The organism is Nonomuraea monospora (assembly GCF_039531895.1).
Lineage (GTDB): Bacteria > Actinomycetota > Actinomycetes > Streptosporangiales > Streptosporangiaceae > Nonomuraea > Nonomuraea monospora.
This window is the reverse complement of the sequence record NZ_BAAAQX010000002.1, coordinates 285285-513455: the sequence shown is the minus strand read 5'-3', so window position 1 is coordinate 513455 and position 228171 is coordinate 285285. Positions and strand designations below refer to the sequence as shown.

Annotated in this window: 200 protein-coding genes and 1 tRNA gene (2 of these 201 running past the window's edge); 103 read left to right on the top strand and 98 right to left on the bottom strand. The window is 71.1% G+C overall.

Going from position 1 to position 228171, the window contains the following annotated elements; all coding sequences use genetic code 11:
* Both ABD331_RS05625 and ABD331_RS05620 read left to right on the top strand, forming a co-directional pair.
* Nucleotides 1-2083, top strand: partial view of a PEP/pyruvate-binding domain-containing protein gene (locus ABD331_RS05625; RefSeq protein ID WP_344471181.1) — the 3' portion only. The gene continues 386 nt to the left of window position 1, outside the view; 2083 of the gene's 2469 nt are visible here — the last part of the coding sequence; its start codon lies off the left edge, out of view; it ends in the stop codon at nt 2081-2083.
* Between the two features lie 10 nt (nt 2084-2093).
* Nucleotides 2094-2693 carry a TetR/AcrR family transcriptional regulator gene (locus ABD331_RS05620; protein ID WP_344471180.1) on the top strand — a complete coding sequence of 200 codons (600 nt, stop codon included), beginning with the start codon at nt 2094-2096 and terminating at the stop codon, nt 2691-2693.
* On the opposite strand, the gene ABD331_RS05615 is transcribed toward ABD331_RS05620, so the two are convergent.
* The 3 genes from ABD331_RS05615 to ABD331_RS05605 form a co-directional block, all read right to left on the bottom strand.
* The gene (locus ABD331_RS05615; RefSeq protein WP_344471179.1) at nt 2591-3550 is read right to left on the bottom strand and encodes a hypothetical protein; all 960 of its coding nucleotides are present in this window, start codon (nt 3548-3550) and stop codon (nt 2591-2593) included. The genes ABD331_RS05620 and ABD331_RS05615 overlap by 103 nt on opposite strands.
* A 175-nt stretch (nt 3551-3725) precedes the next feature.
* The gene (locus ABD331_RS05610) at nt 3726-4049 is read right to left on the bottom strand and encodes a PadR family transcriptional regulator (RefSeq protein WP_148439217.1); all 324 of its coding nucleotides are present in this window, start codon (nt 4047-4049) and stop codon (nt 3726-3728) included.
* Nucleotides 4050-4073: 24 nt separating this feature from the next.
* The gene (locus tag ABD331_RS05605; RefSeq protein WP_344471178.1) at nt 4074-4766 is read right to left on the bottom strand and encodes a TetR/AcrR family transcriptional regulator; all 693 of its coding nucleotides are present in this window, start codon (nt 4764-4766) and stop codon (nt 4074-4076) included.
* A 116-nt stretch (nt 4767-4882) separates the two neighbouring features.
* Here ABD331_RS05605 and ABD331_RS05600 point away from each other — a divergent pair, with 116 nt between their 5' ends.
* Genes ABD331_RS05600 through ABD331_RS05590 form a run of 3 tightly spaced genes read left to right on the top strand, consistent with a single transcriptional unit; the run spans nt 4883 to nt 7037 of the window.
* Nucleotides 4883-5236, top strand: a complete 354-nt coding sequence (locus ABD331_RS05600; RefSeq protein WP_344471177.1) for a YrdB family protein — start codon at nt 4883-4885, stop codon at nt 5234-5236.
* A gap of 2 nt (nt 5237-5238) precedes the next feature.
* Complete coding sequence (locus ABD331_RS05595) at nt 5239-6150, top strand: NAD-dependent epimerase/dehydratase family protein (protein ID WP_344471176.1); 912 nt, start codon at nt 5239-5241, stop codon at nt 6148-6150.
* Nucleotides 6147-7037, top strand: a complete 891-nt coding sequence (locus ABD331_RS05590; RefSeq protein ID WP_344471175.1) for a Gfo/Idh/MocA family protein — start codon at nt 6147-6149, stop codon at nt 7035-7037. The genes ABD331_RS05595 and ABD331_RS05590 overlap by 4 nt, the downstream gene beginning before the upstream one ends.
* A gap of 5 nt (nt 7038-7042) precedes the next feature.
* Here ABD331_RS05590 and ABD331_RS05585 read toward each other — a convergent pair whose 3' ends face one another.
* From ABD331_RS05585 to ABD331_RS05570, 4 genes are read right to left on the bottom strand one after another with little or no spacing between them, the layout of a single operon-like run.
* Nucleotides 7043-7867 (bottom strand): trypsin-like serine peptidase, encoded by an 825-nt coding sequence (locus ABD331_RS05585; RefSeq protein WP_344471174.1) that lies wholly within the window; start codon nt 7865-7867, stop codon nt 7043-7045.
* Between the two features lie 55 nt (nt 7868-7922).
* A complete protein-coding gene (locus tag ABD331_RS05580) occupies nt 7923-8930 on the bottom strand; it encodes an acetamidase/formamidase family protein (RefSeq protein WP_344471173.1) in 1008 nt (335 codons plus the stop codon).
* Nucleotides 8927-10294 (bottom strand): APC family permease, encoded by a 1368-nt coding sequence (locus ABD331_RS05575; RefSeq protein WP_344471172.1) that lies wholly within the window; start codon nt 10292-10294, stop codon nt 8927-8929. Before ABD331_RS05575 ends, ABD331_RS05580 begins: the two co-directional genes overlap by 4 nt.
* Before the next feature lie 50 nt (nt 10295-10344).
* Nucleotides 10345-11424 carry a substrate-binding domain-containing protein gene (locus ABD331_RS05570; protein ID WP_344471171.1) on the bottom strand — a complete coding sequence of 360 codons (1080 nt, stop codon included), beginning with the start codon at nt 11422-11424 and terminating at the stop codon, nt 10345-10347.
* A gap of 47 nt (nt 11425-11471) precedes the next feature.
* Between ABD331_RS05570 and ABD331_RS05565 the strand changes: the two genes are divergently transcribed.
* The gene (locus ABD331_RS05565) at nt 11472-11918 is read left to right on the top strand and encodes a MarR family winged helix-turn-helix transcriptional regulator (protein ID WP_344471170.1); all 447 of its coding nucleotides are present in this window, start codon (nt 11472-11474) and stop codon (nt 11916-11918) included.
* A gap of 40 nt (nt 11919-11958) precedes the next feature.
* Here ABD331_RS05565 and ABD331_RS05560 read toward each other — a convergent pair whose 3' ends face one another.
* Nucleotides 11959-12162, bottom strand: coding sequence for a hypothetical protein (locus ABD331_RS05560; protein WP_344471169.1), 204 nt, complete (start codon nt 12160-12162; stop codon nt 11959-11961).
* 73 nt (nt 12163-12235) lie between these two features.
* The gene (locus ABD331_RS05555; RefSeq protein ID WP_344471168.1) at nt 12236-13513 is read right to left on the bottom strand and encodes a Glu/Leu/Phe/Val family dehydrogenase; all 1278 of its coding nucleotides are present in this window, start codon (nt 13511-13513) and stop codon (nt 12236-12238) included.
* 217 nt (nt 13514-13730) lie between these two features.
* Between ABD331_RS05555 and ABD331_RS05550 the strand changes: the two genes are divergently transcribed.
* The 4 genes from ABD331_RS05550 to ABD331_RS05535 all read left to right on the top strand — a co-directional run bounded on the left by ABD331_RS05550 (nt 13731) and on the right by ABD331_RS05535 (nt 17683).
* Nucleotides 13731-15278: an alkaline phosphatase D family protein gene (locus ABD331_RS05550; RefSeq protein WP_344471167.1), complete on the top strand. Its 1548-nt coding sequence runs from the start codon at nt 13731-13733 to the stop codon at nt 15276-15278.
* 5 nt (nt 15279-15283) lie between these two features.
* The gene (locus tag ABD331_RS05545; RefSeq protein WP_344471166.1) at nt 15284-16000 is read left to right on the top strand and encodes a class I SAM-dependent methyltransferase; all 717 of its coding nucleotides are present in this window, start codon (nt 15284-15286) and stop codon (nt 15998-16000) included.
* Between the two features lie 80 nt (nt 16001-16080).
* Nucleotides 16081-16656, top strand: coding sequence for an RNA polymerase sigma factor (locus ABD331_RS05540; protein ID WP_344471165.1), 576 nt, complete (start codon nt 16081-16083; stop codon nt 16654-16656).
* Entirely contained in the window at nt 16649-17683 is a 1035-nt protein-coding gene (locus tag ABD331_RS05535; RefSeq protein ID WP_344471164.1) for a CU044_5270 family protein, read from the top strand. The genes ABD331_RS05540 and ABD331_RS05535 overlap by 8 nt, the downstream gene beginning before the upstream one ends.
* A gap of 123 nt (nt 17684-17806) precedes the next feature.
* On the opposite strand, the gene rocD is transcribed toward ABD331_RS05535, so the two are convergent.
* From rocD to ABD331_RS05520, 3 genes are all read right to left on the bottom strand, one after another.
* Nucleotides 17807-19021 (bottom strand): ornithine--oxo-acid transaminase, encoded by a 1215-nt coding sequence (gene rocD / locus ABD331_RS05530; protein WP_344471163.1) that lies wholly within the window; start codon nt 19019-19021, stop codon nt 17807-17809.
* A gap of 2 nt (nt 19022-19023) precedes the next feature.
* On the bottom strand, nt 19024-19821 hold the full coding sequence (gene ddaH, locus ABD331_RS05525) for a dimethylargininase (protein WP_344471162.1): 798 nt from the start codon (nt 19819-19821) through the stop codon (nt 19024-19026).
* 124 nt (nt 19822-19945) lie between these two features.
* On the bottom strand, nt 19946-20431 hold the full coding sequence (locus tag ABD331_RS05520; protein WP_344471161.1) for an Lrp/AsnC family transcriptional regulator: 486 nt from the start codon (nt 20429-20431) through the stop codon (nt 19946-19948).
* 92 nt (nt 20432-20523) lie between these two features.
* On the opposite strand from ABD331_RS05520, the gene ABD331_RS05515 reads away from it, so the two are divergent.
* Nucleotides 20524-22875 carry a GH1 family beta-glucosidase gene (locus ABD331_RS05515; protein WP_344471160.1) on the top strand — a complete coding sequence of 784 codons (2352 nt, stop codon included), beginning with the start codon at nt 20524-20526 and terminating at the stop codon, nt 22873-22875.
* Here the strand turns inward: ABD331_RS05515 and ABD331_RS05510 are convergent.
* A complete protein-coding gene (locus ABD331_RS05510; protein WP_344471159.1) occupies nt 22872-23816 on the bottom strand; it encodes an isopenicillin N synthase family dioxygenase in 945 nt (314 codons plus the stop codon). The two genes, ABD331_RS05515 and ABD331_RS05510, sit on opposite strands and share 4 nt — an antisense overlap.
* A gap of 189 nt (nt 23817-24005) precedes the next feature.
* Here ABD331_RS05510 and ABD331_RS05505 point away from each other — a divergent pair, with 189 nt between their 5' ends.
* Nucleotides 24006-24689 (top strand): hypothetical protein, encoded by a 684-nt coding sequence (locus tag ABD331_RS05505; protein ID WP_344471158.1) that lies wholly within the window; start codon nt 24006-24008, stop codon nt 24687-24689.
* Nucleotides 24690-24906: 217 nt separating this feature from the next.
* On the opposite strand, the gene ABD331_RS05500 is transcribed toward ABD331_RS05505, so the two are convergent.
* The 3 genes from ABD331_RS05500 to ABD331_RS05490 form a co-directional block, all read right to left on the bottom strand.
* The gene (locus tag ABD331_RS05500) at nt 24907-26304 is read right to left on the bottom strand and encodes a glycoside hydrolase family 16 protein (protein ID WP_344471157.1); all 1398 of its coding nucleotides are present in this window, start codon (nt 26302-26304) and stop codon (nt 24907-24909) included.
* 254 nt (nt 26305-26558) lie between these two features.
* Complete coding sequence (locus ABD331_RS05495; RefSeq protein WP_344471156.1) at nt 26559-27281, bottom strand: DUF5941 domain-containing protein; 723 nt, start codon at nt 27279-27281, stop codon at nt 26559-26561.
* A complete protein-coding gene (locus tag ABD331_RS05490; RefSeq protein ID WP_344471155.1) occupies nt 27278-28819 on the bottom strand; it encodes a CDP-alcohol phosphatidyltransferase family protein in 1542 nt (513 codons plus the stop codon). The genes ABD331_RS05495 and ABD331_RS05490 overlap by 4 nt, the downstream gene beginning before the upstream one ends.
* Before the next feature lie 151 nt (nt 28820-28970).
* On the opposite strand from ABD331_RS05490, the gene recO reads away from it, so the two are divergent.
* The gene (recO, locus tag ABD331_RS05485) at nt 28971-29705 is read left to right on the top strand and encodes a DNA repair protein RecO (RefSeq protein WP_344471154.1); all 735 of its coding nucleotides are present in this window, start codon (nt 28971-28973) and stop codon (nt 29703-29705) included.
* A complete protein-coding gene (locus ABD331_RS05480) occupies nt 29702-30475 on the top strand; it encodes an isoprenyl transferase (RefSeq protein ID WP_148435725.1) in 774 nt (257 codons plus the stop codon). The genes recO and ABD331_RS05480 overlap by 4 nt, the downstream gene beginning before the upstream one ends.
* Here ABD331_RS05480 and ABD331_RS05475 read toward each other — a convergent pair.
* Both ABD331_RS05475 and ABD331_RS05470 read right to left on the bottom strand, forming a co-directional pair.
* A complete protein-coding gene (locus ABD331_RS05475; protein WP_344471152.1) occupies nt 30472-31254 on the bottom strand; it encodes a bestrophin-like domain in 783 nt (260 codons plus the stop codon). The genes ABD331_RS05480 and ABD331_RS05475 overlap by 4 nt on opposite strands.
* Before the next feature lie 77 nt (nt 31255-31331).
* Nucleotides 31332-31727: a RidA family protein gene (locus ABD331_RS05470; protein ID WP_344471151.1), complete on the bottom strand. Its 396-nt coding sequence runs from the start codon at nt 31725-31727 to the stop codon at nt 31332-31334.
* Between the two features lie 89 nt (nt 31728-31816).
* On the opposite strand from ABD331_RS05470, the gene ABD331_RS05465 reads away from it, so the two are divergent.
* The gene (locus ABD331_RS05465; protein WP_344471150.1) at nt 31817-32791 is read left to right on the top strand and encodes a helix-turn-helix transcriptional regulator; all 975 of its coding nucleotides are present in this window, start codon (nt 31817-31819) and stop codon (nt 32789-32791) included.
* Here the strand turns inward: ABD331_RS05465 and ABD331_RS05460 are convergent.
* Nucleotides 32773-33732, bottom strand: a complete 960-nt coding sequence (locus ABD331_RS05460; RefSeq protein WP_344471149.1) for an AraC family transcriptional regulator — start codon at nt 33730-33732, stop codon at nt 32773-32775. The genes ABD331_RS05465 and ABD331_RS05460 overlap by 19 nt on opposite strands.
* Before the next feature lie 121 nt (nt 33733-33853).
* Between ABD331_RS05460 and ABD331_RS05455 the strand changes: the two genes are divergently transcribed.
* Entirely contained in the window at nt 33854-34870 is a 1017-nt protein-coding gene (locus ABD331_RS05455) for a saccharopine dehydrogenase family protein (protein ID WP_344471148.1), read from the top strand.
* Between the two features lie 271 nt (nt 34871-35141).
* On the opposite strand, the gene ABD331_RS05450 is transcribed toward ABD331_RS05455, so the two are convergent.
* Complete coding sequence (locus tag ABD331_RS05450) at nt 35142-36029, bottom strand: LysR family transcriptional regulator (RefSeq protein ID WP_344471147.1); 888 nt, start codon at nt 36027-36029, stop codon at nt 35142-35144.
* A gap of 225 nt (nt 36030-36254) precedes the next feature.
* Between ABD331_RS05450 and ABD331_RS05445 the strand changes: the two genes are divergently transcribed.
* The 4 genes from ABD331_RS05445 to ABD331_RS05430 all read left to right on the top strand — a co-directional run bounded on the left by ABD331_RS05445 (nt 36255) and on the right by ABD331_RS05430 (nt 40169).
* A complete protein-coding gene (locus ABD331_RS05445; protein ID WP_344471146.1) occupies nt 36255-37475 on the top strand; it encodes a serine hydrolase domain-containing protein in 1221 nt (406 codons plus the stop codon).
* A 14-nt stretch (nt 37476-37489) separates the two neighbouring features.
* Nucleotides 37490-37897 carry a hypothetical protein gene (locus tag ABD331_RS05440; protein ID WP_344471145.1) on the top strand — a complete coding sequence of 136 codons (408 nt, stop codon included), beginning with the start codon at nt 37490-37492 and terminating at the stop codon, nt 37895-37897.
* Nucleotides 37898-38003: 106 nt separating this feature from the next.
* Entirely contained in the window at nt 38004-39620 is a 1617-nt protein-coding gene (locus tag ABD331_RS05435; RefSeq protein ID WP_344471144.1) for an ABC transporter permease, read from the top strand.
* A 72-nt stretch (nt 39621-39692) separates the two neighbouring features.
* A complete protein-coding gene (locus ABD331_RS05430; protein WP_344471143.1) occupies nt 39693-40169 on the top strand; it encodes a pyridoxamine 5'-phosphate oxidase family protein in 477 nt (158 codons plus the stop codon).
* A 28-nt stretch (nt 40170-40197) separates the two neighbouring features.
* Here the strand turns inward: ABD331_RS05430 and ABD331_RS05425 are convergent, their stop codons facing one another.
* From ABD331_RS05425 to ABD331_RS05410, 4 genes are read right to left on the bottom strand one after another with little or no spacing between them, the layout of a single operon-like run.
* Nucleotides 40198-40731: a hypothetical protein gene (locus tag ABD331_RS05425; RefSeq protein WP_344471142.1), complete on the bottom strand. Its 534-nt coding sequence runs from the start codon at nt 40729-40731 to the stop codon at nt 40198-40200.
* 2 nt (nt 40732-40733) lie between these two features.
* Complete coding sequence (locus tag ABD331_RS05420) at nt 40734-41852, bottom strand: helix-turn-helix domain-containing protein (protein ID WP_344471141.1); 1119 nt, start codon at nt 41850-41852, stop codon at nt 40734-40736.
* A 43-nt stretch (nt 41853-41895) separates the two neighbouring features.
* Entirely contained in the window at nt 41896-42420 is a 525-nt protein-coding gene (locus ABD331_RS05415; RefSeq protein WP_344471140.1) for an NUDIX domain-containing protein, read from the bottom strand.
* A 48-nt stretch (nt 42421-42468) separates the two neighbouring features.
* Nucleotides 42469-42999, bottom strand: a complete 531-nt coding sequence (locus tag ABD331_RS05410) for a CGNR zinc finger domain-containing protein (protein ID WP_344471139.1) — start codon at nt 42997-42999, stop codon at nt 42469-42471.
* Between the two features lie 89 nt (nt 43000-43088).
* Here ABD331_RS05410 and ABD331_RS05405 point away from each other — a divergent pair, with 89 nt between their 5' ends.
* Nucleotides 43089-43982, top strand: a complete 894-nt coding sequence (locus ABD331_RS05405) for a DMT family transporter (protein WP_344471138.1) — start codon at nt 43089-43091, stop codon at nt 43980-43982.
* 9 nt (nt 43983-43991) lie between these two features.
* On the opposite strand, the gene ABD331_RS05400 is transcribed toward ABD331_RS05405, so the two are convergent.
* The 9 genes from ABD331_RS05400 to ABD331_RS05360 form a co-directional block, all read right to left on the bottom strand.
* Nucleotides 43992-44384: a Fur family transcriptional regulator gene (locus ABD331_RS05400; protein ID WP_344471137.1), complete on the bottom strand. Its 393-nt coding sequence runs from the start codon at nt 44382-44384 to the stop codon at nt 43992-43994.
* Entirely contained in the window at nt 44381-45253 is an 873-nt protein-coding gene (locus tag ABD331_RS05395) for a metal ABC transporter permease (RefSeq protein ID WP_344471528.1), read from the bottom strand. Before ABD331_RS05395 ends, ABD331_RS05400 begins: the two co-directional genes overlap by 4 nt.
* Nucleotides 45253-46032 carry a metal ABC transporter ATP-binding protein gene (locus tag ABD331_RS05390; protein ID WP_344471136.1) on the bottom strand — a complete coding sequence of 260 codons (780 nt, stop codon included), beginning with the start codon at nt 46030-46032 and terminating at the stop codon, nt 45253-45255. The genes ABD331_RS05395 and ABD331_RS05390 overlap by 1 nt, the downstream gene beginning before the upstream one ends.
* Entirely contained in the window at nt 46029-46970 is a 942-nt protein-coding gene (locus ABD331_RS05385) for a metal ABC transporter substrate-binding protein (protein ID WP_344471135.1), read from the bottom strand. Before ABD331_RS05385 ends, ABD331_RS05390 begins: the two co-directional genes overlap by 4 nt.
* A gap of 120 nt (nt 46971-47090) precedes the next feature.
* Nucleotides 47091-47957 carry a formate dehydrogenase accessory sulfurtransferase FdhD gene (gene fdhD, locus ABD331_RS05380; protein ID WP_344471134.1) on the bottom strand — a complete coding sequence of 289 codons (867 nt, stop codon included), beginning with the start codon at nt 47955-47957 and terminating at the stop codon, nt 47091-47093.
* Nucleotides 47950-48792 (bottom strand): 2Fe-2S iron-sulfur cluster-binding protein, encoded by an 843-nt coding sequence (locus tag ABD331_RS05375; protein WP_344471133.1) that lies wholly within the window; start codon nt 48790-48792, stop codon nt 47950-47952. Before ABD331_RS05375 ends, fdhD begins: the two co-directional genes overlap by 8 nt.
* The gene (locus ABD331_RS05370; RefSeq protein WP_344471132.1) at nt 48789-50597 is read right to left on the bottom strand and encodes an NAD(P)H-dependent oxidoreductase subunit E; all 1809 of its coding nucleotides are present in this window, start codon (nt 50595-50597) and stop codon (nt 48789-48791) included. The genes ABD331_RS05375 and ABD331_RS05370 overlap by 4 nt, the downstream gene beginning before the upstream one ends.
* 4 nt (nt 50598-50601) lie before the next feature.
* Complete coding sequence (locus tag ABD331_RS05365; protein WP_344471131.1) at nt 50602-52503, bottom strand: molybdopterin oxidoreductase family protein; 1902 nt, start codon at nt 52501-52503, stop codon at nt 50602-50604.
* Between the two features lie 38 nt (nt 52504-52541).
* On the bottom strand, nt 52542-53519 hold the full coding sequence (locus ABD331_RS05360; RefSeq protein WP_344471130.1) for a 2-dehydropantoate 2-reductase: 978 nt from the start codon (nt 53517-53519) through the stop codon (nt 52542-52544).
* A 99-nt stretch (nt 53520-53618) separates the two neighbouring features.
* Here ABD331_RS05360 and ABD331_RS05355 point away from each other — a divergent pair, with 99 nt between their 5' ends.
* The 7 genes from ABD331_RS05355 (at nt 53619) to ABD331_RS05325 (ending at nt 62947) form a co-directional block, all read left to right on the top strand.
* A complete protein-coding gene (locus tag ABD331_RS05355; RefSeq protein ID WP_344471129.1) occupies nt 53619-54779 on the top strand; it encodes a molybdopterin molybdotransferase MoeA in 1161 nt (386 codons plus the stop codon).
* An 88-nt stretch (nt 54780-54867) separates the two neighbouring features.
* Nucleotides 54868-56538: a thiamine pyrophosphate-binding protein gene (locus ABD331_RS05350; RefSeq protein ID WP_425565940.1), complete on the top strand. Its 1671-nt coding sequence runs from the start codon at nt 54868-54870 to the stop codon at nt 56536-56538.
* A gap of 13 nt (nt 56539-56551) precedes the next feature.
* Nucleotides 56552-57775: a formyl-CoA transferase gene (frc, locus tag ABD331_RS05345; RefSeq protein WP_344471127.1), complete on the top strand. Its 1224-nt coding sequence runs from the start codon at nt 56552-56554 to the stop codon at nt 57773-57775.
* Nucleotides 57776-59890, top strand: coding sequence for an acetate--CoA ligase family protein (locus ABD331_RS05340; protein ID WP_344471126.1), 2115 nt, complete (start codon nt 57776-57778; stop codon nt 59888-59890).
* Between the two features lie 163 nt (nt 59891-60053).
* The gene (locus ABD331_RS05335; protein WP_344471124.1) at nt 60054-61460 is read left to right on the top strand and encodes an Nramp family divalent metal transporter; all 1407 of its coding nucleotides are present in this window, start codon (nt 60054-60056) and stop codon (nt 61458-61460) included.
* The gene (locus ABD331_RS05330; protein WP_344471123.1) at nt 61460-61960 is read left to right on the top strand and encodes a hypothetical protein; all 501 of its coding nucleotides are present in this window, start codon (nt 61460-61462) and stop codon (nt 61958-61960) included. The genes ABD331_RS05335 and ABD331_RS05330 overlap by 1 nt, the downstream gene beginning before the upstream one ends.
* Before the next feature lie 12 nt (nt 61961-61972).
* Nucleotides 61973-62947: a TerC family protein gene (locus ABD331_RS05325; RefSeq protein WP_344471122.1), complete on the top strand. Its 975-nt coding sequence runs from the start codon at nt 61973-61975 to the stop codon at nt 62945-62947.
* 70 nt (nt 62948-63017) lie between these two features.
* Here ABD331_RS05325 and ABD331_RS05320 read toward each other — a convergent pair whose 3' ends face one another.
* The 3 genes from ABD331_RS05320 to ABD331_RS05310 form a co-directional block, all read right to left on the bottom strand.
* Nucleotides 63018-63206 (bottom strand): hypothetical protein, encoded by a 189-nt coding sequence (locus tag ABD331_RS05320; protein ID WP_344471120.1) that lies wholly within the window; start codon nt 63204-63206, stop codon nt 63018-63020.
* A gap of 88 nt (nt 63207-63294) precedes the next feature.
* Nucleotides 63295-64032, bottom strand: a complete 738-nt coding sequence (locus ABD331_RS05315; protein WP_344471119.1) for a GntR family transcriptional regulator — start codon at nt 64030-64032, stop codon at nt 63295-63297.
* A gap of 152 nt (nt 64033-64184) precedes the next feature.
* Nucleotides 64185-65618: an MFS transporter gene (locus tag ABD331_RS05310; protein ID WP_344471118.1), complete on the bottom strand. Its 1434-nt coding sequence runs from the start codon at nt 65616-65618 to the stop codon at nt 64185-64187.
* Between the two features lie 90 nt (nt 65619-65708).
* On the opposite strand from ABD331_RS05310, the gene sucC reads away from it, so the two are divergent.
* The 6 genes from sucC to ABD331_RS05280 are packed head-to-tail and all read left to right on the top strand — an operon-like array spanning nt 65709 to nt 72673.
* Nucleotides 65709-66842, top strand: a complete 1134-nt coding sequence (sucC, locus tag ABD331_RS05305) for an ADP-forming succinate--CoA ligase subunit beta (RefSeq protein ID WP_344471117.1) — start codon at nt 65709-65711, stop codon at nt 66840-66842.
* Nucleotides 66843-67727, top strand: a complete 885-nt coding sequence (gene sucD, locus ABD331_RS05300) for a succinate--CoA ligase subunit alpha (protein WP_344471116.1) — start codon at nt 66843-66845, stop codon at nt 67725-67727.
* Entirely contained in the window at nt 67724-68503 is a 780-nt protein-coding gene (locus ABD331_RS05295) for a hydroxypyruvate isomerase family protein (RefSeq protein WP_344471115.1), read from the top strand. Before sucD ends, ABD331_RS05295 begins: the two co-directional genes overlap by 4 nt.
* Nucleotides 68500-69360 carry an NAD(P)-dependent oxidoreductase gene (locus ABD331_RS05290; RefSeq protein ID WP_344471114.1) on the top strand — a complete coding sequence of 287 codons (861 nt, stop codon included), beginning with the start codon at nt 68500-68502 and terminating at the stop codon, nt 69358-69360. Before ABD331_RS05295 ends, ABD331_RS05290 begins: the two co-directional genes overlap by 4 nt.
* Nucleotides 69357-71078, top strand: a complete 1722-nt coding sequence (gene gcl, locus ABD331_RS05285) for a glyoxylate carboligase (RefSeq protein ID WP_344471113.1) — start codon at nt 69357-69359, stop codon at nt 71076-71078. Before ABD331_RS05290 ends, gcl begins: the two co-directional genes overlap by 4 nt.
* Before the next feature lie 59 nt (nt 71079-71137).
* The gene (locus ABD331_RS05280) at nt 71138-72673 is read left to right on the top strand and encodes an aldehyde dehydrogenase family protein (protein ID WP_344471112.1); all 1536 of its coding nucleotides are present in this window, start codon (nt 71138-71140) and stop codon (nt 72671-72673) included.
* 4 nt (nt 72674-72677) lie between these two features.
* Here ABD331_RS05280 and ABD331_RS05275 read toward each other — a convergent pair whose 3' ends face one another.
* Nucleotides 72678-73016, bottom strand: coding sequence for a DUF6703 family protein (locus ABD331_RS05275; RefSeq protein ID WP_344471111.1), 339 nt, complete (start codon nt 73014-73016; stop codon nt 72678-72680).
* A 57-nt stretch (nt 73017-73073) separates the two neighbouring features.
* Here ABD331_RS05275 and ABD331_RS05270 point away from each other — a divergent pair, with 57 nt between their 5' ends.
* The 5 genes from ABD331_RS05270 (at nt 73074) to ABD331_RS05250 (ending at nt 82863) form a co-directional block, all read left to right on the top strand.
* Nucleotides 73074-76871 carry an AAA family ATPase gene (locus ABD331_RS05270; protein WP_344471110.1) on the top strand — a complete coding sequence of 1266 codons (3798 nt, stop codon included), beginning with the start codon at nt 73074-73076 and terminating at the stop codon, nt 76869-76871.
* Entirely contained in the window at nt 76868-77653 is a 786-nt protein-coding gene (locus ABD331_RS05265; protein ID WP_344471109.1) for an alpha/beta hydrolase family protein, read from the top strand. The genes ABD331_RS05270 and ABD331_RS05265 overlap by 4 nt, the downstream gene beginning before the upstream one ends.
* A 9-nt stretch (nt 77654-77662) precedes the next feature.
* On the top strand, nt 77663-77950 hold the full coding sequence (locus ABD331_RS05260) for an antibiotic biosynthesis monooxygenase family protein (RefSeq protein ID WP_344471108.1): 288 nt from the start codon (nt 77663-77665) through the stop codon (nt 77948-77950).
* Nucleotides 77951-78043: 93 nt separating this feature from the next.
* Nucleotides 78044-79429 carry a glycine--tRNA ligase gene (locus ABD331_RS05255; RefSeq protein ID WP_344471107.1) on the top strand — a complete coding sequence of 462 codons (1386 nt, stop codon included), beginning with the start codon at nt 78044-78046 and terminating at the stop codon, nt 79427-79429.
* A 329-nt stretch (nt 79430-79758) separates the two neighbouring features.
* Complete coding sequence (locus ABD331_RS05250; RefSeq protein ID WP_344471106.1) at nt 79759-82863, top strand: M14 family metallopeptidase; 3105 nt, start codon at nt 79759-79761, stop codon at nt 82861-82863.
* Nucleotides 82864-82912: 49 nt separating this feature from the next.
* On the opposite strand, the gene ABD331_RS05245 is transcribed toward ABD331_RS05250, so the two are convergent.
* A complete protein-coding gene (locus ABD331_RS05245; RefSeq protein WP_344471105.1) occupies nt 82913-83824 on the bottom strand; it encodes a dienelactone hydrolase family protein in 912 nt (303 codons plus the stop codon).
* A gap of 112 nt (nt 83825-83936) precedes the next feature.
* Here ABD331_RS05245 and ABD331_RS05240 point away from each other — a divergent pair, with 112 nt between their 5' ends.
* From ABD331_RS05240 to ABD331_RS05210, 7 genes are read left to right on the top strand one after another with little or no spacing between them, the layout of a single operon-like run.
* Complete coding sequence (locus ABD331_RS05240; protein ID WP_262379614.1) at nt 83937-84083, top strand: hypothetical protein; 147 nt, start codon at nt 83937-83939, stop codon at nt 84081-84083.
* A complete protein-coding gene (locus tag ABD331_RS05235; protein WP_344471104.1) occupies nt 84080-85087 on the top strand; it encodes an AAA family ATPase in 1008 nt (335 codons plus the stop codon). The genes ABD331_RS05240 and ABD331_RS05235 overlap by 4 nt, the downstream gene beginning before the upstream one ends.
* Nucleotides 85084-86115: a DUF58 domain-containing protein gene (locus ABD331_RS05230; RefSeq protein WP_344471103.1), complete on the top strand. Its 1032-nt coding sequence runs from the start codon at nt 85084-85086 to the stop codon at nt 86113-86115. The genes ABD331_RS05235 and ABD331_RS05230 overlap by 4 nt, the downstream gene beginning before the upstream one ends.
* Nucleotides 86112-87056, top strand: coding sequence for a VWA domain-containing protein (locus ABD331_RS05225; protein WP_344471101.1), 945 nt, complete (start codon nt 86112-86114; stop codon nt 87054-87056). The genes ABD331_RS05230 and ABD331_RS05225 overlap by 4 nt, the downstream gene beginning before the upstream one ends.
* On the top strand, nt 87053-87976 hold the full coding sequence (locus ABD331_RS05220) for a S1C family serine protease (RefSeq protein WP_344471100.1): 924 nt from the start codon (nt 87053-87055) through the stop codon (nt 87974-87976). The genes ABD331_RS05225 and ABD331_RS05220 overlap by 4 nt, the downstream gene beginning before the upstream one ends.
* A 10-nt stretch (nt 87977-87986) precedes the next feature.
* A complete protein-coding gene (locus ABD331_RS05215) occupies nt 87987-88652 on the top strand; it encodes a response regulator transcription factor (RefSeq protein ID WP_344471099.1) in 666 nt (221 codons plus the stop codon).
* Nucleotides 88649-89818 (top strand): sensor histidine kinase, encoded by a 1170-nt coding sequence (locus ABD331_RS05210; protein WP_344471098.1) that lies wholly within the window; start codon nt 88649-88651, stop codon nt 89816-89818. The genes ABD331_RS05215 and ABD331_RS05210 overlap by 4 nt, the downstream gene beginning before the upstream one ends.
* Before the next feature lie 72 nt (nt 89819-89890).
* On the opposite strand, the gene ABD331_RS05205 is transcribed toward ABD331_RS05210, so the two are convergent.
* Entirely contained in the window at nt 89891-91243 is a 1353-nt protein-coding gene (locus tag ABD331_RS05205) for a cytochrome b (RefSeq protein ID WP_344471097.1), read from the bottom strand.
* A 229-nt stretch (nt 91244-91472) separates the two neighbouring features.
* Here ABD331_RS05205 and ppdK point away from each other — a divergent pair, with 229 nt between their 5' ends.
* The 3 genes from ppdK to ABD331_RS05190 all read left to right on the top strand — a co-directional run bounded on the left by ppdK (nt 91473) and on the right by ABD331_RS05190 (nt 95144).
* Nucleotides 91473-94109, top strand: a complete 2637-nt coding sequence (ppdK, locus tag ABD331_RS05200) for a pyruvate, phosphate dikinase (protein WP_344471096.1) — start codon at nt 91473-91475, stop codon at nt 94107-94109.
* Nucleotides 94110-94188: 79 nt separating this feature from the next.
* A complete protein-coding gene (locus tag ABD331_RS05195) occupies nt 94189-94467 on the top strand; it encodes a hypothetical protein (RefSeq protein ID WP_344471095.1) in 279 nt (92 codons plus the stop codon).
* Between the two features lie 38 nt (nt 94468-94505).
* The gene (locus ABD331_RS05190) at nt 94506-95144 is read left to right on the top strand and encodes a class I SAM-dependent DNA methyltransferase (protein ID WP_344471094.1); all 639 of its coding nucleotides are present in this window, start codon (nt 94506-94508) and stop codon (nt 95142-95144) included.
* A gap of 55 nt (nt 95145-95199) precedes the next feature.
* Here the strand turns inward: ABD331_RS05190 and ABD331_RS05185 are convergent, their stop codons facing one another.
* Nucleotides 95200-95523, bottom strand: a complete 324-nt coding sequence (locus ABD331_RS05185) for a hypothetical protein (RefSeq protein ID WP_344471093.1) — start codon at nt 95521-95523, stop codon at nt 95200-95202.
* A 187-nt stretch (nt 95524-95710) separates the two neighbouring features.
* On the opposite strand from ABD331_RS05185, the gene atpE reads away from it, so the two are divergent.
* Nucleotides 95711-95944, top strand: coding sequence for an ATP synthase F0 subunit C (gene atpE, locus ABD331_RS05180; protein WP_148435679.1), 234 nt, complete (start codon nt 95711-95713; stop codon nt 95942-95944).
* Here atpE and ABD331_RS05175 read toward each other — a convergent pair.
* The 5 genes from ABD331_RS05175 to ABD331_RS05155 form a co-directional block, all read right to left on the bottom strand.
* Nucleotides 95922-96476 carry a GNAT family N-acetyltransferase gene (locus ABD331_RS05175; protein WP_344471092.1) on the bottom strand — a complete coding sequence of 185 codons (555 nt, stop codon included), beginning with the start codon at nt 96474-96476 and terminating at the stop codon, nt 95922-95924. The genes atpE and ABD331_RS05175 overlap by 23 nt on opposite strands.
* A 74-nt stretch (nt 96477-96550) precedes the next feature.
* Nucleotides 96551-96865, bottom strand: coding sequence for a putative quinol monooxygenase (locus ABD331_RS05170; protein ID WP_344471091.1), 315 nt, complete (start codon nt 96863-96865; stop codon nt 96551-96553).
* 80 nt (nt 96866-96945) lie between these two features.
* Entirely contained in the window at nt 96946-98685 is a 1740-nt protein-coding gene (locus tag ABD331_RS05165; protein WP_344471090.1) for a DUF4832 domain-containing protein, read from the bottom strand.
* 132 nt (nt 98686-98817) lie between these two features.
* The gene (locus ABD331_RS05160; protein WP_344471089.1) at nt 98818-99540 is read right to left on the bottom strand and encodes a methyltransferase domain-containing protein; all 723 of its coding nucleotides are present in this window, start codon (nt 99538-99540) and stop codon (nt 98818-98820) included.
* An 85-nt stretch (nt 99541-99625) separates the two neighbouring features.
* Complete coding sequence (locus ABD331_RS05155) at nt 99626-100099, bottom strand: DUF6194 family protein (RefSeq protein ID WP_344471088.1); 474 nt, start codon at nt 100097-100099, stop codon at nt 99626-99628.
* A 124-nt stretch (nt 100100-100223) separates the two neighbouring features.
* Here ABD331_RS05155 and ABD331_RS05150 point away from each other — a divergent pair, with 124 nt between their 5' ends.
* Nucleotides 100224-100955: a phosphotransferase gene (locus ABD331_RS05150; RefSeq protein ID WP_344471087.1), complete on the top strand. Its 732-nt coding sequence runs from the start codon at nt 100224-100226 to the stop codon at nt 100953-100955.
* Here ABD331_RS05150 and ABD331_RS05145 read toward each other — a convergent pair.
* Nucleotides 100952-102451, bottom strand: a complete 1500-nt coding sequence (locus ABD331_RS05145; RefSeq protein WP_344471086.1) for a M48 family metallopeptidase — start codon at nt 102449-102451, stop codon at nt 100952-100954. The genes ABD331_RS05150 and ABD331_RS05145 overlap by 4 nt on opposite strands.
* Before the next feature lie 80 nt (nt 102452-102531).
* Here ABD331_RS05145 and ABD331_RS05140 point away from each other — a divergent pair, with 80 nt between their 5' ends.
* Together ABD331_RS05140 and ABD331_RS05135 are read left to right on the top strand one after the other, a co-directional pair.
* Nucleotides 102532-103752 carry a deoxyguanosinetriphosphate triphosphohydrolase gene (locus ABD331_RS05140; RefSeq protein WP_344471085.1) on the top strand — a complete coding sequence of 407 codons (1221 nt, stop codon included), beginning with the start codon at nt 102532-102534 and terminating at the stop codon, nt 103750-103752.
* A 77-nt stretch (nt 103753-103829) separates the two neighbouring features.
* The gene (locus ABD331_RS05135) at nt 103830-104987 is read left to right on the top strand and encodes an NAD(P)/FAD-dependent oxidoreductase (RefSeq protein WP_344471084.1); all 1158 of its coding nucleotides are present in this window, start codon (nt 103830-103832) and stop codon (nt 104985-104987) included.
* On the opposite strand, the gene ABD331_RS05130 is transcribed toward ABD331_RS05135, so the two are convergent.
* Nucleotides 104953-105840, bottom strand: coding sequence for a M23 family metallopeptidase (locus tag ABD331_RS05130; RefSeq protein WP_344471083.1), 888 nt, complete (start codon nt 105838-105840; stop codon nt 104953-104955). The genes ABD331_RS05135 and ABD331_RS05130 overlap by 35 nt on opposite strands.
* A 183-nt stretch (nt 105841-106023) precedes the next feature.
* Between ABD331_RS05130 and dnaG the strand changes: the two genes are divergently transcribed.
* Both dnaG and rpoD read left to right on the top strand, forming a co-directional pair.
* Nucleotides 106024-107868 (top strand): DNA primase, encoded by a 1845-nt coding sequence (gene dnaG, locus ABD331_RS05125; protein ID WP_344471081.1) that lies wholly within the window; start codon nt 106024-106026, stop codon nt 107866-107868.
* Nucleotides 107869-108386: 518 nt separating this feature from the next.
* Nucleotides 108387-109490, top strand: coding sequence for an RNA polymerase sigma factor RpoD (rpoD, locus tag ABD331_RS05120; protein WP_241563834.1), 1104 nt, complete (start codon nt 108387-108389; stop codon nt 109488-109490).
* Nucleotides 109491-109545: 55 nt separating this feature from the next.
* Here rpoD and ABD331_RS05115 read toward each other — a convergent pair whose 3' ends face one another.
* The 7 genes from ABD331_RS05115 to ABD331_RS05085 are packed head-to-tail and all read right to left on the bottom strand — an operon-like array spanning nt 109546 to nt 117797.
* Nucleotides 109546-110352, bottom strand: coding sequence for a transporter substrate-binding domain-containing protein (locus ABD331_RS05115; RefSeq protein WP_344471080.1), 807 nt, complete (start codon nt 110350-110352; stop codon nt 109546-109548).
* The gene (locus tag ABD331_RS05110) at nt 110349-111734 is read right to left on the bottom strand and encodes a hypothetical protein (protein WP_344471079.1); all 1386 of its coding nucleotides are present in this window, start codon (nt 111732-111734) and stop codon (nt 110349-110351) included. Before ABD331_RS05110 ends, ABD331_RS05115 begins: the two co-directional genes overlap by 4 nt.
* Nucleotides 111731-112381: an FHA domain-containing protein gene (locus ABD331_RS05105; RefSeq protein ID WP_344471078.1), complete on the bottom strand. Its 651-nt coding sequence runs from the start codon at nt 112379-112381 to the stop codon at nt 111731-111733. The genes ABD331_RS05110 and ABD331_RS05105 overlap by 4 nt, the downstream gene beginning before the upstream one ends.
* The gene (locus tag ABD331_RS05100) at nt 112381-113667 is read right to left on the bottom strand and encodes a vWA domain-containing protein (protein WP_344471077.1); all 1287 of its coding nucleotides are present in this window, start codon (nt 113665-113667) and stop codon (nt 112381-112383) included. Before ABD331_RS05100 ends, ABD331_RS05105 begins: the two co-directional genes overlap by 1 nt.
* Nucleotides 113660-114514, bottom strand: coding sequence for a PP2C family protein-serine/threonine phosphatase (locus ABD331_RS05095; RefSeq protein WP_344471076.1), 855 nt, complete (start codon nt 114512-114514; stop codon nt 113660-113662). Before ABD331_RS05095 ends, ABD331_RS05100 begins: the two co-directional genes overlap by 8 nt.
* Complete coding sequence (locus ABD331_RS05090) at nt 114511-116634, bottom strand: tetratricopeptide repeat protein (RefSeq protein WP_344471075.1); 2124 nt, start codon at nt 116632-116634, stop codon at nt 114511-114513. The genes ABD331_RS05095 and ABD331_RS05090 overlap by 4 nt, the downstream gene beginning before the upstream one ends.
* Entirely contained in the window at nt 116631-117797 is a 1167-nt protein-coding gene (locus tag ABD331_RS05085) for a coiled-coil domain-containing protein (protein WP_344471074.1), read from the bottom strand. The genes ABD331_RS05090 and ABD331_RS05085 overlap by 4 nt, the downstream gene beginning before the upstream one ends.
* A gap of 177 nt (nt 117798-117974) precedes the next feature.
* Between ABD331_RS05085 and ABD331_RS05080 the strand changes: the two genes are divergently transcribed.
* The 3 genes from ABD331_RS05080 to ABD331_RS05070 are packed head-to-tail and all read left to right on the top strand — an operon-like array spanning nt 117975 to nt 119910.
* Nucleotides 117975-118133, top strand: a complete 159-nt coding sequence (locus ABD331_RS05080; RefSeq protein ID WP_187414428.1) for a hypothetical protein — start codon at nt 117975-117977, stop codon at nt 118131-118133.
* 32 nt (nt 118134-118165) lie between these two features.
* A complete protein-coding gene (locus ABD331_RS05075) occupies nt 118166-119440 on the top strand; it encodes an amylo-alpha-1,6-glucosidase (protein WP_344471073.1) in 1275 nt (424 codons plus the stop codon).
* Entirely contained in the window at nt 119437-119910 is a 474-nt protein-coding gene (locus tag ABD331_RS05070; RefSeq protein WP_344471072.1) for a hypothetical protein, read from the top strand. The genes ABD331_RS05075 and ABD331_RS05070 overlap by 4 nt, the downstream gene beginning before the upstream one ends.
* A gap of 356 nt (nt 119911-120266) precedes the next feature.
* On the opposite strand, the gene ABD331_RS05065 is transcribed toward ABD331_RS05070, so the two are convergent.
* The gene (locus ABD331_RS05065) at nt 120267-120584 is read right to left on the bottom strand and encodes a YtxH domain-containing protein (protein ID WP_344471071.1); all 318 of its coding nucleotides are present in this window, start codon (nt 120582-120584) and stop codon (nt 120267-120269) included.
* A 127-nt stretch (nt 120585-120711) separates the two neighbouring features.
* On the opposite strand from ABD331_RS05065, the gene ABD331_RS05060 reads away from it, so the two are divergent.
* Nucleotides 120712-120783 (top strand) — tRNA-Asn (locus tag ABD331_RS05060).
* A 173-nt stretch (nt 120784-120956) separates the two neighbouring features.
* Here the strand turns inward: ABD331_RS05060 and ABD331_RS05055 are convergent.
* Together ABD331_RS05055 and ABD331_RS05050 are read right to left on the bottom strand one after the other, a co-directional pair.
* A complete protein-coding gene (locus tag ABD331_RS05055; RefSeq protein ID WP_344471070.1) occupies nt 120957-121421 on the bottom strand; it encodes a hypothetical protein in 465 nt (154 codons plus the stop codon).
* Nucleotides 121422-121486: 65 nt separating this feature from the next.
* Nucleotides 121487-122275 (bottom strand): hypothetical protein, encoded by a 789-nt coding sequence (locus ABD331_RS05050; protein WP_344471069.1) that lies wholly within the window; start codon nt 122273-122275, stop codon nt 121487-121489.
* Nucleotides 122276-122903: 628 nt separating this feature from the next.
* Here ABD331_RS05050 and ABD331_RS05045 point away from each other — a divergent pair.
* From ABD331_RS05045 to ABD331_RS05035, 3 genes are all read left to right on the top strand, one after another.
* Nucleotides 122904-123347: a hypothetical protein gene (locus ABD331_RS05045; RefSeq protein WP_344471068.1), complete on the top strand. Its 444-nt coding sequence runs from the start codon at nt 122904-122906 to the stop codon at nt 123345-123347.
* Nucleotides 123348-123466: 119 nt separating this feature from the next.
* Nucleotides 123467-123886, top strand: a complete 420-nt coding sequence (locus ABD331_RS05040) for a hypothetical protein (protein ID WP_344471067.1) — start codon at nt 123467-123469, stop codon at nt 123884-123886.
* A 590-nt stretch (nt 123887-124476) separates the two neighbouring features.
* On the top strand, nt 124477-125610 hold the full coding sequence (locus ABD331_RS05035) for a nitric oxide synthase oxygenase (protein WP_344471066.1): 1134 nt from the start codon (nt 124477-124479) through the stop codon (nt 125608-125610).
* Here ABD331_RS05035 and ABD331_RS05030 read toward each other — a convergent pair.
* Nucleotides 125527-126381 carry a tyrosine-protein phosphatase gene (locus tag ABD331_RS05030; RefSeq protein ID WP_344471065.1) on the bottom strand — a complete coding sequence of 285 codons (855 nt, stop codon included), beginning with the start codon at nt 126379-126381 and terminating at the stop codon, nt 125527-125529. The two genes, ABD331_RS05035 and ABD331_RS05030, sit on opposite strands and share 84 nt — an antisense overlap.
* Before the next feature lie 47 nt (nt 126382-126428).
* On the opposite strand from ABD331_RS05030, the gene ABD331_RS05025 reads away from it, so the two are divergent.
* The gene (locus ABD331_RS05025) at nt 126429-127205 is read left to right on the top strand and encodes an enoyl-CoA hydratase-related protein (protein ID WP_344471064.1); all 777 of its coding nucleotides are present in this window, start codon (nt 126429-126431) and stop codon (nt 127203-127205) included.
* A 45-nt stretch (nt 127206-127250) separates the two neighbouring features.
* Here the strand turns inward: ABD331_RS05025 and galK are convergent, their stop codons facing one another.
* Nucleotides 127251-128366 carry a galactokinase gene (galK, locus tag ABD331_RS05020; RefSeq protein ID WP_344471063.1) on the bottom strand — a complete coding sequence of 372 codons (1116 nt, stop codon included), beginning with the start codon at nt 128364-128366 and terminating at the stop codon, nt 127251-127253.
* Between the two features lie 43 nt (nt 128367-128409).
* On the opposite strand from galK, the gene ABD331_RS05015 reads away from it, so the two are divergent.
* Nucleotides 128410-129210 (top strand): 1-aminocyclopropane-1-carboxylate deaminase/D-cysteine desulfhydrase, encoded by an 801-nt coding sequence (locus ABD331_RS05015; RefSeq protein WP_344471062.1) that lies wholly within the window; start codon nt 128410-128412, stop codon nt 129208-129210.
* Here the strand turns inward: ABD331_RS05015 and ABD331_RS05010 are convergent.
* Nucleotides 129183-129854, bottom strand: a complete 672-nt coding sequence (locus ABD331_RS05010; RefSeq protein WP_344471061.1) for a DUF6766 family protein — start codon at nt 129852-129854, stop codon at nt 129183-129185. The genes ABD331_RS05015 and ABD331_RS05010 overlap by 28 nt on opposite strands.
* A gap of 79 nt (nt 129855-129933) precedes the next feature.
* On the bottom strand, nt 129934-130314 hold the full coding sequence (locus tag ABD331_RS05005; RefSeq protein ID WP_344471060.1) for a hypothetical protein: 381 nt from the start codon (nt 130312-130314) through the stop codon (nt 129934-129936).
* Between the two features lie 41 nt (nt 130315-130355).
* Between ABD331_RS05005 and ABD331_RS05000 the strand changes: the two genes are divergently transcribed.
* Nucleotides 130356-130613: a mycothiol transferase gene (locus tag ABD331_RS05000; protein ID WP_344471059.1), complete on the top strand. Its 258-nt coding sequence runs from the start codon at nt 130356-130358 to the stop codon at nt 130611-130613.
* On the opposite strand, the gene ABD331_RS04995 is transcribed toward ABD331_RS05000, so the two are convergent.
* A complete protein-coding gene (locus tag ABD331_RS04995) occupies nt 130610-131155 on the bottom strand; it encodes a hypothetical protein (RefSeq protein WP_344471058.1) in 546 nt (181 codons plus the stop codon). The two genes, ABD331_RS05000 and ABD331_RS04995, sit on opposite strands and share 4 nt — an antisense overlap.
* 122 nt (nt 131156-131277) lie before the next feature.
* Between ABD331_RS04995 and ABD331_RS04990 the strand changes: the two genes are divergently transcribed.
* From ABD331_RS04990 to ABD331_RS04965, 6 genes are all read left to right on the top strand, one after another.
* Entirely contained in the window at nt 131278-136281 is a 5004-nt protein-coding gene (locus ABD331_RS04990) for a tetratricopeptide repeat protein (RefSeq protein ID WP_344471057.1), read from the top strand.
* A 60-nt stretch (nt 136282-136341) separates the two neighbouring features.
* Entirely contained in the window at nt 136342-137040 is a 699-nt protein-coding gene (locus tag ABD331_RS04985; protein ID WP_344471056.1) for a TetR/AcrR family transcriptional regulator, read from the top strand.
* A 12-nt stretch (nt 137041-137052) separates the two neighbouring features.
* Nucleotides 137053-139542, top strand: a complete 2490-nt coding sequence (locus ABD331_RS04980; protein WP_344471055.1) for a PEP/pyruvate-binding domain-containing protein — start codon at nt 137053-137055, stop codon at nt 139540-139542.
* 50 nt (nt 139543-139592) lie between these two features.
* Nucleotides 139593-139730, top strand: coding sequence for a hypothetical protein (locus tag ABD331_RS04975; protein ID WP_344471054.1), 138 nt, complete (start codon nt 139593-139595; stop codon nt 139728-139730).
* A 124-nt stretch (nt 139731-139854) separates the two neighbouring features.
* A complete protein-coding gene (locus ABD331_RS04970) occupies nt 139855-140529 on the top strand; it encodes a chemotaxis protein CheB (protein WP_344471053.1) in 675 nt (224 codons plus the stop codon).
* A 16-nt stretch (nt 140530-140545) separates the two neighbouring features.
* Complete coding sequence (locus tag ABD331_RS04965; protein WP_344471052.1) at nt 140546-141283, top strand: Crp/Fnr family transcriptional regulator; 738 nt, start codon at nt 140546-140548, stop codon at nt 141281-141283.
* Here the strand turns inward: ABD331_RS04965 and ABD331_RS04960 are convergent, their stop codons facing one another.
* Nucleotides 141284-143266, bottom strand: coding sequence for an APC family permease (locus ABD331_RS04960; RefSeq protein ID WP_344471051.1), 1983 nt, complete (start codon nt 143264-143266; stop codon nt 141284-141286). It abuts the gene before it with no gap.
* Between the two features lie 187 nt (nt 143267-143453).
* On the opposite strand from ABD331_RS04960, the gene ABD331_RS04955 reads away from it, so the two are divergent.
* Nucleotides 143454-145415: a GTP-binding protein gene (locus tag ABD331_RS04955; protein WP_344471050.1), complete on the top strand. Its 1962-nt coding sequence runs from the start codon at nt 143454-143456 to the stop codon at nt 145413-145415.
* Nucleotides 145416-145442: 27 nt separating this feature from the next.
* Here the strand turns inward: ABD331_RS04955 and ABD331_RS04950 are convergent, their stop codons facing one another.
* Nucleotides 145443-146330: a peptidase associated/transthyretin-like domain-containing protein gene (locus ABD331_RS04950; protein ID WP_344471049.1), complete on the bottom strand. Its 888-nt coding sequence runs from the start codon at nt 146328-146330 to the stop codon at nt 145443-145445.
* A gap of 87 nt (nt 146331-146417) precedes the next feature.
* Complete coding sequence (locus tag ABD331_RS04945; RefSeq protein WP_344471047.1) at nt 146418-147194, bottom strand: dioxygenase family protein; 777 nt, start codon at nt 147192-147194, stop codon at nt 146418-146420.
* A 299-nt stretch (nt 147195-147493) separates the two neighbouring features.
* Between ABD331_RS04945 and ABD331_RS04940 the strand changes: the two genes are divergently transcribed.
* The 3 genes from ABD331_RS04940 to ABD331_RS04930 all read left to right on the top strand — a co-directional run bounded on the left by ABD331_RS04940 (nt 147494) and on the right by ABD331_RS04930 (nt 154411).
* Nucleotides 147494-148882 carry a glycoside hydrolase family 43 protein gene (locus tag ABD331_RS04940; RefSeq protein ID WP_344471046.1) on the top strand — a complete coding sequence of 463 codons (1389 nt, stop codon included), beginning with the start codon at nt 147494-147496 and terminating at the stop codon, nt 148880-148882.
* Nucleotides 148879-152109: a discoidin domain-containing protein gene (locus ABD331_RS04935; RefSeq protein WP_344471045.1), complete on the top strand. Its 3231-nt coding sequence runs from the start codon at nt 148879-148881 to the stop codon at nt 152107-152109. Before ABD331_RS04940 ends, ABD331_RS04935 begins: the two co-directional genes overlap by 4 nt.
* A gap of 184 nt (nt 152110-152293) precedes the next feature.
* A complete protein-coding gene (locus ABD331_RS04930) occupies nt 152294-154411 on the top strand; it encodes an ATP-binding protein (RefSeq protein WP_344471044.1) in 2118 nt (705 codons plus the stop codon).
* A 386-nt stretch (nt 154412-154797) separates the two neighbouring features.
* Here ABD331_RS04930 and ABD331_RS04925 read toward each other — a convergent pair whose 3' ends face one another.
* Entirely contained in the window at nt 154798-157053 is a 2256-nt protein-coding gene (locus ABD331_RS04925) for a pectinesterase family protein (protein WP_344471043.1), read from the bottom strand.
* A gap of 207 nt (nt 157054-157260) precedes the next feature.
* Here ABD331_RS04925 and ABD331_RS04920 point away from each other — a divergent pair, with 207 nt between their 5' ends.
* Nucleotides 157261-160170: an endo-1,4-beta-xylanase gene (locus ABD331_RS04920; protein ID WP_344471042.1), complete on the top strand. Its 2910-nt coding sequence runs from the start codon at nt 157261-157263 to the stop codon at nt 160168-160170.
* Nucleotides 160171-160213: 43 nt separating this feature from the next.
* Nucleotides 160214-161728, top strand: a complete 1515-nt coding sequence (locus tag ABD331_RS04915; protein ID WP_344471041.1) for a glycoside hydrolase family 43 protein — start codon at nt 160214-160216, stop codon at nt 161726-161728.
* Here ABD331_RS04915 and ABD331_RS04910 read toward each other — a convergent pair.
* Nucleotides 161677-166167 (bottom strand): caspase, EACC1-associated type, encoded by a 4491-nt coding sequence (locus ABD331_RS04910; protein ID WP_344471040.1) that lies wholly within the window; start codon nt 166165-166167, stop codon nt 161677-161679. The genes ABD331_RS04915 and ABD331_RS04910 overlap by 52 nt on opposite strands.
* Nucleotides 166168-166316: 149 nt before the next feature.
* Here ABD331_RS04910 and ABD331_RS04905 point away from each other — a divergent pair, with 149 nt between their 5' ends.
* A complete protein-coding gene (locus ABD331_RS04905; protein WP_344471039.1) occupies nt 166317-167291 on the top strand; it encodes an NAD-dependent epimerase/dehydratase family protein in 975 nt (324 codons plus the stop codon).
* Here the strand turns inward: ABD331_RS04905 and ABD331_RS04900 are convergent.
* The gene (locus ABD331_RS04900; RefSeq protein ID WP_344471038.1) at nt 167276-168160 is read right to left on the bottom strand and encodes an SDR family oxidoreductase; all 885 of its coding nucleotides are present in this window, start codon (nt 168158-168160) and stop codon (nt 167276-167278) included. The genes ABD331_RS04905 and ABD331_RS04900 overlap by 16 nt on opposite strands.
* A 114-nt stretch (nt 168161-168274) precedes the next feature.
* On the opposite strand from ABD331_RS04900, the gene ABD331_RS04895 reads away from it, so the two are divergent.
* The gene (locus ABD331_RS04895) at nt 168275-169210 is read left to right on the top strand and encodes a LysR family transcriptional regulator (protein WP_344471037.1); all 936 of its coding nucleotides are present in this window, start codon (nt 168275-168277) and stop codon (nt 169208-169210) included.
* Here ABD331_RS04895 and ABD331_RS04890 read toward each other — a convergent pair.
* Complete coding sequence (locus ABD331_RS04890; RefSeq protein WP_344471036.1) at nt 169149-170393, bottom strand: C39 family peptidase; 1245 nt, start codon at nt 170391-170393, stop codon at nt 169149-169151. The genes ABD331_RS04895 and ABD331_RS04890 overlap by 62 nt on opposite strands.
* 142 nt (nt 170394-170535) lie before the next feature.
* Between ABD331_RS04890 and ABD331_RS04885 the strand changes: the two genes are divergently transcribed.
* The 3 genes from ABD331_RS04885 (at nt 170536) to ABD331_RS04875 (ending at nt 173840) form a co-directional block, all read left to right on the top strand.
* Nucleotides 170536-171204, top strand: a complete 669-nt coding sequence (locus ABD331_RS04885; RefSeq protein WP_344471035.1) for an adenylate kinase family protein — start codon at nt 170536-170538, stop codon at nt 171202-171204.
* 62 nt (nt 171205-171266) lie between these two features.
* Nucleotides 171267-171506, top strand: coding sequence for a hypothetical protein (locus ABD331_RS04880; RefSeq protein WP_344471034.1), 240 nt, complete (start codon nt 171267-171269; stop codon nt 171504-171506).
* 387 nt (nt 171507-171893) lie between these two features.
* The gene (locus ABD331_RS04875; RefSeq protein ID WP_344471033.1) at nt 171894-173840 is read left to right on the top strand and encodes a hypothetical protein; all 1947 of its coding nucleotides are present in this window, start codon (nt 171894-171896) and stop codon (nt 173838-173840) included.
* Here the strand turns inward: ABD331_RS04875 and ABD331_RS04870 are convergent.
* The 3 genes from ABD331_RS04870 to ABD331_RS04860 form a co-directional block, all read right to left on the bottom strand.
* A complete protein-coding gene (locus ABD331_RS04870) occupies nt 173837-175174 on the bottom strand; it encodes a caspase family protein (protein ID WP_425565937.1) in 1338 nt (445 codons plus the stop codon). The two genes, ABD331_RS04875 and ABD331_RS04870, sit on opposite strands and share 4 nt — an antisense overlap.
* 33 nt (nt 175175-175207) lie before the next feature.
* Complete coding sequence (locus ABD331_RS04865) at nt 175208-175561, bottom strand: effector-associated constant component EACC1 (protein ID WP_344471032.1); 354 nt, start codon at nt 175559-175561, stop codon at nt 175208-175210.
* Between the two features lie 465 nt (nt 175562-176026).
* Entirely contained in the window at nt 176027-176572 is a 546-nt protein-coding gene (locus ABD331_RS04860; protein ID WP_344471031.1) for an HNH endonuclease family protein, read from the bottom strand.
* A 360-nt stretch (nt 176573-176932) separates the two neighbouring features.
* Here ABD331_RS04860 and ABD331_RS04855 point away from each other — a divergent pair, with 360 nt between their 5' ends.
* The 5 genes from ABD331_RS04855 to ABD331_RS04830 all read left to right on the top strand — a co-directional run bounded on the left by ABD331_RS04855 (nt 176933) and on the right by ABD331_RS04830 (nt 180674).
* Complete coding sequence (locus tag ABD331_RS04855) at nt 176933-177718, top strand: hypothetical protein (protein WP_344471030.1); 786 nt, start codon at nt 176933-176935, stop codon at nt 177716-177718.
* Between the two features lie 379 nt (nt 177719-178097).
* A complete protein-coding gene (locus ABD331_RS04850) occupies nt 178098-178553 on the top strand; it encodes a hypothetical protein (RefSeq protein ID WP_344471029.1) in 456 nt (151 codons plus the stop codon).
* Nucleotides 178554-178985: 432 nt separating this feature from the next.
* Complete coding sequence (locus ABD331_RS04845) at nt 178986-179579, top strand: hypothetical protein (protein ID WP_344471028.1); 594 nt, start codon at nt 178986-178988, stop codon at nt 179577-179579.
* Between the two features lie 223 nt (nt 179580-179802).
* A complete protein-coding gene (locus tag ABD331_RS04835) occupies nt 179803-180102 on the top strand; it encodes a hypothetical protein (RefSeq protein ID WP_344471027.1) in 300 nt (99 codons plus the stop codon).
* A 413-nt stretch (nt 180103-180515) separates the two neighbouring features.
* Nucleotides 180516-180674 carry a hypothetical protein gene (locus ABD331_RS04830; protein WP_344471026.1) on the top strand — a complete coding sequence of 53 codons (159 nt, stop codon included), beginning with the start codon at nt 180516-180518 and terminating at the stop codon, nt 180672-180674.
* Between the two features lie 288 nt (nt 180675-180962).
* Here ABD331_RS04830 and ABD331_RS04825 read toward each other — a convergent pair whose 3' ends face one another.
* From ABD331_RS04825 to ABD331_RS04815, 3 genes are all read right to left on the bottom strand, one after another.
* The gene (locus tag ABD331_RS04825; RefSeq protein ID WP_344471025.1) at nt 180963-181724 is read right to left on the bottom strand and encodes a DUF6928 family protein; all 762 of its coding nucleotides are present in this window, start codon (nt 181722-181724) and stop codon (nt 180963-180965) included.
* A gap of 228 nt (nt 181725-181952) precedes the next feature.
* Nucleotides 181953-183092, bottom strand: a complete 1140-nt coding sequence (locus tag ABD331_RS04820; RefSeq protein ID WP_344471023.1) for an acyl-CoA dehydrogenase family protein — start codon at nt 183090-183092, stop codon at nt 181953-181955.
* A 37-nt stretch (nt 183093-183129) separates the two neighbouring features.
* Complete coding sequence (locus ABD331_RS04815) at nt 183130-186483, bottom strand: indolepyruvate ferredoxin oxidoreductase family protein (protein WP_344471022.1); 3354 nt, start codon at nt 186481-186483, stop codon at nt 183130-183132.
* 164 nt (nt 186484-186647) lie between these two features.
* Here ABD331_RS04815 and ABD331_RS04810 point away from each other — a divergent pair, with 164 nt between their 5' ends.
* Nucleotides 186648-187097 (top strand): Lrp/AsnC family transcriptional regulator, encoded by a 450-nt coding sequence (locus ABD331_RS04810; protein WP_344471021.1) that lies wholly within the window; start codon nt 186648-186650, stop codon nt 187095-187097.
* Between the two features lie 29 nt (nt 187098-187126).
* On the opposite strand, the gene ABD331_RS04805 is transcribed toward ABD331_RS04810, so the two are convergent.
* Both ABD331_RS04805 and ABD331_RS04800 read right to left on the bottom strand, forming a co-directional pair.
* A complete protein-coding gene (locus tag ABD331_RS04805; protein WP_344471020.1) occupies nt 187127-188515 on the bottom strand; it encodes a DUF7507 domain-containing protein in 1389 nt (462 codons plus the stop codon).
* 137 nt (nt 188516-188652) lie between these two features.
* Nucleotides 188653-189231: a TetR/AcrR family transcriptional regulator gene (locus ABD331_RS04800; protein WP_344471019.1), complete on the bottom strand. Its 579-nt coding sequence runs from the start codon at nt 189229-189231 to the stop codon at nt 188653-188655.
* A 79-nt stretch (nt 189232-189310) separates the two neighbouring features.
* On the opposite strand from ABD331_RS04800, the gene ABD331_RS04795 reads away from it, so the two are divergent.
* Nucleotides 189311-190489 carry an MFS transporter gene (locus tag ABD331_RS04795; protein WP_344471018.1) on the top strand — a complete coding sequence of 393 codons (1179 nt, stop codon included), beginning with the start codon at nt 189311-189313 and terminating at the stop codon, nt 190487-190489.
* 30 nt (nt 190490-190519) lie between these two features.
* On the opposite strand, the gene ABD331_RS04790 is transcribed toward ABD331_RS04795, so the two are convergent.
* A complete protein-coding gene (locus ABD331_RS04790; protein WP_344471017.1) occupies nt 190520-191434 on the bottom strand; it encodes an RNA polymerase sigma-70 factor in 915 nt (304 codons plus the stop codon).
* Between the two features lie 146 nt (nt 191435-191580).
* Between ABD331_RS04790 and ABD331_RS04785 the strand changes: the two genes are divergently transcribed.
* From ABD331_RS04785 to ABD331_RS04775, 3 genes are all read left to right on the top strand, one after another.
* Entirely contained in the window at nt 191581-192042 is a 462-nt protein-coding gene (locus tag ABD331_RS04785) for a carboxymuconolactone decarboxylase family protein (RefSeq protein ID WP_344471016.1), read from the top strand.
* Nucleotides 192043-192058: 16 nt separating this feature from the next.
* Nucleotides 192059-192802, top strand: a complete 744-nt coding sequence (locus ABD331_RS04780; protein WP_344471015.1) for an SDR family oxidoreductase — start codon at nt 192059-192061, stop codon at nt 192800-192802.
* A 61-nt stretch (nt 192803-192863) separates the two neighbouring features.
* On the top strand, nt 192864-193586 hold the full coding sequence (locus tag ABD331_RS04775) for a class I SAM-dependent methyltransferase (RefSeq protein WP_344471014.1): 723 nt from the start codon (nt 192864-192866) through the stop codon (nt 193584-193586).
* Here ABD331_RS04775 and ABD331_RS04770 read toward each other — a convergent pair.
* Nucleotides 193576-194322, bottom strand: a complete 747-nt coding sequence (locus tag ABD331_RS04770; RefSeq protein ID WP_344471013.1) for a TetR/AcrR family transcriptional regulator — start codon at nt 194320-194322, stop codon at nt 193576-193578. The genes ABD331_RS04775 and ABD331_RS04770 overlap by 11 nt on opposite strands.
* Before the next feature lie 229 nt (nt 194323-194551).
* On the opposite strand from ABD331_RS04770, the gene ABD331_RS04765 reads away from it, so the two are divergent.
* On the top strand, nt 194552-195253 hold the full coding sequence (locus tag ABD331_RS04765; RefSeq protein WP_344471012.1) for a DNA alkylation repair protein: 702 nt from the start codon (nt 194552-194554) through the stop codon (nt 195251-195253).
* Here the strand turns inward: ABD331_RS04765 and ABD331_RS04760 are convergent.
* Both ABD331_RS04760 and ABD331_RS04755 read right to left on the bottom strand, forming a co-directional pair.
* A complete protein-coding gene (locus ABD331_RS04760) occupies nt 195219-195755 on the bottom strand; it encodes a GNAT family N-acetyltransferase (protein WP_344471011.1) in 537 nt (178 codons plus the stop codon). The genes ABD331_RS04765 and ABD331_RS04760 overlap by 35 nt on opposite strands.
* A 20-nt stretch (nt 195756-195775) precedes the next feature.
* Nucleotides 195776-196543 (bottom strand): helix-turn-helix domain-containing protein, encoded by a 768-nt coding sequence (locus tag ABD331_RS04755; protein ID WP_344471009.1) that lies wholly within the window; start codon nt 196541-196543, stop codon nt 195776-195778.
* A 131-nt stretch (nt 196544-196674) separates the two neighbouring features.
* Between ABD331_RS04755 and ABD331_RS04750 the strand changes: the two genes are divergently transcribed.
* Nucleotides 196675-197226 carry a carboxymuconolactone decarboxylase family protein gene (locus ABD331_RS04750; protein ID WP_344471008.1) on the top strand — a complete coding sequence of 184 codons (552 nt, stop codon included), beginning with the start codon at nt 196675-196677 and terminating at the stop codon, nt 197224-197226.
* Nucleotides 197227-197276: 50 nt separating this feature from the next.
* Here the strand turns inward: ABD331_RS04750 and ABD331_RS04745 are convergent, their stop codons facing one another.
* The 3 genes from ABD331_RS04745 to ABD331_RS04735 all read right to left on the bottom strand — a co-directional run bounded on the left by ABD331_RS04745 (nt 197277) and on the right by ABD331_RS04735 (nt 204727).
* Nucleotides 197277-198188, bottom strand: coding sequence for an alpha/beta hydrolase family protein (locus tag ABD331_RS04745; RefSeq protein ID WP_425565936.1), 912 nt, complete (start codon nt 198186-198188; stop codon nt 197277-197279).
* A 76-nt stretch (nt 198189-198264) separates the two neighbouring features.
* A complete protein-coding gene (locus tag ABD331_RS04740) occupies nt 198265-201060 on the bottom strand; it encodes a helix-turn-helix transcriptional regulator (protein ID WP_344471007.1) in 2796 nt (931 codons plus the stop codon).
* Between the two features lie 82 nt (nt 201061-201142).
* Entirely contained in the window at nt 201143-204727 is a 3585-nt protein-coding gene (locus tag ABD331_RS04735; RefSeq protein ID WP_344471006.1) for a protein kinase domain-containing protein, read from the bottom strand.
* A gap of 92 nt (nt 204728-204819) precedes the next feature.
* Between ABD331_RS04735 and ABD331_RS04730 the strand changes: the two genes are divergently transcribed.
* Nucleotides 204820-205587: an SAVMC3_10250 family protein gene (locus tag ABD331_RS04730; RefSeq protein WP_344471005.1), complete on the top strand. Its 768-nt coding sequence runs from the start codon at nt 204820-204822 to the stop codon at nt 205585-205587.
* A gap of 328 nt (nt 205588-205915) precedes the next feature.
* On the opposite strand, the gene ABD331_RS04725 is transcribed toward ABD331_RS04730, so the two are convergent.
* The 5 genes from ABD331_RS04725 to ABD331_RS04705 are packed head-to-tail and all read right to left on the bottom strand — an operon-like array spanning nt 205916 to nt 210383.
* Nucleotides 205916-206893: a branched-chain amino acid ABC transporter permease gene (locus ABD331_RS04725; RefSeq protein ID WP_344471003.1), complete on the bottom strand. Its 978-nt coding sequence runs from the start codon at nt 206891-206893 to the stop codon at nt 205916-205918.
* On the bottom strand, nt 206890-207750 hold the full coding sequence (locus tag ABD331_RS04720; protein ID WP_344471002.1) for a branched-chain amino acid ABC transporter permease: 861 nt from the start codon (nt 207748-207750) through the stop codon (nt 206890-206892). The genes ABD331_RS04725 and ABD331_RS04720 overlap by 4 nt, the downstream gene beginning before the upstream one ends.
* A gap of 22 nt (nt 207751-207772) precedes the next feature.
* Nucleotides 207773-208432, bottom strand: coding sequence for an ABC transporter ATP-binding protein (locus ABD331_RS04715; RefSeq protein ID WP_344471001.1), 660 nt, complete (start codon nt 208430-208432; stop codon nt 207773-207775).
* The gene (locus ABD331_RS04710) at nt 208429-209184 is read right to left on the bottom strand and encodes an ABC transporter ATP-binding protein (RefSeq protein WP_344471000.1); all 756 of its coding nucleotides are present in this window, start codon (nt 209182-209184) and stop codon (nt 208429-208431) included. The genes ABD331_RS04715 and ABD331_RS04710 overlap by 4 nt, the downstream gene beginning before the upstream one ends.
* A gap of 5 nt (nt 209185-209189) precedes the next feature.
* Nucleotides 209190-210383 (bottom strand): ABC transporter substrate-binding protein, encoded by a 1194-nt coding sequence (locus ABD331_RS04705; RefSeq protein ID WP_344470999.1) that lies wholly within the window; start codon nt 210381-210383, stop codon nt 209190-209192.
* A gap of 87 nt (nt 210384-210470) precedes the next feature.
* On the opposite strand from ABD331_RS04705, the gene ABD331_RS04700 reads away from it, so the two are divergent.
* The 3 genes from ABD331_RS04700 to ABD331_RS04690 all read left to right on the top strand — a co-directional run bounded on the left by ABD331_RS04700 (nt 210471) and on the right by ABD331_RS04690 (nt 213901).
* Complete coding sequence (locus tag ABD331_RS04700) at nt 210471-211277, top strand: PaaX family transcriptional regulator (RefSeq protein WP_344470998.1); 807 nt, start codon at nt 210471-210473, stop codon at nt 211275-211277.
* Between the two features lie 89 nt (nt 211278-211366).
* Nucleotides 211367-212791 (top strand): acyl-CoA synthetase, encoded by a 1425-nt coding sequence (locus tag ABD331_RS04695; protein WP_344470997.1) that lies wholly within the window; start codon nt 211367-211369, stop codon nt 212789-212791.
* A 6-nt stretch (nt 212792-212797) separates the two neighbouring features.
* Complete coding sequence (locus ABD331_RS04690) at nt 212798-213901, top strand: 5-methyltetrahydropteroyltriglutamate--homocysteine S-methyltransferase (protein WP_344470996.1); 1104 nt, start codon at nt 212798-212800, stop codon at nt 213899-213901.
* Here the strand turns inward: ABD331_RS04690 and ABD331_RS04685 are convergent.
* Entirely contained in the window at nt 213883-214665 is a 783-nt protein-coding gene (locus tag ABD331_RS04685) for an alpha/beta hydrolase family protein (RefSeq protein WP_344470995.1), read from the bottom strand. The two genes, ABD331_RS04690 and ABD331_RS04685, sit on opposite strands and share 19 nt — an antisense overlap.
* 68 nt (nt 214666-214733) lie before the next feature.
* Here ABD331_RS04685 and ABD331_RS04680 point away from each other — a divergent pair, with 68 nt between their 5' ends.
* Nucleotides 214734-215336 carry a TetR/AcrR family transcriptional regulator gene (locus ABD331_RS04680; RefSeq protein ID WP_344470994.1) on the top strand — a complete coding sequence of 201 codons (603 nt, stop codon included), beginning with the start codon at nt 214734-214736 and terminating at the stop codon, nt 215334-215336.
* Between the two features lie 98 nt (nt 215337-215434).
* Here ABD331_RS04680 and ABD331_RS04675 read toward each other — a convergent pair whose 3' ends face one another.
* Entirely contained in the window at nt 215435-216682 is a 1248-nt protein-coding gene (locus ABD331_RS04675) for a Gfo/Idh/MocA family protein (RefSeq protein WP_344470993.1), read from the bottom strand.
* 73 nt (nt 216683-216755) lie between these two features.
* Here ABD331_RS04675 and ABD331_RS04670 point away from each other — a divergent pair, with 73 nt between their 5' ends.
* From ABD331_RS04670 to ABD331_RS04655, 4 genes are all read left to right on the top strand, one after another.
* A complete protein-coding gene (locus ABD331_RS04670; protein WP_344470992.1) occupies nt 216756-217874 on the top strand; it encodes an ROK family transcriptional regulator in 1119 nt (372 codons plus the stop codon).
* Nucleotides 217875-217955: 81 nt separating this feature from the next.
* Nucleotides 217956-219209: an ABC transporter substrate-binding protein gene (locus ABD331_RS04665; RefSeq protein ID WP_344470991.1), complete on the top strand. Its 1254-nt coding sequence runs from the start codon at nt 217956-217958 to the stop codon at nt 219207-219209.
* Between the two features lie 14 nt (nt 219210-219223).
* Nucleotides 219224-220126: a carbohydrate ABC transporter permease gene (locus tag ABD331_RS04660; protein WP_344470990.1), complete on the top strand. Its 903-nt coding sequence runs from the start codon at nt 219224-219226 to the stop codon at nt 220124-220126.
* Entirely contained in the window at nt 220119-220934 is an 816-nt protein-coding gene (locus ABD331_RS04655) for a carbohydrate ABC transporter permease (RefSeq protein WP_344470989.1), read from the top strand. Before ABD331_RS04660 ends, ABD331_RS04655 begins: the two co-directional genes overlap by 8 nt.
* A gap of 38 nt (nt 220935-220972) precedes the next feature.
* Here the strand turns inward: ABD331_RS04655 and ABD331_RS04650 are convergent, their stop codons facing one another.
* From ABD331_RS04650 to ABD331_RS04620, 7 genes are all read right to left on the bottom strand, one after another.
* A complete protein-coding gene (locus tag ABD331_RS04650) occupies nt 220973-222304 on the bottom strand; it encodes a glycoside hydrolase family 30 protein (protein ID WP_344470988.1) in 1332 nt (443 codons plus the stop codon).
* Between the two features lie 128 nt (nt 222305-222432).
* Nucleotides 222433-223026: a hypothetical protein gene (locus ABD331_RS04645; protein ID WP_344470986.1), complete on the bottom strand. Its 594-nt coding sequence runs from the start codon at nt 223024-223026 to the stop codon at nt 222433-222435.
* Between the two features lie 60 nt (nt 223027-223086).
* Nucleotides 223087-223956 (bottom strand): hypothetical protein, encoded by an 870-nt coding sequence (locus ABD331_RS04640; RefSeq protein WP_344470984.1) that lies wholly within the window; start codon nt 223954-223956, stop codon nt 223087-223089.
* A gap of 192 nt (nt 223957-224148) precedes the next feature.
* The gene (locus tag ABD331_RS04635; RefSeq protein WP_344470983.1) at nt 224149-225402 is read right to left on the bottom strand and encodes a lamin tail domain-containing protein; all 1254 of its coding nucleotides are present in this window, start codon (nt 225400-225402) and stop codon (nt 224149-224151) included.
* An 87-nt stretch (nt 225403-225489) separates the two neighbouring features.
* A complete protein-coding gene (locus ABD331_RS04630) occupies nt 225490-226038 on the bottom strand; it encodes a GOLPH3/VPS74 family protein (protein WP_344470982.1) in 549 nt (182 codons plus the stop codon).
* Nucleotides 226038-227441, bottom strand: a complete 1404-nt coding sequence (locus ABD331_RS04625) for an APC family permease (RefSeq protein ID WP_344470981.1) — start codon at nt 227439-227441, stop codon at nt 226038-226040. The genes ABD331_RS04630 and ABD331_RS04625 overlap by 1 nt, the downstream gene beginning before the upstream one ends.
* Nucleotides 227442-227623: 182 nt before the next feature.
* Nucleotides 227624-228171 carry the 3' portion of a TetR/AcrR family transcriptional regulator gene (locus tag ABD331_RS04620; protein ID WP_344470980.1) on the bottom strand. The gene runs 169 nt beyond the window's last position, so the window shows 548 of its 717 coding nt (coding positions 170-717); its start codon lies off the right edge, out of view; it ends in the stop codon at nt 227624-227626.

Below are 228171 nucleotides of genomic sequence, written 5' to 3'. Positions count from 1 at the left end.
GGTGCGGATGGCGGTGGTCGTGCAGAGGATGGTGGAGGCCGAGGTGGCGGGGGTGATGTTCACCGCCGATCCGGTCAGCGGGGATCGGACGCGGCTCGTCGTCGATGCCAGCAGCGGGCTGGGGGAAGCCGTCGTGTCGGGGCTGGTCACGCCGGATCACTACGTGGTGGACGGGCGTGGGCGGGTCGGCTTCACGCCTGGGCGGCGGGAGGTGGTCATCCGGAGCGCGGCGGGCGGCGGGGTCGTGCGCGAGAGCTCCGGGCGGCTGCCGGATGCGGCGGGTGGCGGGGGCGGTCGCGAGGGCGTGGGGAAGGTGGAGCGGCTGCCGGATGCGGTGGTGGCCGAGCTGGCGCGGCTGGGGCGTGACGTGGCCGCGCATTTCGGGCGGCCGCAGGACATCGAGTGGGCGTACGCGGGCGGACGGCTCCACCTGCTCCAGGCCCGGCCGATGACCGCGCTGCCGCCGCCCCCGGTGGGACACCTCAACCCGATCCAGCGCCGGATCGCCACGGTCCTGATGGAGTACCTGCCCGAGCGGCCGTACCCGATCGACATGTCCACCTGGATCCCGTACGGACCCGCCGGCCTGATGCGCAACGTCCTGGGCAGCTTCGGCGTGCGGCGGGCGTTCGACGGCTTCCTCGAGGAGGAGGACGAGGTCGTCTACCGGCTCCTGCCACCAGTGCCGAGGCCGGGCCTGGGGGTGCTGGCGGCGCCGTTCCGGGTGCTGGCCAAGGCGCTGCGGTACGACCCGGCCCGGTGGACCGAGGATCGGCGCTTCCGCGACTACCTCGCGGCGGTCGAGGCCCTGCGTGGCCGCGACCTTCAGGGGATGTCGTGGGCGGAGCTGCTGCGCGTGCCCCGGCAGGCGCTCGCCCTCGTGTCGCCCGTCGCTGATCTGAGGGTCGACTACCTGCCGGGGACGGGGCTGGCGCTGCTACGGCTGCTGGCCGTGGTGCGGGTACTGGGGCGGCGGGAGCTGTTCGCCGACTTGTTGCATGGGGCGCGTACCAGGACCACCGACACCAACCGGGCGTTGGAGGGGCTGGCCGAGGTGGCGCGGCGTACGCGGGCGTTCGAGGTGGAACCGATGCCTGAGGAGTTCTTGGAGGCGTTGGAGGGGTTCCTGGATGAGTACGGGCATCGGGAGACCTCGAGCCCGATTCTCGTCACGCCGCCTACCTGGGTGGACGCTCCCGAGGTGGTGCTCGGGCTGGTGCGGGTGCTGGCCTCGGACGCGCCCACGCCGAAGGAGGGGGATGACGCGCTGGGACGTCTGCTCGCCCACCCCCTGTTGCGCGGGAAGGGTCGTCGTGCCCGCGTCACGCGCTGGGTGGAGGCGGCGCGGGCGGGAATCGCGTTCAGGGAGGACAGCCACTTCTCCTTCATGATGCCGCAGCCCGTCCTGCGCAGGTCGCTGCTGGAGCTGGGCCGCCGCCTGCGCGACGCGGGCGCGCTGGCCGCCCCGGAGGACGTCTTCCACCTGCGGCTGGAGGAGATCGAGGACGTCACCACCCTGCGCGGCGCGGACGTCGGGCGCCTGCGCGAGACCGTCACCAGGCGGGCGCTCAAACGGGAGGAGCTGGCCGGGGTGCGGCTCATCGACCCGGCCGCGATCTTCCCGCCGGCCGAGACCGGCGACGCGCTGCTCACCGGCGCCCCGGCCGGCGGCGGCTCCGTGACCGGGCCGGTGAAGGTGATCGCCACGCCCGCCGAGTTCGGCCGGCTGGCCGCCGGTGACGTGCTCGTCTGCCCGTACACGAACCCGTCGTGGACGCCGCTGTTCCAGCACGCGGCGGCCGTGGTCGTGGACACCGGCGGGGCGGCCTCGCACGCGGCGATCGTGGCCAGGGAGTACGGCATCCCGGCCGTCATGGGCACCGGCACGGGCACCTCGGCGCTCCAGGACGGGCAGCTTGTCACGGTGAACGGCGACACCGGCACGGTGACGAGCGCAGTGTCCGGCGCAGTGTCCGGCGCGGCGTCCGGCGCGGCGTCCGGCGCGGCGTCCGGCGCGGCGTCCGGCGCGGAGACCGGCGCGGAGACCGGCGCGGAGACCGGCACGGTCGCCGGTGCTTCCTAGAATGCATGCCATGGTCACCGACCACCGCAAACTGCCACGACGCCGGGGCGAGGCGCTCAGCGCCGCGATCTACCAGGCCACGCTCGACGAGCTGGCCGAGGTCGGCTACGCCGGGCTGACCATGGAGCGCGTCGCCGAGCGGGCCAAGGCCAGCAAGGCGTCGCTCTACCGGCGCTGGCCCACCCGGATCGAGCTGGTGATGGAGGCCGTCTACCAGTCGCTGCCCGCCCCGGAGACCTCACCCGACACCGGCAACCTGCGTGACGACCTGGTCGCCATGCTCACCCGCACGGCGCAGGCCCTGTCGGGGCCGGCCGGTGAGGCGATGCGCGGGCTGCTCGGTGAGGCGTTGCGGGGGGAGTCGCCGCTGGGCACGATGCGGCGCAACTCCCAGGGCAAGGCCAGGCAGCTCATGGAGGAGGTCGTGCGGCGGGCGGTCGAGCGCGGTGAGGTGGACCCGGCGGACGTCACCGCCCGCCGGCTCGACGCGGGGCACGCGTTGTTGCGTCACCACTTCCTTTTCGAGGGGTCGCCGATTCCTGAGCGGCTGGTGGTGGAGATCGTGGATGAGGTGCTGGTGCCGCTGCTCAAACCGGGCCACACCGGCTGAAGGGCCGCCGCGACCGGGTCGTCCGGGGAGCGCCTGAGCACGGCCCCCGCCACCAGTGCCGCGATCCCGCTGCTGATCACCGCGCTGGCCGCCACCGCCGGCACGAACCACGGCGACACCCGCCACAGCCCGAACGCCATCAGCGCCGCCACCGCCATCCACCCGATCGCGTTCATGACGGCCGCCACCGCCAGCGACTTCCCCGAGGCCCGCACGGCGGACGCCATCACGGGTGAGGCGGCGGCCAGCGGAAGGGGCAGGACCAGCGTCATGAGGGTCGGGACGAAGAAGCCGCCCACCATGGCGTCGCCGAGCGCCGGGAGGGGCGGCGCCGTGTCCAGCCCGAAGCTGAGATAGCTGAGCAGGACGAGCACGATCGGGACGGCCACGGCGAGCGCCGTCAGCAGCACCCGCCGCCCGGTCGCCCGGGCCGCCGCGCCGTAGGGCGCCCGCTTGCCTGCGGCGCGGGCGGCGATGCCGAGTTGCCACGGCGCCAGCAGGGCCATCGCGCCCGCTCCGGCGAAGCAGGTCATGGCCGCTCTGAACAGCCAGCCGACCTCGGTGGCCTGGTCCGTCGGGAACGAGAGGGCGGCCGCGTCGCGGACGGCGGGGTTCCACAACATCCACAGGGCGTAGGAGGCGGCGACGAGGGTCGCCCAGAGGGGCAGCCGCAGCGGCCGGGCGCCCGGGATGCGGCGGCGGTGCAGCCACGCGTCGGCCGCGCCGGTGAGCAGGTCGGCCACGGTGCGCAGCCGTACGGGGCGGGAGGCGACCAGGTCGGCGACCTCCTCGCCGTAACGCTCGCGCCATGCCTTCGGGTAGAGCCGCAGCACGGCCTCCGCGATCGCCCGCGTCACGCCTGCCCCCTGACCTCAGCCCGCGCCATGCCCGCCGCGACCCGCACGACCCGCCTCACGCCTGTCCCCTGATCCCCGGCCCGCATCGTGCCTGCCGCGATCCCCGCGAACCGCTTCACGCCTGCCTCCGATGCCCGGCCCGCATCGTGCCTGCCGCCATGCCCATGACCCCGCGTCACGCCTGCCCCCAAGCCATCCGCCGCACCCCCGCCTGCTCCACCCGGCGCAGCGTGGCGAGCTGCTCACGCAGCGCGTCGCGCCCGCCGTCGGTGATCCGGTACGGTTTGCGCCGCTCCGCCGACTCGACCGGTTCGATCCAGCCGCGTTCCTCCAGCCGCATCAGCGCCCCGTAGAGCGTCCCCGGCTCCAGCGAGGTGCCTGAGAACTCCTCGATGTCGCTGATCATTCGGTATCCGTGTTTCTGCCCCTCGGCGAGGCTGATGAGGACGAGCAGCGCCACGTCGGTGAAGCGCCCGAGCCCCTGCGTCTTGCGAGCCATGTATTCAGTAAAACTTAGTAAGTCTCACTGAGCAAGCCCGATCGTCCCTGCCGCCAGCCGCATGCTGTGCGTGAACGCGTCGCGCCGGTTCTCGATCGTGTTGTTGAACTGGCCGAACACCTCGAAGTTGACCCACCCGTACAGGGCCGTCCAGGCCGTGAGCGCCCGCCAGATCACGTGGTCGGGCACCCCGGGCATCAGCTCGCGGAGCCCGGCCACGTCCGCTTCGAGCTCCGCGGGCAGCGGATCCTCCGCCGCCCGCACCGCCCCCGCCCGCCAGGCGTCGGACATGATGCGGCCCAGCACGGCCACGTCGCGCAGGCGGGCCTCGATCGTGTCCTGGGGCGCCTGGTAGCCGGGGACGGGGGAGCCGTAGATGAGCGCGTACTCGTGGGGATGGGCGACCCCCCAGTCGCGCACGGCGTGGCAGGCGGCCAGCCAGCGCCCGAGGTGGTCCTCGCGGGGGGTGGTGGCCTCGGTGTGTTCGACGGCCGCGCCGAGCGCGTTGTAGCTGTCGATGATCAGCGCGGTGAGCAGGTCGTCGCGGCTCGGGAAGTAGCGGTAGATGGCCGAGGAGACCATGCCCATCTCCCGGGCCACCGCGCGCAGGGACAGGCCGCCGGCCCCGTCGGTGGCGAGCTGGCGGCGCGCGATGTCGGTGATCTCTTTGGTGAGCTCGGCCCTGACGCGTTCTCTGGCGGTGCGGCTGGCTGTCATGCACAGCAGATTAGCAGAGCGGTGAGAAGAAACGAGAGCACTGCTCTTGACGAACACTGCTCTTTTGAGAGAGCATTGCTCTCGTAAGCGAAACACCCCTCGACCGGAGGCCCCCGATGCTTTCCCTCGCCAAGAACGCCAACATGCTGCTGATGTTCTTCCTGGAGCTCGGCGTGCTGGCCTCCGTCGCCTACTGGGGCGTCACGCTCAGCCCCAACTGGGGCGTCAAGCTGCTGGCGGGGCTCGGCGGCCCGGCGCTGTTCATCGCGGCGTGGGCACTGTTCGGCGCGAACGGCGGCGCGAACGCCACGTTCCCGCTCACCGGCCTGGCCCGCGCCGCGCTGGAGATCCTCTGGTTCGGCGGCGGCGCCCTGGCGCTCTACGCTTCCGGACTGATCACCTCCGCCATGATTTTCTCCGCACTCTTCATCCTCAACGCGGTTCTCCGCTTCTTCTGGAACGAGGTCTGAACATGGGTAAGCACGTTGTCGTCGGTTCGGGTCAGGTCGGCGGGCACCTGGCCGCCAAGCTCATCGCCCAGGGGCACGAGGTCGTCGTCGTGACCCGGTCGGGCAGCGGGCCCGCGGGCGCGGTCAAGGTGGCCGCGGACGTCGCCGACCAGGCCAAGATGATCGAAGTCGCCCGGGGCGCGGACGTCCTGTACAACGCCGTCAACCCGAAGTACCACCGCTGGCTCACCGACTGGCCGCCGATGGCCGCGTCGTTCCTGGCCGCCGCAGAAGCGAGCGGCGCCGCGTACGTGATGCTCGGCAACCTCTACCCGTACGGGCCCGTCACCGGCCCGATGACCGAGGACCTGCCGCTCTCCTCCCCGGACCCCAAGTTCCAGGTACGCGCCAGGATGTGGGCCGACGCGCTGGCCGCGCACGAGGCCGGCCGGATCAGGGCCACCGAGGTCCGCGGCTCCGACTACTACGGCCCCGGCGCCACCGACCAGTCCTACCTGGGCGACCGCTTCACGGTGCCGCTGAGGGCGGGCAAGCCGATCATGTCGCCCTGGCCGGTGGACGTGCCGCACACCTGGACGTACCTGCCGGACGTCGCCGACGCGATGATCACGGCGGGCGCCGACGAGCGGGCCTGGGGCAGGCCGTGGCACGTGCCCAGCGCGGAGCCGCTGACCTTCCGCGAGATGGCGCGGCGGATGGCCGCCGTGACCGGCAGCCCCGAGCCCAGGCTGCGGGTGATCCCGTGGCCGGTGATGCGGGCGGCCGGGCTCTTCTCGCCCATGATGGGCGAGCTCGGGCACGTCCGCTACCAGTTCACCGCGCCGTACGTGCTCGACTCCACGGCCTTCCAGCGTACGTTCGGCGCCGCGCCTACCCCGGTCGAGGCGGCGCTCAAGGCTACGCTCGTCGGATGAAGATAGCCATGATCGGTCTGGGCGACATCGCGGAGAAGGCCTACCTTCCCGTGCTGGCCGCTCAGCCCGCTCTCGACCTGCACCTCTGCACCCGCAACGAGGCCCGGCTGCACCGGCTCGGCGACACCTACCGGCTCGGCAACCGCTCCACGAGCGTGGACGAGGTGATCAAGGCGGGGGTGGACGCGGCGTTCGTGCACGCGGCCACCCACGCCCACCCCCAGCTCGTCGAACCCCTGCTCGCCGCCGGCATCCACGTCTACGTCGACAAGCCGATCGCCTACACCCTCGCCGAGTCGGAGAAGCTCGTCCGCCTGGCGGAGGCGGAGGGCAGGTCACTGATGGTCGGCTTCAACCGCCGCCACGCCCCCGGGTACGCCGAGCTGGCCGCCCACCCCCGGCACCTCGTCCTGATGGAAAAGCACCGCCACAACAACCCCGAGGCCCCGCGCAAGGCCGTCTTCGACGACTTCATCCACGTGGCCGACACGCTCAGGTTCCTGGCCCCCGGCCCGATCACCGACACCACGATCAGGACCCGCGTCAGGGACGGCCTCGTCGAGCACATCGTCCTGGAGCTGTCCGGCCGCGACTTCACCGCCATCGGCGTCATGAACCGGATGAGCGGCGCGTCCGAGGAGACCTGCGCGGCCATGGGCGACGGGGCGAAGCGGCGGGTGGTCAACCTCGGCGACGTCATCGACTACCAGGGCGGCGAGACCCTGGCCCGGCGGCCCGACTGGGTGCCGGTCGCCAGGCAGCGCGGGATCGAGCAGGTCTGCCTGGAGTTCCTGGCGGCGGTGCGCGACGGGCGCCGGGTGGACGCCGCCGACGCGCTGGCCACCCACGCCCTCTGCGAAGAGATCGTTTCCCAAGCTGGAGACTGAGCGCGTCAGTCTGCCGGTTTGAGCCGCATCTCCCTGTCGGCCCGGTCGAACATCCGCTGGAACGGTCTTCCCCCCAGCCGGGTCAGCACCGTGTATCCCTTGGCGTCGTTCAACGGGCTGGACGACGACACGACCCCCGCCACCGCCCCGCCGTACAGGGCGGGCCCGCCGCTGCCGCCCGCCGCCGCGTGGCAGTTGCGCGTGACCATCAGCCCGGGCCCTTCGGTCACGCCCTCGACCGCGTCGCCCACGCAGCGGTACATCTTGGTGCCCGGATACCCCCGCCCCGCCGGGTAGCCGAGCAGTTCGAGGCCGCGCAGCTCGGTGCCCTTGCCGGTGCGCATCGGCGACAGCCCCCGCCCGGTGACGGCCTCCAGCGGGCGCTTTCCGCTGGCGACCCCGACCAGGCCCACGTCGTACGGCAGGAGCTCCGACGAGTACGGCCGGGCACGCCACTTGGCGGGCACCCACGCGCGTACGACAGGCCACACGCCCATCGGCGGCCGGCCCCGATCGAACCCGGGCAGGAACGCCAGATGCTCCAGCAACCGCCCGTCGTGGTAGAGGCAGTGCGCCGCCGTCAGCACCAGGCTGCGGCTGCGCGAGCCGATCACCGTGCCGCCGCACAACACGTCCGTCTTGGCGACGGGGTCGCGGCCGAGCAGCACCCCGGTCAGCCGCCGCGCCCCCGTGTAGGGGCGCGGGACCGGCGCGTAGCCGAGGCGGTCGCCGTCAGGGGTGAGCACCCGGGGAACGGGGACGTTGCGCTGGGACACCTCGGTGACGGCGGCTGGATCGAGCAGGACGAGAGACAGGGCCAACCTGAGCACCCTGCCACTGTAGGACGAAGATGATCAGCTTTCTGACTCACGACATGAGGGTTTACTAACTCGTGTACTGGGAACCGAGCGCGCGTAGCCTGGCGTGCGCCGACTCGTACACGCCCGCCGCCTCGCCCAGGTAGGCCTTGGGCAATTTGGCGACCATCGTGTAGTTGGTGTCGCACACGTTCCCGACCGGCGCCTGCCCGGCCTGGCTGACGAGCTGGTAGGCGTCGAGCGTGTCCAGGCCGGTCAGCTCGGAGGTCCAGGTGACCAGGTCGTGCTGGCTGATCCGGTACGCGTCCTCCAGCGGCCTGGCCGACCCGGTGGACATCAGGTGCAGGTCGTCCTCCAGGCGCGGCCACGGCGTGGCCACCCCCTTGATCAGCTCGACGGCGACCACGGTGTTCATGGCCGACTCCACCGCGGTCCCGCACACCTCGCCGTGCCCCTGCAGCCCGTGGCCGTCGCCGATGGCGAACATCCCGCCCTCGACGTTGACGCCCAGGTAGACGGTGACGCCGGCGCGCAGCTCGGGGGTGTCCATGTTGCCGCCGTGCGCGTCGGGGGTGATCGTCATGCGGGCCTCGTTCGCGCCGGGGGCCACGCCGACCGTGCCGTGCATGGGGTCGAGCGGCAGCGCCACGCTGAAGTCGCTGTTGCGGGCGTGGTAGACGGCGACGTTCCGGTCGAGGTCGAGGTCGTAGCGCCAGACCCGCTCCTCCAGCGGCGGCTGCAGCATGGCGGTGGTGTGCGTGCCGGTCAGCGCGCCGAAGTGGGGGAACGTCGTGGACACCGCCCAGTCCCTGGCCGGGGTGATCGAGACGAAGTGCAGCGCCAGCGTGTCGCCCGGCTCGGCGCCCTCGACGTGGAAGGGGCCGGTCACCGGGTTCAGGTACGGGAACTCGCACACCCGCGACGGCAGGTCGTCCACGGTCCTGACGCGCCCGCCGAAGCAGTCCTCGGTGTACAGCTCCAGGATGGTGCCGGGGCGGACCTTGCCGAGGGCGGGCCGGCCGCCGAAGGTGTAGCTGAGCTCCTCCGGCTCGGGACGGAAGGAGACGACGTTCATTTGACCTCCGTGGGAAGGACGGGCCTGCGGCCCAGCAGGTACGAGCCGCCGAGGACGAGCAGGCCGAGCGCCAGCCAGATGCCGCCGACCCACTGGGCCGCGACGTTCTGGTTGATGACGACGGCCACCAGGATGACGAAGCCGATCACGGGCGCGATGAGGTGCGCCCAGTAGTTGCGGCTGCGCTGCCTGATCAGGTAGTGCACGACCACGGCGATGTGCAGCAGCAGGAAGGCGCTCATGGCGCCGAAGTTGACCAGCGAGGCCAGCTCGCCGATGCCGTTCTCCCTGGTGCTCATGTAGATGCCGAGGACGAGCGAGATGGCGGCGACGGCGAAGGTGGCGTTGACGGGCACCCGGTGCTTGGGGTCGACGACCGCCAGGAAGCGCGGGAGCTGCCGGTCGCGGGCCATCGCGAACAGCAGGCGGGAGGTGGCGGCCTGGGCGACCAGGGAGTTGGCGAAGCCCCAGGCGATGGCGGTGGCGACGGCGGTGAGCACCGACAGCCACTGCCCGCCGGCGAACGCGGCGGTGTCGTAGAACGCGCTGCCGGCGGCGTCGCCCTCGGCGATCAGCTTGGCCCGGTCGGGGGTGAGCAGCGCGGCCACCCACGTCTGGACGACGAAGAGCACGGCCGCCACGCCCAGCGCGGCCACCATGGAGCGGCCGAGCCGCTTGGCGTCCTCGCGGTTCTCCTCGGCCAGGGTGGAGATGCCGTCGAAGCCGAGGAACGACAGGACGGCGACGGACGCGGCGGCGAGCACCACGCTCCAGGTGAAGGAGGAGGAGTCGAACAGCGGGGTGAGGAAGCCGGTCTGCGCCTTGCCCTGGGCCAGCGCGACGCCGCCGATGACCAGGAAGATCGCCAGCACGGCCAGCTCGGCGACCAGCATGATGCGGGTGATCCTGGCCGTCATCTGGATGCCCAGGTAGTTGACGACCGTGTTGAGCAGCACGAAGATCACCAGCCAGCCCCAGACAGGGATGACCGGCACGAACGAGCTCATGGCCGCGCTGGCCACCAGGTAGAGCAGCGAGGGCACCAGGACGTAGTCCAGCAGGATCGCCCAGCCGGCGATGAAGCCCACGGGCGCGGCGATGCCGCGCCCGGCGTAGGTGTAGACCGACCCGGCCATCGGGAAGGCGCGGGCCATCTGCGCGTACGACAGCGCGGTGAACGCCATCGCCACCAGGCCGATGACGTAGGCCAGCGCCACCATCCCGTGGGAGACGGCGAAGACGTTGCCGAAGATGCCGAACGGGGCGATCGGCACCATGAAGATCAAGCCATAGATCATCAGATCGGCGAAGCCCAAGGAGCGCTTAAGCTCCTGGCGGTAGCCGAACTGCTCGACGCTGCTCATTACGGCTCCTAGTGCTTGGGGGGCGTTCTGCACCTTAGAGCCAAAGCTTTCTACTGAAAAGGTTTCTCCAGGAAGAAGTCCAGGCCATCGGCCCTGCCGAGGTGGACGGGCTGGCGTACCTGCCGGTCGAGCAGCGTCAGCGTGCCGCGCGCGCTGGTGATCGTGGTGCCGTCGGCGACGGCGTCGAGATCGGGCACCGCCAGCGACCCGGCCCGCGCGCACAGGGCGGCCAGCATCGCCACGGCCTCGTAGCAGCCGTGGCCGTGGGCGTTCAGCATGGGGGCGTCCGCGCCGAACCTGGCCGCGTACCGCTCGGAGAAGTCCAGGCTGGCCGGGGTCGGCAGGTCGCGGAAGTACCCCATCGACGCGTACAGCTCGCCGGTCGCGTCGCCGCCGATGCCCAGCAGGCCGTGCTCCTCCAGCGCCCCGCACAGCCGCAGCGCGCGCAGCCCGGACGCCGCGAACGCCCGGTTGAAGGCCACCAGGTCGCTGCCGATCAGCGTCAGCAGGAGGGCGTCGGCGCGGGCCTCGGCCACCCGGCCCAGCCAGCGCACCGCCTCGCCGTACCGGACGAACCGCTCGCCCACCACGGTCGCGCCCGCCGCGCGCAGCCGCCTGCGGGCGCTGGCGTGCACCAGGCGGGGCCAGATGTAGTCGTTGCCCAGCAGGTACCAGCGGCGTGCCCGCTTCGGGCCCGCCAGCCACTCGATGCCCGGCGCGAGCTGCCGGTCAGGGGTCTCGCCGAGGAAGTAGACGCCGGGTGCCCGGCCACCACCCTCGTACGGCGGCGCGTACACGAACGGCACCCGCCCCGCGATCGCGGCCACCACCTCCACCCGCACGTCGCTGGCGTGCGCGCCCGCCACGCCCCGCACGGTGCCCGACCGCACCAGCCCGGCCACCTCGGCGGCGACCTGCGCGGCGGGCCGCCCGCCGTCCACCAGCACCAGCTCCACCGGCCTGCCCAGCACGCCGCCACGGGCGTTGACCTCCTCGGCGGCCAGCACGGCGCAGTTGATCGCACACGGGCCCATCAGGCCGAGCACCCCGGAGACGGGGACGATCAGGGCGATCCTGATCGCGTCCGAAGGCATGAGCCGCGCTTCGAGAGGATCGACTGTCGCCGCCACGCCGACGAGTATCCTCCCTTCTAGCTCCCCGACGAAAGGACCTCACCATGACGACCTCCGGGCTCGGGTCCTCACTCGCCTACCTGCTCAGCCGTGCGGAGCGGAGCGTCAACCGGGGGCTGGCGGCGGTGCTCGTCGGCGAGGAGGTGACGGTCGAGCAGTGGCGCATCATGCGCGCGCTGGCCGACGGGCGGGGCGAGTCGATGGGGGAGCTGGCCGAGGCCGTGCTGATGCCGCATCCGACGCTGACCAAGGCCGTGGACCGGCTGATCGATCGCGCGCTGGTCTACCGGGGGCCGTCGAAGGGCGATCGGCGCAGGGTCGCGGTGTTCGTGTCGGGGCGCGGGGCCGAGCTGCTGGCGCGGGTGGACGGGGCCGTGGCCGAGCAGCAGGGGGTGATCGCGCTGGCGTTCGGGCAGGAGCGCACCGAGCGGCTGATGCACGACCTGGAGAGCCTGATGGAGGCGCTCGACTACGCCGAGCTGCGCATCTGAGAGCCGCGCCGGGTCGCGCGGCGCAAGCGCCGGACGGGCCTCAGCCCTGGTCGCGTTTCCTGGCGGTGTCGGCCCAGATCAGCGCCACCACCCCGGCCACCGCCACCCCGAGGTAGCCGGGCAGGGGCAGCTCCACCAGCCGGTGCAGGAACCCCCACTCGCTGTCGAACCACATCCGCCCGACGAACCCGCCGAGCCCCTGGATGACGGCGATCACGGCGACGACGTTGATGATCCCTCTCATGCCTCCACCCTCGCAACGCGGGGCCCGCCCCGGCATCCGACCTTGGGCGAGCCCCGCGCTACTTAAGTCGCGCTCACGGGTAGAGGCCGCGCATCTGGTGCGCCTCGGCCACCCGGCCCACGCCGATCACGTGCGCCGCCTGCCGCAGCGTCAGGCCGCGCTCGGCGGCCAGCGACTTGACCTCGGTGAAGGCGCCGAGCATGAGGTCGCGCAGCTTGAGCTCGATCTCTCCCGAGCTCCACGCGTACGCCTGCATGTTCTGCACCCACTCCAGGTACGACACGATCACCCCGCCCGCGTTGGCCAGGATGTCGGGCACCACCGTGGTGCCGTTGGCGGCGAGGATCTCGTCGGCCTCGGGCGTGGTGGGCCCGTTGGCGCCCTCGACGATCAGGCGGGCGCGGATCCTCGGCGCGTTGGCCTCGGTGATCACGCCTTCGAGTGCGGCCGGGACGAGCACGTCCACGTCCAGTTCGAACAGGTCGTCGTGGGACAGCGCGTCGGCCTGGTGGAAGCCCCGCACGCCGCCGGTCTCGGCCGCGTACGCGCGCAGCCGCGCCACGTCGAGGCCGCCGGCGCGGTAGACCGCCCCGGTGGCGTCGGACACGGCCACGACCTTGCACCCGGCGTCGGAAAGGTACTGCGCGGCGGGCGCGCCGACCTTGCCGAACCCCTGAACGGCGACGGTCACGCCCTCGGGTGAGCGGCCGAGCGCGGCCAGCGCCGCGATCTGCACGCCGCGCGAGGTCGCGCCGGTGCGGCCGAGCGAGCCGCCCAGCGTCATGGGCTTGCCGGTGACCACACCTGGCACCGAGTAGCCCGCGCTGACGCTGTAGGTGTCCATGATCCAGGCCATGGTCTGCTCGTCGGTGCCGACGTCGGGCGCGGGGATGTCCTTCTCCGGGCCGATCAGCGGCAGGATCTCGTTGACGTAGCGGCGGGTCAGCCGCTCCAGCTCGCGGGTGGTGAGCCCGGCCGGGTCCACGGCCACGCCGCCTTTGGCGCCGCCGTACGGGATGCCGACCAGCGCGCACTTCCACGTCATCCACATGGCCAGCGCGGTGACCTCGTGGATGTCGGTGCCGGGATGAAACCGGAGGCCGCCCTTGGCGGGGCCGCGCGAGACGTTGTGCTGGACGCGGTAGCCCTGGACGACGTCCAGGCGGCCGTCCTCGCGCCGCACCGGGACGGAGACGGTCAGCGAGCGGCGTGGCGTGGCCAGCATCGTGCGGAGCCCGTCGTCGAGCCCGAGATGCTCGGCGGCCTGGCCGAGTTGGTGGAGAGCGGAGTCGAGGGCCTGGCGGCCCGGGGTGATCAGGGCCGGCGTCGTTGACGGCACCATGATGCTCATGGAAGAAGTTCCTCCCGTTATGTACGCCCTATTTGCGGGAAAAGCGCCATTGCCTTCCCTTTTTGGGCGTTGATGTCACGATCATCCTAGAGCGAGGGGTTTGGTGTTGCCTAGTTTTGGTAGAAATCCAAGCCGGTCACCAGGGTGCTGTGGACCGTGCCACTCTGGCAGGCTAGCTGCGCGAGAGTGTGTCGGATCGACGAACTAGAGGAGTGGAATGCCCGCACTGGTGGTGGGGCCGATGCTGAGATACGTCGACTCGGACAGCGCCTCGATCTGGGTGGAGACCGCCGAACCCTGCACGGTCACCGTAGAGGCGGACGGCAGGTCTTACCGGTCGCCTACCTTCACCGTGCACGGACACCACTACGCGATCGTGGATCTCGTTGAGTTGTCCCAGGATATCGCGTCGTACACGGTCACGCTCGACGGGGAGGAAGTTTGGCCCATGGCGGGTCGCCCGCCGAGCCGCATCCGGCTGCTGCCCCCCGAGGGGGTGCGGAGGCTGGCGTTCGGCTCGTGCCGGACGAGCGTGCCGCACGACGCCGCCCACGTCCGCAGCCACGGCGACGACGTGCTGCGCGCCTTCGGCGAGCACCTGCCTGAGGCGGGAGAGGAGGAGTGGCCCGACCTGCTGCTGCTCCTCGGCGACCAGGTCTACGCCGACAACCCCTCGCCCGACATGCTGGCCTACATCCGCTCCCGCAGGAGCGGCGAGCCGCAGGGCGAGATCGCCGACTTCGAGGAGTACGCCGAGCTCTACCGCCAGGCGTGGACCGAGACGGAGATCCGCTGGCTGCTGTCCACCGTGCCGACCGCGATGATCTTCGACGATCACGACCTGCGTGACGACTGGAACACCTCCCACGCCTGGCGCAAGCAGATGGCCAGGACGCCGTGGTGGCAGCGCCGGGTGGTGGCCGGGCTCGGGGCGTACTGGGTCTACCAGCACCTCGGCAACCTCTCGCCCGCGGAGCGCGCAGAGGACGAGCTGCTCGCCAAGCTGATGGCCGGCGACGGCGGGGCGGCGCTCGACGCGTTCGCCGAGCGGGCCGACGCCGAGCCGAGCAGCAACCGCTGGAGCTACGCTCGCGACCTCGGCCCCGCCCGCCTCATCATGGTGGACACCCGCTGCGCCAGGCAGCTCACGCCCGGCGACCGGCGGATGCTCGACCCGGGGGAGTGGGCCTGGCTGGAGGAGCAGGTGCGGCGGCCCGCCGAGCAACTGATCATCGGCTCGTCGATCCCGTTCATGCTGCCCGAGGGCGTCCACGGCGTGCAGAACTGGAACGAGGCCCTTTGTGACGGCAAGTGGGGCCCGCTCGTGCGCCGGTGGTCCGAGACGCTGCGCCAGGCCATCGACCTGGAGCACTGGGCGGCGTTCCGGCGCTCGTTCGACGACCTGGCCAAGCTGCTGATCGGGCTGGGCAAGCCGGTGGTGATCCTGTCGGGCGACGTGCACTACTCCTACCTGGCCAGGGCCGACAGGGGCCCGGTCTTCCAGGTGGTCTGCTCGCCCATCCGCAACCCGCTCAGCCGCCTGCTGCGCTGGGCCAACGTGTTCACCCAGTTCTCCATCGCGACCCTGGTCGGCGGCCTGCTGGCGCGGCTGGCGGGCGTGCCGCGCCCGCCGTTCCGCTGGCGGATCATCAAGGGCCCGCTGTTCCAGAACGCGCTGGCCACGCTCACCATCCCCGACCAGGTCACCTGGTACGGCTCCACCGGCGAGGTGGTCAAGGAGCTGGACACCACCCGCCTACGCTGAACCCCATGCATGAGGACGCTTACGCACCAGCCGTTCCCTTTTACGACCTCTTTCACGAAGACGGCCACGTGCCCGCGATCCGCGAGCTGCTGCCCCCGCTGCTCGCGGACGTGCGGGGCGCGGTCGTGGAGATCGGCGCGGGCACCGGCCTGATCACCGAGCTGATCGCCCGCCACGTCCCCGGCGAGGTCTACGCCGTCGAGCCGTCGCTGGGTATGCGCTCCGTGCTGGTCTCCCGCCTGACCACCGACCCCGAGGTGCTGCGCAGGGTGACCGTCCTGCCGTGCGGGGCGCTGGAAACGGAGGTGGACGAGCCGGTCGAGGCCGTCGTGATGATCTCGGTGCTGCAGAGCTTCACCGCCGCAGAGCGCGCCGCGCTGTGGCGGGTGCTGCGCGGGCTGCTGGAGCCGGGCGGGCGGCTGCTGTTCAACTGGCGCGACCGCGCCCCCGCCGTGCCGGGCGACCTGCAGGTCATGGGCTCCTACCAGGTCGGCAGGCACACCTACGAGGTCGCCGGGCAGGTGCTGGCGGCCGAGGGGGAGAGCGTCACCTCGCGCTTCCGCTACCGGATACTCCAGCGCGGCGTGGTGATCAGCCAGGACGACGTGGACGGCACCGCCCACTGGCCCGCCACGGACGTCCTGGCGGCCGAGTTGAAGGAGGCCGGGTTCGAGCCGGACCCGGCCCCGGAGGGCATGCAGGTGTGGCGGATGCCGAAATAGTGGGAACCGGCCTCTGACGTGCGGCCAACAACAGGGTGACCGCACGAGAGAGGACCGGCTACGTGGTGGGAGTTCAGGATGTGCCTGACACGCTCGACGACGCGGCGCTGATCGCCCGTTCGATCGGCGACCCCGAGAGCTTCGCGGCGCTGTTCGACCGGCACGCCGACGAGATCCACAGGTACGCGGCCCGGCGACTCGGGGGCGAGCTGGCCGACGACGTGACCGGCGAGGTGTTCCTGGCCGCCTTCCGCGGCCGGGCCCGCTACGACCGCTCGTGGCCGGACGCCCGCCCCTGGCTGTACGGGATCGCGACCAGGGTCGTCTCCCAGCACCGCAGGGCGGAACGGCGGCGCACCGCGGCCATGGCCAAGGTGAGCGCGGAGCGCCCCGGCACGTTCGACGAGCGCAGCGCCGACCGGGTCACCGCCGAGCAGCTCCAGCCCCGCCTGGCCAGGGCGCTGACCAGGCTCAGCGCGGCCGAGCGGGACCTGCTGCTGCTCCTGGCCTGGGCGGACCTGACCTACGAGGAGGCGGCGCTCGCCCTCGGGGTGCCCGTCGGCACCGTCCGGTCCCGGTTGCACAGGCTCCGCGTCAAGGTACGCAGGGCGCTCGGCGGCACCGACCCCTTCGCAGAGGAGCCCCAGCATGGATGACGAGATTCGCGCGTTCGCCGACGGACGGCCGCAGGCGCCGCCGTACGGGGCCGAGGCCAGGGCGCGGGCCAGGGAACGCCTCGTGAAGGAGGCACGTGGGGGACGCCGCCTGCCGCGGCTTGGCTGGCAGGCCGCCGCCGCGTTCGGCGTGACGGTCGCGCTGGTGGGCGGCGTGGCGGTGGCCCTGTCGAACCAGGGGCCAGGCCCTGGACCGGCCACCACGGTCACGCAGTCGGCCGACGTGGCGCCCGGCGAGCTGAACCCGCGGCCCGGCCAGTACATCATGATCGAGTCCGAGACGATGTACGAGGCCGTCCAGATCGGCAAGGGCGGCGAGGAGTCGCGGCACCTGTACCGCACGCACAGGAAGATCTGGCAGTCGGTGGACGGCAGCGCCGACGGCCTGCTGATGATCGAGGGCCGTGAGCCGCAGGCGTGGCCCGGCGAGGAGCTGCCCGAGTCCGCGAAGGACTGGCAGGGCACCTCCTGGCACACCATCGCCTCCTGCCCCGGCCTCCGGGGCGAGCACCGCACCGACTACGCCTACCTCGGCACCCTCCCGGCCGACCCCGCCGCCATGCGCGAGCACCTCTACCGCTCCAGCACGGCCGGCGAGGGCAAGGGCGTGGACCGGGACCTGGCGGCGTACATGCGGGCACGCGACCTGCTCACCGAGACCTACCTGCCCGAGGCCCAGCGGCGGGCGCTGTTCGAGGCGGTCAAGAGCCTGCCCGGCGTCGAGGCGAACGAAGGGGTGGCGAACTCGGCCGGAGTCGAAGGCGTGGCGCTGAGCAGGGCGGACATCGGCGGAGCCAGGGCGCAGCTCATCTTCGACCCCCAGACGCTGGGCTACCTGGGGGAGCGCCGGGAGATCGTCGAGGACGGCGGGGAGGCGCCCAAGGGCAGCGTCGTGGCCTGGACCGCCCAGCTCAGCACGACGGTGACCGACCGCCTGCCGGACGAGGCGGCGCAGGCTCAGGGCGATTCGAGCTGCCAGCCGGAACCAACGAAGAGCGCGGCGGAGTGACCACGCGGACGGTCAAGCGAGCGCCGTGACGGCGCCCAGCCCCGTGAACCGGAGGAGCGTCTCCCTGGACAGGGCCCAGCCACGTGCGGTGGATGGGCCCTGCCCCGCGAAGCCGTAAAGCAACTAAGCGCTCTTGAGCTCATAAAGCGCGTCGGCGAGCTGGGAGATCGCCCAGAGGAGGTCTTCCTCGGAGACCACGATCGGCGGCGCCAGCCGGATCGTCGAGCCGTGCGTGTCCTTGGCCAGCACCCCCCGCTTCAGCAGCGCCTTCGACACCTCGCGCCCCGTCCCGATGGCCGGGTCGATGTCCACGCCCGCCCAGAGCCCGCGCCCGCGCACCTCCACCACGCCCTGCCCGGTCAGCTCGCGCAGCTTCCCGTGCAGGACCTCGCCCAGCTTCGTGGCGCGCGCCTGGAACTCGCCCGTGTTGAGGATCTCGATGACCGCGTTCGCCACCGCGCACGCCAGCGGGTTCCCGCCGAACGTGGACCCGTGCTGCCCCGGGTGGATGATGCCGAGCACGTCGCGGTCGGCGGCGATGGCCGAGACGGGCACGACCCCGCCGCCCAGCGCCTTGCCGAGCACGTAGACGTCCGGCACGACCCCTTCGTGGTCGCACGCGAACGTCTGCCCCGTGCGCCCGAGCCCCGACTGCACCTCGTCGGCGATCATCAGGACGCCCTCGGCCGTGCACAGCGCCCGCAGCTCGCTCAGGTACCCGTCCGGCGGCACCAGCACCCCGGCCTCGCCCTGGATCGGCTCCACCAGCACGGCCACCGTGTTCGCGTCCACAGCCGCCCGCACCGCCTCGATCGAGGCGTACGGGACGATACGGAAGCCCGGCGTGTACGGGCCGAAGTTGTCGTGCGCCTCCGGGTCGGTGGAGAAGCTGACGATCGTGGTGGTGCGGCCGTGGAAGTTGCCCTCCATGACGATGATGTTGGCCTGGTCGGGCTCGACGCCCTTGACCTCGTACCCCCACTTGCGCGCCACCTTGATGGCGGTCTCGACGGCCTCGGCGCCGGTGTTCATGGGCAGGACCAGGTCCTTGCCGGTGAGGTCGCCGAGCCCGGTGCAGAACTGCGCGAACTGGTCGTGGTAGAAGGCGCGGCTGGTCAGCGTGAGGCGTTCGAGCTGCTCCTTCGCCGCTTCGATGATCTTCGGATGGCCGTGGCCGAAGTTGAGCGAGGAGTAGCCGGACAGGCAGTCCAGATACCGCTTGCCGTCCACGTCGGTGACCCAGGCGCCGTGCGCCTCGTGGATCACCACGGGAAGCGGATGGTAGTTGTGCGCGCTGCGGCGCTCGCTCACTTCGATCAGCTCTGCGCTGGTGGTCATGATCAGTTCTCCCCCCTGATCTCCAGTGTGCAGCACTTGGGCCCGCCACCCGCCTTACGCAGCTCCGACAGATCGACCGGGATGACCTCGTACCCCCGTCGCTTGAGCTCCAACTGCAGATCGGACGCCTCGGCGTTGATGACCACGTTCGTGCCGTCGCTGACCGCGTTGAGCCCGAGCACCTCGGCGTCCCGGGCGGTCGCGATCACCGCGTCGGGGAACATGCGGCGCAGCACCGCGAGGCTGCCCGGCGAGAAGGCGTCCGGATAGTAGGCGACGTTGCGCCCGTCGAGCGGGAACAGCGCCGTGTCCAGGTGGTAGAAGCGCGGGTCCACCAGCGTCAGGGAGATCACCGGGCGGCCCAGGTACTCCTGCGCCTCCTGGTGGGCGACCACGTCCGTGCGGAAGCCGGTGCCGGCCAGGATGACGTCGTCGAGCGTGAGGAAGTCGCCCTCGCCCTCGTTCACGTGCGCCGGCTCCAGCGTCGGGTAGCCGCGCTCGGCGAACCAGCGCAGGTAGGCGGGGCCTTCCGGGCCGCGCTGCGGGTAGGCGAAGCGGGCGCCGTAGGCGCGGCCGCCCACGACCAGGGCGCCGTTCGCGGCGAAGACCATGTCCGGCAGCCCCTCGATCGGGTCGATCAGGCTGACCTCGTGGCCGAGCTCCTCGTACGCCGCCTTCAGGCCCTCCCACTGCCGGACCGCCACGTCGCGGTCGGCGCCGGCCTCGGGATGCATCCACGGGTTGATGGCGTACTCGACCGTGAAGTACTCAGGACGGCACATGAGGAAGTGTTTGGGCATGCAGCACTCCATCGGCTCACAAGCAGGGAAAACCCACGTCGCGGGGTTGAGCACAGGATAGGAAATGCGTGTTTGCGCAGGCCAGGGGTTGACATTGCGTGTTCGCGCGGGTCTGTTGCGTCTCTCAGCCAGGAGCGGGGGATTCGTTGCGCGGCTCTGGCACGGCGGCCCCAGGAGGTGTGTCGACCAGCCTCGACAGCACGATCGCGCTCTTCGTGCGGACCACGAACGTCATCGCCGCGATGCGCTCGATCACCCGCTCCACGTGCCGCACGTCCGTCGCCCTGATGTGCAGCAGCGCGTCCGCCTCGCCGGTGATCGTGGCCGCCGCCACCACTTCGGGGAACTTGGCCATGGCCAGCGCGATGTCCGACGGTTTCGTCTTGCCCTGGCAGAACAGCTCGACGTAGGCCTCGGTCGTCCAGCCGAGTGCCTGCGGCGACACCCGGGCGCTGAACCCGGTGATCGCCCCCGTCTCGCGCAGCCGGTCCACCCGCCGTTTCACCGCCGATGCGCTCAGCCCGACCTGCTGCCCGATGTCGGCGTAGGTCTGGCGGGCGTCGTCCACGAGCGCCGCGATGATGTCACGATCGAGCTGGTCGAGTTCCACGCCTGTTGTATACCGCCTGGCCAGGCTGGCGCGCGACGAGCGGCGCGCGGGAGACTGGCTGCGACGAACGTGACCGAAAGGCATCCGCCAGCATGAGCATCACGAGCTTCCCCGAAGGTTTCGTGTGGGGGGTTTCGACGTCCGCCTTCCAGATCGAGGGGGCCACTGCCGCCGACGGCCGCCGGCCGTCCATCTGGGACGTCTTCTCCGCCGACCGGGCGGAGGCGTGCGACCACTACCACCGCTACCCAGAAGACGTGCGGTTGATGAAAGAGCTGGGGATGGCCGCCTACCGGTTCTCGGTGAGCTGGGCGCGGATCTTCCCCGACGGCGGCGGCAAGCCCAACGCGGCCGGCCTGGACTTCTACGACCGGCTGCTCGACGAGGTGACCGGCGCCGGCATCACCCCCTACGCCACGCTGTACCACTGGGACCTGCCGCAGGCGCTGGAGGAGCGCGGCGGCTGGCCGTCCCGCGACACCGCCGCGCGCTTCGCCGAGTACGCCGCCGCCGTCCACGAGCGGCTCGGCGACCGGGTGGACACCTGGTTCACGCTGAACGAGCCGTGGGTGGCGGCGTTCCTCGGCTACGGGTCCGGCGTGCACGCGCCGGGCCGCAAGTCGCCCGCCGACGCCTTCCGCGCCGCCCACCACATGCTGCTCGGCCACGGCCTGGCCGCCCAGGCGCTGCGCGCGGGCGGGGCCCAGAAGGTCGGCCTGGTGCTCAACATCTCGCCCGTCATGACGCCCGCCCAGGTGAGCGACTTCGGCAGGGAGCTGTCGGAGGAGGACGCCGCCGCCGTGGCCAGGATCGACGCGCTGGCCAACCGGCAGTTCCTGGAGCCGGCGCTGCGCGGCGCGTACCCGGCGGAGCTGCTGCCCGTCATCGAGCGGCACGGCGGCCTCGGCCACCTCCACGACGGCGACCTGGAGACCATCGCCCAGCCCCTCGACCTGCTCGGCGTCAACTACTACACGCCGCTGGTCGTCCAGGCGCAGCCCAGCGAGCCGGCCGACCCGGCCTACCCGGGCAGCGAGGGGGTGCTGTTCTGCACCATCCCGACGGCGGTCACCGCGATGGGCTGGCCGATCGTGCCCAACTGCCTGTCGCTGCTGCTCGGCCGCATCTCACGGGAGTATCCCGGCCTCGACCTGATGATCACCGAGAACGGCGCCGACTTCGTGGACGTGGTGACCGGCGACGGCATCCACGACGTCGATCGCATCAGCTTCATCGAGGAGCACCTGCGCGCCCTGCGCGCGGCGATCGACGACGGCGCCCGGGTGCGCGGCTATCTCGTCTGGACGCTGCTCGACAACCTCGAATGGTCCGACGGCTACCAGCGCAAGTTCGGCCTCGTGCACGTGGACTTCGCCACCCAGCGGCGGCGGATGAAGGACAGCGCGCTGTGGTACCGCGACGTCGTCAGCCGCAACGGCCTGGCCGAGACGCGGCCCAGACGGCCCACGCTGGAGACGGTCGCCGCCCGCGCGGGCGTGTCGAGAGCCACGGTCTCCCGGGTCGTCAACGGCGAGTCGTCGGTGAGCCCCGAGGTCAGGGCCGGGGTGATGCGGGCCGTCAAGGAGCTCGGCTACGTGCCGAACCTGGCCGCCCGCAGCCTCGTCACCCGCCGCACCAACGCGGTCGCCCTGGTCCTGTCCGTCCCCAGGCAGGGCGGCGACACGCTCACCTCGGCCGTCGTCCAGTACGTCACCAGCCTCCTGGAGGGCGCCGGCAAGCAGATCACGCTCATGCTCGCCGACACCGCCGAGAGCCACCGGCGCATCGCCGCGCACGTCGAGGCCCGGCTCGCCGACGGGGTCGTGCTGCTGCCGCCCGACCGAGGCGACACGCTGGCCGAGCGGCTCTCCCGCACGGAGGTGCCGCTCGTGCTGCTGGGCAAGCCGCCGATCGCGTCGCTGGTCCCGTACGTGGACGTGGACAACGCGGGCGGGGCCGCCGCCGCCACCGAGCACCTGCTCGCCAGGGGGCGCCGCCGCATCGGCATGGTCTGCGGCCCCATGGACCTGGTCACCGTGCAGGACCGGCTGGCCGGGCACCGGGCGGCGCTCCAGCGTTCCGGCCTGACGCCGCACCTGGCCCCGGCCGACGACCTCACCCGCGCCTCCGGCGCCGCCGCCGCACTCCGGCTCCTCACCGACGTGCCGTCGCTCGACGCCGTCTTCGCCGCCACCGACCAGCTCGCCATCGGCGTCCTTCAGGCGGCCCGCGAGCTGGGGCGGCGGGTGCCCGAAGACCTGGCCGTGGTGGGCTTCGACGACGTGGACGCCGCCTCGGCCACCACCCCGGCGCTCACCACCGTGCGGGTGCCCGTCGCCGACCAGGCGCTGGCCCTGGCCAGGCTGCTGCTGTCGCGCCTGGAGGGCCGCCACACCACCTCCGTGGTGCTGCCGACGCGGCTCGTCGTCCGCGATTCCGCCTAGAGCCGCTGCTGCTCGAACAGGTGCGGGAAGACCTTCCGCACCTTGGACAGCAGGTACTCGCCGTAGGTGCCGGTGAAGTCCACCTGGCCGTCCCAGCGGTGGCCGGGGGCGTAGGGGAGGGGCGGCACCTCGCTGTCCCAGCCGGGGTCGAAGAAGAACGGGAAGCTGAGGCGCTCGTTGCCGCTGCGGTTGCGTACGCGGTGCGGGGTCGAGCGGTACTGCCCGCCGGTGAGCTTGTCGAGCATGTCGCCGAGGTTGCAGACGAACGTGCCCGGCACCGGGGGCACCTCGATCCAGCCCGTCTCGGTGCGGACCTGGAGGCCGCCGTTGGCGTCCTGGAGGAGCAGGGTCAGCAGCCCGTAGTCGGTGTGCTCGCCGACGCCCCAGGTGCCGGCGTCGTCGGCGGGCGCCGGCGGGTAGTGAAATATCCGGAAAAGGATGGTCGGATCGGCCGTGTATCCCGTGCGGAAGTAGCCCTCGTCCAGCCCCAGGCTCAGCGCGACGCCGCTCATCACCGCCTGCCCGACCTCCGTCATCGCCTCCAGGTACGCCAGCACCGACTCCCGCAGCTCCGGCACCTGGGCGGGGAACAGGTTCGGCCCGTGCAGGGGGACGGGCCCCGGCGGCTCCTCGGCGCCGAAGTAGACGCCCTCCTTCAGGTCGGGCCGCCCCGAGGTCAGCTCGCCGCCCACGGGGAAGAAGCCCCGCCAGGCCCGGCCGCCCCGCTCCATCGCGATCTCGTTCTTGACGTCCTCGGGCAACGCGAAGAAGCGCCTGCTCGCCGCGTCGAGCCGCTCGATGAGCGCGGGCGGCACGCCGTGGCCCGTGACGTAGAAGAAGCCGTGCTCGCGGCAGGCCGCGCCGATGGCGTCCGCGACGGCCCGCCGTTCCTGGCTCCCCGTGAGAAGCGGGGCGATGTCGATCACCGGCAGTTCGCTCATCGCACCATTGTGCTGCACCGGCCGGGCTTGCGCCCGGCGCCATTCTGGTGGAGAACAAGCTGAGTGGCCTGAATGGAGCGCGTCGTGCGGAAGCCGAGACGTTCAGCGGAGTTCGATCGTTATTGCAAACGCTTGCGCTGCCCGAACTGTGATCGCCGGTCGATCGAATTCGAGGAGGGCTCCGGCGAGGTGGTGGAAAATCTCGAACTGAAGGACCGGCTGCTTCTGGAGCACCCGATCGGCCGGCCCGACGGTGAGGCGCAGCCGCGCTTTCTGTCCCGGCTCAGCCAGGCGAACCGCGATTTCTTCGGCGGCGTGCGCATCGAGCGTTTCCGGGCCGATTCCGCGATCAGGTGCGCCGACTGCGGCGGCCGGTGGCCGGTGTTCTTCCAGCGGTCGCCGAAGTTCACGGTCACCGCCGTGCACGGCCCGCGTTACTACACCACCGAGTTGCGCACGACCCGCGAGACCCTGGACGGCGGATCCACCGGCACCTTCAGGCGCAAGCAGATCAGGGAGAGCGTGGCCTACACCTGCGAGCTGCAGGTCGGCAGGGCCGAGACGATCGCCACCAGCACGTCGGCGGGCCTCACCGCGCCCGCCGGCCCCGCCGCTCTCACGGCCAGGCTCGACCAGCGGGTCAGCGAGGAGATCAGGTCGCACCTCAAGGTCACCGAGACCAAGGAGCTGGCGGTGGAGGACACCGTGGAGGTGCACGTCCCGCCGGGGGTGGTCAAGGAGCTCGTCATCGTCTACCGGCAACAATGGCGAGAGCACCTCTTCGACCTGCTCTTCGAGGACGGTGTCCGGGTGCAGGTCCCTGTCCGCGAGGCCGATCAGCTTATTCTCGACCACCGGGTCAGGGACCTGTGAATCACCGATTCCGGAAATTGTTGATCAGTGCGATGATTCCGACGACGATGAATCCGATGACGACGATCATCAAATGAGCGCCTTGAAAAGCTGCCTGCCCCATGATGGACCCCGTGAGGTTAGCGGGCGCCCGCCCCCGGGCGCCTTGCGCGATTAACCTTTTTACCTCACGGGGTATTCGCCTGTCATCCGGATAAGGCGTGGTGGTGCCGGTGTATCAAGAGGTGGCGAAAGTGAACCAGTTGACGTTGACGAAGTCGGCCGGCTGACCCGAGGAGAAGGTCAGGTACACCGTGTGGGTGCCCGTCACCCCGGAGATGTTGGCCGGGATCGTCCGCCAGCTCTGCCAGCCGCCGGTGTTCGCCAGCGCGAAGTCGCCGATGGGCGTGGCCGTCGGGCTGTCGAGGCGCACCTGCACCAGCCCGCTCACCCCGGCCGCCGCGCCGGAGGCCACCCTGGCCCTGAACTGGGTGGCGGGCGTCGAGCCGAAGTTGACCCCGTCGTAGCGCAGCCAGTCGCCGTTGGTGACGGCGCCGATGTTCTGGCCGCCGCCCGAGTCGGTGGTGGTCTCGGTGATGGTGCCCGACTGGCCCTGGTAGCTCTCGGCCTGGATGGTGGAGCGGGCGTCCACGCCGCCCGGCGGGTTGGTGGGCGTGGGCGTCGGGGTGGTGCCGGTGCCGCTCTGCCAGACGGCCACGTAGTCGACCATCATCGGCCGCCCCGAGACGGTGGCCGCGGTGGGGGTGGAGCCGCCCAGCGCGTTCGGGAACGCGCCGCCCATCGCCACGTTGAGCAGCAGGAAGTAGCCGGCGTGCCCGGTCATGTTGTTCCAGGTGGTGGCGTCGAACTGCGACTGGTTGACGCCGTGGAACTGCTGGCCGTCCACGTACCAGCGGAGCTGGTTGGGGCTGACGCTGCGGTCCCACTCGAAACGGTAGGTGTGGTAGGCCGACTGGCAGGTCGAGCCGGGGCAGGCGCGGCTGGCGCCGAGGCCGGTGGTCTCGTTGCAGGGCCCGCCCGGGTTGACGCCGCAGTGCAGCACGCCCCAGACGGAGTTGATGCCGTTGACGTTCTCCATGATGTCGAACTCGCCGATGGCCGGCCAGTTCCAGTAGTTGCCCCGGTACGGCGCGCCGAGCGCCCAGAACGCCGGCCAGTAGCCGAGGGCGGCGTTGCCGGTCACGTTCGGCATCTGGATGCGGCTCTCGATGCGCAGCACGCGGCCGTCGGCGGGCTTGAAGTCGGCGCGCCTGGTCTCGATGCGCGCGGAGGTCCACTCCCCGGACGAGCTGCGCAGCGGCGTGATGCGCAGGTTGCCCGAGCCGTCGAGGCTGAGGTTGGCGGTGCTGGAGGTGTAGTTCTGCACCTCGCCGGTGCCCCAGTTGGCGGGGCCGCCGGGGTAGGCGTGGCCGGTGTCGATGATCCAGTTGCTGGACGAGGGCAGGGTGTTGGCGGAGCCGTTGAAGTCGTCGGACCAGACGAGGGACCAGCCGGAGGGGGTGGCGGGGACGCTGGCCGAGGCGCTGATCGCCAGCTTGACGAGGAGGCCGCTGAGGGCCACGAGTACCGCTGCGACGGCCGCCAGGCGGCGGCGATGCCGGATCGCTGTTGTCATACTCGCTCCTGGGGGGTGCTGGAGCGCGCGGAGAGAGCGCTCTCTGCAAGATCTGAGCACAGCGTTTACCGGCTGTCAACAGACCACACAAGTGCGATGAGGCTGATGTGAGAGCGCTCTCCCTGAGGAACAAGAAAGCGCGGCGCCGCACGAGGTGCGGCGCCGCGCCAGGCATCAGGCGGCGCGCCGATGGGGCGCCGCGTGACGCGTGCGGCGGCGCGCCGAATGCGGCGCCGCCGGAGGCACGTGGCGGGTCAGCCCTTCTCGGCTTCTCCGGTCGCCTGCTCCAGAGCGTCCTCCGGGGAGGCCTCCAGGTCCTGCTCGGCGTCGGCGCCCGCCTGGGCGGACGCCTTGTCCAGGCGCACCCAGCTCGTCACGCTCTCCACCGCGAACAGCACGAACAGGTACGCCGTCAGCACCGCCAGCACCGGCGTCAGCACGCCGAGCGCCGCACCGGCGCCGATGACCAGCAGCCGCAGCTCCCAGCCCAGCCCGGCCCTGAACACCCAGGCGGGCGGCCAGATGCTCTGCCGCGTGCGGTAGACGGTGTCGTAGGTGTGATAGCCGACGACGTACACCAGCACGAACAGCAGCCACTTCGGCGCGTCGGCCGCCAGGCCGATCGCGATGATGGCGAAGAACTCGGCGGCGCGCAGCAGCGGCGGGGTGAGCCAGTCGAAGCGGCCCAGGTGGTCGCGCGGCGCGGTGGGCAGCACCAGCACCAGCATGATCGCCACGGGCAGGAGGAGGATGGGGCCGCCGGAGTCGAGCAGCCCGGTGACCGTGACGGCGACCACGGCGAGCAGGGCCACGAGCGTGGCGGGCACGGGAGGCAGGCCGGTGCCGAGCTTGCCGGCCAGGGCGCTGGCGAGCGGGCCGTCGTCGCGGTAGGCGACGAGGCGGGCGGTCTGGATGCGCCGGCGCTCCTCGTCGGGGTCCGGTGTGGGGGTGGCCAGGGCCTGCGGGTGGGTGATCATACGAGCGACCTCATGAGGCGTCCGGTGAGGGTGTAGGCGGCGGCGACGGAGCCCCAGATCACGAGCGTGATGAAGGTGATCCGGGCGTCGAAGAGGGCGGCGGTGATCGCGATGGCCGCGAAACGCTCGCCGATGGGGAAGACGATCATCTTACGCGCCCAGTGGACGGCACGGTACTTGCCGGCCTTCGTCCACATCTTCAGCACGCCGCGAAGGCCCTGGCTGCGCTCCACCTTGCGGGCGGTCAGCTTCTGGCGCAGGTCGCGGTCGTCGGGGGCGTCCAGCGGCGTCGTGGGCAGCGGGGACGGGGGCTTGCGGCGGTTGGCGACGCCGAAGGAGAAGTCGAGCAGGTGACGCACGGACTGCAGCCCGAGCGCGGCCAGCGCCAGGATCCAGATCTCCTCGCCGTTGCCGGAGACCACCCAGCCGACGGCCAGGCCCGCGAAGACGACGTACTCCTTGAACCGGTCGAACGTCGCGTCCAGCCATGCCCCCAGCACGCCGAACTTGCGGGCGTAACGGGCGACCTGCCCGTCGACGCAGTCGAAGACGAAGGCGAAGTAGATCAGCACCCCGCCCAGCACCATCCACGGCCGCTCGCCGGTGGCGAAGCAGGCGGCGGCGGCCACGCCGAGCGCGATCGAGATCAGCGTCACCTGGTTGGGCGTCAGGCCGCGCCGGGCGGCCCAGCGGGCGATGTAACGCGAGTAGGTGGAGACGAAGAACGTGGTGAAGAAGCCGTCGGCGCCCTTGACGGCGTTGTTGAGCCGGGCGCGGTCCTCGTTCATGCCGGCCATCTCGGCGCCGGCCTCGTTGATCTCCTCCTGGGTGGTGACCCGGCGGTAGAACAGGTCGCGGCGGCCCCTGATGCCGACCGACACGCCGTTGCGCACCAGGCCGAACACGACGAGCTGGACGAGGTCGTCGTCCGGGCCGAACGTGTGCGCCAGGGCGGCCAGCTCGCGGCAGGTCTCCGCGAGCCTCGGCGCGTTGCGCGCGCTGATGTGCAGCGGGCCGAGCACCACGGCGTTGGGCCTGGTCACGGCGTGGGTCGCGGTGCCCACGGAGACCACGCGGGACTTGCCGACGCGCACCCGCACCGGCAGGCCCTCGACCCGGTTCATGCCGATCTCGGGCTCGGCCTCGTCGATGGGGATGCGGTCCTCGGCGGCGTTGTCCTCGGGACCGATCTCCTCCTGGCCGTTGTCCTCCGTCACCCCCACCCGAGGCTCTTTCGCGACGAGCGCCAGCGCACCGCGCTTGGACTTGGTGATCTGGTAGATCAGCTCGTCGTGGACGACAGAGTTCTCAGGGATGATGAACAGGCTCTCCGTTGCTTGCTCGGCGACGTCGGCCAAGGCGCGCAGGGCGGTCGCGACGTCGTCCGTCGGGATCGTGGCGAAACGCGGGTCCATGGCGGCGGCCTGGCCGCGCAGCCGTTCGGACACGGTGGGATTGCCGGAAAGCGCGGCCAGCCTCAGGCCGGTCGGAGAGATGTCGGGGCCGGGCGAGGCGCCCAGCAGGACCACGCGGGTCATGACTCCCTTTCGAGGCGGTAGCGGGGGGTTGAACAACGGGTAATGCGGGGACAGACGTCAAAGTCTAGTGAGAGTGACGCAAAGTCGCGTCACCAGAGCATGCCCGTAACGTTCCGTCCGCCGGTATACAGAGCGGCCGTAAGATGTCCGAGTGAGTCTCTACCGTGACGAAGGCGTGGTCCTGCGCACTCAGAAGCTCGGTGAGGCCGACCGCATCGTCACCATCCTGGCCAAGCGCACAGGCAAGATCCGGGCGGTGGCGCGCGGCGTCCGCCGCACCAAGTCGCGCTTCGGGGCCAGGCTGGAGCCGTTCACCCACGTCGACCTGCAGTTGCACACCGGCCGCACGCTCGACGTGGTCACCCAGGCGGAGACGATCAGACCTTACGGAGAGGCGCTGGCCGCCGACTACCCCCGCTACACCGCCGGCAGCGCCATGCTGGAGACCGCCGACCGGCTCACGCACGGGGAGAAGGAGCCGGCGCTGCGGCAGTTCCTGCTGCTGGTGGGCGGGCTGCGCACGCTCGCCGACCGCGGTCACGAGGCCAGGCTGGTCCTGGACGCCTACTTCCTGCGCTCCCTGGCCGTGGCCGGCTACGCCCCCGCGCTGGATGCGTGCGCCAAGTGCCAGGCGCCCGCCGTCAGGGCGTTCGCCATCGTGGCCGGTGGCGTGGTGTGCGGGGCGTGCAAGCCGGCCGGTTCCGCCGTGCCGGCGGGCGAGACGATCGGGCTCATGACGGCGCTGCTGCGCGGCGACTGGCCCACCGCGGACGCCTCGGAGTCCCGCCACCGCAGCGAGTGCAGTGGTCTGGTCGCCGCTTATCTGCAGTGGCACCTCGAACACGGAATACGCTCTCTGCGACACGTCGAAAGGGAGCCCGCGTGAACGTACGACCGCCGTCCCCGCACCCGTCGGGAGCGACCCCGCCGCCCATCCCGCGCGAGCTGGTGCCCCAGCACGTCGCCATCGTCATGGACGGCAACGGCCGCTGGGCCAAGGCCCGCGGCCTGCCCCGCACGGAGGGGCACAAGGCGGGCGAGGCATCGCTGTTCGACGTCATCGAGGGGGCCATCGAGCTGGGCGTCCCCTACCTGAGCGCGTACGCGTTCTCGACGGAGAACTGGAAGCGCTCGCCCGACGAGGTGCGCTTCCTCATGGGCTTCAACCGCGACGTGATCCGGCGGCGGCGCGACGAGCTCAATGCCATGGGCGTGCGCGTCCGCTGGGCGGGGCGGCCGGGGCGGCTGTGGAAGAGCGTCATCTCCGAGCTGCAGACGGCCGAGGAGATGACGACGGCCAACCGGACGCTCACGTTGCAGTTCTGCGTCAATTACGGCGGGCAGGCCGAGATCGTGGACGCCGCCGTCAAGCTGGCCGAGGACATCGCGGCCGGGCGGGTCAAGCCGTCCAAAGTGAACGAGAAGGTGTTCGCCCGCTACCTGGACGAGCCGCAGATCCCGCCCGTCGACCTGTTCCTGCGCTCCTCGGGTGAGCAGCGCTTCTCCAACTTCCTGCTGTGGCAGTCGGCCTACGCCGAGATGGTGTTCCTCGACCGGCTCTGGCCCGACTTCGACCGCCGCGACCTGTGGGAGGCGTGCGAGATGTACGCCAAGCGCGACCGCCGCTACGGCGGGGCAGTCCCCAACCAGGTCTAGCCGACGCCCAGCGCCCGGATGCTGTCGAAGCGGTGCAGGGCCTGCTCGAAGGCGGCGGGAGAGATCGAGATGCCGCCGCTGAACGGGAAGTCGAGCTGGTAGACCAGGAACAGCACCAGCCCCACCATGCCGCCCACCGCCGCCGCCAGGGTGACGTGCACCCGGCGGTTGGCGCTGCCGCACAGGATCGACGGCAGCAGCGCCACCAGCCCGCAGCCGCCGAGCGCCACCCACAGCAGCGGCGGCACGCCGGTGTCGGCCATCTGGGCGCGGGCGCGGCGCGAGTCCAGGACGGTCTGCATGCGGGCCATGGCCGCCCCGTAGCGGGCGGACGGGCCGCTGCCGTCCGGCTGGACGGTCTGGAAGAAGCTGCGGATCTGGTCGGACAGCCGCCAGGCGTTCGGCGACAGGCGGCGCTCCGAGGCCATCAGGGGCCACTCCTCGCGGACGACCGTGGTGGCGTAGCCGGTGGCGAGGGTCTGCAGGGTGGCGCGCTGGGGTGCGGGGAGCGAGCGGGAGTACCAGAAGACGTCGGTCAGGTTGCTGGCCTCCGTCGCGCTGGTCTCGGTGGCGGTGTTGACCTGGTTCCAGGCGGCGACGACGACCAGGCCGATGCTGACCGCGAAAAGGGTGCCGACGATGCCGGTGATCACCCCGCTGCCGTCGCGGTAGTCCTCGCGGGTCTGTGCGGGGATGACGCGGTTGGCGGCGTACGCGGCCAGGCCCGCGAGGGCGGCGACCGCGGCGGCGATGAGCAGGCCGAGGATGGCGACGAGCAACGTGACCTCACTTTCCGTGCATGAATGATTGCGCAAAGTGAGGTCACGTCGCCAGGGGGAGGCGGACTTTTTTCGCCTCAGGCGATGGCGGTGCCTTCCAGCTCGACCATCAGGGTGGGGATCGCCAGCCGGGTCACCCCGAGCATCGTGGTGGGCGGCGCCACCCCCGCGGCGCCCAGCCGCCCCGCCAGCACGCCGTAGTGCTGGAAGAGCAGCTCGACGTCCGTGGTGTAGACGTTGAGCCGGACGAGGTCCGCCAGCGACATGCCGGCCTCGGCCAGCACCGCCTCCAGGTTGTCCAGGCTCAGCGCCAGTTGCGCCGCCATGTCACCGTCGTGCTGGGGCTTGCCGTCGCTGCTCATCGCGGTCTGCCCTGAGCAGTACAGGGTGCGGGTGTGGCCGGAGACGGCCTCGCCCTGGTGGTATCCCAGCTCCACCGACCACGGCCACGGGTTGATCGCCGTTCGCTGCATCTTGAATCAGCCTCCATCACTTGTCAGCAGTGACGAGCCTCCCAGCGAATCACGACATCCTTTGTCGTGTATTCCGCTAATGTCGTCGCATGCGTGCCGACCGGCTGGTCTCGCTGGTGCTGTTGCTGCGCCGGCACGGCCGCCTGTCCGCCACCGCGCTGGCCCGCGAGCTGGAGGTCTCCACCCGCACCGTGCTGCGCGACATCGAGGCGCTGTCCGCGGCCGGCGTCCCCGTCTACGCCGAACGCGGCAGGCACGGCGGCTTCGCGCTGCTGCCCGGCTTCCGCACCGAGCTGACCGGGCTGAACCCCGACGAGGCCCTGGCCCTGCTGGTCGCCGGGTCACGGCGGGGCGCGCAGGCGTTCGGCCTCGGCTCGGCGCTCGCCTCCGCGATGCTCAAGGTGGTCGACGCGCTGCCCGAGAGCTACCAGGACACCGCCGCCGGCGCGGCCGGGCGGCTGCTCATCGACCCCGAGACCGACCTGCTGTCGCGCCGGCTGGTCGAGGAGGAGGTGCCCGACGCCGTAGCGGCCGAGGTCCTGCGGGCGGTGTTCGCCGGGCACCGGCTGCGCATCCACTACGCCGCCGCCGGGCAGGACGCGAAGTGGCGCACGGTGGACCCGATCGGGCTGGTCACCATTCGCGACAAGGGCTACCTGCTGGCCACGCGGTCCGGCGAGGACCGCACCTACCGGCTGTCCCGCGTCCTGGCCGCCGAGAGGCTCGCCGAGCCCGCCCAGCGGCCGGAGCGGGTCGATCTGGACCGGGCCTGGCAGGAGCGCAGCACCCGGTTCAGGGCCGGTGGCGACCAGGTCGGCGTGGTGGTGCGGATGGCCGCGGGGCGGCGGGAGGAGCTGCTGGGCACGGCGCTGGACGTGCTCGCCGAGGAGGTCGAGGCGGACGGCCGGCTGCGACTGGAGGTGACCTTCCAGGACCCGAGGCACGCCGTGTGGGCGTTGTGGCAGCTCGGGATGGACGCCGAAGCCCTGGAGCCGCCGTGGTTGCGCGCCTCCCTGCGCGACCGCGCCGCCGCGATCGCCGCCCGCTACGCGGTGCCGTCCTGAACCGGCGGACGGGACGCGTCGGCTTGCGCTGATTCGTGGCGGTAGCGGCCCGGGGCGGTGCCGAACTCGCGCTTGAACGCCTTGGCGAAGGCGAACTCGGTGGCGTACCCCGTTCGCTCCGCCACCGACCGCAGCGGCAGGTCCGTGTCGCGCAGCAGCCGCGCCGCCGTGGTCATCCGCCACCACGTCAGGTACGCCAGCGGCGGCACGCCGACCTTGCCCGCGAACCGCTGCGCGAACGCCGCCCGCGACAGCCCCGCCGCGCCGGCCAGCGACTGCACCGTCCACGGGGTCGCCGGCCGCTGGTGGATCGCTCGCAGCGCCGCCGTGACGGCCGGGTCGCGCAGCGCCGCGCCCCAGCCGGTGGCCACGTCGTCGGGCTGGCTCTCGTACCAGGCGCGCAGGATGTAGACGAGCAGGACGTCGAGCAGCGCCGACGTGGCCGTCTCGAACCCCTGGGCGGGGACGGAGTCGAGCTCCTGACCGAGCAGCTCCACGGCGCCCCTGAGCGAGGGGTGGCCGCCGATCCTCGCCGGGAGGTGCATGACGTCGGGCAGCTCGGTCAGCAGCGGGTGCAGCCTCGACTGGTCCAGCCGGTACGCGCCGCACAACATCTCCGTCAGCGGGCCAGGGCCGTCCTGGTGCAGGCTGCCGATGGGGGAGCCGTCCGCGTACGTGGGGGTGGCCGCGATCAGCGGCGTCGTGACCGCGTCCGCGAGGCCGTGACCCAGCTCGCGCGGCAGGAACACCACGTCGCCCACCCCGAGCCTGACCGGCTCGCCGGAGGCGGGCAGCAGCCAGCACGAGCCCTGAAGGATCACATGGAACCCCGCGCCCTGCAGCGGCTGGAAGCGCACGCCCCAAGGGGCGCGCATCCGCGTCCGGGAGGCGTGCGGCAGGCCGGTGCGCATGGCGGTGATCGCGTCGCTGAGCACGTCCATGTCCGTACGGTACCCGGTGGCGCTTCGGTCGTGGACGATCGGACATGGTGCGTGGATCGGCGGACATGGGCACGCGTCCCGCTTCCTCCTAGCGTGAGCTGCGTGAACGAAGGAGGAGACGATGAAGTTCGCGATTCACGGAGCCAGCGGGTTCACTGGACGGCTCGCGGTGGCGGAGGCGCGGCGGCGCGGATTCACGCCGGTGCTCGTCGGACGCTCGGAGGAGAGGCTGCGGAGCATCGCCGCTGACGGCGAGGCGGTCAGGGTGGCCGGGCTGGACGAGCCCGGGGCGCTGGCGGCGGCGTTCGAGGACTGCGCGGTGGTGGTCAACTGTGCCGGGCCGTTCACCGCGCTGGGGGAGCCGGTCATCCGGGCCGCCATCGCGGCCGGGGCCCACTACCTCGACACCACCGGGGAGCAGCACTACATCAGGAGCGTCCTCGACGGGCTGGGCGAGGACGCCGCGCGGGCCGGGGTGAGCGTCGTGCCCGCCATGGCCGACGACGGCGGGCCGGGGGACATGATCGCCCACCTGGTGGCCGAGCGGGTCGGGCCTGAGGTGGCCGAGGTGGTGGTGGCGGACCTGCGGGGGCGCGGCGTGGCGTCCAGGGGGACCGCGCGGTCGATGGCGGCGGTGTTCGAACAGGGGCCGCTGGCGTACACGGACGGTCGCTGGCATCCCGCCGAGGAGACCTCCGGCTCGATCGCCGTGCCGGGGGAGGAGGGTGCGGTGCCCGTGGCCGTGTTCGCGCTGCCCGGCGTGGTCACGATTCCCCGGCACGTGGCCGCGCGGCGGGTGCGGAGCGTGATCCGTACCGAGGCGGCGGCCATGTTCTCCGCTCTGACGCCCGACGTCGTGGACAGCGTTCCGGAGATCCCGGACGAGGAGGGCCGGCGGGCGTCGCGCTGGCTGATGCTGGCCGAGGCGAGCGGGGAGGACGGCAAGCGGGTGCGGGGGTGGGTGGCGGGCCCCGATCCTTACGGGCTGACGGCGGTGATCGCGGTGGAGGGGGCGCGCCGGTTGGCCGTGGACGGGGCGGCGGCGGGGGCGCTGACGCCCGCCCAGGCGTTCGACCCGGCCTCGTTCCTCGACCACCTCACCGACCACGGCGTCACGTGGCAGGTGACGCCAGCCTGACCTTCCGCCTGACGCGCCGCTTGCCTCGGCTGAGGACCGCCTGAGGCACGGCTTGCCCCCGTCTGCGGGCCGCATGGCGCAGGGCTGTCCCGTCTGCGGGCCGCATGGCGCAGGGCTGTCCCGTCTGCGGGCCGCATGGCGCAGGGCTGTCCCGTCTGCGGGCCGCATGGCGCAGGGCTGTCCCGTCTGCGGGCCGCATGGCGCACGGCTGCCTCGTCAGCGGGCCGCATGGCGCGTGGTTGCCTGGTCTCAGGCCCGCATGGCGCGGGGTTCAGAGGGACAGGGTGCCGAGGTCGGTGACGACACGGGCGAAGGCCCGGATGAGCTCGTTCTCGGCCTCGGTACGCCACACCACCGCGTACCGGAGCGCCTCGACGTCCCGGACGGGCAGGTAGACGATGTCCGGCCGCCCCCAGTACCGCCGCATGTGAGCGGGGAAGAGGTTGACGATCTGCCCCATGCTGGCCAGGGCGAGGATCTCCTCGGCGTTGCGGACCAGGGGCCCGCGCTCGATCAGCTGCCCCGAGCGGGTGTGCGACGGGACGAACCCCTCCGCCCAGTAGTCCGGCCTGGAGGGAGCGTCGCTGTGCTGGAAGTCGGCGAGCGTGTCCAGCGACACGGAGCTGCGCCGGGTCAGCTCGTGGTCGGCGGCCACGGCCAGCACCCGCGCGTCGGCGAACAGGACGGGCCCCACCGTCAGGTCGGGCTCCTCGACCGGCAGCCAGCAGATCAGCACGTCGAGGTCGCCGCCGCGCAGCCCTGCGAACGGGTCGACGAAGGAGGCGTGCTGGATCTGCATCCGGTAGCCGGGGTGGCGGGTGCGGAAGGTGTCCCAGTACGGGCGCAGGTCGTGGGCGTTGATGGACATCATGCCGACGCGCAGCACGGCGGTGACGCCCTGCGCGGCCAGCCTGGCGCGGCGGAGGCCGTCCTGGAGGCCGGCGTAGACGGGTGAGAGGTCGTCGCGAAGCTGCCGCCCGAGCGGGGTCAGCCGGACCGTCCGGGTGGTGCGTTCGAACAGCGGGGCGTCGATCTGGCGTTCCTGCTTCTTGACGGCCTGCGTGATGCGGGCGGGGCTGACGCGCAGCAGCTCGGCGGTGCGGCCGAAGTGCAGCTCCTCGGCCAGGGTGAGGAAGATCTCGATGTCGCGGAGGTCCACGATCCTCCCTCTCTTAACCCGGCGGTTAATACAGCCTTGCGAAGTTTGTCGTTGTTCCGGCTGGCGGTTCGCGCCGATCCTAGTGGCCGGAAGCACGCGGACCACCTCCGACCGCCATCCGGGCGACTCCCGCGGCCTCGTCAGCCGCCGCGTCAGGACGGCGACGGCCCGGTATCAGGTCGGTCGGCGAAGGTGGCAACCACGACCTCAGGCAAGGAGATTCTGATGAGCAACGGCTTTTCCGTCGCGGGACTGCGCAGGGTGCGCGAGGTGCTGGCCCGGCACGTGGACTCCGGGAAGATCCCCGGCCTGGTCGCGCTGGTCAGCCGCAACGGCCAGACGCACGTCGAGACGCTCGGCACGATGCGGCACGACGGCGGCGCCCCGATGCGGCGCGACACGATCTTCCGGATGGCCTCCACCTCCAAGCCGGTGTCGATCGCGGCGGCGGCGGTGCTGCTGGACGAGTGCCGGTTGCGGCTGGACGACGTGGTGGACCCGTGGCTGCCCGAGCTGGCCGACCGCCAGGTGCTGACCAGCCCCGGCGCCGACCTGGACGACACGGTGCCGGCCCGCCGCCCGATCACCGTCCGGGACGTGCTGACCTGCACCTTCGGCCTCGGCATGGACTTCACGGCGCTGGGCAAGCCGATCATGAACGCCATCTTCGAGCAGGGCCTGACCCCCAACCTGCCGGTCGAGGTGCCCGAGCAGGACGAGTGGATGCGCCGTCTCGGCGAGCTGCCGCTGATGTACCAGCCGGGCGAGCAGTGGCAGTACCACCTCGGCAGCGACCTGACCGGCGTGCTGGTCTCCCGGGTCACCGGCCAGCCGTTCGAGGACTTCCTGCGTGAGCGCATCTTCGAGCCGCTCGGCATGACCGACACCGGCTTCCACGTCCCCGCCGAGAAGATCGACCGGCTGCCCACCCTGTACGCCCCCGACCCCGCCACCGGCGAGTTCCTGGTCTGGGACGAGGCCAAGGGCGGCCGCTGGAGCACCCCGCCCGCGTTCCAGGGCGGCGGCGGCGGGCTGGTCTCCACCGCCGACGACTACCACGCCTACTTCCGGATGCTGCTCAACGGCGGCACCCACAACGGCAGGCGGATCCTGTCAAGGCCGGTCGTCGAGCTGATGACCACCAACCGGCTCACCCCCGAGCAGAACGCCCCCCGCACCGAGCTGGCCCGCAACAACGTGCACATCTCCTTCGGCCAGGGCCAGCAGGGCGGCTGGGGCCTCGGCATGGCGGTGCGCACCTACCGCGGCGACTACGCCCCCGTCGGCCAGTTCGGCTGGGACGGCGGCAGCGGCACCTCCGCCTACGCCGACCCCGTCAACGGTCTCACCGGCATCCTGCTCTGCCAGCTCGGCTACTCCGTCCCGAACCCGGCCCACCTGATGAACGACTTCTGGACCACCGTCTACCAGTCCCTCGACAACTGAACGGACATACAGTCATGCCGATCACCCTCACCGACCAGCACAAGGCCACTCTCCGCACCGCCGCCTACGGCGCCGTCTCGCTGATCGCCGCCGCCGACGCCACCGGCAAGCCCCACAAGGCCGCCACCGAGGGCAGCATCGCCCTGGCCTCCGCCACCGGCCAGATCGGGCACGTGCTCGCCGCGAAGAGCAAGGACCTCGACCTGGGCGGCAAGTCCGTCGCCCAGCTCGCCGACCAGGTGCTGCCGGCCCTGACCGCGTCCATGGGCCTGCTCAGGCAGCAGGACCCGGCCGAGGCCGACAACTTCCGCCGCACCGTCAGCGTCGCCGTCGAGGCCGCCACCCGCGCTCACCAGGGCGAGCCCAGCCCCACGGTGGCGGACATGGCCCGCAAGATCGCCGAAGCACTCGACGCCTCCTGACGGGCTCGCTTGTCGGGCCGCTATACATGGGTATAGCGTTCTGTTCACCAGAATAGTCAGCTATACCCATGAACAGGAGCTGGTCATCGCTCCTTACGGAGAGCCCATGAACGGCACCGCCACCCTCGCCCGCCTCGCCCTGCGCCGCGAACGAGGCATCGCCCCCTGGTGGATCCTGCTGATCGTGTCCATGGCCCTGACGATGGTCGCCTACATCAACCGGAACATGGGCACGTACGAGCTGAAAGTCACCTACCTCCAGGTCATCGAGCGCAGCGCCTTCCTGCACGCGCTCGGCGGCGGCGTCGTCGAACCGCGCCTGGAGGTGCTCGCCACCTGGCGCAGCGGCGGCTTCCTCTACGTGGCCGCCGCGTTCGCCGCCACCATGTCCGTCATCCGCCACACCCGCCGCGAGGAGGACGCGGGCCGCAGCGAACTGGTCCTCGCGGGCACCGTCGCCCGGCACGCCCCGCTCACCGCCGCCACACTCGTCGCGGGCGGCATCAGCCTCGCCGCCGGCCTCCTCACCGCCGTCGCGCTCATCGCCGCCGGCCTCGAACCGGCCGGGTCGCTCGCGTACGGCGCCGCCATCATCGTCGTCGGCTGGCTGTTCGGCGGCATCGCGGCCGTCGCCGCCCAACTCGCCCGCAGCGCCCGCACCGCCACCACCATCAGCCTCACCATCCTGGGGGCCGCCTACGTGCTGCGCTTCACGGGCGACGCGACGGGGCTGCTGTGGCTGAAGTACCTGTCGCCGGTGGGCTGGGGGCATCTGGTGGCGCCCTACCAGGAGCAGCGATGGTGGCTGGCCGCCGTCCTGGCTCTGGTCGCGGCGCTCCTGTACGTGGCCGCGTACCGGCTGCTCACCCACCGCGACCTCGGCGCCGGCTTCCTCCCCGAACGCGGCGGCCTCCTCCCCGAACGCGGCGGCCAGGACTCCGCCCCTGTCGTACGCGGCCCGATCAGCCTCGCCTGGCGGCTGCACCGGGGACTCCTGATCAAATGGGCGGCAGGCGTCGCCGTGTTCTCCGTCTTCGCGGGCGCCCTCACCCCGCTGGCCAGGGACCTGATCTCCCGGCCCAGCATCATCGCCGACAACATCTCGCACTTCCTCGGCGTCCCCGCAGGCGCGTCGATGCTCGGCGGCTACGTCTGGTACCTCGTCCTCATCCTCGCCTACGCCGTCGCCCTCTACCCGGTCCTCATGACGCTGCGGCTACGCTCCGAGGAGACGTCCGGCCGCGCCGAGTCCCTCCAGGCGACCCCGCTGACCCGCCTCCGCTGGGCCGCCGGCCACCTCCTCGTCACCGCCCTCGGCACGGCTGCACTCATGGCCGTGGCGGGCGTCGTCTTCGGCCTCATCTACTCCCTGACGGCCGGCTCCCTCCCCACCGACCTGCCCGCCTTTCTGGCCGGGGCGCTCAGCACCGTACCCGCGGCTTGGTGTGTGGGAGGCGTGTGCGTGCTGGCCTACGGGCTGGTGCCGAGGGCCGCGGTGGTGGTGGGGTGGCTCGCCTGGATCCTCACCACCGGGTTGGGGCAGGTCGTCGGGCCGCTGTACGGGATGTGGGGCGGCAGCCCGGTGGAGCCGTTCCACTATGTGAGCAATGCGATGCTCGAACCCGCCTTCCAGCTCGCCCCCACGGCGGCTCTGCTCGCCGTCACGGCCCTCCTCACGACCGGCGGCCTCCTCGCCCTCCGCCGCCGCGACTTCGGCGTCTGAGACGGGCTGGCTAAAGATCGAGACGGCGTACAGGATGGGCTCGGAAAAGACCCGCACCGGCCAGGAGGCCCCGTGACGCTCGCCGACATGGCCAGGAACATCATCGACAGCAACCGATACATGGTCCTGGGCACCGTGGACCCGGACGGACGGCCTCGCGTGTCGCCCGTGTACTTCGCGCCCGACGCGTACGACACCATGTTCTGGATCTCCTCGCCGGCGTCGCACCACTCCCGCAACATCGCCGAACGGCCCGACATCAGCATCGTGATCTTCGACTCCGGCGTGCCGGTCGGCGGCGGCGCCCAGGCCGTCTACCTGCTGGCCACCGCTGCTCAGGTGCCGGACGAGGAGCTCGACCGGCACGTGGAGACGGCCTGCCGGGCCAGGTTCCCCGAGCAGAAGGTGTTCCCCGCCGAGGAGTTGCGGCCGCCGTCTGAGCTGCGGCTGTACCGGGCGCGGGTCACGGAGCATTCCGTGCACATCAGGGGCAGCGACCCGGTCCATGGCAAGGGGGTTGACTCGCGGCTCGTCGTGGACCTGGGGTAGCGGCCACCGCCGGTCGGTCGTGCGGTGGTCACAGCTGCGCTTGGTTCGGTGGGATGCGAAGGTGTCTGCCCTTCGCCCGCATGAGGTGAAGGAGCCGGTAACCTTCGTGGCGGGTGCAGCAGCCGTCGGCGATCCCCTCGCTGATGAGGTCAGCCGTGTCGCGGGCGGTGATCCCGATGCGTCGGGCGTAGTCGAGCGCGTCACGATCATCGGTGATCCAGTAAGAGCCGACATAATCCGTCCGGCTGCGAATGATGTGGCAGGTCTGGGCTTCTCCAAGATGCCTCAGCGGCTCCTGCGGTGATCCGCCGAACACAGCGCGTCGGGTGCGTTCGACGAGTTCGACCTCTGACTGATCGTCGATCTCGATGGGCTCACCGAGCCATCCTTCCTCCGCCACCTTGCCGAGATCGGGGTAGAAGCGCGCGGAGCGGAAGGCCTCGTAGGCGATCGCTTCCGTCCAGCGGCCCCGCTCGCGCAGGATGCGCTGGAGGAGCGAGAGGCTGTCCACCGAGGCGAAGTTGCACAGCACCGTGTTGTCGGGAAACCAGTACCAGGCCATGACTAGAGCGGGGGATCCTCTCTCATGCCGGTGATGGCCTGCCGCAACGTGTCGGTGTCGACGCCGATCAGGTTCGCGTACGGCCGCAGCGTCGCCTTCCCGTCGGCGTAGGCCTGGAACGTCATGCGCACCAGCGGCGCGGGCACTCGCGGCCGGGAGGTGAGCTGGATCCATTCGCCGAGGGACTCGACGGCGTGCGCCTCCCTGGCCGCCTCCCAGGCGGTCAGGTGCCGGAACGCCTCGCATTGGCTCTTGTCGATGAGGTTGAGATTGAACAGTTGCCAGGCGAGTGTGCTCGGCGACACCCACAGGTCGCACGCCAGCCGGGCGAACGTCTCCAGCGACCAGGTGAGCTGCCCGGCTCTCTCGCGCAGCATCGCGGCGGGCAGCAGCAACTCCGCCGCGAAGGCGTTCGCGCGTCTCTCGGACGGTTTTCGCCGGTGATCGGCGTCGTAGAGGTTCACATCGAGGTGGAGGCCCTGGTCGTCGCCCGCGAGGAGATGGCCGAGCTCGTGGGCGATGGTGAACCTCTGGCGGGCGGGCACCTCCGAGGTGCCCACCACGATCAGGGCGCTGTGGTCGTCGGACCAGGACAACCCGTCGAAGCCGTCAGGCAGCCGGTGGACCCGGACGTCCACGCCGAACGCCGCTTCGACCGCACCGGCCAGGTCCTTGCACCGCCAGAGGTCGATCCCCCCGCCGGCGGCATGGGCCGTGGCGCGTGCGGCGAGGTCGCGGCCCTGGGCCAGGACGGGGTGGGTTGCCCGGGCGATCTCGAAACGCGGCACCTCCTGGCGGTAGCCGAGGAAGGCGAGGTCGGCCCGGATCTGGGCAAGACGCTCGGCCTCGCGGACCGCCGCTTCGGCCGAGGTGAGCGGGGCCGCCGTGGTTCTCGCCGCCGTTGAGGGGGTGAGCGCGTCGGCGCCCAGCAACCAGTCGACGGACACCCCGCACAAGTCGGCGATTCTGGCCAGGTCCAGTGAGGTGAAGCGTCTGACACCGGAGAGCGACTTGGACATTTTCGGGGCGTCGAGCCCGGCTTTGACGGCGAATTCCGCTTGAGTGAGGCCGCTTTCCGCGATCAGTTGACGGACACGTGCTGCAGTCTCCCCGGAGGCCATGGGGACAGCCTACGGAACGATTGCGAAAATCGCAAGACGCAGCTCAGTAGGGGTGCGGGCCGTCGGACAGGCGTCTCGCGTACGCGCGGATGTGCGGCCGATCTTGAGGAAAGGCGCCCTCCCAGTCCTCCGACAAGGGCACCCATGCCACAGGCTGACCGCTCTCCTCCACCAGCCGCACCGACCGGCGCACGACGGCCCCGTAGGACAAGCCGAGCGTGACGCTCAGATCCGGGTGGTAGGAGCGCACCGTGACCGCCGCCGGAGCGTCCAGCAGATCGGCGGAGATGCCCGTTTCCTCGGCCAGTTCGCGGCGGGCGGCTTCTCGCGGGCTCTCGCCGGGCTCTACCCGGCCGCCCGGTGGCACCCAGCCTCGCCGGCGGTGCTTGACCAGCAGCACATGCTGGAAGGCCTCGTCGAAGACCCAGGCCTCGGCTCCGAGCGGGTCCATCGGGCCCTTCATCGCCGTCTCCAGCCAGGCGCGTGCGTTGTCGAGCTCGATTTCCGCTCTGCGGGCGTCCTGTACGGCGGCTCGCAAGGTGTTCTGGTCCGGCCCACGCTGATCCACCGCACGAGGCTACGGGTCAGGTCTGACAGTTCGGGTCGCGGTTCCCGGTCAGGCTCGTCGGCGGGCCCGGTAGGCGGCCACGTGCATGCGGTTCCCGCAGGTACGGCTGTCGCAGTAGACGCGCGACCGATTACGCGACTCATCCACGAACACCCGGTCACAGTCGGGCGCCGAGCAGGTGCGCAATCGTTCGGCCTCGCCTTCGACGAGCAGGTGCGCCAGGGCGACCCCGCAGTCGGCCGCGACGTGCTCGGCGAGGGTGGCGTCGGCGGCGAAGTAGTGGACGTGCAGGGGGTGGCCGTCGTGTTCCGTGAGGCGCGGGGTGATGCGGGTCTCGGAGAGGAGGGCGTTGAGGGTGCGGACGGCGGTGGGCTGGTCGGGGGCGGTGAAGACGCGGTGGAAGGCCTCGCGCACCATGCGGACCTGGCCGAGGTCGCGGGCGGTGAGTTTGCCGACGCCGCTGACCTTGCGGGACTCGACGAACGCTTGCAGCTCGGCCAGGCCGGACAGGCCTTCGTCGCCGCCGGTGGACGGCGAGGTGTTGACCAGTTCGACAACGGTGGCCAGAGAATGCACCATGTCATGGCCAAACGGCATGTTGACTCCTGTCCGGGCCGGGTTCTAGCGTGGTCGCAGCGTATCTCCTGTACGGGGCTCGGGGGGTTTCCGTGAGTGCACATCGCCGTATCGTGCTGATCGCGATCATCGGTGCGCTCGTCATCTCCACCTCCGCTCCCCTCGTTCGGTTATCAGGTGTATCGCCCGCGACCTCGGCGTTGTTCCGGTGCGCGTACGCGGTGCCGCCCATGCTGCTGCTGGCCTGGCTGGAGCGGCGGCGGCTCGGGCCGTTGCCGCGCAGGGCGGTGCTGATGTCGTGGGCGGCCGGGGTGGTGTTCTCGCTCGACCTGCTGTTCTGGCATCACGCGATCGACTACGTGGGCGCCGGGCTGGCGACGGTGCTGGGGAATCTGCAGGTGTTCATCGTGGCGTTCGCCGCGTGGGCGCTGTTCGGGGAGCGGCCGTCCACGCCGTTGATGGTGGGGACGCCGGTGGTGTTCGCCGGGGTCGTGCTGATCTCGGGGGTGTTCGACAGCGCCGCCTACGGCAGCGATCCGCTGCTGGGGGTGGCCGCCGGGGTGGCGACCTCGCTGTCGTACGCGGCCTATCTGCTGCTGCTCAAGGGCGGGTCGGACCGGGCGGCCGGGCCGCTGGCGCACGCGACGGTGGTGGCGACGGCAGGGATCGCGCTGCTCAGCCCGTGGTTCGGGGGAGCGGAGTTCGTGCCGAGCTGGCCGGCGCACGGGTGGCTGCTGGTGCTCGCGCTGGGGCCGCAGGTGCTGGGGTGGACGCTGATCACGTACACGCTGCCGCGTCAGCCCGCCGCGCTGACGTCGCTGCTGCTGCTCGTGCAGCCGATGTCCACCGTGGCGATCTCCACGGTGGTGCTCGGCGAGCGGCCGTCGGTGTTGCAGCTCGCCGGGTGCGTGGTGGTCGTGCTGGGAGTGTTGTACGGCTCCCGCCGATCCGCTGCCGCCAAGGTCCCCGTACAGGTGGAGGGCTGACGAAGGCGGTCAGCCCGTACGGGCGGGAGTCGTGGAGCAGGACGAGCAGGTGCCGAAGACCTCGACCGTGTGAGTGATCTCGGTGAAGCCGTGCTCGCTGCCCACCGCCTCGGCCCACCGCTCCACGGCCGGCCCCGCCACCTCCACGGTGCGCCCGCACTTGCGGCACACCAGATGGTGATGGTGGGTGTCGGTCGCGCACGCGCGATAGACGGACTCGCCGTCGTCGGTGCGCAGCACGTCGACCTGGCCCTTGTCGGCCAGGGCCTGCAACGCCCGGTAGACGGTCGTCAGCCCGATCTTCGCCCCGTGCAGGCGCATCTCGGCATAGACGTCCTGCGCGCTACGGAAACCCTCGCTCTGGCGGAGGGTGTCGTGCACTGCATCGCGCCTCGTGGTCATGCGACCTCCTCGACGCGCAACTTCCGTCGCTCGCTCAATGTCGACTCCTGGGTACGGCCTCGCCGTACGAATTTACCGACACCGAGGGCCAGGACGAAGCCGGCGAGCGCAAGAAGCACGATCGCGGCGCCCGGCGGGACCTTCGCGGAGTAGGTGGAGGCGAGCAGGCCGCCCACGGAGGCGATCACGCCGAACAGCATGGCGAGCCCCATAGTGGTACGGAAGCCGCGGGTGAGCTGCTGGCTGGTGGCCACCGGGATGACCATGAGGGCGCTGACGAGCAGGAGGCCGACGACGCGCATGGCGATGACGACGGTGAGGGCGGCGGTGACGGCGATGAGCAGGCTCAGGAACCGGACGGGCAGGCCGCTGGCCTTGGCCATCTCCTCGTCCTGGCAGAGCACGAACAGCTCCCTGCCGAAGATCACGACGACCGCGATGACGGCGATGGCCAGGGCGGCGATGACCCAGATGTCCTCGACGGTGACGCTGGCGATGGCGCCGAACAGGTAGGAGTTCAGCTTGGCGTTGCTGCCGCCGGGCGCGATGCCCATGAGCATGACGCCGCCCGCGATGCCGCCGTAGAACAGCAGCGCCAGCGCCACGTCGCCGCTGGTGCGCCCGCGCGCCCTGACGAGCTCGATGGCGACCGCGCCGGCGATGGAGACGATCACGGCGGTGAGTACGGGCGCGGTGCCGGTCAGGAAGCCGAGCGCGACGCCGGTCAGCGCCACGTGCCCGATGCCGTCGCCCAGCAGCGACAGCCGCCGCTGCACGATGAACGTGCCGACGGCGGGCGCGCAGAGGCCCACCAGCAGCGCCGCGATGAGCGCGAGCTGGAAGAGCTCCTCCTGGAGAAGTTCGAAGATCACCTTGGTTCCCCCTGCCACCCGGTGAGCGGGCCCCCCACGGGCTCCTCGGCGTGCGGGTGCTGGTGTTCGTGGCCCGGTCTCGCGCAGTCGCCCTCCGGGCGGGGCGGCCGGCCGTCGTGGGCGACGCGGCCCTCGCGGATCACCACGCCGCGCGTGATGACGGGCTCCAGCGGGCCCAGCTCGTGCGCCACGAGCACCACGGTCTTGCCGGCCCGGACGAGCCCGGCCAGCGTGTCGGCGAGCAACTGCTGGGTCTCGGCGTCCACGCCCGCGGTGGGCTCGTCCATCACGTACGTGTCGGGCTCCCCGGCCAGCGCCCTGGCGATGAGCACCCGCTGCTGCTGCCCCCCTGACAGCGACTGCACGGGGTCATGGGCCCGGTCGGCGAGCCTGACGGCCTCCAGGGCGCTCTCGACGGCGGCCTTGTCGGCGGCGCTGGTCCTGCGCAGCCTGCTCTGCCGGGCGATCCGGCCCGAGGCGACGACCTCGCGCACGGTGGCGGGCACGCCGCCGCCGACCTGGAGCCGCTGCGGCACGTAGCCGATGCGCCACCAGTCGCGGAACCTGCCGGGCGGGGCGCCGTACACCAAGGTCCGGCCGCCGGTCAGCGGCGTGAGGCCGAGCAGCGCGCGGACCAGCGTGGACTTGCCCGAGCCGTTGGCGCCCAGGAGGGCGACGACCTCCCCGGGACAGACGGTCAGGTCGATGCCTCGCAGGACGGGCTTGCCATCGAAGGAGACCCGGCCGTCGGTCATCGCGAAGGCCGTTTCGCTCATGCCGTACACCCCAGTGCTGTTTGTAGTGTTTTGAGGTTATCGCGCATGGCGGACAGGTAATCCCCCGAGGGCTTGCTCTCCAGCGGGTCGAGCACCGCAGTCTTGGCGCCGACCTGGCTGGCGAGCACCTCGGCCACCTTCGGGCTGACCAGGGACTCGGTGAAGATCGTGGTGACGCCCTCGGCCTTGGCCAGCTTGGCCACCTCCGACAGGCGGGTGGGCGAGGGCTCGGTCTCCGGGTCGAGCGTGATGCCGACCTGCTTGAGTTTGTACCGGTCGGCCAGGTAGCCGAACGCCTCGTGCGCGGTGACCAGCGTCCTGGACTTGCAGGTGGTCAGGCCCTGGGTGATCTCCTGGTCGAGCGCGCCCAGCGTGGCGGCCGTCTTCGCGGCGCGGTCCTTGAAGCCCTGGGCGTGCGCGGGGTCGGCCGTGGCCAGGCGCTCGCCGAGCTTGGTCGCGACGGTGGCCAGGCGCGACGGGTCGAGCCACAGGTGCGGGTCGTAGGACAGCTCCTCGTGCCCGTGCTCCTCCTCGCCGCCCTCCTCCTCGGCGTGCTCGCCGGCGGGGATGGTGGTGACGGCGGTGGCGGCGTCGAAGCTGGTCTCGGGGTCAACGGCGTCGTCCACGGCCGGCTGGATGCCCTTGATGTAGACGGTGAGCGCGGCCTTCTTGAGCTCGGTGACCTGCTGGATGCTCAGCTCCAGGTCGTGCGGCTCGACACCGGGGGCGGTCAGGCCGGTCACGGTCGCGTCGGATCCCCCGACCTGCTCGGTCAGCCACTGCAGCGGATAGAACGCGGCCACGACCTCGGGCTTGCCATCGGAAGCGGTGGTGGAGGTCTCGGCGGAGCCGGAGCCGGAGCCGCAGGCGGCGGTGGTGAGCAGGGAAGCTGCGGCCAGCAGGCCGACAGCACTCGACCGGGAAAATCCTGACATCATGTGAGTCAGTATGCGTCGAAATGAAAACGGTTGTCAAAATCTGGCAATGGCCGAGGGGCGGGCGGTGGGTGGGATGCCGACGGCGGCTGGGGGCCAGGCGCGCCGTGCGGCATCCCCTCATCACCCCGGTGTTCGTACGCCGGCAGAGCCGTTGCCGGCGCCCAGGGTGACGCCTGTGGGGCTCAGCCGCCGCTCGCCCGCGTACACGTTCATCGAGCTGCCGCGCAGGAACCCGATGAGCGTCAGCCCCTGCTCCTCGGCCAGCTCGACCGCGAGCGAGGACGGCGCGGAGACGGCGGCGAGCACCGGCACGCCGCCCATGACCGCCTTCTGCACCAGCTCGAACGAGGCCCGGCCCGACACCATCAGCACGGTCCCGCGCAGCGGCAGCCGCCCCTCGCGCAGCGCCCAGCCGAGCAGCTTGTCCACGGCGTTGTGCCGGCCGACGTCCTCGCGCACGCACAATGGCTCGCCGCCGGCCGTGAACAGGCCGGCCGCGTGCAGGCCCCCGGTCCTGTCGAAGACCCGCTGGGCCGCACGCAGCCGGTCCGGCAGGCCCGCGACGGTCGTCTGCGCCAGCTCGACCGGGTCGTCTGCCGCGTCCCAGCGAGCCACCGTGCGCACCGCCTCCAGCGACGCCTTGCCGCAGACGCCGCACGAGGAGGTCGTGTAGAAGTTGCGCGGCTCGGGGGCGGGCACCCCCGGCGCGAGCCGCACGTCGAGGACGTTGTAGGTGTTCTGTCCCTCCACGGTCGCGCCGGCGCAGTAGCGGATCGTGGAGATGTCGCCGGCCGAGCCCACGGCCCCCTCGCTGACCAGGAACCCGGCCGCCAGGTCGAAGTCGTCGCCCGGCGTGCGCATGGTGACGGTCAGCGGGGTGCCGTCGAGCCGGATCTCCAGCGGCTCCTCGGCGGCCAGCGAGTCGATCTTGCGCGTCCTGGAGGCGTCCTTCACCCGCAGGATGCGCTTTTTGATCACCCTATACATATCCGTACCCGAAGCGGCCCTTCACGCAGAGGTTGCCCTTCGTGACCGGGTTGTCGTGCGGCGAGGAGACCTTGACGATCTTGTTGTCCTGCACGTGCAGGGTCAGGTTGCAGCCCACCCCGCAGTAACTGCAGATCGTCGTGGTCTCGGTCTGCCTCGACTCGTCCCAGGTGCCCTCGGCCCGCATGTCGAACTCGGTCTTGAACGACAGCGCGCCCGTCGGGCACACCTCCACGCAGTTGCCGCAGTAGACGCAGGCCGAGTCGGTGAGCGGGGCGTCGAACTCCGTGGAGATCGTCGAGCCGAAGCCCCGGCCCGCGACGGAGATGGCGAACGAGTTCTGCCACTGCTCGCCGCACGCGTCCACGCACTTGTAGCACAGGATGCACTTGGCGTAGTCGCGGACGTAGAGGTCGTTGTCCACCTTGGCGGGCTGCTCGACCGTGGCCGCCTCGTCGCCGAACCTGGCCGGGTCGGCGCCGTACTCCCGCGTCCACTCGGCCGCCCGCGGCGTCGTGGACAGATCGACCGAGGAGCCGAGCAGCTCCAGCACCACCTTGCGGCTCTGCCTGGCCCGCTCGGTGTCCGTGCCGACCTTCATGCCCTGCTCGGCCTTCCTGGAGCAGGACGGCGCCAGCGTCCTGGCGCCCTCCACCTCCACGACGCAGACCCGGCAGGCGTTCTTCGGGGTGAGCGTGTCGCCGTAACAGAGGGTCGGCACGTCCTTGCCCGCCGCGTGGCAGGCGTCGAGGATCGTCGAGCCCTCAGGGACCCGCACGGTCTCGCCGTCGATCTCGACGTCGATGAGCCGGCGGGGCGGCTGGAGCGGGATCATCTGTTGAACACTCCCAGGCGGTCGATGGCCGATTCGACGGCGTTCCAGGCGGTCTGCCCGAGGCCGCAGATGGAGGCGTCGCGCATGGTCTGCCCGACCTCGCGCAACAGCACCAGGTCACTGTCATCGACCCGGCGCGAGAGGCGGTGCAGGGCCTCCTCCTGGCGTACGGTGCCCACCCGGCAGGGCACGCACTGGCCGCACGACTCGTCGCGGAAGAACTCCGCGATGCGCAGCAGCAGCCGCTTGAGATCCACGGTGTCGTCCAGGACGAGCACCACGCCGGAGCCGAGCGTCGCGCCCGCGTCCCTGGTGCCCTGGAAGGTGAGCGGGATGTCCAGGTCGGTGACGAACGCGCCGGCCGCGCCGCCCAGCAGCACCGCCCTGGTCGTGCCGGTCGTGCCCGCCAGGTCGAGCAGCTCGCGCAGCGTCGCGCCGAACGTCAGCTCGTACACGCCGGGCCGCTCGACCGCGCCCGAGACGCAGAACAGCTTGGGCTCCGCCGCCGCGTACGCCTGCGCGCCCCGCTCCAGGATCGGCAGCACGTTCACCAGCGTCTCGACGTTGTTGACCACGGTCGGCTTGCCGAACAGCCCCTTCTCCACCGGGAACGGAGGCTTGCTGCGCGGCTCGCCGCGATGCCCCTCGATGGAGTTGAAGATCGCGGTCTCCTCGCCGCAGATGTACGCGCCCGCGCCCCTGCGCAGCTCGATGTCGAACGACAGCCCCTTGCCGAGGATGTCGTCGCCGAGCAGGCCACGCGAGCGGGCGGTGGCGATCGCGTGCTGGAGCCGCGCGACCGCCCTCGGGTACTCGCCCCTGACGTAGAGGTAGCCCTTGGCGCAGCCGGTGGCGTAGGCGGCGATCGTCATCGCCTCCACCAGCGCGTACGGGTCGCCCTCCAGCACCACCCGGTCCTTGAACGTGCCCGGCTCGCTCTCGTCGGCGTTGCACACCAGGTAGTGCGGGTGGTCGGGCTGGCGGGCGGCGGCGTCCCACTTGCGGCCGGTGGGGAAGGCGGCGCCGCCCCTGCCGACCAGGCCGGACTCCAGCACCTCGCGGATCACCCCGGCGGGGCCGAGGTCGAACGCGCGGCGCAGCGCGGTGTAGCCGCCCGCCGCCCGGTAGTCGTCCAGGCTGGCCGGGTCCACGACGCCGACCCGCCGCAGCAGCACCAGGCCGGGGTCACCGGCCTGCGGCACGGCGTCCTCGACGGGCGTCTCGCCGGCCACGGTGACGCCCGGCGCGTGCCCGTTCGTGGCGGGCGCCGCGCCCGTGACGGTGGTGATCGTGCCGGGGGTGGCGGGGGCGTACACCTCGGCCCGGTGCGGCTGCCCCGCCTCCAGGGCGAGCGCGGCGGGGGCCCGCTCGCACAGGCCCAGGCACGGGCTCTCGTGCCAGTCCTTGCCAGGCGGGCCGAAGCGCTCGGCGACGCGGTCGCGTACGCCCTGGGCGCCCCTGGCCTGGCAGGCCAGGTCCGTGCAGACGTGCAGCACCCGCTTGGGCCTGGGCTCCATGGAGAACAGGGAGTAGAACGTCGCCACCCCGTACGCCTCGGCGGGCGGGACGGTCAGGCGGCGGCAGATGTACTCCAGCGCCCCCTCACTGATCCAGCCCACCCGGTCGTTGACCGCGTGCAGCGCGGGCAGCAGCAGGTCGCGGGCGGCCTCGGCGCGGGCGGCGACGCGCAGGTCGAGGTCGGTGCGCACGCCGCCGTCCCAGGCCGTGCCAGGCGGCCCCAGCAGGTCGTCGACCGCCGCGCGCTCCTCCGGCGACGGTTCGGCGCCGCGGAATCTCAGATCCACCTGTTCACCCGGCCTTCACGAGCTTCTCGACGCGGACGGCCGCCGCCTTGAACTCGGCGGTGCCCGCGATGGGACAGGTGGCCTCGATGGTCAGCGCGTTGGTGTCGACCTCGTCAGGAAAGTGGAACGTCATGAACACCAGGCCAGGCCGCAGCCCGGGATCGATGTGGACCGGAGCCACCACCGAGCCGCGCCGCGAGCTGATCCGCACCTCCTCGCCGGCCACCAGGCCGTACTTCCCGGCGTCCTCGGGGCACATCTCGATCGTCTCGCCGCGCCGCAGCGGCGAGGCGAACCCGGACGACTGCACCCCCGTGTTGTAGGAGTCCAGCCGCCGCCCGGTCGTCAGCCGCAGCGGGTACTCCTCGTCCAGCAGGTCCACCGGCGGCGAGTGCCGCAGCACCGCGAACGGCGCCGGGGTGCCCCGCTTGACCGGGTCGCTCTCCCAGAGCCTGCCGTGCAGGTACGGCGGCTCCAGCGAGTACTCCGACGGGCACGGCCACTGGATGCCCTGCAGGTCGGCCAGCCGCTGGTAGGTCATGCCGCGGTGCTGCGGCGACAGGGAGCGCAGCTCGTTCCAGACCTCCTCCGCGCCGTCGTAGTGCCAGTCGTGGCCCATCCGGCGGGCGATCTCGCACATGATCCAGATGTCGTCGCGCGCCTCGCCCGGCGGCTCGACGGCCTTGCGCACCCGCTGGACCCGCCGCTCGCTGTTGGTGAACGTGCCGTCAGCCTCGCACCAGGCGGCGCTGGCCGGCAGCACCACGTCGGCCATCTGCGCGGTCTTGGTGAGGAAGATGTCCTGCACGACGAGGTGATCGAGCATGGACAGGCGCTTGACGCAGGACAGCGAGTCGGCCTCGGACTGCACGGGGTTCTCGCCGATCATGTAGCAGGTGGTCACCTCGCCCTCGGCCATGCCCTCCAGCATCTGGGTGAGGGTACGGCCGTAGTTCGGCTGGATCGGGCGGCCCCAGACGCTCTCGAACCGCTGCCTGGTCGCGGGGTCGAGGATGTCCTGGAAGCCCGGCAGGCGGTTGGGGATGGCGCCCATGTCGCCGCCGCCCTGCACGTTGTTCTGGCCGCGCAGCGGCGACAGGCCCGAGCCGTAGCGGCCGACGTGGCCGGTCAGCAGGGCCAGGTTGATCATCGCCCGGACGTTGTCGGTGGCGTTGTGGTGCTCGGTGATGCCCAGGGTCCAGCAGAGCTGGGCGCGGTCGGCGCGGGCGTAGGCGTGGGCCAGCTCCCGGATCGCCTCCGCCGGGACACCCGTCACCTGCTCGGCCACGGCGAGCGTCCACGGCTCGACCGACTCCTTGAACTCCTCGAAGCCGGCCGTGGCGCGCTCGATGAACGCCGTGTTGTGCAGGCCCGCGTGGATGATCTCGCGGGCCACCGCGTGGGCGAGCGGGATGTCGGTGCCCACGTTGAGCCCGAGCCAGAGGTCGGCCCACTGGGCGGTGCCGGTGCGGCGCGGGTCCACCGCGAACATCCTGGCGCCGTTGTGGATGCCCTTGAGCACGTGCTGGAAGAAGATGGGGTGGGCGTTGCGGGCCGCCGAGCCCCACATCACGATCACGTCGGTCTCCTCCACCTCCTGGTAGGAGGAGGTGCCGCCGCCGCTGCCGAACACCGCCGACAGGCCCGCCACGCTGGGTGCGTGGCAGGTGCGGTTGCAGGAGTCCACGTTGTTGGTGCCGACGACCACGCGGGTGAACTTCTGCCCGACGTAGTTCATCTCGTTGGTGGATCGGGCGCACGACAACATGGAGAAGCTGTCGGGGCCGTGCCGTTCTATGTTGCGCAGGAAGCCTGCCGCGGCCGCGTCCAGCGCTTCGTCCCACGACGCCTGGCGCAACCGGCCGTTCTCGCGCACCAGTGGACGGGTCAGGCGGTCATAGCTCATGATCCCTCCATTCAGTATACAATCTACGGTATTCCGAGCTAGACCGCACGAACGAGATTCTCGTTCAGCAGGTCACTCACCGCGTGGATCGCCCGCAGCGTCGGCACCTCGGCGCCGGTCAGGTCGGCCAGCTCGACCACCGCGGCCAGCAGCACGTCGAGCTCCAGCGGCTTGCCCTTCTCCAGGTCCTGGAGCGTGGACGTCTTGTGCTCGCCCGCCTTCTCCGCGCCGCGCAGGCGGCGCTCGATGGAGATCCCCGGATCGCAGCCCACCCGCCTGGCCACGTCCACCGTCTCCCGCATCATGGCCACGACCAGCTCCCTGGCGCCGTCGTGCCGGCAGATGCCCGCCATCGTCGCCCTGGCCAGCGCGCTGATCGGGTTGAAGGCGATGTTTCCCATGAGTTTGATCCAGACATCCCGGCGCAGGTCACGCTCCACCGGGCACTTCAGGCCACCCTCCACGGCGGCCTGACTGAAGTCGGCGCACCGCCCGGTCAGCGTGCCGTCGGGCTCGCCGATGGAGAACCGGGTGCCTTCGAGGTGCCGGATGACGCCCGGCTCCTCGATCTCCGTGGCCGCGTAGACGACGCAGCCGATGGCACGATGCAGGGGCAGCGCGGCCGTGACCGCGCCGCCGGGGTCGACGCTCTCGATGCGGTAGCCCTCGTAGGGGCCCTTGAGCCCGTGGAAGTACCACCACGGGATGCCGTTCTGCGCGGCGATGACGCTCGTGGTCTCGTGCAGGAGCGGCCGGATCATGGGGCCCGCGGAGGCGTAGCTGTTCGCCTTGAGGCCCAGGAAGACGTGGTCCACCGCACCGACCTCGGTGGGGTCGTCGGTGGCATGGGGACGGGCGACGAAGTCGCCCCTGGGGGTGAGCACCCGCACACCGGCGCGGCGTATCGCCTGAAGGTGCGCGCCTCTCGCGATGAGGTGCACCTCGACTCCCGCCCTGTGGAGGGCGGCCCCCACGTATGCGCCGATGGCGCCGGCGCCAAGAACAGCGACCTTCATGCTGCGCTCCCGTTCTCGCGTCGGATCGTGTATCCCGTATACAGTATGGAAAAACACGGGTCAAGGAGTGTGCCGGTGGCCGTTTCGAGGCATGGACCAGTGGTGGAAGCGATCTCCTGGGGCTCCGCGCGGACCCTCGCGGCCGGGGCGGCCTGCCCACTGAAACCCTCGTCCGTGCCCCTGCGGGAGGCGCTCGGATGCCGGCTGGCCGCGTCGCTGTGCGCGCTGGTGCCGGTGCCCGGCGTGGACGTGTCGGCGATGGACGGGTACGCGGTGGCGGGCCCCGGGCCGTGGCGCGTGGTGGGGCGGGTGCTGGCCGGGGGAGTGGCGCACGGCCGGGCACTGAGGGCGGGGGAGGCGGTGGAGATCGCCACCGGGGCTCCGGTGCCTGAAGGGTGTGAGGCGGTGCTGCCGTACGAGCGGGCGGAGGCCGGCGAGGGGCGGGTGAGCGGCGGCTTCGAGCGGGGCCGGCACGTGCGGCGGCGCGGGGAGGACATTCCCGAGGGGACGGTGGTGCTCGGGGCGGGGGCGGTGGTGACGCCGGTCGCGCTGGGGCTGGCCGCCGCGCTCGGGCACGACACGCTGCTGGTACGGCCGCGCCCGAAGGTCCTGGTGCTGGTCACCGGGGATGAGGTGGTGCACGAAGGGCTGCCGGGGGCCGGGCGGGTGCGGGACGCGATCGGGCCGTTCCTGCCGGGGCTGGTGGAGTGGGCCGGGGGGCGGGTCACCGAGGTGGGCGGCCTGCCGGACGGCGCCGAGGCGCTCCGCACCGCGCTCAACGCCGGGGTGGGCGCGCCGGACGTGGTCGTGGTGTGCGGGGCGTCGTCGCGTGGCCCGGCCGACCACCTGCGGTCCGTGCTCGGCGACCTGGGCGCCGAGGTGATCGTGGACGGCGTGGCGGTGCGCCCCGGCCACCCCCAGCTCCTGGCCCGCCTCCCCGACGGCCGCCTGGTCGTGGGCCTGCCGGGAAACCCGTTCGCGGCCCTGTCGGCGGCGCTCACCCTGCTCGCCCCCGTCCTGCGCGAGCTGGCCGGCACGCCGGCCCCGAGGGAGACGAGTGCGCTGGTGGGGCCGGTGCGGACGCATGCGAGCGACACCCGGCTGGTGCCGGTGAGGCGGTCGGCGAGAGGGGCGGTGCAGGTGGGGCACGACCGGCCCGGGTCGTTGTGGGGCGCGGCGCTGGCCGACGCGCTGGCGGTGGTTCCGCCGGATTGGTCCGGAGAACAGATCGAACTGATCGAGTTGCCCCCTGGGGGCTAGACACACCGTTGGCGAGGGAGTAACCATTGCGTTCATACGGTATGCAGTATGCGGAAGACAGCATGTGTCGTCGGGAAAGGGTGGCATGATGTCGGAAACGATCTCTGGCGGTCATCTCGTAGCCAAGGCGCTCAAGGCCGAGGGCGTGGACGTGATCTACACGCTCTGCGGCGGCCACATCATCGATATCTACGACGGCTGCGTCGATGAGGGCATCGAGGTCATCGACGTACGCCACGAGCAGGTAGCCGCGCACGCCGCGGACGGATACGCGCGCATCACCGGCAAGCCCGGCTGCGCGGTGGTCACCGCCGGTCCTGGCACGACCGACGCGGTGACGGGCGTGGCCAACGCCTTCCGCGCCGAGAGCCCGATGTTGCTCATCGGCGGGCAGGGCGCGCTGAGCCAGCACAAGATGGGCTCGCTGCAGGACCTGCCCCACGTGGACATGATGACCCCGATCACCAAGTTCGCGGCCACGGTGCCCAGCACGGAACGGGTGGCCGACATCGTGTCGATGGCCTTCCGCGAGTGCTACCACGGCGCTCCAGGGCCGTCGTTCCTGGAGATCCCGCGTGACGTGCTGGACGCGAAGGTGCCGATCGAGAAGGCCCGCATCCCCACGGCGGGCCAGTACCGCGCCTCGACCCGCCAGGCGGGCGACCCCGAGGCCGTCGAGCGGCTGGCCGACCTGCTGGCGCACGCGGAGAAGCCGTGCATCCTGCTCGGCAGCCAGGTCTGGACGTGCCGGGCGACCGACGCGGCCATCGACTTCGTACGCTCGCTGAACGTGCCCGCGTACATGAACGGCTCGGGCCGCGGCACGCTCCCGCCGGGCGACCCGCACCACTTCCAGCTCAGCCGCAGGTACGCCTTCACCGAGGCCGACCTGATCATCATCGTCGGCACGCCGTTCGACTTCCGGATGGGCTACGGCAAGCGCCTGTCGCCGACCGCGAAGGTCGTCCAGATCGACCTCGACTACCGCACCGTCGGCAAGAACCGCGACATCGACCTCGGCATCGTGGGCGACGCCGGGCTCATCCTCGCCGCCGCCGCCCAGGCGGCCAGCGGGCGCATCGAGAACGGCGCGGCCCGCCGCAAGGAGTGGCTGGAGGAGCTGCGCAACGTCGAGACGCAGTCGTACCAGAAGCGCCTGCCCCGCCAGCTCTCCGACGCCCAGCCGATCGACCCGTACCGGCTGGTGCACGAGATCAACGAGTTCCTCACCGAGGACACCATCTACATCGGCGACGGCGGCGACATCGTCACCTTCTCCGGCCAGGTCGTGCAGCCCAAGTCGCCCGGCCACTGGATGGACCCGGGCCCGCTCGGCACGCTCGGCGTCGGCATGGCGTTCGCGATGGCCGCCAAGCAGGCGCGGCGCGACAAGGAGGTGCTCTGCCTGTTCGGCGACGGCGCCTTCAGCCTCACCGGCTGGGACTTCGAGACGATGGTCCGCTTCGACCTGCCGTTCATCGGCGTCATCGGCAACAACTCCTCGATGAACCAGATCAGGTACGGCCAGGCCGCCAAGTACGGCGAGGACCGCGCCCGCGTCGGCAACACCCTCGGCGACATCCGCTACGGCGACTTCGCCAAGCTGCTGGGCGGCTACGGCGAGGAGGTGCGCGACCCCGCCGAGATCCGTCCCGCGCTGGAGCGGGCCCGCCAGTCGGGCAAGCCCTCACTGATCAACGTCTGGGTCGACCCAGAGGTGTACGCCCCCGGAACCATGAACCAGACCATGTACAAGTAGGGGAATCGCTGAGATGAAGGCTCTCGAAGGTGTCCGCGTCCTCGACATGACCCACGTCCAGTCCGGCCCGTCGGCCACCCAGGTGCTCGCCTGGCTGGGCGCCGACGTGGTCAAGCTGGAGGCCCCCACCGGCGACATCACCCGGCAGCAGCTCCGCGACCTGCCCGACGTGGACAGCCTCTACTTCACGATGCTGAACTGCAACAAGCGCAGCATCACCCTCAACATGAAGAGCGAGCGCGGCAAGGAGATCTTCACCGAGCTGGTGAGGAGCGCCGACGTCCTGGTGGAGAACTTCGGTCCCGGCGCGGTGGACCGCATGGGCTTCTCCTGGGAGCGGCTGCAGGAGCTCAACCCCCGCCTCATCTACGCCTCGATCAAGGGCTTCGGCCAGGGCAGGTACGCCAAGTTCAAGGCGTACGAGGTGATCGCCCAGGCGATGGGCGGCTCGATGAGCACCACGGGCTTCGAGGAGGGCCCGCCGCTGGCCACGGGCGCGCAGATCGGCGACTCGGGCACCGGCATCCACGCGGTGGCCGGCATCCTGGCGGCCCTCTACCAGCGCGAGCAGTCGGGGCGCGGGCAGCGCGTACAGGTGGCCATGCAGCACGCCGTGCTGAACCTGTGCCGCGTGAAGCTGCGCGACCAGCAGCGCCTGGCGCACGGGCCGCTGCGGGAGTACCCGAACAAGACGTTCGGCGACGAGGTGCCGCGCTCGGGCAACGCCAGCGGCGGCGGCCAGCCGGGCTGGGCGGTGCGCTGCGCGCCGGGCGGCCCGAACGACTACATCTACGTCATCGTGCAGCCGGTCGGCTGGAAGCCGATCGCGAACATCATCGGCCGTCCCGAGCTGGCCGAGGACCCGGAGTGGGCGACGCCGGAGGCCCGGCTGTCGAAGCTGGACAAGATGTTCCAGCTCATCGAGGAGTGGACGATCCGCCACGACAAGTGGACGGTGCTCGACCGGCTGAACGCCGAGAACATCCCGTGCGGGCCGATCCTGTCCACCAAGGAGCTGGTGGAGGACGAGAGCCTCCAGGACGAGGGCATCGTCGTCAAGGTCGAGCACCCGACGCGCGGCGAGTTCGTGACCGTGGGCAGCCCGCTGCAGCTCTCGGACTCGCCGGTGGACGTACGCACCCCGCCCCTGCTGGGCGAGCACAACCAGGAGATCTACGGCGAGCTGGGCGTCAGCGCGGACGAGCTGGCCGAGCTCAAGACGAACGGAGTCATCTAGATGGCCGGCAGGGAAGTCATCGACAAGGCGCTCGCCGAGGGGCGCACGGCTCTGACGGCTCCTGAGGGCCGTGAGCTGTGCCAGGCGTACGGCATCGCCACCCCCGGCGAAGGACTGGCGGGCTCGGCCGAGGAGGCGGCGCGGCTGGCGGGCGAGATCGGGCTGCCGGTCGTCCTGAAGATCGTCTCGCCCGACATCCTGCACAAGACGGACGCCGGTGGCGTGCTGGTCGGCCTCAGGAGCGAGGAGGAGGTGCGGCAGGGCTACGAGACGATCCTGGCCAACGCCCGCGCCTACGACCCCGGCGCCAGGATCGACGGCATCCAGGTGCAGCAGCTCGTCGGCGGCGGCCACGAGGTCATCGTGGGCGCGGTCACCGACCCGACCTTCGGCAAGGTCATCGCGTTCGGGCTCGGAGGTGTCCTGGTTGAAGTATTGAAGGACGTGACCTTCCGGCTTGCCCCGGTTTCGGGTGATGATGCGCTCAAGATGCTGGACGACATCAAGGCGGCCGAAGTGCTGCGTGGTGCCCGTGGGGCCGAGCCCGCGAACAGGCAGGCGCTGGCGGAGCTGATCGAGCGCGTCGGCAGGCTGGTCACGGACATCCCCGAGATCGTCGAGATCGACCTCAACCCCGTCTTCGCCGACGCGAACGGCGCGGTGGCCGCCGACGTGCGCATCCTCATCGGCGAGCCGCAGCCCGAGGTCGAGCGGCTGCCGCGCGAGGAGATCCTGCGGCAGATGAACCGCATCTTCAAGCCGCGCTCGGTCGCCGTGATCGGCGCCTCCGCCGAGAACGGCAAGATCGGCAACTCGGTCATGAAGAACCTCATCAACGGCGGCTACCAGGGGCGGATCTACCCGATCAACCCCAAGGCCGACGAGATCATGGGGCTCACGGCGTACAAGAGCGTCGCGGACGTGCCAGGCGACGTGGACGTGGCCGTCTTCGCGATCCCCGCCAAGTTCGTCGCGGCCTCGCTGGAGGAGGTCGGCGAGAAGGGCGTCGCGGGCGCGGTGATGATCCCGTCCGGGTTCGCCGAGACCGGCAACGTCGAGGGTCAGAAGGAGATCGTCGAGATCGCCCGCAGGCACGGCGTGCGCATGCTCGGCCCCAACATCTACGGCTACTACTACACGCCCGAGAACCTCTGCGCGACCTTCTGCACCCCGTACGACGTGCGCGGCAGCGTGGCGCTGACCTCCCAGAGCGGCGGCATCGGGATGGCCATCCTGGGCTTCAGCCGCACCACCAAGATGGGCGTCTCCGCCATCGTCGGCGTCGGCAACAAGGCCGACGTGGACGAGGACGACCTGCTGACCTTCTTCGAGCAGGACGACAACACCAGGGCCGTGGCCATGCACCTGGAGGACCTCAAGGACGGGCGCGGCTTCGTCGAGGCCGCCCGCCGCGTGGTCAAGGAGAAGCCGGTCATCGTGCTCAAGGCCGGGCGCACCGCGATGGGCGCGCGGGCCGCGGGCTCGCACACCGGCGCGCTGGCCGGCGACGACAAGGTCTACGACGACATCCTGCGCCAGGCCGGCGTGGTGCGCGCCCCAGGCCTGAACGACATGCTGGAGTACGCCCGCGCGCTGCCGATCCTGCCGGCGCCCAAGGGCGAGAACGTCGTCATCATCACCGGCGCGGGCGGCTCGGGCGTGCTGCTGTCCGACGCCATCGTGGACGCGGGGCTGACCCTCATGGACATCCCCGACGACCTGGACACGGCGTTCCGCGCCTACATCCCGCCGTTCGGCGCGGCGGGCAATCCCATCGACATCACCGGCGGCGAGCCACCCTCGACCTACGAGAACACGGTCCGCCTGGGCCTGAGCGACGAGCGCATCCACGCGCTGGTCCTCGGCTACTGGCACACGATCGTGACGCCGCCGATGGTCTTCGCCGAGCTGATCGCGCGCGTCGTCGCGGAGGAGCGGGCGAAGGGCAACGTCAAGCCGGTCGTGGCGTCACTGGCCGGCGACACCGAGGTTGAGGAGGCCAGCGAGTACCTGTTCGAGCACGGCGTGGTCGCGTACCCGTACACGACGGAAAAGCCCGTGGCGGTCCTCGGTGCGAAGTACCGCTGGGCCAGGGCGGCCGGGCTGCTGGGCTAAGAGCCGAGCACAGCAGCGCCAGGCGAGGGGGCAATTCGGGGCGCAGAGGAAGGCAACAAACCCCCCAGGAGGTCCGTAGGTGGACACATCGAACACACCACCGGCGACGGCCACGCCGCCGGTCGAGGATCAACGAGTATGGAAAGCGGGCCGGCTTGAGCCGATGCCCTTCAGGAAGCTCCCCGACGCGCCTCCCTCGGTGCACATCATCGGGCCGACGGTGTTCCTCGTCGCGCTCGGTGTGGGCATGGGCGAGTCGTACATGTGGCCCCGCCTGGTGCTGCTGTTCGGGCCCGAGATCAGGTGGCTGTTCCTGATCGGCGTCACCCTGCAGGCCTTCGTCATGCTGGAGATGGCCCGCTACGCCATGGCGACGGGGGAGAGCATCTTCTCCGGCGCGGCGCGGGTGTTCAAGCCGCTCATGTGGTTCTTCTTCGTCGTGGCGATCGCCGTCTACATCTGGCCGGGACACCTGTCGGCCGGCGCGGCGGCGTTCGAGGAGATAACCGGCATACCCTGGATGGTGACCGCGATCGCCGGGCTGATCCTCGTCGGCGTGGTCTTCACCCTCGCGAAGGTGATCTACAACCTGCTCGAGAACGTGCTCTCCCTGCTGATCGGCGCGCTCGTGCTGGGCACCGCCGTGGTCGCGGCCATGGTCGGCTCCTGGAGCGACGTGGTCACCACGATCACCGGCATGTTCTCCTTCGGCTACCTGCCGCCGGAGGCCCTGACGGCCACCTGGTTCCCGGTCATCGTCGGCGCCTGCGCCTTCGCCGGACCCTCCGGCATGCAGCAGATGTGGTACACGCTGCACCTGCGCGACTCCGGCGCGGGCATGGGCGCGCACCAGCCGCAGGTGCGCGGGCTGGCCCACGCGGGCGAGGAGGAGGAGCGGCCCAACCGCGGCTTCATGTTCGACACCGGCGACGCGGGCGAGATGGCCAAGTGGAAGGGCTGGCGGCGCTGGGTCACCTTCGACGCGATCCTGCTCTTCTGGGGCATCACGATGCTGGTCACGATCTCCTTCACGGTGATCGCGCAGGCGGCCGTGCGGATCGACCCGGGCGTGCGGACCGCCATCCAGGGCGACGACAGGGAGGTCGCGCTGAGCGCGATGTCCAACGCCGTCTCCTCGGCCGGCAGCGACGTGCTCGGGACCGTGTTCCTCGGGTTCATCGCGCTGATCGGCCTGAACGCCACGCTGGGGCTGTTCGACTCGTTCTCGCGCGGCCAGGCCGACATGACCTACAACTTCGTCCCCGGGGCGAAGAAATTCGGCATGTCGCGGCTCTACGGGGTCTTCCTGTGGGGCGTCATCCTCTTCGGCATCCTGATCCTGCTGTTCGGGCCCGCCGACGGGCCCAGCGGGATCCTGGACACGCTGGCGTTCCTGTCGACGTTCGCGATGGGCGCGTACTGCGTGACCCTGCTCCTGGTGAACAACCGCATGCTGCCCAAACCGATCAGGCCGAAGTGGTGGACCAACATCATCATCGGCTTCGGCGCGGTGTTCTACCTGGGGATGCTGTTCTACAGCCTGTTCGCCTACGGCGTGGTCGTGGGCTGATGATCGGACGGCACAGCCTCGAACTCGCCCTCCCAGGGGCGTCCATCGGAGCCGTTGCCGGAGCCATCGCCGGTGGACTGACCCTGCTCGCGGGGCAGTCCACCGGGATGGCGGGTCTGGCGGCGCTGGCCCTGGCCACGCCGCTGGCCCTCTTCGGCGGCCTCTACAGCATGCTGCTCGCCCACGGCGTCTTCCGCCCGGGCACCTTCGGCCCCATCGGCCTGTACTGGATGGCCGCCTTCCCGGTGTCCCGGCTGACGCAGGAGATCCTGTCCCCGACGGGCGCCCTGCTCGAAGGGGTGGGGCCGTTCCTGGCCTACCAGGCGATGATCGCCCTGGGCTTCGCGATCGGCTTCCTCTGGGTGCACGAGCGGCTCATGCCGCACTGGCTCATGCGCAGGGCGGGCGAGAACCCGCTCGCGCAGGACCTGCTGGACAAGTACCTGCGCTTCGCCCGCGTCGTCCGCGCGCGCAAGAGCGCCAGAAAGGGGGGCAAGTAGATGGTCCCGGCCATGGAACTGCCGTTCTGGATCTGGGCCGCGACCATCGGCGGCTTCTGCGTGGTGCTCGCGCTCGACTTCTGGCTGGTGGCCCGCAACCCGCACGAGCCCAGCTTCAAGGAGTGCGTGGGTTGGGTCTCGTTCTACGTGGGCCTGGCCGTCGCGTTCGGCGTGGGCCTGCTCCTGCTGTCCGGGCCCGCGCACGGCGGGGAGTTCTTCGCCGGCTGGATCACCGAGTACTCCCTCAGCGTGGACAACCTCTTCGTCTTCCTGCTGATCATGAGCAGGTTCCAGGTGCCGCGGCAGTACCGCCAGAAGGTGCTGCTCATCGGCATCATCCTGGCGCTCGTCATGCGCGGCGGCTTCATCGCCGCCGGCGCCGAGGCCGTCGCCAGGTTCGACTGGCTCTTCTACGTGTTCGGCGCCTTCCTCGTCTACACGGCGTGGAAGCTGATCGGGCACGAGGAGGAAGAGGCGGAGTTCTCCGAGAACATCGCCCTGCGCACGGTACGCCGGGTGCTGCCGACGACGGACACCTACCACGGCGCCCGGCTGACCGTGCACCACGGGCGCAGGATGGTCACCCCGATGCTGATCGTGATGGTCGCGATCGGCACCACGGACCTGCTGTTCGCGCTGGACTCGATCCCCGCCATCTTCGGGCTCACCAAGGAGCCCTACCTGGTCTTCACCGCCAACGCCTTCGCCCTCATGGGGCTGAGGCAGCTCTTCTTCCTCATCGGCGGCCTGCTCGACCGGCTGGTCTACCTGAGCAAGGGCCTGTCGGTGGTGCTCGCCTTCATCGGCGTGAAGCTGATCCTGGAGGCGCTGCACCACGACGGGGTGTCCTGGGCGCCGGAAATCCCGATCATGGTGTCGCTCGGGGTCATTCTCGGCACTCTCGCCGTCACCACGGTGCTCAGCCTGATGAAGTCGTCTCGCGACGCCAGGAAGAAGGCGGAGGAACCGGAGACCGCCGACCGCTGACCCGGCCGCGCGCGGGGGCCGGTGGCTGCTTGAGGGTGGCCGCCCCCCTGCCGCGGCTCAGTGGTGCGGCTCAGTGGCGCGGTTGCTCGCGTACGTCGTGCTGCTGCTGGGTGCTCCACTCGCGCAGGTAGCGGTCCGCCTCGTCTGCCGAGTAGTGCTTCTTCAGCGCCGCGCTGAGGCCGATGCCGATGGCACGGCCGTCGGCGGGCTGGCCCAGGGGATCACCAAGAAGAAAGCGCCAGAACGCCTTCACGGTCATACACCTCCTGTCGGTCTGGCTCCCACCCTCTACCCGGGGTGTTTCGGAGCATGTGAATTCCTGTGAACGTCAGGTCAACCGATCTGGCTCACCCGATTTGGCGGGGCCTGCGCCGGCGTACGGGCTTCGGTGCGGGCTCCACCGGCTCGTTCTCCCGCTGCTCCATGTACGAGGCGCGGGTGTGCTCGGTGTGCTCGCGCATGATCTGCGCCGCCCGGTCCCCGTCGCCGGCCTCGATGGCGTCGATCAGCGCCTTGTGCTCGTCCCACGACGCCATGCCGCGCTGGCGGGCCACCGGCGTGTGGTACCACCGCACCCGCCTGGCCACCTGCGCGGCCAGCTCGGCCAGCACCCGGTTGCCCGACAACGCCGTCACCAGGGCGTGCAGCTCAGAGTTCGTCGCCACCGCGCCGTCCACGTCGTCCGACTCGACGGAGGCGATGCCCCGGGCGCACAGGGCGCGCAGCCGCTTCACCCCGTCCTCGCCGGCGTGCAGCGCGGCGAGCCTGGCGGACTCGGTCTCCAGCAGCGCGCGGACCGCGAGGAGCTGGTCGGCCTCCTCCAGGGTGGGGACGTGCACGAACGCGCCCTGGCCGGGGTGCAGATCGACCCAGCCCTCGCCGCTGAGCTGCTGGAGCGCCTCGCGTACGGGCTGCCTGGAGACGCCGAGCAACTCGGCCAGCTCGCTCTCGACGAGGTGCTGGCCGGGCTTGAGCTGGCCGGAGACGATGAGCTCTTGGATAGCCTCGATCACGCTCTCCCTGAGCGTGGCGGGACGCGCGATCTTGGGGGCCGCCGTCTGACCGGCCTGATCCGACAGCAACATGGTGACGTCTCCAGGTTCGGGTGCTTTACGGTTTTTGGTCGACTGCCTACAGCATACCGTCTGGGGGTTCTGGATGGCCGTGAGTCTCGTCACAGAGCGTCGCCTCACGGCCCGTTGTGTTACACGGCGTCGCGTCCCGCGCGGCACCGCTGTCACAGGGGGATGGTGGCGGGCAGGCCCGGGATGCGCAGGCGCGGGGCGGCCAGGGCAGGCAGGGCCGCCAGCGCCGCCGCTGCCAGCAGGGCCGCGCCGGGGGCGGTCAGGGCGGTGAGGGCCAGCGTCACGGCCACCACACCTGCCACGGCCTTGGCGCTGTAGACGACCGCGTGGATCTCGGTGGCGCGTTCGGCGCCGAACAGCTCGCGTACGAGGCTGGCCAGGAGGGGGTAGAACGCGCCGCCGCCCAGCCCGGCCGCCACGGCCCCGAGCCACAGCAGCGGGCTCCCCACGCTCGCCTCCGGCACCGCCGCGCCCAGCACCGCCCCGAGCGCCGCGTCCCCGCCTGCGCCCTGCGCCGCCCCGAGCGCCGCGTCCCCGCCTGCGCCCTGCGCCGCCCCGAGCGCCGCGTCGCTGCCTGCGCCCTGCGCCGCCGTGACGCCGGCCGCCGCGTTCTGGACGGCGACCGCCAGGAGGAGCTGGCCGAGCGCCAGCGCGCCGAAGACGGCGGCCAGGACGCGGCGGCGCCCGAACAGCTCGGCCGCCCGCATGGCCACCGACCTGCCCGCCCCGTTCAACGCCACCAGCAGCGCCAGCGCCCCCCACGCGCCGGTGCCCGCCACCACGATCACGTCGAACACCGACACCGCCCCCGCGCACACCAGCATCAGCGCCAGCGCGGGCAGTGTGCGCGTGCGCAGCGCCTGCGCGAGCCCGAACTGCTTGACCGCCTCCGGTGAGGTGCGCAGCCGGGCCGCGTCCAGCGCGTGCGTGCGCGGGTCCACGTCGGCGGGCCACCACTGGGCGGGCGGGAGCCGCAGGTGGCGGGCGGCGGTGGCGATGACGGCCGTGGCCAGGACGGCGCAGACGAGGAAGGCGGCCGAGGTCATGCCAGGGGCGATTCCGGCCCAGAGCAGCAGGGGGACGGCGCCGTACCCGAAGGCCCCGGTGATGAGGCCCACGCGGGAGGCCGGGCGCTCCGGGTACCACGAGGAGACGACCTCGCCGCAGACCCCGTAGACCAGCCCCGCCCCGAGCCCGCCGAGCACGGCGTAACCGGCGAGCGCGAGCAGCCCGTCGCCGGAGAGCAGCCCGTCGAGGGAGAACAGTCCGTCGGGTGGTACAAGGGCGGCCGTGAGCAGGCCGAGCCCGCTCAGGGCGGCCCCCGCGACCAGGCAGGCGCGCACGCTGAGCCGCCCCCGTCGGACGAGGTGGAGCGCGGGCAGGGCGCCGGCGGCCTGGCAGGCGATCCAGACGGCGAGCAGGGTCAGCCCGGACGCCTGCCTGGCGTGCAGCGCGGCGTACCCGTACTGGAGCGGGCTGATCGCCGCCATGGCGGCGAGTGCCAGCCGGAACATGCGGACGCGGTCGGCGGGGACGGGCCCGGGCCGGTATGACCGACCACGCCAGTCCCTGATTGCATTCTCCATACTGTATGGAATATCCCGTTACATGGACCCCTGTCGAGACCCTAGACGGAGGATACTCCATACGGTATACCGTCTACAAAGGAGGCTCGGATGGACCTGTACGAATACCAGGCGAAGGAGCTCTTCGGGCGGCACGGGATCCCGATCCCCCCAGGCGGCACCGCGGCCACACCGGCCGAGGCACGCGAGATCGCGGCCGGGCTGGGCGCGCCCGTTGTCATCAAGGCCCAGGTGAAGACGGGCGGACGAGGCAAGGCAGGCGGGATCAGACCGGCGGCGGGGCCGGTCGCGGCCGAGGCGGAGGCCGATCGCGTCATCGGAATGGACATCAAGGGGCACATCGCGCGCCGCGTGCTGGTGGAGGCCGCGACGGTGCCGTTCGAGGAGTACTACGCGGCCTTCCTGGTGGACCGCGCCGAGGGCGGGTTCCTGGCGATGGTGTCGGCGCAGGGCGGCATGGAGATCGAGGAGCTGGCGGCCACCGACCCCGACGCCCTCGTGAAGCTGCCGATCGACGCCGCGACGGGCGTGGACGCCGACACGGCCAGGCTGCTGGCGGCCAAGGCGGGCCTGCCCGAGCAGGCGGCGCCGGTGCTGGAGGGGCTGTGGCGGGTGCTGGTCGAGGAGGACGCCCTGCTCGTCGAGGTGAACCCGCTGATCTGCACCACCGACCAGCGGATCGTGGCGCTCGACGGCAAGGTCACCCTGGATGACAACTCGGCCTTCCGGCACTCCTGGGAGGGGTACGGCGAGCGTACGGACAGCTTGGAGGACCGCGCCAGGGCGAAGGGGCTCAACTACGTCAAGCTGGACGGCACGGTCGGCGTGATCGGCAACGGCGCCGGCCTGGTCATGAGCACCCTGGACGTGGTGGCGGGCGCGGGGGCGGACCCCGCGAACTTCCTGGACATCGGCGGCGGCGCGTCCGCCCAGGTGATGGCCGACGGGCTGGAGATCATCCTGGCCGACCCCGACGTGCGGTCGGTGCTGGTGAACGTCTTCGGCGGCATCACGGCCTGTGACGCGGTGGCGAACGGCATCGTCACCGCGCTGGAGCTGCTCGGCGAGCGCGGCCACAGCAGGCCCATCGTCGTACGGCTGGACGGCAACAACGCCGAGGTGGGCCGGCGGATCCTGAGCGACGCCCGCCACCCGGCGGTCCGCCAGGTGGCCACCATGGACGGCGCCGCCGAGACGGCGGCCAGACTCGCGGCAGGTGCGTAGATGGCGATCTTTCTGACCAAGGACAGCCGGGTACTCGTCCAGGGCATGACGGGCGCGGAGGGCACCCGTCACACGGCCCGCATGCTCGCCGCCGGAACCGACGTCGTGGCCGGGGTGACGCCCGGTAAGGGCGGCCGGTCGGTGGACTTCGGGGAGCGCACGGTGCCGGTGTTCGGCTCGGTGGCCGAGGCGGTGTCGGAGACCGGCGCCGACGTCTCGGTGATCTTCGTGCCGCCGCGCTTCAGCGCCTCGGCGGTGGAGGAGGCCGTGGCGGCGGAGGTGCCGCTCTGCGTGGTGATCACGGAGGGCGTGCCGGTGCACGACGCCGTGCGCTTCCGCGCCCTGGCGAACGGCCGCAGCAGGATCATCGGCCCCAACTGCCCCGGCCTGATCAGCCCCGGCCAGTCGTCGGCCGGGATCATCCCCGCCGACATCACCGCCGCGGGCCGCATCGGGCTGGTCTCCAAGTCGGGCACGCTCACCTACCAGCTCATGTACGAGCTGCGCGACCTCGGCTTCTCCACCGCCGTGGGCATCGGCGGCGACCCGGTGATCGGCACCACGCACATCGACTGCCTGCGGGCGTTCCAGGACGACCCGGGCACCGACGCGATCGTCATGATCGGCGAGATCGGCGGCGACGCCGAGGAGCGGGCCGCCGCCTACATCGCCGCGAACGTCACCAAGCCGGTCGTCGCCTACGTGGCGGGCTTCACCGCGCCCGAGGGCAAGACGATGGGGCACGCGGGCGCGATCGTGTCGGGCTCGTCCGGCACCGCCCAGGCCAAGAAGGAGGCCCTGGAGGCGGTCGGCGTGCGCGTCGGCAGGACCCCGTCGGAGACGGCCCGCCTCATGCGGGCGGTGCTGGACAGGGCGGCGACATGAGGACCGGCGCGCTGAGGTTCGACGTCAACCTGTCGATCCTGTTCACTGACCTGCCGCTGCTGGAGCGCCCGGCGGCGGCGGCCAAGTGCGGGTTCGACGCGGTCGAGCTGTGGTGGCCGTTCGACGGCCCCGACCCCGGCGGCGCGGCGCTGGCGGAGCTGCGGCAGGCCATCGAGGACGCCGGGGTGCGCCTGGCCGGGCTCAACTTCGACGCCGGCGACATGGCGGCGGGCGAGCGCGGCCTGCTGGCCAGGCCGCAGGCCTCGGCCCGGTTCCAGGCCAACGTCGAGGTGGCCGTGCGGCTGGCCGGCGAGCTGGGCTGCCCGGTGCTGAACGCCCTGTACGGCAACGGCCCCGGCACCGACAGGGACCTGGCCGTGGCGAACCTGCGCAGGGCGGCCGACGCGGCGGGGAGCATCGGCGCGACCGTGGTCGTCGAGGCGCTCAACTCGCACGAGAACCCGCTCTACCCGATCACCTCGGCGGGCTCGGCGTTCGAGCTCATCGACCAGGTGGACAGGGAGAACGTGGCCTTCCTGGCCGACCTCTACCACCTGCACAGGATGGGCGAGGACGTGCTGTCGCTGATCGACCGGCACGCGGGCCGGTTCGGGCACGTGCAGGTCGCCGACGATCCCGGCAGGGGACGGCCGGGGAGCGGCGGGATGCCGTACGAGGAGATCTTCGCGCGGCTGGCGGCGGCGGGTTACCGCGGCCACGTCGGCCTGGAGTACCGGCACGAGGGGCCGGGCGCGTTCGACTGGAGGCAGGGATGAACATCGGGTTCGTCGGCCTGGGGATCATGGGCAGCCCGATGGCCGCCAACCTCCTCAAAGCCGGATATGTCGTGACCGGGTATGACGTGAGTGCCGAGCGCGTCGAGCAGCTCGTCGCCCTCGGCGGCAAGGGCGCCGCCGGCGTGGTGGACGCGGTCGCCGGCGCCGACGTCGTGATCACCATGCTGCCCGACTCGCCGCAGGTGGAAGCGGTCGCGCCGCTCGTCATCGAGTACGCCAGGCCGAACCTGCTCTACGTGGACATGAGCACGATCAAGCCGGAGACCTCCCGCTGGGTGGCCAGGGAGGCCGCCAAGGTCGGCGTACGGGCCCTGGACGCGCCCGTCAGCGGCGGCGAGCGCGGCGCGATCGACGGCACCCTGTCCATCATGGCTGGCGGCGCGCCCGACGACTTCGCGGCGGCCAGGCCCGTCCTGGAGCGCCTGGGCGTCACCGTGGTGCACGTCGGCCCTGCGGGCGCGGGCCAGACCGTCAAGGCCGCCAACCAGCTCGTCGTGGGCGGCATCTACGGGCTCGTGTCGGAGGCCATCGTGCTGCTGGAGGCGTCAGGCGTGGACCCGGCCCCCGGCCTGGACGTGCTCGCGGGCGGCCTGGCCGGCTCCCGGATCCTGGAGCTCAAGCGGCACACCATGGTCAAGCGCGAGTTCGCCCCCGGCTTCCGCATCGACCTGCACCACAAGGACATGGGCATCGCCCTGGCCGCCGCCCGCGAGGCCGGCGTCAGCCTGCCGCTCACCGGGCAGGTCGCCCAGCTCGTGGCCGCGGCCAGGGCGCAGGGCCACGGCTCGCTCGACCACTCCGCCCTGCTCAAGGTGATCGAAAGGCTGAACGCGTGAAGAAGCGACCTTGCATGGAGGCCGTGGTCGAGGTGCTGGAGTCGGAGGGGGTGGACACGGTCTTCGGCATCCCGGGCGCGGCCATCCTCCCCCTCTACGCCGCGCTGCAGAACAGCTCGATCCGGCACATCACCGTGCGCCACGAGGAGGGCGGCACCCACGCGGCCGACGGCTGGGCCAGGGTCACCGGGAACGTCGGCGTCTGCATCGGCACCAGCGGCCCCGCCGGCACGAACATGATCACCGGCCTCTACACCGCGCTGGCCGACTCGATCCCGATGATCTGCGTCACCGGGCAGGCCGTCACCTCCAAGCTGCACCAGGAGGCGTTCCAGGCGGTCGACATCGTGGAGATCGCCAAGCCGGTGACCAAGTGGGCGGTGCAGCTCAAGGAGCCCGCGCAGGCGCCGTGGCTGTTCAGGGAGGCGTTCAGGGTCGCGCGGTCGGGGCGCCCGGGGCCCGTGCTGATCGACCTGCCGCTCGACGTCCAGCGCGGCTCCTGCCGGTACGACCGCGCGCTGGACGCGCCGCTGCCCGTCGAGGTGCCCAGGCCCCTGCCCAAGGCCGTGCGCGCCGCCATGGACCTGCTGGAGGAGGCCAGGCGGCCGATCATCCTGGCGGGCGGCGGCGTGATCATCGGTGACGCGACCGAGGAGCTGCGGGCGCTGGCCGAGCACCTCCAGGTGCCGGTGCAGGTGACGCTGATGGGCAAGGGCGCCTTCCCCGAGGACCATCCGCTGTTCGCGGGCATGGCGGGCATACAGACGCAGACGCGGTGGGGCAACGCCGCGTTCCTGGAGAGCGACCTGGTGCTGGCCGTCGGCGCCCGGTTCGGCGACCGGCACACCGGCGACCTCGACGTCTACCGGCGGGGCCGCAAGTTCGTGCACGTGGACATCGACCCCATGCAGATCGGCCGGGTCTTCGAGCCCGACCTGGGCGTGCTCGGGCACGCCCGGCCGGTGCTGGCCGAGCTGCGCGACGAGGCGCGTCGCCGCGGCAAGCCGCAGGAGCCGGGCAGGTGGCCGCGCAGGGTGGCCGAGCTGCGCGGCACGATGGGCCGCAGGGACGACTTCGAGGACGTGCCGATCAAGCCGCCCAGGGTGTTCAAGGAGATCAACGAGTACTTCCCGAGGGACACCACGTTCGTCACCGCCATCGGGCTCTACCAGATCTGGTCCGGCCAGTTCCAGACCACCTACCTGCCGCGCCGCTACCTGGTGTGCGGGCAGGCGGGGCCGCTGGGCTGGGAGGTGCCCGCCGCCATGGGGGCCAAGCTCGCCCATCCCGAGCGGCAGGTCGTGGCGGTGGTCGGCGACTACTCCTTCCAGTTCCTGATGGAGGAGGTGGCGGTGGCGGCGCAGTACCGGGTGCCGTTCGTCATCGTCATGATCAACAACGAGTACCTGGGGCTGATCAGGCAGGCGGAGCTGCCGTACGGCATGAACTACGCCGTGGACCTGCACTACGGCGAGGGCGGCATCGACCACGTCAAGGCCATGGAGGCGTTCGGCTGCCCGGCGCGGCGGGTGGAGCTGCCCGGCGACATCCGCGACGCGCTGGCCTGGGCCAGCGCGGAGGCGGCGGACAAGAGGCTGCCCGTGCTGGTGGAGGTGATGGTGGAGCGCGAGGCGAACGCCGCCATGGGCCCGTCGCTGGAGGCCGTCAAGGAGTTCGAGCCGCTGCCCGAGCTCATCACCGCCGACTGGTCCGACTGAGCTTCGACCGGGATGCGACCGCGATCTGATCGAGTCATGCCTAGCTGCGACCGAGGAGGATGGACATGCGGCTCAAGCCGGGCACGTCCTGGCGGGACGCCTACGAACGCTGCTGTTCGGCGGCTCCCGAGGCCTTTCACGACGACCGGGTGCTGAACCACTGGGGCGGCATCTGGCACCGCGACGGGCGGCCGGTACCCGGCTTCTCGCCGCTCGACGGCTCCGCCATCGCCGGCCTGCCCAGACTCGACCGGGCCGGCGCCGGCCGGGCGGTCGCGGGCGCGGTCGAGGAGCACCGGCGCTGGCGCCACCTGCCGCTCGCCGAGCGCAAGGCCATGGTGTCGGCGGCCGTGGAGTCCATGGCCGCGCACCGCGACCTGCTGGCCCTGCTGCTGGTCTGGGAGATCGGCAAGCCGTGGAAGACGGCCTGCGCCGACGTGGACCGCTGCCTGGACGGCGTGCGCTGGTACCTCGGGGAGATCGACCCCATGGTGGCCGGGCGCACGCCGCTGCCCGGCCCCGTCAGCAACATCGCGAGCTGGAACTACCCGATGAGCGTGCTCATGCACGCCATGCTCGTGCAGGCGCTGGCCGGCAACGCGGTGATCGCCAAGACCCCGACGGACGGCGGCCTGTGCTGCCTGACGCTCGCCTGCGCGCTCGCCGTCCGAGAGGGCCTGCCGTTCACGCTGGTCAGCGGGGGAGGGGCGGAGCTGTCACCGGTGCTCGTCGGCTCAGGCTCGCTGGGCTGCGTGTCGTTCGTGGGCGGCAGGGACGCCGGCGCGAAGGTCTCCACCTCGCTGGCCGACCTCGGCCGGCGGCACGTGCTGGAGCAGGAGGGGCTGAACTGCTGGGGCGTCTGGGAGTACGGCGACTGGGACCTGCTCGCCCGGCAGATCCGCGGCTCCTTCGACTACGCCAAGCAGCGCTGCACCGCCTACCCGCGCTTCGTCGTGCAGCGCTCGCTGTTCCACGACTTCCTGGCGGCCTACCTGGAGGCGGTCGGGTCGCTGCGTTTCGGGCACCCGCTGGCCGTCGAGGACCCCGGCGACCCGCTGCCGACGCTCGACTTCGGCCCGCTGATCAACGCCTCGAAGGCCAAGGAACTGGCCGACCAGGTGGACGAGGCGATCACGAGGGGCGGCGTGCCGATCCACCGCGCGTCCCTCGACTCCGGACACTTCCTCCCAGGTCAAGATATTTCCGCCTACTTCGCTCCGACGGCGCTGCTCAACCCGCCGCCCTCCTCCCCACTCCACCACGCGGAGCCCTTCGGCCCCGTCGACACGATCGTCCTGGTGGACACGGAGGCGGAGCTGCTGGCCGCCATGAACGCCAGCAACGGCGCCCTGGTGGCCACCCTGTCCTGCGAGTCGGCGGACACCTTCGCCCGGCTCGCACCCGAGGTGCGCGCCTTCAAGGTCGGCCACAACCGGCCGCGCTCGCGCGGCGACCGCGAGGAGCTGTTCGGCGGGCTCGGCGCGTCGTGGCGCGGCGCGTTCGTCGGCGGCGACCTGCTCGTCAGAGCCGCCACCACCGGCGAGGACGGCGAACGCCTGCCGGGCAACTTCCCCAGCTACACGCTGCTGCCCTGAAACCCTAGAAGGCCCCGAAGCGGGTCGCCGCGAGCAACACCAGGAAGGTCAGCATGGCGACCCGCAACACCTTCCCGCCGACGCCCAGCGACGGCCAGGACAGATAGGCCAGCCACCCCACGAAGCCGAGCACCGGCAGCACCGCCACGCCGCCCAGCGGATTCGTCACGGCGAACCCCGCCAGCAGCAGGATCACCAGCAGAGCCGGCGCCACCCAGCGGGGAACCTGGGTGAACAGGAACGTCATCGGCACCGCGCTGCGCCGCTCGACCGCCTTGCGGAAACCGGTCGCGCCCGGCGTGAAGAACCGCTCGCCCTGGGGCTGCTTGTTGTCAGGGGCCACGACCCAGAGCCTACGGGAGTGACGTAACACCAGGCAGCCCAAGCCGGATCCCGAAGCATGGGGGGTTCACACCGGGCGCTGTCGGTCGGCGTCCCCGACGCGCGCGGCATGCCGGCCCTGCCGTTCGACGGCGACCTGCTCGACGAGCTGTCCGCGGCGCTCCGGGCCATCGGCTACACCTGCGAGTCGCACCTCGGGCTGCCCAGCGCCGACCTCGGCGCAACGGTCAGGCGGAGCTTCGGCGACGAGGGCGTCCGGCTCGTGCACGTGATCGGGCACGGCAGGGAGTCCCGCACCGACGCGCTGTTCATGCTGGGCAGCGACGGCGAGCAGCACAGGGACTCCGACGTCTCCCAGTGGCTGAGCGAGCTGGAGAACCTCCCGGGCGACAGCAGGACGCTGCTGCTCATCGACCTGTGCCACTCGGGGCGGATGGCCAGGCTCCCGTGGCAGCTCAGGCACCTCGACGGCACGTCCAGGACCTGGGTGCTGGCGGCGTGCGCGCAGGAGGAGCGGGCCTACGACGGGCGCTTCACGCGGGCGTTCGTGACGGTGCTCAAGGCGCTCGCGGCCGGCGAGCTGGGCGTGGACCCCTCCGTCCGGTACGTGCCGCTGCAGACGGTCGGCAGGGCCGTGCTGCGCGAGGTCAACCGGCTGCGCGGCAAGGGCTACCGTCAGCACGTGACCGGCAGCGTCATCGACCTGCTCACCGACCCCGACCTGCCGTTCTTCCCCAACCCCCGCTACCGCCCCGAGGGCGAGGGCGTGCGGCTGCGCGAGGCGCTCGACTCCGGCACGGTGCCGTTCCTGGACGAGGGCATCGACCCCGGCGCGCTGCCCGGCCTGGACAGCGGCCTCGACGAGCGGCACTTCGCCGACCGGGCCTCCGGCGGCTCGCTGTCGGGCGCGCTGGTCGGCTCGTTCACCGGCCGCAAGGAGCAGGTCACCACGCTGTCGGCGTGGATCGACGGCCACGGCGGCGGCCGGCTGATGGTCGTCACGGGGAGCGCGGGCTCCGGCAAGTCGGCGCTGCTCGGCGTGATGGTGTGCGCGGCGCACCACGCGCTGAACACGGTGACCCGGCCGCTGTGGGAGCGGGCGTTCCGCGCGCCCGGCGTGGTGGGCGAGCGGTGCTTCGCGGCCGTGCACGCCAGGGAACGCGGCCTGCCCGAGATCGTCGCCTCCCTCGCCAGGCAGCTCGGCCTGCCCGCCGCCACCGGCCCCCGCGAGCTGCTGGCGGCACTGCCCGCGGACCCGCCGCGCCTGCCGGTGATCGTGATCGACGCGCTGGACGAGGCCCGCGACGGCCCCGGGGTGCAGGACGAGCTGGTGCTGCCGCTGGCCGCGAGCGGGCTCGTCCGGCTCGTCGTCGGCGTGCGGAAGTACCGGGAGTACGAGGTGCTCCGGCAGGCGGGCCTCGTCGTCGACCTGGACGAGGTCGAGCCGGACGTCCTGGAGAACGACCTGCACGGCTACGTCACCCACCTGCTGCGCGGCACGCCGCGCTACCGCGGCAGGGGCTCCGTCGTCGGCGGGTTCGCCGACAACGTGGCCCGCGCCCTGACCCGCGACGGCGTGCGGCACGACTGGGGCGAGTTCCTCGTCGCCCGCATCTACACCCGCTCCTTCGCCGAGGGCCCCGAGGAGGTCACGGATCCGCGGGAGGCGGAGCGGCTGGGCGCCGCGGTGCCCCTGACCCTGCCGAAGGTGTTCGAGCACGACCTGGCCGGTGGCTCGCCCGAGCTGCGGACCGTCCTGCACGTGCTCGCGCACGCCCACGGCGACGGCATGCCGGTCAGCGTGCTGGCCAGGATCGCGGGCCTGGCCGACCGGCAGGACGACGTGCGGCGGGCGCTGGAGGCGGGCGGGTTCTACCTCAGGCGTTCGGTGGACTCCGACGGCATGAGCCTGTACCGGCTGTTCCACCAGGGGCTCGCCGACCATCTGAAGAACCGGACGATCCCGGCGGGCGAGGTGCTGGACCGGCTGCTGGGGGAGCCGGGCGGGGAGCGGTGGCAGGCGGCGGAGCCGTACGTGCTGCGTCACGTGGCGCAGCACGCCAGGGACGCCCGCCGGCTGGCGGAGCTGGCGCAGGAGCCCGGCTTCCTCGTCCGCGCCGCCCCCGCCGTCCTGGACCAGTTGGCGGTGCACCTGCCGGCCGGCGTGCTGCGCGACCTGCGCCTCACGGCGGGCGAGCCGCTGCCCGCCAGGCTCGGGGTGCTGGCTCTGGCCCGGCTCAGGGCGGGACAGGAGCCGCCGGCCGAGGGGATGCGCTGGCGGCCCTCCTGGACGCGGGCCGTCCGGTCACACGTGACGCTGCCGTCGCGGATCGAGCGGGTGGCCGCCCTGACGGCGCCCGGCGCCACGGCGGTGCGGTCGATGGCGGCGGTGGAGAAGGACGGCGCCGCCCTCGTCGTCTCCGGGCACGACAGCGGGGTCATCCGCGTCTGGAACCCGTCCACCGGCCGGCTGGTGCACGAGTTCACCGGCCACGTGGGCGCCGTCAACACGTTGCTGCCGGTCGAGATCGACGGCGCCGCGATCGTGGCGTCCGGCGGCGCCGACGACACGTTGCGCCTGTGGAACCTGGACACCCTGCGGCCGTACCGGTACTTCAACCGCCCGCGGGACATCTCCGGCGGCGCCACTCCGGCGCTCATGGCGATGGCGCTGATCGGCCGGGACACGCTGATCACCGGGGGCCGGGCGCGGCCCCTGCAACTGTGGAACCTGCCGCGCTCCTGCTTCGAGCGCGACCACCCGCTGAAGACCGGCCAGGACGTGCTCGGCCTCGCGGTCGCCGGGACGGAGCAGGACGCCATGCTTGCCGTCATGCACGGCGACGGCTCCGTCGTGACCACGCAGAGCCGCGCGGTGGTCGGCGCGCGCGCCATCGTCGCGGCGGTGGTGCGCGGCGTGCCCGTCGTCCTCGTGGGCGACGCGGACGGGCAGGTGCTGGTCCTGACCCTGTTCTGGCTCGACCCCTTCAGCTCGCCGCTGCGGTGCCACACGGGGGAGGTCCACGCCATGGCGGTCGCGAACCGGCCCAACGGGCACATCCTGGTGACCGGAGGCACCGACGGCAGGCTGTGCGTGGTGGACCTGCCGTCGTGGCGGGTGCTCACCACGGTGTCCCCGACGCACTTCGGCGGGGTGAACGCCGTGACGGTCACGTCCGTCGCCGGGGAGCTGACGGCGGTGTCCGGCGGCGACCGGGGCGAGTTGCACGTGTGGCGCGTCGCGGTGTCACCCACCGCCGCGATGCCGGAGCCCGTCCTGGTGCCCGCCGGGCGGGACTGGCGGCTGATCGCGGAGGGGGCGCTGATCTCGCCGGACACCGGCGCGCACCTGGCCGACGCGCCGGACGGGTGGGAGAGCGCCACCGCGTACCCGCTTCTGGGGCGCACCTGGTGGGTGCTGCGGCAAGCAGGCGAGGACGTGCTGTGGGACCCGGAGACGGGCACGGTCACGGGCCCGGTGACGCTCCCGTTCCCCGCGCAGCCGCCCCGCCCGACGCTGCACGTGTGCGACGGTGAGCTGGCGGAGGTCAGGATGGAGACGGACCACGCCGTCGCGGTGCACGCCGTGCCCTCCGGGCGGCGGCTGCGCCCCGAACTGGTCCACGACCGGCCGGTCACGGCCGTCGCCGTGGCCGAGGTCGGTGGGCGGGCGACCCTGTTCACCGGCGGCGACGACGGCCGGGTGCGGATCGTGGACGTGGCGGGCTGGCAGGTCACCGACTCCCTCCACGTCGGCGCGCCCGTCCGCACCCTGCTGGCCTCCTCCGGCGGTCACCTGGTCGTGACGACGGGCGAGCACGAGGCCATCGGCTTTCTCTGGGAGGGACGAAAATGATCATCGGCGTTCACGGCATCGGCAACTACCGCTACTTCCGCGACCACGGCACCGCCGAGGCCGCCAGCGCCGCCATCGGGGCCGACTGGTCGCGCTGGGCCGCCCGGCCGATGTCCGTCGCCTACTACGCCCACCTGCTGCACCGCGGCGTCGCCCAGGGCGAGGACGACGACCCCATGACCCTGGACGACGCCGAGCGCGAGCTGTTCCTGGCCTGGGTGGACGAGCTGCAGGAGACGCCGCAGCGCGCCCAGGGCCCGCTCACGGCGGGGCTCAGGCAGGCGGCCGAATGGCTGACGGAGAACCACGGCGAACGCGCGACCAGGCTGGTCACCAGGTTCGTCAAGGAGGTGGCCGCCTACCTGGAGGACGACCAGCGCGCGGAGGTGACCGAGCTGGTGGCCGGCCAGGTGCGGCGCAGCGGGGCGCGGGTCGTCGTCGCGCACTCGCTGGGCAGCGTGGCCGCCTACGAGACGTTGTGGGCGCATCCCGGCCTGGAGATCGACCTGCTCGTCACCCTGGGCAGCCCGCTCGGCATCCGCTCGGTCATCTTCGACCGCCTCCGGCCCGCCCCGGAGAACGACCTCGGCGCCCGCCCGCCCGGCGTGCGCCGCTGGGTGAACCTGGCCGACGTCGGCGACATCGTGGCGGTGCCCAGGGAGCTGACGCGCCGATTCGCCGGGGTCGAACAGGGCGATCCCCTCACGATCGGACGAATCGACTTCCATCGAGCGAAGGGATACCTCGGCTGCCCGCCTGTGGCGGCCCTCCTGCACCTTTAGGCTGGTCGCGTGCTCGCCGTGATCCGATACACCGTTCCAGAGTCCCAGTCCCAAGACTTCGTCAAGCAGGGCCACGCCATCCTCGACACGTTCGCCACCCAGCCGGGCTACCAGCGGGGCCGGCTGGCCAGGTCGGTGGACGAGCCGAACCTGTGGGCGCTGGTCACGGAGTGGGAGGGCGCCGGCTTCTACCGCAGGGCGCTGTCGGCCGCCCGAATGGTGATGTATCCCCTGATGATTCTGATGCTCAACGAGCCCAGTGCGTACGAGGACGTCTACACCCGGGACGGGGCGTAGCATTACTCGCGCGCGAGAGCGGGTGCCGTCCCCTAAGCTGGGATCTCACCAATTTCCCTCGCCGACCTCCAGCCGGAAAGAGAATCAACCAAAATGGCACGACGCACCGACGTCATGGACACCATCGTCAGCCTCGCCAAGCGCCGCGGGCTCGTCTACCCGTCGAGCGAGATCTACGGCGGACTGCGCGCGTCGTGGGACTACGGTCCTCTGGGCGTCGAGCTGAAGAACAACGTCAAGCGGCAGTGGTGGCTGTCGATGGTCCAGTCGCGCGACGACGTGGTGGGCCTCGACTCCTGCGTCATCCTGGCGCCCGAGGTGTGGCGGGCCAGCGGCCACGTCGAGACCTTCACCGACCCGCTGACCGAATGCCTGTCCTGCCACAAGCGCTTCCGGGCCGACCACCTGACGGAGGCGTACGAGGAGAAGAACGGCAAGGCGCCCGAGGCGGGCCTGGCCGACATCACCTGCCCCAACTGCGGCAACAAGGGCACCTTCACCGAGCCCCGGCAGTTCAGCGGCCTCCTCAAGACCTTCCTCGGCCCGGTCGAGGACGAGTCGGGCCTGGCCTACCTGCGGCCCGAGACCGCGCAGGGCATCTTCATCAACTACCTCAACGTGCAGCAGTCGGCCCGCAAGAAGATCCCGTTCGGCATCGGCCAGCAGGGCAAGTCGTTCCGCAACGAGATCACGCCGGGCAACTTCATCTTCCGCACCCGCGAGTTCGAGCAGATGGAGATGGAGTTCTTCGTCAAGCCCGGCACCGACGAGGAGTGGCACCAGTACTGGATCGACGAGCGCTTCCGCTGGTACTCCGACCTGGGCATCAACAAGGACAACCTGCGGCTCTACGAGCACCCCAAGGACAAGCTGTCCCACTACTCCAAGCGCACCGTCGACATCGAGTACCGCTTCAACTTCGCCGGCTCGGAGTGGGGTGAGCTCGAAGGCATCGCCAACCGCACCGACTTCGACCTGACCTCCCACTCCAAGGCCTCCGGCGTCGACCTCAGCTTCTTCGAGCAGGAGAGCGGGGAGCGTTACGTCCCCTACGTCATCGAGCCGGCAGCCGGTGTCGACCGGGCCACTCTGACGTTCCTGCTCGACGCCTACACCGAGGACGAGGCGCCCAACGCCAAGGGCGTCATGGAGAAGCGCACGGTCATGCGGCTCGACCACCGGCTCGCGCCGGTCAAGGCCGCGGTGCTGCCGCTGTCGCGCAACGCCGACCTGTCGCCGAAGGCCCGCGACCTGGCGGCGCGGCTCCGCCGCCGGTGGAACGTCGAGTTCGACGACGCGGGCGCGATCGGCCGCCGCTACCGGCGCCAGGACGAGATCGGCACGCCGTTCTGCATCACGGTCGACTTCGACACGCTGGAAGACCAGGCCGTGACGATCCGCGAGCGCGACACGATGGCACAGGAGCGCATCTCGATCGACGCCGCGGAGCAGTATCTTCGCCAGCACCTCAACGACTGATGTTCGTTTGAGACGGGCTGCTCTTCGGGAGTGACGCGCGTGTGAAGCGGGCTGCTCCTCAGGAGCAGCCCGTTTTTTTGTTACGGCAAGCCGCCCCCACCCCACCCGCCGTCCCGCGCTGACGGCCCTCCAGGGGGACGCTCCGCCGCCTCACCGCCACCTCGCCGTGACGCGCGCAACGCTGGCCGTTCGCGTGGTCATTCGGCCCCCGTCACCATCTGGTTGAAGTTTGTCCGGATGTGGCCGTCGTGATTGACAAGCCCCCCGCATACGCGGACATTGCGGGCACATCCATAGCAGCACTCGGGGGCTTCAATCTCGGAGGCGCGATGAAGCGCACGTTGATCATGTTCGCGAGCACACTCCTGTTACTCGGCTCCTTCGCGATCCCTCCTGCCTCGGCGAAGCCGAAGCCGGCGGGCCCGGACGGGGTCTTCGTCTATACCGGCGAACTGACCGCCGACCAGATGGCCACCCTGGTGGCGTCCGGCGTGGACCGCGAGGAGATGCGGGTCGTCAACCGGGCGGACGGCAAGGTGACCGTCGAGGTCATCCTCGCCTCCGCGCTGGCCGACCGCCTCGCCGCGCAGGGGGTCACCCTCACCACGCAGGCGTCCAGCGCCCGCGCGGCACAGCAGGCCGACGGGGTGTTCAAGAGGTACGCCGGCGCGGGTGGCATCCGCGAGGAGATCATCGCCTGGGCCAACGCCAAGCCGGGCATCGCCAAGGTCGTCGATCTCGGCAACAGCATCAACGGCACGCCGATCACCGCGATCAAGGTGACCAAGGACGCCCGCAAGGTGCGTGACGGCAGCCGCAAGGCCATCCTCTACTCGGCCGCCCAGCACGCGCGGGAGTGGATCACGCCCGAGATGGTGCGGCGGCTGCTGAACCACTTCCTCACCGGCTACGGGAGCAACGCCGAGCTGACCCAGCTCGTCAACACCACCGAGCTGTGGTTCCTGCCGGTCGCCAACCCCGACGGCTACGACTACACCTTCACCGACGGCAACCGCCTGTGGCGCAAGAACCTGCGCGACAACGACGGTGACGGGCAGATCACCAGCAACGACGGAGTGGACCCGAACCGCAACTTCGCCTACAAGTGGCGTTACGACGACGAGGGCTCCTCCAGCCTGTTCTCCAGCCAGACCTACCGCGGCGCGGCCGCGCAGTCGGAGCCGGAGACCGTGGCCTACGACAACCTGACCAAGCGGGTGAAGTTCACCTACCTGATCAACTACCACTCGGCCGCCATGCTGCTCCTGTACGGGATCAGCTGGCAGCAGGCCACCCCGGCCCCCGACGACCTGATCTTCGAGGCCATGCTGGGCGACGACGCCACCCCGGCCGTCCCGACGTACGACCCGGACATCGGCGCCGAGCTCTACACCACCAACGGCGACACCGACGGGCACACGACGAACGTGCGCGGCGCCCTGTCCATCACGCCCGAGATGTCCACGTGCGAGGCGGCGGCGGCGAAGTACCCGGACGACGAGTGGACGGAGGAGACCTGCGCCGGCGGGCTCGGGTTCACCTTCCCCGACGACGAGCGGCTGATCCAGGAGGAGTTCCTGATGAACGTCCCCCTGGCCGTCGCCGCCGCCAAGTCGGTGCAGACGCCGGACAGGCCGGTCTCCGTGATCGGGCGCACGGTGCCCGACTTCAGGCCGGACTCCTTCAGCGTCTCCTACGGCGACCCGCAGCCGGTGGCGGTCATCGCCCGCCGCTCGCTGGGCGCCAAGGCGCTGCGTTACCGCATCAACGGCGGCCCCGTGCAGACCAGGTCCGTGAGCGAGTGGCAGGGCGGTGAGCGGTACGGCGACGAGAACGACCTGTACTTCGCCGAGTACCGCGGCACCGTGAGCGGCGCCAGACCCGGCGACAAGGTGGAGGTCTGGTTCACCGGCTTCAAGGCGGGCACCGGGACCGTCTCCAGCAGCCGCTTCACCTACACGCTGGCCAAGGACTCCTCGGCCAAGGTGCTGGTGGTGGCCAACGAGGACTACACGGGCTTCAACCCGGACTACCCGCCCACCGTGACCGCGCCCAAGTACACCGCCACCTACCAGCAGGCGCTGAGGACGGCCGGGTACAACTCGGAGACGTGGGACGTGGACGCCCAGGGCGTGCCGCACCACCTCGGCGTGCTGTCGCACTTCAAGGGCCTGGTGTGGGAGCTGGGCGACAACCGGCTGTCCATGGACCAGCAGGACGTCGTCACCGTGACGCCGCTCGGCAACCTGCCCGACGCCGACGTCAAACGGTCGCAGCAGGACCTGACCATCGCCGTCCGCGACTACCTCAACGAGGGCGGCAAACTCCTCTACACCGGCGAGACGGCCGCGTACTACGGCATTCTCGACACCATCGTCGGCGGCATCTACTACGGCATCGACGGCAACCCGGACGGCGACTGCGTGGTCACCACCATCTCGGGCCTGTTCGACGAGTGCCTGCTGCTGGCCGACGACTTCACGCAGTACTACATGGGCGTCGGCGGGCGCATCCCGCGCGCCGACCCCAGCGGCTTCACCGGCACCGGCCCGCTGGCCGGCACCAGCGGCACGTTCGGCGGCCCCGCGCTGGCGGACAACCCGCTGAACGAGGCAGGCGTGCTGATCCCGATGGGCACGGACTTCCCGCGCTTCACCGGCACGCCGGCCGCCGACTACCAGCTCGGCACGCCGGGGCCGTTCGACCCGATCGAAGGGCAGTGGTACGTCGCCGGGCCGCACGCCGACGACTCGTACATGCGGCTGACCAGGACGATCAACCTGGGCGCCGTGACGGCGGCGCAGCAGCCGCAACTGGCCTTCCAACTGTCCTTCGACACCGAGCCCGGCTATGACAACGTCATCGTCGAGGCCCACACCGTCGGGCAGGACAACTGGACCACGCTGCCGGACCTCAACGGCGGCACCGACACCGGTGTCCCGACGGAGTGCGAGGCCGGGTTCTACGTGGAGGAGCACCCGTGGCTCCTGCACTACCTGACGCCTGGCAACCCGTGCACGCCGACCGGCACCTCCGGCTCGTGGAACCGGTTCACCGGCGACTCGGGCGGCTGGCAGCAGGTGGCCTTCGACCTGTCCCCGTACGCGGGACAGCAGGTCGAGGTGTCGATCAGCTACGTGACCGACCCCGGCACCGGCGGGGTGGGCGCGTTCGTGGACGACACCCGGATCCTCGTGGGCGGCACCGCCACCGAGCCCGAGGGCTTCGAGACCGGGCTCGGCGCGTGGGCCATCCCCGGCCCGCCGGCGGGCAGCCCGACCGGCGCCGGCGACTTCGCCCGCGACCAGGCCGACACCACGGCGGCCGTGACCACCAGGGACACGGTGCTGCTGGGCTTCGGGCTGGAGCAGGTCGGCAGCGCCGCTGAGCGGAGCGCGACCCTGCGCAAGGCGATGCGGTTCCTGATCGGCTGAGCACCGCACCGCATAAACGACGGCCACCCCCTGCGCGGGGTGGCCGTCTTCATGCCAGGTGGCGCTCGAACCAGTCCAGGACGCGCTCGTACGCCTGCGCCGCCGCCTCCGCGTCGTACCGGGGCCCGGTGTCGTTGAAGAAGGCGTGCCCCACCCCGGGGAACGTCACCAGCTCGTGCGTCAGCCCCGCCTTCGTCAGGGCGGCCTCGGCGGCGTCCCTGGTGGCGTTGACCCGGGCGTCCTGCTCGCCGTAGATCCCGAGCACGGCCGCCTTCGTCCCCGCGAAGTCGGCGTCGTCCGGCAGCGGCCCGTAGAAGGGCACGGCGGCCGACAGGCGCGGCTCCGCCGACGACAGCATCAGCCAGGTCATGCCGCCGCCGAAGCAGAAGCCCATCATGGCGAGCTTCGCCTCCCCGGCCCGCCTGGCCAGCTCGCCCACCGCCGCCTTCATGTCGGCCACGAACCGGGCGTCGTCGATCTCGCCGAGCTTGGCCGTGGCCTGCGCGCTGTCGGCGAACGTCGCGGTGCCGCCCTCGCGGGAGAGCAGGTCGAGCGCCAGGGCGGAGTAGCCGCTGGCGGCCAGGCGGCCGGCGACCGAGCGGATGTGGTCGGTCAGGCCGCGGTTCTCGTGGATCACCAGCACCGCGCCCTTCGGGTCCGCGGCCTGCGCCCAGGCGGCCTGCAGCGTCGTGCCCTCGGGCCCGGCGAACGTGATCGGCTCCGTCGGCAGCGGCGACGGCCCCGCCGGGCTCGCCGAGGGGGCAGGCGTGGTGGCGGCCGGAGCCGACGTGGTGGGTGCCGCGGGCTCGGGCGGCGCGCCGCAGGCCGCGAGGAGGGCCGTGGCGGCGGGCAGGCCCAGGCCGAGCAGCGCGAGCCGCCGCAGCGCTTCGCGGCGGGGGATCAGGCCGTCCACGTGGTCGTGGGCGACCTCTTCTGCGAGATAGCGCTGGATGGGCGTCATGCCGGAGGTCTAACCCCATCCACCGAAAAACCGTGTAAAGGCGGCGGTTACGCGGGTTTTCGCGGTGACTTGATGAAGTGCGTAGCAAGCCGATACGAGGGACGAGGAATTCATGCGTACATCACGTTTCGCTCTTGTGTTGCTCGCCGCCGGCGGGCTGCTCATGACCGCGAGCGCCGCGTTCGCCGACCCGGAGCCGACCGCTCTGGAGCTGCGCGTCGTCGTGGACGACTGCCACCACGGGAGCGTGCAGCCGTGACCGACCCCGCACTGCTCGAACGGGCCCTGTTCGAGGTCAAAAGGGTGATCGTCGGACAGGACCACATGGTCGAGCGGCTGCTCGTGGCGGTGCTCGCCAAGGGGCACTGCCTGCTCGAAGGAGTCCCCGGCATCGCCAAGACGCTGGCCGCCGAGACCACCGCCAAGGTGGTCGGGGGGACGTTCGCCCGCATCCAGTTCACGCCCGACCTGGTGCCGTCCGACATCGTCGGCACCAGGATCTACCGGCCCTCCACCGAGTCGTTCGACGTCGAGCTCGGGCCCGTCATGGTGAACCTGCTGCTCGCCGACGAGATCAACAGGGCGCCCGCGAAGGTGCAGTCGGCGCTGCTGGAGATCATGGCCGAGCGCCAGGTCAGCATCGGCGGCGTCACCTACGAGGTGCCCAGGCCGTTCCTGGTGCTGGCCACCCAGAACCCGATCGAGTCGGAAGGCGTCTACCACCTGCCCGAGGCGCAGCGCGACCGCTTCCTCATGAAGATCGACGTCGACTATCCCAGCGAATCGGAGGAGCTGGCGATCGTCTACCGGATGAGCGTCGACCCGCCGTCGCCGCAGGGCGTCCTCGACCCGGCGCGGGTGGTCGCGCTGCAACGCAGGGCCCAGGAGGTCTTCGTGCACCACGCGGTCGCCGAGTACGCCGTCCGCCTCGTCTACGCCACCCGCGACCCCGACCGGTACGGGGTGCCCGACGTCGGGCGGCTGCTGGCGTTCGGCGCCAGCCCCAGGGCGACGCTCGGCCTGCTGGCGGCCGGCCGGGCGCTGGCGCTGCTGCGGGGGCGCGACTACGTGCTGCCCGAGGACGTACGGGACCTGGCGCACGACGTCATGGCACACCGGCTGGTGCTGTCCTTCGACGCGCTGGCCGACGGGGTGATGCCGCGCCAGATCGTGGACCGGGTGCTGGCGGCCGTGCCGCTGCCCGTCATCGCCCCCAGCCAGGAGACCCAGCCCTACGACACCCGGCAGGACGCGGTGGCATGAAGCCGTACCTGATCGCCGAGCCCGCGCTGCGCAGGCTCGAACTGACCATCACCAGGAGGCTGGATGGGCTGCTCCAGGGCGAACACCTCGGCCTGGTGCCAGGTCCGGGCAGCGAACCGGCGGAGTCCAGGCCGTACCAGCCGGGCGACGACGTGCGGCGGATGGACTGGAACGTCACCGCCCGCACGAACGAGCCGCACGTCCGCGACCTCGTCGCCGACCGGGAGCTGGAGATCTGGGCGCTGCTCGACGCCACCGCCAGCATGGACTTCGGGACCGCGGCGATGGAGAAGCGGGAGCTGGCCCTGTCCGCCCTGGCCGCGGCCGGCTTCCTCACCCAGCGGACGGGCAACCGCATCGGCGCCCACCTGCTGCACGGCGGCGGCGTCAGGACGCTGCCCGCCAGGACGGGCCGGCCGCACCTGATGGCGCTGCTCCAGGCGGCGTTCGCGCTGCCCCGCACCCCGCCAGGGGTGGCCGAGCCGCTGCTCGGCGTGGCGGCCGAGCAACTCGGCCGGGTGGTACGGCGCCGCGGCCTGGTCGTGGTCGTGTCGGACTTCCTCGACTCCCCCGAGACCTGGGAGCCGCCGCTGCGCCGGCTCACCGCCCGGCACCAGGTGCTGGCCGTGGAGGTGCTCGACCCGCGCGAGCTGACCCTGCCCGACGTGGGGATCCTGACGCTGGTCGACCCGGAGACGGGGCGGCGGCGCGAGGTCGCCACCGGCAACGCCCGGCTGCGCCGCCGGTACGCCGAGGCCGCTTCTGAGCAGCGGGACGCCATCGGGCGGGCGCTGCGCCGGGCCGGGGCCACCCATCTGCGGCTGCGTACCGACCGGGACTGGGTGCGCGACCTGGTCAAGCACGTCATGCGCCAGCGCCGCCTGGCCACCCTGGCGGCCAGCCCGCCCGCGCATCCACCCGCGCATCCACCCGCGCATCCACCCGCGCGTCCGCCTGCGAGCCCGCCGGCGCATCCACCTGCCCATCCACCTGCCCATCCACCCACGGGAGGAGGTGACGTGGCGTGACCCTCATCGCGCCCGTCTGGCTGCTGCTGCTCATCCCGGTGGCCCTGCTCGCGCTCACCTACGTCGTCATGGCGCTGCGCTCCAGAACCGCCTACGCCGTCCGCTTCACCAACCTCGACCTGCTCGACAAGGTCGCGCCGAGGCGGCCGGGATGGCGCAGGCACGTGCCCGCGGCGGCGCTGCTGCTCATGTTCGCCCTGCTCGTGGTGGGGTTCGCCCGCCCGACGGCCGAGGTGCGGGTGCCGCGCGAACGGGCGACGATCATGGTGGCGTTCGACGTGTCGGCGTCCATGGGCGCCACCGACGTGTCGCCGAACCGGTTCGAGGCGGCCAAGCAGGCGGCCAGGCAGTTCGTCCAGGGGCTGCCCGAGCGGTTCAACCTGGGCCTGGTGTCGTTCTCGTCCGCCGCGTCCGTCGCCGTGCCGCCCACCACGGACCGGCCGGCGGTGATGAGCGCGCTCGACCGGCTCGGCATGGACTCGGGCACCGCCATCGGCGAGGCCGTCTTCTCCTCGCTGGAGGCCATCGCCGCGCTCGACTCGGAGGAGGAGGCGCCTCCCGCGCACATCGTGCTGCTGTCCGACGGCTCCAACACGACCGGCCGCACGGTGACCGACGCGGCGGCCGAGGCGTCCTCGCGCGGCGTCCCGGTCACCACCATCGCCTACGGCACGCCGGACGGCACCATCAGCCTGTCGGGCCGCGAGGTGCAGGTGCCGGTGGACGGGCCCGCGCTGCGCGGCCTGGCCGAGTCGGCGGGCGGCGGCTTCTACGAGGCGGCCAGCGGCGACGAGCTGCAGGCGGTCTACGAGGACATCGGCACGTCGGTCGGCTACCGCACCGAGCGGCAGGAGGTCTGGCAGTGGTTCGTGGGGGCGGGGCTGATCTTCGCGCTGATCGCGGCGGCGACGTCGATGTTGTGGTTCTCGAGGCTCCCGTGAGGGGGCTGGGCAGCCCGCGCGGGCCGGAGTTCCGCACGGTGCCGATGGGCGGGCGCGAGGAGGCGCCTCACAGTGCCGCGCCTCAGGGTGCCGCGCCGCCGCTGATCGGGCCGCCGCTGATTGGGCCGCCGCAGCACCACCACCCCGTACCGCGGACTCCCGTCACGCCGCCGCCACCCAGGGGCGGTCGCATCCTGGTGACCGCCGCGCTCGTCGCGGCGCTCACCGGGGCGGCGGCGGGCGTGGCGGGGGCGGCGGGGGCACGGCTCCTCGAAGGGACCGAGCCGGCCCCCGCCGCCGCCCTGCCGAGGGTGGCGCCCGCGCCGTCGGCGAGCCTGGCCGGGCTGAGCGCGACGGCGGCCCGCGTGCTGCCCAGCGTGGTCTCCGTGGAGACGCGCAGCTCGGGCGGCTCCGGCTTCGTCATCGACGACCGCGGGCACATCCTCACCAACGCGCACGTCGTCAGCGGCAGCAGCACGGTGACCGTGGTGCTGCACGACGGCAGCAGGCTGACCGCCCGCGTCGCGGGCGCGGACGACGACGAGGACCTGGCCGTGCTGGAGGTGGACTACCCGCGCGAGCTGACGCCCGCCACGCTCGGCCGCTCCGCGGACCTGTCCGTCGGCGACCAGGTGCTGGCCATCGGCTCGCCGCTGGGCCTGTCCGGGACGGTCACCTCAGGCATCGTCAGCGCCCTGGACAGGGAGGTGCGGCTGGGCGGCTCCCGGCGCACGGCCGTCCAGACCGACGCCTCCATCAACCCGGGCAACTCCGGCGGCCCGCTGGTCAACGCCAGAGGCGAGGTAGTCGGCGTGAACACCGCGATCGCGGCGTCCAGGGGAGGCGGGAACATCGGCATCGGTTTCGCCATCCCCATCGACAGAGCCGCGCCCATCGCGGAACGCATCATCCGAAACTAGGGTCCAGGGCATGCGGCTGCTTGTGGTTGAGGACGAGGAGGACCTGGTCGACGCGCTGCGCGTCGGCCTGGTCCGGGCGGGCTACGCGGTGGACGTCTCCTACGACGCTCCCTCCGCGCACGAGAAGTTGCAGGTCAACACCTACGACCTGGTCCTGCTCGACCTGAACCTGCCGGGCGGCGACGGCTTCCAGCTCTGCCGGGCCGTGCGCGCGGCGGGCCAGGGCGTACGGATCATCATGGTGACCGCCCGCGACCGGCTGGACGACCGCGTCCGCGGCCTGGACGAGGGCGCGGACGACTACCTGGTCAAGCCGTTCGCCTTCCCCGAGCTGCTGGCCAGGGTGCGAGCCCTGCTGCGCAGGGAGGCGGGCGGCGGCACGTCCGTGCTGGAGGTGGGCGGCCTGCGGATCGACACCGCGCGGCTGGAGGTGTCGCTGGACGGCAGGTCGCTGGCGCTCACCCCCAAGGAGTACGGCGTGCTGCACTACCTGATGACCAGGCCCGGCCACGTCGTGTCCACGGAGGAGCTGCTCGAACACGTCTGGGACGAGCACGCGGACCCGTTCACCAGCACCGTCCGCGTCACGGTCGGCAACCTGCGCCGCAAGCTGCAGGAGGACGGCCTGATCGAGACCGTGATCAGCCGCGGCTACCGGCTGAAGGAGCCGACGTGATCCACACCATCCGCTTCCGGATCACCGTCCTGTACTCGGGGCTGCTGTTCGTGCTGGCCACGCTGGTGCTCGGCGGCATCTACTTCGCCGTGTCCAAGACCACCGAGCAGCGCCCGATCACGACCGAGTACGCCAAGACCTACAGCGGCGACCAGTACCTCGGCAAGCGCGAGGTGGTCTTCGTGGAGGAGGTCGAGAACGCGGTCAACGTCAGGACGATGAGCACGCTGCGCGACTTCTCGCTGCTCACGCTGGCCGTCCTGTACGTGGCGAGCCTGGGCATCGGCTGGGTGCTGTCGGGACGGGTGCTGCGGCCCGTCCGGTCGATCACCCGTACGACGGAGGAGATCCAGGCCACCGACCTGAAGCGGCGCATCAAGCTGCACGGCCCGCGCGACGAGCTGAAGGACCTGGCCGACACCATCGACACCATGCTCGCCCGGCTGGAGGAGGCGTTCAGCGCGCAGCGGCAGCTCATCGACGACGCCTCGCACGAGCTGCGCAGCCCGCTGACCATCATCAGGGCCAACGTGGACGCCGTCCTGGCCGCCCCCGACGCCAGCGAGGAGGAGCGGGCCAGGGCCGTGGCCATCGTGGACCGGGCGACGACCCGGATGACCAGGCTCGTGGAGGACCTGCTGGCCACGGCCAGGCGGCAGGGCGCCGCGTTCGCCGACGCCGACCTCGACCTGGCCAGGGTGGTGGGGGAGGCGTGCGAGGAGTACGCCACCCCGGCCGCCGAGCGGGACATCGTGATCACCCGTGAGCTGGAGGCCGGGCTGGACGCGGCGGGCGACGCCGACGCGCTGCGCCGCGCCGTGGCCAACCTGCTGTCCAACGCCGTGCGTCTGTCGCCGTCCGGCGGCCTGATCAGGGCCGGGGCGGGCCGGACGGGCGGCTGGCTGTGGGCGGCGGTCCGCGACGACGGGCCCGGGCTGCGGGAGTCGGACCAGGCGCGGGTGTTCGACCGGTTCTGGCGCGGCGAGGCGAGCCGCAGGGACCGGCACACCGGGCTGGGGCTGGCGATCGTACGGCAGATCGTGGAGTCGCACGGGGGGCGCGTGGCGGTGTTCTCGCGGCTTGGGGAGGGGGCGACGTTCGTGCTGTGGCTGCCGCCCCGCGAGGGCGCGGCGGGCAGCCCGCCCGAGGACAACCCCCTACGCTGAGCGCCGCGTCAGACGGCCCTCGTGGCGCGGAGAGCCGCCGACGCTGACCGCCCGCGTGGTGAGGAGGGCCGCCTACGCCGAGTGCCTCCGGCAGATGGCGCGCGTGGCGAGGAAGGCCACGACGGGCAGGACGAAGACGGCCACCCGCAGCACGGTGACGACCACCCCGTAGGCGTCCGCCGGCATGGTGAGCAGCGCCGGCGGCGCGGCCGGTGGCGGCGGCAGCCCCGGCGCGGAGTGCATGGCGGGCGGCGCCACCGACACCCACGTGCCCGCCCACAGCGTCACGAAGAACGTGATCACCGCGACCCCCAGCGCCGTCCGCACCGGGGCTTGCGACGGCCGGTCCAGCAGGTGGTGGATCTCACGGTCCCCGCTGTAGCGCCGCTCGATGAACGGCCACAGGAACAGCACGCCGAAGAAGCCCAGCAGGATCAGTGGCGGGATCCACAGCCCGGGCTGCAGCACGAACCCGCCGACGGCGATCTCCCACGCGGGCACCAGCCGCTGCGCCCCGTCGAGCACCCCGAAGTACCAGAACGGCTGCGCCGACGGCGGCTGCACGCCCGGCTGGTACGCCCCGTGCTCCCACACCGGGTTGACCCGTACGAACGTGGCCAGCAACGCGATGAAGCCGATCGTGAACAGCGCGGTGGCCCCGTTCTTGACCGCGAAGTACGGGAAGAACGGCCCGCCGGACACCTCGCGCTCGCTGACGGCCGTGGCGCGGCGCTCGGTGTGCTTCTGCCGCCAGGTGAGGATGAGGCCGTGCAGCGGCACCACGGCCAGCAGGATGCCGGGCACCAGCAGCACGTGCAGGGCGAACAGGCGCGGCAGCACCTGGCCGGGGAACTCGCCGTCGAACGTGAACGCCGACAGGTACGTGCCGATCAGCGGCACCGACAGCAGCACCCCCTGCGCCTGCCGCAGCCCCGCCATGGCGAGCTGGTCGGCGGTCAGCGTGAAGCCCAGGAACGCCTCGAACAGCGCCAGCGCGAACAGCAGCACGCCCAGCATCCAGGTCAGCTCCCTGGGCCGCCTGAACGCGCCGGTGAAGAAGACCCGGCACATGTGGGCCACGATCGAGAGCACGAACACCATCGCCGACCAGTGGTGCAGTTGCCGCACCAGCAGCCCGCCGCGCACCTCGAGGCTGAGCTCGACGACCGACTCGTACGCCACGTCCGGGTTCGGCTTGTAGAACAGCGTCAGGAACGTCCCGGTGAGCACGAGCAGCACGAACGAGTACAGCGCCAGCTCACCCAGCAGGAACGACCAGTGGCTGGGGAAGAGCTTGCGGAGCTGGGGCCGCAGCCAGCGTCCGAACGGCAGCCGGTCGTCGAGCCACGTCGCGGAACCGACGGCGGCCTTGGCGGAGCCGACGATGATTCTGGGCTGCCGCTTGGGCTTGGTAGGAGTGGCCATGGGCGCCTCCTGGCGAGGGTGTGATCCGATTGTGCACCTACCTCCCGCCATTCTCAAGAATTGGTGTAAACCAATTGGTCTAATCCAATTTTCGACACATGGGTCGTATAATTGGATTAGACCTCTCATGAGGCTTTGACCAGCACAAATGCCGACTTATACGAGGAGTGCAGTTTCATCATCAATTCCGCCGGTAGAGTCCGGGGCAGAGGCGTTCGAAGGAGCTGTGGTGGCCAAGTACGTTTACGACTTCACCGAGGGCAACAGGAATCTCAAGGATCTTCTTGGCGGTAAGGGTGCCAACCTCGCCGAAATGACCAATCTCGGGCTGCCTGTTCCGCATGGATTCACGATCACCACCGAGGCGTGCCGCCACTACCTGGCGGAAGGCTCCGTGCCGAGCGGGCTGGACCGCGAGGTCGCCCAGCAGCTGACGGCCCTGGAAACGAAGATGGGCAGGAAGCTCGGGCAGGCCGACGACCCGCTGCTCGTGAGCGTGCGCTCGGGGGCGAAGTTCTCCATGCCGGGCATGATGGAGACCGTTCTCAACATCGGGCTCAACGACGAGTCGGTGCACGGCCTGGCCAAGCAGTCGGGCGGCAACGACCGTTTCGCCTGGGACTCCTACCGCAGGCTCATCCAGATGTTCGGCAAGACCGTGCTCGACATCGACGGCGACCTGTTCGAGCGCGCGCTCGACGACCTCAAGGGCCGCCGCCAGGACACCGATCTCGACTCGGGCGAGCTGCAGCAGCTCGTGGAGACGTACAAGGGCATCGTGCGCGAGCAGACCGGCAAGGACTTCCCCGCCGACCCGCGCGAGCAGATGCGCCTGGCCGTCATGGCCGTCTTCGACTCGTGGAACGCCCCGCGCGCCATCCTCTACCGGCGTCAGGAGCGCATCCCCGCCGACCTCGGCACCGCCGTGAACATCATGGCCATGGTCTTCGGCAACTACGGCAACGACTCAGGCACCGGCGTGGCCTTCACCCGCGACCCCGGCTCGGGCCAGCAGGGCATCTACGGCGACTACCTGCAGAACGCGCAGGGCGAGGACGTGGTGGCGGGCATCCGCAACACCATCCCCCTGCAAGACCTCGAACATCTCGACAAGCCGTCCTACGACCAGCTCGTCGGCATCATGGAGACCCTGGAGAACCACTACAGGGACCTGTGCGACATCGAGTTCACCATCGAGCGCGGCAAGCTGTGGATGCTGCAGACGCGCGTCGGCAAGCGCACCCCGGCGGCGGCCTTCTGCATCGCCACCCAGCTCGTCGACCAGGGCCTCATCACCATGGACGAGGCCGTCACCCGCGTCACCGGCGACCAGCTCGCCCAGCTCATGTTCCCCCGCTTCGACGGCGGCGCCGAGAAGAAGAAGATCGCCAAGGGCATGAACGCCTCGCCGGGCGCCGCCGTCGGCAAGGCCGTCTTCTCCTCCGAGCGCGCCGTGGAGCTGGCGGAGCAGGGCGAGGACGTCATCCTCGTCCGCCGCGAGACCAACCCCGACGACCTGGCCGGCATGATCGCCGCCAAGGGCATCCTGACCAGCCGCGGCGGCAAGACCTCACACGCCGCCGTGGTCGCCCGCGGCATGGGCAAGACGTGCGTGTGCGGCGCCGAGGAGCTGGAGGTCCTCACGGCCGAGCGGCGCTTCGTCGCCCCCGGCGGCGTGACGGTCTCCGAAGGCGAGGTCATCTCCATCGACGGCACCACCGGCGAGGTCTTCCTCGGCGAGGTGCCCGTCGTGGACTCCGCCGTCGTCGAGTACTTCGAAGGCGTCACCGAGCCGGAGGACGACCTCGTCAAGGCCGTCGACCGGATCATGAGCCACGCGGACGCCGCCCGCCGCCTCGGCGTGCGCGCCAACGCCGACACCCCCGAGGACGCCGCCCGCGCCCGCCGCTTCGGCGCGCAGGGCATCGGGCTGTGCCGCACCGAGCACATGTTCCTCGGCGAGCGCCGCCAGCTCGTGGAGGACCTGGTGCTCGCCTCCACGGACGACGAACGCCAGACGGCCCTGGACGCCCTGGAGCCCCTCCAGAAGTCCGACTTCATCGGCATATTCCAGGCCATGGACGGCGCCCCCGTCACCATCCGGCTCATCGACCCGCCCCTGCACGAGTTCCTGCCCGACATCGTCGACCTGTCGGTCAAGGCCGCCACCGGCGAGGCCACCGACAAGGACCGCAAGCTCCTGTCGGCCGTCAAGCGCCTGCACGAGCAGAACCCCATGCTCGGCCTGCGCGGCGTCCGCCTCGGCCTGGTCATCCCCGGCCTGTTCGACATGCAGGTCCGCGCCATCGCCCAGGCCGCCGCCGAAGTGCCCGGCGCCCGTCCCGAGATCATGATCCCGCTGGTGGCCGCCGTACAGGAGCTGGAGTCCGTACGCGAGGAGGCCGTCAGGATCCTCGCCTCGACCGGCGTCGAAGCCCTCGTCGGCACCATGATCGAAGTCCCCCGCGCGGCCCTCACCGCCGGCCAGATCGCCGAGGCCGCCGAGTTCTTCTCCTTCGGCACCAACGACCTCACCCAGATGGCCTGGGGCTTCTCCCGCGACGACGTCGAGGCCGCCTTCTTCTCCCGCTACCTCGACCTCGGCATCTTCGGCGTCTCCCCGTTCGAGACCATCGACAGGGAGGGCGTCGGCCGCCTCATCGAGATCGCCGTCCGCGAAGGCCGGGCCGCCCGGCCCGACCTGCACCTCGGCATCTGCGGCGAGCACGGCGGCGACCCCGACTCGGTGCACTTCTGCCACGAGGTGGGGCTCGACTACGTCTCCTGCTCGCCGTTCCGGATCCCGGTGGCGCGGCTGGAGGCCGGCCGCGCGGCCCTCACCCAGTCCGACTCCGACACCCGCTGAGCCCTTCGTCCCCCGGGGCACGCGCCCCGGGGGACGGGCCCTTCGTCCCGCCGCTTCGTCGCACCGCTTCGTCCAGCGCATGACGAACGACGCGGCCGAGCGCGGGCTGGTCGGGTTCGCGCCCGACCCCGCGCACAAGCGCTCCTCCCTCATCCGGCTGACGGAAGCGGGCGAGCGCGCCATCGGCGCCGGCATCGAACGCGAACGGACGGTGCTGCGCCAGATCGGCGGCGGCATCGAGCGCGAACGGACGGTGCTCCGCCAGATCGGCGGCGACCTGACCGAGGCCGAGATCGACGCCTGCCTGCGCGTCCTGTCCGGCCTGCCGCACCTGCTCGACGACACAGGCATGGATTGACGCCACTTTCGCCGCCAGATGGTCTACAGTCGTCCGCCGTGGCCGAATCCTCCTCCTATCTGACCGCGACCGCGGACGCCTACGACGCCGTCGCCGACCTCTACGCCGACCTCACCCGCGACTCGCTCGACAGCCTCCCGCTGGACCGCGCGCTGATCGACGCCTTCGCCGAACTCGTCAGGACCGCCGGGCCCCGCCCCGTCGTCGAGGCCGGCTGCGGGCCGGGCTACCTGACGGCGCACCTGCGCGACCTCGGACTGGACGCCTCCGGCGTCGACCTGTCTCCCGCCCTGCTCGCCATCGCCCGCCGGGACTACCCCGGCCTGCGGTTCGAGCTCGGTTCGATGGGCGATCTGAAGGTGGCCGACGGTGAGCTGGGCGGGCTGCTCTCCTGGTACTCCACCATTCACATCCCGCCGCCGGAACTGCCGCCGTATTTCGCCGAGTTCCGCCGGGTGCTGGCTCCTGGGGGTCTTCTTCTGCTCGGGTTCTTCGAGTCCGAGGGGGATCCGGTGGTGGAGTTCGACCACAAGGTCACGCCCGCCTATCGGTGGCCGATCGACGAGCTGGCCGGTTTGGTGCGTAAGGAAGGGTTCGAGGAGGTGGGCCGGATGTTGCGGGCGCCCACGGAGAATGAGCGGTTCTATCATGGGCGTTTGTTGATGCGCGCTTCATAGGCCCGGGCATCGAATGGCGGGCGGTGCGGCGCGGAACAGCCGCGCCCGCCGCCCGCTACCGCCGTCGAGGAAATGCATTCGGGTTGGCGTCTTGCGCACGCGGCGTTCTCCGCCCCTGCCTTTTGGCCTCCCGGCGCCTCACCGCATAAGCATCGACCTCAGCCTGGAGAACGGCGCAGCTGGCCTCGATGATGTCCAGCGCACGAAGCAGCGCCGCCTCATCCGAGCGAAATCTCCCGGCCTTCGACTCGAGATAACTCAGCGTCGCATGGAACCCGAGCGGCCGATACAACTGCACGCACGAACGCAGCGCCGATATTCGATGCCGGTACGGCAGTCCGGGGTCGCGCACCTTGCGCGCATAGCCGCCGAAGCTCACCGCGCGAACAGAGCCGCACGGCCGAATGCCGCTCTCTCCACTAAAATCCCTCATTTGTCCATTCGTTTTGTCCACAAGCAAGGACGGTCATTTTCGTTCGACCAGGCATTTCGTCCTCACGCCCCATGTGGCGGAATGGTGATGACGGCGACAAACCACTGCACCTGACACTCGAAAGGACTCCTTCGTGAGCGTTCTCGCTGCGGTATCCGGCAATGTCACCGCCATCGGTTACGGCCTCGCCGCCATAGGCCCCGGCGTCGGCGTCGGCATCATCTTCGGCAACGGCGTGCAGGCCATCGCCCGCCAGCCCGAGGCCTACGGCCTGATCCGTCAGAACATGCTGCTGGGCTTCGTCCTCACCGAGGCGCTGGCCCTGCTGGGCCTGGTCGCGCCGTTCATTTTCCGGGCCATCCCGTAACGGTCTCGTCATTCCAGTCGGGGACCGTCACCGTTCCCGACTCCCAATCGCGCCGCAGTATCGCGTAACCCGTCGAGTCGTGCACCGTGCCGTCCGGCGCCGGCCAGGCCTCCCGGTAATGCGACTCCTTGACATACCCGCTCTTGCGGAAGACGGCGCGCATCGGGTGGTTGTCCTGCCGCGTATTGCCCTCGATGCGCCTGATTTCGGGGAATTCGGTGAACAGGTAGGAGGTCAGCCACTTGACGGCCGCCGTGCCCAGGCCGCGCCCGCGCCAGGCCTCGCGTACGCGCAGGTCGAACATGGGGGTGCCGTCGGTGAGGTCCTGCAGTCGCACCAGGCCCGCCCGCTCCCCGTCCGCGACGATCCAGAACGTGCGGCTCTCCTCGTCGTCGTAGAGACCCTCGGCGGCCCGCTTCCTGATCGCCGGCGCTTCCTGGACGCCCGCGTGGAAGGGCCAGTTCTCGCCGGTCAGGAAGCCGACGAGGGCTTCGGTGTCGTCAGGGGAGAAGCGCGTGAATTCGATGTGCACGTCGCAGAGCGTGTCGGGGGCGCGGGCGGGGCGTCAAACGGTTTTCCGTCACCGCCGTGGGTCACCGCCGTGGGTCACCGGGCGGGGTAGCTGCTCGTCATGGTGTCGAAATAGGCCTCGGGGGCCCCGTCGAGATAGTCGGCGGCATTGTTCAGGAAGTCGCGCAGCGGCGGATACTCGTTGTGCAGGTCGAGGTCCTCCTTGGATCGCCAGACCTCGTAAAGGAAGAAACGTCCGTCCGCTTGTTCGTGGATGTGATATTCCAGGTTTCCCTCCTCGGCCCTGGTCGGCTCGACGAGTGACAGCAGGATTTCCCGTACTTCGTCGGCCCGCTCGGGGCGGGGGCGGAGGAAACCGTACAGGGCGAGGGGCGCTTGCGTTGTCGTCATGTCACCGAAGGTAGAACGTCACATCGATGTGAGATTCAAGCCGGCGGGTCGTGAGGTGCGTCACACAGGCGAACGCCTGCTCAGTTGACGGTGACGGTGTGCCGCAGGTTGTTGAGGCCGGTGGACGGCTCCCAGGTGCCCTCGTTGGCGACCCTGATCGAGTACTCCGGCCGGGACGGCAGCAGCGGGTCCGGCAGGTTCAGCAGGAGCGCGTAGCTCCCTGCCGGGAGGGTGGCGGGGAGGCTGACGGTCTGGGTGATCGTGCTGGTGGCCCCGGCCGCCCACCGGCGCGGGTCCGCGCTGAGCGGGAAGCGGTGCACCGCCCACGTCGAGGTGTTGCGCAGGACCAGTTCCAGGCCGCGCGGGTTGAACGGCGCGGCGTACCCCTCGTTCTTCAGCGTGATGCTGACCGGCAGCCCGCCGCCGCGCGTGGCGGTACTCGGGTACGTGCCGCTCTGCAGGGCGAGGCGGTAGCCGAGGTTGCGGGTGATCTCCGCGAGGCAGCCGCCGGTGCTCCAGCTTCCCAGCACGCCGGTGTGGTAGTCGGTGTTCAGGTACGACCAGTGGAAGCGCGACAGCTCGTCCTTGGCGGTCGGGCAGTCCGAGCGCGGCGGGTTGGGGTTACAGGTCTCCCCGCCCATGGCCACGTACGCCGTCTCCGCCTGCAGGTACGGGTACTCCACGGCCGCGTTCTCGTAGGTGCCGTAGTCGTCCGGGCTGGCCAGGAAGCAGTCGTTGTGGTGCCCGAGCCGCGCCACGGCCGAGCCGCCGTACGCCTGGCCTGAGGTGACCGGGGTGGTGGTGTAGAGCGTGCGCTTGAACTTCGGCGTACGGAGCTGCACCATCCGCGTGGAGGGCAGCACGCTGAGCAGTTTGTCCACCACGGCCTTGCGGTTGGCCCAGTCGGCGGCGGTGACGACGCCGGCGTTGCCGAAGTTCTGGGTGTAGTACCACTCGCCCCACGCCCCGATGAACCCGGCCTGCATGAGGTAGATGACGTCCTGGTTGGCGTTCAGGTAGGGCTTGAGCTGGTCGAGGTGGGCCAGCACGCGGTCCTTGGCGGCGTCGGCGCCGTCGGTGGAGGTGGTGTAGGCGAAGCGCAGCACCATCTTCAGCCCCGCCGCGCGCACGGTGTCGAGCTGCTGCTGCAACTGGTCGAGCGCGGCCTGGCTGATCGCGGTGGTCCTGAACTCGGCTAGGTAGAACACGCACATCACCAGCGAGATGTTCTGGCCGGTGCGGTAGCCCTGGAGGGTGGCGAGGGAGAAGTCGTTCTTGTCGCAGTCGCCGGTGTGGTGGTAGAGGCCGCGCTCGGGGTTGGCGAAGTCGACGGTCGTGGGCGGGTACGTGACGGAGCCGCCCCCTCCGCCGCCGCCCGAGTAGACGTGCGTGTACTTGGCCGAGGTCTCCAGCGGGGACTCGACCTGGAAGACGAGGTCGGCGTCGTTCGGCGTGGCGCTCTCGCCGATGGCCGAGCGGGAGACCGTCCACCTGGCCGTGCCGCCCGACGACGTGTACGTCACCGGCCCCACGAGCGTCCAGCTCCAGCCGCCGCCGTTGTGGCGGTACAGGGAGGCGTTCTCGAGTAAGAAGTCGGCGCCCACGCCCGCCTGGGCGAAGCCGGTCGCGGTGCTGCGGTCGGTGTCGAGGTAGACGCGGGCGTACACGGGGCTGCCGGTGTAGGTGAGCTGGTACGTCACCGTCGTGGCGGTGTCGGTGGCCGATTGGCCGGTGATGGCGGCCTGGGCCGCGGACGGGGCGACGAGGATCGACGCGCACAGGGCGGTCAGGAGGGTGAGGACGCGTACGAGCTGGCGCATGGGGCTCCTAGGCAAGGCCGGCGGGGAGTGTCGGACTTGCGACTAATCATGGAGTCCATGCGAATTAAGTCAAGAGGTGTCGATGATATTGGCCGGAGGAGAGGTCGCTGAGCGCCATTAATGAGGGAGTCCTCAGTAATGCCCTGGCAGCCGGGGAGAGGGGGGCTCATGGTGACCGGCCGCCACCACCAGTCGCGCCTCCTCGTCACATCCCGAGACGATGACCGCCCCCGGCGCGGCCTGCGCGATCCACGACTCGGGCGCGGTGGCCGGCGCGAGCACCCGATCGAACGGCCCCCGCTCCGGACACCCGCGCGCGCTGTCGCCGCTGACGAGATGCGGCCGGACCCCGGCCGCGATCAGGTTCCGGTAGGCCTCCTCCGCCACCGCCGCGCTCTCCTCCACGGACGTCACCCGCCCCGACTCGCCCGTCAGCCGGCACAGCAGCGCCGTGATCCACCCGCTGCCCGTCCCGATCTCCAGCACCCGGTGCCCAGGCCGCGGGTCGAGCAGCTCCAGCAGATCGACGACGGAGCTGGGGGAGGGGTTGACGCAGGTGTAGGTGGCGCCGCCGCCGGCGAGCGGGGTGGCGATCGGCCGGTCGGAGTAGACGGCGTCCCACCAGGCGGTCGGATCGACGTCACGGTCGATCGGCGCGGCCACGCCGTCGTCGCCCAACACCAGCCCCAGGGAGGGCACGAACCAGTGGCGGGGCACCTTGCGCATCGCCTGCGCGATCATGCCGGGGGCGGGCTGCCGCCGCTCGGCGATGCCCGCGATCATCGCCTCCACCCGCCAGGCCAGATGGGGCAGCATCGTCGAGCCTCGCTGGGGTCCGCCGTCGTGCCTGCTCACAGCGCCTCCTTAGGCTGGCGAATGCTAAGGGTGACCGTACGATCGCGAGACGTAGTGTGGCAAGGCCGTGAAGGAAACTGGTCCGTCAGGACGAGGGGCGGTGCCGCTGGGCCGCGCGGGCGTGCGCCTCGGCCAGGATCGCCCGCGCCCGCTCACCGTCCTCGGGGCTGACGATGGACACCCACGACTGGGCGGCGTACAGCGGGTGCGGGATGACCTGGTCGGGCACCGTGTAGTCGACGGCGGCGTGGTGCGCGGCGTGCGCGGCCGGCGGGTAGCCGACGAGCCGCTCGAACGCGACGCGGCCGACCGCCGCGTTCAGCCGGAAGACCCCGGGCCTGTCGAGGCGGGAGGCGGTGTCGAAGCCCGGGTAGTCCTTGGTGACGATCGTCGCGTACGGCAGGCGGCCGTCGGCCGGCACGCGGTCCAGGCCGTCCGGCTCGTAGAAGAAGAACGAGTCGCCCCACGCCACCTCCGGCGCCCCGTCGCCGGGCCCGGCGGTGAACACGACGGTCCCCGGCAGACCACTCACGAACGTGATGATGTCGTCCTCTGTCATTCGAGGGCTCCTTTCAGTCCCCTCAATCGTCTCACTGCACCACCCAGTGAGACTTAGGCGGCGAACCACGAGACAAACGCGCGAAAAGCTTCAAAGCGCGTAGTGGTCGGGCAGGCTGGATCACATGTCAGAGACCCCTCTCCCCGGCGGTTTCGTGAACGCCGTCGTCCGTGTCGCCGACACCGTCCGCCGCGTCCCAGGCCCGAGGGCCGCGTTCGTCCACGAGGTGCTGCGCCTGTTCGAGCGGCGCGGCTGGGCGGGCGCGCCGCCCTTCCTCGGTCTGGACGAGCGGGGCCGCGAGATCCTCGGCTTCGTGGACGGTCACGTGGCGTGGGAGGAGAGGCAGCCGGACGGCGTCACGTCGGACGCGAGCCTGGCGCGGGTGGGGGCGCTGGTCCGTGAGTTCCACGACGTGACGGCGGGCACGGCGCTGGCGGGGGACGCGGAGGTCGTCTGCCACAACGACCTGTCGCCCAAGAACACCGTCTACCGGGACGGCGGCGCGGGGCTGCGTCCTGTGGCGTTCATCGACTGGGACCTCGCGGCGCCCGGCAGGCGCGTCCACGACGTGGGCCACGTCTGCTGGCAGTACGCGGGCCTGGCGCCGGGGGCGGAGCCAGGGGAGGCGGCGCGCAGGGTGCGGGTGATCTGCGACGGCTACGGGCTGGCGGACCGCGGCGAGGTGGTGGGCGCGGTGCTGTGGTGGCAGGACCGCTGCCGGCGCGGCATCGAGGCGGACGCGCGGGCGGGCCTGCCGCACGCGGTCAGGCTACGCGCGGACGGCGTCGCCGAGCGGGTGCGCGCCGCCCACGACTGGGTCGCCGAACACCGGGCCCTCCTGGAAAGCCACCTCTAACCGAGGGCGGCCGGGCTGGGCTCGTCGAGCGGCACGTAGTCGTGGCGCATCCCGTGATCGCCCAGCCACTGCCGCAGCCCCGCCACCGCCGCCGGATTGGCCGCCACCTGCGCCGCGTACTCCGACAGGGCGACCTCCTCCCCGTCGTCGAACAGCAGCCGCGCCGGCCCCGACCACGACAGCGTCCACTTGGCCTCGCCGAGCTGGATGAGCACCGCCTCCAGCGCCTGCCCGAGCACCCCGGCCAGCAGCGTGGGGGACGGGGTCCAGCCCTGCTCCAGCAGCTTGGCCTCCAGCTCGGCCTGCCGGCCGCGCGCGATGGCCTCGAACGCCGCGTCCAGGTACGGCCGCGCCGCCCCCATCACCTGCTGCCCGGCCATCGCCAGGTCGCGCACGGCGTCGGCGTTGCGGCCGGCGTACATGCCGTGGGAGATCAGCTCCTCCCACGAGACGGGCCGCAGCGTGGCCAGCGCCTCGGGGCTCCACATCGACTGCTCGACCGCCTGCACGGCCACGTTGGGGTCCACCAGCAGGGTCAGGGCCGAACGCGGGTCGGGGACGTGCTGGGGCTCCGGCAGGTGCTCGATGGCGGCCAGGCGGTCGGTCAGGCTGGGGTGGGAGTCGTAGGGGGAGATCTCCTCGGGCTGCTCGCCCAGCTTGGCGATCTCGGCCTGGCGCTCGGGGTCGCTCATGAGCGCGTGGAACCCGCCGAACACGGCCGCGGGCCTGGCGCCGCCCGCGCCGGTCAGCGACAGGTAGCTGCTGACGTACAGGTCCCAGCCGGTGGCGGTGGCGTGGATCTTGCGGAGCGCGCCGGCCATCGCCTGCCGGCCGCCGATGGCGACCGCGAGCTGGTCGGCCTCCAGCTCCTGACGCCGGGAGACGGCCTGCGAGACCCGCAGGTAGAGCTTGGCGTACCAGGTGAACAGGCGCTGGATGAACGGGTGGTTGTGCAGGCCCTGCACGGTGGCGATGAGCGAGACGCGACCCCGGTAGACGGGCGCGCCCAGGCGGGTGTGGGCGCCGCTGTAGTGGCCCAGTTCGTGCCCGAGCACCGCGCGCATCTCGTCCACGGTGAGCGTCTGCAGCAGCGGCAGGCCGATGAACATGCGCCGCCGCGTCGCCCGTAGCCCCAGGAGCTTGGTGTCCTCCGACACGGCCGCGTTCACCTCCGCGACCAGGCGGATCTCGTCCGGCGGCGCGGTGCGTACGCGCTGTGAGAGCTCCTCGACGGTCTGCCACAGCACCGGCTCGTGCTCGCGCCCGACCGGCACGCCGGGCTGCTCGCCGCCGCGGCGGCGGCTGACCATGATGAGGGCGCGGACGAGCGCGCCCGCCGCGAGGCTGAGCACGATCGCGACCTTGACCGTGTTGGCGTGGAAGTCGACGAGGAGCAGCACGTCGAAGAAGACGGCGGCGGCCAGGATGAGGCCGACGAGCACGTAGAAGCCGGCGAGCAGGGTAAAGGCCAGCACTGCTCGGAACGCTGTCGTCATGGGGGAGGGCTCCCGGGGAAGGGTTTCTCGCGAGGCTTGACACTAGCGGAGACCTGAAACTGGATAAAATCACTTCACTGATGCCGTACTACGACGAGCATGACCAGGAGCGTTGGGTTCCGGAACTTCCCGGCAATCCGGAACGCGCCGCGTTCGAGCGGGACCGGGCCCGGGTGCTGCACAGCGCCGCCCTGCGCAGGCTGGCGGCCAAGACGCAGGTGGTGGGCCCGGGCGACACGCTCGGCGGCGGCCAGCACATCCCGCGCACCCGCCTGACCCACTCGCTCGAGTGCGCCCAGGTGGGCAGGGAGATGGGCGCCACCCTCGGCGTGGACCCCGACCTGGTGGAGACCGCCTGCCTGGCGCACGACCTGGGGCATCCGCCCTTCGGGCACAACGGCGAGGTGGCGCTGAACGCGCTGTCGGCCTCGTGCGGCGGCTTCGAGGGCAACGCACAGAGCCTGCGCCTGCTCACCCGGCTGGAGGCCAAGGTCCTGACCGAGGACGGCCGCAGCGCCGGCCTCAACCTCACCAGGGCCGCGCTCGACGCCTCCATCAAGTACCCGTGGACGTGCGACAGGTCGCCCAAGTTCGGCGTGTACGACGACGACCTGCCGGTGTTCGAGTGGATCAGGGAGGGCGCCCCCGAGGGACGGGTGAGCTTCGAGGCGCAGATCATGGACTGGGCCGACGACGTCGCCTACTCCGTGCACGACCTGGAGGACGCCCTGCACTCCGGCCACGTCACCCCTGAGGCGCTCCAGTCGGCGACGGAGCGCGCCCAGGTGTGCCGGATCACCCGCACCTGGTACGCCCCCGGCGCCGACCTCAACGAGCTGGAGGAGGTCTTCGCCAAGCTGATCGCCGACCCGCTCTGGCCGCGCCACTTCGCGGCCACCATGGCCGACCTGGCCGGGCTCAAGGCGCTCACCAGCGGTCTCATCGGCCGTTTCTGCCGGTCCGCGCAGGCCGCCACCAAGGAGGTGTTCGGCTCGCGGCACCGCGCCGACCTGGTCGTGCCGCACGCCACGAGGCTGGAGTGCGCGCTGCTCAAGGGCGTCACCGCGCACTACGTGATGACCACCGCCGACCACAACGCCAACCAGGCCAGGCAGCGCGACCTCATCACCGAGCTGGCCTCCCTGATCACGCTCGGCGCGCCGGGCACGCTGGAGCCCGCCTTCAGGCCCGCGTTCCTGGAGGCGGCGAACGACGCCGCCCGCGTCCGCGTGGTGATCGACCAGATCGCCTCGCTCACCGACACCTCGGCGGTCGCCTGGCACCGCAGGCTCTCTCGCTGATCAAGAGTTCGTCAACGAGCCAGGTCGCCTGGCACAACCGGCTTTCCCGATGACCTCGGTGGGCGCATACTGCGCCCATGGCCACATATGTGATCGTCGGCGCCGGACTGGCCGGAGCGAAGGCAGCGCAGACGCTGCGCGAGGAGGGATTCGACGGCGAGATCGTGCTGATCGGCGCGGAGAGCGAACGGCCCTACGAGAGACCGCCCCTGTCCAAGGAGTATCTGCAGGGCAGGGGCGAACGGGAGAAGATCTTCGTCCACGAGCCCGGCTGGTACGCGGACAACGACGTGGATCTGCGCCTCGGCACCAAGGTCACCCGCATCGAGCCGGCTCATCACCTGGTCAGGCTGGGCGACGGGTCGCGGCAGCCGTACGACAAGCTGCTCATCGCGACCGGCGCCGTGCCCAGACGCCTGCCCGGCCCCGCCTACTACCTGCGGACCGTTGACGACAGCGAGGCGCTCAAGCGCCGCTTCGCCGAGGGCGCGAACGTGCTGATCGTCGGCGCCTCGTGGATCGGCCTGGAGACCGCGGCGGCGGCGCGCGCGGCCGGCTGCCAGGTCACCGTCGTGGAGCCCGAGCCGACCGCGCTCAACCGGGCGCTCGGCCCCGAGCTCGGCGCGCTGTTCGCCCGCCTGCACGCCAGCAAGGGCGTGAACCTGCGCTTCGGCACGGCCGCCGCGGAGATCACCGAGTCGGGCGTGCGGCTCAGCTCGGGCGAGCGGCTGACGGCCGACCTCGTCGTCGTGGGCATCGGCGCCGCGCCCGAGGTCGGGCTGGCCAGGGACGCCGGGCTGGACGTCGGCCAGGGCGTGCTCACCGACTCCTCGCTGCGCACCTCGAACCCCGACGTGTACGCGGCGGGCGACGTGGCGGAGTTCTTCCACCCCCTGTACGGCCGCCGCGTCCGCGTCGAGCACTGGGCCAACGCCCTGCACGGCGGCCCGGCCGCGGCCAGGTCGATGCTGGGCCAGGAGGTCGTCTACGACCGGCTGCCGTACTTCTACACCGACCAGTACGAGCTGGGCATGGAGTTCTCCGGCGACATCGAGGGCCATGACGAGGTCGTCTACCGCGGCGACCCCGAGAGCATGGAGTTCATCGCCTACTGGCTGCGCGACCGCCGCGTGATCGCCGGCATGAACGTCAACGTCTGGGACGTCGTGGACGACATCCAGGAGCTGATCAAGTCGGGCGTCACCGTCCACCCAAAGGAGCTGTCGTCGGGTTGACGATGATGACCTCGTCGTCATCGTCGTTGTTCGAGGTCTTCTTGGGCTTCGGGGTCTTGCTCGCCTGCGGCTCCGACTGCGGTTGGACGGACGCGCACTGCACGGTGCACTGCGGCGTCTCGCCCAGCTTGCCGCGCAGCTTCAGCGTCTCCTCACGGGGCGACAGCGTGCGGTTGCCCTTCTGCCAGGCGTCGAGGTAGTCCCACGGCTTGACCATGCCCCTGCGGACCCACCAGAAGGCCGGGCCGGTCTTCCACGAGATCGCGAAGTAGAGGTTCGGCCCGGTGTCGCGGGCGTTGCCCGAGCGGCCCACCCGGCCGAGGAGCTGGCCGCCCTTGACCCGCGCGCCCGGCTTGATCCCGTCGGCCACCGAGTCGAGGTGGCCGCCCAGATAGCGCACGCCGTCGTCGCCGACGATCGTGACGAACCTGCCCTCGCGGGCTGAGCCCGCGTCGGTGGACGCCGACCACCTGTCCTGGACGTTGACCTCGTCCACCACGCCGCCGACGGGCGCCACGAACGCGCAGCCCTGCGGCGCCCAGATCGTCGTCTTGGGCAGCACGAGCAGCTTGCGCTGGTAGGTGGTCTTACAGCCCTTCACCGGGAAGGTGTAGGTGTACTTCGACAGCTTGGGCGGCGGCACCTTGACCGGCTCGTCGCCCTCGGGCGGCTGATCGGCCGCCATGTGCTCGGGGGTCGGGATGGTCGCCGTCACGGCGGGTGTCCCGGTCACCGGGGCGGTGGACGGCGACGTGGCGCCGACACCCGCCAGCCCGGTGGCCTGGGTGCAGGCACCGGTCAACAGCACAGCGCCCGTGACGGCCGCCCATCGTCCGACAAGCCCCGATCGCATGATCTCCACCCGTGTCACCGTTTCCACCGACAACCTTTACCTTTGTAGCCGACCCGGAGACCGCGCATCACCGGTTTCCCCCTTTAGCAGCCACGAGGTAACCTCCGCCTTCCTCCCCGCCGCGACGGCCCGGGACACCCGCGCGGCGCAGAACCGTCGGCGGGGCGGCATAGACTTCCCGGCGTGGCTGGCCGGATCCGTGATGTCGACATCGCGCTCGTACGCGAGCGTTCCCCCATCGCCGATGTGATCGGCGAGCACATCCAGTTGCGTAACGCGGGAGGCGGCAACCTCAAGGGGTTGTGCCCCTTCCACGACGAGAAGAGCCCGTCGTTCAACGTCACGCCCGAGCGCGGGATGTACTTCTGCTTCGGCTGCTCCGAGGGCGGCGACGTGATCACGTTCGTCGAGAAGATCGAGCACCTGTCGTTCAGCGAGGCCGTCGAGCGGCTGGCGCAGCGGGCCGGCATCCAGCTCCAGTACGAGCAGGGCGGCTACGTGCCCCGGCGCGACCACGGCGAGCGGGCCAGGCTGATCGAGGCGCACCGGGCGGCCGCGGAGTTCTACGCGGGCAGGCTGATGGCGCCCGACGCGTCGGCGGGGCGGCGGTTCCTGTCGGAGCGCGGGTTCGAGCGGGCCGACGCGGAGACGTTCGGGGTGGGCTACGCGCCCAACGAGTGGGAGGCGCTCAGCCGCCACCTCATGGGGCGCGGCTTCACGGCGGATGAGCTGGTGAAGGGCGGGCTGGCCAAGGAGGGCAGGCGGGGGCCGATCGACCGGTTCCGCGGGCGGCTGATCTGGCCGATCCGGGACGCCACGGGCGATGTGATCGGATTTGGCGCACGGAAGCTGCTCGATTCCGATGACGGGCCTAAATACCTGAATACACCTGACACGCCGCTTTACAAGAAGAGCCAGGTGCTCTACGGGATCGATCTCGCGAAACGTGAGATCTCCAAGCGCGCGCAGGCCGTGATCGTCGAGGGATACACCGATGTGATGGCCTGCCATCTGGCCGGCGTGCCGACCGCCGTGGCCACCTGCGGCACCTCCTTCGGCGAGGAGCACATCAAGATCCTGCGCAGGTTCCTGCTCGACCAGGCCGAGTTCAGGGGCGAGGTGATCTTCACCTTCGACGGCGACGCCGCCGGGCAGAAGGCGGCGCTGCGGGCGTTCGCCGACGAGCAGAAGTTCGTCACGCAGACCTACGTCGCGGTGCAGAGCGACGGCCTCGACCCGTGCGACCTGCGGATCAAGCAGGGCGACGCCGCCGTGCGCGACCTGATCGCCAGCCGCGAGCCGCTGTTCCAGTTCGCGATCAGGAGCACGATCTCCCGCTACGACCTGCGCAGCAACGAGGGCAAGATCGCGGCCCTCGACGCCGCCGCGCCGATCGTGGCCGGCATCAAGGACGCGGGGCTGCGCAAGCGCTACGCCATCGACCTCGACCGCTGGCTCGGCTTCATGGACGAGCGGTTCGTCATGCAGCGCATCGCCGAGGTGGGCGGCGCCCAGCAGGGCCGCCGGCAGCGCGCGCCCAAGGCGGCGCCGGTCGATCCGAGCGTGCGCGTGGAGCGCGAGCTGCTCAAGCTGGCCGTGCAGCGCCCCGCCCTGCTCGGGCCCCGCTTCGACGCGCTCGACCCGCAGGCGTTCACCGCGCCCGACCACATGCTGCTGCACCGGGTCATCACCACCGCCGGCGGCCTCGCCCAGGCGGGCGCGGGCGGGCGCGAGTGGGTCGACCACCTGTTGCAGCACGCTCACGAGGAGGGCGCGCGGGCGCTGGTGACCAGGTTCGCGGTGGAGGCGATCCAGGTGGACGCGCACGCCGAGGAGCGCTACGCGGGCGACATCCTGACCGCCGCCGAGGCGATGCCGCTCGACCGGGCGATCGCGCAGGTCAAGTCGCGTATCCAGCGGCTCAACCCGGTGGAGCAGCAGCAGGAGTACAACAAGCTGTTCGGCGAGCTGGTGGCGCTGGAGCAGCAGCGCCGGGTGCTGCGCAACCGCGTCGCCGGGAGTAGTTGAACGCCCGGATAAATTCGTAATGGGCATAAGTCCTGGATAAAGGCCGTTTTGTCGGGCCGTCACGCACGGTGATCACCGCCTGGGCCCGGGGCCGGGCGGAGCGGGCGTCCACCGCAAGATCGTAAAGGTGGGAGCCCTGCCGGCCGCCCGCACCCGCACCCCTTGATCGCTCTCGGTTGGTAACAGTTCTGCAGCGATCGCAAGCGCCGAACCAGGGTGGTTGACCAGGGATTTGGCGCGGTCCACGATGTGACAAAGCGCGAGGACAACGGCCTCCGGGCAGCGAAAGAGTTGCGTCCGGCCCATCGGCGCCGCCGGCCGCGTGAATGCAGATCGCGTAATTGGCTTTACTTTCCTGATCAAACTCCTGCTAAACCTTTTGGCGATCTCAATTCGGCAAAGACGATCGTCTTACCTTCGGTGACAAAAATGGGTCTGCCATTTGATGGAACCAATACTGCAGACTGTCTCCCGTGGGTGCATCGGTGCTGCCAAGTGGACCGCCATCCGTAGATCAGGTGGCGGACCTCGTCGCGAAGGGAAGGGAGCGCGGGAGCGTAACCGTCGATGACGTCGCAGCCGCGCTTGACCGATCCGAGCTGCCGTCCGACGCGCTGGAACGCGTCGTACGCATGCTCGCCGAGAACGGCGTGGAGGTCCTCGAGCCCCAGGGCGACGAGGAGTCCACCCGCGCCGATGAGGAAGACGTAGGCAAGCGGGCGCCGACCAGCGATCTGGTCCGTATTTATCTGCGGGAGATCGGCCGAGTGCCCCTGCTGACCGCTGAGGAGGAGGTGGAGCTCGCCAAGTCGATCGAAGCCGGCCTGTTCGCCGAGGACAAGCTGGCCAACGGGGTCTCGCGTCTGGCCTTCCCGGAGTTCAGGGAGCTCGTCTGGCAAGGCACCCGGGCCAAACAGCGGCTGATCGAAGCCAACCTCAGGCTCGTGGTGTCGATCGCCAAGCGGTACGTGGGCCGCGGCATGCTCTTCCTGGACCTGATCCAGGAGGGCAATCTCGGGCTCATCCGGGCAGTCGAGAAGTTCGACTACACGAAGGGCTACAAGTTCTCCACCTACGCCACCTGGTGGATCAGGCAGGCGATCACCCGGGCGATCGCCGACCAGGCGCGGACCATCCGCATCCCGGTTCACATGGTGGAGACCATCAACAAGCTCGTCAGAGTCCAGCGCCAGCTCCACCAGGACCTCGGCCGCGAGCCGATCCCTGAGGAGATCGCCAAGGAGATGGACCTCCCGGTGGACCGGGTGGTGGAGATCCAGCGCATCGCGCAGGAGCCGGTGTCGCTGCAGTCGCCGATCGGCGAGGAGGACTCCGACCTCGGAGACTTCATCGAGGACGCCGACGCTGTCGTGCCCATGGAGGCCGCCGCCTTCATCATGCTGCAGGACCAGCTCGACGACATCCTGGCCACGCTGTCCGACCGCGAGCAGCGCATCATCCAGCTCCGCTTCGGCCTGGCCGACGGGCATCCGCGCACGCTGGAGGAGGTGGGCAGGGAGTTCGGCGTCACGCGTGAGCGCATTCGCCAGATCGAGTCGAAGACGCTGGCCAAGCTCCGCCACCCGACGCGCGCGCAGATGTTGCGGGACTACCTGGACTGACTGCGAAGGAGGGGACGGCTCCGCCGGAGCCGTCCCCTCCGCACGTCCGCTCCGCTCACGAGCAGCCCTCGAACTGCGGCACCGCGACGATGCCGCGCTGCAGCCACGACTCGCCGAACCACTTGCGCAGCAGCTTCTGCGCCGTCCCGTCCTGATACATCCGGGTGATCGCCCGGTTGACCGCCTCGCACCCCGCCACGTCGCCCTTGGCCAGGCCGACCCCCGTACGCTGCTCGTTGAACAGCGCGTTGGCCAGCCGCAGCCCCGACCCGTCCTGCTTGGCCAGCCCCGCCAGGATGACGTCGTTCGTGGTGACCGCGTCCACCTGCTCGCTCTTCAGCGCCGCCAGGCAGCGGCTGTAGTCGGGGAACGGCACCACCTCCGCCTTCACCCCGCGCTCCGTCACCACCCGCTGGGCCGCGTTCGAGCCCTGCACCTCGCAGATCCTGCGCCCCTCCAGGTCGCGCACGTTCGCGATCCGCTCGTCGGGCCGGATCAGGATGTCCTGGTAGGAGATGTGGTACGGGCCCGCGAACAGCACCCTGCGCTTGCGGTCCTGGTCGATCGTGAACGTGGCCACCACCAGGTCGGCCCGCCCGTCGATGAGCACCTTCTCCCGCTGCGCGGCCAGCACGCCGAGGAAGGTGACCTCCTTGCCCAGCTTGTCCGCCAGGTAGCGGGCGACGTCCACGTCGAAGCCCTCGAACGTGCCGTCGCTCTTGCGGAACCCGACCGACGGCAGGTCCGAACGGACCCCGATGACCAGCTCGTCCTTGTCCAGGATCGACTCCTGGCCGCCCACCCCGCAGCCGGTGACCGCGACGCAGACGACCAGCAGCAACACCGTGAGTACCCGCTTCACCTGTACTCCTTGAGTCGTGGCCACACGCCCGCCACCATCAGCACCCCGATCGCGCCGATGGCGAACGGCAGCAGCCGCCACAGGTTGTCCAGCGCGCCCTCACCGCTCATGATCGAGCGCTCGAACACCTTCTGGTGCGTGGCCGCCAGCTCCGTCAGCTCCCGGTCGTAGGCGTCGAACGCCGTCCTGACCCCCGCCAGCCGCGCGGCGACCGCCTCGTTGGTCCTGCCGCTCGTGGCGAGGTCGCGGAAGGCCTTGTCGGCCGCCTGGAAGCTCCGGTACGCCGCGGCCACCTCCTCGCCCTGCCTGCCGACCAGCTCGGGGCCCAGCAGCCCCAGGTAGCCGGTCGAGTGGGCGGCCACCGCGCCGTGATAGGTGGACAGGTTGCCTGCCTCGGTGTACATGACGGCCAGCGACCGGTCCAGGTAGGTGTGCTCGTAGGTGTCGGCCCGCTCCTTGTCCAGCAGGTAGCGGCTCTGGTCGCCCTGCATGCTGTTGCTGATCGCCCGCGCCTTGGCCAGCGTCAGCACCGAGTCGAACCCGGCCGACTTGGCCGTGCGCAGGTCCTCCTCGTCCTGCGCGAGCGCGCTCGCCCCGACGAACAGCGCCGCCACGGTCGTCACCGTCGCGACGATCAGCGCGGGCCCGAAGACCCGCCGGAAGCGCCGCGCCAGGAAGAGCTGCAACCACAGCAGGCAGCCCAGCGCCACCAGCCCGGCCAGCACGACCGCGATGCGCACCAGCGGCGCCACCACGGTCTGCGCGTCGTAGGTGGCGCGCACGATCGTGCCGCTCTCCAGCGTCAGGTTGTAGGCCTGCGGCAGCAGCACCATCCGCATCAGGTCGGTGGCCTCGCGATAGGTGCGCACCACCTCCGCGGGCGGCGGGCCCGGCGCGTGCCCGGACTGCTCGTTCAGCAGCAGCGCCCGGCCGGCCAGCCGCTCGTACCGGCCGAGCCCGTCGAGCACCGACTGCACGGTGGCGCGCTCTGCCGCGTTGTCGCCCGACAGCTCGAACGCCTGCAGCAGCGTCCGGTTGGCCTGGGCCCGCTGCCGCTCGTACCTGGCCAGCGCGTCCCCGCGCTGCTCCGCGTACGCCTCGCCCATCACGAGCACGTTGGCGACCTGCGCGTCCATGTCGCTCAGCGCCAGGTAGAGCCCGGCGGTGGCGACCACCTGCGGCCCCGCGTCGCGGCCGATGACCCGCAGCCCCTCGCGGGCGCTGGAGCTGCCGACCGCGAGCGCGGCGAAGAGCAGGGCCAGCGAGGCGACCGTGATGCCGGAGATGACCCGGATCCTGCCGGGGACGCTGCGCTGCCGTACCGGCGCGGGAGGGGGAGCGGCGGGGACGGGGGCGGACGGCGAGGTCCGCACCACGGTCACGGCGTCCCCTCCCTGATCGTGATGACCGTCCAGGCGCCCAGATGGATGCGGTCGCCAGGGCCGACCGCGACCGGCACGTTCACCTTGAGCGTCCTGCCGTTGACCTGCGTGCCGTTCGCCGAGCCAGGGTCCACCAGCATCCAGGTGCCGTCGGGCTGGCCCAGCAGCACGGCGTGCAGGTGCGACACGCCCGGGTCCTCGGGCGGGCCGGACAGGTCGATCTCCGGCTCCAGGTTCCTGGCGCGGCTGCGCCGTCCGATGCGTACCTGCTCGCCGTGCAGCGCGAACGACCGCTCGGGACAGTACGGCGGGAACGCCATCGCGGCGGCGTCGGGACCGCCCTCGGCGATCACCTTCTCGTAGTACGTGCGGTCGGAGGCGGTCACCGCCTCCCAGCGCGCCCCCATACCCGCCCCCGTCGCGGGGACCTGCGAGGGGGCGGCGCCGGTGTAGTCGTGGCCGCACACCTCGCAGAAGTGCCCGGCGCGCGGCGTCTGGCAGATCGGGCACGCTTCGGCCGGCTGGGCCGGCGCCGCGGCCGGTGCGGGCGGCTGGGAGGCGGGCTGCGGGGCGCCGGCGAGCTGGGTGCCGCATACGTCGCAGTAGTCGTCGGCGCCCGACTGGTGCCCCTGCGGGCAGGTCGCCATCAGCTTCCTTCCTTACGCAGCCGGCTCGTCCGCACGGAGCCGGTGTCCAGCTCGATCTCGTCGGCCTTGTCCACGTTCCTGCGCAGACGCGCCGTGCCCGTGGCCGGATCGACCTCCACCACCTTGTCCAGCAGCCTGGCGGTGTCCTCCCGGCCCGACTCCTTGGCGAGCTGCCGCGCCTTGGCCAGGCGGGCGGTGGCGGTGTCCACGTCGCCCATGGCGCGCAGGCTCAGCCCGTCCTGGATCAGCTCGTGCAGCTCGGCCTGGCCCGTGTAGTGGGCGACCTTCCTGTTGATGCGGGTGGACTGCGCCAGGTCGTCGGTCCACTGCGCCAGCACGTTGCCGCTGGCCACGACCTCCTGCGTGTCGGGGCGCACCAGCTTGACCCAGCCCGCCCTGATCTCCTGCCCGATCTGGCCGGGCGGCACCTCGACGCAGATGTGGTACTCGCGCTCCTCCGTGCCCCAGGAGCCGGTCGGGTAGTCGCCGGTCAGCGGGTTGACGTCGGCGCGCTTGCCGGTCAGGTCGAGCAGCGTGGGGGAGACCTGCTTGACGAACTTGAGCTGCGCCGTCTGCGGCACCCACACCCGCAGCGACAGCTCGGCCACGGTCTTGCTCATCGAGGTCTGCGTCAGCCGCCGGAAGAACTCCGGCAGATCCCCCTGGTTGCGGACGAAGTCAAACGTGCCCAGCATCGCCTCGGCCACCTTGCGCAGCTCGCCGGGCACCCAGTCGTCGCCGACGCCCAGGCTGTCGCAGACGAACTTGCCGCTCCAGCCCGCCAGCACCGAGGCGAACACCTCGGGCCGCTCGTTGTTCTGCCCGTCGGTCATCAGCAGCGCGTGCCTGATCGCCGAGGGGTGCGCGGTGAGCAGGTGGCCGGCCAGCTTGAGCCACTCGCCGATCGCGGTGCCGCCGTGCGCGCTCAGCCTGCTGATCGCCCGCTCCGCCTCGGCCCTGGTCGCCGGGCTGGCCCTGACCAGGTTCGCGTGGCCGCCCGGATAGACGACCGTGGCCCGCTCCGTGCCGGCCACCACCGCGAAGTGCACGCCGTCGCGCAGCGTCCGCACGGCCGTGGCCGCCGCCTGACGGGCCTCGCGGATCTTGCTGCCGCTCATCGAGCCCGACGTGTCAATGATGATCACCTCGGCCGCCTCGGCAGGCGCCGCCTGGACGGTCGCCCCGCCCGTGGAGCCGATGGTGAGGATGGCGTGCACCTCACGGCCGTCAAGGGGGAGGTACTTGTTCTGGTCGATGTTCAGCGTGAAAGCGGGCTGGTCACCCATGCGCTTCTCCTAGGGGGATCAAGGCGATCGTCACGTTGTCCTGGCCGCCGCGGCCCAGCGCGTGTCGCAGCATCTCGCGGGCCATCTCCAGGGGGGTCCCCGTGGTGGGAAAGTCGTAGCCGTCCAGGTAGCGCCACAGGCCGTCGCTGCAGATCAGCAGCAGCCCCGGCGTACCAGGCGGGAGCGTGCGGACGTGCGGGCCCGCGTCCTCGGCGTCGGCGCCGAGCCACGCGGTGATCTCGCCGGTCTCCACCGCGTCGTCCCGCGTCAGCGGCGTGCCCGAGGGCAGCAGGTACGCGCGCGTGTCACCGGCCCAGGCCAGCGAGACCGCGCCGTCCCGACCGGCCACGGCGGCGATGTAGGTGCAGGCGGGGGCGTCGTCCACGGAGGTGGCCAGCTTGGTCACGGCGCGGCCGGCCAGCTCGAACGCCTCCTCGTGCGACAGCCCCCTGGCCAGGGCTGCGGAGGCGGTCTCGACGGCCGCCGCCGAGGCCTCGTCGGCCCTGGGGGAGCTGCCCACGCCGTCGCAGACCACGGTGACCGTGATGCCGCCGGACTCCAGCAGCGCCACCGCGTCCTCGTTCCTGCTGCGCCGCAGGCCCCTGTCGGTCAGCGCCGCGGCGCCCCGGCCCGAGGCTTCCGCGAGCACGATCTCGGCGTGGTCGCGGCCGGTGGGCTGGCGGGCGCCGCACCGCTCGCAATACCCCTCCGGGTCCACGGCCGCCGCGCCGCAGGAGGCGCACGCCGGGGCGCCCAGGGCGTGGCCGCACGCCTCGCAGTAGGTGTCGCCCGCCAGCACGGGCGCCTCACACACCGGGCACACGCCCGCGCTCTCGCTCTGACTCACAGCCACGTCCTTGGTCGCACGGCGTTCGCCTGGTCGATCAGCGCGTGCCGTTCCCTGCGGGAATCGGCCGCCACCGCCAGCCTCCTGAAGAGGGACTCCAGCCGCCGCCGCAGCCCCGTCTCGGTGAACGGCGCGTCGGCCAGCCGCAGGTCCTTGGGCGGCGGGTTGCTCTCCAGCCACGCCAGCGCCCCGCCCAGCAGCTCAGCGACGAGCAGGTCGCGGCGGCGCGGATCGAGGTCGGCCTGCTGCGTCACCCGCTCGACCGCGCCCACCAGGTCGGCGGGCCGCACCGCGCTCACGTCGGGCCGCCGCACCACCGAGGCCGCCAGCGCCACCTGCGCCGCCACCCGGTAGACCGATGTGGCGGGCACCTCGTCCAGCGTGCCCATCCGGCCCGACCTGGCCAGCCCGAACGCCGCGCTCACGTAGGTCCTGTCGGTCCGCCAGACCAGGTCGTACCAGGGGGCGGCCGGCTTGCCCGCGCTCTCCAGCGCGAACGCCAGCGCCAGCTTGGGCGCCGTCTCGCCGGGCAGCGCCGACAGGCATCCGTCGAACTGCCGCACCGCCTCGTCCGCCTGCCCGGTGGACATCGCCAGCACCCCCCGGTACCAGGCGAGCCGCCAGTCACCGGGCAGCTCGCGGTCCAGCTCGCGCAGCGCGACCGGCGTCTCCGCCGCACCCGACTCGGCCAGCAGCCTGACCCGCATGAGCCTGGTCTCGGGGGTCTGCGGCATCGCGGCGAGCTGGTCGATCAGCTCCCTGCCGTCGCGCCCGATCAGCCCCGCCAGCGAGCCGGCCGCCGGGTCGAGCGGGTCCACCAGCGGCACCGGCAGCGCCCGCGCCACCGCCACCGGGTCGAGCGGCCCGAACACCTCCGCGTCCGACTCCGCCAGCGCCGTCCCGACCGCTCGGCGCTCGGGCCCGAACAGCGTGGACAGCGCAGGGTAAGGCACCCCCTCCTCCAGCGCGCTGACCTCGCGCAGCACGCCGACGAGCTGCTCCTCCATCTCCTCGGCGCTCTGGAACCGCTCGGCCGGGTTCACGGCGGCCGCCTTGTGCAGCAGCCGGGTGAACGACGGGTGCCCGCAGTCGTCCGGCAGCGGGCTGGCCACGCCGCCCTTGGCCGGGCTCCAGCCGGGGACCGCCAGCACCGCCAGCGTCCTGGCCACGGTGTAGAGGTCGGTGTTCACCGACGACGGCCTCGTGTCCAGCTCGGGGGCGTGGTAGCCGACCGTGCCCCACGACGAGCCCACCGGCGAGCCGAACGGCTGCACCGCGCCCATGTCGATGAGCTTGAGCCGCTTGCCGACCCGGATCACGTTCGCGGGCTTGAGGTCGCAGTAGACTTTCTGGTTCTCGTGCATGTACGCGAACGCGTGCAGGATCTCCCTGCCGTACATGAGCACCTCGCGCAGCGGCAGCGTGCCCTGGCGGCGCAGCTCGTGCAGGGACTGGCCGCCGACGTACTCCATGACGATGTAGCCGTGGCCGGACGAGCGCTGAAAGTTGTGGATCTTGACGATGTTCGGGTGGTCGAGCGTGGTCAGGAACTTGCGCTCGGCCTCCGCCGCCGCGATCGCCTCCGCGTCCATCGTGTTGAGCAGGCCCTTCAGCACCACCCAGCGGCCGTCGAGGTTCTCGTCGGAGGCCAGGTAGATCCAGCCGAGCCCGCCGTGCGCCAGGCAGCCCAGCACCCGGTACTGGCCGGCCACCAGGTCGCCCTTGTCCAGCTTCGGGGTGAAGGAGAACTGGGTGCGGCAGTGCGGGCAGAACCCGTCCGTCAGCCCCGGACGCCCGTCCCTGGAACGTCCGACCGGCTCCCCGCACGCCGGGTTCGCGCAGAACCGCTTGTCCTCGGGCACCTCCGGCTTGGCCATGACGGCGGTCGCCGGGTCGCGGTAGGGAACGGACGGCAGGTCGGCGACGGTGGCCAGCACGCCGGCCCGCGACCGGCCGCTGCTCACCGGCCCGCTCATCGGCCTGCTGCCCACCGGCTGGGTCCGCACAGGTGCGGAGGGCGCCGATGAGGGGATCGAAGGTGAGACCGCCGCGTGGCCGCAGAGGTCGCAGTAGCCGTCCTCGATCGTCCCGGTGCAGCCGGGCTGCGCGCAGCGGGTCATCGCTTACCTCCGGAGATCGCGCGCTGGTAGTTCTCGACGGCCGTGGCCGCCCTCGTCAGGTCGCAGGGCGCGCTCCACAACAGGGCGCGCGCCCGCTCGTACAGCTCCATGACGGCCGGATCCTCGGCCAGGCCCTTGCGGACGGCCATCACCTGGCAGGCGCCGAGCCTGCCGCGCAGCTCGTCGCGCCGGCCGACCAGCCCGTAGAGCGCCTTCGCCGTCGTCAGTGCCTGCTCGGCGGCCGTACGGGCGTTCTCCTCCAGGGCCGACAGCCGCTTGGCGCGCTGCACCCAGGTGTCGGCGGAGGCGTCGAGCGCGTCCAGCGCCCCGGCCAGCCCGTCGACCCTGCTGCGCGGCTGCGCCTGGGGCGGCAGGGCGATCTTCACGACGACCGCGCCGTGCGCCAGCCTGGTCTCGCTCTCGGCCGCCCGCACCCGGTCGAGCTCGGCCAGCAGGTTCTCGCGGCGCCGGGCGTACTCACCCTTGACCACGAACGCCAGCTCGACCTCCGCGCGGACGCCGGCCAGCAGCCGGGCCAGCCGGTCCAGATCCTGCTCGACGGAGGGGCCGAGCGGGTCCTCGACCACCGCGGCGCGGATCCGCCGCAGCTCCGCCTCCTGGCCGGACAGATCGGCCGCCTCACCCAGCTCCCGCTCCAGCTCCCTGACCTTGCGCAGGTCGGCGTCGGCGTCGTCGAGGCGGGGCAGCACGGACGTCCACACCGCGTCGATGTCGTTCAGCGTGGCCGTGACCTCGCGGAAGGCGGTGTCCATCCGCGTCACGGCCTCGTCCAGCGTCAGCCGCTCGTCCGCCTGCGGAAGCAGCGAGCGCTGCTCGACCGGCTTGGCCGCGGCGCGCACCACCACGCAGGCGCCGCCCAGCAGCTCGGTCAGCCGGGCGAGCTGGTCGGCGCCCAGACGGGCACGCGTCGCCCTGACCTGCTCCGCCTCCCGCAGCACCGCGCGGTAGGCGTCGTTCAGCGACCACAGCGCGGTCAGCGCCTCCTGGGCCGCGGCCCAGCGCCGCTCGGTCGCCCCCCGTAAGGACGCGCCCCTGATCAGCTGGTAGGTGGTGTGCGATTCGAGATCGAGCAGGTCGCCTGAGATGCGGTCGCGCTCGTCCGCGCGGGCACGGAGCGCATGCTCTGCGCCTTCCCTGCTCATTGGTGGTCCCAGGCTCATCACGCTCCCCGTGAAGAGGCCCCCCGATGCCCCGTTTATACCCGCCCAACGGCGGTCGCGCGGGCTTTAGTTCCTTTGGCTCCGGGGGACCCCTGACTTGTCCCTGATTGAACCCCGGGTCGCCTGCAAACCGCTTAACGATCTCTTAGCGTCATGGGCATGGGACGTATTCTTCTGATCGTCGCGGCCGTCGTCGCCGCGCTCGTGCTGCTCGGCCCCCTGGTGGGCTTCGCCCTCACGCTGCTCAAGTGGGGGCTCGTCATCGGCGCCGTGGTGCTCGGCGTCATGTTCCTGTCGAAGTGGCTGAAGAGGACATAGCTTCCTGACAGATCCCCAGTCATAGTTGGGTGATGGAGGCGCGGCCCGCGGTAGACGATGCCGCGCTCGGGCGTGAGGCGCTGGCCGTGCTCGAGGCGAACTGGACAGGCGCTGGCACCGTGCCCGCACCAGGGCTCTATCCCCACCAGTGGAGCTGGGACTCCGCGTTCGTCGTCATCGGCCTGGCCAGGCATCGGCCGGACCGGGCCCGCGACGAGCTGCTCAGCCTGCTGCGGGGGCAGTGGGCGACAGGCATGGTGCCGCACATCGTCTTCCACACCCGCGAGGCGTACTTCCCCGGGCCGTCCGTGTGGCGCTCGCAGGAGAACGACGCCGCGCCGCAGGTGCTCACCTCGGGCCTCACCTCGCCGCCGCTGCACGCGCTGGCGCTGTGGTGGTTCTACCGGCACACGGGCGACGCCGCGTTCGTCAGGAAGGCGTTCCCCGCGCTGGAGGCGCAGCACGCGTACCTCTCCTCGGCGCGCGACCTCGGCGGCGCCGGGCTGGCCGCGATCGTGCACCCCTGGGAGTCGGGCATGGACGACAGCCCGGCCTGGGACGGGCCGCTCGACGCGCTGCCCGTGATCAGGTACGGCTACCGCAACGTCGAGATGGACGAACGCCACCCCGACAGCGACCACGACCGCTACGTCTGGCTGGCCATGCGCTACCGCGACGCCGGATACAGCCCCGAATACCTGCGCGACGAGCACCCGTTCGCCGTCGAGGACCCCATGTTCAACGGCATCTGGCTGGCCTCCTGCCAGGCCATGGCCGAGCTGGCCCCGCTGGCCGGCGCCGACCCCGTGCCGCACGCCGAGCACGCCGAACGCCTCAGACAGGCCATCCTCGACCGCCTGTGGGACGGCTGCTTCTACGCCAGGGACCTGCGCGCCGGGCGGCTCATCCGCGTGTGCACCGTCGGCGCCTTCGGCCCCCTCCTCGACCCCGGTCTCCCCACCGACCGCCTGCACGCCGCCGTCGAGGTGCTGGAGTCGGCCAGGTTCATGGGCGCCACCGGCTACCCCGTGCCCAGCTGCGAGATCCGCGCCTCCCAGTTCGACCGCACCCGCTACTGGCGCGGACCCTCCTGGGTGAACACCAACTGGCTGCTGCGCCGCGCCGCCGCCGTCCACTCCCTCGACCACCTCGGCCAGCAACTCACCAACGGCACCCTGCGCCTGGTCCGCCAGGCCGGCTTCCGCGAATGCTTCGACCCCTTCGACGGCAGCGGCCGGGGCTGCAGGGACTTCTCCTGGAGCGCGGCGCTGACCCTGGATCTGCTCGCCGATACCGTAGGGGAATGAGCATCTTTCGCCGCCTGCCCGCCGAAGTGCGCAAAACCCTCGCCGTGGAGCGGGGGGAGCGGGTGCTGACCTTCGCCCAGGGCGCCGACGGTCATGTGGTGGCCACCAACCTCGCACTGCACCTTTCTGATGGGACGCGGGTGCCGTACGAGGAGATCGACAAAGCCTCCTGGGACGAGGAAGGCGTCCGGGTGCTCACCACCGACGGTTCGCGTCACTTCGAGCGGGTCACCGAGCCGCGCATGCTGCCTGAGACCGTGCGGGAGCGGGTCAACTCCACCATCGTCGTCAACAAGCACGTCAGCCTGCCGGGGAGGGGTGGGGTGCGGCTGGTGGCTCGGCGGCGGCCTGGGGGTGAGGTGCTCGGGTGGACGCTGGTCTTCGATGATGGCCTCGATCCGGCGGATCCGGGGTTGCGGGCGCAGGCCGAACAGGCTTTGGAGGGGGTGCGGCGGAGCATGGGCGTCTGAGGCCCTCTCCGCACGGCGGGGCTTGAGCGCGTCTGAGGCCTTCTTTCGTACGGCGGGGCTTGAGCGCGTCTGAGGCCTTCTTCTTCCGTACGGCGGCGCTTGGGCGCGTCCGAGGACCTTCGCACGCGGCGGCGCTTGGGCGCTTCTGAAGGACCTTCGCACGCGCGGCGCTTGGCGCTTGGGCGCGCCTGACGTCGTCTTCGCAGTCTTCGCGGTCTTCGCGGTCTTCGCGGTCTTCGCAGTCTTCGCGGCATGACGGCGGGCAGCGGCATGAGCCCGGGTCTCAGGCGTGCGGGGGTGTGAGGCCTGTCATGCCCATGCCGCTCCCGCGTCGTGCGCGTCAGATCAGCAGACGATCAGTAGGGGATCCCGCTCTCACGGGCCTTCTGATCCGCGACGTCCTCGCCGGGCCAGCCGGTGCCGGTCTCGGGCTGATGCCCGTCAGAGTGGAGGAACGGGATCCGCTGCTGCAGCGTGCCCCCCACCTTCGACCTGGCCACCCCGGCGAACCTCGTGGCCTGCGCCCCGACCACCCCGGCCACTTCCTGCACCCGGGGATTGTCGGCGACGCGTTGCGCCGTCCGCTTGATCTGCTCGTACCGTTCGCGTCCAGCCCGGCTGCCCAGCACGTACCCGACAGCCAGACCAACAGCGAATGTCATTCGATATCGCATCTTGCACCTCCGCTGTCTCCGGGCCTACCCCGCTCGCGATGCGACACGCACTCCCTGAGTGCGCTAATCTATTCCTGCGCACGACGAAGGGGCCAACCGCCCCGGCGAAGTGGGCAAACAAGTTCGATCCCGCGTAGCTCAACGGCAGAGCAGCCGGCTGTTAACCGGCAGGTTATAGGTTCGAGTCCTATCGCGGGAGCTCCGCAACTCCGGCCCTCGCCTCTGACCACAGAGATGGGGGCCTGAGTCGTTCCGGGGCCGCATGAGCGATGACCGACCGATCTGGTGCCGGTGACCGGTATGAGCCGAGTGCCTGAGGCGCGAGCCCCCGTATGGTCCCGTCGTTGCGGGTGAAGACCAGGGTCGGTTGCTTCAGCAGGGCCAGGTTGACGCGATCACCGCGTACGAGGTGTCCTTCGATTCGGGGTCGAACCACACTTCGAGACCGACCTCCGCGCCATCGACCTCCCTTGCCATACACGTGGGCTCGTCAGCAGAGAGGGGCTTCCAGCCGTTGCGCAACGCAAGGTCTCGGTAGAAGGACTCGATGTCCTTGCGTGAGCTGTGTTCCCCGGCAGGGCGGTAGGAGCGGCTGATGCTGGCGTGGTGGTCATCAGTGTCGGTACATGAACGATCGCGCTCGCCGTCCGGAGTGGTGCCGGCTGGGGCGGTAGCCAGGACGTCGAACGACGCCAGGGCGGTTTCGATGCGATCGAAATTCTTCTCGCAAACCGTCTCATGCTCCCAGGATTCGGAGAGCAGAGGCACGACGGCAATGCCGGCCAATGCTAAGAGGCTCGCGACCGCTACCAGTACCCAGCTGAAGACCCTTTTCATGATCGAGACCATAGCGGGCCGGACACAGTCGCGGCGTCAGTTGCCCCCGCCGGACCGTGGGCCTTCTATGTGGTTTCTTCGACGTTGGGGTGCATGACCTCGTAGCTGTTCTCGCCGTTCACGTGAACCACGCGCATATAAGTGTCTTCCCAGATGTCTTCCGCCGCCTCATTCAGGAGTTCGGCGGCACGACCGCCCGTCCAGCAGATGTGTGTCTCTGTCGCTCGGTCTTTAAGATAAGCGACACCCTTCGGGCCTTCGCAGATCGAATAGCTCGCGTCCCGCCAGCTCGCACCCATCGTGCACAAAGCAGAGCGTTGGTCCTCATCCACGCATTCAGTCAGCGCTTGGCGCCATTGAGCGTCGCATGTGTCCGCGCTGTGGAAGACTCCTTCTTTGATGTCGCGCAGACAATAGATCCTCATCCGCTGACCGAAGGCGCATTCATTGGGGGATAGTTCTGCGTCTGCGCAGGTGAGGAATTTGTGGAGCAGGTCTGCGCATCCAGTCGCCAGTGTGCGGCAGACGCTCAGCACTTCAAGATAAGGGCCGCAGGACATGTCGCTTCCGCTGGGGTCGTCGCGGCACTCGTAATAGGAACGCCGCAGGTCTCCGCAGTCGACGAAGGGGTCGCCGTATGATCCGGGGCAGCGCAGGTATTCTTGTTCGCCTGCCGCGCAGACTTGGTGGGAGCGGGCAGGAGCTTCGGTACGGCAGGAGAGATAGGAGCCGGCCGAAGCGTCGCACATATCAGCGGTGACAGCGTTTGACTGTGCGCCGCTTGTGCATTCGATCCAGACGATCAGAGCGCGATGACATAGAACTTCTGCGTTCTTGACTTGGTGCTGCTCCATGCACGCGTTGAATTCAGGAGCTGCTGTCTGGCGGCAGTCCAGCCCTCTGGGGCCGTTTCCTTTGGGGCATGCCTCATCGGCTGCGACCTCCTCGTTCGTTTCGTACCAGGTCGGTCCTGGGGACGGGACCTTTGATACGGCAACGGCGGGGGCGCAGGCGGTGAGCATGACGATGAAGAGGAAAGCGGCTAGCCCGCTCCGGGAGTCGCGCCTCGCTAACCTCATCGGTTCCTCTTCTAGGGGCGGGCTGCATGCGGGATCAAGGAAACCACCTCTGCTGTGTGGTGGGAAGCGCTCATCTTCATCATTAGTGTCGGTTGGCGTTGTCACTTCACACCCAGCCCACGGCGGGCCCGGCGGGGTGGCCGACAGCGTGGACGGTAGCTTCAGACGCCTCGTCTCCCGCCACCTGCCCTGGCCGCGCGACGGGGATCCGCTCCTCGTCTCCGGGAACGTACCGGCTGGCCTGGCCCAACGTGATCGAGGTCGAGCCGGGTGAGGAGCGCCGTCCGGAAGGGCGCGTGGCTCGCGCGTCGGCGAGCGGCATACCGGCGGCATACCGGCTTCTGCTGGGCTGGGCTTCGAACAACAGCAGATCCCCGATCACGGGGCTGACACGGAAGCGATCATGAGAAGCCTTTGGATTTCCCGCGCCACGACGGCTGCCGCCGCCCTGGCCGGTCTCACGCTGCTGAGCACCACGCCCGCATCGGCCGCAAGCTACTGGAACTCGTCGGCGGGGGCGAATGCCACCTCGGTGGGCACCGTGACGGAGAAGTCGGTCACTGTCGCCAAGAAGACGTTCAAGATCCAGCTGCGCGTGGGCAAGTACGGCGGTCTCAGCTACTTCTGGGCCCGCGCCCCCAAGGACTCCGACGCGAACGGCATGGACCTGTTCATCTCGGTCTACAACCCCTCGACCAAGAAGTGGGAGAGCCGGCGGAAGATGATCAGCAACACCACCTACACCGACGCCCACCGGTCTATTCACAAGTACGGGTACAAGGCCTGTGCGAAGGCGCCCGGGCTCGGTGGCAGCGCTGCCGTGTGCACCAGTGCCCGCTTCGTCTGACGGGTTGAGCGCGCCGATTTGCGTGCGGACCTGAAGGGGGCTTTGGGGCTCTTCAGGCTGACTTCAGGCGCAGGGGGTGACCCTCGGGGCTGTCGAATCGTCTCGGGGAGGGAGTTCCCATGTTGAAGCGACGCCTCGCGATCGTCGCCACGTCCGCCGTGCTCGGGCTGGGTGTCATGGCCGGCTCGGCGCTGGCAGACGACGGCCCCGTCAGGGTGCACGGCGGGGACGGCGACGTCGCCGTCGAGGCGCACGAGGGGCCGTGGTTCCGCGGCGGCAGGCTGACGTGCTGGATGAGCGACGGCAAGGTCGTGAAGCTCTCCAAGGCCAAGGTGGCCGAGCTCGTCGAGGAGCGGTACATCGAGCGCGAGTTCGCCGACACCTCCTTTGAGGACGGTGTGGCGGTCGTGCCGGAGGACCGGCTGTCGATCAGCGTCCCGGCGAAGAAGCTGCCTCGTGAGGTGGTGAAGAAGAAGATCGCGGGGAAGCGGTGGCAGCACAGCCGGGTCATTCACCTCACGTGCGTCTGGAGCAAGTAGCGAGTAGCAAGAGCGAGTAGCGGGTGGGGAGGGCGAAGTCGCGCCTCCGGGCGGTCAGTCCGGAGGCGCGGCACGTCAGCTGGGGGTGCGGCAGGTCAGTCGGGGGCGCGGCGACGCATAAGGCGTGCGGGGCGCATAAGGCGTGCGGGGCGCATAAGGCGTGCGGGGCGCATAAGGGGTGCGGGGGGCATAAGGCCATGACGCCTGCGGGGCGCATGACGCCTGCGGGGCATGCGGGAGGAGCGGGTTGCGGGAGCCGCGGGTTGTGCGGGAGCCGCGGGTTGTGTAGGAGGCCCGGGTCGGGCGGGGGCGGTCGTTTGGAGGGCGCGGGCTTTCAAGGGCGCGGGTCGTCTGGAGCGGGTGGCTGGCAAAGCGGCCGCAGCCGACTTAACGCCTGGTAATCCGTTGGTGACACGTTTTCGGGTTCGCCGGACAAAGCAGGGCGCGATACGGAAAATGGGAGGGCCGGTCGCAGGGGCCGGAGCCGCGGGTAGTCGTGTCGGTGGCGAGGAGAGGGCGCCCCAACGAGGAGGTGCCGCCGACCCGGAATCGGCGGGGCGCTCCGATGACGGAGAAGTGCTGGTTGCCGCGTGCGTACCTGGATCAGAACCCTTCGCCCCTTCGACGTGCTCGCCGCCCAGGCGGTGATCGAGCGCACCACCGACCTGCGGGAGGCGGAACGCTTCATCAGGCTCTATCACGCCGAGAACTCCTCGGCGGGAGGACTGCATGCCCGCCTGCGCGACGTCGCCAGGGACGTGGCCCGCTACGGGACCTACACGCACACCTACGAGGAGCTGGAGTTCGGCGCGCAGGTGGCGTGGCGCAACAGCAACCGGTGCATCGGGCGGCTGTACTGGCGCTCGCTGAAGGTGCGCGACCGCAGGCAGGTGAGCACGGCCGAGGGGGTGGCGCTGGAGTGCGTGGCGCATCTGCGGGATGCCACGGCGAGCGGGAAGATCAGGCCCACCGTCACCGTCCTGCCGCCGGACACGCCCGCGCTGCGCGGGCCCCGGCTGCTGAACGACCAGCTCGTGCGGTACGCCGGTTACCGGACGTCCGAGGGGGTCGTGGGGGATCCGCGTAACGTCGCGCTCACCGAGACGGCCAGGGCGCTGGGGTGGCGGGGGCGGGGCGGGCGGTTCGACGTGCTGCCGCTGATCGTGCAGCCGGCGATCGGTGATCCGCTGCTGTGCAACGTGCCCGGGGACGCCGTGCTGGAGGTGCCGCTGGTGCATCCCGATTACGCGTGGTTCGAGGAGCTTGGGCTGCGCTGGCATGCGGTGCCTGCCATCTCGGACATGTGTCTGGAGATCGGCGGCATCTGCTACCCGTGCGCGCCCTTCAACGGCTGGTACATGGGCACCGAGATCGGGGCGCGCAACCTGGCGGACAGTGACAGGTACGACCAGCTTCCGGTGGTGGCGGAGCGGCTGGGGCTGGACACCTCCACCGAGCGCACCCTGTGGCGCGACCACGCGCTGGTGGAGTTGAACGTGGCGGTGCTGCACTCGTTCGAGCGGGCCGGGGTCACCGTGACCGATCACCACACGGAGTCGCGCCGCTTCCTGACGCACCTGTCGAAGGAGGAGAAGGCGGGGCGGGTGTGCCCGGCGGACTGGTCGTGGATCGTGCCGCCGCTATCCGGCAGTGCCACGCCCGTCTTCCATCGCTACTACGACAACAGCGTCCTGACGCCCGCCTTCGTCCACCACGGCCGCTGAGTCCCCCTGCGCCGCTGAGTTCCCCTGCGCCGCTGAGTCGCCCCGCGCCGCCGGGCCGTCCGAAGGCGCGTGGGCGTCCTCTGTGAAGCGGGTGCGCAGGGCGGTCAGTTCGGCGGCGGTCAGGCCGCCGGACGCCAGGTAGGCCGCCACGTCCAGCCCCGACAGCAGCGCCAGGATCACCTCCGCGGTGGTGGTTCCTGCGGCGGTCAGGCGGGCCCGTACGCGCAGGTCGTCGTCGGGCTCGCCCAGCCGGGCGTACAGCGCGCTGAGACGCCGCGTGGAGTGCTGGTAGTCGTCCAGGATGTCGCGGTGCCCGACCCCGGCCAGCGCGAGCAGCAGGATGGCCACCAGCCCCGTACGGTCCCGCCCCGCCACGCAGTGCACCAGCACCCCGCCGGGCGGGGCCGTGGCGATGGCGCGCAGGGGAGCGGCGCAGAGGGCGGGCCAGCGGTCCATGAAGGGCCGCAGGTAGAGGGGTGTTCCGCCGTAGCGGGGGCGGTCGGGGTCGTCGAGGCGGTCGAGGGGCACGCTGACGACGGTCATGCCGGGCGGGCGCAGGCCGGGTGCGGCGCGGTGCTCACCGGGGTTGCGCAGGTCGACGATGGTGCGTACGCCGTGGGCCGCTGCCGCCGCCCATCCGTCGGGGCTGAGCCGGTCGGGCGTGTCGGAGCGCACCACCGCGCCCCAGCGGGTGCGCCGCCCGCCCGCCGCCGTCAGGCCGCCCAGGTCGCGGACGTTGCCGCAGCCGTCCCACATCAGGTCTCGCTCCATGTGTCCCACCTTGCCATCCCGCACTAGAAGATGGTTCTGTTGGAGTCATGGTGGACCTAGTGCTCTCCGCCCTCGACGACGAGGGCGTGCTCACGCTGACCTTCAACCGGCCGGACACGCTCAATGCCTGGACCGACGCCATGGGGCGGCGCTACTTCGACCTGCTGGCCGAGGCGGAGAAGAACCCGGACGTGCGGGCCGTGGTGGTCACCGGCGCGGGCAAGGGGTTCTGCTCGGGCGCCGACTTCAAGACGCTGAACGCGATCCAGAGCGGCTCGTACGACGGAGTGCCCGACCCGCGGCCCAACACCTTCCCCACGACCATCCGCAAGCCCATCGTGGCAGCCGTCAACGGCGCCTGCGCCGGGCTCGGCATGGTGCACGCGCTCGTCTGCGACATCGTCTTCACGGCCGCGGAGGCCAAGTGGACGACGGCCTTCCCGCGCCGCGGCCTGATCGCCGAGTACGGGCTGTCGTGGGTGCTGCCGCGGATCATGGGGCAGCAGCGGGCGATGGACGTCCTGCTGTCGGGGCGGGTGTTCACCGGGCAGGAGGCGTTCGAGCTGGGCCTGGCCAACTGCGCGGTGCCGGGCGGGACGCTGCTGGAGGAGGCCACGGGCTACGCGAGGGAGCTGGCGGCGTACAGCTCGCCCGCGTCCATGGCGGTGATCAAGCGGCAGGTGTGGCACGACTGGGACACCACGCTGGAGGAGTCCGCCAAGGCCGCCACGCAGGAGATGCTCGCCTCCTTCGGGCGGCCGGACTTCGCGGAGGGCGTCGCCAGTTTCCTGGAGCGCCGCCCGCCGAACTTCCCGCCGCTGTAGAAACCGCTGTAGAAGAGCCGCTGTAGAAAGCCGCGGTAAAGGCCGTCAGGAGAGGCGGTGGGCCCCGGGGGCGGGGGTGGCGGGCAGGAAGCGGGGCTCCTTGAAGCCGCGCTCGGCGTAGGCGTTCAGCACCGACTCCTTGACGCTGTCGAGGCGCTCCAGCGGCACCAGCGCGATCGCCGACCCGCCGAAGCCGCCGCCCGTCATGCGTGCGCCGCGGGCCCCGCCCCTGATGGAGGCCTCGACGGCCACGTCGAGCTCGGGTGAGGAGACCTCGTACAGGTCCCTGAGCGACAGGTGGGAGGCGTTGAGCAGGGCGCCGATCTCGGTGACGGCGCCCGCGCGCAGCAGCCCGACGAGGGCCTCGACGCGGTGGTTCTCGGTGACGATGTGCTCGACGCGCTTGCGCTCGTCGCCCTGGAGCCGGGCGAGGGCCCCCGCGAGGTCGGTGACGTCGCGCAGGGCGGCGACGCCGAGCTTGCGGGCGGCCGACTCGCACTCGGCGCGGCGCTTGGCGTACTCGCCGCCGGCGTGCTCGTGGTGGACCTGCGTGTCGATGATGAGCATGCTCAGGCCGTGCGAGGCCAGGTCGAGCGGGATGGTGCGGGAGCCGAGGGAGCGGCAGTCGAGGAAGAGCGCGTGGCCCTCCTCGCAGAGCGCGGACGCGGCCTGGTCCATGATGCCGCAGGGCATGCCGACGAAGTCGTTCTCGGCCTTCTGGCTGAGCAGGGCGAGCTCCATCGGCGTCAGGCCGAGGCCGTGCACGTCGTTGAGCGCGGAGGCGACGGACACCTCCAGGGCGGCGCTGGAGCTGAGGCCGGCGCCCGAGGGCACGTCGCCGTCGATGGCGATGTCGGCGCCCCTGACCCGGTCGCCGAGCATCTCCAGGACGCCGACGACGTAGCGGGTCCAGCCCCTGGACTCCTCGCGGCCGGCCAGGGTGACCGGCTCGCCCGAGTCGGACTGGAGGGAGAGGAGGCGGATCGTGTCGTCGTCGCGCGGGGTGAGGGCCGCCGTGACGCCCCACGGCACCGCGAAGGGCAGGACGAAGCCGTCGTTGTAGTCGGTGTGCTCGCCGATCAGGTTGACCCTGCCGGGAGCACGCCAGACCGTCCGGGGGGACGCGCCATAGGCGGCACTGAAAGCTTCAACAACGCGCATAATCGAACACTCCTCAACAATGGCCCGACCGTAGACTAGCGCCATGGAGGAGCTCCTGGTTCCAGGGCTCGGTCAGGTCCGGGTGTTCCTGTTGCACGACGACAACAAGCCGCGCAAGCTCAAGTACAACCTCGGTCATACCCGCCTGCTGACGTTCGGCGGCGCCTGGTCCAACCACATCAGGGCGGTGGCCGAGGCGGGGGCGCGGCACGGCATCGAGACGATCGGGGTCATCCGCGGCGAGGAGCACCTCCCGCTCAACCCTGCCCTGGCCCGCGCGGCGGCCTGCGGCATGACCCTCACCTACCTCGACAGGGACTCCTACCGGCGCAAGGACACCGAGGAGGTGCTGGCGCCGCTGCGGGCCCGGTGGGGCGGCGACGTGACGATCCTGCCCGAGGGCGGCAGCAACCCGGCGGCCGTGCGCGGCTGCGCGGAGCTGCCGGGGGAGATCGACGGCGACTACGACGTGATCTGCTGCCCCGTGGGCACCGGCGGCACGCTGGCCGGGATCTCGGCGGGGCTGCCCGAGGGCAGGCGGGCGCTCGGGTTCGCGGTGCTGAAGGGGGCCGGGTTCCTGGCGGGCGAGGTGGCCAGGCTGCAGCGGGAGACGTACGGGCGCACCTGGGCGAACTGGTCGATCAACCTGGACTACCACTTCGGCGGGTACGCCAGGACCACCCCCGCCCTGGACGCGTTCGCCGCCGAGCACGGCGTGGAGCGGATCTACGTCGCCAAGATGCTCTACGGCGTCCTCGACCTCGCCCGCCGCGGCGCCTTCGCGCCAGGCACCCGCGTCGTCGCCGTCGTCACCGGTCAGCCCTCGACCCCCGTCGAGGCGTGAGCCGCGCCCACCGGCTTCGACTCGGGTGAGCCGCGCTGGCGCAGGTAGATCGACAGCACCACCATCGACAACACGGCCAGCAGCTCCGACTGCCAGTTCTGCAGGCTGCGGTCCCAGAACTCCGGCGAGGTCACGTACCCGCCCCACGAAACCGGATCCCGCAGGTCGCCGAGCCGGTCCGCGTTGTACGCCGCCTGCCCCGCCACCGACTGCGCCAGCCACGACAGCACGAAGATGGCCCCCATCACCAGCCCGAGCGAGTTGCTGAACAGCCACAGCCGCAACCCCCTGACCTTGGCCCAGGCGGGCGAGTCCGCGTCGGCGTACGGCCCGATCTGCTGGTCCTCGTCGGACTCGGCCCCGGCCTTGTCCGGCTCCTTGGACTCCGGCGAGCCCTTCTGGACGAGCCAGACGGTGAGCATGATGAACAGGAAGAACTGCAGGTACTCCGACTGCCAGTTCTCCGACACGTCCACGGCGAAGTGCGAGGAGGTCACGTACTGCGGCAGCGAGACCGGCTCGCTGCCGTTGGCCGCCTGCTGGTCGTTGAACTGCATCATCCCGGCGACGGCCTGACCGCCCACGGCCAGCAGGAACATGATCAGGAACGCCAGCGCCAGCGAGTTCTCCTTGAGCCACTTCACAGCTTCGACCACCCCATGGCGAAGAACCAGACCAGGCCGACCACGATCACCAGCGTGGTCAGCGTGAACATCACGCGCATCAGTCGTCCACCTCGCAGTCGTACGGCAGGTCGCCCATCGGCTCGCATCCCGCCGCCCTGATCCGCCAGCCGTCGCTGAAGCGGTGCAGGAAGAGCGTGTCGCCGGCCAGCCGCACCTGGGCGTCGTCACCCCACACGGCCACCTGCGTGACCTGGCCGCCGGCGCCGAGCCGCAGCCCGCGCAGCGCGTCGGCGCAGCTCTCGCCGGGGTCGGGCAGCTTGTCGGCGGTCTTCCTGGCGAGCATCGCGCACGCCGCGTCCTCCTGATGCGCGGAGATCGCGGCGTGGAAGCGCTCGGCCGCACGGGCGGGCGAAGCCGTGTCCACGGCGCAACCCACAGTGACCAGAGCCATCATCAGCACGACCAGCGCCTTCCTCATGAGCCCCTGCTACCCACAGGTGAATCAGGCATGCTGATCTCATGCAGAGGACTGACACCCCCGCCTCCTGGGACGAGCGCAGCACGCTGATCGCGCTGCACGACTTCACGCGGGCGACCGCCGTCGCCAAGTGCGAGGGCCTGAGCGACGAGGACGCCAGGCGGGCGCCGCTGGCGACCTCCCCGCTCATGACGATCTCCGGGGTGATCAATCACCTGCGGTGGAACGAGCACTACTGGTTCGAGGTGATGTTCCTCGGCGGCGAGGACCGCGCCCCGTGGACGGACGAGGGCTTCTAGCCGAGCTGGTCGAGCACCGGCGACACCAGCGCGTTCAGCTCGCGGGCCAGCACGGTCACCGCGCGGTGCGCGCTCTGCTCGACCTCCATGTGCGGCCCCTCCGGCTCCGGTGGCAGGTCGTCGAGCGGCAGCGGCGCCTCCACGAGCATCGAGGCCCGCAGGAACGGCAGCCTGGCCAGGTCCTGCTGGCTCGGCTCGACGTACTGGCCGAAGGTCTCCTGCCAGCCCAGCCAGCCGCGGTCGCGCCACCAGGCCCGCGAGCGCCGCAGCTCCTCCGGCAGCGGGGAGACGATCCTGACCCGCGCGTAGAGGGTGCCGTCCCAGGTGTTGCGGTGACAGCTCGCCTCCAGGACGCGCCGGTCCCACCGCACGAAGCCGGGGGCCAGCGACGGCGGGGTGGCCAGCTCCCACGCCGTGCAGGCGAACCGCACGGGCGCGATGTCACCCCACTCGAACGAGTCGAGGTTCTTGCGCACGTGTACGGCATAGCGCCCGTCACGGTCCCTGTCGAACTCCTGATCGATCCAGAACGCCTTGCCCATGACACCTACGCTACGGCGCTCTCCCGCCTCTACGCGGGCGGACAGAAGATCTCAGAATGCGCTGTGACGTGGATGACACATCTGTAGCTTTTTCACATTGTTGAGTGACATTGGGGAGAGCAATGGCGTCCGAACAGCTCGACGCGGCCATGGACCTCTGGAAGGCGGGAGACCTGGACCGGGCCGCCGCGCTGTTCAGGCAGATCGCGGCCACAGGTGATCCGGAGGCCTCCCACCTGCTGGCAGGGCTGCTGCAGGAGCGGGGCGACCTGGAGGGCGCCGAGGCCGCGCACCGGTCGGTCATCCAGTCGGGCGACCCGGTCTTCGGGCAGCGCTCGGCCATCGCCATGGGCATGATGCTGGTCAACGCCGAGGAGTGGGCCGCCGCGCACCGCGTGCTGATGATCGCCTCCGACGGCGCCGACTTCGAGGTGGCCGCGCTCGCGGACACGGCGCTGGTGCTGGTGCTGACCCAGCTCGGCGACGCGCAGGGCGCGCAGGAGTCGCTGGAGCGGGCCCGCAGGTGCAACAGCCCCGCCGTGGCCGAGCTGGCCGCGCGGCTGGAGCTGCCCGAGTTCGACCAGGACCCGGCCTCGGCCCGCGACCGCTACGAGGAGGCCGAGGACGAGGACGACTACGAGGAGCTGCTCACCTGCGGTGACCCGGAGATCGTGGCGCTGGCGGCGTTCCGGCTCTACCAGATCCACGCCGAGGACGACGACTTGGACGCGGCCCGCGAGGCGTGCGAGCACGCCATCGCCGTCGGCTCCCCGGAGCACCGGGCCATGGCGCACAAGCTGCTCGGCGCCGTGCTGGTGGACCTGGGCGAGTACGCCGAGTCGGCCGCCGCGTACCGGGTCGCAGCCGAGGACCCCAGGCCGGACCTCCGGCTGCCCTCGCTGATCGAGCTGGCCAAGGTGACCGCGCAGCTCGGCGACGAGGAGGAGACGAAGGCCATCTTCCACCGGGTGATCGCCAGCGGCCACCGCGAGTACGCGGCCCAGGCCCAGGCGTGCCTGGCCCAGATGCACACCGAGGCGGGCGAGCCCGCCGAGGCGCTGGCCGCGCTGCGCGCCGTGCTGGAGTCCGGCGACGACGAGTGGTCCGCCGCCGGCGTCACCCTGCTGGGCCTCCTGCTCGACCAGCACCCCGAGGCCCGCGACGAGGTCATGGAAGTGCTGACGCTGGCGGCCGGCCACGACGACCAGGACACCGCGTTCAAGGCCGCGCTGCTGCTCGACCACGCCGCCAGGCAGCAGCCGCTGGCCGACCCGGTCGAGGAGCAGGCGCTCCAGGACACCGACGACGGCATGGCGGCGCTCAAGGCCGGCGAGCTGGCCGAGGCCAGGCGGCTGCTGCGCAGGGCCGCCGACTCCGGCGCGCCCGCCCAGTCGCTGCGCGCCATGGTCGTGCTGGCCAAGCTGGAGCTGGGCGAGGGCGACCGCGAGCAGGCCGACGAGCTGCTGTCGTACGTGGCCGAGGGCGACGACGTGCTGCAGGGCTTCAACGCGGCGTTCCTGCTGCACCTGCTCCGCTCGTCCGCGGCGGAGCCGCACCCGGTGCTCGGCGCGATGCTCGACCACCAGCGGCTGGGCAGGGAGGAGGGGCTGGCCCGCTACCAGGAGGCCGCGCGGCACCCCGACCCCGCCGTGGCCGCCATCGGCACCGCCGTGTTCGCGCAGGTGCTGGCGTCCATCGGGTGCGACCTGTCCGAGGTCTCCGAGCTGCTGCTGTCGGCGGCGGGCAGCGGGGAGCCGCTGGCGCTGTCGTACACGGCGATGATCTGCAAGGACGTGCTGGCCGACCGGGAGCGGGCGGCCGGGCTGCTGGGCGAGGCGCTGGCGCAGGGCCATCCCGCGCTGGCGCCCTGGGTGGGGTGGACGCTGGGCGGGCTGGTCGAGGAGGACGATCCGGGGCGGGCGCGGGCCGCGTACGAGGTGGCCTTCGAGTCGGGGCACCGTGGCCTGCGGTTCGAGGCCGCGGCCGGGCTGACCGGGGTGTACGAGCGGCAGGGCGACCGGCTCGCCGCCTGCCGGCTGCACGAGCGGCTGATCGCTGAGGGGCAGCCGGAGCGGGGGGCGCTGCCGCTCGCGTACAACCGGCTCAGGCTCGACGACGTGGCGGGGGCGCGGGCCGCGTTCGAGCTGGGCGACGACGCGCTGTGCGCGTTCGGCAGGCTGGTGCTCGACCGCGACTTCGAGGGCGCGGCGCGGGCGTTGCCCGAGGGGGAGGAGCTGGCGATGGCCGGGCTGCTCGCCATGGAGTGCGCGAGCGCCTGGCAGCACACCGGGCAGATCGAGGCCGCCGACGGGGCGCTGACGCTGGTGACCGCCGCCGGGCATCCCGCCCAGCGCCAGCAGGCGGGCTGTCTGCTGGGCGCGCTGCGCAGCGACGCGGGGGACCGGCGCGGGGCGGTCGAGGCGTTCCTGGGGGCGCTGGGGGAGGACGAGGACCTCAACGGGGTGGCGCTGCGGTCGGCCGGGGAGCTGCTGCGGGGGCTCGGCGAGCACGCGGAGGCGGTGGCGGTGCTGGACCGGGTGCCCGAGCCCGACCGCGAGGTGGCGCTGATGGCCGCCGGGTCGCTGGTGGCGTGCGGGCGCGCGGCCGAGGCCCGCGAACGGCTGGCCTCCGCCGAAGTCCAGGACGCGCGCGAACGGCCAGCCTCCAGCGGGGTTCAGGACGCGTGCGAACGGCCGGCCTCCAGCGGAGTCCAGGACGCGCGCGAGCACCCGGACGGCGCTCTCGACAGGGAGGCCGCGCTGCACCTGGCGCGGCTGCTGCGGGAGCACGGCGACGCCGAGGGGGCGCTGGCGGTGCTGCGGGACGCGCCGCCCGAGGTGTCCGCGCTGTCGGAGTGCCTGCTCGGCAGCCTGCTGGCCGAGACCGGCGACCTGCCGGGCGCGCGGGCGGCCTACGAGCGGGCGGCGGCGCTCGACCCGGAGACGGAGCCGGCGGTCATGGTGGAGGCGGGCCGCTGCCTGCTGGCGGCGGGCGACACCGAGCCGGGCCACTTCGCGCTGGAGCGGGCCGCCGCGCAGGAGGACGACCCGCACGCCGCGGCCGTGGCCCGGCACCTGCTCGGCCGCGCCGTCCCGGAGGAGCTGCCGTGGGTGCTGCTGGCCGAGGGCGACAGGCCGGGCGCGCTGGCGGCGCTGACCGGCCTGACCGGGTCGGAGCCGCTGGCGGCGCTGCTGCTCGCGCTGGACGACGACGACGTACGCGAGGTGCGCCGCCTGCTGGCGGGGCTCGGCCCCGAGGAACGCGCGCGGGCGCTGGACGAGATCATGGCCAGGGCGTCGCACACGACCGCGTTCCACCGCCTGGTGATGGAGGAGGGCGAGCCTGAGGCCGCCGCCAGGGCCGCGATCGACCTCGGCGCGGCGATCGCCGAGCAGGGCGACAACTGCCGCGCCGAGCTGTGCTTCCTGCCCGCCACCACCCACCCGGCCACGGCCGGCGTGGCCTGGCGCAACATCGCGGCCGTCCGGCACCGGCGCGGCGACCTCGACGGGGCGCTGGATGCCGCCATGAGCGGGCTGCCCGGCACCGCCGACATCGCCGCCGACCTGCTCGCCGACCGCGGCGACGGCGCGCGGGCGCGGCGGCTGCTGTCGGAGGCCGCCGCGGCCGGCGACCTGGCCTGCCGGCGCGCGCTCCTGCTCCACCTGCTCAACGAGCAGGACCACGGCGCCACCGTCGAGGAGGCCGAGCGGGCCGTGGGCACCGGCGACCCGGAGACCGTGGCGATGGGCTACTGGGCGTGGGGCGTCGCGCTCGGCGCGCGGGGCGAGCCGCGCCAGGCCGCCGCCATGTACGCCAAGGGCATCGACGCCGGCCATCCCGAGCTGTCGGCGTCCCTGCGGCTCGACCTGGCCACGGCGCTGCGCGAGCTGGGCGACACCATCGGGGCCGAGCGGGAGCTGAGCCTGGCCATCGCCTCCGGCCATCCGTACGCGGCGGCCAAGGCCCGCGTGCAGCTCGGCGTCTGGCTGTACGAGGAGGGCCTGCCGCTGGCCGCGGCCCGGTCGTTCGCCGCCGCGCTCGGCACCGGCATGGCCGCGACCGCGCTGGACGCGCTGAACGGCATCTCCCAGGAGCTGTGCGACGGGGGCGAGCACGCGCCCGCGCTGGAGGTGCTGTCGCTGATGGGCGAGCACGCCGCCGCCCAGGCCCGCCTGCTCGGCGCCCGCTGCACGGACCCGCTGGCCGTGGTGCGGTACTACGAGCTGGCGGGCGCGGACCCGTACACCGAGCTGGAGGCCGCGGGGCGGCTGGTGGAGCTGGGGGAGACGGCGGCGGCGCGCGCCGGCTACGAGCGGCTCAACGAGCACGAGGACCCGGACGTGCGCTTCGTCGCCGGGGGCAGGCTGCTGGAGCTGCTCGACTCGGCGGGGGACACGGAGGCGTTCTACGACCTGGCCGAGCGGCGCGCGGGCGACGCCGACAGCCCCGCGCCCGGCGTGTTCGGGAGCCTGCTCGGCATGTTGCAGGAGCGCCAGGGCGACACCGAGGCGTCGCTGCGCACGCTGCGGGAGGCGGCGGAGAACGGCGAGCCGACCACGCTCAGCGTGTACGCGCAGACCCTGGTGGGCGCCGGGCACGTGGAGGAGGGCAGGCAGGTGTACCTGCGGGTGCTGGACGCCGGTGACGCCGACCTCGCCGCCCGCGCCATGATCGCGCTCGGGCAGACGTACCACGAGGAGGACGAGGAGCGGGCGCACGCCTGGTACCGCAGGGCCGTCGAGGAGGGCGAGGGGCACGTCAGCGCGCTGGGCGCGATGTACCTGGGCGCGCTGGCCAAGCGGAACAGGGACTTCCCCGAGGCGCTCACCTGGTACCAGCGCGTCATTGACGCGGGCGATTCGGAGTCGGGCATGGCGGCGGCGCACCTCGGCGAGCTGTGCTACTGGCTGGGCGACCGCGACGGCGCGCTGCGGTACTACGAGCTGACGCTGGGGCTGAGCGAGCAGCCCGAGCTGGTCGCCGAGGCCGCGTGCAGGCTCGGTGAGATCCAGTACGAGCGCGGCGACCTGGAGCGGGCCCGGCGGCTGCTGACTCAGGCGGTGGAGACGGGCGAGGCGACGTTCGCCGCCGAGGCGAAGACGCTGCTGGCCAAGTTGGTGTGAACTTGCGCTTAATAAAATGACCATTTAGTCTCATCTAGTCAAACAAATGGGGTGAGACGCATGGCCAGGGCGGGACGGCCCCCACGCGACCCGGCACGCCAGCTCGACCGGGCGCACCGGATCCTCGACGCCGTCGCCGAGCTGGTGCTGCGCTGGGGCTACGACAAGACCACGATCGACGACATCGCCCAGCGCGCAGGCGTCGCCAAGGGCACCATCTACCTGCACTGGAAGACGCGCGACGACATCTTCGCCGCGCTGCTGCGCCGCGAGCGGGTGCTCATGATGACCGAGGTCCGCGATCGGGCGCCGGGCACGCTCAGCGAGCTGTTCGGTGAGTTCGCGCGGGCGCTGCTGCGGCGGCCGTTGCTCCAGGCAGTGCTGACCGGCGACTCCCAGGTGCTCGGCAAGCTGACCCGCCGGAAACGCACCAGCACGCGCTGGACGCTGACCGAGGCGGCCTTCGACCCGTACGTGGCCGAGCTGGTCAAGTGCGGCGCGATCCGCGAGGACCGCGGCGAGCACCTGGTGACGGTCGGCTCGATCGTCTACGGGTTCCTGTTCCTGCGCGAGTCGCTCCCCGACGACATCAGACCGTCCGACGACCGGGTCGCGGAGCTGGTGGCCGACACCATCGAGCGCACCCTGAGCACCGGCCGCCCCACGGACGCCGAGGCCGTCGCGCGGGCCACCCTCGAATTTCTCGACGCCTCCGTGGAGGTGGCCCAGCACAAGCTGGACGCCTCCCTGGGGCTCTAAGGAGCGTGTGCAGTGAGGGCCGTACTTCCTCTCGACCACGATGCGGCCGACCTCGCGACCGTGGGCGGCAAGGGCGCCTCCCTGGCCAGGATGGCCGGGGCCGGGCTGCCCGTGCCCGGCGGCTTCCACGTCACGACCGGGGCCTACCGGGCGTTCGTGGCCGGGTTCCACGACGAGATCCTGCGTGCCGCCGCCGACGATCCCGCCCGCATCCCGCCGCTGTTCGCCGCGCGCGAGATCCCCGGCGAGATCGCGGCGGAGATCCTGCGGGCGTACGCGGCGCTCGGCGACGACGTGCCCGTGGCGGTGCGCTCGTCCGCCACCGCCGAGGACCTGCCCGAGATGTCGTTCGCCGGGCAGCAGGACACCTACCTCAACATCAGGGGCGACGCCCTGCTCGACGCCGTCAGGCGCTGCTGGGCCTCGCTGTGGAATCCGCGCGCGATCGCCTACCGCGACCAGAACGGCGTGCCGCACGACGACGTGGCGCTCGCTGTGGTCGTCCAGGAGCTGGTGGACGCCGACGCGGCCGGGATCATGTTCACCGCCAACCCGCTCACCGGCGACCGCGGCGAGACCGTCGTCAACGCCTCGTGGGGCCTCGGCGAGGCGGTCGTCGGCGGCCAGGTCACCCCCGACACCATCACCGTGTCAGGCGGCCGGGTGACCGAGGCGCGCACCGGCGACAAGACCGTCATGACCGTGCGCACCGACGACGGCACCGAGGAGCGGCCCGTCCCCGCCGAGCTGCGCGGCGCGCGCGTGCTGGACGACGCCCAGGCCCTGGAGCTGGCCGCGCTCGGCGCCCGCGTCCAGGCCCTGTACGGCGTCCCCATGGACGTGGAGTGGACCAGGCGCGCGGGCACGTTCGCCGTCGTGCAGGCCCGCCCGATCACCGGGCTCAAGCCGCGCCTGGAGGAGTGGAACGACAGCCTCAAGGGCGACTACCTGTGGACCGGCGGCAACCTGGGCGAGGCCATCCCCGACGTGATGACGCCCATCACGTGGTCGTACGTGCGGCTGTTCATCGAGGAGGCCATGTCCGCCTCCACGCTGCCCGGCTTCGACCTGGTGGGCAACATCGGCGGGCGCTTCTACATGAACCTCAGCGTCGTCCACTCCATCGCCGCCGCCCTCGGCATGAGGAGCAGGCTCGGCGTGATCGACCAGGTCTTCGGCAAGATGCCGCCCGGCCTGGAGGTGCCGCTGGTGCCGGTGCCGCGATGGGAGCTGATCAAGAAGGTGGTGCCCATGGCGATCCGCATCAGACGCCGCGTCGCCCGCCACCTGAAGCACATGCACGCCTTCCTGGCCGCCTCTCCCGCGCGGTGCGAGGAGCTGCGCGAACGCGTCGCCGCCACCGGCTCCGCCGCCGAGCTGGCCGCGCTGTGGGAGCGGGAGATCCGGCCGCACGTGGTCGTCGCCTCCCAGATGCTGGAGGCCGCGGGCCGCCAGGGCGGCGCCACGCTCGTCTACACCCGCGACCGGCTGCGCAAGCTGATGGGCGACGTGGACGCCGAGGCGATGCTCACCGGCGTCAACGCCGACGGCGAGCTGGCCAGCATGGGGCCGCTGATGGGCCTGACCCGGCTGGCGCGCGGCGAGATCACCAGGGACGAGTTCGCCCGCCGGTACGGGCATCGCGGGCCGCACGAGTTCGAGGTCTCGATCCCCAGGCCGGGCGAGGACCCGGCATGGCTCGACGCCCAGCTCGCCGGCCTGCGCGACACGCGGGCCGACACGGAGGCGCTGCTGGAACGGCAGGCCAAGGCCAGGGAGCAGGCGTGGGGGCGCTTCGCACAGCGCCATCCCGGCAAGGAGACCCGGATGCGCGACAGGGTGCGGCGGTGGAACGCCGTCGTACGCGACCGGGAGACCGCCCGGTCGGAGAACATCCGGGCGTTCTGGGTGCTGCGCGCCTTCACCGTACGGGCGGGGGAGCTGACCGGCGCCGGTGACGACGTGTTCTACCTGCACCTGCCCGAACTGCTCGCGCTGCTGCGCGGCGACAGGGCCGCGCTGGAGCAGGTGCCGGTGCGGCGGGCCACCTACGAGCAGTACGCGTCGCTGCCGCCCTACCCGGCGCTGATCGTGGGCCGCTTCGACCCGGTGCGCTGGGCCGCCGACCCCGCCAGGCGGGCCGACATTTACGACGCCCGCGGCGCCGCCGCGCCGGTCAGCGACACGGTCACCGGCTTCCCCGGCGCGCCCGGCGTCGTGGAGGGCGTCGCCAGGGTCATCGCGGGGCCCGAGGAGGGCGAGCGGCTCAAGCCCGGCGAGATCCTCGTCACCACGCTGACCAACGTGGGCTGGACCCCGATGTTCCCGCGCGCCGCCGCCGTCGTGACCGACATGGGGGCGCCCCTGTCGCACGCCTCCATCGTCGCCCGCGAGCTGGGCATCCCCGCCGTCGTCGGCACCGGCAACGCCACCATGCGGGTGCGCGACGGTGACCGGATCAGGGTGGACGGGGAGCGGGGCACGGTCGAGTTGCTCGGGTGAAAAGTCTGCGTCAAGTCGGCCCGCTCCCGGGGGCGCCTGTGATCACTTCGTTGACCATGATCGAACAGTGGATCCTGGAAGACGAACGCGAGCTGGAGGCCCGCTGCGCCCGGTTCAGGGCCGCCCAGCGGACGCTGGAGCACGGCGATGGCGGGGACGAGATCGAGGAGGAGGACTCGGCGGCGTGAGTGGGGAGAGCCGCCCGCTGCGCCGGTAGCGGAGGCAGGGCGCCGTGCGCGGTCTGTCGCACGGCGCCCTCGGGGACGAGGGCGACTCATGCGTGGACGCGGGTGCGTGCCGTAAGGTGAAGTTGTGTCCGGTTCCGTACATAGCGCGCAGCGTCCTCGGGCGCCGTTCGACGTGGTGTGCCTGACGGCCTCACTCGGCGGGGTGCAGGCGTACGGACAACTGCTCGGCAGGCTGCCCGACGCGTTCGACGCGGCCGTGGTGCTGGTGCAGCACCGGCCGCCCAACACCGACGACCGGCTCGTCTCGGTGCTGGGGCGGCACTCCGCGCTGCCCGTCGTGCCGCTGAAGCACCGCGGCCGGCTGCTCCGGGGCACGGTGCACGTGGTCCCCGGGCGCACGGGGGTGGTCTTCGACGCGGAGGGACGCACGTCGCTGCGCCGGATGGAGGGGCACCGGGCGGGCGACGAGCTGTTCACCTCGGCGGCTCAGGCGTTCGGCCCGAGAGTGATCGCGGCCGTGCTGACCGGGCGGCTCGACGACGGGGCCGTGGGCGTGCGCACCGTGAAGGGCGCGGGCGGGCGCGTGCTGGCCCAGGACGAGGAGACCTGCGGCGAGCTGGGCTTCCAGATGCCCGCGGCGGCCATCGCCAGCGGCTGCGTCGACTTCGTGCTGCCGCTGGAGGTGCTGGCCGACGCGCTGACCGCGCTGGTGATGGTGCCGGGCGCGGCCGAGATGATGCGCGTGGCGCTGCCCTCGTGGGCCCGGATCATGACACCCCGGCCCGCCTTCGCCGGCTGAACGCGGAGGTGTGAGGATGGCTACCGGAGATGACCTGATGCAGCCGACGGCGGACGAGCTGCGCCGCAACCTCATCCTCGGCGCGCTCGCACCGGTGGAGAGGAACCGGCTGGCCCGGCATCTGCGCGCGGTGGACCTCAAGCTGGGGTCGGTGCTCTACGAGGCGGGCGGCAGCATCGACCAGGTCTACTTCCCCCTGATCGGCGTCGTGTCCCTGGTGGCCGACCTCGGCGGCGACACGTTCGTGGAAGTGGCCACGATCGGCCACGAGGGCATGGTGGGGCTGCCGGTGTTCCTCGGCGCGGGCCCGCCCGCCGAGCGGGCGTCCGTGCAGGTCGCCGGGCGGGCGCTGACCATGAGCGCCGAGCACTTCCGCCACGACGTGGCCGTGCTCGACGGCGGGCTGCAACTGGCCATGCAGCGGTTCACGCAGGTCATGTTCGTGCAACTGGCCCGCAACGCCGCGTGCGACCGGACGCACAACATCCGCCAGCGCTGCGCCCGATGGCTGCTGATGACCGCCGACCGCATGCGGAGGGAGAGCTTCGACCTCACGCAGGAGTTCCTGGCCCAGATGCTGGGCGTGCGGCGCGCGTCGGTCAGCGAGGTCGCGGGGGAGCTGCAGGCCGAGGGGTGCATCTCCTACCGGCGGGGGACGATCGCCATCGAGGACCGCGAGGCGCTGAGCTCGCGGTCCTGCGACTGCTACGCGGCCGTGCGTGACGCCGTGCGGGCCGCCTACGACGGGCTCTGATCAGCCGCCCACGTGGATGACGGGACGGCGGGCCGGGTCCGGCTCCGCCGCCCGGACGATCTCCCGTACGACGGGAGCCGTGTCGCCGCGTCCCAGGATCAGGTAGCGGAACATGTGCATCAGCGGCGAGCCCTCCGCCCACTCGAAGTAGCAGTGCGGCCGAACCCCGGTGGCGTCGCGCAGCGCGAGCAGGATGGCGGCGATGGCGTTCGGCGCGGCGGGGCTCTCCGCGCGCAGCACGCGGTGCCCGTCCACCTGCACGCCGCGCACCCGCAGCACGTTGCTGAACTCCGACGGGTCGATCACGTCGACCTCCAGGAACAGCACGTCGGCCCGGCCCGGCACCGGGTTCATGGCGCGCTGCTCGGCCTCCTTGGCGTCGTACTCGGCCTTGTCGCCGCGCTGGCGGCGGTTGGCGATCAGGTTGAGCTGCCCGTCGTGGTTCAGCGAGTCGGTCACGAACCGCCGGGCGGCCTCGTCGAACTCGATCCGGTCGGCCCGCAGCTCCGTCGTCCGCGAGACCCGTGAGATGAGTGAGATGACGATGATGCCGAGGATGAAGGCGGCGGAGATGGCGATGCCGTCGGGCTTCTCCCTGATGTTCTCCACCAGCGCGTAGAGCAGCACGAGCGTCAGCACCGTGAAGCCGGCGACGGCCCTGCGCTGCCGTTTGCGGACGGCCGAGATGGTCACGGCGACCGCGCCGGAGACCATCATGGCCAGGATGCCGGTGGCGTACGCGCCGGCCTGCGCCTCCACGTCGGCGTCGAAGGCGATCGTCAGGACGACGCAGACGAGCGTGTAGACCAGCACCACGGGCCGCACGGCGCGGCCCCAGTCGGGCGCCATGCCGTAGCCGGGCAGGTAGCGCGGCACGATGTTGATCAGCCCGGCCATCGCGGAGGCGCCGGCGAACCACAGGATGAGGATGGTGCTGATGTCGTACACCGTGCCGAACATGTCGCCGAGCTGCTCGTGCGCGAGGTACGCCAGCGCCCTGCCGTTGGCCTCGCCGCCCGGCCCGAACTCCTCGGCGGGGATGAGCACGGTCGTGACGAAGCTGGTCGCGATCAGGTAGACGCTCATGATGAGCGCGGCGACGGTCAGCAGCTTGCGGGTGTTGCGGATGCGCGCGGCCAGCCGCTCCTCGGGGGTCGCGCCCTCGGCCTCGACCAGCGGCATCATGCTGACGCCCGTCTCGAATCCGGACAGGCCCAGCACCAGCAGCGGGAAGGCCAGGATGGCGGGGCCGATGACGCCGCCGAACCCGCCGCGCGCCTCGAACAACGCGCTGGTCCAGGTGGACAGCGCGCCGGGCGAGGTGAACACCTCGGTGAGGCCCACGGCGACGACCACGGCGTTCAGCCCGAGGAAGATCGCCACCAGCGGGATGGCGACGCCGACGGCCTCGGTGAAGCCGAGCAGGAACACCCCGCCCAGCACCAGCAGCAGCACCACGGTCAGGATGACCTCGTGGCCGTGCAGGAAGCTCGGGAAGAACGGGTTCTCCACGACGTGCACGGAGGCGTCGGCCGCCGACAGGGTGATCGTGATGATCCAGGACGTGGCCACGAACCCGAGCAGCACCAGCACGAACAGCTTGCCCTGCCAGAACGGCAGCAGCCGCTCCAGCATGGCCACCGACCCCTGCCCGTGCGGGCTCTCCTTGGCCACCCGCCGGTACATCGGCAGCATGCCCAGCAGCGTCAGCGCCACGATCAGCATGGTCGCCAGCGGCGACAGCGCCCCGGCCGCCGTCGCGGCGATCGCGGGCAGGTAGGCCAGGGTGGAGAAGTAGTCGACGCCCGTCAGGCACATGACCTTCCACCAGGCCTGCGGCGGGGCGTGCCCCTCCGCCGTCTCCGGGCCGACCGGCTGCACCCGATGCTTGAGCAGCCACCGCAGCAGGCCGTTGGCGGGCGGCGACGTCCTGCCCGGCGTCTCGACCACTTCTGGCACGGCCAGCCCACCGCTACCGTCCACCGGATCATCCTCTCGTCGTGAACGGTGTATCACCTTAGCGCCGGGTAAATGAGTTGCTACGCCGGGAGCCGCTCTGGTGTCCTGTCGGCAGTCCGGACGAGCAGAAGGAGCACTGAGATGCGGGCAACTGTCGTGTCCCACGAGGAAGAAGGAGTCGGCCAACCAGAGGACATGACGTTCGGTGCGGATGCTCAACCTAGGAATCTTGGCGCACGTAGACGCCGGTAAGACCAGCCTGACCGAGCGGCTGCTGCACGCCGCCGGAGTGATCGACGAGATCGGCAGCGTCGACGCGGGCAACACCCAGACCGACTCGCTGGACCTGGAACGGCGGCGCGGCATCACCATCAAGTCCGCGGTCGTCTCGTTCCCCGTCGGCGGCACCACGGTCAACCTGATCGACACACCCGGCCACCCCGACTTCATCGCCGAGGTCGAGCGGGTGCTCAACGTGCTCGACGGCGCCGTGCTGGTGATCTCCGCCGTGGAGGGCGTGCAGGCGCAGACCCGCGTGCTCATGCGCACGCTGCGCCGCCTCGGCCTGCCCACCCTGATCTTCGTCAACAAGATCGACCGCCGGGGCGCCCGGTACGACGGCGTGCTGCGCGAGATCTCCGCCAAGCTGTCGCCCGGGGCGGTCGCCATGGGCGCGGCCACCGGCCTCGGCACGCCCGCCGCCGCCTTCACCCCGTTCGACGGCCGGCCCGCCTTCGCGACGAGCCTGGTGGACGTGCTCGCCGCCCAGGAGGACGCGCTGCTGGCCGCGTACGTGGCGGACGAGACCTCGCTCACCTACCCCAGGCTGCGCGCCGAGCTGGTCGCCCAGACCGGGCGGGCGGTGGCGCATCCGGTGTTCTTCGGCTCGGCCATCACGGGCGCGGGGGTGCCGGCGCTGATGGCGGGCATCGAGGAGCTGCTGCCCGCCGCCCAGGGCGACCCCGGGGGTCCGGTGTCGGGGAGCGTGTTCAAGGTCGAGCGCGGGGCGGCGGGGGAGAAGATCGCGTACGTGCGCATGTTCGGCGGCACGCTGCGCACCCGCGACCGGCTGAGCTTCGGCGACGGGCGGGCGGGCAAGGTCACGGCGATCGGCGTCTTCGACGGCGGCACGTCGGCGCGGCGGCCGGAGGTGACGGCGGGCCGCATCGCCCGCCTGTGGGGGCTGACCGACGTCCGCATCGGCGACACGGTCGGCCACCCGCCGAAGGCGGTGGAGTCGCACTTCGCGCCGCCCACCCTGGAGACCGTCGTGGTCCCGTGCCGCCCCGCCGACAGGGGAGCGCTGCTCCTGGCGCTCACCCAGCTCGCCGAGCAGGACCCGCTGATCGACCTGCGCCAGGACGACCTGCGCCAGGAGGTGTCGGTCTCTCTCTACGGCGAGGTGCAGAAGGAGGTCATCCAGGCCACCCTGGCCACCGACTTCGGCCTGGACGTCACCTTCCGCGAGACCACCACGATCTGCGTCGAGCGCCCCTCCGGCACCGGCGCCGCCGCCGAGGTGATCGCCGTGGCCCCCAACCCGTTCCTCGCCACCGTCGGCCTGCGCGTCGAGCCGGGGCCGGTCGGCAGCGGGGTGCGGTTCCGGCTGGAGGTGGAGCTGGGCTCGCTGCCGTACGCGTTCATGCGCACGATCGAGGAGACCGTGCACGAGACGCTCAGGCAGGGCCTGCACGGCTGGGAGGTCGTGGACTGCGTGGTCACGCTGACCCATTCGGGCTACTACGCCCGGCAGAGCAGCGCCCACGGCGGCTTCGACAAGAGCATGTCGAGCACCGCCGGCGACTTCCGCAACCTGGTCCCGCTCGTGCTGATGGACGCGCTGCGGCAGGCGGGCACCACCGTGTACGAGCCGCTGCACCGCTTCCGCCTGGAGCTGCCGCCCGACGCGCTGGGCCCGGTGCTGCCCGTGCTGGCCGGGCTCGGCGCGACCCCGCGCACGGGGCTGTCGTCCGTGGTGGAGGGGGAGATCCCGGCGGCCCGGGTGCACGAGCTGGAGCAGCGGCTGCCGGGGCTGACCCGGGGTGAGGGCGTGCTGGAGTACGACTTCGACCGGTACGAGCCCGTACGCGGCCCGATCCCCTCGCGCCCGCGCACCGACCACAACCCCCTCGACAGGAAGGAGTACCTCCTGCACGTGGTGCGCCGCGTCTAGCTCCCGTCCTTGTCAGAGTCGGCGTGTTCAAGTGCCGTCCTTGTCAGAGTCGGCGGAGAACACGATCGCACCCACGTAGCCGTCGCCCTCGGCGCTGACCTTCATCAGCATGCCGTCCTGGTAGATGGTGTCGCCGTCGTTGAACGTGTCGCGCCCGGTGTGCGCCGAGTACGGCGCCTTGGCCATGACCACGCTGTTGAGCTTCTCGTCGAACATCATCTGCGTGGTCAGCACCCGTTCGTTGCTGACGTGCACCATGGCGTGGATGTGGATCGTGCGTCCCCGGTACCAGCCCGGCCAGATGGTGGTGAACTCGACGATGCCCTCGGCGTTGGTGACCTGGGCGCCACGCAGATAACGCTTGTCGTCCGTCGGCGTCAGGTCCATCGAGCCGTCGTCCTCGCCACCCCCGCCGCCGGGTCCCCCGCTGGGCGGGGCACCTGTGGGCGGGCCGCTGGGCGGCGGGCTGCCGTTCCCCGGCGGGTTGCCGCCCCCGCCCGTGGACAGCGACTCGGCGCCCGAGTAGAGCCCGGCCGCGTCGCAGTGCCAGATCTCCACCACCGCGTTCTTGAGCGGCGCGCACGTCTCGCTGTCCTGCACCTTGATCGCGACCCGCAGCCGGACGCCCTGCCGGTCCTCGCGGATGTCGCCGCGCACCTTGTCGGCGTCGAAGTAGTACGGGCCCTGCGTGGTCGTGGCGGTCAGCTCGCAGGTGTTCGCGCCCTCGAAGAGCGCGCTCAGGTCGCCGGTGGTGGCGGTGGTGGCCTGCGGCGTCACGGTCGCGCCCGTGGACGTGGTGACTGCCGACGTGCCCGAGTCGGAGCAGGCCGCCAGCAGGGTGCCGAGCCCGATCGAGCTGATGCCGGCGAACAGGCGACGGCGGCTGACTCGCTGGCCCTCGTGGTCGTGTCCCACTGAAAATCCTCCGGTGTGTCCAGAATTGTCCGGAACCACACCGTAGGACGGCGCCTCTTACCTGTGCCTTTGCTCAGAATGAAGTTCTCATGAGTCGGGGCCGGCGGACAGCACGATGACGGCCAGGTAGCCGTCGCCGTCCGCGGTGACCTGCGTGAGCATGCCCTCCTTGTAGATGGGGTCGTTGCCGTTGAAGGTGTCGCGCGGCTTGTCGTGCCCCTGGTACGGCGGCAGCGCCAGCACCTTGCGGTTGTAGGCCTCGTCGAACATCAGCTCGGTGCACAGCGCCCGGTCGCCGCTCACGACCACCATCACGTGGACGTGCACCGTCCGGCCCGGGTACCAGCCCGGCCAGACGGTGGTGAACCGGACGATGCCGTCGCCGTCGGCGACCTGGGCGCCGCGCAGGTAGCGCCGCCGGTCGGACGGCCGCATGTCGGTGAACTTCTCCCCGGCGCTGATCGAGATCTTGCCGCCGCTGCTCAGCGCGTCGCGCGACTCCGCCTCCGCGCCCGAGTAGAGCCCGGCCGCGTCGCAGTGCCAGATCTCCACCACCGATCCGGGCAGCGGCCGGCACGTCCGGCCGTCCTGCACCTTGATCGCCAGGCGCAGTCGCACGCCCTCCCGGTCCTCGCGCAGGTCGCTGCGCAGCGCGCGCGTCTCGAAGTAGTAGGGGCCCTGCTGCGCGCTGGGCGCCAGCGAGCACGTCCTGGCCTCGGCGAACAGCGCGTCGGCCTTGGCGTACGTGTCGGGCTCGGACGTGGCGTGCGCGCCGGCGGTGAACATGCCGCCGAGCCCGAGCGAGCCGATCCCGGTGATCATCCGCCGGCGGCTGTACCGCCGGCCCTCCTGATCGTGTCCCACGGAAGATCCTCAAAGGTCAGGAGCTACTTCTCGGAACATCTCACGATCAGCCGGATTTTCCGCGCAGGCCACGCACGTGTCGAAGTCACCGAAAGCCTTTTCGGTCGATACTGAACTGTAACCAAGCGTTCGCTAGCTGATCAGCAGTCGTGAATCCACGTAGCGGCAGGTCAATGGTGATGCAGCGGTTTGCAGGCGGCGATTGACAGCCCTCAGGTGGTCGGTCTACTTTCCCGAAAACCTTTTAGGTTGTCCCGGGTCATCACTGTTAACGCTCACATTCCGCAAGGGGCGAACACATGAGACGACGATGGGCGGCGGCCATCGCCGCGGCACTCCTGCTCCTCATCACCGACGTCCGGCCCGCGCTGGCAGGCGCGCCGATCACCACCGCGATCTACACGGCCGACCCGGCCGCGCTGGTCGTGGGCGACACCCTGTACCTCTACACCGGCCACGACGAGGCCCCGGCGGGCGGCACGAACTTCGTCATGCGCGACTGGCACGTCTTCTCCTCCACCGACGCCGCCACCTTCACCGACCAGGGCGCCAAGCTGTCGATCTCGAACTTCTCCTGGGCCGGCGCCGACGCCTGGGCCAGTGAGGTCGAGCGCGGCGCCGACGGCCGCTACTACTGGTTCACCTCGATCAACGGCAACGGCCCCGGCTGGATGAACATCGGCGTGGCCGTCGGCAACAGCCCGACGGGCCCGTTCACCGACGCCATCGGCGGTCCGCTGATCAGCGACAGCACCCCCGGCTCCTCGCCGCTGAACATCGACCCGACCGTCTTCACCGACGACGACGGCCAGGTCTACATGTACTGGGGCTCCTACTACGGCCTGCGCGCCGTGCGACTCAACGCCTCCATGACCTCGACCGTAGGCTCGGTGGTCACCCCGAGCGGCGTGTCGAACTTCTGGGAGGCCCCCTGGATGTTCAAGCGCAACGGCGTCTACTACCTGGCCTACGCGGCCAACGACTCGGGCTGCTCGCAGCCGGGCTACGCCTGCGTCCGCTACGCCACCGCCGGCAACCCGCTGGGCCCGTGGACGCACCGCGGCGTCGTGCTCGACCAGGTCAGCTCCACCACGAACCACCCGGCGATCATCGAGTTCAAGGGCCAGTGGTACATGGTCTACCACAACGCCGCCGCCCCAGGCGGAGGCAACTTCCGCCGCTCGGTGACCATCGACAAGCTCACCTTCAACGCCGACGGCACCATGCAGAAGGTCGTCCAGACCGGCGGGCCGGTGACCCCGGGCAACCTGGCCGCCACCGCCACCCCGGCCACCTCCTACGTCTCGCCGTGGGAGACGCTCGGCGCGATCAAGGACGGCTACACGCCCGCCAACTCGCAGGACCACAGCCACGGCGCCTACGGCAACTGGAACCACCAGGGCACCGAGTGGATCGAGTACCAGTGGCCCACCGCCCAGACGATCTCCAGGTCGGAGGTCTACTGGTTCGACGACAACCAGGGCATCGACCTGCCGGCCTCCTGCCAGGTGCAGTACTGGAACGGCACCGCCTACGTCAACGTGCCGGGGGCGTCCGGCTGCGGGGTGGCGGCCAACGCCTTCAACGCCACCACCTTCACCCCCGTCAGCACCACCCGCCTGCGCCTGAACATCACCTCGCGATCCGGCTACTCGACCGGCGTGCTCGAATGGAGGGCCTTCTCGTGAGACGCGCGCTGTTAGCCCTGCTCCTCGTCCTGGGGCTGGTGGCGGCACCGGCCGCCTACGCCGACCAGACGATCGGCTACCCCACCTTCAGCGGCCCGGCCGTCCCCGCGCCGCCGGGGACGTACACGACCGGCAACTACATGCAGGCCATCTACGACGCCGAGAGCTCAGGCACCGACTTCTGGATGGACCGCCTGCTGGCCCGCGCCGGCAACGACCCCGCCGGCACCTGGCTGATGACGCGCGGCCGGGCGTTGTTCATGAAGACCCACACGCCCGGCACCCTCGGCTTCGCCGGGCAGGCCGCGTACTGGGAGAGCATCAGCAACAACAACGCCTTCACCGTCGCCGTCACGCCCGGCACGTTCACCGAGCAGGTCGCCTCGCGCTGGCAGGCGCCCAGCCACTGGAAGAGCCGCCACACCAGCGGCTCCATCACGATCAACCAGACGAAGTTCATCACCGACAACAACGTGGCCGTCGCCAATCTGGCCATCACGAACGGCGGCTCCGCCTCGACGACGCTGCAGGTCAGGGCCACCTCGCCGTACGCGACGAGCGGCTCGGGCAGTGAGCTGACCGGCCAGGTGAACGCCTACAACAACCTCACCACCCTCTACCCGAGGCTCACCTGCGACGGCTGCTCGGTCTCCAGCGGCGGGCTGAACCGCTCGGTCACCGTCGCCGCCGGCGCCACGGTGACGGTCAAGGTCGTCATGGGCTTCGTGACCAGCGAGATCGCGGCCTCCCGCACCGAGTACGACGCCTACGCCGGCTACTCGGCCGCCACCGCGTTCGCCACCCACGTGCGCGCCTACAACCGCTGGTGGGCCGAGAACGTCCCCTACATCGACGTGCCGGAGCCCGCCATCAAGAAGAACGTCTACTACCGCTGGTGGCTGATGCGCTTCAACCACCTCGACGCCGACATCCCCGGCCAGACCTTCCAGTTCCCCACCTCCACCGAGGGCGTGCTGGGCTACAACAACGCGATCGCGCTGACCCAGCCCATGCACATCGACGACCTGAAGTACCTGCGCAACCCGATCTACGCCTACGGCGACTGGCTGAGCGTCGGCCAGACCTCCAAGAACGGCCGCTTCCTCGACAACCCGGGCGACCCGGAGAACTGGTCGAACAGCTACACGCAGTACATCGGCGAGGCGGCCTGGAAGAGCTACCAGATCCACGGCGGCCAGCCGGGCATCGCGGCCAACCTGGCCCGCTACGCCGAGCAGGACGTCAAGGGGCAGCTCGCCTACTACGACACCGACAACAACAAGCTCATCGAGTACGACTGGGGCGCCCTGACCGGCAACGACGCCGACGCCGTGTCCTTCCACTGGAAGCCGGGCCGGATGGACCGGGCGGAGGCCGCCTACCAGTACAGCGGCGCGCTGGCCGCCGCCCAGGCCTACGAGTCGATCGGCAACACGGCCAAGGGCACCGAGCTGCGCACTTTGGCCACCCAGATCCAGAACGCCATCGTCGGCGTGCTGTGGAACCCGGGCAGGCAGCTCTTCGAGCACCGGCTGAAGTCCACCAACGAGTGGGTGCCGTGGAAGGAGATCAACAACTACTACCCGTTCGCCGTCGGCGCGATCCCCAATACCACCGCCTACAAGCAGGCCCTGCGCCTGTTCGACGACCCGGCGCAGTACCCGATCTTCCCCTTCTACACCGCCAACCAGGCCGACAAGGCCGCCTCGGGCACCGGCAGCAACAACTTCTCCACGATCAACTCCACCGTGCAGTTCCGCCTGCTCTCCTCGGTGCTGCGCAACTACCCCAACGAGTGGATCGACGCGACCTGGTACAAGAAGCTGCTCTACTGGAACGCCTGGGCGCAGTACGTCAACGGCAACACCCAGTGGCCCGACGCCAACGAGTTCTGGGCCGACTGGAACGGCTCCTCGATCACCTACCGGTCCTGGATCCACCACAACATCCTGGGCAGCAGCAACTGGACCGTCGTCGAGGACGTCGCCGGGCTGCGCCCGCGCAACGACGCCAAGGTGGAGCTCTCGCCGATCAACATCGGCTGGAGCCACTTCACCGTGAACAACCTGCGCTACCGCAACGCCGACCTGACCATCGTCTGGGACGACCCGGCCGACGGCGTCGTCCGCTACCCCGGCGTGCCCGAGGGCTACTCCATCTACGTCAACGGCAGCCGCGCGGCCACGGTGTCGTCGCTGGTGCCGTTCACCTGGGACCCGGCCACCGGCGCCGTCACCACGTCAGGCACCGTCACCCACAACGCCGCCGTCGCGGGCCTCCAGGCTCCCGGCCAGGTCAGCCACACCAGCGCCCGCATGGTGGACATGCTGGCCAAGGCGGGCGTCGATTTGACCGCCAACCTCACCAACCTGGCCGCCGGCGCCACCGCCACGGCCTCCACCACCGCCTCGGGCAGCTCCACCGCCGGAGCCGTCGACGGCTACCCCATCAACGAGCCGTTCTGGGGCGGCACCACCGCCGGTCAGGACTGGTACGAGCTCAACTTCGGCACCGCCCGCACGCTCAACGAGGTGCGGCTGTACTTCAAGGACAGCCGCCCGGCCGGCACCACCTACCGGGCCCCGGCCTCCTACGACGTCCAGTACCACAACGGCAGCGCCTGGGTCAGCGTGCCCTCCCAGGCCAAGACCCCGGCCGCGCCGCGCGCCAACTACAACGTGGTGACCTTCCCCGCTATCACCGCGCAGCGGATCCGGGTGCTGGCCACCGCCGCCTCCGGCGCGAGGACCGGCCTCACCGAGATCAAGGCGCACAACCGGGGCGGCGTCCAGCCGCCCGCCAACCTGGCGGCGTCGGCCACGCCGAGCGCGTCCTACACCTCCTCGTGGGAGAGCGTGGCCGCGGTCAACGACGGCATCGACCCGCCCTCCTCCAACGACACCGTCAACCCGCGCTGGGGCTGCTGGCCGGAGACCGGGCAGCAGTGGGTGGACCTGACCTGGTCCTCGGCCCGCACCCTCAACCGGGCCGAGGTGTACTTCTTCGACGACGACCAGGGCATCGACATGCCCGCGTCGTGGAAGCTGCAGTACTGGAACGGCAGCGCGTACGCGGACGTGCCGGGCGCTTCTGCGTACACGCTGACCAAGGGCGCCTACAACAACGTCACCTTCACCGCGACCCCGACCACTCGCCTGCGGGTGCTGCTCACCGCCAACGGCACCAGCTCGCTCGGCCTGCTGGAGGTGAAGGCCTACGGAACCTGAGCCAGGTTGCCGGGCGCGCGAGCCATCCGCGCGCCCGGCGACGGCCAGGGACGCCTTGACGTCACCCGCGACCCTGGCGCACCATCACGTGCATCGGGCGTGCATCGGGCGTAATGACTTTCTCACTTTTAGTGACGGAGCGCGGTAGTATCAGGCAAGCTGCTGTCACAACTGAAGCCGATGGGTGGCGATCACGATGGCAGGCAAGTGGCAGGCGGGCAACCTTCCGGCGGAGCTGACCAGCCTCATCGGGCGTCGCGGCGAGCTCGACCAGGTCCGCCGCGCGTGCCGGCGCTCCCGGCTGGTGACGCTCACCGGAGTGGGCGGTGTCGGCAAGTCCCGCCTGGCCCTGCGTGCCGCCGCCGACCTGCGGCCCGAGTTCAGCGGGGGCGCCTGGCTGGTGGAGCTGTCGCCGCTGGTCGACGACTCGCTGCTGCCGCACGCGATCGCCAAGGCGCTCCGGCTCACCGACCAGACCACCCGCCCGATGGCCGAGGTGCTGGCCGAGCACCTGTACGACCGGGAGGTCCTGCTCGTCCTCGACGCCTGCGAGCACCTCGCCGGCCCCTGCTCAGGGACGGTCACCACGCTGCTCGACGCCGTGCCGGGGCTGCGCGTGCTGGCCACCGGCCGCCGCCCGCTGGCGATCCCCGGCGAGCTGGTGCTCCTGGTCGATCCGCTGCCCGTCCCGCCCGAGGGCGCCGCGCGGCCCGCCTCCGGCGACGCGGTGGCGCTGCTGGCCGAGCGCGCCACCGACACCATCCCCGAGTTCGACCTCGCCGGCCAGGACCAGGAGGCCATCGGCCGGCTGTGCCGGCGGCTGGAGGGCATCCCGCTGGCCATCGAGCTGGCCGCCGCGCGGCTGCGCGACCTGCCCGTCGCCCACCTGGCCGACCGGCTCGACGACCGCTTCGCCTCGCTCGGCGACGACCCGATCGCCCTGGCCGACCCGCCCTGGCACCCCGGCCTGCGCACCGCCATCGGATGGAGCCACGAGCTGTGCGAGCCCGCCGAGCGGCTGCTGTGGGCGCGGCTCTCGGTGTTCGCCGGCGACTTCGACTCCGAGGCCGTGCGCGAGGTGTGCGCCGACGAGGCGCTGCCGGAGGCCCACATCGGGCTGCTGCTCGACGCGCTGGCCGACGAGTCCATCCTGACCTGGCTGCCGACCGGCGCGGGCGAGCGTTACCGGATGCTCGACACGCTGCGTGAGTACGGCGCGAGCTGGCTGCGCTACCTCGGCGAGGAGGAGCGCTTCAAACAGCGCCACCGCGAGCACTACCTGTCACTGGCCACGCGGGGCGCCGCCGGCTGGCTCGGCCCCGGCCAGATCTCCTGGTACGACCGGATGATCGGCGAGCACGACAACCTGCGCGCCGCCCTGGAGGTCGCGCTGGCCGGCAAGGACGGCCTGCCCGCTCTGGAGCTGGCCGGCACGCTGTTCTTCTTCTGGCACGGCTGCGGCTACGCCAAGGAGGGCCGCCACTACCTCCAGCGGGCCTTCGCCCTCGACACCCGGCCGGGCCAGGCGCTCGTGCAGGCCCTGTGGGCCGACGGCCACCTGGCGGCCACGCAGGGCGACTCGGACGCCGCCGAGGTGCGCGCCGCCCAGATCGCGCTCGCCGCGACCACGGGCGACGCCTACGCGCTGAGCTGCGTCAGGGCGCTCAGGGCGATGGCCGGGGTGATCCGCGGCGACCTGATCCAGGCGATGGCCGAGTCGGAGCCCGCCTACCAGAGCCGGTGGGAGGAGGAGCCGCTCACCGTCGCCAAGCTCGTCGGGCTGCACTGCCGGGCGCACGCCCTCACCGCGGACGGCCGGATCGAGGAGGCCGTCGCCGTGCTGGAGGACGCCCGCACGCTGTGCGAGCAGTGCGGCGAGCAGTCGATGCGCTCCTACGGCGACTTCCTGCGCGGCCAGGCCGAGCTGAGCGCAGGGCGCCTCGACCTGGCCGTCACCTACGGTCAGGCGGCGCTGCGCACCCGGCGGCGGCTGCACGACAGCTTCGGCATGGGCCTGACGGTCGACCTGCTGGCGCTGGCGGCGGGCGCGGCCGGGCGGGCGCACCGCGCGGCCCGGCTGCTCGGGCTGGCGCAGCGGATCTGGAGCACCCACGGGCAGGCGCAGGCCGGGGTCCCCGCCCTGGTGGCGGCCCGGCGGACGTGTGAGGAGCAGGCCCGCGACCTGCTCGGTGACAACGCCTACGAGGCGGCCTACCGCACCGGGTTCGACAGCGACATCGACGCGGGCATCACCTACGCGCTCGAACCGGAGGGCGAGGGCCTGCACAACGGCCTCGGCTGAGCCCACCGCCGTCCCCCACCGCCCACCGCCGCCGGCGAGCCGCGCGACCTCCTCGCGGCGCAGGCCCCGCACCCGGCGGGCATGCCGAGGACAGGAAAGAGTGCCCATCGTGGGTGGGATACACCCACCTTCGAACGGCAACCCTCTGATTATGGGTAAAAATGCCGAAATCTATAGGCTTGTCGGGATTGTCGTGGCCTGCGTGGGGCTGATGATCGCGGCGTGGGTCGGCGGCTGGGCGGCCATCGTGGCCGGAGCCGTCCTCATGGTCGGGGGAGGCGTGCTCTACATCGTCAACCACGACGGGTTCGTCTTTTGACGACTGACCGGGGGCGGGCGGCCCAGGTGGGAGCCGGTGAGGGGGCCGCCCGCCGCCCGGGGTCAGGTCAGCGCAGGCGTCCCGCGCCCGCGCCCGCCGGCACGAGATGCCTCAGCGCCTTGGCCGGATGCACGCGCGGGACCAGCGTCGGGGTCCAGCCCGCGTCCGTGCCGAGCGTCGTGCCGTTGGCCGCGTCGTACGCCGCCACCACGTCGGTCACCACGCCGTCCACCAGGTTGTCCCTGGCCGTGATCGCCGTGCCGTTGAACACGGTCAGCACCTTCTCCGCGGCGATCCCGTCAAAGGCGTTGCTCTCGGCGTAGACCTTGGAGCCGAACCCGACACCGATGCTGTAACCGTGCCCCGGGCCGCCCTTGTAGTAGTTGTTGTACACGTGCACCTGCCCGAACCGGACCCGGGGCGTGCGCTGGCCGAGCGACTCGAAGTAGTTGTGGTGCAGGGTGACCTTGAGCTTGCCCTCCTCGCCGTACCTCGTCGGGCTGTCGGTGTTGCCGATCAGCGTCACCTTGTCGTGGCCGCTGAGGTGGTTCCAGGAGAGCGTCACATAGTCGGAGCCGCGGACCACGTCGAGCAGCCCGTCGTGCACCTGGAACGGGCGGCCGAAGTAGAGCGGCTGGCCCGAGTCGGGGTTGTCGCCGTCGTTGAGTGTGTTGTGGTCCAGCCACACGTGCGTGGAGCCGGAGACCTCCATGTTGTCGAAGGAGGCGTTCCAGTTGCCCTCGGCGCCGTCGGTCGGGTCCCACTGCGGGAAGCAGTCGGAGGTGTCGGTGATGGTCAGGTTGCGCACGATGACGTTGTCGGCGTTGCTGACGCGCAGGCCGAAGCTCTTCAGCGCGGCGTTCCCGCCCAGGCCCATGAGCGTGACGTTGGAGCCGACGGTGACCGTGACGTGCGCCGCCATCTTGGCGTACGACGCCTTGCGCGCCTCCTCCAGCGGCCCCGACGGCACGCTGGTCCTGCCCCAGACGGCCGGGTCGTAGGCGGCCAGGTAGGCGGGCAGGCTGTAGCCGTCCACGGCGTAGTCGTCGCAGGTCAGCGGGTTGCCCGCGGCGTCGGTGTCGGCGTCGATGGCGCCCTTGACGTAGACGATCCTCGGCGTGTTGTCGGCCGGGCCGCCCAGCGCGGCCAGCAGCTCCGCCCTGGTCGAGACGACGTGCACGTCCTCGGGGCGGGCCGCGGAGCCGCCCGTCGTGCCGGTGGTGGCCGCCGCCCAGCCGTCGCCGCGCGGCAGCGTCTCGCGGCCGGGCTCGGGCCGCACGGGGGCCGGGCGGCGCAGCGGGTTCCAGCCGTCCGCGCCCGCCAGGTATTTCTCCGGCGTGTACGTCCTGGCCTGCTCCGCGGTGAGCTGCGGGCGGTCGTCGTTGACGGTCACGCCGGGCCCGTGGTTGCGGTACTCGGACAGGCGGGCCTCACGCCAGTTCAGCCCCGACATGTCGGTCCAGGGCGCGTCCTTGAACTGCTGGCCCAGCCACGACTCCCGCACCAGCACCTGGCCGCGCGCCGTGACCGAGCCGCCGGCCGGCCACGGGCGGCCCAGGTGGAACGTGCGGGCGGGCGCGTCGCTGACCAGGTGGCTGCGGTAGATCAGGAACCCGTACGGGTTGGCGATCTCCGTGCTGGCGGCGGTGACGTAGCCGTTGTTGTCCGTGCTGCCCCGGTTCAGTGCCTTGATCACGCAGCGGTCGAACACCGCCGTGGCGCGGCCGAAGATGAAGTCGACGTCGCCCTCGACGTAGCAGTCGTGGAAGTACTGGCGGGCGAAGGTGGTGGCGGAGCCGGTGTTGGCGTACAGGGTGTCCTGGTTGCCGAGGAACCTGACGTTGTCGTACACCTGCCGGTCGCCCGTCGTCCTGACCGCGACGGCCTGGCTGTTGCCGTGCGCGGCCTCGTCGTAGGAGTTCTCGAAGGTGAGGTCGCGGGCGGTGAAGTCGGGGGCGCTGATCACGTACGAGGCGCTGCCCGAGGTGCCGTAGGTGCCGGAGCCGTCCGGCTTCGGCGTGGACGCGGAGGCGTCGAAGGTGAGCACCACCTCGCGCGGGTCGCGGGTGTCGCCGGCCAGCGTGATGTGCGGTTTGTCGGCGGGGATGACCACCTGCTGCTTGTAGGTGCCCTTGCGGACCAGGATGGTGACCGGCCGGGTGTTGCCCGGGGGCACGGCGTTCACGGCGTCCTGCACGGTCGTGTGGTCGCCCGAGCCGTCGGCGGCCACGACGATCGTGGCGCGGGTCGCGGCCGTGGCCGCGGGGGTCATGGTCGCGATCACTGTCAGGGCGATCACTGGGGGGAGTAACAGAAGTCGCATGGGCGCAGCCTTGACGGAGTGCGGCAATCGGTTGCATGAAACGTTCGCCCAAACACCTCACTTCGTCAATGATCTGCAGTGAAACTGCACCTTTCCTGCAACAAGCGATTGCAGCCCTGTTGACCCCTCATCGACCGGGCTCTACAGTCCGCCTGATATTTATCGGCGTTTCCCTGAAACTTTCATTCCGGATGCCGTAGGAGCACTGTGCGCACCCTTCGAGCCCTGGTGGTCGCCGCCCTGTTATGCCTGCTGCCGGTGCTCCCGGCGCACGCGGCGGACCTCACGTACGACTTCGAGGACGGCACCGCCCAGGGATGGGGACCGCGCGGCGACGGCGTCACCGTCACGGTGACCCCGGACGCGGCCCGCACGGGCTCGGGCGGCCTCGCCGTGAGCGGCCGGACCGCCACCTGGCACGGCGCGTCCATCACCGGGCCCTTCGTCAGGGGCGTCGGCTACACCGTCACCGCGTACGCCAGGCTGGTCGCCGGCCAGCCCGCGAGCACCGTCGCGATGACCGTGCAGCGCACCCCGACCGGCGGCGAGACCACCTACGAACGGGTCGCGGCGGCCACCGTCACCGACGGCGAGTGGGTGCGGCTGTCGGGCAGCTACCTGTTCACCGCCGAGTCCAGCGACGTGCAGCTCTACGTGGAGAGCTCCGACGCCACCTCCCGGTACCTGCTCGACGACATCGTGCTCAGCCCGCTCGGCGACCCCACCCGCGAGCCGATCACCAGCGACTTCGAGGACGGCACCGCGCAGGACTGGTCGCCGCGCGCCGCCGCCGTCCTGGAGAACGGCGCCACCGCCCACGCCGGGACCCGCGGCCTCACCGTCACCGGCCGCTCCGCCTCCTGGGACGGGCCCGCGCTGAACGTCCTGGGCCGCATGGCCAAGGGCGACAAGTACGCCCTGTCCGCCTGGGTGCGCCTCGGCCCCGACACCGCCTCCGGCCGCCTCGGCCTGTCGATCGAGCGCCGCACCGGCGGCACCCCCAGCTACGAGCGCGTCGTCGCGCCGAAGGACGTGCCCGCAGGGGAGTGGGTGCAGCTCTCCGGGACGTACACGCTGGCCTACGACGTGGAATTCCTCAGCCTGTACATCGAGTCGGAAACCGGCACTTTCCCCTTCCACCTCGACGACTTCACCCTGACCTACGTCGAGCCCAAGCCCGTCCAGACCGACATCCCCTCCGTCAAGGACAAGGTGCCGTTCACCATGGGCTCGGCCCTGACCAGGCCCGACACGCTCGGCGTGCACGGCGAGCTGCTCGCCAGGCACTTCAACGGCGCCACCCCCGGCAACGAGCTGAAGTGGGACGCCACCGAGCCCCGCGAAGGCGAGTTCACCTTCACCGACGGCGACTACCTGGTGGACTTCGCCACCGGGCACGGCATGACCGTGCGCGGCCACACGCTCGCCTGGCACAGCCAGACCCCCGACTGGGTGTTCGAGGGCGCCACCAAGGAGGTGCTGCTGCAACGCCTGGAGCGGCACGTCCGCACGCTCGTCACCCGCTACAAGGGCAGGATCGCCGTCTGGGACGTGGTCAACGAGGTCGTCGACGAGAACCAGCCCGACGGGTTGCGCCGCTCCAAGTGGTACGAGATCGCCGGGCTCGACTTCATCCGCACCGCCTTCCGCGTCGCCCACGAGGCCGACCCCGACGCCAAGCTGTTCATCAACGACTACAACACCGAGTTCCCGCGCAAACGCGAAGCCCTCTACAAGCTGGTCCAGCAGCTCAAGAGCGAAGGCGTGCCGATCCACGGCGTCGGGCACCAGCTCCACCTCAACATCGAGCACCCGGCCGCCGCCGAGGTCGAGGCCACCATCGAGCGCTTCGCCACGCTCGGCCTCGACCAGCAGGTCACCGAGCTGGACGTGAGCATTTACACCGACTTCGTCTCCACCTACGACACCATCCCGCCCGAGCTGCTCGTCCAGCAGGGGCACCGGTACAAGGAGCTGTTCGACGTCTTCCGGCGGCAGGCCGCCCGGCTCAGCTCCGTCACCGTGTGGGGCGAGTCGGACGACGTGAGCTGGCTGCGCTCCTGGCCGATCACGCGGCTCAACGCGCCGCTGCTCTTCGACGACGACCTCCAGGCCAAGCCCGCCTACTGGGGCGTCGTGGACCCGGCCGAGCTGGCTCCGCTCGTCCGCGAGCTGGAGGCGCCCGCCGCGGCGGTCAAGGTGGACGGCAAGCGCGACCTGGAATGGGACCTCCTCCCTGACGCGCCCCTCGCCCGCGTCGGCGACGTCTCGGCCGGCTTCCAGGCCCGCTCCTCCTCCGCCGGCCTGTACGTGCTCGCCGAGGTGACCGACCCGGTCGTCAACGCCGACGACCGGGTCACGTTCACCGTGGACGGCCGCACCCGCGCCCTCGGCCGCACCTCCCCTGGCGTCCGCCGCACCGCCACCGGCTACCGCGCGGAAGCCCTGCTCCCCACCGGCGCCGACGTCCAGGTCACCGTGCACGACCGCGGCTCCCGCACCTCGTGGACCGGCACCGTCACCCCCATCCCGGCCGTGAAGCGCACCACCGCCCCGCACCGGGCGACCTCGCCCGTCCTGGACGGCGCCGTGGACCGGCTGTGGTCCGGCGTCCCCGAGATCCGCACCGGCACCTGGATCCAGGGCACCTCCGGCGCCACCGCCAAGGTTCGCGCCCTCTGGTCGGGCTCCACCCTCTACGTCCTGGCCCAGGTCACCGACCCCGCGTTGAGCGAGTCGTCGGCGAATCCGTGGGAGCAGGACTCCGTCGAGATCTTCGTGGACCCCGGCAACGGCAAGACCAAGGGGTACGAGGACGACGACGGGCAGTACCGGGTGAGCTTCACGGGGCGCGTCACCGTGGGCGGCACGTTCGACGCTGTGGGCGTCAAGGACAACGTGCGGGCGGCGGCCGTGGCCGTGCCGGGCGGGTACGTGGTGGAGGCGGCCGTCGCCATGCCCACCGTCACCCTGGGGGAAGGGGTGCTGGCGGGCTTCGACGTGCAGGTCAACGATGCTACGGGGGCGGCTCGTACGAGTGCGGTGACCTGGAACGACGCCACCGGGCGCAGCTATCTGGACACCAGCCACTGGGGGGTGGTGCTGCTCGGGCGCTGATCTGGGATGATCGCCGCCTGCCCCTGCCCCTGTGGAGTTCGCGATGATCCGTAACCCCGTCCTGCCCGGCTTCCACCCGGACCCGTCCATCCTGCGCGTCGGCGACGACTACTACCTGGCCACCTCCACGTTCGAGTGGTGCCCCGGCGTGCTCGTGCACCACTCCCGCGACTTGGTCCACTGGCGCTCCCTGGGCGGTGTGCTGACCGGGCGCAGGCTGCTCGACCTGTCCGGGGTGCCCGACTCGGGTGGTGTGTGGGCGCCTGACCTGACGTACGCGAACGGGCTGTTCCACCTGGTCTACAGCGTGATGGACACCTACGCCCACGGCTACAAGGACGTCGCCAACTACCTGGTCACCGCGCCCGCCGTCGAAGGGCCGTGGTCGGATCCGGTGCGGCTGCCCGGGCGCGGGTTCGACGCGGCGCTCTTCCACGACGACGACGGCACGACGTACCTGCTGAACATGGTCTTCGACTCCCGGCCAGGGGGCGGGTTCTCCGGGATCGAGCTGCAGCCCCTGGACGGCACGGAGCCGCCGCGGCTGATCCTGGAGAACCGCAGCGTGACCGAGGGGCCGCACGTCTACCGGGTGGACGGCTGGTACTACCTGATGGTGGCCGAGGGCGGCACCGGCTACGAGCACTGCGTGAGCGTGCTGCGGTCGCGGTCGCTGGAGGGGCCGTACGAGGCGGATCCGGCCGGGCCGATGCTCACCTCGCGGGACGATCCCGGGCTGGAGCTGCAGAAGGCCGGGCACGGTTGCCTGGTGCGGACGCAGGGGGGTGAGTGGTACCTGGCGCATCTGGCCGCCCGTCCGTACGGGACGCGCGGGCGGTGCGTGCTGGGCCGGGAGAGCGCGATCCAGCGGGTCGAGTGGGTGGACGGCTGGCCGCGCGTGGCCGGGGGAGTGCCCGCCGTCGAGGTGCCCGCCCCCGCGCTGCCGCCGCATCCGTGGCCCGCCGCCGAGAGCGGGTGGAGCACGTTGCGCAGGCACGCCTCGCCCGGCTGGGTGCGGTTCGACGGCGGCCGGGTGACGGTCAGCGGCGGCCAGTCACCGTACGGGCGGCGCGCCCCCAGCCTGGTCGCCCGCCGCGTCACGGCGAAGAGGTGCGCCTTCGCGGCGGACGTGACGTTCGAGCCGGGCAGCGTGCACCAGTCCGCCGGCATCACCGCCTACTACAACTCGCGCAACTGGTACCACCTCGCGCGCACCACCGACGGCCTCGTCCTGACCGGCAGCGACCGGGGCGCCCGCACCGTCCACTTCACCGCACCCGGCCCCGCGACCCGGCTCGGGCTGGAGTTCGACGGGCCGGTGCTGCGGTTCTCGTGCAACGGCCGGGAGATCCCCGTGGAGCTGGACGCCACGATCCTGTCGGACGAGCACGCCGACGAGATCATCGACGGCCGGATCCGCTCGTTCGGCTTCACCGGCGCGTTCGTCGGCCTGTGGGTGCAGGACCTGGCAGGCGAGGGCTGCCAGGCCGTCTTCGACGAGATCAGCTACGAGGCGGCGGACGCGGACGCGGTGGCGGTGACGCAGGGCGGCGAGTAGGGACGGCCGGGCAGGTACTGGGCCCACTCCGTCCGGCTGATGGATGTGCCCGAGGCCTCGCAGACGTTCGCGGTGGCCTGCTCCACGTTCAGCCCCCAGAGCTGGGTGGCGCTGCCGGACGCGGCGGCCAGCACGGTGCCGTCCGGGCCCAGCTCCACGTCGCCCGACGCGCCCCGGCCCTCGAACACCGCCCAGAGCGTGGGCCGGGCGGGCGTGACGACGTTCCACACCCGGACGGTCGAGTCCTGGGAGGCGGTGACGAGCGTGCGGTCGTCGCCGCTGAAGGCGACGGCCGACACGGCGCCGGAGTGTCCGGGCAGGTCGGCGAGCTTCTTGGCGGAGGCCGGCGCGGCGACGTTCCACAGCCGGGCGGTGCCGTCGCTCGACGCGATGGCCAGCGTCTTGCCGTCGCGGCTGAACCGCAGATCGCGGACGCTGCCGCTGCCGGCGGAGAAGGTGGCCAGGCTGCGCGGGTCGGCCGGCTTGGCGAGGTCCCAGAGCCGCACGGAGCCCGTGCCCGAGCCGGTCGCGAGCATGCGGCCGTCGGGCCGGAAGACGGCGGTGGTCACGCGCCTGTCGCTCGCGCCGACGGTGGCGACCTGCTTGGGGCTGGACGGGGTGGCGACGTTCCACAGCAGCGTCCTGCCGTCGCGCCCCGTCGTCACCACCGTCTTCCCGTCAGGGCCGTAGGCGGCCGACCGCACGCCGTCCGTGTGGCCGGTCAGCGTGCCGAGCAGCTTCGGGGTGGCGGTCTCTGAGACGTCCCAGATCTTGGCCGTCTTGTCGTCGGAGGCCGTGACGAGGCGGGTGCCCTCGGGGTTGAACGCGACCGACTGGACCTGCTCGGTGTGCCCGCTCACTGTGCCCTCGGGGGTGGCGACCGCCGGGTCGGAGATGTTCCACAGCCTGACGGTCTCGTCGTCGGAGGCGGTGGCCAGCGTGACGCCGCCCTTGGCGATGGCGACGCCGTTGACCTGCTCGGTGTGCAGGCCGAGACGGGCGAAGGGCGAGGTGCGGGAGGTGTTGGAGACGTTCCACAGCCGGGCGACGCCGTCCACGGCGGAGGCGAGGAGGTTCTGGCCGTTCGGGCTGAACGCCACGCCCGTCACCGCGTCGGGGAAGCCGGCCAGGGTGGTGGTGCGTTCCGGCTCGCGCGGGTTCTCCACGCTCCACAGATCGACGGTGGCGTCGGCGGACGCGCTGGCCAGGACGGCGCCGTCGGGGCTGAACACGACGTCGTCCACCGCGCCGGAGTGGCCGCTCGCGGTGCCGACCAGCTCGGTGGCGGTGATGTCCCAGACCTGCACCTTGCCCGTGGCCGAGGAGGAGGCCAGGTAGCGGCCGTTCGGCGCGAACGTCACGCTCCTGACCGCGCCCTCCGCCGAGGTGAGCGTGGCCAGGACGGCCGGCTTCGCGGGGGTGCGCACGTCGAGGAGCCTGATCGTGCCGTCGGTGGAGGCGACCGCCACGAGGCGGCCGTCGGGGCTGAAGGCGGCCCTGGTGAGATCGGAGTCCTGCGTCACCGTGGCGACCTGGGCGGCCTTGGCCGGGTTCTTGACGTTCCACAGCCGCATGGTGCCGTCGGTGGACGCGGTGGCCAGCAGGTTGCCCTCCGGGCTGAACGACACCGAGCCGACCTGCTCCTTGTGCCCCTTGAGGGTGGCCAGGGCGCGCGGCTTGGCGGTGTCGGACACCTCCCACAGCCGGGCGGTGTTGTCGGCGGAGCCGGTCGCGAGCACCTTGCCGCTCTTGCTGAACGCCACCGCGAGCACGCCTCCCGTGTGCCCCTTGACGACGCCGGCGCTCTTGGGCCGCAGGGCGTCGGTGACGTTCCACAGCCGGGCGGTGGTGTCGCCCGAGGCGGTGGCGGCCACGCGCCCGTCGGGTCGGTAGGCGACGCGTTCGACGGACGCCGTGTGGCCGGTCATGCGGGCGCCCACCGGCCGGGAGAGCGAGCCGAGCAGCGCGCCGCGCGCCTCCGGGGTGGCCGAGAGGCGGTAGGCGGCCAGCGCGAGCTGCGAGCCCAGCGAGGTGTCCCTGGTGGTGGCGGCGACCGCGGCGAGCTGCCGGGACAGGGCCTCGTCGCGCTGGACGCCCGCCTCGCCCGCCAGGCGGGTGGCCCCGCTGGTCTGCACGAGCGCCACGACGGCTCCGGCGGCGGCCACGAGCAGGAGCAGGCTGAGGGTGGCGATGGCGCCGCGGGTGATCTGGGTGCGGCGGAGCTGCCTGCGGCGGGACGCGTCGAGGAACTCTCGCTCGACGGGCGTGATCGCGCCGTTCGCGTCGCGCGCGGCCGGCGCCCTGGGCGTTCTGGAGGCCGGGGCGCTCGCGGCGGGGAGCGCCGCCACCGCGGCGTGGGCGGTGGACAGGCGGTCGTCGGTGTAGAGGTAGGAGGAGTTCTGGCCGTCGCGCTGCCACAGCTCGGCGTCCTCGGCCAGCCGCCGCCGCACGAGCAGCCCGGCCCGCGCGGTCTCGGCCCAGTTGCCGAGCCGGGGCCAGGCGCGTACGAGTGCTTCGTGGGCCAGCTCCGCCTGCTCGCCGCCGTCGGTGACCGTCAGCGTGACGAGGCGCGCGCGTACGAACTCGGCGAGCACCTGACCCTCGACGGAGGCGGAGCCCGAGCTCAGCTCGGCGACGGGGACGCGCCGCCGCAGGGCTCCGGCCTGCGGGTCCACGTGGACCAGCGGCACCAGCAGCCCGCGCGCGACCGGCTCGGACTCCGCGCCGAGCCGCCGCAGCGTCTCCTCGCCGCTCAGCGCCACCGCGCGGGCGACGCCGCCGGCCGAGCGGTAGCCGTCCATGGTGAGCACCCCGCCGGTGCGCCGCTGCCAGGTGGCCAGCAGCGCGTGCGACAGCAGGGGCAGCAGGTCGTCGGTGCCCGCCAGCGCCTGGAGGTCCTCCAGGATCAGCTCGGTGAGCCCGGCCTCGACCGAGAGCCCCGAGCCGGTGGCCGGCTCCTCGATCACGCGGCGCAGCTCGGCCGCGGACATGGGGGCGACGATCTCGGGCCGCCGCATCGCCTCCAGCAGGCCGGGGTAGGCGGCGCAGCGGCCGAAGAAGTCGCCGCGCACGGCGATCACCACGGCGGCCGAGCGGGACAGCTCGACGAGCGCCTCCACGAAGCGCCGCCTGGCCGTCTCGTCGCCGCACAGCGCGAACAGCTCCTCGAACTGGTCCACGACGACGAGCGTGCGCCTGGGCAGGCCGCGCGGCGCCGCGCCTGGATCCGACTCGATGACCGCGCGCAGCCGTTCGGGGTCGCCGCCGCCCAGCGCCGCCAGCTCGCGCGCGAGCGCGGCCACCGGCAGCGCGCCGGGAGTGAGCACGACGCTCCTGCCGATGTCCTCCTGCAGGGCGGGGATCAGGCCGGCGTGCAGCAGGGACGTCTTCCCGCAGCCCGACGGCCCGGTGACGATGAGCGGGCCGCCCGCCTCGAACGCCTGCGAGCCGATGACCACCGGCGGCCCCGCCGGCCTGAGCGCCTGCCTGGCCCGCGCGGCCAGCGACCTGGTCGCCTCCTCGCGGCCGAAGTACAGCCTGGCGTGGTCGCGCCCGTACGCGGCCAGGCCCCGGTAGGGGCTGTTCAGGTCGCCCGGCGCGCTCAGCGGCGGGCCGGAGCGCTGGGCGCTCTGGTCGCCCGGGTTGATCGCGAGCGGCGGCAGCCCCTTCAGCTCGCCCGCCTGCCGCCTGGGCCGCGGGAACCCGGCGGCGGGCAGCACGCGGGCCAGGTGGTGGTGCACGTGGTCGAGCGTGAACGCGGCGGGCCCCGCCGGGTCGCCCTCGTTCAGCAGCCGCAGCAGCGCCCCGGTGAGCGCCGTGTGCCGGACGCCCGGCAGCGCCCACGAGTTCTCGTCCTTGCTGGCCGAGGTCAGCACGTACGCGCCGCGCCAGGACGTGTCGAACGTCTGCTCCATGGCCTTGGCGGGCACCGGCCGGTTGCCGCCGGTGAAGCAGCAGTCGAGCACCACGACGACGTGCTCCGCCCGGGACGAGCCGAGGATCTGCCGCACCATCGCGTACGGCAGCGCCTGATAGCCCGGCACCCCTTGCCCCAGGTCGACGGTCGCCCGCGTGGCCAGGTGCAGCTCGTTGTCCGGGCTGAACAGGGCGTGCCCGACGAAGTGGAACATCAGCACGCCGGTGGCCTCGCGCGCCGCCTTCTCCAGTGCCTCGCCCAGATTGGCGGGGGTGGCCGGGTCGAGCAGCACGGTGAGCTGCTGCGGGGCCAGGCCCGCCCGCTCGACCAGGCACTGCCCGAGGTCGTTGACGGTGGCGGGCACGGCGGGCACCTGCGGCAGCCGCGACGAGGGACGGTGCGCGCCGGTGCCGGCGACCACGACCCTGGCGCCTTCCGACGCCAGCAGCAGGGGTGGATCGTTCCGCCCTACAGGCCGTACGAGCCGGGTCCTCTCGAGCGTCGTGGAATCGTCCTCGGTCATCCGGCGCTCCGCAGGAATCGGGGGTTTCGGCAAATCAGCGTTGTTCAGGTTACGCAGATCCGCGTCGCAGCGTCGAGGCCGGATACGGCGCATTCTGCTAGAACGCGGGACACTATCCCGGTAGAGATCGCCACATATGGGGGCAGATCATGACAGTGGTTTTCGTCACTGGCGGCTCGGGTTTCGTCGGCGGACGGCTGGTCTCCCGCCTGCTGAAAGACGGCCACACGGTACGCGGCCTGGCGCGCGGCGACACGTCCGCGGCCAAAATCGAGGCCCTGGGCGCGACCCCCGTACCCGGGGACCTCGGCGACGCGGCCGCGCTGCGCGACGCGATGGCGGGCGCAGAACTGGTCTTCCACGCCGCCGCCCGCACCACCCGCGGCGGCGGCCGTGCCAGGTTCTGGGCCGACAACGTCGAGGGCACGGCCAACGTGCTGCGGGCGGCCCGCGAGGCAGACGTGCGGCGGCTCGTGCACGTCGGCACGGAGGCCGCGCTGATGAACGGGCGGCCCCTGGTCCGCGTGGACGAGACCGCGCCGCTGCGGCCGGACTCGCGGGCACACTACGCCGCCTCCAAGGCCGCCGCCGAGCAGCTCGTGCGCGACGCCCGCGACCTGGAGACCGTCGTGCTCAGGCCGCGGTTCGTGTGGGGCGCGGGGGACACGACCGTGCTGCCCGAGCTGGTGGCCATGGTGCGGAGCGGGCGGTTCGCCTGGATCGGCGGCGGGCTGCACCACACCGACACCACGCACGTGGACAACGCCGTCGAGGGGCTGGTGCTGGCCGCCCAGCGAGGGCGTCCTGGGGAGGCGTACTTCGTCACCGACGGGCGGCCCGCCGTCTTCCGCGACTTCGTCACCGAGCTGCTCGGCACCCGCCGCGTCACCCCGCCCCGGCGGTCGATTCCCCTCGGGCTCGCGCTGGCGCTGGCGGCGGCGGGCGAGACGCTGTGGCGCGGGCTGCCGCTGCCCGGCTCGCCGCCGCTGGACCACCTGAGCGTGTGGCTGGCCGGGATGGAGTGCACGATCGACATCGGCAAGGCCGCCGCCGAGCTGGGCTACCGGCCCGTCAGGACCAGGCAGGAGGGGATGGCGGAACTACGGGATCAGCCGTGGAAGTAGTGGCCAGCCTCCAGGTCCTCGATGAGGCCGGGCCGCTCGGGGCGCCAGTCCAGCAGCTTGCGCGTCAGCGTGCTGGAGGCGGGCATGTCCAGCGAGAGGAACGCGCCGAGCCAGCCGAAGTGCGCGCCCGCCTCCGCCACCGGGATCGAGGACACCGGCACCCCCAGGCGCCGCCCGACGACCCCGGCGACCTCACGTACCGCAACGCCCTCCTCCGCGACGGCGTGCAGTCGCGCGCCCGCGGGCGCCTGCTCCAGGGCCAGCCGGTAGAGCGCGGCCACGTCCAGCACGTGCGCGCTCGACCAGCGGAAGGAACCGTCGCCCGGGTACGCCGAGACGCCCTTCTCCCTGGCGATGCCGATCGCCGCCGCGACGAACCCGTGGTCACCCTCGCCGTGCACCAGCGGCAGCCGTACCAGCGAGACCCGCACCCCGCGCGGCACGAACGACAGCGCCACCTCCTCGGCTGCGCCCCTGGGCGAGTGGGTGCCCGGCTCGTCCTCCTCGGTGCCGACGCGGCCGGGCGGCAGCAGCCCCGTCCCCGACGTGACGACGAACGGCCGGCCGGACCCCGCCAGCGCCTCGCCGAGCGCCTCGATCGCGCGCCGGTCCGTCGCGTTGGCAGCCTCGAAGTTCCCGAAGTCGTGAACGAACGCCAGGTGGATGACGCCGTCCGCGCCGTCGGCGCCGCCGCGCAGGCCGGCGGGGTCGTCGAGGGCGCCGCGGTGCGGCACGGCCCCCGCGGCCTCCAGCGCCGCGGCCGCCTCGTCGCTGCGGGCGAGGCCGACGACCTGATGCCCGGCCCCGATCAGCTCACGGACGACGGCAGAACCCACGAAACCGGTCGCGCCGGTGACGAAAACACGCATGCTCGAAACTCCTTCACAGTGAGCCTCCATCGTCCGCGCGGGCCGGTGCCGGCGTCCAAAGCCTGTTGTGCAACCGGCAATACGCTTCAGGCATCACCGCAGTACGCTGGCCACATGTCGGACTCCCCGGACCTTGACCTGCGGCTGGTCCGCTACTTCACGACCGTCGCGGAGCACCTGCACTTCGGCCGCGCCGCCGAGGCCCTGCACATCACGCAGCCGTCGCTGAGCCGGCAGATCCGCAGCCTGGAGCGGCAACTGGGCGCCCGCCTGCTCGACCGCACCCCGCGCGGCACGCGGCTCACCGAGGCGGGCGAGGTCTTCCTGCCCCGCGCCACGGCGCTGCTGCGCTCGGCCGCCAGGGCCGCCGCGCAGACCCGCGCCGCCGCCTGGCCCGCCCGGCTCACGGTCGGCTACACGTTCGGTGTCATCGTCACGCCCGCCGTCCGCGAGCTGCGCCGCCTGCACCCCGACGCCGACGTGCGCACCCTGCACCTGCCCTGGAAGGAGCCGCGCGCCGCCCTGCTCGACCACCGCATGGACGCCGTGGTGACCCGCCTGCCCCTTGCCACCGGCGGGCTCGACGTGACGGTCCTGTACGACGAGCCGCGCGTGGTGCTGGTCGCCATCGACCACCGCCTGGCGGGCAGGGAGTCGGTCACGCTCGACGACATCGCCGGCGAGCCGCTGCCCCGCCTGTCGGACCCCGACCCGGAGTGGGAGGCCTTCTGGCGCATCGACCCCAGGCCCGACGGCAGCCCTGCCCCCGGCGGCCCGGTCATCGAGGCCATCGAGGACAAGTTCGAGCTGATCGCCACCGGGGAGGCCGTGGCCATCGCGGCGGCCGTCCCCACCATGGCCCGCTACCGCTCCGACATCGTCGCGATCCCGCTGCGCGGCGTGGAGCCGAGCCACGTCGTGCTGGCGACCCGCGCGGGCGAGCGCAACCGCCTGGTGGCGGCCTTCCGCAAGGCCGCCGGCCAGACGCTCACCAGTTGGCGGGCAGCCCCGGGGTCGTCGGAGGCAGCGGGTGGTCCGGCGGGTGGATGACGTACGCCACGCCGCCGCTGCTGGCGCTGCGCAGCCACACGTTCTCGAAGTCGGCGCGCGGATAGACGTGCCGCACGGCCGCGTTGCTTGAGGAGGCGGGGTCGTTGGCGATCACGTCCCCGGTGGAGGTGAAGCCGACCACGGCCATCAGGTGGCCGTCGGTGCCGTACCCGGCGCCGGGCAGCTCGCCCTTCTTGAACGACTGCGACGTGATCACCGGCACGCCCGCCTTGATCAGCAGCTCCAGCTCGGTCAGCGACCGCAGCCGGGTGACGAACCCGTCCACGCCGTACCGCCCCGCGTAGGCCGTGTTGAACGGCCAGTTGCCCGTGCCGTCGTAGGCGTGGTCGAAGGTGAAACGGGCGGCGTAGTCGACCTCGGGATTCGGGTCGGCGGGATCCACCCACGAGGTGTCCTGCGCGCTCGGCCACCTGTCCCAGTAGCCCAGCACCATGGTGGTCGAGGTGGGGCTGCACCAGGCCTCGCCGCCGCCGTTCCACTCGGGGTAGTGGCCCAGGTGCACGTTCTGCGAGCGGCGCGGCACCGCCAGCTCCGTGCCCCACGCGCCGCCGCCGGGGCTGACCGGCACGCTCCTGCGTTCCGGCACGTTCGAGCTCATCACGCCGGACGTGCGCACCCGCGGCGTCACCGCCGAGCCCGGCGCGCGGTAGAGGGTCAGGCGGAGCTGGTAGCCGCTGAGCGGCTTGCCCGCCGCCGCGACCAGCGTGTCCACGGCCACCGACGCGTCCGCGTCGCCCTGGTTCGGCACGGACGTGCGCCGGATGTCGCCCTCGGCGTACGACCAGCGGCCCAGCGAATACCACTTGGTCAGGCCCTCCGCGTTCCTGCCCCGGGCCTCGATCTGGATCCAGCTTCCCTGCGGCACGTCCGCCGTCCACGACGCGATCAGCTCGGTGGCGCCGAACCCGATGTCCTGCTCGGGGCCGGTCCAGCGGGCGTACTCCCAGGTCTTGGTGCCCAGCGCGTCGGTGTACGTGATCGTCCCGGCGGCCTGGCCGAACGCCAGCCCGTCGCCGGCCGTCGTGCCCTCGGGGGTGCCGGAGGAGAAGTCGGCCCGCTGGTAGACGACGTCGGGGACGACCGCCGGCCTGTCGCCTGACGCGGTGTCGGTCATGGACGTGAACAGGAGCAGTGCGGACAGGACCACGGACAGCGCAGGCATGAACCCACCTTCCAGGAACGCGCTCGATGCCGCTGACACTAAGCTCGGCGGCCTCCGCAAAGCATCGGGAGATCTACGTAATCGGCCGTCTCCGCTGCTTCCATGGGGAATGACGATGTTCACGCCGTGAAATGAGATGGTGATGCGGAAATACGTGATCATGGGCGTACAGGGCAGCGGTAAGGGCACCCAGAGCGCCCTGCTCGCCGACGACCTCGACCTGGTGCACATCAGCGTCGGCGACATCTTCCGCTGGCACGTCAAACACCACACCAAACTCGGCGCCCAGGTGCGCCGCCTGGTGGCGGCCGGCGAACTCGTCGGCGACGACCTCGTGGAGGACGTCGTCAAGGACCGCCTCCAGCTCCACGACTGGAACTACGGCTTCATCATCGACGGCTTCCCCCGCAACCGCCGCCAGGCCGAGTTCTTCCTGGAGAGCTACGACCTCGACGGCGTGATCCACCTCGACCTGCCCGACGACGAGGTCCGCCGCCGCGTCCTGGCCCGGCGGCTGTGCTCGCGCTGCGGCATGGACTACAACCTCATCGCGCACCGGCCGGAGGTGGAGGGGCGGTGCGACGTGTGCGGCGGGAACCTCGTCACCCGCGAGGACGACACGCCGGACGCGCTGGCGCGGCGGCTGGCCGACTACCACAGCAAGATCGATCCGGTGGTGGAGCTGTTCAAGCGGAAGGAGTATGTGATGACCATCGACGCGCGGGCGGACAAGGCGACCGTGCAGCGGGCCATCCGGACCCGCTTCAACCTGCCGCCTTATCTGCCGTCGGACGCGCGGCTGTCGGGGTAGGGGGCCATACCGAGCGGGCATATCTCCCTCCTGCGGGGTGCTCCTTGGATATGACTTCCGCCATGACGACGATCAAGGTGCCGAAGACGGTCTATGACCGGTTGAGCGCCATCGCCAGTGAACGAGCTCCCGGCACCACTCTGGCCGCCGTGCTGAGCGACCTGCTCGACAGGCACGAAGCGGACCGGCTCGCCTACATGGAGGTCGTGGCGGCGGCGGAGGACGCCGGGGCCATGGCCCGTGCCCAGAAACGCGCGAACCGGGCCGTCGACCTGCTACGTGAGCGCGCGGCCAGCAAGTGACTCCTTCCGGGCACGTGCTGACCGTTGACTGAGGCGCCGCGACCGCGATCTGCACCAGCTCGCCATCGCCTTCGATCGCGGCAACGTACGCGCCAGTGTGCCCTCCATCACGCCGGCCGTCGCTGAGGCGGCGCTGTCGCCCGAGCACCGATGTGTCCTGGGACATGGCTGCCGCTCACGTGGTTGCGGTCTCCACCACCTGGACTGGCCCGTCCTGACCACCGATGCTGGCCGGTGGGAGGTCATGACGGCGTACCTGCCATGGCGAGTCGAACTCAGGGAGATAGCACAGCTCGATCGAGCGCTACGACATTGCGACGCTTGGGCCCACACCTCTCTTGGCGGAGCACGAACGGAACCGAGGCGATAATGGGTTGGTTGTTGTGCATGATCGGGATACTTGGCATCGTGGCCGATGGTGGAGATCTAAGCCTGGAGTCCGTTGTAACGCAGGCCTGGACGCTGCCGGTCATCGTGGCGGGGCTGGTCATCCTGTTGCTCAAGAGGAACGCCTTGGCATACTGGGCGGCGCTCATGGTCGGCGGAGGTTGGCTGTATCTTGCCAGCACAACCTACCTGGACACAAACAAATGGATTGTTGATGGTGAGATTCTCGCCTTCGCTTTTGTTCTCTGTGGCATCATGTTCTCCGCGCGGAATATCGCTGTTAACCATGTGAAAATCTTCGAACTGTGCTTGCTCGGTCTCGCGGTATGGGGTGCGCTTCTCTGGAGCCAAGAAGACGGACTCGAGTACGATAACGTCCGTGAGCTGGTGACCCGCTACCAGGAGTATTTGCCCAGAGTGAGCGAGATCGCCTTGGAGTTTTCCTGTGTGCTGGGGGCAATATGGGTTCTACACAGGCTGCGAGATGAAAACATCGCGATTAGAGCGCAACTTTTGATGTCTTCCGGCTTGCTACTTGTGGCAACTGAATCGGCTTGGTCCTGGGCATCACCGTTCTGGCGCAGTCAGGTTCTTCTCATCGGAGGAGTTGTAGCGATCCTCGGGCTCGCTACGTATCTGGTCAGTTGCTTTGCGCAGCAGAGATATATGGTAGCGGTCTTCGTGTCTTTACTCATAGGTATCGGGAGCATGGTCGCCCTGACCACGTGGCAAGTGCGCCTGCAGGCGACAGCTCTGCATCTTGAGTGGGCTAATATTTTCATGGTCGGCATGATTCTGGTTGCTGCAGCCGCCATGACAACCGGATTCGTCGACGGCGTGTTCAGTGCGACAGCCGACGACGACTGGATTCTTCCGTCGCTGTTCGTCAAAACGTCCATTGCGGCATGGATAGGTATCGCTACAACGGTGCTGACTCTCATGAGTATCGCCAAGTTCGAGATGTCATCTCTCGGCAGTGGAATGCTGACGCTTCTGGCGGCAGCCGGGTGCATGCTTTTTTTCTTGTCTCTGTGGGCGGCCGTGCTGCTCATCGCAGACATGTCGATCGCGACAGCTATGCCGGAGGATGCAGGCCTGCTTGACCTTTGGCTGGCTGTCATCATAAAGGGACCAAGAGATGCTGGCTATGGGCCTTCTCTTGCCTTTGGTGGGATCGTGCTCATCGCCGTGCTGGGTATTCTGCCTGAGTGGGGCGTTTTTCCGATCTTACGCCTGGCGGCTGCGGCTCTTCTCGTCGTGGGTCTCACCAGCATGTCCAGCTCGATAATGCGCCGCGTTGCAGAAGCTAATGCGGACAAGTGCGCGGGGGATCCTAACCCTCATCGTCGGGAGCACATGGCGAACCAGGTGTATCTCGTTCCTACTGGTGTGGCGGCCGGCGCGACTGCTGTGACATTAATGTTCATTGTCACCGCCGATACCTGGCTGCTGATCAGGATCGTTTTGGCGTTGCTGGCGTCTGTGGGATTTGTAGTAGCCGCCATTCCGCTCCTGTACGCTCTTGCTGCTCCGCCTCTACGTCGGTTGAATATCACTTTCAATGATCTGGGTGACTGGTATTGGTTCACGGGTTGGCCGACAGGCGGTGACATGCTCAAGGCGCTGCGTACAACTGACGACTCCACAACTGTGGCACGTCTGTTCGCGAATGGGAGTGCCATCGGGCTCTGCGTGGGAGTGCTGTCGATCGTCTTCTCGGCCGCGTTCGAGCTCTATGTCGTAATAGAGATGATCCTTGTGGGAGTGGCCGTGCTTGGTATCGCGTCCACCCTCGCCATGGGGTGGCTCATGTTCGATCGCATCTCGTTCATTGAGGCTGGCGACCTGCTCGCTCGAACACGGTCTTTCACGCACAGCAAACGTTCCACCTTCCGGCTCCTCCCGGAATTTCAGCAGACTGGCTCAGGTCGTGAGGGGTCGGACTAGGAAACTGTCACCTTTCGTAGAACGTCGTCCAGCACTCTGCGTTCGATATCGGTAAGATTTCTGTCTCGGCGGAGTCCCTTCACTGTTGAGATGGCGAGATCCGTGTCCTTCAGCTCGTTGGCGAGTTGTTCAACGGCTGCGACGCAGGCATTTATATCGAGCCTCATGGCCCTCATCATTCGCGCCATGTGAATGCCCCACAGATCCGCGTCTGTAAGGTGCATGTGCCAGCGCTGGTAACGCTGGAATGGTGCGTTCCAGTTGTCTTGCTTGAGTTGTTCGAGCCATTCCTGTGTACTCGACGGAAGGGTTAGTGCTCGGTGAGCATCTTCGAGAGCCTCTGCCGAGGCGTTCTCAGTCATCGTCTTCAACCCGGTGACCGCTGCGGAAACTTCGCCGAGCAGGCTGAGTTGATATACCGCATTGATCTGAAAGAGCAGGGGCAGATCCGTGTTGGTGGCTATTATGTTCAGGGCTGTACGGAAGTCCTCTTTTCCTTTCTTTGCCTTGTTAGTGATCTCCTCAAGCGCAATTATCCGGGAGCGAGGCTCGTTATCTGCATCGGCTACTTGGGAGTAAAGAGACATATACTTCGGACCATCTGTGTCCGGTGTCTTGGATCGCGGGTCGAACGCGGTGTTTCGAACCAGGGCAATTTCGCTGGCAGTGCCGTCGTTGACCCGCTTCGGTGCGGGATGGTTGCGTGCCCGTAGCTTCCAGTCCAGCGCCGTGTACAAGTCATTCAGTGAAATCGTTTCCGGACCTTCTGGTATGCCATCCCGGAGAACCTCGATCAGCACGCCCGTGAACGCGGTGTATCGATCACCGGTCGGGGCGTTAGAAGTCTTGTTGGCGGCTGACGATGCAAGAATGAACGCCCCTTCGATGCGGGCTGCATTGATGATCGCGTCGGCATCGTCGTTTCCGAGTACAGACGGCAGTGCAGCTCCTGAAAAGCAGCAATCAAGAATCAGAACCCTTATTCGGGCGCGGCTCATCATGATGGCCTTCTGTAGGTCGCTCATTCGTAGGCCGGTATATTCGAGCTGCTTTCGGGTGGTGTCCGCGAGGGTCAGTATCAATTCGCCGTCTGATGCGCGTTCCGCGTGTCCACAGTAGTAGACCAGGAACATGTCGCGAACGTCGTCTCCCAGATCCGCGACGCGAGCGGTAGGCTTGTCCGCGTACCGTGGGGAAATCATCTCGCATCGTTCGGCGTCGAATCCGCCATTATCGGGATGGGTGAGGGCTGCCAGTAGGTCGTTGAGGTTCCGGCTAACGGCGGGAATCCGGAGGAGTGCGGGATCATCGTACTCCCCGACACCCATGAGCACGGCCCGGGAATCTGAGCGGATAGGGAGTCTCATTTATTCCTCATCCAAAGATCGCCTTACCTCCCTGGCGAGCTCATTGATGCGATCAGCGCTTATCCCGCGAACGCGCTGACTTGTGATCTTCACTGAACGCTTCTGATTCTTCACCTCTACCGTGATGGATCCGCGCAGACTGCGCAGCCAGACTAGAACGGCAATTATCGTTGGTGTCAGAGCATCTGCGCGATCGAGGATAAGCTGCAGTATTTCGCTTGCTGGTCCGAGCTTCCCAGGATCCGGAGAAGGTGTCTCCCACCGAATGTCCCGTCGTATGTCCTCGTCGGCCATCAGCCACTCTTTCAGCGACTGGGATTCAGCGGCACCCTCTACGTAAAGGCTGAGATTCATAGCGTGATCATAGTCGTGATTTCATGCATCGTGAAGACGTGCGATCGCGGCCGGATCTCCGAAGATCGGGTTTCGCGCAGTTGACTCCGGGGCCCGAACTAGAGGTGATGCCACATGTGGTCACCCCCGTCGCTGTGGCTCGTGCCATGGGCGTCCATGCCTCACTTGACGCGGACGACGTTGTCGAGCCAGGGGCGAGCAGCGACGCCCGCCCCGGAACATTCGAATCGACATATCCACGAGGTGCAGGCAGGAGCACCCCGCCTGCTAGCCTGCCGGCCATACAGCAGGCTGGCGTCTCGGCGCCGGGCCGCGCCGAGGCACACGGCTCCGTAGTCGACTGGGCGGGGCATACGGCTCCGCGGTCGGCTGGTAGGGGCGTGTGGCGCTGGCAAGCTGTGCAGACGATTCGGAGCGTCCGTGCTGACGGGCGATCTACTCGTTAGGGGACGACATTGCAGCAGATCAGCAGGTGCGCAGCATGTTGAGCAGGGCCCTGCGCTCGTCGCGGGTCACGAAGAGCCGGTAGTGGTGCTTCACCGTGATCCACGAGGTCGCGTACCGGCACCAGTGGGCGCGGCGCTGCGGGCGCCAGCTCTGCGGCCCCTGACCGCCCTTGGCGATGTTGGCCGAGTGGCTGACCGTGATCAGCTCGGGGCGCCTGAGGTCGTTGGCGAACGCGCGGCGCTTGGCCTGGCTCCAGCGCCTTGCGCCGGAACGCCACGCGTACGACAGCGGCACCACGTGGTCGACGTCCACCTGCTTCTCGCTCTTCAGCACCTTTCCGTCGTACGGGCTGTACCAGGTGCCCTTGACCGGGTGGCAGGAGGCGTTCTTCCTGACCCGGCGGCCGTCGCGGGCCAGGACCGACTCGCGGGTGCTGCACTTGCCCTTGCGGCGTCCGTCCAGGGGCTGGAAGCGTTTGCGGCTGTAGCCGCGCAGCGATAAGGCCCTGGCCACTTTGAGGCCGGCCAGCATGCGGCGGGCCATCGCCGCCGAGTCGGCCTGCACACCCGTACGCCGTTCGGCCTGTGCGCTTGTACGCCGCTCGGCCTGTGCGCTTGTACGTTGCCCAGCCTGTGTGAGCGTGCGTTGTGCGGCTTGGGTGCTGGTGCGTTGTTCGGCCGCGGCGCTTGGGACGGCGGGGAGCGGGAGGAGCACGGACACGAGCACGGCGAGGCACGCCGCCCGCCGCGGGGAGATCACGGTACGACCCATGCTCAAGGCGTCCCCAGATGCGGCGGCGATATTCAGGTGATGTGGCCGACAAATGCCGCATTTTCCTGCGTAGACACCACCGTGAATTGATTTTCGGCGCCGTCCTTTCTGTGAAATCCTGAGGAGGTGCGAGCCGGGGGAAGGGGCAGCGAAATGGCGGGCGACAGCGCGATCCAGGAGCAGCGGAAATCCGGAAACGGCCAGAAAGGACGCGGCGGCGCCGTCCGCGCCACGATCGGGGCCGTTCTCGCGGCCGTGCTCGGCCTGGTCAGCAGCTTCGGCCTGGCCGGCCTCGGCCTCGACGCCTACGGACCGGCCCTGACCTGGGTCATCATCGGCTGGACACTGCTCGGCATGGTGATCGTCGGCCTCTGGCCCGTCCTGACGGGCATCGAGCGGACCAGACCCCGCGTCGGCCTGGCCTGCGGCGCCTTCGCGGCACTGACCGCCCTGTCCGTCTGGTCGGTGGTGCTCGGCAGACCGGGCGACGGCATCGACCCCATCGCGCAGGGCTGCCGATATCTGCACGGCACCCATCAAATATCCGCCAGCTCCGATATCGCCCGCAGCTGGGGCATCATTGGGAATTTCACCCTCGTACACAATCCACATCCGCAATGCGGGGTGGTCTGGGCGCAATTCCTGACCCCCAAAGGCGACGACCTGAAACGACCGCCATTCCGTGACATGCGCATCGCGTCCATCTCCCTCGACATCGTCCGCAGGGATCCGGCGGGACGGCAGACGCGGACGTGGAACTACGACACCGCCCCGCCGGGCGAGGTGGACAACCGCGACATCTGGACGCCCGCGCTGCGGCTGGAGGACGGGGTGTACGAGGCGAACCTCGGCATCCTGTTCGCCGGCGGGGAACCCGCGAACGTCCACCTCACCTGGGACACCGACAAACCGTCGATCATCGGCCCCCGCGACGGCTGACCGGAGGAGAGGCGCGTCAGGCGTGACGATTCTCGTGGCCGGGCTGATGCCGGCGGCGTTCAGCGAGGCGACCGCGAGGGTGTTGACGCCCGCCCGGGCCGGTGCGAGCGCCACCGTGCCCGTGTCGTCGTAACCCACTGAAACGTCCTGGCCGTCACCCCGCTCAGCTGGTAGCGGAACGTGGTCGCGTCGCTCACGCCGTTCGCCCCGAAGACGGACTCACCTGGCACGCCCACCCCGCCACCCGGGACGTCCGGGGGACAGACGGCGGAGGAGACCGTGGGGGATCGGCCGGCGTGGCCCGGAACGCGTACGACGTGGCAAGGCCCCGCGTTGATCACCTCGGCAGTTGTCGGACCCGATGGCTACTCTCCAGCACATGGCAGTCCCCGAGATCATCCCCATCGTTCACGAACCCAACTACCACACCGACACGATCGGTCATTGGGAAGGCGGCCAGTTCTTCGGCTCCACCATCGCCGCCTTCCGCCAGGGCTACACCCGCACCGACGACTGGCGGACGCACAAACGCTGGTACGCCGTTCTGCACACCTTCGACGCCGCCGGCCACCACCTCGACTCGCGCATCGAGCACACCGGCGCAGCAGACGATCATCGTGCAGCCGTCGACCTCGCCCAAGAGCGCCTGGATCGCTGGCTCGACAGGCTTCCTGGCCTTCGTCTCGGCGACATCGCCATCCGCCCCTTCCAGCACACGTTCGACGGGGTGCTTTTCGGCCTCGTCATCGAGACCTTCGAAGGCGAAGAACACGCCGAGTTCTACCCGAACAACATCGGCTTCTACGATCCGTGGGACGGCGTGTACGACACCTGATCTACTTCGGCGATCGAACCGAGACCCGCCCGTCCTCCTGGCCGGTCCGACCACCGGAACCGCGCGACTCACCAGCGCTCCTCCTTCTGCGACGGCCATGCAGACCAACGCACCCGACTCCCTCGACCGCGTGATCGACGCGGTCAATCGCCAGTTCACGCATTCTGCAACCTAGGTTGCCTAGAGCAATGCAACCTCGGTAGCCTAGACTGATGATGAGGAAGCGGGATCTCGAGCGGCGGATGCGCAAGCTCGCCAAGGAGTATGGCGTGTCCGTTCGGTCAACCGAGGGCGGCAACACACCAAGTGGCATGCCGGCTCGGAGGCGATGCCCGTGCCTCGTCACTCGGAGGTCAACGAGCGTACGGCGAAAGGAATCTTGGACAACTGGGAGAGCATCCTTGCTGAGGTTGCGAAGGAGCAGGAGGAGCAGTGAGCAAGCGCGATACGTACACCATCACCGCCAGCAGAAGCGATGATTGGTGGGCTTTGACCGTCTCCGGGCCCGGCCTCAAGCGCAGCTACCACACTCAGGTGAAGCGTTTGGAGCAAGCTGAGGACATGGCGCGTGACCTGGTGGTCACCATGTTGGATGTAGAGGTGGACGCCGACTTCGCCCTGACCGTCGCCGACGATGAAGTGGCCACAGAACTGGAGGCCACGCTGGTGACCCGTCTCGCGGCGACTCTGGTCAAACAGAAGGCGGCCGAAGCGACGCAAGCAACGGTGGCTGATCTTGCGCGGAGAGGTTACGTTCATCGGGACATCGGTTACCTGCTGGGTATGTCACACCAGGCAGTCGGAAAGTTGCTGAACGAGGCGGAGAAGGGCGCAGCCGCTTCTGCGGGCGATGCCCCTCCGGAAATGCTCGATCAGTTGTGCATGACGAGCGACACGGAAGCGCTGTTCAAGTCTTACCTGCTTGAGGTGGCCGCAAGTGATCCGACGGAACGCAAGCTGAACAGGCTCAGAGCACTGGGTGAGAAACTGCGGCACGGCAAACGGCGACGGCTGACGGACGCTTGACCGCGCGAGGTTCTACTTGGCCAGATGGCGGCTGATGACCAGGCGCTGGATCTGGTTGGTGCCCTCGAAGATCTGCATGATCTCCGGTGCCCTACGTAGCCACCTGCGGAAACCTGTCGATCAGGAGCATGACCAGGGGTTACTGTTGCAACTGGCTCTCGTCGTTTCTCGCTGTTCTCGGCCACCCCACCGAACAGTGACGGAACAGGGCAGGAGGTTGCTCATGGCGATCCCGAAGAAGGGCTCGCGGCTCATCACCGTCGATGGCACCGTATTCCGCTGGCGCGTTCGTCGTAAGCCCACGTATTGCCAGGAGAACAGCTGGGGCCCGATGACGTTCGCGGTGGAACTGGCCGACGCGTCGGGTCGCGTCCTTCTGGTGTCGCTTCCCTGCTCGCGGCCGGACGCATGGTGGGGAGAACGAACGACGGCCATACAGCCGGGGCTTGTGACGGCGACCATACGCACCGCGCTCGATCACGGCTGGGCTCCGCGGCAACGCCTTCGAGCTTGCCCTCACTGATAAGGATCTGACCGAGCTAATGAACGGCCAACCGCCTGCCTACGACGTCCCTTTCATGCGGAGATAGCTTCCTGCGCGACCAGCACGACCGTCCGCTTTTCAGACGGAACAACCACCCTGCTCGGCTGATCACGACCGCGGTCAAGCGCGTGTGGACGGTGGCGCAGGTGCGTCTGCGCGTGGGGACGTTGCTGTCGCCTCAGCCACGCTCACTCAGCCGCCCGCACCACGGCGATTGCGACTGACGTCTGCACGGCGGCGCTAACAGGGTAAACCGAACTGCGTTTGTAGCTTGGGGCTTGATCGTCCCAGGGCATCAACGTGGACCGACGCGACCGAATGGCTATCCTGGGACGGGCTGGTGCGGAGCGGAACTGCAACGCAATCATCGTCTCAGTGGCTAGGATTCTGCGGTGCGCGGCTCACCAACGGAGAAGACCGGCGCGCTCGGCGCGACCGAGGTCATGGCTGCCTTCCAGCGGCTCGGCTGGGGAGTGGCGGCTACCGATGTGCAGCACGACCTTGGCACCGACCTGATCGTTCAGGCCAGGGATGGCCGGATGCTCTCATGACCGCGCCGCAAGGCGATCGACGACCGGCTGTTCCGTCCACGCGAGGTCTCTCACGGAACGGGGACGGAGCAGTGATCATTTAAGCCCTACGCACAAGACAGCGAACCCCGCCCCAGCCTTAGCAACCAAGGCGACGCGCGCCAAGACGGGGGCGCGTGCGGCCTTGATCACAGAAACGCGACCCCAGTGCCGTTCAATCAGGCAGGGGTCGCGTTTGTATGTGTGTGGGCGTTCACCTGCGGCGTGTTGTCCTGGCGAAGAGAGCAGAGCGCCGGCCAGGCACAGATGTCAGAGGCTGTCGAAGCTAACTTCTTGCATCGTCCCGTCCGGTCCCATCCGGAATATCCGCGGTGGACCCATGGTCCGCCGTGCCTCGGCGTACATGGCTTCCCGTTCCGCCTGTTCCCTGCCCGACGGGTCGGTCACTCGGAACCCGTGCAGGTGAAGACCGGCCGTATCGACATGGCCGGGGTCGGGAGCTCCCTCTATCACGAAGCCAAACAACGCGTGCAACGCATCCTCGCCCAGCTCAAGGGGATGGAACGGCAGTGGGTAGGGATCCTGATTTGGCCAGCCCGGCACGGACTCGACAGGATGCTCGCCCGCCCAGTACGGCAGCTCGAAGTCGTACGGCTCGCCGATGTTCTCCTGGATACCCCCATCGGGCGACAGGCTCAGCGAGCGCACCAGCACCCCGTCCTCCCAGACCGCGAAAGCAAGCCAGTCCACCACCGAGTGCATCCCATGCATGATGATCCGCCTGCCCGCACCGGCCTTGAGCAGATGCTCAGGCAACTCAGACGGACGATCGAGCACGAGCCTGCGATCACAGAACAGCTCGGCCCCGGCCAGTGCGGTGGCGTACGTGACGTCGTCAGGCGGGTAGACGCAGTCCCACAACGTGCCGTCCTCGGCGGGCGCGACCTCATAACCTGGGTGAACCTGACGGACCAACGCCTCGGTCTCAGCCCGCTCCGAGCGCGTCGCGCCCAACAGCGCGGGTCGGATGTCACCCTCAGCGAACGCAAGCAACGCTGTCTTCGCGCCCATCCCGCCCCTCCAGAATCTCCAACCAGCAAAGGCCTGCACCTTATCCGCTGAGGACGACACGAGTCGGCTGGTCTCGAAAGCCCCCACCAGGACTCTGTTCAGGAACAGGCTGGTTTCTGCGCCGCGTCTCACGGAACAGGGACGGAACAGTGATCATCTAGGGCCCGCTCCCAAGCCAAAGAACCCCGCCTCCCCGCACAGGGAAGCGGGGTTTCCGCATGTCAGGGGCTACTTGGCCAGGTGGCGGCTGATCACCAGGCGCTGAATCTGGTTGGTGCCCTCAAAGATCTGCATGATCTTCGCCTCTCGCATGTACCGCTCCACCCGAAACTCCCGCGTATACCCATACCCCCCGAAAACCTGCACAGCATCCGTGGTGACCTTCATGGCCGCATCGGTAGCCACCAGCTTCGCCACGCTCGCCTGCCGGCTGTAAGCCAGTCCGGCGTCCCGCCGCCGAGCCGCATCCAGGTAGGTGGCCCGGGCGCTGTCCACGGCAGCCGCCATGTCGGCGAGGAGGAACCCCAGCCCCTGGTGGTCGATGATGGCCTTTCCGAACGTCTGGCGTTCCTTCGCGTAAGCGACGGCCTCGTCCAGGGCGGCTTGGGCGAGGCCGGTGGCGCAGGCGGCGATGCCGAGGCGGCCGGAGTCGAGGGCGCTGAAGGCGATCTGGAGTCCCTGGCCCTCCTCGCCGATCAGGCGGTCGGCCTCCAGGACGGCGCCGTCCCAGTGGGCGCTGGTTGTGGGTACGGCGTGCAGGCCCATCTTCTCCTCGGGGCGGCCGAAGGTGAGGCCGTCGGCTGAGCCCGGGGCGAGGAAGCAGGAGATGCCTCGGGAGCCGGTGCCGGTGCGGGCGAAGAGGGCGTAGAAGTCGGCGATGCCGCCGTGGGTGATCCAGGCCTTGTTGCCGGTGATGCGGTAGCCGGTTTCGACGCGTTCGGCCTTGCAGGTCAGGGCGCCGGCGTCGGAGCCGGCCTGGGGTTCGGAGAGGCTGTAGCCGCCGATGAGGTGGCCGGCCAGCATGTCGGGGAGCCACTTGTCGCGCTGCTCCTGGGTGCCGTACGCGAAGACGGGGAAGCAGGCGAGGGTGTGGACGCTGGTGGCCACCGCGACGGAGGCCCAGCGCATCGCGAGCTCCTCCAGGACCTGGAGGTAGACCTCGTACGGCTGTGCGCCGCCGCCGTACTCCTCCGGGTAGGCGAGGCCGAGCAGGCCTGCCGCGCCCAACGTGGCGAACAGGCCTTCCGGGTACGTCTCGGCGCGCTCGTGGTCGTCCACCCGGCGGGCCAGTTCCTTGTCCGCGATCTCCCTGGTCAGGTCGATGAGGTCCTTGGCGTCCTGGTCGGGGAGCAGGCGGTCGACTGTCACGGTCACTCCTGTTGGAGGTTCTGTTGAAGGAGGGCTGTCAGAGGTTGTTCAAAGCCTTTGTGGCGCGTTCGCGGAACTCGGCGACCCGGGCGAGCTTGATGTCCTCGTACCCCCGGATCACGTCCGGCAGGCCCGCGAGTTCCTCGACGGCGGCGGCGTTCGAAGGGGTGAGGCGGTCGAGGGCGGTGCGGACCAGGTCGCGGTACTCGGGGATCAGCTCGCGTTCGACCCGGCGCACGCCGGCGCGGCCGAACAGGTCGAAGGCGGTGCCGCGCAGCACGCGGGCCGCCCGCAGGCCGCGGAACAGCACCCCGGCCGAGCGGCGTACCTTGATCTTGCGCTTCATGCCCATCGCGCGCAGCGCCGGCGGGTGGAGGAGCACTGACACGACCGCGTCCGCGCCGAACTCGTGCTCGCGGCGCGCCTGCTCCGCCGGGTCGAGGTGCAGGCGGGCGACCTCGTACTCGTCCTTGTAGGCCATCAGTTTGTGCAGGCCGCGCGCGTAGGCGAGGGTGATCGCGGCGCCCGCCGCCTCGCCTGCCCGTTCGGCGGCCAGCGTGCGCACGTGGTGGACGTCGTCGGCGTACGTGCGGGCGTAGGTGGCGTTCTGGTAGCCGGTCAGGTCGGCGACGCGGGTGGCGATCACGTCGTCCAGATCCTGCGGCTCCGAGGCGGCGGCCTCGCCCAGGAGCGCCTGGCGTACGGCGTCCGGGTGGGAGACGGCGGCGCGGCCCCAGCGGAAGGCGGCCAGGTTCTGCTCGACGGCGGCCCGGTTGAGGGTGATGGCCTGCTCGATCGCGGACGCGCTGACGGGCAGGCAGCCGTGCTGGTAGGCGGCGCCGAGGAGCAGGAGGTTGGCGGGCATGTGGTCGCCGAAGAGCGCTTCGGACAGGGCGTGCGCGTCCAGGCAGACCTGGTCGCGGGTGGCCGTTTCCACGCGCGACACCGCGGCGGAGTGGCCCGGTACGGGCGTGCGGCCGGTGACCATGGCGGCGGTGGGGACCAAGGAGGTGTTGAGTACGGCGACTGTGCGTGAAGGGGAGGCCACGTCGAGGGTGGCGTCCGCTGCCGCACCCAGCACGTCGAAGCCGATGAGCACGTCGACGCTGCCGCGCGAGGCGCGGATGGAGCCGGTCGGCGCCTGCTTGCCGATCCGCACGTCGCTGACGACGGGGCCGCCCTTCTGCGCGAGCCCGGTCTGTTCGAGGCCCGCCGCGTGCAGGCCGTCGAGGTGGGCGGCCATCTGCAGGATCTGCGAGACGGTGACGACGCCGGTGCCGCCGATGCCGGGCATCCTGATCAGCACCTCGTCGCGGTGCGCGGTGACCGGCTCGGGCGACTCCACGGGCAGCGGTGGCGGCGTCGTGCGCGAACGTCCCACGCGGGTGCCCGGCTCCACGAGGAGGAACGACGGGCAGTCGCCCTTGAGGCAGCTCTCGTCGGAGTTGCAGGAGGCCTGGTGGATGCGGGTCTTGCGGCCGTACTCCGTCTCGACAGGCTGCACGGACAGGCACGTGGAGACGTCGCCGCAGTCGCCGCAACCCTCGCAGACGCGCTCGTTGATCACGACCTTACGGGTGGGGGTGGGCAGCTTGCCGCGTTTGCGGAGCCTGCGTTCCTCGGCGGCGCAGCGGTCGTCGTGGATCAGGACGGTCACGCCGCCGAGCGCCGCCAGCTCCTTCTCCACCTCGGCCAGGTCGTCGCGGTGGCGGACGGAGGCGATGCCCGCCAGCCGCACCCCCCGGTACGTCCCGGGCTCAGGGGTGGTGATCACGATCCTGCGCACGCCCTCGACGGCCAGCTCGTGGGTGAGCGCGGGCACGTCGAGGCGGCCTTCCGCGCGCTGGCCGCCCGTCATGGCGACGGCGTCGTTGTAGAGCAGCTTGTACGTCATCGGCACCCCCGCCGCGACGGCGGCCCTGATCGCCAGGGAGCCGGAGTGGTGGAAGGTGCCGTCGCCCAGGTTCTGCACGAAATGCCGGTCCTCGGTGAACGGGGACAGCCCGATCCACTGGGCGCCCTCGCCGCCCATCTGCGTGATGCCGACCTGGGTGCCGCGCCCGTGACCGTCCAGCGCGATCATGGCGTGGCAGCCGATGCCCACGCCGACCAGCGTGTCGTCGGCGGTGCGGGTGGAGGTGTTGTGCGGGCAGCCCGAGCAGAAGTACGGGGTGCGCGCCGCCACCACCGGCAGCAGCCCACGCCGCCTGGGCTTGCGGGGCGCCTCGACGCCCAGGCAGGTGGCGATGGCCCTGGCCACGTCCTCGGCGCTGAGGGTGCTGCGCGCCGTGAGCAGCTCGCGGCCCACGACGGACGGGGTGCGCTCGCCGCCGTACAGCGCCTGCTTGAGATGGCCCTCCAGGAACGGCACCTTGTCCTCGACGACCAGCACCTTGTCCAGGTCGGCGGTCATCGCCGCCAGCTCGTCGGCGGCGATGGGGAACGGCATGCCGAGCTTGATCAGCCGCAGCCCGGCCTTCTCGGCGTCCAGGCCCAGGTCTTCCAGCGCCCGCTCGACCACCGCGTACGTCGCGCCGGAGGCGAGCACCCCCAGGGTCGTGTTGCCCGCGCCCGCCATGACCCGGTTCAGCCGGTGCGTGCGCGCGTACTCGCGGGCCAGGTCGAGGCGGCGGGTGAGCATGTCGTGCTCGGCGTCGAGGGCGGCCGGGCCGAGCAGGATGGGCGCCGCCCCCCGCGAACTGCCGGACGGGACGGGGACGTCCGCGCGCAACGGGGCGAGGTCCACGGTGGCGGAGGCGTCGGCGATGTCCGCGACGATCTTCAGCCCCACCCACAGGCCGCTCATCCGCGACATCGCCACCGCGTGCAGCCCGAACTCGATGATCTCCGCCACCGACCCCGGCGCCAGCAGCGGCATGGACAGGCTCTGGCACATCGGCTCGCACGAGCTGGGCAGCGTGGAGGACTTGCAGCCCGGGTCGTCGCCGATCCAGGCCACCGCGCCGCCCAGCGGGGCCGTCCCCGCCGCGTTCGCGTGCCTGATGGCGTCGGCGGCCCGGTCGAGGCCGGGGTTCTTGCCGTACCAGAAGCCGGTCACGCCGTCGTGCCGGCGGCCCGGCACCTGCTCCAGGAGCTGCGTCCCGGCCACCGCCGTGGCCGCCAGCTCCTCGTTCAGGCCGGCCCGGAACACCACGCCCGCCTCGTCCAGGAACCGCTTCGCCCGGCCCATCTCCAGGTCCACGCCCCCCAGCGGCGAGCCCTGGTAGCCGGTGACGTACGCGCGGGTGTCGAGGCCGCGCGCCTCGTCCAGGCGGCGCTGCTCCAGCGTCAGCCGGACCAGCGCCTGGATGCCGGAGATGAGCACCCGGCCGTCGAGCGCGGTGTACTTGTCGTCGAGCGACACGGGGGCGGGAGTCTCGCTCACGCTCACGCGGACCTCCTGGGTGTCGTACGTGCTCGCTTGGTGATTCCCAGCACAGCAACGCGGGCATGACATGCGCAAGTATTAGATGAGAAAGTGGGCTGAAGACGCAAACAATATGAGTTCATGGGCTTCGTGGATGATGTTATTTGCGCCTGAAGGAGGCGTTCTCCGTGCCTGAGCTGGACGAGATCGATCACCGGGTGCTCCGGCTCCTGCGGGAGGACGGGCGCCGGACGTTCTCCGAGATGGCCGAATGTATCGGGCTGTCCGTGGCGGCGGTCAAGCGGCGGGTGGACCGGCTCAAGGAGCTGGGCGTGATCACCGGGTTCACCGTGCAGATCGACTACGCCAAGCTGGGGTGGGGCATCGAGGCCTTCACCGAGCTGCGGTACCCGGGCACGACGCCGGTCGCCGAGATCATCCGCACCGCGACGGACGTGCCCGAGGTGCAGGCCGTGTTCACGATCGCGGGGGATCCGGACGCGCTGATCCACGTGCGGGTGCGGGATCTCGGGCATCTGCAGCAGGTCATCGACCGGTTGCGGCGGGCCGGGGACGTCACGGGCACCAAGACGCTGCTCGTGCTGGGGTCGTGGACCGGGAATTCCCCTGTGCCGTGATGGGATGCGTCGGTGCTGGGGCGGGTGTGTCAGCTTTCCGGCCCGGGCTCGTCGCGGCGGGAGAAGTAGCGTACGAGCAGGCCGATCGCCAGCAGCACCGCCACGCCCAGGCCGAGCATCCAGAAGGACGCGCCGGTCAGGGGCAGCTCGGGGCTCGCGTGGTGCGCGGGCGGCGGCACGTCGTCGCGGTCGGCGGCGGCCTTGCCGGTGGGGGCGGCCGGGGCGGGATCCGAGGGCAGTGGGATGTCGATCGGGGCGTCGTGCGCCTTCTTGCCCGGCTCGATCTTCCTGGGGCTGCCGGAGGGGGACGGGGCGGGCTCGACCAGCGTGTCGGCGCAGGAGCGGTTGTCGGTGGTGCGCTGCTCGCGGTCGGCGGTGCTGACGGTCGCGCAGTTCTCGATCACGCCGGTGGTGGTGGGGGTGACCGTGAACGTGAGCGTCCTGCTCTCGTTCGGGGGGAGCTGGCCGATGGGGCAGGAGAGCGTGGAGCCGCCTCCCGGGCACTCGGCGGGGCGGGTGGCGATCGTCGCCTGGGTGGGGTCCTGCACCGTGACGTCCGTCGCCTGCGAGGGGCCGTGGTTGGTGACCGTCAGGGTGTAGGTGATGGTGCCGTCCTGAGGGGTGGAGGGCGGGGCGGTCTTGCGGAGCTCGACGTCCGCCCTGGTCACGGCCTCGGTGGTGAGCTGCGTCTCGTCGTCGGGGGTGCCGGGGGCGGTGACGTGGGCGCGGGTGGTGAGGGGGGTGCCGTTCCTGAGGGCGGGGTCGGTGGTGATGGGCAGCTCGTACGTGGTGCTCCGGCCCGGGCGGATCGTCAGGCCGGGGCCGCCGCAGGTGACGGTGCGGCCGGTGAGGGAGCAGCCGGAGGGGAGGGGGCCGGGGGTCAGGTTGTGGTCGAGGATCGCGGCGAGGATGACGTCGTTGGCGGGCTGGTCGCCGGTGTTCGTGATGGTGAGGGTGTAGGCGGAGCGGGTGCCGGCGATCACCGGGGTGAGGTCGCCGGTGACGTGGAGGCTGGGGCCGAGGGGGGACGGGGGCGCGACGGGGTCCTCGGGCAGCGGCGGAGCGGGGTCGGCGCCCGGCGGCGGCGCGACCGGGTCGGGGCCGGGGCGTGAGGGCGCGTTCGGGCCCGGCTGAGGCGAGGCGAGAGTCGCGTTGGCGGGCGCGGCGGTGGAGGGCGCTGCGCGGGTGGTCGCCACTGCGGCGGGTTCCGTAAGGGCGGTCGCGAGTGCGGCGCGTGTCGTGCGGGTGGTCGCGAGTGCGGCGGGTGTCGCGAGCGCGGCGGTGGAGGGTGCCGTGCCGGTGGTCGCGGGGGTGGGGGCGTGGTCGGAGGCCGACGCCGGTGTGGCCCAGCCGCCGCCGGTCGGCGCGACCAGTGCGATGAGTACGATGAGCGCCGCGATCCCGGGCCTGCCGCCCATGTCCTACCCCCGCCTGGTGCCGTCCGTGCCTGCTCGACCCGACGGCCAGCCTCCTACCGCCCGCCGGGCCCGCGTGGCCGGTCCGACCGCAACCATGCGCCGCCATGGCGGAGTCTTTGCCCAGACGGCCGTGCGACTCAGGCGGCGGCGACCCACTCGTCCACCAGCGCGCAGAGCTGGTCCAGCGCACCCTCCACCCGCTCGCGATCCCCGGTGGTGAGAAAGTCGATCTGCAACCCCGTGTAAGCCGAGTTGGCCAGCGTGGAGATGCGCAGGGCGTCGGCCTCGGCGACGCCGCGCTCCCGCAGCAGCCCCGCCACGAACTCCGACCGGTCGGCCAGCAGCCTGGGCACGTGCCCGGCCAGCTTGCCCGCCGCCGCCAGCCCCTCGATCTCGTGGATCAGGCGGGCCACCGGCAGGTTCTCCTCCCGCGTCTGCCAGTCCCAGGTGCGCCGGATGATCGTGCCCACGCTGTCGGCCCCCGACCAGCCCGGCAGCGAGCGCAGCCAGGACCGGTGGCGCTCGTCCAGGCGCTCCATGGTGGCCGACAGCAGGGCCTCCTTGTCGGCGAAGTGGTGGGTGAGCACCCGCGTGGACTTGCCCAGATGCTGCGCCAGCGGACGCATCGACAACGTCGAGAGGCCGTGTCCGGCCAGGTAGTCGACGATCTGGTCGAGCAGCTCCGCGCGGCGGTGCGGGTCGGCGGTCCTGGCCATCGCTCATTTCCTTCGAGGTTGAGGTGACGACTGTTACCCTAATGGGGAAACACTTGTTACCTTTATCGAGGGGATCCCCATGCCTGTCGCCGTACGGCAGCGCGCCCGGCTGCCCGCCTGGCTGCTCGCCCTGGTGTTCACCACCTTCACCTTCGCCACCGACGACTACGTGATCGCCGGGGTGCTGCCCGCCGTCTCCGCGGACCTCGGGGTCAGCCAGGCGGCGGGAGGCCAGCTCGTCACCGCCTTCTCGCTCGCGTTCGCGCTGGCCGCGCCCGTCGCCTCCGTGGTGACCGCCACCTGGCCGCGGCGCGGGCTGATCACCGGCGCGCTGACGCTGTTCGTCGTGGCCAACTGGGCGGCGGCGTTCACGGACTCGTACGCGCTGCTCATGGGCCTGCGGGTGCTGGCCGCGGTCGCCGCGGCGGCCGTCGTGCCCGCCGCGTACGCCATCGCCACCACCCTCGCCCCCGAAGGACGTCAGGGCCGCTACCTGGCGCTCGTCATGGGCGGGCTGACCGGGTCGCTCGCGCTCGGCGTGCCCATCGGCACCTGGGTGGGCGGCGCGTTCGGCTGGCAGGCCACGTTCGTGACCGGCGGGGCGCTGGGGCTGGTCGCGCTGGTGGCGATCAGGGCGACGCTGCCCGAGACGCCGCCGGTTCCCGCCATGCCGATCCGCGACCGGCTGGCTCCGCTGGCCCGGCCGCAGGTGCTGCTCGGGCTGCTCGGGATCGTGGCGATCGTGCTGGGCAGCATGATGGTGCTGACCTACCTCGCGCCGTTCCTGCACGACCTGTCGGGGGCGGGGCCGGGCGAGCTGGGATGGGTGTTCGTGCTGGCCGGGGTCGCGGGGTTCGCGGGCGGGCAGCTCGGTGGGCGGGCCGCCGACCGGTGGGGGGCCGATCGGGCGCTGGTCGTCGGGGTGGCCGGGTTCGCGGGGGTGATGGCCGTCCTGAGCGGCTGCTGGTGGCTGGGGCCCGTGCCGCTGGTGGCGGTGCTGCCGTTGCTGGTCGTGTGGGCGGGCGTGTCGTGGTGGATCCCGCCGCCCGCGCAGACCCGCCTGCTCGCCCTCGCCGGGCCCGCGGGGCCGCAGGCGCTCGCGCTCAACAGCAGCGCCGTGTACGTCGGGGTGTCGGGCGGGGGCGCGGCCGGTGGGCTGGTGCTGGCGGGGCACGGCAGCGGGTGGCTGCCCGCGGTCGCGGCCGGTGTCGAGCTGGTCGCCCTCATGCTCTTCTGGCTGGCCGGGCGCGCCAAGTGAAGGACTGGTGCTCGGGCGCGCCCAGTGAGATCACCGTGTCACGGCGGTCTCCCGTTCCACGCGTGACAGCTTCTCGGGGTTTCGGACGTGGTAGGCCCCGGTGACGTAGCCGTCCTCGACCCGCACCGCCACCACCCCGTCGATCTCCCCGTCGATCCGCACCAGCAGCCCCGGCCCGCCGTTGATCTGCACCAGCTCCACCGACCTCTTACCGTCGCGCTTCCACCAGCCGACGGCCAGCAGCCGGGCCACGTTCTCCACCCCCACGACGGGCCGCAGCAGGGCGTGCTTGATCCCGCCGCCGTCGCTCAGCGCGACCACGTCCGGCGCGAGGACGTCCAGCAGGCTCTGCAGCTCCCCGGTCTCGACCGCCCGCTGGAAGGCCTGGAGCGCGGCCCGGTGCTCGGCAGGGGAGCCGGTGCCGCGCGGCCGGCGGGCCGAGACGTGTGACCGCGCCCGGTGGGCGATCTGCCGTACCGCGGCCGGGGTCTTGCCGACGGCCTGCGCGATCTCCTCGTAGTCCAGGTCGAACACCTCGCGCAGCACGAACACGGCCCGCTCGGTCGGCGTGAGCGTCTCCATGACCAGCAGCATCGCCATCGACACGCTGTCGGCCAGCTCGACGTCCTCGGCCACGTCCGGCGCGGTCAGCAGCGGCTCGGGCAGCCACGGCCCGACGTAGGTCTCCCTGCGCCGCCCCAGCGTGCGCAGCCGCTTCAACGCCTGCCTGGTGGCGATGCGGATCAGGTACGCGCGCCGGTCCCGCACCGTGCCGAGCTCGACGCCCGCCCACAGCAGCCAGGTCTCCTGAAGGACGTCCTCGGCGTCGGTCGCGGAGCCCAGCATCTCGTAGGCGAGGGTGAACAGCAGGTTGCGGTGGGCGACGAACGCCTCGGTGGCCGCGTCCATGCGGGTGGCCGCCGGGTGCTCGCTTCGTTCGCTCATGTCCATACGATCCCGCTCCCCGCCGCCTTGTGACACCGGCGGCCGGTGGCGCATGTCACAGTCACACGCGCCATGGCGGCGGGATCTCTTGCTCGTACCGTCCAGAAGGGAATCCCACCATGTCCACCTCAGCCATTCGATCGCGCATGCCCAACCCCCTCCCGTTCCTGCCCGAGATGGCGGAGGTCGGCGCGGGCCTGCACAAGGCTCTCCAGAACGGCCCCATCCCGCCCACCACCGTCAGCCTGCTGCAGTTGCGCGCCGGGCAGCTCCTCGGCAGCACGTACTTCACCATCAGGGAGACCGGCAACCTCCGCAAGCTGGGCGAGCCGGAAGAGCGCGTCACCGCCGTGGCCACCTGGCGGGACGCCACCTGCTTCACCGACGCGGAACGGATCGCGCTGGAGCTGGTGGAAGCCGTCCTCACCCCGAACCCGACGGGGGAGCGCGTCTCCGACGAGCTGTACGGCAGGGCGTCGGCGCTCTACGACGACCGCGCGATGTGGTCGCTCATCATGGCGATCGCCCACATCGGCTTCTTCACCCCGGCCGCCCTCATCGCCAAGCCGATCCCCGGCATGCCCCCCGGCCAGAACTACAGCGAGTAAGAGAGGCCCGCACAACATGAGCAGCATCACGTTCGCGGTGGCGGGAGCCACCGGACGTTTGGGGCGTCACGTCGTCGAGGTCCTGGCCGAGCGAGGGCACCGGGTCGTGCCGATGTCCAGGGCCACCGGCGTGGACATCATCACCGGCGAAGGGCTCGCCGACGCCCTCGCCGGGGCGGAGGTCGTCATCGACGTCGCTTCGTGGCACGCGTCCGACCAGGAGGCGGCGACGGAGTTCTTCCGCACGTCGGCCCGCAACCTGCACGAGTACGGCCGCAAGGCCGAGGTCACGCGGATCGTCGCGGCGTCCATCATCGGCGTCGACAACGCCACCGCCGGGTTCCTCGCCGCCAAGAAGGTGCACGAGGAGCTGCTGCTGGCCGGTCCGCTGCCGGTTCGCCTGCTGCGGGCCGCGCAGTTCCACGAGTTCGTCGGTCAGCTCCTGGATTGGCGGCAGGGGGACGTCGCCTACGTCCCGGCGCTGCCGGCCCAGCTCGTGGCCTGCCGGACGGTGGCCGAGACGCTGGTCGATCTCGCGCTCGCCGCTGACGTGTCCGGTCCGATCCCCGAGGTCGCCGGGCCCCGCAGGGAGATCCTGTCGGAGGCGGCGCAGCTCCTCGGGGAGCGCCGGGGGATCAAGGTCGTCGGCGTCGACGGCTCCGGGATGCCCGATGCCGGGATCGCCGCCGAAGGCGGGTTCCTGCCCGGGCCGCACGCCAGGCTCGCCGGGCCGACCTTCGAGGAGTGGCTCGACGCCTGAGCCCTTACGCGCGTGACGAACAGGGCTTCGGCCTTGGGCGTCGCGTGCCTAGGGTCGGGGCATGGCAGGTATCGCGCGGTACGACGACATCGCCGACTTCTACGCGGCCGGCTGGACCGACGACATCGACGATCCGGCCTCGCGGCGGCTGCTCGACCTGGTGGGGCCGGTCGCGGGGCGGCGGGTGCTGGAGATCGCCTGCGGTCACGGGCGGATCAGCCGGGCGCTGGCCCGCCGGGGCGCCGAGGTGGTGGGCGCCGACCTCTCGGCCGCCCTGATCGCCAAGGCGGAGGCGGTGGAGCGGGAGTCGCCGATGGGCATCCGCTACGTCCACACGGACGTCACAGCCGGCCCGGCCGCCAGCGCCGGGCTGCGGGAGCTGGGCGCGTTCGACGTCGTGGTCTGCAGTTTCGGCCTGTCCGACATCGACGACCTGGACGGCGCCCTGGCGACCACCGCCGCCACCCTGCGCCCAGGCGGCGTGTTCGCCTGCTCGATCCTGCACCCCTGCTTCCCCGGCGCCCAGGAGGTGTCGGGTTCGTGGCCGACCGGCGGGCGTTACCACGACGAGGGCTGGTGGCGGGCGGACGGCGAGCTGTCGTCGCTGCGCCGCCAGGTGGGCGCGAACCACCGCACGCTCTCGACGTACCTCAACGCGTTGCGCCGCCACGACCTGTGGCTGGACGAGGTCGCCGAGCCCGAGCCGGCCCCCGAGTGGGCGGCGAGGCGGCCCGATGCCGCCGCGTTCCCCGTGTTCCTCGTGCTGCGGTGCGTCAGGGGCTGACGGCCGCGTTGTCCGCCCCCGCGCGGCACGTCGCCGCCAGCCCCTCCAGCAGGCACGTCAGCGCGAACTCGAAGCGCCGCTCGCTGTCGCGCTCGGCGTCGCTCCCCTTGGCGGCGGCCATCCGCCGGGCCAGCAGGGGATGCCGTTCGGCGACGTCGCGCAGGTAGAGGGTGGTGGCGTGCTCGCTCCACTCGACCCCGCTGCGCCGCATGCGGGTCAGCGTGTCGCGCCAGGCCACCTCGGCGATCACCGCGCCGACGACCTGGTCGTTGACGGTGGCCATGGCGGCGTCGAGGTCCGCGTCGGCGAAGCCGGCCCGTGACAGGAGGCGCAGGCCGGTCTCGGCCAGGGTGAACGCGTTGGGGCCCAGGTTCGGCCTGACGGTCAGCTCCAGCAGCGCCCACCGGTGGCGCAGCAGCATCGTCCGGGTGTTGCGGGCCAGGCCCGCCAGCCCGAGCCGCCAGTCGGGCTCGTCCGGGTCGGCTCCCACCTCGCCGAGCACCCGGTCCAGCGCCAGCTCCAGCACGTCGTCCTTGGTGCGGACGTACCAGTACAACGAGCCGGCCGTCACCCCGAGGTCGGCGGCGATGCGGCGCATCGACAGGCCCCGGTGGCCCTCGGCGTCGAGCACGGGCACGGCCGCGTCCACGATCTGGCCGCGGCTGAGCTGGCGGTCGCGCGGCGGTCGTTCGCGGCGCAGCCACACCGATCCGTCGGAGGAGTCTGAGACAGGCATCCGCACACCGTACTGGAACTCGCCGATCAGCGTTCAAGGCCGTTGAACGCGGTTCAGCGCGTCACCACTCCCGCCACTTGTCGGTGATCTCGTACGCGGCCTCGCCGTGCTCCTCGTTGACGCGGTTGAGCGCGAGCACCGCGCCAGACAGTGGTGGGTCGAACGGCCATGCGCGGGACCCTGGCGAACGGCACCGTCAGAACCACCCGCCGGGCGCGTACTAGGCTGCATGTCGCGTCCGACGAACGGGAGGGCCGAGGTGGCCGAGACGACGGTGGCCGAGCTGCTGGCCGAGCTGGCCGCGCTGGAAGAGCCGAGGGTCCGCGAGGTGAACGAGAGGCACGGCGACGACCACGGCGTGAACCTCGGCAAGCTGCGCGCGGTCGCGAAGCGGCTGAAGACGCAGCAGGACCTCGCCCGGCAGCTCTGGCAGACGGGCGACACGGCGGCGAGGCTGCTGGCGCTGCTGATCTGCCGCCCGAAGGCGTTCGAGCGCGACGAGCTGGACGCCATGCTGCGTGAGGCCCGCGCGCCCAAGGTGCACGACTGGCTGGTGAACTACGTGGTCAAGAAGGGCCCGCACGCCGAGGAGCTGCGCCGCGCCTGGTCGGCCGACCCGGATCCGGTGGTGGCGAGCGCCGGGTGGGCGCTGACCACCGAGCGGGTGACGAAGCAGCCCGACGGCCTCGACCTGACCGGGCTGCTGGACGTCATCGAGGCGGAGATGAAGGGCGCCCCCGACCGCCTGCAGTGGGCGATGAACCACTGCCTGGCGCAGATCGGCATCGACCACGCCGAGCACCGCGCCCGCGCCCTGGGCATCGGCGAGCGCCTGGAGGTGCTCAAGGACTATCCGACCTCCCCGGGCTGCACGTCGCCGTACGCGCCGATCTGGATCAACGAGATGGTGCGCCGCCAGACTCAGGGATGAGGGCGTACTCGACCTGGTGGAGCGGGTTGCCGTCGCCGTAGTCGTAGGTGCGGACGGTGCCCGACGCGGTGAAGCCGCACTTGGCGTAGAAGCGGTGTGACCGCGGGGTGTCGCGCAGCGTCCACAGGTGGACGCGGTCGAAGCCGCCGGCCTGGATCCTGTCGAGGGTCGCGGCCATCAGGGCTTGCGCGATGCCGCTGCCCCAGCCGTCGGGGTGGCCGTAGAAGCCGTGGATCTCGGCGGCGCCCGGGTGGGTGGCCGAGGGGCCGAAGTAGGAGAAGGCCAGCGGGCGGCCGTCCCGCGCGGCGAGCAGGACGGTGTTCCCGTCGTCCGCGGCGAGCACGTCGTGCCATTTGGTACGGCGCCGCCGCACGGCCTCGGCGAAGAACGCCGGGGCGAAGAAGCTCGCGTTGGCGGCTTTCCAGGACTCCGCGTGGATCTCACCCACCGCGTCGGCGTCGGCGGGAGAGGCGGGGGAGGCGGGGGAGATCGTGAACGTCACAGGGTCACCGTATGCGGGTTTCACGCCCAGCGGTGCCGCTCGGTCGCCTGGTCGGCGGGGTAGAAGCTCTCGACGCGCAGCTCCTGGGCGGTGATGTCCTGCGGGGTGCCGACCGTGGTGATCATGGAGAAGTAGCTGACGCTCAGGCCGTCCTTGGCGAAGGTGACCGGGATGACGGGCAGGAGCGGCGCCGTGCGGTCGGGGCCGCGCCGGTCGGGAGGAAGGATCTCCTCCAGGAGTGCCCGCGTGATGGCGTCGGGGACGCCGCCGACGGCCTCGCGGTGCACGCGCTGGATGAGGGCGGGGCCGACCTCGTCCCAGTTGGAGACGTGCGGGCGCAGCTCGCGCGGGTCGAACATGAGCCTGATCACGTTCGCGGAGGCGGTCGCGGGCGGGCTGCCGCGCAGGAAGCCGAACATGACCTCGGCGGGCCGGTTGACCTGGGTGAGGTTCCAGTGGCGGTCCATCACCACGGCCGGGTAGGGCTCGTGGTGGGCCAGCGCGCGGTCCAGGGCGGCCCGGACGGTGGCCATCGCGGGCCCGGCGATCGCGCTCTCCCGGTAGGCGGGCGCGTACCCGGCGGCGAGGAGCAGGTCGTTGCGCTCGCGCAGCGGCACCTGGAGCGCGCCCGCCAGCGTCATGATCCACTCCCGGCTGGGGGTGGAACGGCCGCTCTCCACGAAGCTGAGGTGGCGCGGCGAGACCTGGGCGTGGTGGGCCAGGGCGAGCTGGCTCATCCGCCGTACCCGCCGCCAGTGGCGCAGCAGGTCACCGAGTGGGGTGCTCACCCTCACAGTGAACGGCCTGCCGCGCCCGCGCGCACTTCCCTGGCAGGGAATTGGAACGCCCCGCGCGGCGGCCGACAGTGAGGATCCCGGCCGGGGGACCGAGCCCCCGGCCATCCCATGGAGGTCATGAGATGACCGTCTTCACCGTCCACTCCGTCGAATCGGCGCCGGAGGCGTCCCGGCAGCCGCTCGGCGAGCTGCGGCAGCGGGTGGGGTTCGTGCCCAACCTGGCCGGGAACATCGCCGGCTCCCCGGTCGCGATCGACGCCTTCAACCAGCTCCAGCGGGCGCTGCGGCAGTCCACGCTCACCGCCGCAGAGCGGGAGGTCGTGGGCATCGCGGTCAGCGTGGCGAACCGGTGCCCCTGGTCGGTGGCCGCCCACACCGCGTTCGCCGAGCGGGCCGGCCTGGCGCCCGAGGTGATCGAGGCGCTGCGGGCCGGCAAGGACGAGCTGCCGGACGAACGGGCCTCCGCGCTGGCCGCGTTCACCAGGGCCGTCCTGCGGACCGGCGGGCTCGTCGGGAGGCGGGAGCTGGACGCGGTGCTCGGCGCGGGATACTCCCAGGTCCAGGTGCTGGAGGTGATCACGCAGGCCGCGTTCACGTCCATGGCCAACTGGGTCGCCAGCGTGACGGGGACGCCCCTCGACGCCGCGCTCGCGTCCAAGGCCTGGGAGGTCTGAGCAAAGGCCGATGGCGGCCACCGGCAGGTGGCCGCCATCGGGACGGGTGATCAGGAGCTCGGGCAGGTGTTGCGGTACTCCTCGATCGACAGCCCGCTGGGCGGCGGGCACAGGAACTGCTCGTAGCGGGTGTCGTCGTCGACGAACCGCTTCAGCCAGGCCACCATCGACTTGGCCATCGTGGTGTTCGTGGTCTGCGGGAAGAAGTGGCTGGCGTTGTTCAGCTCCAGGTACGCCTTCTCCGAGGACGACGGGATGGACGTGTAGAACGGCTCGGAGTGGCTAGAGACCGGGGCGATGGTGTCGCTCTCACCACCGATGATCATCGTCGGCACCCGGACGCCCGACCACGACTTCGTCAGGTTCCACGGCGCGAGCGGCACCGCCGCCTGGAGCGAGGGCCGGTCGTTGGCCGCCTCCAGCGTGCCGCCGCCGCCCATCGAGTGGCCGGCCACCGCGAGCCGCGACGCGTCGATACGGCTGCGCACCGTCGTCGAACTGTCCTCGACCAGGTAGTCGAGCGCGGCCAGGAGCTGTCGGCCCCGGCTCGCGGGCTGGTCGTAGAGCGTGTTGGTCTCGATGCCGATCACCACGAACCCGTGCGAGGCGATCCGCGGGCCGAGCCACGACAGGCTGGACCACCTGGCCGTGTACCCCGGCGAGATCGCGATCGCGCCGAACGTGCCTTGGCTGGTGTCCGTCGGGTAATAGATGGTGCCGCCGCCGAAGCCGGTCACGCTCACCGAGGAGACGCTGGTCTGCGCGGTGCTGAACGGGCCGCGGCTGGCTTCGAGGATGGCGTCCGTGGGGTCGGGGCCCCGCTCGTACGGGCCCTGGGCCTGGGCGGGGGAGGCGGCCATCAGGGCGCCGCCGACCAGAGAGACGGTGAGGGCGAGCTTGGTCAACGTTCGCGCGCCGAACCGGGGGGTGGATAGCTGCACGTCGTCATACTCCCTGCTCATCGAGGGTGACTGCTGTCTGTCGCCATTGTTCGGATGCGCAGTAAGCCGTGCATCGGTGAAATCACCGGTCCTGTAATCAGGACATGAGCCTTACCAGTTCGACGCGGGAGCGGATGCCCAGCCGGCTGAAGATGTTCCTGAGATGGTGCTCGACGGTGCGGCGGCTGAGGAAGAGCTGCTCGGCCACCTCCTTGTTGGTGGCGCCCTCCGCGACCATGCGGGCGATCTGCAACTGCTGCGCCGTGAGCTGGCCCGTCGTCGCGTCGAGGACCGGGCGCACCGGGTCGCCCGAGGCCCGCAGCTCCGTCCTGGCCTGCTCGGTCCACAGGCGCGCGCCGTAACGCTCGAACGTCTCCAGCGCCGAGTGCAGGTGCGTCCTGGCCGCCCCCGGGCGCCGGTCGCGCCGCAGCGCGCTGCCGTACAACAGTCTGGTACGGGCCGCCTCGAACTCGTGCACGCCCTGCCCGTGCAGATCCAGCGCCTCCCTGAACAGCTCCTCCGCCTCGCCGGGCCCGGCCAGCAGCGCCCGGCAGCGGGACACCAGCGCCCGCAGGTCAGGGCTGCGCGTGCTGCCTACCCAGCGCTCCATCACCCGCAGCGCCGCCCCCGCCGCCTCATGATCGCCGGTACGCGCGCACGCCTCGATGAAGTGCGGCGTGGCCATGACCCTGATCACCACGTGGTTGCTGTTGCGGCGCTCCGCGCGCAGCCGGTTGGCCGCGTCGGCGGGACGGCCCGCCGCCAGATCCAGATACGCCAGCGCCCAGTTGCCGATCGCGCCCGCGATGCCCAGGTCGTGCGCGTCCGCCAGGTCGATGGCGGCGTCGGCGCGCACCCGGCACGTCTCCTGGTCGCCCTCCACGGCCGCCGTGATCGCCAGCCACGCCAGATGCTGCGCCGCCGTATTGAGCTGACCGGTCTCCTGCGCCAGCCGCAACCCCTGCGCGGCGGTCGCCGCCACGGCCTGGTAGCGGCCCATCCAGATCTCCGGATAGATCATGTACTCCAGGAGCTGCGGCACCGCCGAGACCGCGCCGCGCACCCGGGCCGCCTCCACGGCGCGGGCCGACAGGCGGTGCGCGGTGGCGTCCTCACCCAGCAGCATGCTCGCCACGCACGCCCACACCAGCACGGCCGGATCCCGCACCGACCCGGCCAGCTCCACCACCCGCCGCAACGGCGCCGCCGCCTCCTGGTGCGAGCCGCTGAACGTGGACGCCATGCCGGCCAGATACTCGAACATGAGCTGCGTCGGCACCGTCTCGTCAGGGCGGCGCAGCGCGGCCGCGTGGCGGGCGATCGCGATGAACGCCCGGTTGTCGCCCGCCCGGTAACTGGCGTCCGCCGCCCGCACCAGCGCGCGCACGCCCAGCATGCGGTGGCTCTCCAGCAGCCAGGTCGCCGCCGACAGCAACTCCTCGCGGGCGCTGCCCGTCTCACCGCCGAGCAGCTCCAGGCTGCCGTGCAGGAGCTGGACGTGAGCGCGCAGCTCGTCCGGGGCCGTGAGGTTACGCAGCCTGGCCAGCAGCGAACGGGCCACCTGGGGGCGTCCGGCCATCCACGCGTACCGGGCGGCGGCGGCCAGGCGCTCGCCCTTGGCCGGGTCGTGCGGGTCGGTCAGCTCGGCTGCCCGCTCCAGGGCCAGGTAGGGCTCGGGGTGGGTGTGGGCGGGGTGGGCGTCCAGGGCGGCTGCGGCCAGGTCGTCGGCCAGGGTGGCGGGCGGGCCGTCCAGCGCACAGGCCCGGTGCCAGGCGCGGCGCAGGCGCTGCGAATCACGGCCCTGCCCGCCGCCTTCCCCACTGCCCTCTCCACTGCCCTGCTCGTCGTCGCCGAGCAGGCTGGCCAGGAGGCGGTGGCCGCTGCGGCGGCGCAGGAGGGACGCGCCGTAGTACACGACGCCCCGCATGGCCGGATCCCGGAAGTCGTACCGGTCGCCCGCCGAGTGCAGGACGCCAGCCCGCTCGGCGGGCTCCAGCACCGTGAGCGCGCACGAGGGCCGGGCCGCCCGGATCAGCGTGGGCAGGTCGAGCCCCGGATCGGCGGCGATCAGCAGGAGCAGCCGCTGCGCCTCAGCGGGCAGGGCGGCGAGCCGGCGGGTGTGCTCGCGCCACAACCGCCCGCCCTTGGGCAGCGTCACGGGCGGCGCGGCCAGGCCCGCGAGCTGGTCGGGGGTGAGCGAGGCGATCAGCTCGGCCAGCGCCAGCGGGTTGCCCCTGGCGATCTGGTCGAGCGCCGCCAGCAGGTCCTCGGCGACCTTTCCCGCCGCCAGGTCCCCGGCCAGCTCCCGCACGGCGGTCGCGTCCAGCCCGCTCAGCGTCCGCGCGGGCACCCCGTCCAGCCCGCTCGCCCCGCCGGTCCTGGCCGTGAACAGCAGCGCCACCGGCTCGCCCGACACCCGCCTGGCCGCGAACGACAGCACCTGCCTGCTGTCCGCGTCCAGCAGATCGACGTCGTCCACGCAGGCCAGCACCGGCCGTTCCGCGGCCACCGCCGACAGCAGCCCGAGCACCGCCGCGGGCAGCGTCAGCCCACCGGCCCCCGTCCCTGACTCCAGCGCCGACATGAGCGCGCGCGCCTGCGCGCCGGGCAGGGACGCGGGCAGGGAGGCGGCGCCGGCGGCGACGGGACGCAGCAGGCCGTGCAGCCCGGCGTACGGCAGCCGCGACTCCGACTCCACCCCGGAGACCCGCAGCACGCGGAAGCCGGTGGCGGCGTGCGCGACGGCCAGGTCGAGCAGCGCCGTCTTGCCCATGCCGGGCGCGCCCGCCAGGAGCAGCGCTCCGCCGGAGCCGTCGCGGGCGTGGTCGAGGAGCCGGAGCAGGGCGCGTTCCTCCTCGCCCCGGCCGCGTAACAGAGGCTTGTCAGAAGACACGTCGCCAGTGTTACGCGCAGATGTCAGGACTTAAAGGGAGACCGGTGATTTCACCGATACGTGGTCGAGGGCCGTCACGACGTCAAGGACAGGGAGGGGCATAGGGGACGCCCGGCGCATGTCTGCGCCATTCGGCCTCGGTGATCGGGGTGCCGACGATGGAGCAGATGTAGGTCGCGGCGGCGGCGGGGTCGGTGTTCCAGATGCGGACGGTCCTGTCGTGGCCACTGGCGGCCAGGGTCTTGCCGTCCGGGTGGTGGGCGAGTGCGAGGACGTCTCCTGTCGGCCCGGTGAGCGTTGCGCGGAGGGTGGGCGGGTAGGGCCCGGTCATGTTCCACACCGTGATGGTGTCATCTTTGTTGGCGCTGGCCAGCGTGGTGCCGTCCGGGCTGAACTCCAGCCAGAACGGGGAGCCGACCGGACCGGTCAGCGGAGCGCTGAGACGTGCCGGCCGTTGCAGGTTCCTGACGTCCCAGAGCCAGATGGTCTTGTCGTCGTTGCCGGTGGCGAGCGTGCTGCCGTCACGGCTGAACGTGACGGCGCTGTTGACGCCGTCGGGGCCGGACAGCGGGAGCCCCAGCGGTTTCGGGTGCTTGAGGTCGGTCAGATCCCAGAGGCTCGTGGTGTAGTCACGGCTGCCCGCGGCGAGCGTCCGGCCGGACGGGCTGAAGGCCACCTGGATGATCGCGTCTTCAGGGCCATCTAGAGATGGGAGAGGCTCGGGTGTCTCCGGGTGGGTCACGTCCCAGAGATGAACCGTCTTGTCGTTACCCGCAGCGGCCAGGGTGGCCCCGTCGGGGCTGAAGACCACCGACTGGAGGTACGGGCCGGGCCCGGTCAGCGGCTCTCCGATGGTCAGGGGATGGTGAGGATTGGTCATGTCCCAGAGCTCAACCGGGCCTGTGATGCTTCCGACGGCCAGAAGGTCCTTGGCCGGGTGGAAGGCCACCGTTCCGCCGTACTGGAGACCGGCGGTGGACGCCAGCGGCTCCAGCCGGACGGGGCCCTCGCGTCCGGTCAGGTCCCAGAGCCAGACCTTTCCGTCGTCGCTTCCGGCGGCGAGGATCGTGCCGGCACGGTTGTAGGCCACGGTGAAGACGGTGCCCGCAGGGCCGGTGAGCGCCGGCCCGGGCAGGTGCCAGACGCGGGTGAATCGGTCGATGGCTGCCGTGACCAGAATCCCCTTCGGCCCGAAGGCCAGCCCTGTGACCGCTTCCGGGTGTGGCAGGACGGCGGTGGTCTGCTCGTTGCCCAGATCCCATATCCGTGCGGTGCCGTCCGCACTGCCGATGGCGAGTTCGGCGCCCGGAGGGCTGAAGACCACAGAGTTGACGGGGCCGGCCGAAGGCTCGATCTCGTGGACGACGGGCTTCGGACGTGAGATGTCCGTGGTGTCCCAGAGCCACACCTGCCCGTCTCCCGCACCGGCGGCCAAGGTCGCGCCGTTGGAGTCGAAGGCGAGCGAGAAGACGGCGCTCTCCGGGCCGGTCAGCTTCGAGCCTGTCGGCATCGGCCGCTCAGGTTCGGCGACGTCGTAGCTGCCGACGCCGCCGTCGGCACTGCCGGCGACCAGGCTGCGGCCGTCCGGGCTGAAGATCGCTGAGCGGATCGCGGAGGCCTTCTTCGACCGCCACGGCCCGGGGAATGCCGCGCTCAAGGCACTTGGATTCCGGGGGTTCGAGGTTCGCCAGAGCTGGATGGTGCCATCGGCGTTACCGGCCGCCAGCACCATGCCGTCCGAGCGGAAGGCGAGTGATTGGATGGCCTTGCCGCCTCCGTCGAGCTGGAACCCGAGCATCGCCGGCCTGGCCGGGTCGCTGACGTTCCACAGCCGGATCTTCTTGTCGCTGCCCCCGGTGGCCAGGACGGCCAGGGAAGGATGGAACGCCATGCTGAGGATGAGCCCGTCCTCATGCTTGACGTGGCCTTGAACGACCGCGTGGCGAGGGTCTGCGACGTTCTGCAGGACGGCTGCTCCGTCGGCGCCTCCGGTCGCCAGCAGGCTCCCGTCGGCGCTCAGCGCGAGCGCGGCCGAACCGGCGGGGACCAGCCCGGGGAGTCTGGTCGCCGCGTGCGTGGCCGTGGAATCGAGCAGGCTGCCGAGGGCTTGAGCCGTCGGAGCGCGTCGATAGGCGGCCAGGCTGAGCTGCATCGCCAGCGAGGCGTCGCTGCCGCGGAGCTGGGCCGCGGCGAGCGCCAGTTGCCGGGAGACGGCGTCGTTCCGCTGCCGGCCCGCCACGTCCTGCTCGTACGTTGCCCAGATGACGCCACCGATCGCGGCCACGAGGAGCGTCGCCAGGACGACGGAGAGGATCCCGTTACGGAACGCGGCCCAGGCTCGGGCGCGGTTGCTCTCGGCGAGGAACGAGCGTTCCGCGGCGTTCAGCGTCGTGTGGTGACGAGCCGTGGCCCACTGGTTCGCGCTGTCGAGCTGCTTGCGGTCGAGAAGGGCTCGCGGGCTGTTGTCGTCTCGCCAGGTACGGGCGCGGCGCCGGATGGTGTCGAACTCGACGAGACCGGCACCTTCGTCGGAGATCCAGGCACGCAGCCTGCCCCAGGTGGACAGCACCGCGGAGTTGATCCTGACCGAGCCGGCGGTGCTTCTGGTGATGCCGCGCTCTTCCACCCGTCGCAGAAGATCGTCCAGGACGGCGGAGTCCACCGGCACGGTGTCGTCGAACTCCCGGCGATCGACGGTTCCGGGCCGATATCCGGGGTCGCCGGCGTGGTCCACCGGAGTGACCATGCGCAGGAGGACTGCGGGCAGAGCGTCCTGCTGCTCCCGGCTCAGGCCGGAGAAACAGAGTTCCGCGGTCTCCTCGGGAGACGCCCGGCCGTCGCGCCGGGAACGCGGCATCGCCGGCGACGCCTGCAAGCGGTCCCGGAGCGCGTCCGTGACCTGCGCCGCCGTGGGCCGGTCTTCAGGGGTCTTGGACAGGGCGGCGGCGGCCCAAGGGCGTAACCGTTCGGGCAGGACGCTCACGTCGGGGTGGTGCGAGCGCAACGCGTCGATGACGGCTGCCGGGGCCTGGCGCTCGAACTCGTGGCGACCCGTCGCGGCGAACAGCAGCAGCGCTCCCCACGCGAACAGGTCGGCGGCGGGACGAGCCCTGTCGTCGTCGCCCGCGCTGATGAGCTCCGGGGCCAGGTAAGGCAGTGTTCCCGGCTGGCCGCCCGACTCGGTCTGCTGCTGGTCGAGCAGCCGTGCCAGGCCGAAGTCCACCACCCGAGGCCCGCTCTCGCCGATGATCACGTTTTCCGGCTTCAGGTCTCTGTGGACCACTCCGGCGGCGTGGATCGCCGCGAGCGCCGCCGCGACCGCGAACGCCAGCGCCTCCAGGGCGGGTCCGGCGAGTGCGCCGCCGTCGGCGATCAACTCACCGAGATCCGGGCCGCGGACCAGCTCGCTGACGATGTAGGCCGGCTCCCCGAGCTCGAAGGCCAGGACCTGGGCGATCCAGGGACCGGTGACCATGCTCGCCGTCTGCACCTCGCGCCGTGGCGGGCGGGGCGGCACCCCCGGGTGCAGCAGCTTCACCGCGACCGGCGCGCCGGAGGCGGTGTAGGCCTCGTACACGACGCCTTGCCCGCCGGCCCCCAGCCGGCGCCAGAGATGGTAGGCGCCGATCTGCGGCGGGTCCTGCGCGATGAGGAGATTGGCTGCCATGAAGAGACCCCTGAAGTAACGCTAGCCATTCATCGGATGCGATTTCAGGAGAGCTGCTGTCTTGACGGAAATTGTTCGGTGATGATGGATGGATGTTAGATCTGATCTATCTGTCCAGATCCAAGCTGAGCAGCTTCAAGATTCAGCGGCGTCGGCGATGGTGGAATCGCCTTCGGCCCTCCCGTGGATTCACGGTCGCTGTCCTGGGCGTGGAAATAGGCGTCGGGGAGTCGGCGCGACCGGCCGAACGCCAGGTCGAGGAGCCTGAGGAGGTGGTGGAGGAGCTCAAGAAGGCTGGACGCGGCCCGCATTCGCCTGGAGTTCCAGAACTGCGGCCAGGGCAGTGGATCAGCTTTTCCGGGCGATTCAACATGCATATCCCCGGCGACGGGAAGTTCGAGTCGGTGGTGTTCTTCCTGCAGTCCGGGGAGTCCGCGGAGGAGAACGGGATTCCGACGAGGATTCTCCTGCACGGTTCGGCCCATAATGTGCTCGGCGGCAGGCCGGATTTCGGCGATCAGGGATCGCGGATCGCGTCGAGCGGCGGGCTCTTCGAGGAGGTGGCCACGGACATGCGCCTGCAGTCCATGGTCGCTGACATGCGTGCGATCGAGGAGGCCGGCGCCGAGCCCGGCGGCTCGGAATTCGGTCTCGCGCACCGCTCCCACGACTGGTTCGAGGCAGCCGCCTGGTTCGTTGTCGAGGGCCTCGAAGGCCGGGTGAGTCCGGCGACGGCCACGTGGATGAGCGGCCTCGCCCGGGTGACCGCGGTTTGCGCGCCACTGCGCGGACGCCCGGGTCCGCGGCTGCTGATCGCCAGCCCGCTCCATGTCCACTACAGCGATCCGCGGGCTCCCTGAGGTCTCGCGCGTCGTCGTACGTCCACGGGCGCAGTGCGGCGGGCCCGGATACTCCGCCACGCGTACGAACCGATCATCCGCCGGACGACGACCGGAACCCGCCGTGACGGCGAGGAGACCCACAAGGAGGTCTCATGAACCTGTCCGCAACCGGCGTGGCCGGCCGATGATGACGATGCCCACCTGGGTGTGGGGCCAGTCGGTGGCGTGGGTGCTGGTGCACGTCCACCTGTGGGGCCGGTCATCTACCTGCTGATCCTGGTGCTTCTGGTTTTCTGGGGGCCGCCGGTGCGGGTCGGCGCGCCGCCCGACATCACGGTCGCCGGGCTCAGGATCTGATCCCCGGACGTTTCCCGGACAGCCGTCCGGACACGGCGGGCACCAGCCCCTGTGGCATGAACAGCACCACCCCGATGAGGACGAGCGCGTACACCGCGTACGACAGCACGCTCGGCGCGTACGTCGGCATGCCCGGCAGCGACGCCAGCCTGTCGAGCCCCTGCACCAGCAGCGTGATGGCGGTGGCGCCGACGACCGCGCCCCAGACGGTGCCCAGCCCGCCGACGACCGCCATCACGATGTACTGGATGGAGATGAGCACGGGGAACGAGCCGGGCGCCACGTAGCCGGTGTAGAAGCAGTAGATCCCTCCGGCGAGCCCGGCGAAGGTGGCCGACAGGGCGAAGACGACCAGTTTGTACCGGCCCACGGGGATGCCGGAGGACGCCGCGGCGATCTCGCTGGTGGCCAGGGCGCGCAGGGCGCGGCCGGGGCGGGAGGTGATCACGTTGTGGGTGACGAGCATGACCAGGGCCAGCCCGGCCCACGTCAGCCACGCGTAGACGGAGGCGCTGGTGGCCTCGAAGGAGCCGGCCGAGAACTGGGGGATACCCTGCAGCCCGATGTCGCCGCCGGTGAACTCCAGTTGCCCGGCCAGCGACAGCAGGATGAGCTGCATGGCGAGCGTGGCGAAGGCCAGGTGGTGGCCGCGCAGCCGCAGCAGGGGGACGCCGATGACGAGGGCGGAGAGCGCGGCGGCCACGGGGGCGGCCAGCAGGCCCGCCAGCGGGGGAGCGCCGCTCAGAGCCAGGAGGGCGGCGGTGTAGGCGCCGATGGCGTAGAAGGCGCCCTGGCCCAGCGACACCTGCCCGGCGTACCCCATGAGCAGCGACACCCCGACCGTGACCATGGCGGCCAGGCCGAGCAGGATGTACACGGCCAGCGCGCTGTCGTCGAGCACGGCGGGCAGGGCGAGGGTCACGACGGCGACCAGCAGCCCGGCCACGAGTCCTGGCCGGATCCTCATGTGGACTCCTGGGAGATGGCGGTGCGGCGGCCGGCCTGGACGATCATGACGACGAGCATGAGACCCAGCGCGACCTCCAGTTGGTGCGAGCCGTAGCCGTACCCGGCGGCCATGGTCTCGGCCACGCCCAGCAGCAGCGCGCCGACGAGGGTGACCACGGGACGGGTGAGCGCGCCGAAGACGGCGGCGGCGAAGCCGTTGACGATGAGGGTGACGTCGCTGTCGAACGAGATCGGCCGCAGCGGCGTGACGAGCACCCCGGCGATGCCGCCGAGCAGTCCGCCCAGCGCGAACGCCAGCAGCCCCATCCGCCGGGTGTCGATGCCGACGACGCGGGCGGCGTACGGGTTGGAGGCGCACGCGGTCAGCGCCTTGCCCAGGTAGGCGCGGCCGAAGAAGAGCGCGAGCAGCACGAACGTGGCCGCGGCCACGCCGATGACGAGCAGGTACTGGGTCTGGATGTGCGCTCCGAGCAGCGTCACCGAGCCGGTCAGGCCGGGGGCCGAGCGCGGCTGGTCGCCCCAGAGCACGATCTCCACGGCGTACGCGAGCACGCCCACGCCGAGCGTGACGATCAGCGACGACAGCGGGGTGGTGCCCGGCCTGCCGACGGCGGCCAGGCCGGTCAGCAGGCCCGCGAGGGCCGCGGCGAGCACGGCGGCCACCTCGCTGACCCCGTGCGGGACGCCCATCCCGAGCAGCGAGGACGTGCACAGCCCCGCGACCACGGCGAACATGCCCTGCGCGAAGTTGACCACGCCGGTGACCCGGTGGATGACCACCAGGCCGCTGGCGATGAGCGCGATGGCCGAGCCGACCGCCAGCCCGTTGAGCAGATAGGTGAGGAACGCGCTCACGGCTTGCCCACCCCCTCGCCGCTCACGTGATCGCCCCGCCGAGGTACGCGCTGGCCACCCGCGGGTCGTCGGCCAGCGCGGCGCTCTCCCCCTCGGTCACGACCCGCCCGGCCTCCAGCACGTACGCCCTGCGGCACAGGTCGAAGGCCAGCCGGGCGTTCTGCTCGATGAGCAGCACGGTCAGCCCCCGCGACCGGTTCAGCTCGGCCAGGTGCGCGGCCAGGTCGGCGGTGACGTTGGGGGCGAGGCCGAGTGACAGCTCGTCCACGACGAGCGCGTCGGGGCGCGACATCATGGCCCGCCCGAAGGCCACCATCTGCTGCTCGCCCCCGGACAGCACCCCGGCCCTGCGGGTGGACAGCTCGGCCAGGCGGGGGAGTAGCTCGTACACGAGGGAGGGGTCGCGCTGCCCGGAGCGCCAGCCGCCCAGCGCCAGGTTGTCGGCGACGGACAGATCGGGGAAGAGCTGGCGGCCCTCGGGGATGAGCGCCAGCCGCCCGCCGACGCGGACCGTGCCCGAGGCGGGCTTGAGCAGCCCGGCCAGGGTGTTGGCGAGCGTCGACTTGCCGGCGCCGTTCGGGCCGAGCAGGGCCACCATCTCGCCCTTGCCGACGGTGAGCGTGACGTGTTCGAGCGCGGTCGCGGTGCCGTACGAGACCACCAGCTCGTTGACGTCGATCATGAGGCCTGTCCGAGGTAGGCGGCCAGCACGAGCGGGTCGGCGCGCACCTCGGCGGGCGGGCCGTCGGCGATGACCTGGCCCAGGTCGAGCACCACGACGCGGTCGGCCAGCCGGGTCACGAACGCCACGTCGTGCTCGATGAGCAGGATCGTCAGCCCGTCGGCGCGCAGCTCTTCGACCAGTGTCGCGAGCCGTTCGCGCTCCTCGCCGCGCAGCCCGGACGCGGGCTCGTCGAGCAGCAGCAGCCGGGGCCGCGCGCACAGGGCGCGGGCCAGTTGCAGCGCCCGCTGCTGGCCGATCGGCAGCCGGTCGGCGGGCCGGTCGGCCCACTCGGCGAGCCCCACCCGCTGCAGGGCGATGGCGGCGTCGGCGGCGATCTCACGCTCGTCGGCCCGGTGCCGGGGCAGCCGCAGCGCGGCGGAGACGAACCCGGCCCTGGTGTGCCCGTGCGCCCCCACCCTGACGTTCTCCTCGACCGTCATGCCGCGGAACACCCGGGCCGCCTGGAAGACGATCGACATGCCGAGCCGGGCCCTGCGGTGCGGCGCGAGCCGGTCCACCCGCTGCCCGAGGAAGGAGATGCGGCCGTGCTCGGCGGCCAGATGCCCGGTGATCAGGTTGAACAGGGTGGACTTGCCGGCGCCGTTCGGGCCGATGACGCCGCAGACCTCGCCGTCCGCGACGCTCAGCGAGACGTCGCGGACGGCGTAGACGCCCCCGAAGGAGCGGGAGACCCCGGTGACGGTCAGCACGCGCCCTACCCCTGCGCGTTGACGGTCTTGGTGAGCTGCTCCTTGGCCCATGGGGTGGGGACGAACTGACCGTTCTGCACCGTGTTGACCGAGATGAACTCGGGCGACAGCCCGGAGTGGTCGGTGGGGGAGTAGCGGAAGCGGCCGTTCGGGGTGATCAGGTCCATGGCCTCCAGGGCCTGCTGGATCTTGGTCTTGTCGGTGCTGTTCGCCTTCCTGATCGCCTCGAACAGCAGCAGCGAGGCGCTATAGCCGTCCTGGGCGAACTGCGGCGGCGGGTAGCCGTGCTTCTGCTCGTACGGCGTCGCCATCTGGTCGATGACCTGCTTCTGCTTGCCGTCGGGCAGATGGTCGCCGACCACGCCGATCGCGCTCTGCACGGTCATGCCCTCGGCCTGGGCGCCCATCGGCTCCAGCCACAGCTTGCTGGCCTGCGAGGCGGTCAGGAACAGCGGCGTCTTGAGCCCCGAGGCGGCGTACTGCTTGGCGGCCGTCACGCCGGGCGCGCCCGAGCCCCAGAACACCAGCGCCTCGGCCTTGGACTCGCGCACGTGGGTGAACACGGGGCTGAAGTCGGAGGTGGTGGTCTCGTACGGCTCGTCCACGGCGATCGTCACGCCGTACTTGGGGGCCAGCGCGACCATGGACTTGTGGCCGGAGACCGAGTAGGCGCTCTTGGAGTCCCACGCCACGGCGATCGTCTTGATGCCCTCGGCCTGGATGTACTGGAGGTAGCGCTCGGCGTACATGCTGGACAGGGCGGGGGTGACGAAGATGTAGGACTTGATCGGCTCGACCTGCTCCTGCGCGGGGGCCAGTGAGAGGTAGGGCATCTTGTCGCGCTGCGCGAGCGGCTCGACGGCCAGCGCCGAGTTGGAGAACACCGGGCCGATCAGCGCGTCGATCTCGCCCTTGATCTGGTTGTAGGCCACGATGCCCTGGTCGGGGGCGGTCTTGTCGTCGCGCGTGACCAGCTCGACCTTGCGGCCCAGCAGGCCGCCCTGCGCGTTGACCTGCTCGACGGCCAGCTCCACGGCCTTCTTGTCCTCGCTGCCGAGCGGCGTGTAGTTGCCGGTGAGGGAGACGATGAGGCCCACCTTGATCGGGTCCGATTGGCCGCCGCTCGACCCGCCCCCGCCTCCGCCGCACGCCGTCGCCGCCAGCAACAGGCAGACCAGGGATGGAAGAAACCTGCGCATCAGGACCTCCTGGGCCGGGTGGCCCCAAAAGTAGGCAGGTACATTACGGCTGTCAATAGAGTGCCTAATATCCGGAGACAAGCTGTTATGAGGCCGCAATCGGTGATTCTCACCTTCCTCGGGGACCACGTATACGGGCGCGGAGTCTGCGTCTCGTCGCGGAGTTTCATCGACGCCTTCGGCAAGGTGGGCATCTCGGAGGAGGCCACCCGCTCGACGCTGACCCGGATGGTGCGCCGCGGGCTGCTGCGCCGGCAGCGCTCGGGCCGGCGCATGTTCTTCGGGCTCACCCCGACCAGCGTGGAGGTGCTCAAGGACGGCGAGCGCCGCCTGTGGCACAGCGGCGTGGTCAACGACGCCGACGAGGACAGATGGACGCTGATCGGCTTCTCGCTGCCCGAGTCGTGGCAGCGGCAACGCCACGAGCTGCGCTCGCGGCTGGTGTGGGCGGGGTTCGGGCCGCTGCAGAACGGGCTGTGGATCGCTCCAGGCGAGGTGGACGCCACGGGCGTGATCGAGGACCTGGGCGCCAACGTCAAGGTGTTCGCCGCCGAGCCGCGCCGGCCCACCGACATGCAGACCCTGGTCGGTGAGGCCTACGACCTGGCCGGGCTGGGCGAGCGGTACCGGGGGTTCCTGGGCCGCTGGGACCGGGCCGACCCCGCCCCAGAGGCGCCCGACGACCTGGCGCGGTCGCTGATGCTGCTGACCGGCTGGCTGCAGCTCATCAGGACCGACCCGCGGCTGCCGCTGCGGTACCTGCCGCACGACTGGCCCGCCGAGAAGGCGCAGCGGGTATGCCACACGCTGCACGAGCGGTTCAGGCCGGAGGCGGAGCGGATCGTCGCCGGGCTGCTCGACACCGTTCCCGACGAAAGTTGGGCAGAACGGTGACAGCAATCGCATATTGGCCTAACTTGGGGTCCGGGAGTCGCCGAATGCGTAATCAGGGGATTGGCTCGTGGCCGGCACGCAGGGCACGCATGACGCCCGACAGGGTCGCGCTGTCGTACAAGGGGCACCACTACACCTACCGTGACCTGCGCGAACGGGTGAACAGGCTGGCGTCCGCGCTCGGCGTGCGGCGCGGCGACCGGGTCGCGTTCCTCGGGGCCAACCAGCCCGCGATGGTGGAGACGCTCTTCGCGGCGGGCCTGCTGGGGGCCGTGTTCGTGCCGCTCAACACCCGGCTGGCCGGGCCGGAGCTGCGCCACATCCTGGACGACGCCGAGCCCGCGCTGCTCGTGCTGGGCGAGGAGCGGGACGGCGAGGGACTGCCGGGACGGCACCTGCGGGCCGACGGCTACGAGACGCTGATCGCGTCCGGCTCGCCCGAGCCGATCGACGAGCCGGTCAGCCAGGACGACGTGTGCCTGATCATGTACACCTCGGGCACCACGGGCAGGCCCAAGGGCGCCATGCTCACCCACGGCAACCTCACCTGGAACACCGTCAACCTGCTCGTGGACGTGCCGCTGGGGCACGACGAGGTGGCGCTGATCGGCGCGCCGCTGTTCCACATCGCGGCGATGGGGCAGGCGCTGATCCCGGCGATGCTGAAGGGCGGGCGGGCCATCCTGGAGCCGGGGTTCGACGTGGAGCGCACGTTCGACCTGATCGAGGCGGAGCGGGTGACGCTGATCGCCGGGGTGCCGACGATGTTCCAGTTCCTCGCGGCCTCGCCGCGCTGGGCGGGCGCCGACCTGTCGAGCCTGCGGCACCTGCTGTGCGGGGGAGCGCCGGTGCCCGAGCCGCTGATCCAGGCCTACCTCCAGCGCGGGCTGACGTTCATGCAGGGGTACGGCATGACGGAGACCGCGCCCGGCGCGCTCTTCCTCGGCGCCGACCGCTCCGCCGCCAAGGCCGGCACCGCCGGGGTGCCGTGCTTCTTCTCGGACGTGCGGCTCGTCGCCTCCGACGGCTCGCCCGCCGCCCCCGGCGAGCCGGGCGAGCTGTACGTGCAGGGCCCCAACGTGATGCCCGGCTACTGGCGGCGCCCGGAGGAGAGCGCCGAGGTCCTGTCGGCCGACGGCTGGTTCCGCTCGGGGGACGTCGGGGTCGCCGACGAGGACGGGTACGTGCGCATCTCCGACCGCGTGAAGGACATGATCATCTCCGGCGGGGAGAACATCTACCCGGCCGAGGTGGAGAGCGCGCTGTACGAGCACGCGGCCGTCGCCGAGTGCGCCGTGATCGGCGTGCCCGACGAGAAGTGGGGCGAGGTGGGCAAGGCCCTGGTCGTGCTCAGACCCGGCGCGACAGGCTCCGCCGACGAACTGCTGAAGCACCTGGACGGCCGCCTGGCCCGCTACAAAGTCCCGAAATATCTGGAATTCGTGCCCGAACTGCCTAAGAACGCGGCGGGCAAGCTCCTCAAGGCCCCGCTGAGAAAGCTCTACGGAGGATGATCCATCATGCGTACCTCACCGCCCTTCCGCGCCGACCACGTCGGCAGCCTGCTCCGCCCCGCCGAACTGCTGCGCGCCCGCGAGACCCTCACAGGTGAGGCGCTGCGCGAGGCCGAGGACGCGGCGATCAGGGACGTGGTGCGCAAACAGCGGGACGCCGGCCTCCAGAGCGCCACCGACGGCGAGTTCCGCCGGGCCTCCTGGCACATGGACTTCATCTACCGCTTGCAGGGCATCGGCCAGGCCGCCGACGAGCACATCACGGTCCGCTTCCACAACGCGGCGGGCGACCTCGAATACACCCCGGCGGCGCTGCGCGTGCACGACCGGATCCGGCTGACCGAGCCGATCTTCGCCGACGACTTCACGTTCCTGCGCGAGAGCGTCTCCGGCGGGGTCACCCCCAAGCTGACCATCCCGTCGCCCAGCATGGTCCACTACCGGGGCGGCCCCGCCGCCATCGACCCGCAGGTCTACCCGGACGTTGAGGAGTTCTGGCGCGACCTGAGCGCCGCCTACGCCGAGCAGGTACGCAGGATCGGCGCGCTGGGCTGCACCTACCTGCAGTTCGACGACACCAGCCTGGCCTATCTGAACGACCCGTCGCAGCGCGCGGAGATGGCCGAGCGCGGCGACGACGCCGACCACCTGCACCTGCGCTACATCAAGCAGATCAACGCCGCGCTCGCCGCCAAGCCGGCGGGCATGACGATCACCACGCACATGTGCCGGGGCAACTTCCGCTCCTCCTGGGTCGCCTCAGGAGGCTACGACTTCGTGGCCGAGGCGCTGTTCAACGAGCTGCAGGTGGACGGGTTCTTCCTGGAGTTCGACGACGAGCGGTCGGGCGGCTTCGAGCCGCTGCGGTTCGTGCCGCCGGGGAAGACGGTGGTACTCGGGCTGGTCACGACCAAGCGGGGCGAGCTGGAGTCGAAGGACGCGCTCAAGCGGCGCATCGACGAGGCGGCCAAGTTCGTCGACCTGGACCAGCTCTGCCTGTCGCCGCAGTGCGGCTTCTCCTCCACGGTGGAGGGGAACGAGCTGACCGAGGAGCAGCAGTTCGCCAAGATCCGGCTGATCGTCGAGACGGCTCAGGAGGTCTGGGGCTGAAGCACCCTGCCGAGGAAGCTCCGGACGGTCTCGGTGAGCCGCTGCCGGTGCTCCGACAGCGCGTGGTCGGCGGGCCACTCGTGATGCTCTGCCCCCTGGTACGCCTGCACCAGCGGCCGGTGGTGCAGCTCAGCCGGTGACACCGGGTCGTCGGGGCTGCCGATCAGCAGCACCGGCCGCCCGGCGAGCCGGGGCGCCAGGCCGTCCAGGCTCCACCGCTCGCCCGCCCGTTCCATCTCCGCCACCAGCGCCTCGCCACTCGTCCCGCGCAAGGGCAGCAGGTCCTCCCCGAACGCCTCGACGTAGCGGGCGCGGGCCTGCGGGGTCAGCGAGCGGGCCACCGCGCCGAAGTCGAACCCCGCCACCGACACCACGGCCGAGATGGACGGGTCGGCGGCGGCCGTCATCAGCGCGGCGAACCCGCCCGCGCTGTGCCCGAACAGCGCCAGCCTGCCGGGGTCGAGCCGGTGTGCGGCGGCGAACGGCTCGGCCCGCACGGCGCGGGCCACGGCGGCGGCGTCCTCCAGCACGTTCGCCCACGACCAGGCGCCGCCCATGCCCCAGGAGCCCCGATAGTGGAAGGCGATCGCGGCGTAGCCGGCCGACCGCAGCGCCTGGGCCACGTCCAGGCTGCGCTCGTTGCCGGGGAAGCCCTGCAGGAACAGCACGACGGGGTGCGGGCCTGGACCGGACGGCAGGTGCAGCAGGCCCGCGAGCGGGACGCCGCCGCTCTCGAAGGTCACGGCGGGGGTGGCGGCTCGCATGATGATCCTCCTTAGATCGAACCGATCGGTACGATAGCAGGGATCGTACCGCTGAGTACCATCTAGGGGTGCCTGTACCGAAGGGAACCAGCCTCGACCCGGAGCGGACCCGCGCCACCATCATCGACACGGCCATGCCGATCCTGTACGAACGCGGGCTCGACGGCGTCGGGGTGGCCGAGCTGTGCGGTGCCGTCGGGGTGTCGAAGGAGACGCTCTACCGGCACTTCGGGTCCAAGGAAGGGCTCATCGAGGCGGTACTCGAAGCGCGTAGCGAGCGGGTCACGCGGTGGCTGGCGGCTGCCGTGGAGGCGGCCGGCCCGGATCCGGCCGCGCAAATCAGTGCCGTGTTCGACGCGCTGGGGGAGTGGCACGGGGAGCCCTCGTTCCGGGGGTGCGCGTTGCTCAACGCCGCCGCTCAGCATCATGGCGCGCCTGAGCTGGACATGGCGGGGCGGCATCTTGAGCGGCGGCTGGGGCTGCTGACGTCCATCGCCGCAGGGGCCGGGGTGGCCGAGCCTGGGGAGCTGGCCCGGCAGTGGCTCGTCCTGGTGACCGGCTGCACCGTGGTGGCCGACCAGCACCCCGGCACCCGGCACGCGGCGCGGCTGGCCCGCGAGGCGGCGCTGGCCCTGCTCGCGGCGGCCCGCCCCACCCCTGAAGGACCTTAGCCCGCCACGGCGCCGCCGGTCGGACTGCGGTCGGGTGGCGCGCGGGGCGGTGCCGTGGGCGGGGCGGTCGCGTGACGGGTGCCCGGCCGGCGTCGCGGTCAGAGGGTGACGACCGAGGCGGTGTGGCGGGCGCGTTCGGCGGCCCAGACGACCCGGTGCGTCATCAGGCTCTCCGCCGCGTCCGACCGCAGCGACGACGCGTCCCCCGAGGCGACCGCCGCCAGGAAGGCGTCCGTCAGCCCCTCGTCCCCGCCCCCGTGCCCGTCCGCCGCGGAAGGCCCCGCCAGGTCCTGGGTGTGCACGGTCTCCTCGGCCCCTGTGCGGAAGTCCACCACCCGCAGGCTGAGCCCGTCGCCGTCGATGTAGCCGTGGGTGCCGAACAGCCGGGTGCGCCGGTGCTCCAGCGGGGTGAACGCGCTCATCGTGAACGAGCAGGTGGCCCCGTCGTCGAACTCCATGACCACCTCCTGGTGGTCCACCACGTCGTTGTCGCACGCGTACACGCACCGCCCGTAAGGCCCGGTGCGCAGGGCGTCGAGCACCGCCTCCTCGGTGCGCCCCGGCGTGACCGCCGACAGCGGCCAGAACTCGCTCTCCGGATCACCGAGGCAGCCCAGGTAGAGGCGCGGCGCCGAGTACGGGCACGACGGCTCAAGGGGGCAGTCGAGGCACCGGTCGGCGGCCTCGGCGGGCCGTTCCGAGGCGCGGAAGTGCGACAGGGAGCCGAACGACGAGACGCGGACGGGCGGCCGGCCGAACAGGTGGACCAGCCAGTCGATGTCGTGGCACGCCTTGGCCAGCAGCATGGGCGCCGAGGTGTCCTGGCGGCGCCAGTGGCCGCGCACGAAGGAGTGCGCCTGGTGCCACCAGCCGACCGACTCCAGGTGCTGCACGCTGACGAGCCGCCCGATCCGTCCCGCGTCCAGCAGGTCCTTGACCACCCGCGTGTACGGCGTGTACCGCAGCACGTGGCAGACCGCCAGCATGATGCCGTTGCGCCGGGCCGCGTCGGCGATCATGACGGACTCCTCCTCGTCCGTCGCCATCGGCTTCTCCAGGAGAATGTGGTAACCGAGGTCGGCCAGCGTGACCGCGGGATCGGTGTGCAGCCGGTCGTGGGTGGCGATGATCGCGGCGTCCGCGAGCCGTCCCGCCGCCGCCAGCGCCTTCCAGTCGTCGTACGCCCGCTCCGGCCGGATCCCGAACTCCGCCTCGAACGCGGCCCGTCGCCCCGGGTCGGGCTCGGCCACCGCCACCACCCGTCCCGCGCCCGTGGCGTGCGCGTGGCGCGCGTAGGTCAGCCCTCGCAGGCCCCCGCCGACGACGGCTAGAGTCACCTCAGTCATGGAACCTTCCCCGAAGAAATATCATGGAGAGCATCATTATTCGGTCTGAGAAAGCGGACAGCAAGGGGTGCCGATGGCCGCGGAGCTGAGCGGCGGTGACCTGTCACGGCTGCGGCAGCTCAACGCGCTGGCCGTGATCAAGGTGCTCCAGGGCCAGCCGTCGCTCACCCTCACCGAGGTCGCCAAGCGCACCGGCCTGTCGCGGGCCTCCACCGAGGACGTGGTGCGCGAGCTGCTGCAGAAGGGCTGGGTGGCGGAGGCGGGCGCCACGGCGGGCGGGGTGGGCCGCCCGGCCAGGCGCTACCGGTTCAGGGCCGACGCGGGCCTGGTGCTGGGCGTCGACATCGGCGGGCACAAGATCCGCGCGGTGCTCGCCGACCTCGACGGGAACGTGCGGCACACCGCCCGCGTGCCCGTCACGCCGGAGATGGGCAGGCTCGAACGCCTGGAGGCGGTGGACCGGGCCGTCGAGGAGTCACTGGCGGGCGCCGGGCTGACCGGCGACGACGTGTGGGCCTCAGGCGTCGGCACGACGGGCCTGGTGGACGGCTCCGGAAAGGTGATGCTGTCGGAGGCGCTGCCCGAGTGGACCGGCGTGGACCTGGCCGCGCACGTGCGCCGCCTGGCCCCGGCCCCCGTACTGGTCGAGAACGACAGCAAGCTCGCCGCACTGGCCGAGTGCTGGCGCGGCGTGGCCCGCTACGCCAAGGACATGGTGTTCCTGCTGGCCGGCCTGCGCACCGGCGCGGGCCTGGTGATCGACGGCAAGCTGCACAGGGGCTTCGGCAACGCGTCCGGCGAGATCGGCGCGCTGCCGGTGCTGGGCTGGATCCGCGCCCAGGAGCACCTCGGCGGCGAGGCGGGCGACGTGTTCGCCGCCGCGCGGGAGGGCGACAAGGCCGCGCTCGCGGCGGTGCGCAGGTACGTCAAGGATCTCGCGCTCGGCGCGTCCGCGCTGGTCCTGACGCTGGACCCGCAGATGGTCGTGGTCGGCGGCGGCTTCTCACGCTCGGCCGACGTGCTGATCGAGCCGCTCAGGCGGGAGCTGGACCGGTGGTGCATCCGCACGCCCGAGGTGCGCATGTCGGCGCTCGGCGACGAGGCCGTGGTGCTCGGCGCCGTCCGCCTCGCGCTCGACGACGTGGAGGAACGCCTCCTCGACGGCCGGACCCCTCTGGTGAGCCGCCCGTGAGGGTTCTGTAACACACCCACTCTTGCCAATAATTTCCATGGACTCCATCATTACTCCCACGTTCTAGGAGAGGACCGGGAGATGTGGAAGTCGGCACGGAGCGGTGCGGCGCTCCTCTGCGTGGCACTGCTCGCCTCCGCGTGCGGCGGCGGTGAGCAGGCCGGCACGGACACGCAGCCTGAGAAGAGGGTGAAGCTGTCCTACGGCGTCTGGGACGCCACCCAGCAGGCGGTCATGCAGGAACTGGCCGAGGAGTTCACCAAGACCTACCCGAGCATCACCGTGGACGTCCAGCTCACCCCCTGGGTCGACTACTGGACGAAGATGAAGGCCGCGGTCAGCGGCGGCGCGGCGCCTGACGTCTTCTGGATGAACGGCCCCAACTTCCAGCTCTACGCCTCCAACGGTGTGATCAAGCCGATCGAGGAGCAGATCGACACGTCCGTCTACCCCAAGGCCCTGGTGGACCTCTACACCTACGAGGGCAAGCTGTACGGGCTGCCGAAGGACATGGACACGGTGGGCGTCTGGTACAACAAGACGCTCTTCGACGCCGCCAAGGTGAAGTATCCAGCCGACGACTGGACCTGGGCCGACTTCAACGCGGCAGCCGCCAAGCTCACCGACCCCGATAAGGGCGTCTACGCGGTCGGCGCGCAGCTCGCGAGCTTCCAGGAGTACCAGTACAACACGATCTACCAGGCCGGCGGCTACGTGATCACCCCGGACGGCAAGCAGTCCGGCTACGCCGACCCCAAGACGGTCGCGGGCCTGAAGTTCTGGACCGACCTCATCGCCGCCAAGCAGTCGCCCGACCTGAAGACCATGACCGACACCGCCCCGCTGCAGCTCTTCGAGGCCGGCAAGCTGGCGATGTACTGGGGCGGGTCCTGGAACGTGGCCGAGTTCGGCAAGAACGACTACACCAAGGACAAGGTGGACGTGGCCCCGCTGCCCAAGGGCGAGAAGCAGGCCACGATCATCCACGGCGTCGCCAACGTCGTGTCGGCCAAGACCGAGCACCCGGCCCAGGCGGCGGCGTTCGTCAAGTTCCTCGGCTCCAAGCAGGCCGCCGACATCCTCGGCAAGAAGGGCCCGATCCCCGCCTACAACGGCACCCAGCAGGACTGGGTCAAGGCCCACCCCGAGTGGAAGCTGCAGACGTTCCTGGACGCGGTCGCCTACGCGGTGCCGTACCCCGTCTCCAAGAACACCGCCGCCTGGCAGGAGGCCGAGCTCACCCACCTGACCAAGGCCTGGACCGGTGAGGTGCCGGTGGACAAGGCCGCCGCGGACCTGGCGACGGCGATGAACGACCTGCTGGCCAAGGAATGACGCGCAGGAAACACGTGGCGAGCCGCAAACCGTGGACCGAGGCCCTGTGGGGGTACGCGTTCATCGCCCCCACCGGGCTCGGCCTGGCGATCTTCTACCTGTGGCCCGTCCTGCAGACCGCCTACTTCTCCTTCACCGAGTGGGGCGTGTTCGGCGGGCACACCTGGACGGGCCTGGACAACTACACCCGTCTGATCAGCGACCCCGAGGTGGGGCAGGCGGTGCTCAACACGCTCACCTACACCGTGCTGGGCCTGCTCGGCATCCCGCTGGCGATCGTGTTCGCCGCGCTGCTCAACCGGCCGGGGCTGGGCGGCGTGACGCTGTACCGCACGGCGTTCTTCCTGCCCGTGGTGACCATGCCGGTCGCGGTCGCGATGCTCTGGCGCTGGCTCTACAACGGCGACTACGGCCTGATCAACCAGGTGCTCTCGCTCGCCGGCATCGACGGCCCCAACTGGATCGCCGACCCGGCCACCGCCCTGTACGCGCTGATCGTGGTGGGCGTCTGGAGCAGCGTCGGCTACAACCTGATCATCTTCCTGGCCGGCATGCAGGCCATCCCCAAGGAGTTGTACGAGGCGGCGTCCATGGACGGGGCCGGCCGCGTCCGCCAGTTCTTCAGCATCACGCTGCCGATGTTGTCGCCGACCGCGTTCTTCATCTCGATCGTCTCGGTGATCGGCTCGCTGCAACTGTTCGACCTGGTCTTCGTGATGACCGGCTCAGGGCAGGCGGCGCGGGCCAACCCGGCGTACACGCGGCTGCAGACCGTCGTGCAGCTCTTCTACGAGCGCGCGTTCGTGACCAACGACCGCGGCTACGCCGCCGCCATCGTGATGGCGCTGCTGCTGCTCATCGCGGTGCTGACGATCCTGCAGTTCCGGCTCCAGCGCAGGTGGGTGCACTATGTCTGAGCGTCGCCCGCTGGGCGTGCACGCCGTACTGATCGTCTCGTCGCTGCTGATGGTGGCGCCGTTCGCCTGGCAGATCATCACCTCGCTCAAGACGCTGAGCAGCGCCACCGCGGTGCCGCCGACGTTCCTGCCCGAGGGCCGCTGGGACAACTACGCGAAGGTCTTCGACCTTCTGCCGTTCGGCGAGCAGTTCCTCAACACCGCGGTGATGGCCGCGGGGCGGGTGGCCGGGCAGGTGCTGTTCTGCTCGATGGCCGCCTACGCCTTCGCCCGGCTCCGCTTCCCCGGCAGGAACCTGCTGTTCGGCCTGTTCCTGTCGGTGCTCATGGTGCCGCCGCAGCTCTTCGTGATCCCGCAGTACCAGATCATGTCCGCGCTGGGCTGGCTGAACAGTCTCCAGGCGATCATCGTGCCGGGCCTGTTCAGCGCGTTCGGGGTGTTCCTGCTGCGGCAGTTCTTCCTCGGCCTGCCGCGCGAGATCGAGGAGGCGGCGCGGCTGGACGGCGCGGGCCCGTGGCGGATCTACTGGTCGATCATGCTGCCGCTGGCCAGGCCAGGGCTGGTCGCGCTGGCCGTCCTGACGCTGCTGTGGGCGTGGAACGACCTGTTCTGGCCGCTGGTGGTGAACACCGACCCGGAGAAGATGACGCTGTCAGCCGGGCTGGCCGCGCTCCAGGGGCAGTACCAGACCGACTATCCGGTGCTGATGGCCGGCTCGCTGATCGCCTCGCTGCCGGTGATCGCGGTGTTCGTCTTCCTGCAGCGGCAGTTCATCCAGGGCATCGCCCACACCGGGACGAAGGGCTGAGCCCGGCGGGAGCTGCGCCTCTCGCCGGGCTCAACGTCTCACTTGATCACGATGGTGGTGAGCGCCCTCGGCTGGAGCGTCACCGTGCGGCCCGTCACGGCTGACGGGGTGAGGTCGTTGGTGTTGTCGGTGACGTACGCGGTCGCCCGCCCGTGCACGCCCTTCCACGTGACGGGGGCTGTGCCGGTGTTGAGCGCCACGACCACGCGCGAGCCGTCGGCGTTGCGGAACGCTGAAACTTCCAGCGCCGGATCGGCCGCGCTCGCCTCCACCCGGACCGCGCCGGGCCGGATGAACCTGCTGTAGGCCGCCAGCGCCCACAGCCGCTTCGACACGTGGTACTCCCTGGCCACCTCGTCGAGCTGGAGCAGCGCCCTGGTCGCGCCGCGCGAGCCGCCCAGCCAGTAGACGTAGGCGCTGACGTCGCCCAGCGTGAGGGCGTCGTGCACGGCCTGCGCGATCGTGAAGCCGTCGTAGCCGCTGCCGTCGTCCCAGGCCTCGTTCCAGGTGCTGCCGTTGGGGTTCCACTCCGACATCCAGGTGTGCCTGCTCGTCGGCAGCGGGCCGTCCACGGGGCTGGCGTAGGTGTGGCCGGTGTGCGTCTTGACCCAGCGGCGGGCCTCGGGGTCGGCCTCGATCGCCGCCGTGTACGCCTTGGCCTCGTTCCAGCCGAACGAGTCGCAGCAGACCAGCCGCGTGTTCCTGGCGATCGGCCCGAGCACCTTGACGAACTCGGCGGCCTGCTCGGGGGTGAAGCGCATGGAGGCGTAGGTGGCCGTCCAGTCGGGCTCGTTCGTGAACCCGAGGTCGGTGATCTTGATGCCTTCCCGCGCGTAGAACTTCGTGTAGGCGACCAGGTAGTTGGCGTAGGCGCGCTGCCACTCTGGCAGCAGCGTGCCGCCGTTCTTGTCGTCGCCGTTGTCCTTCATGTAGCCGGGGGCGCTCCAGGCGTCGGCGAAGAAGCGCTTCACCCCGTACCTCTGGGCCTCCTTGGCCACCCAGACCTGGCTGTTGTCGTCGCCGTCCCAGACGTACTTCGGCGGGGCGTCGGGGCCGCCGGGGTTGTCGGGCTGGATCGACACCATGTGGTCGTACGGGCTGCCGGTGGGGGAGGAGCCGATGCCGAGCCGCAGGATGCTCAGGCCCGCGCCCTTGTCCCGGTCGAACCACAGGTCGAGGACCTCGCGCTGCTTGTCCGCCGGCAGGGCTTCGAGCAGCTCGTTGCGCCGGAACGCCTGGGAGACGCCGAAGCCGTCGATCTCCTGGTGCCGGACGCGCTCGTTCACGGTGATGGCCGGGGGATCGGCGGGGTGTGCCGGGTGCACCGCCGGTAAGCCGAGCAGGCTGATCGCGACGAGTCCTCGCAACATGGCGCGCCTCCGAAAGTTTCGGATACGTGACGATATATTTCGTCGATCGCCGGAACCGTAAGCGCCCAAGGGTGTCCCCGTCAACCACGAGCGCCCCCGGAGCATCGGGGGCGCTCGGCGGTGAAGCGTCAGCGGGCGGACTCGGCGCGCTCCTTGATGGTCAGCATCTGCCGGCGCACCGTCAGGAAGTCGCCGACGTCCTGCATCGCGAGGTACGTCGTGCCGCGCACGCCCGGCTGCGCGCGGATGCGCACCCGGAAGATCATCCGGGTCCTGCCGTCCTCCAGGTCACGCAGCGAGACGGAGCAGGTGGTGGTGGCGTCCTCGTTGCGCACCGCCATCACCAGCGTCCGCGGCGGCTCGATCTGCTCCACCACGAACCCGGGCCCGCCCCGCATGGTGTCACCCACCTTGAGATCCTGCGGCTCCCGTGCGGGCGGCTCCTCGTGCCCGCTCGTCGCGGGGCGCGGCGGCGAGTCGGGCTGGTAACCGCCGCCGAGCTGGACCAGCCAGGCCCAGACGGCGGCCGGGGGCGCCTCCACGGTGATCGCCCGGGTGGCCTGGTACTGCGGCTGCGTGACGAGGTCGTCGCCGGGCATGTCCGCGTGGACCTCACGGTCGTCGGCACCCCACCGCAGGTGCCACGGCCGGACGGCGAGCAGGTAACCCGCCGCCGCGCCGACCGCCAGCCTGAACAGAGAGCGCGGCATGAACATGAACATGCTTACTCCTTCGTTTCGCCGACTGAACCATATTGTCCGGTCGCGGGAAATGGCGCGAGATCAAATCTGGTCGGGCTTCCAGACCGTGAGATCGTACGTTTCCGCGATCGGCCGCCACGCCGCCGCGAAACGCGTTTTGGCCTGCTGTGCCGCCTCCGACCTGTCCAGGCCGCGCCGGTAGTCACGGTCGCCCTCCACCGGCGCCTCGCAGCCGTCCGCCACGTGCCGCCCCGCCCAGGCCAGGAACGCGGAGTCGGCGTCGTGGGAGGCGTCGAGCGCGTCCACCAGGGCGTCCTTGAGCCGGGCCCCGCCCCTCAGCGCGTCCACGCCGAGCGCGTGGGCGGCGGCGAGCTGGTCGCGGCGGCTGGTGGTGATGTCGCGGATGGCCTGGACGCCGTCGGGGTCGCAGCGGGTGGCGGCGGCGATGGCGTCGGAGAGGCTGGAGCGGGCTTCGTTGCTGCTCGACAACAGCTCGTCGAATCGCTCGGCCTGCTGCCTGGCCGCCCGCCCCGAGGAACGGCCGGTCGGAGCGCTGCGGGTCGGGGTGCTCTCGGGACTGCTTTCAGCGCCGGTCTCGGGGCTGGTCTCCGGGCTGGTCCCGGGCCCGTTCTCCGGGCCGTTCTCTGGGCTGCTGGGGGCGACGCCCTGGCCCGCGCCGGTGTTCTGGATCGGCTGCGACGGGTTGGCGGTCACGAACCACCAGGTCAGGACGAACGCGAGAACGGCCACGGCCACGCTGATCAGAACCGGTGCGCGCCGCCACGCCGGAGGACGGCTCCGCAGCCGCGCGGGCTCGGGGCCGGTGGAGAAGGACGCGGTCGGCTGCTCCTGCGGCCCCTGCTCGGCACGGCAGCGCGGGCACTGCGCCAGAGTGCCGACGTGCGATCCGCAGCGCTGGCAGAAGCGGCTCGAACCCGGTTGGTAGGCCACGGCGCCCTCCCGGAATATCCCACGAAAAGAGGGCAAATTGCTGTTTGCCCATCTTGTGGATTGTTTCGCGCTTTCCCGGTCAGGACGAGACTATGGGAAACAGCGTGCGTTCATCGCGTCCGCTGCTCAACTGCTCTCGCTCCTCATAAAAGGGACAGGCCGCCAGGCGACTGACGGCCCGTCCCGAACGGCTCAGCGGCCGAAGCAGATCGTGCGGCCCGCCTTCACCTGGTCCGCCTTGTACGTCACCTGGTCGATCGTCGCCCCCTCACCGTCCAGCAAAATGATCGTGTCCCCCTGGTTGCCGAGCTGCACCGCCGAGTCCAGCGTCACCCGCAGCGCGGCGCCGCCGTCGATGCCGCCGGTCAGGGGCTTGCGCCCGCCGGCCGCGTCCGTCAGCGCCCAGCCGCCGAGGTCGAGCGTCCCGGCCGTGCGGTTCAGCAGCGTGACGGTCTCGTTGCCGCGGTCGGCGCCCACCGGGTCGGGCAGGGCGGCCACGATGACCACGTCCCCGGCGGTGACGAGCGGCGGCTTGACCGGGGCTCCTGGCGGCGCCGGGTCCGGGCTGATGATGAAGTCCTCCGGCCACATCGTGAGCTGGATCTGCTGCCCCGACCCCCGGACGACGTCGTGCAGGTTGCCGCGTTCGAGCTTGGGGATGAGGAACAGCTCGTCGTCCCGGTTGACCGGGTCGGCGCGCAGCCACGCGTCGAAGCCGTCGAAGTCGGGGAACCCCGCCGCCAGGTACGGCACGACGCGCCGGAACAGCTTCGGCCAGATCACCAGCCGTTCCAGCCCGTTCAGGTCCCGTACGGCGGCGGCGCCGTTCGGGTCGGCCGTCGAGCGGGGCCAGATGCCGATGGCCTTGCGCCGGGCCGCCTGCGACACCTCGGCCAGGTGCGTGCGCAGCTCGGCGGGCAGCGTGGCGTAGAAGGCCGGGTAGACCAGCCCGGCGGCCAGGAGCTGGGCGTTGGCGGAACGGTCCACCAGCGGGCCGTCCAGGAACACGGTGGTTCCGTCCGCCCCCTGGTGGTCGCCCGCGAAGACGAACGCGATCAGCCGCCCGTTGGCGTCGACGCCGTTGGTGAGCACGTGGCCGCGGATGGAGTCCTGGTCGGCGGAGCGCACCTTGTTCGGCAGGTCCTCCCAGAAGCGCACGCCGGTGAAGCCGAGCAGGCGCAGCAGCTCGTCGCGGGCCGCGTTCGCCCCGTCGAGCTCCTGGTGGGTCTCCGCGAAGTGGGTCTCCAGCGCGTCGATGGCCTCCAGCCGTACGGAGACGCCCCGGGCGTTGAGGTTCGGCGGCCGGCCGGAGCGCCGCGGCAGCGCCTCGACCAGGGCGGGCGAGTCGGGCAGGAACTTGACGGTGTCGCCGTCGGGCTCGGGCCCCTGGCGGGGCAGATCCGGGTACCGGATCACGAAGCTGCCGCGTAACAGGGTGTAGCTCATGGAATCCCCCCATGCGAGCTGGTGATGTCCCCCGACTGGTAGCCAGCGGAGCGTAACTCGCATAAGGGGCATCGTCCATGAAGCCGGTCAGCGATACACGGCGACCGCCGCCTCGGCGACCAGCGTGTCCACCATCTCCACCAGCTCGGCCACCAGCGGGCCCGCGGCTGCGGAGATCTCCCGCAGCCGGGAGACCAGCCGGCCCGACGGCAGATCGAGGTAGAGCTCCTGCTCCAGCCGCAGCACCGCCACCAGGCCGCACAGCCCGGCGCAGCGCGCGTCCGGCGGTTTCCAGCCCTCGACCGCCGAGCGCACCCCCGAGGAGGCCCGCACGACCGAGGCGATGTCCGCGAGCTCGTAACGCGTGTACGGCAGCACCCCCATGCGCCGCTTGCTCACCCGGACGAGCACCCCCGAGTCGAGCAGGCCCTCGCGGGTGCGGTCGTGGAACCCGTCCGCCACCGCCCGTTTCAGCTCGGCCCTGGGGTCGGCGGGGGCGGGCCGGCCGGCGAGCAGCTGGTCGAGCAGGGCGGCGCCGGCCAGCCCGAGGGCCAGCGACGACTGGTGGATGAGCGGCCTGCCCGCCGGGTCGTGGGCGATCAGGTACAGGTCGTGGTGGAGCGGCAGCCGGTCCATCAGTCGGGGACGCTCCGCTCCAGTCGTCCTGGCCCGCCGGCCATGGTCTTGAGCGTCGGGGGGCGGCCGAGCGCGTACAGGATGATCAGCACCACGGCGCCGAGGCCGAGCCAGACGAGGCCGAGCACCTGCGCGAGCACGTTCGCGTTGATCACCACGAACACCAGGATGCCTGCCCCGATCAGTGGCGCGACCAGATGCGACCACACCTTGTTCGAGCCGCTGCGCAGCGAGTAGTGCACGATGACCGACACGTGCAGCACGATGAACGCGACCATGGCGCCGATGTTGATCAGCGTGGAGAGCAGGGTGACGCCGTCGTCGCGGGTGGACATCCAGACGCCGACGCCCACCGACAGCAGGCAGACCAGCATGATCGCGTTGGCCGGCACGGAGTGCCTGACCGACACCTTGGCCAGGAACGACGGGAGCTGCCTGTCGCGCGCCATCGCGTACAGCAGCCGCGAGACCGCCACCTGCGCGACCATCGTGTTGGCCAGCCCCCACGACAGTGCCGTGGCGAACGAGGTGACGTGCCGCAGCCACTCGCCGCCCGCCACGGCGGCCGCGTCGTAGAAGGCCGTGTCGCTGGGCTGCTGCAGCAGCCCCGCCGGGTCCGGCACGAGCAGGGCGGCCACCCACACCTGCACGATGAACAGCACGCCCGCCAGCAGCAGCGCCATCCGCATGGCCCTGCCCACCTGCGCGGAGCCGCCGGTGGACTCCTCCACCAGCATGCTGATCCCGTCGAAGCCGAGGAACGACAGGACGGCCACCGACACCGCCGCGAAGATCACCGGCCAGGAGAAGGTGTCCGCGTCGAACAGCGGGGAGAGGCTGAAGCCGCTGCCCATGCCCTGGAGCAGCGCCCAGAGGCCGATCAGGAGGAACAGCGCCAGCACCACCAGCTCGAACACGATCATGATCCGGGTGAGCTTGACCGTCATCCGGATGCCGCGCAGGTTGATCACCGTGTTGACCGCCACGAAGCCGATCAGCCAGGCCCACACGGGCACGTCCGGCACGCTGGCGTTCATGGCGACGGAGGCCACCAGGTAGAGCAGGCAGGGGACGAGGATGTAGTCCAGCAGGATCATCCACCCGGTCATGAACCCGACCGCCGGGGCGATGCCGCGCCCGGCGTAGTTGTAGACCGAGCCCGACAGGGGGAACGCCTTCACCATCTGCGCGTAGGACGCGGCGGTGAACAGCAGCGCGATCATGCCGATGAGGTACGCCAGCACCGGCATGCCGCCGGACTGCGCATAGACGGTGCCGAAGATCGCGAAGGGCGCGATGGGCACCATGAACGCCAGGCCGTAGAACACGAGGTCGGTCAGCCCGACCCCGCGACGTAACTCCTGCCGGTAACCGAACTGCTCAATGTTCTGTTGTGTGCGCACGACAGGCCTCTCCAGTCGTCATGCAAAGGGCGGGGGGTTCGATCCCGAGATCCTTTCGCAGCTCGGGGCCGCCTCGCAAGAGCGATCGGGGCACCTCGCCGCAGACCGGGGTGAAGGCCGCTGGTCACCCCGTGGCTGCTTGACTGCTCACTCAGTGCGATCGCTCTTGCGGTGAGCCGGGATCAGCCGAGCCGGGCCTGGAGGCCGTCCAGGACGCGCTGGAGCCCGTACTCGAAGGAGTCCTGATTGTTGCCGGAGGTGCCGCCGCTCTTCTGCGCGGCGTAACGGGCCCGCAGGCGCGGGTAGTCGCGCACCGCCTGCTCGGCCGCCGGCCACAGCTTCTCGGCCACCTCCTCCTCGCTCTGCCCGCTGCGCGCGACCATGGACAGCCAGGCCGCCTCGCTCGTCGAGATGCCCACCACGAACGCGGTCACCGTGGTCACCGCCTGATCGGCCTCGTCCAGGGGGAAGCCGGCGTCCTCCATGACCCCGAGCATGAACTCGCTCTGCCGCAGCATGTTGGGCCCCAGGTAGGCCAGCCCCGCCTCGCCGAGCTTGGCGGCCAGCCACGGGTGGCGCAGGATCGTGGCGCGCATGGCGCGGGCCACCTCGGTCACGGTCTCCCGCCACTCGCCCGTGCCGGGCAGTGGCAGCTCGCCGTAGACGGCGTCGAGCGCCAGCTCCAGCAGCTCGTCCTTGCTGGCTACGTGCCGGTAGAGCGAGGTGGCGC

Coding starts and splice junctions, on each gene's coding strand:
- ABD331_RS05265 (WP_344471109.1), top strand. CDS start 76,868: ATGATCATCGGCGTTCACGGCATCGGCAACTACCGCTACTTCCGCGAC.
- ABD331_RS04985 (WP_344471056.1), top strand. CDS start 136,342: ATGGCCAGGGCGGGACGGCCCCCACGCGACCCGGCACGCCAGCTCGAC.
- ABD331_RS04895 (WP_344471037.1), top strand. CDS start 168,275: ATGTCGGACTCCCCGGACCTTGACCTGCGGCTGGTCCGCTACTTCACG.
- ABD331_RS04900 (WP_344471038.1), bottom strand. CDS start 168,160: ATGCGTGTTTTCGTCACCGGCGCGACCGGTTTCGTGGGTTCTGCCGTC.
- ABD331_RS04695 (WP_344470997.1), top strand. CDS start 211,367: ATGACGCCCGACAGGGTCGCGCTGTCGTACAAGGGGCACCACTACACC.
- fdhD (WP_344471134.1), bottom strand. CDS start 47,957: ATGTATAGGGTGATCAAAAAGCGCATCCTGCGGGTGAAGGACGCCTCC.
- ABD331_RS05545 (WP_344471166.1), top strand. CDS start 15,284: ATGCATGAGGACGCTTACGCACCAGCCGTTCCCTTTTACGACCTCTTT.
- ABD331_RS05350 (WP_425565940.1), top strand. CDS start 54,868: ATGTCGGAAACGATCTCTGGCGGTCATCTCGTAGCCAAGGCGCTCAAG.
- ABD331_RS05140 (WP_344471085.1), top strand. CDS start 102,532: ATGCCGTACTACGACGAGCATGACCAGGAGCGTTGGGTTCCGGAACTT.
- ABD331_RS05325 (WP_344471122.1), top strand. CDS start 61,973: ATGGAACTGCCGTTCTGGATCTGGGCCGCGACCATCGGCGGCTTCTGC.
- ABD331_RS04835 (WP_344471027.1), top strand. CDS start 179,803: ATGGCGATCCCGAAGAAGGGCTCGCGGCTCATCACCGTCGATGGCACC.
- ABD331_RS04650 (WP_344470988.1), bottom strand. CDS start 222,304: ATGTTGCGAGGACTCGTCGCGATCAGCCTGCTCGGCTTACCGGCGGTG.
- ABD331_RS05445 (WP_344471146.1), top strand. CDS start 36,255: ATGAGCAACGGCTTTTCCGTCGCGGGACTGCGCAGGGTGCGCGAGGTG.
- ABD331_RS05470 (WP_344471151.1), bottom strand. CDS start 31,727: ATGCAGCGAACGGCGATCAACCCGTGGCCGTGGTCGGTGGAGCTGGGA.
- ABD331_RS04785 (WP_344471016.1), top strand. CDS start 191,581: ATGCCCAACCCCCTCCCGTTCCTGCCCGAGATGGCGGAGGTCGGCGCG.
- ABD331_RS05425 (WP_344471142.1), bottom strand. CDS start 40,731: ATGGCCTGGTACTGGTTTCCCGACAACACGGTGCTGTGCAACTTCGCC.
- ABD331_RS04645 (WP_344470986.1), bottom strand. CDS start 223,026: ATGTTCATGTTCATGCCGCGCTCTCTGTTCAGGCTGGCGGTCGGCGCG.
- ABD331_RS05555 (WP_344471168.1), bottom strand. CDS start 13,513: ATGAGCATCATGGTGCCGTCAACGACGCCGGCCCTGATCACCCCGGGC.
- ABD331_RS04750 (WP_344471008.1), top strand. CDS start 196,675: ATGACCGTCTTCACCGTCCACTCCGTCGAATCGGCGCCGGAGGCGTCC.
- ABD331_RS05230 (WP_344471103.1), top strand. CDS start 85,084: ATGAAGCCGTACCTGATCGCCGAGCCCGCGCTGCGCAGGCTCGAACTG.
- ABD331_RS04940 (WP_344471046.1), top strand. CDS start 147,494: ATGAGACGACGATGGGCGGCGGCCATCGCCGCGGCACTCCTGCTCCTC.
- ABD331_RS04880 (WP_344471034.1), top strand. CDS start 171,267: ATGACGACGATCAAGGTGCCGAAGACGGTCTATGACCGGTTGAGCGCC.
- ABD331_RS05365 (WP_344471131.1), bottom strand. CDS start 52,503: ATGAGCTATGACCGCCTGACCCGTCCACTGGTGCGCGAGAACGGCCGG.
- ABD331_RS05135 (WP_344471084.1), top strand. CDS start 103,830: ATGGCCACATATGTGATCGTCGGCGCCGGACTGGCCGGAGCGAAGGCA.
- ABD331_RS05400 (WP_344471137.1), bottom strand. CDS start 44,384: ATGACCACGAGGCGCGATGCAGTGCACGACACCCTCCGCCAGAGCGAG.
- ABD331_RS04855 (WP_344471030.1), top strand. CDS start 176,933: ATGGCGGGCGACAGCGCGATCCAGGAGCAGCGGAAATCCGGAAACGGC.
- ABD331_RS04805 (WP_344471020.1), bottom strand. CDS start 188,515: ATGGGCGGCAGGCCCGGGATCGCGGCGCTCATCGTACTCATCGCACTG.
- ABD331_RS05335 (WP_344471124.1), top strand. CDS start 60,054: ATGCCCTTCAGGAAGCTCCCCGACGCGCCTCCCTCGGTGCACATCATC.
- ABD331_RS05510 (WP_344471159.1), bottom strand. CDS start 23,816: ATGAGCGAACTGCCGGTGATCGACATCGCCCCGCTTCTCACGGGGAGC.
- ABD331_RS04655 (WP_344470989.1), top strand. CDS start 220,119: ATGTCTGAGCGTCGCCCGCTGGGCGTGCACGCCGTACTGATCGTCTCG.
- ABD331_RS05605 (WP_344471178.1), bottom strand. CDS start 4,766: ATGACAGCCAGCCGCACCGCCAGAGAACGCGTCAGGGCCGAGCTCACC.
- ABD331_RS05065 (WP_344471071.1), bottom strand. CDS start 120,584: ATGCGATATCGAATGACATTCGCTGTTGGTCTGGCTGTCGGGTACGTG.
- frc (WP_344471127.1), top strand. CDS start 56,552: ATGAAGGCTCTCGAAGGTGTCCGCGTCCTCGACATGACCCACGTCCAG.
- ABD331_RS05070 (WP_344471072.1), top strand. CDS start 119,437: ATGAGCATCTTTCGCCGCCTGCCCGCCGAAGTGCGCAAAACCCTCGCC.
- ABD331_RS05165 (WP_344471090.1), bottom strand. CDS start 98,685: ATGCGCCAGCTCGTACGCGTCCTCACCCTCCTGACCGCCCTGTGCGCG.
- ABD331_RS05535 (WP_344471164.1), top strand. CDS start 16,649: ATGGATGACGAGATTCGCGCGTTCGCCGACGGACGGCCGCAGGCGCCG.
- galK (WP_344471063.1), bottom strand. CDS start 128,366: ATGCGCGTTGTTGAAGCTTTCAGTGCCGCCTATGGCGCGTCCCCCCGG.
- ABD331_RS05565 (WP_344471170.1), top strand. CDS start 11,472: ATGACGACCTCCGGGCTCGGGTCCTCACTCGCCTACCTGCTCAGCCGT.
- ABD331_RS05075 (WP_344471073.1), top strand. CDS start 118,166: ATGGAGGCGCGGCCCGCGGTAGACGATGCCGCGCTCGGGCGTGAGGCG.
- ABD331_RS04725 (WP_344471003.1), bottom strand. CDS start 206,893: ATGAGGATCCGGCCAGGACTCGTGGCCGGGCTGCTGGTCGCCGTCGTG.
- ABD331_RS05440 (WP_344471145.1), top strand. CDS start 37,490: ATGCCGATCACCCTCACCGACCAGCACAAGGCCACTCTCCGCACCGCC.
- ABD331_RS05025 (WP_344471064.1), top strand. CDS start 126,429: ATGGTGGACCTAGTGCTCTCCGCCCTCGACGACGAGGGCGTGCTCACG.
- ABD331_RS04865 (WP_344471032.1), bottom strand. CDS start 175,561: ATGAATCTCAGCCTTTACGTAGAGGGTGCCGCTGAATCCCAGTCGCTG.
- ABD331_RS05330 (WP_344471123.1), top strand. CDS start 61,460: ATGATCGGACGGCACAGCCTCGAACTCGCCCTCCCAGGGGCGTCCATC.
- ABD331_RS05090 (WP_344471075.1), bottom strand. CDS start 116,634: ATGACCCGCTGCGCGCAGCCCGGCTGCACCGGGACGATCGAGGACGGC.
- ABD331_RS05040 (WP_344471067.1), top strand. CDS start 123,467: ATGTTGAAGCGACGCCTCGCGATCGTCGCCACGTCCGCCGTGCTCGGG.
- ABD331_RS05250 (WP_344471106.1), top strand. CDS start 79,759: ATGAAGCGCACGTTGATCATGTTCGCGAGCACACTCCTGTTACTCGGC.
- ABD331_RS04745 (WP_425565936.1), bottom strand. CDS start 198,188: ATGAGCAGGGAGTATGACGACGTGCAGCTATCCACCCCCCGGTTCGGC.
- ABD331_RS05575 (WP_344471172.1), bottom strand. CDS start 10,294: ATGAGCAGCGTCGAGCAGTTCGGCTACCGCCAGGAGCTTAAGCGCTCC.
- ABD331_RS05045 (WP_344471068.1), top strand. CDS start 122,904: ATGAGAAGCCTTTGGATTTCCCGCGCCACGACGGCTGCCGCCGCCCTG.
- ABD331_RS05280 (WP_344471112.1), top strand. CDS start 71,138: ATGGACATGCGGCTCAAGCCGGGCACGTCCTGGCGGGACGCCTACGAA.
- ABD331_RS04705 (WP_344470999.1), bottom strand. CDS start 210,383: ATGCGCAGGTTTCTTCCATCCCTGGTCTGCCTGTTGCTGGCGGCGACG.
- ABD331_RS05150 (WP_344471087.1), top strand. CDS start 100,224: ATGTCAGAGACCCCTCTCCCCGGCGGTTTCGTGAACGCCGTCGTCCGT.
- ABD331_RS05100 (WP_344471077.1), bottom strand. CDS start 113,667: ATGGGTGACCAGCCCGCTTTCACGCTGAACATCGACCAGAACAAGTAC.
- ABD331_RS04665 (WP_344470991.1), top strand. CDS start 217,956: ATGTGGAAGTCGGCACGGAGCGGTGCGGCGCTCCTCTGCGTGGCACTG.
- ABD331_RS04635 (WP_344470983.1), bottom strand. CDS start 225,402: ATGAGCTACACCCTGTTACGCGGCAGCTTCGTGATCCGGTACCCGGAT.
- ABD331_RS05245 (WP_344471105.1), bottom strand. CDS start 83,824: ATGACGCCCATCCAGCGCTATCTCGCAGAAGAGGTCGCCCACGACCAC.
- ABD331_RS05145 (WP_344471086.1), bottom strand. CDS start 102,451: ATGACGACAGCGTTCCGAGCAGTGCTGGCCTTTACCCTGCTCGCCGGC.
- ABD331_RS05310 (WP_344471118.1), bottom strand. CDS start 65,618: ATGGAGAATGCAATCAGGGACTGGCGTGGTCGGTCATACCGGCCCGGG.
- ABD331_RS05055 (WP_344471070.1), bottom strand. CDS start 121,421: ATGAAAAGGGTCTTCAGCTGGGTACTGGTAGCGGTCGCGAGCCTCTTA.
- ABD331_RS05105 (WP_344471078.1), bottom strand. CDS start 112,381: ATGGCGACCTGCCCGCAGGGGCACCAGTCGGGCGCCGACGACTACTGC.
- rocD (WP_344471163.1), bottom strand. CDS start 19,021: ATGACCACCAGCGCAGAGCTGATCGAAGTGAGCGAGCGCCGCAGCGCG.
- ABD331_RS05240 (WP_262379614.1), top strand. CDS start 83,937: ATGCGTACATCACGTTTCGCTCTTGTGTTGCTCGCCGCCGGCGGGCTG.
- ABD331_RS05385 (WP_344471135.1), bottom strand. CDS start 46,970: ATGATGTCAGGATTTTCCCGGTCGAGTGCTGTCGGCCTGCTGGCCGCA.
- ABD331_RS04685 (WP_344470995.1), bottom strand. CDS start 214,665: ATGCGAGCCGCCACCCCCGCCGTGACCTTCGAGAGCGGCGGCGTCCCG.
- ABD331_RS04700 (WP_344470998.1), top strand. CDS start 210,471: ATGAGGCCGCAATCGGTGATTCTCACCTTCCTCGGGGACCACGTATAC.
- ABD331_RS05595 (WP_344471176.1), top strand. CDS start 5,239: ATGGGTAAGCACGTTGTCGTCGGTTCGGGTCAGGTCGGCGGGCACCTG.
- ABD331_RS04670 (WP_344470992.1), top strand. CDS start 216,756: ATGGCCGCGGAGCTGAGCGGCGGTGACCTGTCACGGCTGCGGCAGCTC.
- ABD331_RS04770 (WP_344471013.1), bottom strand. CDS start 194,322: ATGCCTGTCTCAGACTCCTCCGACGGATCGGTGTGGCTGCGCCGCGAA.
- ABD331_RS05085 (WP_344471074.1), bottom strand. CDS start 117,797: ATGAGCAGGGAAGGCGCAGAGCATGCGCTCCGTGCCCGCGCGGACGAG.
- ABD331_RS05360 (WP_344471130.1), bottom strand. CDS start 53,519: ATGAAGGTCGCTGTTCTTGGCGCCGGCGCCATCGGCGCATACGTGGGG.
- ABD331_RS05080 (WP_187414428.1), top strand. CDS start 117,975: ATGGGACGTATTCTTCTGATCGTCGCGGCCGTCGTCGCCGCGCTCGTG.
- ABD331_RS04885 (WP_344471035.1), top strand. CDS start 170,536: ATGCGGAAATACGTGATCATGGGCGTACAGGGCAGCGGTAAGGGCACC.
- ABD331_RS04775 (WP_344471014.1), top strand. CDS start 192,864: ATGGCAGGTATCGCGCGGTACGACGACATCGCCGACTTCTACGCGGCC.
- ABD331_RS05590 (WP_344471175.1), top strand. CDS start 6,147: ATGAAGATAGCCATGATCGGTCTGGGCGACATCGCGGAGAAGGCCTAC.
- ABD331_RS05435 (WP_344471144.1), top strand. CDS start 38,004: ATGAACGGCACCGCCACCCTCGCCCGCCTCGCCCTGCGCCGCGAACGA.
- ABD331_RS05600 (WP_344471177.1), top strand. CDS start 4,883: ATGCTTTCCCTCGCCAAGAACGCCAACATGCTGCTGATGTTCTTCCTG.
- ABD331_RS05465 (WP_344471150.1), top strand. CDS start 31,817: ATGCGTGCCGACCGGCTGGTCTCGCTGGTGCTGTTGCTGCGCCGGCAC.
- sucC (WP_344471117.1), top strand. CDS start 65,709: ATGGACCTGTACGAATACCAGGCGAAGGAGCTCTTCGGGCGGCACGGG.
- ABD331_RS05270 (WP_344471110.1), top strand. CDS start 73,074: ATGGGGGGTTCACACCGGGCGCTGTCGGTCGGCGTCCCCGACGCGCGC.
- sucD (WP_344471116.1), top strand. CDS start 66,843: ATGGCGATCTTTCTGACCAAGGACAGCCGGGTACTCGTCCAGGGCATG.
- ABD331_RS04800 (WP_344471019.1), bottom strand. CDS start 189,231: ATGGCCAGGACCGCCGACCCGCACCGCCGCGCGGAGCTGCTCGACCAG.
- ABD331_RS05375 (WP_344471133.1), bottom strand. CDS start 48,792: ATGATCCCGCTCCAGCCGCCCCGCCGGCTCATCGACGTCGAGATCGAC.
- ABD331_RS04925 (WP_344471043.1), bottom strand. CDS start 157,053: ATGCGACTTCTGTTACTCCCCCCAGTGATCGCCCTGACAGTGATCGCG.
- ABD331_RS05215 (WP_344471099.1), top strand. CDS start 87,987: ATGCGGCTGCTTGTGGTTGAGGACGAGGAGGACCTGGTCGACGCGCTG.
- ABD331_RS05420 (WP_344471141.1), bottom strand. CDS start 41,852: ATGGCCTCCGGGGAGACTGCAGCACGTGTCCGTCAACTGATCGCGGAA.
- ABD331_RS04765 (WP_344471012.1), top strand. CDS start 194,552: ATGTCGCGTCCGACGAACGGGAGGGCCGAGGTGGCCGAGACGACGGTG.
- ABD331_RS05390 (WP_344471136.1), bottom strand. CDS start 46,032: ATGAGCGAAACGGCCTTCGCGATGACCGACGGCCGGGTCTCCTTCGAT.
- ABD331_RS05130 (WP_344471083.1), bottom strand. CDS start 105,840: ATGCGATCGGGGCTTGTCGGACGATGGGCGGCCGTCACGGGCGCTGTG.
- ABD331_RS05515 (WP_344471160.1), top strand. CDS start 20,524: ATGAGCATCACGAGCTTCCCCGAAGGTTTCGTGTGGGGGGTTTCGACG.
- ABD331_RS05610 (WP_148439217.1), bottom strand. CDS start 4,049: ATGGCTCGCAAGACGCAGGGGCTCGGGCGCTTCACCGACGTGGCGCTG.
- ABD331_RS05460 (WP_344471149.1), bottom strand. CDS start 33,732: ATGGACGTGCTCAGCGACGCGATCACCGCCATGCGCACCGGCCTGCCG.
- ABD331_RS04825 (WP_344471025.1), bottom strand. CDS start 181,724: ATGGGCGCGAAGACAGCGTTGCTTGCGTTCGCTGAGGGTGACATCCGA.
- ABD331_RS05050 (WP_344471069.1), bottom strand. CDS start 122,275: ATGGAGCAGCACCAAGTCAAGAACGCAGAAGTTCTATGTCATCGCGCT.
- ABD331_RS05205 (WP_344471097.1), bottom strand. CDS start 91,243: ATGGCCACTCCTACCAAGCCCAAGCGGCAGCCCAGAATCATCGTCGGC.
- ABD331_RS04965 (WP_344471052.1), top strand. CDS start 140,546: ATGGCTACCGGAGATGACCTGATGCAGCCGACGGCGGACGAGCTGCGC.
- ABD331_RS05620 (WP_344471180.1), top strand. CDS start 2,094: ATGGTCACCGACCACCGCAAACTGCCACGACGCCGGGGCGAGGCGCTC.
- ABD331_RS05015 (WP_344471062.1), top strand. CDS start 128,410: ATGGAGGAGCTCCTGGTTCCAGGGCTCGGTCAGGTCCGGGTGTTCCTG.
- ABD331_RS04790 (WP_344471017.1), bottom strand. CDS start 191,434: ATGAGCGAACGAAGCGAGCACCCGGCGGCCACCCGCATGGACGCGGCC.
- ABD331_RS04795 (WP_344471018.1), top strand. CDS start 189,311: ATGCCTGTCGCCGTACGGCAGCGCGCCCGGCTGCCCGCCTGGCTGCTC.
- ABD331_RS04690 (WP_344470996.1), top strand. CDS start 212,798: ATGCGTACCTCACCGCCCTTCCGCGCCGACCACGTCGGCAGCCTGCTC.
- ABD331_RS05030 (WP_344471065.1), bottom strand. CDS start 126,381: ATGGAGCGAGACCTGATGTGGGACGGCTGCGGCAACGTCCGCGACCTG.
- ABD331_RS04995 (WP_344471058.1), bottom strand. CDS start 131,155: ATGGGCAAGGCGTTCTGGATCGATCAGGAGTTCGACAGGGACCGTGAC.
- ABD331_RS05320 (WP_344471120.1), bottom strand. CDS start 63,206: ATGACCGTGAAGGCGTTCTGGCGCTTTCTTCTTGGTGATCCCCTGGGC.
- ddaH (WP_344471162.1), bottom strand. CDS start 19,821: ATGCCCAAACACTTCCTCATGTGCCGTCCTGAGTACTTCACGGTCGAG.
- ABD331_RS05495 (WP_344471156.1), bottom strand. CDS start 27,281: ATGATCACCCACCCGCAGGCCCTGGCCACCCCCACACCGGACCCCGAC.
- ABD331_RS05000 (WP_344471059.1), top strand. CDS start 130,356: ATGCAGAGGACTGACACCCCCGCCTCCTGGGACGAGCGCAGCACGCTG.
- ABD331_RS05340 (WP_344471126.1), top strand. CDS start 57,776: ATGGCCGGCAGGGAAGTCATCGACAAGGCGCTCGCCGAGGGGCGCACG.
- ABD331_RS05005 (WP_344471060.1), bottom strand. CDS start 130,314: ATGAGGAAGGCGCTGGTCGTGCTGATGATGGCTCTGGTCACTGTGGGT.
- ABD331_RS04905 (WP_344471039.1), top strand. CDS start 166,317: ATGACAGTGGTTTTCGTCACTGGCGGCTCGGGTTTCGTCGGCGGACGG.
- ABD331_RS04780 (WP_344471015.1), top strand. CDS start 192,059: ATGAGCAGCATCACGTTCGCGGTGGCGGGAGCCACCGGACGTTTGGGG.
- ABD331_RS04990 (WP_344471057.1), top strand. CDS start 131,278: ATGGCGTCCGAACAGCTCGACGCGGCCATGGACCTCTGGAAGGCGGGA.
- ABD331_RS05170 (WP_344471091.1), bottom strand. CDS start 96,865: ATGACGACAACGCAAGCGCCCCTCGCCCTGTACGGTTTCCTCCGCCCC.
- ABD331_RS05155 (WP_344471088.1), bottom strand. CDS start 100,099: ATGACAGAGGACGACATCATCACGTTCGTGAGTGGTCTGCCGGGGACC.
- ABD331_RS04730 (WP_344471005.1), top strand. CDS start 204,820: ATGTTAGATCTGATCTATCTGTCCAGATCCAAGCTGAGCAGCTTCAAG.
- ABD331_RS05490 (WP_344471155.1), bottom strand. CDS start 28,819: ATGACCCGCGTGGTCCTGCTGGGCGCCTCGCCCGGCCCCGACATCTCT.
- ABD331_RS05580 (WP_344471173.1), bottom strand. CDS start 8,930: ATGAACGTCGTCTCCTTCCGTCCCGAGCCGGAGGAGCTCAGCTACACC.
- ABD331_RS05255 (WP_344471107.1), top strand. CDS start 78,044: ATGGCACGACGCACCGACGTCATGGACACCATCGTCAGCCTCGCCAAG.
- ABD331_RS05455 (WP_344471148.1), top strand. CDS start 33,854: ATGAAGTTCGCGATTCACGGAGCCAGCGGGTTCACTGGACGGCTCGCG.
- ABD331_RS04630 (WP_344470982.1), bottom strand. CDS start 226,038: ATGGACCGGCTGCCGCTCCACCACGACCTGTACCTGATCGCCCACGAC.
- ABD331_RS04890 (WP_344471036.1), bottom strand. CDS start 170,393: ATGCCTGCGCTGTCCGTGGTCCTGTCCGCACTGCTCCTGTTCACGTCC.
- ABD331_RS05560 (WP_344471169.1), bottom strand. CDS start 12,162: ATGAGAGGGATCATCAACGTCGTCGCCGTGATCGCCGTCATCCAGGGG.
- ABD331_RS05195 (WP_344471095.1), top strand. CDS start 94,189: ATGACGAACGACGCGGCCGAGCGCGGGCTGGTCGGGTTCGCGCCCGAC.
- ABD331_RS04955 (WP_344471050.1), top strand. CDS start 143,454: ATGCTCAACCTAGGAATCTTGGCGCACGTAGACGCCGGTAAGACCAGC.
- ABD331_RS04850 (WP_344471029.1), top strand. CDS start 178,098: ATGGCAGTCCCCGAGATCATCCCCATCGTTCACGAACCCAACTACCAC.
- ABD331_RS05290 (WP_344471114.1), top strand. CDS start 68,500: ATGAACATCGGGTTCGTCGGCCTGGGGATCATGGGCAGCCCGATGGCC.
- ABD331_RS04915 (WP_344471041.1), top strand. CDS start 160,214: ATGATCCGTAACCCCGTCCTGCCCGGCTTCCACCCGGACCCGTCCATC.
- ABD331_RS04735 (WP_344471006.1), bottom strand. CDS start 204,727: ATGGCAGCCAATCTCCTCATCGCGCAGGACCCGCCGCAGATCGGCGCC.
- ABD331_RS04715 (WP_344471001.1), bottom strand. CDS start 208,432: ATGATCGACGTCAACGAGCTGGTGGTCTCGTACGGCACCGCGACCGCG.
- ABD331_RS04675 (WP_344470993.1), bottom strand. CDS start 216,682: ATGACTGAGGTGACTCTAGCCGTCGTCGGCGGGGGCCTGCGAGGGCTG.
- ABD331_RS04910 (WP_344471040.1), bottom strand. CDS start 166,167: ATGACCGAGGACGATTCCACGACGCTCGAGAGGACCCGGCTCGTACGG.
- ABD331_RS05500 (WP_344471157.1), bottom strand. CDS start 26,304: ATGACAACAGCGATCCGGCATCGCCGCCGCCTGGCGGCCGTCGCAGCG.
- ABD331_RS05410 (WP_344471139.1), bottom strand. CDS start 42,999: ATGGTGCATTCTCTGGCCACCGTTGTCGAACTGGTCAACACCTCGCCG.
- ABD331_RS05295 (WP_344471115.1), top strand. CDS start 67,724: ATGAGGACCGGCGCGCTGAGGTTCGACGTCAACCTGTCGATCCTGTTC.
- ABD331_RS05550 (WP_344471167.1), top strand. CDS start 13,731: ATGCCCGCACTGGTGGTGGGGCCGATGCTGAGATACGTCGACTCGGAC.
- ABD331_RS04875 (WP_344471033.1), top strand. CDS start 171,894: ATGATCGGGATACTTGGCATCGTGGCCGATGGTGGAGATCTAAGCCTG.
- ABD331_RS05315 (WP_344471119.1), bottom strand. CDS start 64,032: ATGTTGCTGTCGGATCAGGCCGGTCAGACGGCGGCCCCCAAGATCGCG.